General features: G+C 60.3%; 229 protein-coding genes, 3 tRNA genes and 3 pseudogenes (1 of these 235 cut by a window edge). 128 read left to right on the forward strand and 107 right to left on the reverse strand.

All coding sequences use genetic code 11. The features are described 5' to 3' along the window. On the reverse strand, positions 1-1,354 hold the 5' portion of the coding sequence (locus C1T17_RS07205) for an amidohydrolase (protein ID WP_189338535.1). Its footprint begins 305 nt before the window's first position; only the first 1,354 of its 1,659 coding nucleotides appear in the window; its start codon is at positions 1,352-1,354; its stop codon lies beyond the left edge, outside the window. Beyond that, entirely contained in the window at positions 1,351-2,220 is an 870-nt protein-coding gene (locus tag C1T17_RS07210; RefSeq protein WP_104952862.1) for an NAD(P)-dependent oxidoreductase, read from the reverse strand. Before C1T17_RS07210 ends, C1T17_RS07205 begins: the two co-directional genes overlap by 4 nt. A gap of 107 nt (positions 2,221-2,327) precedes the next feature. Between C1T17_RS07210 and C1T17_RS07215 the strand changes: the two genes are divergently transcribed. From C1T17_RS07215 to C1T17_RS07235, 6 genes are all read left to right on the forward strand, one after another. Then, entirely contained in the window at positions 2,328-3,575 is a 1,248-nt protein-coding gene (locus C1T17_RS07215; protein ID WP_104952863.1) for a threonine ammonia-lyase, read from the forward strand. Positions 3,576-4,773: 1,198 nt separating this feature from the next. After that, complete coding sequence (locus C1T17_RS07220) at positions 4,774-5,253, forward strand: polysaccharide biosynthesis/export family protein (protein ID WP_104952864.1); 480 nt, start codon at positions 4,774-4,776, stop codon at positions 5,251-5,253. 34 nt (positions 5,254-5,287) lie between these two features. Further along, positions 5,288-5,800: a hypothetical protein gene (locus tag C1T17_RS21230; RefSeq protein WP_189338536.1), complete on the forward strand. Its 513-nt coding sequence runs from the start codon at positions 5,288-5,290 to the stop codon at positions 5,798-5,800. A 67-nt stretch (positions 5,801-5,867) separates the two neighbouring features. Next, the gene (locus tag C1T17_RS07225; protein ID WP_189338537.1) at positions 5,868-7,181 is read left to right on the forward strand and encodes an outer membrane beta-barrel protein; all 1,314 of its coding nucleotides are present in this window, start codon (positions 5,868-5,870) and stop codon (positions 7,179-7,181) included. Between the two features lie 80 nt (positions 7,182-7,261). Next, positions 7,262-9,373: a GumC family protein gene (locus C1T17_RS07230; protein WP_189338538.1), complete on the forward strand. Its 2,112-nt coding sequence runs from the start codon at positions 7,262-7,264 to the stop codon at positions 9,371-9,373. A 45-nt stretch (positions 9,374-9,418) separates the two neighbouring features. Continuing rightward, positions 9,419-10,129: a hypothetical protein gene (locus C1T17_RS07235; RefSeq protein WP_104952867.1), complete on the forward strand. Its 711-nt coding sequence runs from the start codon at positions 9,419-9,421 to the stop codon at positions 10,127-10,129. Here the strand turns inward: C1T17_RS07235 and C1T17_RS07240 are convergent. Next, the gene (locus C1T17_RS07240) at positions 10,077-11,501 is read right to left on the reverse strand and encodes an O-antigen ligase family protein (RefSeq protein WP_104952868.1); all 1,425 of its coding nucleotides are present in this window, start codon (positions 11,499-11,501) and stop codon (positions 10,077-10,079) included. The two genes, C1T17_RS07235 and C1T17_RS07240, sit on opposite strands and share 53 nt — an antisense overlap. Before the next feature lie 3 nt (positions 11,502-11,504). Beyond that, positions 11,505-13,820 carry a WD40/YVTN/BNR-like repeat-containing protein gene (locus C1T17_RS07245; RefSeq protein ID WP_223262847.1) on the reverse strand — a complete coding sequence of 772 codons (2,316 nt, stop codon included), beginning with the start codon at positions 13,818-13,820 and terminating at the stop codon, positions 11,505-11,507. A gap of 238 nt (positions 13,821-14,058) precedes the next feature. Here C1T17_RS07245 and C1T17_RS07250 point away from each other — a divergent pair, with 238 nt between their 5' ends. Both C1T17_RS07250 and C1T17_RS07255 read left to right on the forward strand, forming a co-directional pair. Next, complete coding sequence (locus tag C1T17_RS07250) at positions 14,059-15,558, forward strand: phospholipase D-like domain-containing protein (RefSeq protein ID WP_104952869.1); 1,500 nt, start codon at positions 14,059-14,061, stop codon at positions 15,556-15,558. 182 nt (positions 15,559-15,740) lie between these two features. Then, on the forward strand, positions 15,741-17,618 hold the full coding sequence (locus C1T17_RS07255; protein ID WP_104952870.1) for an ABC-F family ATP-binding cassette domain-containing protein: 1,878 nt from the start codon (positions 15,741-15,743) through the stop codon (positions 17,616-17,618). On the opposite strand, the gene C1T17_RS07260 is transcribed toward C1T17_RS07255, so the two are convergent. The 4 genes from C1T17_RS07260 to map all read right to left on the reverse strand — a co-directional run bounded on the left by C1T17_RS07260 (position 17,615) and on the right by map (position 21,956). Beyond that, a complete protein-coding gene (locus C1T17_RS07260; RefSeq protein ID WP_223262848.1) occupies positions 17,615-18,307 on the reverse strand; it encodes an HPP family protein in 693 nt (230 codons plus the stop codon). The genes C1T17_RS07255 and C1T17_RS07260 overlap by 4 nt on opposite strands. 711 nt (positions 18,308-19,018) lie before the next feature. Then, positions 19,019-20,431, reverse strand: coding sequence for a type I glutamate--ammonia ligase (gene glnA / locus C1T17_RS07265; protein WP_104952871.1), 1,413 nt, complete (start codon positions 20,429-20,431; stop codon positions 19,019-19,021). 105 nt (positions 20,432-20,536) lie between these two features. Next, the gene (locus C1T17_RS07270; RefSeq protein ID WP_104952872.1) at positions 20,537-20,875 is read right to left on the reverse strand and encodes a P-II family nitrogen regulator; all 339 of its coding nucleotides are present in this window, start codon (positions 20,873-20,875) and stop codon (positions 20,537-20,539) included. 250 nt (positions 20,876-21,125) lie between these two features. Next, positions 21,126-21,956, reverse strand: a complete 831-nt coding sequence (gene map / locus C1T17_RS07275) for a type I methionyl aminopeptidase (protein ID WP_104952873.1) — start codon at positions 21,954-21,956, stop codon at positions 21,126-21,128. Positions 21,957-22,034: 78 nt separating this feature from the next. On the opposite strand from map, the gene C1T17_RS07280 reads away from it, so the two are divergent. Further along, positions 22,035-22,796: a competence/damage-inducible protein A gene (locus tag C1T17_RS07280; RefSeq protein WP_411269219.1), complete on the forward strand. Its 762-nt coding sequence runs from the start codon at positions 22,035-22,037 to the stop codon at positions 22,794-22,796. Positions 22,797-22,851: 55 nt separating this feature from the next. Here the strand turns inward: C1T17_RS07280 and C1T17_RS07285 are convergent, their stop codons facing one another. Continuing rightward, positions 22,852-23,193 (reverse strand): UrcA family protein, encoded by a 342-nt coding sequence (locus C1T17_RS07285; protein ID WP_104952874.1) that lies wholly within the window; start codon positions 23,191-23,193, stop codon positions 22,852-22,854. A gap of 318 nt (positions 23,194-23,511) precedes the next feature. Between C1T17_RS07285 and C1T17_RS07290 the strand changes: the two genes are divergently transcribed. From C1T17_RS07290 to C1T17_RS07330, 9 genes are all read left to right on the forward strand, one after another. Next, positions 23,512-26,145 carry a TonB-dependent receptor plug domain-containing protein gene (locus tag C1T17_RS07290; protein ID WP_223262849.1) on the forward strand — a complete coding sequence of 878 codons (2,634 nt, stop codon included), beginning with the start codon at positions 23,512-23,514 and terminating at the stop codon, positions 26,143-26,145. A gap of 142 nt (positions 26,146-26,287) precedes the next feature. Beyond that, a complete protein-coding gene (locus tag C1T17_RS07295) occupies positions 26,288-26,806 on the forward strand; it encodes a GNAT family N-acetyltransferase (protein WP_104952875.1) in 519 nt (172 codons plus the stop codon). A gap of 123 nt (positions 26,807-26,929) precedes the next feature. Then, on the forward strand, positions 26,930-27,757 hold the full coding sequence (locus C1T17_RS07300; protein WP_104955067.1) for a sulfite exporter TauE/SafE family protein: 828 nt from the start codon (positions 26,930-26,932) through the stop codon (positions 27,755-27,757). Positions 27,758-27,841: 84 nt separating this feature from the next. Further along, positions 27,842-28,708, forward strand: a complete 867-nt coding sequence (purU, locus tag C1T17_RS07305; protein WP_104952876.1) for a formyltetrahydrofolate deformylase — start codon at positions 27,842-27,844, stop codon at positions 28,706-28,708. Positions 28,709-28,809: 101 nt separating this feature from the next. Continuing rightward, entirely contained in the window at positions 28,810-29,520 is a 711-nt protein-coding gene (locus tag C1T17_RS07310) for a response regulator transcription factor (RefSeq protein WP_104952877.1), read from the forward strand. Beyond that, positions 29,517-30,866 carry an ATP-binding protein gene (locus C1T17_RS07315; RefSeq protein ID WP_104952878.1) on the forward strand — a complete coding sequence of 450 codons (1,350 nt, stop codon included), beginning with the start codon at positions 29,517-29,519 and terminating at the stop codon, positions 30,864-30,866. Before C1T17_RS07310 ends, C1T17_RS07315 begins: the two co-directional genes overlap by 4 nt. Positions 30,867-30,979: 113 nt before the next feature. Next, positions 30,980-31,588 (forward strand): EF-hand domain-containing protein, encoded by a 609-nt coding sequence (locus tag C1T17_RS07320; protein ID WP_104952879.1) that lies wholly within the window; start codon positions 30,980-30,982, stop codon positions 31,586-31,588. Between the two features lie 96 nt (positions 31,589-31,684). Then, positions 31,685-32,404, forward strand: coding sequence for a response regulator (locus C1T17_RS07325; protein ID WP_104952880.1), 720 nt, complete (start codon positions 31,685-31,687; stop codon positions 32,402-32,404). Continuing rightward, positions 32,401-33,750 carry an ATP-binding protein gene (locus tag C1T17_RS07330; RefSeq protein WP_104952881.1) on the forward strand — a complete coding sequence of 450 codons (1,350 nt, stop codon included), beginning with the start codon at positions 32,401-32,403 and terminating at the stop codon, positions 33,748-33,750. Before C1T17_RS07325 ends, C1T17_RS07330 begins: the two co-directional genes overlap by 4 nt. 3 nt (positions 33,751-33,753) lie before the next feature. Here C1T17_RS07330 and C1T17_RS07335 read toward each other — a convergent pair whose 3' ends face one another. The 14 genes from C1T17_RS07335 to C1T17_RS20975 form a co-directional block, all read right to left on the reverse strand. After that, entirely contained in the window at positions 33,754-34,818 is a 1,065-nt protein-coding gene (locus C1T17_RS07335; RefSeq protein ID WP_104952882.1) for a flagellar motor protein MotB, read from the reverse strand. A gap of 3 nt (positions 34,819-34,821) precedes the next feature. Next, positions 34,822-35,685: a flagellar motor stator protein MotA gene (gene motA, locus C1T17_RS07340; RefSeq protein ID WP_104952883.1), complete on the reverse strand. Its 864-nt coding sequence runs from the start codon at positions 35,683-35,685 to the stop codon at positions 34,822-34,824. Positions 35,686-35,834: 149 nt separating this feature from the next. Continuing rightward, positions 35,835-36,680: a flagellin gene (locus C1T17_RS07345; RefSeq protein ID WP_104952884.1), complete on the reverse strand. Its 846-nt coding sequence runs from the start codon at positions 36,678-36,680 to the stop codon at positions 35,835-35,837. A gap of 16 nt (positions 36,681-36,696) precedes the next feature. Continuing rightward, a complete protein-coding gene (gene flgK / locus C1T17_RS07350) occupies positions 36,697-38,028 on the reverse strand; it encodes a flagellar hook-associated protein FlgK (RefSeq protein ID WP_104952885.1) in 1,332 nt (443 codons plus the stop codon). Further along, the gene (locus C1T17_RS07355; RefSeq protein WP_411269220.1) at positions 38,025-38,357 is read right to left on the reverse strand and encodes a rod-binding protein; all 333 of its coding nucleotides are present in this window, start codon (positions 38,355-38,357) and stop codon (positions 38,025-38,027) included. The genes flgK and C1T17_RS07355 overlap by 4 nt, the downstream gene beginning before the upstream one ends. After that, the gene (locus tag C1T17_RS07360; protein WP_104952886.1) at positions 38,354-39,484 is read right to left on the reverse strand and encodes a flagellar basal body P-ring protein FlgI; all 1,131 of its coding nucleotides are present in this window, start codon (positions 39,482-39,484) and stop codon (positions 38,354-38,356) included. The genes C1T17_RS07355 and C1T17_RS07360 overlap by 4 nt, the downstream gene beginning before the upstream one ends. Before the next feature lie 17 nt (positions 39,485-39,501). Further along, on the reverse strand, positions 39,502-40,164 hold the full coding sequence (locus C1T17_RS07365; protein WP_104955069.1) for a flagellar basal body L-ring protein FlgH: 663 nt from the start codon (positions 40,162-40,164) through the stop codon (positions 39,502-39,504). 17 nt (positions 40,165-40,181) lie between these two features. Then, a complete protein-coding gene (gene flgG / locus C1T17_RS07370) occupies positions 40,182-40,970 on the reverse strand; it encodes a flagellar basal-body rod protein FlgG (RefSeq protein ID WP_104952887.1) in 789 nt (262 codons plus the stop codon). Positions 40,971-40,993: 23 nt separating this feature from the next. Continuing rightward, positions 40,994-41,740, reverse strand: coding sequence for a flagellar basal body rod protein FlgF (locus C1T17_RS07375; RefSeq protein WP_104952888.1), 747 nt, complete (start codon positions 41,738-41,740; stop codon positions 40,994-40,996). 26 nt (positions 41,741-41,766) lie between these two features. Next, a complete protein-coding gene (locus C1T17_RS07380) occupies positions 41,767-42,591 on the reverse strand; it encodes a flagellar hook-basal body complex protein (protein WP_104952889.1) in 825 nt (274 codons plus the stop codon). Positions 42,592-42,615: 24 nt separating this feature from the next. Then, entirely contained in the window at positions 42,616-43,266 is a 651-nt protein-coding gene (locus C1T17_RS07385) for a flagellar hook assembly protein FlgD (RefSeq protein ID WP_104952890.1), read from the reverse strand. Further along, a complete protein-coding gene (flgC, locus tag C1T17_RS07390) occupies positions 43,263-43,676 on the reverse strand; it encodes a flagellar basal body rod protein FlgC (protein WP_411269221.1) in 414 nt (137 codons plus the stop codon). Before flgC ends, C1T17_RS07385 begins: the two co-directional genes overlap by 4 nt. After that, positions 43,673-44,029, reverse strand: a complete 357-nt coding sequence (gene flgB / locus C1T17_RS07395) for a flagellar basal body rod protein FlgB (RefSeq protein ID WP_104952892.1) — start codon at positions 44,027-44,029, stop codon at positions 43,673-43,675. The genes flgC and flgB overlap by 4 nt, the downstream gene beginning before the upstream one ends. An 18-nt stretch (positions 44,030-44,047) precedes the next feature. Beyond that, positions 44,048-44,308: a hypothetical protein gene (locus C1T17_RS20975; protein ID WP_145958967.1), complete on the reverse strand. Its 261-nt coding sequence runs from the start codon at positions 44,306-44,308 to the stop codon at positions 44,048-44,050. On the opposite strand from C1T17_RS20975, the gene C1T17_RS07400 reads away from it, so the two are divergent. The 8 genes from C1T17_RS07400 to C1T17_RS07435 all read left to right on the forward strand — a co-directional run bounded on the left by C1T17_RS07400 (position 44,291) and on the right by C1T17_RS07435 (position 50,546). Beyond that, complete coding sequence (locus C1T17_RS07400; RefSeq protein ID WP_104952893.1) at positions 44,291-44,971, forward strand: MotA/TolQ/ExbB proton channel family protein; 681 nt, start codon at positions 44,291-44,293, stop codon at positions 44,969-44,971. The two genes, C1T17_RS20975 and C1T17_RS07400, sit on opposite strands and share 18 nt — an antisense overlap. Then, positions 44,968-45,441 carry a flagellar motor protein MotB gene (locus tag C1T17_RS07405; protein WP_104952894.1) on the forward strand — a complete coding sequence of 158 codons (474 nt, stop codon included), beginning with the start codon at positions 44,968-44,970 and terminating at the stop codon, positions 45,439-45,441. The genes C1T17_RS07400 and C1T17_RS07405 overlap by 4 nt, the downstream gene beginning before the upstream one ends. Positions 45,442-45,504: 63 nt before the next feature. After that, complete coding sequence (locus C1T17_RS07410; protein ID WP_223262850.1) at positions 45,505-46,050, forward strand: flagella basal body P-ring formation protein FlgA; 546 nt, start codon at positions 45,505-45,507, stop codon at positions 46,048-46,050. Between the two features lie 73 nt (positions 46,051-46,123). Then, the gene (flgM, locus tag C1T17_RS07415; RefSeq protein WP_104952896.1) at positions 46,124-46,399 is read left to right on the forward strand and encodes a flagellar biosynthesis anti-sigma factor FlgM; all 276 of its coding nucleotides are present in this window, start codon (positions 46,124-46,126) and stop codon (positions 46,397-46,399) included. A gap of 6 nt (positions 46,400-46,405) precedes the next feature. Next, positions 46,406-46,708: a hypothetical protein gene (locus C1T17_RS07420; protein ID WP_104952897.1), complete on the forward strand. Its 303-nt coding sequence runs from the start codon at positions 46,406-46,408 to the stop codon at positions 46,706-46,708. A 98-nt stretch (positions 46,709-46,806) separates the two neighbouring features. Continuing rightward, the gene (locus tag C1T17_RS07425) at positions 46,807-47,652 is read left to right on the forward strand and encodes a flagellar biosynthesis protein FlgJ (protein WP_104952898.1); all 846 of its coding nucleotides are present in this window, start codon (positions 46,807-46,809) and stop codon (positions 47,650-47,652) included. Positions 47,653-47,661: 9 nt separating this feature from the next. After that, entirely contained in the window at positions 47,662-49,797 is a 2,136-nt protein-coding gene (gene flhA / locus C1T17_RS07430) for a flagellar biosynthesis protein FlhA (RefSeq protein WP_104952899.1), read from the forward strand. 14 nt (positions 49,798-49,811) lie between these two features. Continuing rightward, a complete protein-coding gene (locus tag C1T17_RS07435; protein WP_104952900.1) occupies positions 49,812-50,546 on the forward strand; it encodes a FliA/WhiG family RNA polymerase sigma factor in 735 nt (244 codons plus the stop codon). A gap of 3 nt (positions 50,547-50,549) precedes the next feature. Here C1T17_RS07435 and mdoH read toward each other — a convergent pair whose 3' ends face one another. The 5 genes from mdoH to C1T17_RS07460 form a co-directional block, all read right to left on the reverse strand. Beyond that, positions 50,550-52,481: a glucans biosynthesis glucosyltransferase MdoH gene (mdoH, locus tag C1T17_RS07440; protein ID WP_104952901.1), complete on the reverse strand. Its 1,932-nt coding sequence runs from the start codon at positions 52,479-52,481 to the stop codon at positions 50,550-50,552. Between the two features lie 106 nt (positions 52,482-52,587). After that, positions 52,588-54,084: a glucan biosynthesis protein gene (locus C1T17_RS07445; RefSeq protein WP_104952902.1), complete on the reverse strand. Its 1,497-nt coding sequence runs from the start codon at positions 54,082-54,084 to the stop codon at positions 52,588-52,590. A 242-nt stretch (positions 54,085-54,326) separates the two neighbouring features. Continuing rightward, complete coding sequence (locus C1T17_RS07450) at positions 54,327-55,214, reverse strand: flagellin (RefSeq protein WP_104952903.1); 888 nt, start codon at positions 55,212-55,214, stop codon at positions 54,327-54,329. A gap of 263 nt (positions 55,215-55,477) precedes the next feature. Then, positions 55,478-56,323: a flagellin gene (locus tag C1T17_RS07455; protein ID WP_104952904.1), complete on the reverse strand. Its 846-nt coding sequence runs from the start codon at positions 56,321-56,323 to the stop codon at positions 55,478-55,480. 366 nt (positions 56,324-56,689) lie between these two features. Continuing rightward, complete coding sequence (locus C1T17_RS07460) at positions 56,690-57,538, reverse strand: flagellin (protein WP_104952905.1); 849 nt, start codon at positions 57,536-57,538, stop codon at positions 56,690-56,692. 371 nt (positions 57,539-57,909) lie between these two features. Between C1T17_RS07460 and C1T17_RS07465 the strand changes: the two genes are divergently transcribed. From C1T17_RS07465 to fliS, 19 genes and pseudogenes are all read left to right on the forward strand, one after another. After that, the gene (locus C1T17_RS07465) at positions 57,910-59,181 is read left to right on the forward strand and encodes a sigma 54-interacting transcriptional regulator (RefSeq protein WP_104952906.1); all 1,272 of its coding nucleotides are present in this window, start codon (positions 57,910-57,912) and stop codon (positions 59,179-59,181) included. Between the two features lie 14 nt (positions 59,182-59,195). Continuing rightward, positions 59,196-59,549 carry a flagellar hook-basal body complex protein FliE gene (gene fliE / locus C1T17_RS07470; protein ID WP_104952907.1) on the forward strand — a complete coding sequence of 118 codons (354 nt, stop codon included), beginning with the start codon at positions 59,196-59,198 and terminating at the stop codon, positions 59,547-59,549. A 3-nt stretch (positions 59,550-59,552) separates the two neighbouring features. Then, positions 59,553-61,280: a flagellar basal-body MS-ring/collar protein FliF gene (gene fliF / locus C1T17_RS07475; RefSeq protein ID WP_104952908.1), complete on the forward strand. Its 1,728-nt coding sequence runs from the start codon at positions 59,553-59,555 to the stop codon at positions 61,278-61,280. Then, entirely contained in the window at positions 61,273-62,286 is a 1,014-nt protein-coding gene (gene fliG / locus C1T17_RS07480; protein ID WP_104952909.1) for a flagellar motor switch protein FliG, read from the forward strand. Before fliF ends, fliG begins: the two co-directional genes overlap by 8 nt. Next, a complete protein-coding gene (locus tag C1T17_RS07485; RefSeq protein WP_104952910.1) occupies positions 62,279-62,935 on the forward strand; it encodes a FliH/SctL family protein in 657 nt (218 codons plus the stop codon). Before fliG ends, C1T17_RS07485 begins: the two co-directional genes overlap by 8 nt. Further along, positions 62,932-64,262 (forward strand): annotated as a pseudogene (locus tag C1T17_RS07490) (FliI/YscN family ATPase). The gene C1T17_RS07485 and the pseudogene C1T17_RS07490 overlap by 4 nt, the downstream one beginning before the upstream one ends. Further along, positions 64,259-64,681 (forward strand): hypothetical protein, encoded by a 423-nt coding sequence (locus C1T17_RS07495; protein WP_104952911.1) that lies wholly within the window; start codon positions 64,259-64,261, stop codon positions 64,679-64,681. Before C1T17_RS07490 ends, C1T17_RS07495 begins: the two are co-directional and overlap by 4 nt. Continuing rightward, positions 64,678-66,393, forward strand: coding sequence for a flagellar hook-length control protein FliK (locus C1T17_RS07500; protein ID WP_104952912.1), 1,716 nt, complete (start codon positions 64,678-64,680; stop codon positions 66,391-66,393). The genes C1T17_RS07495 and C1T17_RS07500 overlap by 4 nt, the downstream gene beginning before the upstream one ends. Before the next feature lie 67 nt (positions 66,394-66,460). Then, positions 66,461-67,135 carry a flagellar basal body-associated protein FliL gene (fliL, locus tag C1T17_RS07505; RefSeq protein ID WP_104952913.1) on the forward strand — a complete coding sequence of 225 codons (675 nt, stop codon included), beginning with the start codon at positions 66,461-66,463 and terminating at the stop codon, positions 67,133-67,135. Between the two features lie 51 nt (positions 67,136-67,186). Further along, positions 67,187-68,056: a flagellar motor switch protein FliM gene (locus tag C1T17_RS07510; protein WP_104952914.1), complete on the forward strand. Its 870-nt coding sequence runs from the start codon at positions 67,187-67,189 to the stop codon at positions 68,054-68,056. An 11-nt stretch (positions 68,057-68,067) separates the two neighbouring features. Continuing rightward, on the forward strand, positions 68,068-68,406 hold the full coding sequence (fliN, locus tag C1T17_RS07515; protein WP_104952915.1) for a flagellar motor switch protein FliN: 339 nt from the start codon (positions 68,068-68,070) through the stop codon (positions 68,404-68,406). 36 nt (positions 68,407-68,442) lie between these two features. Further along, complete coding sequence (locus C1T17_RS07520; RefSeq protein WP_104952916.1) at positions 68,443-68,757, forward strand: FliO/MopB family protein; 315 nt, start codon at positions 68,443-68,445, stop codon at positions 68,755-68,757. 28 nt (positions 68,758-68,785) lie between these two features. Then, positions 68,786-69,577: a flagellar type III secretion system pore protein FliP gene (gene fliP, locus C1T17_RS07525; protein WP_104955070.1), complete on the forward strand. Its 792-nt coding sequence runs from the start codon at positions 68,786-68,788 to the stop codon at positions 69,575-69,577. 153 nt (positions 69,578-69,730) lie between these two features. Then, positions 69,731-70,003, forward strand: a complete 273-nt coding sequence (gene fliQ / locus C1T17_RS07530; RefSeq protein ID WP_104952917.1) for a flagellar biosynthesis protein FliQ — start codon at positions 69,731-69,733, stop codon at positions 70,001-70,003. Then, a complete protein-coding gene (gene fliR / locus C1T17_RS07535) occupies positions 70,000-70,782 on the forward strand; it encodes a flagellar biosynthetic protein FliR (protein ID WP_104952918.1) in 783 nt (260 codons plus the stop codon). Before fliQ ends, fliR begins: the two co-directional genes overlap by 4 nt. Before the next feature lie 3 nt (positions 70,783-70,785). Then, complete coding sequence (flhB, locus tag C1T17_RS07540; RefSeq protein ID WP_104952919.1) at positions 70,786-71,940, forward strand: flagellar type III secretion system protein FlhB; 1,155 nt, start codon at positions 70,786-70,788, stop codon at positions 71,938-71,940. 61 nt (positions 71,941-72,001) lie between these two features. Then, a complete protein-coding gene (locus C1T17_RS07545) occupies positions 72,002-72,469 on the forward strand; it encodes a hypothetical protein (protein WP_104952920.1) in 468 nt (155 codons plus the stop codon). A 94-nt stretch (positions 72,470-72,563) separates the two neighbouring features. After that, positions 72,564-73,961 carry a flagellar filament capping protein FliD gene (fliD, locus tag C1T17_RS07550; RefSeq protein WP_104952921.1) on the forward strand — a complete coding sequence of 466 codons (1,398 nt, stop codon included), beginning with the start codon at positions 72,564-72,566 and terminating at the stop codon, positions 73,959-73,961. A gap of 53 nt (positions 73,962-74,014) precedes the next feature. Continuing rightward, entirely contained in the window at positions 74,015-74,431 is a 417-nt protein-coding gene (gene fliS, locus C1T17_RS07555) for a flagellar export chaperone FliS (RefSeq protein WP_104952922.1), read from the forward strand. Here the strand turns inward: fliS and C1T17_RS07560 are convergent, their stop codons facing one another. Beyond that, the gene (locus C1T17_RS07560) at positions 74,432-75,028 is read right to left on the reverse strand and encodes a phosphoribosyltransferase (protein ID WP_223262851.1); all 597 of its coding nucleotides are present in this window, start codon (positions 75,026-75,028) and stop codon (positions 74,432-74,434) included. Between the two features lie 146 nt (positions 75,029-75,174). Between C1T17_RS07560 and C1T17_RS07565 the strand changes: the two genes are divergently transcribed. The 6 genes from C1T17_RS07565 to queE all read left to right on the forward strand — a co-directional run bounded on the left by C1T17_RS07565 (position 75,175) and on the right by queE (position 80,356). Beyond that, positions 75,175-76,371 carry an aspartate aminotransferase family protein gene (locus tag C1T17_RS07565; RefSeq protein WP_104952923.1) on the forward strand — a complete coding sequence of 399 codons (1,197 nt, stop codon included), beginning with the start codon at positions 75,175-75,177 and terminating at the stop codon, positions 76,369-76,371. Between the two features lie 133 nt (positions 76,372-76,504). After that, positions 76,505-77,431 carry an ornithine carbamoyltransferase gene (gene argF / locus C1T17_RS07570; RefSeq protein WP_104952924.1) on the forward strand — a complete coding sequence of 309 codons (927 nt, stop codon included), beginning with the start codon at positions 76,505-76,507 and terminating at the stop codon, positions 77,429-77,431. 74 nt (positions 77,432-77,505) lie between these two features. Beyond that, the gene (locus C1T17_RS07575; protein WP_104952925.1) at positions 77,506-78,426 is read left to right on the forward strand and encodes an Hsp33 family molecular chaperone HslO; all 921 of its coding nucleotides are present in this window, start codon (positions 77,506-77,508) and stop codon (positions 78,424-78,426) included. Positions 78,427-78,508: 82 nt separating this feature from the next. Next, entirely contained in the window at positions 78,509-78,970 is a 462-nt protein-coding gene (locus C1T17_RS07580; protein WP_223262852.1) for a hypothetical protein, read from the forward strand. Positions 78,971-79,026: 56 nt separating this feature from the next. Next, positions 79,027-79,719: a 7-cyano-7-deazaguanine synthase QueC gene (gene queC / locus C1T17_RS07585; protein ID WP_104952927.1), complete on the forward strand. Its 693-nt coding sequence runs from the start codon at positions 79,027-79,029 to the stop codon at positions 79,717-79,719. A 4-nt stretch (positions 79,720-79,723) separates the two neighbouring features. After that, positions 79,724-80,356: a 7-carboxy-7-deazaguanine synthase gene (queE, locus tag C1T17_RS07590; protein WP_104952928.1), complete on the forward strand. Its 633-nt coding sequence runs from the start codon at positions 79,724-79,726 to the stop codon at positions 80,354-80,356. A 6-nt stretch (positions 80,357-80,362) separates the two neighbouring features. Here queE and C1T17_RS07595 read toward each other — a convergent pair whose 3' ends face one another. The 3 genes from C1T17_RS07595 to lipB all read right to left on the reverse strand — a co-directional run bounded on the left by C1T17_RS07595 (position 80,363) and on the right by lipB (position 82,217). Next, the gene (locus tag C1T17_RS07595; RefSeq protein ID WP_104952929.1) at positions 80,363-81,052 is read right to left on the reverse strand and encodes a hypothetical protein; all 690 of its coding nucleotides are present in this window, start codon (positions 81,050-81,052) and stop codon (positions 80,363-80,365) included. A 109-nt stretch (positions 81,053-81,161) separates the two neighbouring features. Beyond that, on the reverse strand, positions 81,162-81,461 hold the full coding sequence (locus C1T17_RS07600) for a hypothetical protein (protein ID WP_189338539.1): 300 nt from the start codon (positions 81,459-81,461) through the stop codon (positions 81,162-81,164). Positions 81,462-81,548: 87 nt separating this feature from the next. Next, positions 81,549-82,217 (reverse strand): lipoyl(octanoyl) transferase LipB, encoded by a 669-nt coding sequence (gene lipB, locus C1T17_RS07605; protein ID WP_104952930.1) that lies wholly within the window; start codon positions 82,215-82,217, stop codon positions 81,549-81,551. A 70-nt stretch (positions 82,218-82,287) separates the two neighbouring features. Between lipB and C1T17_RS07610 the strand changes: the two genes are divergently transcribed. After that, positions 82,288-83,094, forward strand: a complete 807-nt coding sequence (locus C1T17_RS07610; RefSeq protein WP_104952931.1) for a hypothetical protein — start codon at positions 82,288-82,290, stop codon at positions 83,092-83,094. Here C1T17_RS07610 and C1T17_RS07615 read toward each other — a convergent pair. Genes C1T17_RS07615 through C1T17_RS07625 form a run of 3 tightly spaced genes read right to left on the reverse strand, consistent with a single transcriptional unit; the run spans position 83,073 to position 84,995 of the window. Beyond that, a complete protein-coding gene (locus C1T17_RS07615; protein WP_104952932.1) occupies positions 83,073-83,675 on the reverse strand; it encodes a GNAT family N-acetyltransferase in 603 nt (200 codons plus the stop codon). The genes C1T17_RS07610 and C1T17_RS07615 overlap by 22 nt on opposite strands. A gap of 1 nt (position 83,676) precedes the next feature. Continuing rightward, positions 83,677-84,540: an oxygen-dependent coproporphyrinogen oxidase gene (hemF, locus tag C1T17_RS07620; RefSeq protein WP_104952933.1), complete on the reverse strand. Its 864-nt coding sequence runs from the start codon at positions 84,538-84,540 to the stop codon at positions 83,677-83,679. Further along, positions 84,537-84,995 (reverse strand): tRNA (cytidine(34)-2'-O)-methyltransferase, encoded by a 459-nt coding sequence (locus C1T17_RS07625; RefSeq protein WP_104952934.1) that lies wholly within the window; start codon positions 84,993-84,995, stop codon positions 84,537-84,539. Before C1T17_RS07625 ends, hemF begins: the two co-directional genes overlap by 4 nt. Positions 84,996-85,196: 201 nt before the next feature. Between C1T17_RS07625 and petA the strand changes: the two genes are divergently transcribed. From petA to C1T17_RS07660, 7 genes are all read left to right on the forward strand, one after another. Then, the gene (petA, locus tag C1T17_RS07630; protein ID WP_104952935.1) at positions 85,197-85,763 is read left to right on the forward strand and encodes a ubiquinol-cytochrome c reductase iron-sulfur subunit; all 567 of its coding nucleotides are present in this window, start codon (positions 85,197-85,199) and stop codon (positions 85,761-85,763) included. Positions 85,764-85,774: 11 nt separating this feature from the next. Then, positions 85,775-87,091, forward strand: coding sequence for a cytochrome b (locus C1T17_RS07635; protein WP_104952936.1), 1,317 nt, complete (start codon positions 85,775-85,777; stop codon positions 87,089-87,091). Between the two features lie 15 nt (positions 87,092-87,106). Next, positions 87,107-87,949, forward strand: coding sequence for a cytochrome c1 (locus C1T17_RS07640; protein ID WP_104952937.1), 843 nt, complete (start codon positions 87,107-87,109; stop codon positions 87,947-87,949). A gap of 108 nt (positions 87,950-88,057) precedes the next feature. Beyond that, positions 88,058-88,615: an adenine phosphoribosyltransferase gene (locus C1T17_RS07645; RefSeq protein ID WP_104952938.1), complete on the forward strand. Its 558-nt coding sequence runs from the start codon at positions 88,058-88,060 to the stop codon at positions 88,613-88,615. Positions 88,616-88,767: 152 nt separating this feature from the next. After that, positions 88,768-89,994 (forward strand): efflux RND transporter periplasmic adaptor subunit, encoded by a 1,227-nt coding sequence (locus tag C1T17_RS07650; protein ID WP_104955073.1) that lies wholly within the window; start codon positions 88,768-88,770, stop codon positions 89,992-89,994. Continuing rightward, a complete protein-coding gene (locus C1T17_RS07655) occupies positions 89,994-93,182 on the forward strand; it encodes an efflux RND transporter permease subunit (RefSeq protein ID WP_104952939.1) in 3,189 nt (1,062 codons plus the stop codon). The genes C1T17_RS07650 and C1T17_RS07655 overlap by 1 nt, the downstream gene beginning before the upstream one ends. Beyond that, positions 93,179-94,609 carry an efflux transporter outer membrane subunit gene (locus C1T17_RS07660; RefSeq protein WP_104955074.1) on the forward strand — a complete coding sequence of 477 codons (1,431 nt, stop codon included), beginning with the start codon at positions 93,179-93,181 and terminating at the stop codon, positions 94,607-94,609. Before C1T17_RS07655 ends, C1T17_RS07660 begins: the two co-directional genes overlap by 4 nt. Positions 94,610-94,730: 121 nt before the next feature. Here C1T17_RS07660 and galE read toward each other — a convergent pair whose 3' ends face one another. The 3 genes from galE to C1T17_RS07675 form a co-directional block, all read right to left on the reverse strand. After that, positions 94,731-95,735 carry a UDP-glucose 4-epimerase GalE gene (gene galE, locus C1T17_RS07665; RefSeq protein WP_104952940.1) on the reverse strand — a complete coding sequence of 335 codons (1,005 nt, stop codon included), beginning with the start codon at positions 95,733-95,735 and terminating at the stop codon, positions 94,731-94,733. Positions 95,736-95,814: 79 nt separating this feature from the next. Beyond that, positions 95,815-97,989: a 3-hydroxyacyl-CoA dehydrogenase NAD-binding domain-containing protein gene (locus tag C1T17_RS07670; protein WP_104952941.1), complete on the reverse strand. Its 2,175-nt coding sequence runs from the start codon at positions 97,987-97,989 to the stop codon at positions 95,815-95,817. A gap of 19 nt (positions 97,990-98,008) precedes the next feature. Further along, the gene (locus C1T17_RS07675) at positions 98,009-99,217 is read right to left on the reverse strand and encodes an acetyl-CoA C-acetyltransferase (protein ID WP_104955075.1); all 1,209 of its coding nucleotides are present in this window, start codon (positions 99,215-99,217) and stop codon (positions 98,009-98,011) included. 269 nt (positions 99,218-99,486) lie between these two features. Between C1T17_RS07675 and C1T17_RS07680 the strand changes: the two genes are divergently transcribed. Then, positions 99,487-100,731, forward strand: coding sequence for a cytochrome b/b6 domain-containing protein (locus C1T17_RS07680; protein ID WP_104952942.1), 1,245 nt, complete (start codon positions 99,487-99,489; stop codon positions 100,729-100,731). Here the strand turns inward: C1T17_RS07680 and C1T17_RS07685 are convergent. Together C1T17_RS07685 and C1T17_RS07690 are read right to left on the reverse strand one after the other, a co-directional pair. Continuing rightward, the gene (locus C1T17_RS07685; protein ID WP_104952943.1) at positions 100,728-101,303 is read right to left on the reverse strand and encodes a nucleotidyltransferase family protein; all 576 of its coding nucleotides are present in this window, start codon (positions 101,301-101,303) and stop codon (positions 100,728-100,730) included. The genes C1T17_RS07680 and C1T17_RS07685 overlap by 4 nt on opposite strands. Before the next feature lie 4 nt (positions 101,304-101,307). Next, positions 101,308-102,246 (reverse strand): XdhC family protein, encoded by a 939-nt coding sequence (locus C1T17_RS07690; RefSeq protein WP_104952944.1) that lies wholly within the window; start codon positions 102,244-102,246, stop codon positions 101,308-101,310. A 120-nt stretch (positions 102,247-102,366) separates the two neighbouring features. Here C1T17_RS07690 and folE point away from each other — a divergent pair, with 120 nt between their 5' ends. Continuing rightward, positions 102,367-102,981: a GTP cyclohydrolase I FolE gene (gene folE / locus C1T17_RS07695; protein WP_104952945.1), complete on the forward strand. Its 615-nt coding sequence runs from the start codon at positions 102,367-102,369 to the stop codon at positions 102,979-102,981. Then, positions 102,978-103,844: an SDR family oxidoreductase gene (locus tag C1T17_RS07700; protein ID WP_104952946.1), complete on the forward strand. Its 867-nt coding sequence runs from the start codon at positions 102,978-102,980 to the stop codon at positions 103,842-103,844. The genes folE and C1T17_RS07700 overlap by 4 nt, the downstream gene beginning before the upstream one ends. A 3-nt stretch (positions 103,845-103,847) precedes the next feature. On the opposite strand, the gene C1T17_RS07705 is transcribed toward C1T17_RS07700, so the two are convergent. Together C1T17_RS07705 and C1T17_RS07710 are read right to left on the reverse strand one after the other, a co-directional pair. Further along, positions 103,848-104,633: a 3-hydroxybutyrate dehydrogenase gene (locus C1T17_RS07705; protein WP_104952947.1), complete on the reverse strand. Its 786-nt coding sequence runs from the start codon at positions 104,631-104,633 to the stop codon at positions 103,848-103,850. Further along, complete coding sequence (locus tag C1T17_RS07710) at positions 104,630-105,817, reverse strand: DUF3734 domain-containing protein (protein WP_104952948.1); 1,188 nt, start codon at positions 105,815-105,817, stop codon at positions 104,630-104,632. Before C1T17_RS07710 ends, C1T17_RS07705 begins: the two co-directional genes overlap by 4 nt. A 149-nt stretch (positions 105,818-105,966) precedes the next feature. On the opposite strand from C1T17_RS07710, the gene C1T17_RS07715 reads away from it, so the two are divergent. Beyond that, positions 105,967-106,839, forward strand: a complete 873-nt coding sequence (locus C1T17_RS07715; RefSeq protein WP_104952949.1) for a neutral zinc metallopeptidase — start codon at positions 105,967-105,969, stop codon at positions 106,837-106,839. A 28-nt stretch (positions 106,840-106,867) separates the two neighbouring features. On the opposite strand, the gene C1T17_RS07720 is transcribed toward C1T17_RS07715, so the two are convergent. The 9 genes from C1T17_RS07720 to C1T17_RS07760 all read right to left on the reverse strand — a co-directional run bounded on the left by C1T17_RS07720 (position 106,868) and on the right by C1T17_RS07760 (position 112,563). Then, entirely contained in the window at positions 106,868-107,431 is a 564-nt protein-coding gene (locus tag C1T17_RS07720; RefSeq protein ID WP_104955076.1) for an ATP-dependent Clp protease proteolytic subunit, read from the reverse strand. Between the two features lie 67 nt (positions 107,432-107,498). Next, entirely contained in the window at positions 107,499-108,812 is a 1,314-nt protein-coding gene (locus C1T17_RS07725) for a M20/M25/M40 family metallo-hydrolase (RefSeq protein ID WP_104952950.1), read from the reverse strand. A 1-nt stretch (position 108,813) separates the two neighbouring features. Continuing rightward, positions 108,814-109,362 carry a glutathione peroxidase gene (locus tag C1T17_RS07730; protein ID WP_104952951.1) on the reverse strand — a complete coding sequence of 183 codons (549 nt, stop codon included), beginning with the start codon at positions 109,360-109,362 and terminating at the stop codon, positions 108,814-108,816. A 156-nt stretch (positions 109,363-109,518) separates the two neighbouring features. Next, on the reverse strand, positions 109,519-110,175 hold the full coding sequence (locus tag C1T17_RS07735; RefSeq protein WP_104952952.1) for a trimeric intracellular cation channel family protein: 657 nt from the start codon (positions 110,173-110,175) through the stop codon (positions 109,519-109,521). Between the two features lie 109 nt (positions 110,176-110,284). Beyond that, positions 110,285-110,983 carry a 50S ribosomal protein L1 gene (gene rplA / locus C1T17_RS07740; RefSeq protein ID WP_104952953.1) on the reverse strand — a complete coding sequence of 233 codons (699 nt, stop codon included), beginning with the start codon at positions 110,981-110,983 and terminating at the stop codon, positions 110,285-110,287. A 3-nt stretch (positions 110,984-110,986) separates the two neighbouring features. Beyond that, a complete protein-coding gene (gene rplK, locus C1T17_RS07745; RefSeq protein ID WP_104952954.1) occupies positions 110,987-111,418 on the reverse strand; it encodes a 50S ribosomal protein L11 in 432 nt (143 codons plus the stop codon). 117 nt (positions 111,419-111,535) lie between these two features. Further along, positions 111,536-112,072 carry a transcription termination/antitermination protein NusG gene (gene nusG / locus C1T17_RS07750; protein ID WP_104952955.1) on the reverse strand — a complete coding sequence of 179 codons (537 nt, stop codon included), beginning with the start codon at positions 112,070-112,072 and terminating at the stop codon, positions 111,536-111,538. 52 nt (positions 112,073-112,124) lie between these two features. Beyond that, positions 112,125-112,331 (reverse strand): preprotein translocase subunit SecE, encoded by a 207-nt coding sequence (gene secE, locus C1T17_RS07755; protein WP_104952956.1) that lies wholly within the window; start codon positions 112,329-112,331, stop codon positions 112,125-112,127. A 156-nt stretch (positions 112,332-112,487) separates the two neighbouring features. Beyond that, a tRNA-Trp gene (locus C1T17_RS07760) sits at positions 112,488-112,563 on the reverse strand. 142 nt (positions 112,564-112,705) lie between these two features. Between C1T17_RS07760 and aat the strand changes: the two genes are divergently transcribed. Together aat and C1T17_RS07770 are read left to right on the forward strand one after the other, a co-directional pair. Then, on the forward strand, positions 112,706-113,413 hold the full coding sequence (gene aat, locus C1T17_RS07765; protein WP_104952957.1) for a leucyl/phenylalanyl-tRNA--protein transferase: 708 nt from the start codon (positions 112,706-112,708) through the stop codon (positions 113,411-113,413). A gap of 258 nt (positions 113,414-113,671) precedes the next feature. Then, positions 113,672-114,409, forward strand: coding sequence for a helix-turn-helix domain-containing protein (locus C1T17_RS07770; protein WP_104952958.1), 738 nt, complete (start codon positions 113,672-113,674; stop codon positions 114,407-114,409). Positions 114,410-114,430: 21 nt separating this feature from the next. Here the strand turns inward: C1T17_RS07770 and C1T17_RS07775 are convergent, their stop codons facing one another. The 4 genes from C1T17_RS07775 to C1T17_RS07790 all read right to left on the reverse strand — a co-directional run bounded on the left by C1T17_RS07775 (position 114,431) and on the right by C1T17_RS07790 (position 116,781). Continuing rightward, entirely contained in the window at positions 114,431-115,111 is a 681-nt protein-coding gene (locus tag C1T17_RS07775) for a hypothetical protein (RefSeq protein WP_223262916.1), read from the reverse strand. Between the two features lie 138 nt (positions 115,112-115,249). After that, entirely contained in the window at positions 115,250-115,648 is a 399-nt protein-coding gene (locus C1T17_RS07780; protein ID WP_104952960.1) for an NADH:ubiquinone oxidoreductase subunit NDUFA12, read from the reverse strand. Between the two features lie 64 nt (positions 115,649-115,712). Next, complete coding sequence (locus C1T17_RS07785; RefSeq protein ID WP_223262853.1) at positions 115,713-116,246, reverse strand: DUF192 domain-containing protein; 534 nt, start codon at positions 116,244-116,246, stop codon at positions 115,713-115,715. Continuing rightward, a complete protein-coding gene (locus C1T17_RS07790) occupies positions 116,236-116,781 on the reverse strand; it encodes a regulatory protein RecX (RefSeq protein WP_104955077.1) in 546 nt (181 codons plus the stop codon). The genes C1T17_RS07785 and C1T17_RS07790 overlap by 11 nt, the downstream gene beginning before the upstream one ends. Before the next feature lie 122 nt (positions 116,782-116,903). On the opposite strand from C1T17_RS07790, the gene C1T17_RS07795 reads away from it, so the two are divergent. Then, a complete protein-coding gene (locus C1T17_RS07795; RefSeq protein WP_223262854.1) occupies positions 116,904-118,667 on the forward strand; it encodes a fatty acyl-AMP ligase in 1,764 nt (587 codons plus the stop codon). Positions 118,668-118,853: 186 nt separating this feature from the next. Beyond that, entirely contained in the window at positions 118,854-121,166 is a 2,313-nt protein-coding gene (locus C1T17_RS07800) for a putative bifunctional diguanylate cyclase/phosphodiesterase (protein WP_104955079.1), read from the forward strand. Between the two features lie 9 nt (positions 121,167-121,175). Here C1T17_RS07800 and C1T17_RS07805 read toward each other — a convergent pair whose 3' ends face one another. The 6 genes from C1T17_RS07805 to aroQ all read right to left on the reverse strand — a co-directional run bounded on the left by C1T17_RS07805 (position 121,176) and on the right by aroQ (position 125,526). After that, positions 121,176-121,925: a ParA family protein gene (locus C1T17_RS07805; protein WP_104952962.1), complete on the reverse strand. Its 750-nt coding sequence runs from the start codon at positions 121,923-121,925 to the stop codon at positions 121,176-121,178. A gap of 203 nt (positions 121,926-122,128) precedes the next feature. Further along, the gene (locus C1T17_RS07810; protein WP_145958968.1) at positions 122,129-122,578 is read right to left on the reverse strand and encodes a hypothetical protein; all 450 of its coding nucleotides are present in this window, start codon (positions 122,576-122,578) and stop codon (positions 122,129-122,131) included. A 225-nt stretch (positions 122,579-122,803) separates the two neighbouring features. Further along, entirely contained in the window at positions 122,804-123,148 is a 345-nt protein-coding gene (locus C1T17_RS07815; RefSeq protein WP_104952964.1) for an arsenate reductase family protein, read from the reverse strand. Next, the gene (gene accC, locus C1T17_RS07820) at positions 123,145-124,497 is read right to left on the reverse strand and encodes an acetyl-CoA carboxylase biotin carboxylase subunit (RefSeq protein ID WP_104952965.1); all 1,353 of its coding nucleotides are present in this window, start codon (positions 124,495-124,497) and stop codon (positions 123,145-123,147) included. Before accC ends, C1T17_RS07815 begins: the two co-directional genes overlap by 4 nt. Before the next feature lie 25 nt (positions 124,498-124,522). Beyond that, positions 124,523-125,005, reverse strand: coding sequence for an acetyl-CoA carboxylase biotin carboxyl carrier protein (accB, locus tag C1T17_RS07825; RefSeq protein WP_104952966.1), 483 nt, complete (start codon positions 125,003-125,005; stop codon positions 124,523-124,525). Between the two features lie 80 nt (positions 125,006-125,085). Further along, positions 125,086-125,526 carry a type II 3-dehydroquinate dehydratase gene (aroQ, locus tag C1T17_RS07830; RefSeq protein ID WP_104955080.1) on the reverse strand — a complete coding sequence of 147 codons (441 nt, stop codon included), beginning with the start codon at positions 125,524-125,526 and terminating at the stop codon, positions 125,086-125,088. Between the two features lie 131 nt (positions 125,527-125,657). Between aroQ and thiS the strand changes: the two genes are divergently transcribed. Beyond that, entirely contained in the window at positions 125,658-126,659 is a 1,002-nt protein-coding gene (thiS, locus tag C1T17_RS07835) for a sulfur carrier protein ThiS (RefSeq protein WP_104952967.1), read from the forward strand. Positions 126,660-126,717: 58 nt separating this feature from the next. Here the strand turns inward: thiS and C1T17_RS07840 are convergent, their stop codons facing one another. Both C1T17_RS07840 and C1T17_RS07845 read right to left on the reverse strand, forming a co-directional pair. Continuing rightward, positions 126,718-128,826, reverse strand: coding sequence for a TonB-dependent receptor domain-containing protein (locus C1T17_RS07840; protein ID WP_411269222.1), 2,109 nt, complete (start codon positions 128,824-128,826; stop codon positions 126,718-126,720). A gap of 137 nt (positions 128,827-128,963) precedes the next feature. After that, complete coding sequence (locus C1T17_RS07845) at positions 128,964-129,968, reverse strand: LysR family transcriptional regulator (protein WP_104952968.1); 1,005 nt, start codon at positions 129,966-129,968, stop codon at positions 128,964-128,966. A gap of 221 nt (positions 129,969-130,189) precedes the next feature. Between C1T17_RS07845 and C1T17_RS07850 the strand changes: the two genes are divergently transcribed. From C1T17_RS07850 to C1T17_RS21235, 9 genes are all read left to right on the forward strand, one after another. After that, on the forward strand, positions 130,190-130,465 hold the full coding sequence (locus tag C1T17_RS07850) for an HU family DNA-binding protein (RefSeq protein WP_104952969.1): 276 nt from the start codon (positions 130,190-130,192) through the stop codon (positions 130,463-130,465). Positions 130,466-130,626: 161 nt separating this feature from the next. Further along, complete coding sequence (locus C1T17_RS07855; protein ID WP_104952970.1) at positions 130,627-132,096, forward strand: L,D-transpeptidase family protein; 1,470 nt, start codon at positions 130,627-130,629, stop codon at positions 132,094-132,096. Between the two features lie 5 nt (positions 132,097-132,101). Next, positions 132,102-132,410, forward strand: a complete 309-nt coding sequence (locus C1T17_RS07860) for a hypothetical protein (protein WP_104952971.1) — start codon at positions 132,102-132,104, stop codon at positions 132,408-132,410. A gap of 44 nt (positions 132,411-132,454) precedes the next feature. Further along, entirely contained in the window at positions 132,455-133,132 is a 678-nt protein-coding gene (locus tag C1T17_RS07865) for a murein L,D-transpeptidase catalytic domain family protein (protein WP_104952972.1), read from the forward strand. Between the two features lie 51 nt (positions 133,133-133,183). Beyond that, a complete protein-coding gene (locus tag C1T17_RS07870; RefSeq protein ID WP_104952973.1) occupies positions 133,184-134,581 on the forward strand; it encodes an MATE family efflux transporter in 1,398 nt (465 codons plus the stop codon). 78 nt (positions 134,582-134,659) lie between these two features. After that, positions 134,660-135,016 (forward strand): YciI family protein, encoded by a 357-nt coding sequence (locus tag C1T17_RS07875; RefSeq protein ID WP_104952974.1) that lies wholly within the window; start codon positions 134,660-134,662, stop codon positions 135,014-135,016. A gap of 328 nt (positions 135,017-135,344) precedes the next feature. Next, positions 135,345-135,710, forward strand: a complete 366-nt coding sequence (locus C1T17_RS07880; RefSeq protein WP_104952975.1) for a plasmid mobilization protein — start codon at positions 135,345-135,347, stop codon at positions 135,708-135,710. Positions 135,711-135,712: 2 nt separating this feature from the next. Then, positions 135,713-136,996 carry a relaxase/mobilization nuclease domain-containing protein gene (locus tag C1T17_RS07885; protein WP_104952976.1) on the forward strand — a complete coding sequence of 428 codons (1,284 nt, stop codon included), beginning with the start codon at positions 135,713-135,715 and terminating at the stop codon, positions 136,994-136,996. Between the two features lie 256 nt (positions 136,997-137,252). After that, positions 137,253-137,423: a hypothetical protein gene (locus C1T17_RS21235; RefSeq protein WP_189338540.1), complete on the forward strand. Its 171-nt coding sequence runs from the start codon at positions 137,253-137,255 to the stop codon at positions 137,421-137,423. Between the two features lie 19 nt (positions 137,424-137,442). Here C1T17_RS21235 and C1T17_RS07890 read toward each other — a convergent pair whose 3' ends face one another. After that, complete coding sequence (locus C1T17_RS07890; protein WP_145958969.1) at positions 137,443-138,180, reverse strand: hypothetical protein; 738 nt, start codon at positions 138,178-138,180, stop codon at positions 137,443-137,445. A 104-nt stretch (positions 138,181-138,284) separates the two neighbouring features. Next, a complete protein-coding gene (locus tag C1T17_RS07895) occupies positions 138,285-138,800 on the reverse strand; it encodes an antirestriction protein ArdA (RefSeq protein WP_189338541.1) in 516 nt (171 codons plus the stop codon). Positions 138,801-139,233: 433 nt separating this feature from the next. On the opposite strand from C1T17_RS07895, the gene C1T17_RS07900 reads away from it, so the two are divergent. Beyond that, positions 139,234-140,232 (forward strand): AAA family ATPase, encoded by a 999-nt coding sequence (locus C1T17_RS07900; protein WP_104952979.1) that lies wholly within the window; start codon positions 139,234-139,236, stop codon positions 140,230-140,232. Positions 140,233-140,394: 162 nt separating this feature from the next. Beyond that, entirely contained in the window at positions 140,395-142,710 is a 2,316-nt protein-coding gene (locus C1T17_RS07905) for a S8 family peptidase (protein WP_189338542.1), read from the forward strand. 82 nt (positions 142,711-142,792) lie between these two features. Here C1T17_RS07905 and C1T17_RS07910 read toward each other — a convergent pair whose 3' ends face one another. The 3 genes from C1T17_RS07910 to C1T17_RS07920 form a co-directional block, all read right to left on the reverse strand. Beyond that, positions 142,793-143,872: a serine/threonine protein kinase gene (locus C1T17_RS07910; RefSeq protein WP_104952981.1), complete on the reverse strand. Its 1,080-nt coding sequence runs from the start codon at positions 143,870-143,872 to the stop codon at positions 142,793-142,795. Between the two features lie 10 nt (positions 143,873-143,882). Continuing rightward, positions 143,883-144,299, reverse strand: coding sequence for a DUF3010 family protein (locus tag C1T17_RS07915; RefSeq protein WP_104952982.1), 417 nt, complete (start codon positions 144,297-144,299; stop codon positions 143,883-143,885). 493 nt (positions 144,300-144,792) lie between these two features. Next, positions 144,793-145,404, reverse strand: a complete 612-nt coding sequence (locus tag C1T17_RS07920) for a hypothetical protein (protein WP_104952983.1) — start codon at positions 145,402-145,404, stop codon at positions 144,793-144,795. 215 nt (positions 145,405-145,619) lie between these two features. Between C1T17_RS07920 and C1T17_RS07925 the strand changes: the two genes are divergently transcribed. The 4 genes from C1T17_RS07925 (at position 145,620) to C1T17_RS07940 (ending at position 149,085) form a co-directional block, all read left to right on the forward strand. Next, entirely contained in the window at positions 145,620-145,835 is a 216-nt protein-coding gene (locus C1T17_RS07925; protein WP_104952984.1) for a hypothetical protein, read from the forward strand. 80 nt (positions 145,836-145,915) lie between these two features. Next, a complete protein-coding gene (locus C1T17_RS07930; protein ID WP_104952985.1) occupies positions 145,916-146,659 on the forward strand; it encodes a hypothetical protein in 744 nt (247 codons plus the stop codon). Between the two features lie 3 nt (positions 146,660-146,662). Then, entirely contained in the window at positions 146,663-148,249 is a 1,587-nt protein-coding gene (locus C1T17_RS07935) for a type IV secretory system conjugative DNA transfer family protein (protein WP_145958970.1), read from the forward strand. Between the two features lie 2 nt (positions 148,250-148,251). Next, positions 148,252-149,085 (forward strand): hypothetical protein, encoded by an 834-nt coding sequence (locus C1T17_RS07940; protein WP_104952987.1) that lies wholly within the window; start codon positions 148,252-148,254, stop codon positions 149,083-149,085. 90 nt (positions 149,086-149,175) lie between these two features. Here C1T17_RS07940 and C1T17_RS20980 read toward each other — a convergent pair whose 3' ends face one another. Further along, entirely contained in the window at positions 149,176-149,928 is a 753-nt protein-coding gene (locus C1T17_RS20980; RefSeq protein WP_145958971.1) for a hypothetical protein, read from the reverse strand. Between C1T17_RS20980 and C1T17_RS07950 the strand changes: the two genes are divergently transcribed. Then, complete coding sequence (locus C1T17_RS07950) at positions 149,918-150,835, forward strand: hypothetical protein (RefSeq protein ID WP_104952989.1); 918 nt, start codon at positions 149,918-149,920, stop codon at positions 150,833-150,835. The genes C1T17_RS20980 and C1T17_RS07950 overlap by 11 nt on opposite strands. 632 nt (positions 150,836-151,467) lie before the next feature. Here C1T17_RS07950 and C1T17_RS07955 read toward each other — a convergent pair. The 3 genes from C1T17_RS07955 to C1T17_RS07965 are packed head-to-tail and all read right to left on the reverse strand — an operon-like array spanning position 151,468 to position 152,850. Further along, positions 151,468-152,067 carry a hypothetical protein gene (locus C1T17_RS07955; protein ID WP_104952990.1) on the reverse strand — a complete coding sequence of 200 codons (600 nt, stop codon included), beginning with the start codon at positions 152,065-152,067 and terminating at the stop codon, positions 151,468-151,470. Positions 152,068-152,071: 4 nt separating this feature from the next. Beyond that, positions 152,072-152,563, reverse strand: coding sequence for a GNAT family N-acetyltransferase (locus C1T17_RS07960; protein ID WP_104952991.1), 492 nt, complete (start codon positions 152,561-152,563; stop codon positions 152,072-152,074). Further along, entirely contained in the window at positions 152,560-152,850 is a 291-nt protein-coding gene (locus tag C1T17_RS07965; RefSeq protein WP_104952992.1) for a DUF1778 domain-containing protein, read from the reverse strand. Before C1T17_RS07965 ends, C1T17_RS07960 begins: the two co-directional genes overlap by 4 nt. Positions 152,851-153,085: 235 nt before the next feature. On the opposite strand from C1T17_RS07965, the gene C1T17_RS07970 reads away from it, so the two are divergent. Beyond that, complete coding sequence (locus tag C1T17_RS07970; protein ID WP_104952993.1) at positions 153,086-154,054, forward strand: hypothetical protein; 969 nt, start codon at positions 153,086-153,088, stop codon at positions 154,052-154,054. A gap of 2 nt (positions 154,055-154,056) precedes the next feature. Here the strand turns inward: C1T17_RS07970 and C1T17_RS07975 are convergent, their stop codons facing one another. Beyond that, complete coding sequence (locus tag C1T17_RS07975) at positions 154,057-154,713, reverse strand: hypothetical protein (RefSeq protein ID WP_145958972.1); 657 nt, start codon at positions 154,711-154,713, stop codon at positions 154,057-154,059. A gap of 248 nt (positions 154,714-154,961) precedes the next feature. Here C1T17_RS07975 and C1T17_RS07980 point away from each other — a divergent pair, with 248 nt between their 5' ends. The 3 genes and pseudogenes from C1T17_RS07980 to C1T17_RS22110 all read left to right on the forward strand — a co-directional run. After that, on the forward strand, positions 154,962-155,561 hold the full coding sequence (locus C1T17_RS07980; RefSeq protein ID WP_104952995.1) for a recombinase family protein: 600 nt from the start codon (positions 154,962-154,964) through the stop codon (positions 155,559-155,561). Beyond that, positions 155,558-156,061, forward strand: coding sequence for a hypothetical protein (locus C1T17_RS20985; protein WP_145958973.1), 504 nt, complete (start codon positions 155,558-155,560; stop codon positions 156,059-156,061). Before C1T17_RS07980 ends, C1T17_RS20985 begins: the two co-directional genes overlap by 4 nt. Next, positions 156,058-157,080, forward strand: a pseudogene (locus C1T17_RS22110) (recombinase family protein); the annotation flags it as partial. The gene C1T17_RS20985 and the pseudogene C1T17_RS22110, both read left to right, overlap by 4 nt. A 493-nt stretch (positions 157,081-157,573) precedes the next feature. Here the strand turns inward: C1T17_RS22110 and C1T17_RS07990 are convergent. Then, a tRNA-Arg gene (locus C1T17_RS07990) sits at positions 157,574-157,650 on the reverse strand. Between the two features lie 115 nt (positions 157,651-157,765). Here C1T17_RS07990 and C1T17_RS07995 point away from each other — a divergent pair. Further along, positions 157,766-158,506 (forward strand): queuosine precursor transporter, encoded by a 741-nt coding sequence (locus tag C1T17_RS07995; RefSeq protein WP_104952996.1) that lies wholly within the window; start codon positions 157,766-157,768, stop codon positions 158,504-158,506. Between the two features lie 7 nt (positions 158,507-158,513). Further along, the gene (locus C1T17_RS08000; RefSeq protein ID WP_104952997.1) at positions 158,514-158,855 is read left to right on the forward strand and encodes a hypothetical protein; all 342 of its coding nucleotides are present in this window, start codon (positions 158,514-158,516) and stop codon (positions 158,853-158,855) included. A gap of 21 nt (positions 158,856-158,876) precedes the next feature. Here C1T17_RS08000 and C1T17_RS08005 read toward each other — a convergent pair whose 3' ends face one another. The 4 genes from C1T17_RS08005 to C1T17_RS08020 all read right to left on the reverse strand — a co-directional run bounded on the left by C1T17_RS08005 (position 158,877) and on the right by C1T17_RS08020 (position 160,755). Next, a complete protein-coding gene (locus C1T17_RS08005; protein ID WP_145958974.1) occupies positions 158,877-159,371 on the reverse strand; it encodes a PilZ domain-containing protein in 495 nt (164 codons plus the stop codon). A 145-nt stretch (positions 159,372-159,516) separates the two neighbouring features. Beyond that, positions 159,517-159,930 (reverse strand): 3TM-type holin, encoded by a 414-nt coding sequence (locus C1T17_RS08010; protein WP_104952999.1) that lies wholly within the window; start codon positions 159,928-159,930, stop codon positions 159,517-159,519. A gap of 18 nt (positions 159,931-159,948) precedes the next feature. Continuing rightward, positions 159,949-160,488, reverse strand: a complete 540-nt coding sequence (locus C1T17_RS08015) for a glycoside hydrolase family 108 protein (RefSeq protein WP_104953000.1) — start codon at positions 160,486-160,488, stop codon at positions 159,949-159,951. Positions 160,489-160,678: 190 nt separating this feature from the next. After that, positions 160,679-160,755 (reverse strand) — tRNA-Pro (locus tag C1T17_RS08020). A 253-nt stretch (positions 160,756-161,008) separates the two neighbouring features. Here C1T17_RS08020 and yajC point away from each other — a divergent pair. The 4 genes from yajC to C1T17_RS08040 all read left to right on the forward strand — a co-directional run bounded on the left by yajC (position 161,009) and on the right by C1T17_RS08040 (position 164,505). Continuing rightward, positions 161,009-161,356 carry a preprotein translocase subunit YajC gene (gene yajC / locus C1T17_RS08025; RefSeq protein WP_104953001.1) on the forward strand — a complete coding sequence of 116 codons (348 nt, stop codon included), beginning with the start codon at positions 161,009-161,011 and terminating at the stop codon, positions 161,354-161,356. A 4-nt stretch (positions 161,357-161,360) separates the two neighbouring features. Further along, a complete protein-coding gene (secD, locus tag C1T17_RS08030) occupies positions 161,361-162,962 on the forward strand; it encodes a protein translocase subunit SecD (protein WP_104953002.1) in 1,602 nt (533 codons plus the stop codon). A gap of 160 nt (positions 162,963-163,122) precedes the next feature. Then, the gene (gene secF / locus C1T17_RS08035; RefSeq protein ID WP_104953003.1) at positions 163,123-164,091 is read left to right on the forward strand and encodes a protein translocase subunit SecF; all 969 of its coding nucleotides are present in this window, start codon (positions 163,123-163,125) and stop codon (positions 164,089-164,091) included. Between the two features lie 36 nt (positions 164,092-164,127). Next, the gene (locus C1T17_RS08040) at positions 164,128-164,505 is read left to right on the forward strand and encodes an Mth938-like domain-containing protein (RefSeq protein WP_104953004.1); all 378 of its coding nucleotides are present in this window, start codon (positions 164,128-164,130) and stop codon (positions 164,503-164,505) included. A 92-nt stretch (positions 164,506-164,597) separates the two neighbouring features. On the opposite strand, the gene C1T17_RS08045 is transcribed toward C1T17_RS08040, so the two are convergent. The 3 genes from C1T17_RS08045 to C1T17_RS08055 form a co-directional block, all read right to left on the reverse strand. Then, positions 164,598-165,011 (reverse strand): hypothetical protein, encoded by a 414-nt coding sequence (locus C1T17_RS08045; RefSeq protein WP_104953005.1) that lies wholly within the window; start codon positions 165,009-165,011, stop codon positions 164,598-164,600. A gap of 106 nt (positions 165,012-165,117) precedes the next feature. Then, positions 165,118-166,290 (reverse strand): glycosyltransferase, encoded by a 1,173-nt coding sequence (locus C1T17_RS08050; protein WP_104953006.1) that lies wholly within the window; start codon positions 166,288-166,290, stop codon positions 165,118-165,120. Positions 166,291-166,348: 58 nt separating this feature from the next. Next, positions 166,349-166,912, reverse strand: a complete 564-nt coding sequence (locus C1T17_RS08055; RefSeq protein WP_104953007.1) for a helix-turn-helix domain-containing protein — start codon at positions 166,910-166,912, stop codon at positions 166,349-166,351. 89 nt (positions 166,913-167,001) lie between these two features. Between C1T17_RS08055 and C1T17_RS08060 the strand changes: the two genes are divergently transcribed. Further along, complete coding sequence (locus C1T17_RS08060; RefSeq protein WP_104953008.1) at positions 167,002-167,469, forward strand: DUF6456 domain-containing protein; 468 nt, start codon at positions 167,002-167,004, stop codon at positions 167,467-167,469. Positions 167,470-167,604: 135 nt separating this feature from the next. On the opposite strand, the gene C1T17_RS21245 is transcribed toward C1T17_RS08060, so the two are convergent. Continuing rightward, entirely contained in the window at positions 167,605-168,111 is a 507-nt protein-coding gene (locus C1T17_RS21245) for a hypothetical protein (RefSeq protein WP_189338543.1), read from the reverse strand. A 255-nt stretch (positions 168,112-168,366) separates the two neighbouring features. On the opposite strand from C1T17_RS21245, the gene C1T17_RS08070 reads away from it, so the two are divergent. The 3 genes from C1T17_RS08070 to C1T17_RS08080 all read left to right on the forward strand — a co-directional run bounded on the left by C1T17_RS08070 (position 168,367) and on the right by C1T17_RS08080 (position 171,064). Continuing rightward, complete coding sequence (locus C1T17_RS08070; protein ID WP_104953010.1) at positions 168,367-168,705, forward strand: VOC family protein; 339 nt, start codon at positions 168,367-168,369, stop codon at positions 168,703-168,705. 58 nt (positions 168,706-168,763) lie between these two features. After that, positions 168,764-169,180: a MerR family transcriptional regulator gene (locus C1T17_RS08075; protein WP_411269223.1), complete on the forward strand. Its 417-nt coding sequence runs from the start codon at positions 168,764-168,766 to the stop codon at positions 169,178-169,180. A gap of 78 nt (positions 169,181-169,258) precedes the next feature. After that, on the forward strand, positions 169,259-171,064 hold the full coding sequence (locus C1T17_RS08080; RefSeq protein ID WP_104953012.1) for an acyl-CoA dehydrogenase C-terminal domain-containing protein: 1,806 nt from the start codon (positions 169,259-169,261) through the stop codon (positions 171,062-171,064). A 769-nt stretch (positions 171,065-171,833) separates the two neighbouring features. Here C1T17_RS08080 and mltG read toward each other — a convergent pair. The 3 genes from mltG to C1T17_RS08095 all read right to left on the reverse strand — a co-directional run bounded on the left by mltG (position 171,834) and on the right by C1T17_RS08095 (position 174,487). Then, entirely contained in the window at positions 171,834-172,805 is a 972-nt protein-coding gene (gene mltG / locus C1T17_RS08085) for an endolytic transglycosylase MltG (RefSeq protein WP_104953013.1), read from the reverse strand. Positions 172,806-172,814: 9 nt separating this feature from the next. Next, positions 172,815-174,074 carry a beta-ketoacyl-ACP synthase II gene (gene fabF, locus C1T17_RS08090; protein ID WP_104953014.1) on the reverse strand — a complete coding sequence of 420 codons (1,260 nt, stop codon included), beginning with the start codon at positions 174,072-174,074 and terminating at the stop codon, positions 172,815-172,817. A gap of 179 nt (positions 174,075-174,253) precedes the next feature. Beyond that, complete coding sequence (locus C1T17_RS08095; RefSeq protein WP_006950224.1) at positions 174,254-174,487, reverse strand: acyl carrier protein; 234 nt, start codon at positions 174,485-174,487, stop codon at positions 174,254-174,256. Between the two features lie 218 nt (positions 174,488-174,705). Here C1T17_RS08095 and C1T17_RS08100 point away from each other — a divergent pair, with 218 nt between their 5' ends. Further along, positions 174,706-175,941 (forward strand): glycosyltransferase family 87 protein, encoded by a 1,236-nt coding sequence (locus C1T17_RS08100; protein WP_104953015.1) that lies wholly within the window; start codon positions 174,706-174,708, stop codon positions 175,939-175,941. On the opposite strand, the gene fabG is transcribed toward C1T17_RS08100, so the two are convergent. Further along, a complete protein-coding gene (fabG, locus tag C1T17_RS08105; RefSeq protein WP_104953016.1) occupies positions 175,895-176,635 on the reverse strand; it encodes a 3-oxoacyl-[acyl-carrier-protein] reductase in 741 nt (246 codons plus the stop codon). The genes C1T17_RS08100 and fabG overlap by 47 nt on opposite strands. A gap of 22 nt (positions 176,636-176,657) precedes the next feature. Then, complete coding sequence (gene fabD, locus C1T17_RS08110; RefSeq protein ID WP_104955082.1) at positions 176,658-177,593, reverse strand: ACP S-malonyltransferase; 936 nt, start codon at positions 177,591-177,593, stop codon at positions 176,658-176,660. 139 nt (positions 177,594-177,732) lie between these two features. On the opposite strand from fabD, the gene C1T17_RS08115 reads away from it, so the two are divergent. From C1T17_RS08115 to C1T17_RS08170, 12 genes are all read left to right on the forward strand, one after another. After that, on the forward strand, positions 177,733-179,238 hold the full coding sequence (locus C1T17_RS08115; protein ID WP_189338583.1) for an efflux transporter outer membrane subunit: 1,506 nt from the start codon (positions 177,733-177,735) through the stop codon (positions 179,236-179,238). Continuing rightward, positions 179,235-180,884 carry an efflux RND transporter periplasmic adaptor subunit gene (locus C1T17_RS08120; protein WP_104953017.1) on the forward strand — a complete coding sequence of 550 codons (1,650 nt, stop codon included), beginning with the start codon at positions 179,235-179,237 and terminating at the stop codon, positions 180,882-180,884. Before C1T17_RS08115 ends, C1T17_RS08120 begins: the two co-directional genes overlap by 4 nt. Beyond that, positions 180,874-181,575: an ABC transporter ATP-binding protein gene (locus tag C1T17_RS08125; protein ID WP_104953018.1), complete on the forward strand. Its 702-nt coding sequence runs from the start codon at positions 180,874-180,876 to the stop codon at positions 181,573-181,575. Before C1T17_RS08120 ends, C1T17_RS08125 begins: the two co-directional genes overlap by 11 nt. Then, positions 181,575-182,783, forward strand: coding sequence for an ABC transporter permease (locus C1T17_RS08130; protein WP_104955084.1), 1,209 nt, complete (start codon positions 181,575-181,577; stop codon positions 182,781-182,783). The genes C1T17_RS08125 and C1T17_RS08130 overlap by 1 nt, the downstream gene beginning before the upstream one ends. 117 nt (positions 182,784-182,900) lie before the next feature. Continuing rightward, positions 182,901-183,299 (forward strand): RcnB family protein, encoded by a 399-nt coding sequence (locus C1T17_RS08135; protein ID WP_223262855.1) that lies wholly within the window; start codon positions 182,901-182,903, stop codon positions 183,297-183,299. 227 nt (positions 183,300-183,526) lie between these two features. Beyond that, entirely contained in the window at positions 183,527-183,949 is a 423-nt protein-coding gene (locus C1T17_RS08140; RefSeq protein ID WP_223262856.1) for a hypothetical protein, read from the forward strand. 204 nt (positions 183,950-184,153) lie between these two features. Further along, a complete protein-coding gene (gene rpsF / locus C1T17_RS08145; RefSeq protein ID WP_104953019.1) occupies positions 184,154-184,597 on the forward strand; it encodes a 30S ribosomal protein S6 in 444 nt (147 codons plus the stop codon). Positions 184,598-184,611: 14 nt separating this feature from the next. Then, positions 184,612-184,836: a 30S ribosomal protein S18 gene (gene rpsR / locus C1T17_RS08150; protein ID WP_104953020.1), complete on the forward strand. Its 225-nt coding sequence runs from the start codon at positions 184,612-184,614 to the stop codon at positions 184,834-184,836. A gap of 13 nt (positions 184,837-184,849) precedes the next feature. Continuing rightward, positions 184,850-185,455 (forward strand): 50S ribosomal protein L9, encoded by a 606-nt coding sequence (rplI, locus tag C1T17_RS08155; protein WP_104953021.1) that lies wholly within the window; start codon positions 184,850-184,852, stop codon positions 185,453-185,455. Between the two features lie 144 nt (positions 185,456-185,599). Then, positions 185,600-186,070: a GAF domain-containing protein gene (locus tag C1T17_RS08160; protein ID WP_104953022.1), complete on the forward strand. Its 471-nt coding sequence runs from the start codon at positions 185,600-185,602 to the stop codon at positions 186,068-186,070. Positions 186,071-186,146: 76 nt separating this feature from the next. Next, positions 186,147-188,420: a DNA topoisomerase IV subunit A gene (parC, locus tag C1T17_RS08165; protein ID WP_104953023.1), complete on the forward strand. Its 2,274-nt coding sequence runs from the start codon at positions 186,147-186,149 to the stop codon at positions 188,418-188,420. A 62-nt stretch (positions 188,421-188,482) separates the two neighbouring features. Then, positions 188,483-190,237, forward strand: coding sequence for a putative bifunctional diguanylate cyclase/phosphodiesterase (locus C1T17_RS08170; protein WP_104953024.1), 1,755 nt, complete (start codon positions 188,483-188,485; stop codon positions 190,235-190,237). Here the strand turns inward: C1T17_RS08170 and C1T17_RS08175 are convergent. Genes C1T17_RS08175 through C1T17_RS08190 form a run of 4 tightly spaced genes read right to left on the reverse strand, consistent with a single transcriptional unit; the run spans position 190,201 to position 193,141 of the window. Continuing rightward, positions 190,201-191,412: a CCA tRNA nucleotidyltransferase gene (locus tag C1T17_RS08175; RefSeq protein ID WP_104953025.1), complete on the reverse strand. Its 1,212-nt coding sequence runs from the start codon at positions 191,410-191,412 to the stop codon at positions 190,201-190,203. The two genes, C1T17_RS08170 and C1T17_RS08175, sit on opposite strands and share 37 nt — an antisense overlap. Continuing rightward, positions 191,393-192,004, reverse strand: a complete 612-nt coding sequence (locus tag C1T17_RS08180; protein WP_104953026.1) for a CoA pyrophosphatase — start codon at positions 192,002-192,004, stop codon at positions 191,393-191,395. The genes C1T17_RS08175 and C1T17_RS08180 overlap by 20 nt, the downstream gene beginning before the upstream one ends. Beyond that, positions 192,001-192,573: a DUF1285 domain-containing protein gene (locus C1T17_RS08185; RefSeq protein ID WP_104953027.1), complete on the reverse strand. Its 573-nt coding sequence runs from the start codon at positions 192,571-192,573 to the stop codon at positions 192,001-192,003. The genes C1T17_RS08180 and C1T17_RS08185 overlap by 4 nt, the downstream gene beginning before the upstream one ends. Positions 192,574-192,622: 49 nt before the next feature. Further along, positions 192,623-193,141, reverse strand: coding sequence for a GNAT family N-acetyltransferase (locus C1T17_RS08190; protein ID WP_104953028.1), 519 nt, complete (start codon positions 193,139-193,141; stop codon positions 192,623-192,625). A gap of 98 nt (positions 193,142-193,239) precedes the next feature. On the opposite strand from C1T17_RS08190, the gene C1T17_RS08195 reads away from it, so the two are divergent. Next, positions 193,240-193,623: a dihydroneopterin aldolase gene (locus tag C1T17_RS08195; protein ID WP_104953029.1), complete on the forward strand. Its 384-nt coding sequence runs from the start codon at positions 193,240-193,242 to the stop codon at positions 193,621-193,623. A gap of 7 nt (positions 193,624-193,630) precedes the next feature. On the opposite strand, the gene C1T17_RS08200 is transcribed toward C1T17_RS08195, so the two are convergent. Then, on the reverse strand, positions 193,631-194,575 hold the full coding sequence (locus C1T17_RS08200; RefSeq protein ID WP_104953030.1) for an isopenicillin N synthase family dioxygenase: 945 nt from the start codon (positions 194,573-194,575) through the stop codon (positions 193,631-193,633). Between the two features lie 123 nt (positions 194,576-194,698). On the opposite strand from C1T17_RS08200, the gene C1T17_RS08205 reads away from it, so the two are divergent. Both C1T17_RS08205 and C1T17_RS08210 read left to right on the forward strand, forming a co-directional pair. Further along, a complete protein-coding gene (locus C1T17_RS08205; protein WP_104953031.1) occupies positions 194,699-195,106 on the forward strand; it encodes an EVE domain-containing protein in 408 nt (135 codons plus the stop codon). Between the two features lie 146 nt (positions 195,107-195,252). Further along, positions 195,253-195,531, forward strand: a complete 279-nt coding sequence (locus tag C1T17_RS08210) for a hypothetical protein (protein ID WP_104953032.1) — start codon at positions 195,253-195,255, stop codon at positions 195,529-195,531. 83 nt (positions 195,532-195,614) lie between these two features. Here C1T17_RS08210 and C1T17_RS08215 read toward each other — a convergent pair whose 3' ends face one another. After that, a complete protein-coding gene (locus tag C1T17_RS08215) occupies positions 195,615-195,920 on the reverse strand; it encodes a glycine zipper 2TM domain-containing protein (RefSeq protein WP_104953033.1) in 306 nt (101 codons plus the stop codon). A gap of 274 nt (positions 195,921-196,194) precedes the next feature. On the opposite strand from C1T17_RS08215, the gene ahpC reads away from it, so the two are divergent. From ahpC to C1T17_RS08235, 4 genes are all read left to right on the forward strand, one after another. Further along, a complete protein-coding gene (gene ahpC, locus C1T17_RS08220) occupies positions 196,195-196,758 on the forward strand; it encodes an alkyl hydroperoxide reductase subunit C (RefSeq protein ID WP_104953034.1) in 564 nt (187 codons plus the stop codon). 102 nt (positions 196,759-196,860) lie between these two features. Continuing rightward, complete coding sequence (ahpF, locus tag C1T17_RS08225; protein ID WP_104953035.1) at positions 196,861-198,462, forward strand: alkyl hydroperoxide reductase subunit F; 1,602 nt, start codon at positions 196,861-196,863, stop codon at positions 198,460-198,462. A 124-nt stretch (positions 198,463-198,586) separates the two neighbouring features. Continuing rightward, on the forward strand, positions 198,587-199,696 hold the full coding sequence (locus C1T17_RS08230; RefSeq protein WP_104953036.1) for a histidine kinase dimerization/phosphoacceptor domain -containing protein: 1,110 nt from the start codon (positions 198,587-198,589) through the stop codon (positions 199,694-199,696). 48 nt (positions 199,697-199,744) lie between these two features. Next, entirely contained in the window at positions 199,745-200,164 is a 420-nt protein-coding gene (locus tag C1T17_RS08235) for a response regulator (RefSeq protein WP_262982734.1), read from the forward strand. Between the two features lie 176 nt (positions 200,165-200,340). Here the strand turns inward: C1T17_RS08235 and C1T17_RS08240 are convergent, their stop codons facing one another. Next, entirely contained in the window at positions 200,341-202,431 is a 2,091-nt protein-coding gene (locus tag C1T17_RS08240; RefSeq protein WP_104953038.1) for a TonB-dependent siderophore receptor, read from the reverse strand. A 423-nt stretch (positions 202,432-202,854) separates the two neighbouring features. Here C1T17_RS08240 and C1T17_RS08245 point away from each other — a divergent pair, with 423 nt between their 5' ends. Further along, positions 202,855-203,757: a fumarylacetoacetate hydrolase family protein gene (locus C1T17_RS08245; RefSeq protein ID WP_189338545.1), complete on the forward strand. Its 903-nt coding sequence runs from the start codon at positions 202,855-202,857 to the stop codon at positions 203,755-203,757. 221 nt (positions 203,758-203,978) lie between these two features. On the opposite strand, the gene C1T17_RS08250 is transcribed toward C1T17_RS08245, so the two are convergent. Genes C1T17_RS08250 through C1T17_RS08275 form a run of 6 tightly spaced genes read right to left on the reverse strand, consistent with a single transcriptional unit; the run spans position 203,979 to position 209,193 of the window. After that, positions 203,979-204,740 carry a 2-keto-4-pentenoate hydratase gene (locus C1T17_RS08250; protein ID WP_104953040.1) on the reverse strand — a complete coding sequence of 254 codons (762 nt, stop codon included), beginning with the start codon at positions 204,738-204,740 and terminating at the stop codon, positions 203,979-203,981. Between the two features lie 30 nt (positions 204,741-204,770). After that, positions 204,771-205,565 (reverse strand): 2-keto-4-pentenoate hydratase, encoded by a 795-nt coding sequence (locus C1T17_RS08255; protein ID WP_104953041.1) that lies wholly within the window; start codon positions 205,563-205,565, stop codon positions 204,771-204,773. Positions 205,566-205,567: 2 nt separating this feature from the next. Next, positions 205,568-206,230, reverse strand: coding sequence for a class II aldolase/adducin family protein (locus C1T17_RS08260; protein WP_104955087.1), 663 nt, complete (start codon positions 206,228-206,230; stop codon positions 205,568-205,570). Between the two features lie 13 nt (positions 206,231-206,243). Continuing rightward, a complete protein-coding gene (locus tag C1T17_RS08265; protein WP_104953042.1) occupies positions 206,244-207,149 on the reverse strand; it encodes a VOC family protein in 906 nt (301 codons plus the stop codon). 1 nt (position 207,150) lies between these two features. Continuing rightward, entirely contained in the window at positions 207,151-207,684 is a 534-nt protein-coding gene (locus C1T17_RS08270) for a VOC family protein (protein ID WP_104953043.1), read from the reverse strand. Between the two features lie 12 nt (positions 207,685-207,696). Further along, the gene (locus tag C1T17_RS08275) at positions 207,697-209,193 is read right to left on the reverse strand and encodes a 2-hydroxymuconic semialdehyde dehydrogenase (protein ID WP_104955088.1); all 1,497 of its coding nucleotides are present in this window, start codon (positions 209,191-209,193) and stop codon (positions 207,697-207,699) included. Positions 209,194-209,626: 433 nt separating this feature from the next. Here C1T17_RS08275 and C1T17_RS08280 point away from each other — a divergent pair, with 433 nt between their 5' ends. The 6 genes from C1T17_RS08280 to C1T17_RS08305 all read left to right on the forward strand — a co-directional run bounded on the left by C1T17_RS08280 (position 209,627) and on the right by C1T17_RS08305 (position 215,350). Further along, positions 209,627-211,858: a TonB-dependent receptor gene (locus tag C1T17_RS08280; protein WP_104953044.1), complete on the forward strand. Its 2,232-nt coding sequence runs from the start codon at positions 209,627-209,629 to the stop codon at positions 211,856-211,858. Next, positions 211,858-212,622, forward strand: a complete 765-nt coding sequence (locus C1T17_RS08285) for an SDR family NAD(P)-dependent oxidoreductase (RefSeq protein ID WP_104953045.1) — start codon at positions 211,858-211,860, stop codon at positions 212,620-212,622. The genes C1T17_RS08280 and C1T17_RS08285 overlap by 1 nt, the downstream gene beginning before the upstream one ends. Before the next feature lie 12 nt (positions 212,623-212,634). Continuing rightward, positions 212,635-213,090, forward strand: coding sequence for an SRPBCC family protein (locus C1T17_RS08290; protein WP_104953046.1), 456 nt, complete (start codon positions 212,635-212,637; stop codon positions 213,088-213,090). A gap of 107 nt (positions 213,091-213,197) precedes the next feature. Further along, positions 213,198-213,590 carry a nuclear transport factor 2 family protein gene (locus tag C1T17_RS08295; RefSeq protein ID WP_104953047.1) on the forward strand — a complete coding sequence of 131 codons (393 nt, stop codon included), beginning with the start codon at positions 213,198-213,200 and terminating at the stop codon, positions 213,588-213,590. Between the two features lie 30 nt (positions 213,591-213,620). Beyond that, positions 213,621-214,814, forward strand: coding sequence for a cytochrome P450 (locus tag C1T17_RS08300; RefSeq protein ID WP_104953048.1), 1,194 nt, complete (start codon positions 213,621-213,623; stop codon positions 214,812-214,814). Continuing rightward, positions 214,811-215,350 (forward strand): nuclear transport factor 2 family protein, encoded by a 540-nt coding sequence (locus C1T17_RS08305; RefSeq protein WP_104953049.1) that lies wholly within the window; start codon positions 214,811-214,813, stop codon positions 215,348-215,350. The genes C1T17_RS08300 and C1T17_RS08305 overlap by 4 nt, the downstream gene beginning before the upstream one ends. Positions 215,351-215,386: 36 nt before the next feature. Here C1T17_RS08305 and C1T17_RS08310 read toward each other — a convergent pair whose 3' ends face one another. From C1T17_RS08310 to C1T17_RS08320, 3 genes are read right to left on the reverse strand one after another with little or no spacing between them, the layout of a single operon-like run. After that, complete coding sequence (locus C1T17_RS08310) at positions 215,387-215,749, reverse strand: response regulator (protein ID WP_104953050.1); 363 nt, start codon at positions 215,747-215,749, stop codon at positions 215,387-215,389. 2 nt (positions 215,750-215,751) lie between these two features. Next, complete coding sequence (locus tag C1T17_RS08315) at positions 215,752-217,242, reverse strand: RAD55 family ATPase (RefSeq protein WP_262982736.1); 1,491 nt, start codon at positions 217,240-217,242, stop codon at positions 215,752-215,754. A 44-nt stretch (positions 217,243-217,286) separates the two neighbouring features. Beyond that, positions 217,287-218,126 carry a sensor histidine kinase gene (locus tag C1T17_RS08320; RefSeq protein ID WP_223262857.1) on the reverse strand — a complete coding sequence of 280 codons (840 nt, stop codon included), beginning with the start codon at positions 218,124-218,126 and terminating at the stop codon, positions 217,287-217,289. 209 nt (positions 218,127-218,335) lie between these two features. Here C1T17_RS08320 and C1T17_RS08325 point away from each other — a divergent pair, with 209 nt between their 5' ends. Continuing rightward, on the forward strand, positions 218,336-218,533 hold the full coding sequence (locus C1T17_RS08325) for a hypothetical protein (RefSeq protein ID WP_104953053.1): 198 nt from the start codon (positions 218,336-218,338) through the stop codon (positions 218,531-218,533). Positions 218,534-218,669: 136 nt separating this feature from the next. On the opposite strand, the gene C1T17_RS08330 is transcribed toward C1T17_RS08325, so the two are convergent. Further along, the gene (locus tag C1T17_RS08330; protein WP_104953054.1) at positions 218,670-218,981 is read right to left on the reverse strand and encodes a hypothetical protein; all 312 of its coding nucleotides are present in this window, start codon (positions 218,979-218,981) and stop codon (positions 218,670-218,672) included. Between the two features lie 497 nt (positions 218,982-219,478). Between C1T17_RS08330 and C1T17_RS21615 the strand changes: the two genes are divergently transcribed. Together C1T17_RS21615 and C1T17_RS08340 are read left to right on the forward strand one after the other, a co-directional pair. After that, positions 219,479-219,832, forward strand: a complete 354-nt coding sequence (locus C1T17_RS21615; RefSeq protein ID WP_223262858.1) for an MBL fold metallo-hydrolase — start codon at positions 219,479-219,481, stop codon at positions 219,830-219,832. Between the two features lie 110 nt (positions 219,833-219,942). Beyond that, positions 219,943-220,761: pseudogene (locus tag C1T17_RS08340) on the forward strand (LysR substrate-binding domain-containing protein); the annotation flags it as partial. Between the two features lie 206 nt (positions 220,762-220,967). Here C1T17_RS08340 and creD read toward each other — a convergent pair. From creD to C1T17_RS08355, 3 genes are all read right to left on the reverse strand, one after another. Continuing rightward, complete coding sequence (creD, locus tag C1T17_RS08345; RefSeq protein ID WP_223262859.1) at positions 220,968-222,443, reverse strand: cell envelope integrity protein CreD; 1,476 nt, start codon at positions 222,441-222,443, stop codon at positions 220,968-220,970. A 492-nt stretch (positions 222,444-222,935) separates the two neighbouring features. Next, on the reverse strand, positions 222,936-223,310 hold the full coding sequence (locus tag C1T17_RS08350) for a type II toxin-antitoxin system VapC family toxin (RefSeq protein ID WP_104953055.1): 375 nt from the start codon (positions 223,308-223,310) through the stop codon (positions 222,936-222,938). Positions 223,311-223,359: 49 nt separating this feature from the next. Next, the gene (locus C1T17_RS08355; protein WP_104953056.1) at positions 223,360-223,587 is read right to left on the reverse strand and encodes a type II toxin-antitoxin system Phd/YefM family antitoxin; all 228 of its coding nucleotides are present in this window, start codon (positions 223,585-223,587) and stop codon (positions 223,360-223,362) included. Between the last annotated feature and the right edge of the window lie 49 nt (positions 223,588-223,636).

Consider the following 223,636-nt stretch of genomic DNA (forward strand, 5'->3'; position numbering starts at 1 on the left):
CTGACTCCACCGGCACGTCCGATCCGAACGCCAGCGGCACCTTGTTGTCCAGCATCGTGCGCCAGGCATAAGCGCCCTTTAGCCGCGCCTCGCCCATGCGCGCGGTCGCCATCCGCCAGTCGGACGCCTCATGCACCGGCTGCATCGAGGCGATCGTGCCATGCTGCGCGAACCGCGGCAGGTCCACCGGATCGACGATCTGCGCATGTTCCACCCGCCAGCGCCGATCACCCTTGTAGGTGTCCGCGATCTCGTCGATCGCATCGAGGATTTCGGCATTGGCCTGATCGCCGATCGCATGCACCGCGATCTGGAAATTATCCATGGCGGCGCGGCTCATCTGGTTGCGCAACTGCGTCGATCCCGTCAGCGGCAGCCCGCGCTGGCCCGGAGCGTCGCTATAGTCGGCCTTCAGCCACGCCCCGCGCGATCCCAGCGCGCCATCGAGATACAGCTTCACGCCGCCCAGCCGCAGCCGGTCGTCATACAGCCATGGCGTAGGCTCCGGCCCGGCGATCGCGATCATGTTCTCGATCCCCGACGCATAGGCCATTATCCGCACGCGCAATGCGCCGCGATCTCCCGACCGGCGGAATGTCTGCCAATCGTCCATGCTGGTGCCCATGTCGGCAATCGCCGTAATGCCATAGGAGAGCAGCCTGGCCTGCGCCTTTGCAAAAGCCAGATCGCGGTCCTTGGGAGCGGGTGGCGGCACCACGCGCTCGATCAGCGCCTGGGCCGCATCCACGAACACGCCCGACGGCTTGCCGCCCACCATTTCGAAGCGCCCGCCCGCTGGCACTTTGGTGGCGACCGTAATGCCCGCCGCTTTCATCGCCGCGCTGTTTGCCCAGCCCGCATGGCCATCGACACGCTCCAACCAGACCGGAATGTCGCTCACCGCCGCATCCAGTTCCGTCGCCGTGGGAAAACGGCCAAGCCCCCAGAGTTCCTGGTTCCAGCCGGTCCCGATGATCCACTTGCGCCCGGCATTTTCCCGCGCATAGGCCGTGATCTTCGCCTGCACCTCGGCCAGCGATCGCGTGTCCGACAGATCAAGCGTCAGCAGCGACAGGCCAAGGCCCATCACATGTCCATGCCCATCAATCATTCCGGGAAGCAAAGTGCGTCCCTTACCGTCCAGCTTGAACGTCGGCCTTTCGGGCCGCTTGTCCTTGCCTTTCAGTAGCTTCTCGACCTTGCCATCGTCGCCGATCACCAGTGCGTCGAACGACACAAGCTTGCCCTTGTCGTCCAGCGCCACGCCATTGACGTTATCGATCAGCGATGAGGCAAGGAGCGGAGAGGAGAGGGCGGAGGCCAGCAACGCACTCGCCAGAACGAAACGCCTCATATGCGCGTGATCCGCCGCACAAGCGCGCTGGTATCCTGCCGATTGCCGCCCATCGCCTGAATATCGGCATAGAATTGATCGACCTGCGCCGCCATTGGCAACGTCGCGCCGTTCGACCGCGCTTCCTCCAGCGCCAGCCCCAGATCCTTGCGCATCCAGTCTACCGCGAAGCCGAAATCGAAGCTGTCCTGCGCCATCGTCTTCCAGCGGTTTTCCATCTGCCAGCTTTGCGCCGCGCCGCCCGAGATCGCCTCAAACACCTTGTCGAGGTCGAGGTCCGACGCCTGCGCAAACCGGAGTGCTTCTGATAATCCCTGTAGGACGCCGGCAATGCAGATCTGGTTCACCATCTTCGTCGTCTGGCCCGCACCCGCCACGCCGACATGCACGATCCGTGCGGCATAGCATTGCATCACGATCCGCGCCGCCTCGACGGCCGGTTCAGTTCCCCCGCACATGATCGAAAGCTTCCCATTTTCCGCGCCCGCCTGTCCGCCGGAGACCGGCGCGTCGACGCAATGGATGCCGCGGCTTTCGCCCTCTACGAACAACTGCCGCGCGATCTTCGCCGACACCGTGGTGTGGTCGATGAACAGCGCTCCCTTGCCCATCGCCCGAAACGCGCCGTCGCGTCCCAGCGTCACCGCCGCCAAATCGTCATCGGCGCCGACGCAGCTTATCACCACCTCTGCGCCTTCGGCGGCTTGCATGGGGCTTACCGCTACCGTTCCGCCATAGGCTTCGGACCAAGCCTTCGCCTTGCCGATCGACCGGTTGTAGACGCTGACCTGATGTCCCGCCTTGGCCAGATGCCCGGCAATCGGACCACCCATAACGCCAAGGCCGATAAATGCTATATTCGCCATTGCACCTGCTTAGAAGTGAGTCCGCAACAAGGGTTTGCCCCGCATAGGGCGAGTTTTGGCCAAGAGCCAGTTTCTTCTTGGTCCACGATGGAGTAGGGGCGGCGGTCATGAACACGCTGACAAAGATCGAGGGCGCGCTGCCGCTGCCCGTAACCGTGGATGACATATTGGCCGCACGCGCCCGGATTTCCGGCGCGATCGTGCGCACCCCGACGCTGATTAGCCGCACGCTCTCCGATATGGTTGGTGCGAAGGTCTACCTCAAGTTTGAGAACCTTCAGTTCACGGCGGCGTATAAGGAACGCGGCGCGCTCAATCGCCTATCGCTGCTGGACGATGCCGCGCGGGCCAAGGGCGTTATCGCCGCGTCCGCAGGCAACCACGCTCAGGGCCTTGCCTATCACGGTGCGCGTCTCGGGGTTCCGGTCACGATCGTGATGCCGACGACCACGCCAACGGTGAAGGTGATGCAGACACAGGGCCACGGCGCGACGGTCGTTCTCCACGGCGAGAAGTTCGACGATGCCTACGCCCATGCCCGCACGCTGGAGAAAGAGCGGGGCCTGACTTTCGTCCACCCCTTCGATGAACCGGACATCATCGCGGGGCAGGGTACGATAGCCCTCGAAATGCTGGAGGATGCCCCGGACATCGACACGCTGGTGATCCCGATCGGCGGCGGGGGCTTGTTCTCAGGAATGGGCACAGCCGCCCGCGCGATGAAGCCTGACATGCGCCTGATCGGCGTGCAGGCGGAACTCTATCCGTCGATGTACGACCTGATGAAGGGTGAGGATCTCGCGTGCGACGGGGATACGCTGGCGGAAGGCATTGCCGTCAAGCAGCCGGGCCTCCTCACGCGTTTGTTCGTGGAGCGATTGGCCGACGACATCGTTCTGGTAAATGAGCGATCGCTGGAGCAGGCGGTCAGCCTGCTGCTTCAGATAGAGAAAACCGTCGTCGAGGGTGCAGGCGCCGCGGGCCTTGCCGCAGTACTCTCGCACAAGGAGATGTTCGCGGGCCGCACTGTCGGTCTGGTGTTATGCGGCGGCAACATTGACACACGGTTGCTTGCCAACGTCCTGTTACGCGACCTTGCCCGCTCGGGCCGCTTGGCACGGCTACGCATCCGCCTTCAGGATCGGCCCGGCGCACTGTTTCAGATCGCTCGTATCTTCGATGAGCAAAAGGTCAACATCATCGAAATCTATCACCAGCGAGTGTTCACCAGCCTGCCGGCAAAGGGCCTCATCACCGATATCGAATGCGAGACCCGCGATGACGCGCACCTACAGGGCTTGATTAAGGCAATTGCCGACGCGGGCTATGAAGTCTCACCGGTGGAGCTGGCATAGCGCCGGCTTCATCCCTTCGATGCAGCCGCTGTATGTCTCAACGCGTCGAAGCCCGACTCTCTAAAGCAGAATAACCGTGGCGATGCCGATAAACCCGGCAACCAGCACCACTATGCCTGAGACCCGCGAGACCGACGATATAAGACTTTCGACAAATGCATCCTGGGGCGCCCCCGCTCCGGAACATACGCTCATTTCGTTTTGAGAACTGTAATTCATGACCTGACCCACCAGTTGGCCGTGCGGAGCAACATTGCATCCTGCGGCACATCTTCCCCCGAATTCTTATGTTCTTGTCTTTCTATGTAGGTATTTTTCCGCAAGTGACAATATCGAAATTGTGTCTTCGCAATTGAACATGGCTTTATACTGCGGCGCAACATAGAAGATGGTGATGATGCATTACGCAATAACTTGGCTATCTATTAGAAAGAGAGCGGTGTTTATAAGCTCGTCAATGATCTTCCTTGCGAGGAAGTCAGTATAGTTTCTATGAAGAAGCCAATAAATGACGCCCGACGACTAACGATATTCAATCCATTCAAGCAGAGGATGGAAGTTAAACACAGAATTCTCCTCTCGCCGCAGCGATAGCTCCATTGGCCGCACGTATTTGTTAACCATATTATGCAGAAGGTAGATGCAGCCCTGCATCATCTGGCAGTGGCGACCCGTATTGTTCACGTAAAAAAATCTCCGTTCGCCTCTGCAAAAGCGCGCTTTACGGTAATATCGGGCGACGTCTCCGCCATCCGCCCCATTGGGCTTCATCCACCTGTTGTCGTCGGAAATCCTGCATTCAGGTTTGCGTGTCAGATTTGATCGATAAGGGAATGGGAATGCATTTGCGACTTAACACACTTGTGGTGGAAGATGACACACAGGCGTCTCAGCATTAGCGCCGATTCCTAATGTCGTATTAGCGTTCAATTGCAAAAAAGCTAATTACGCAAATATACGTACAGAGAGCATTAGTATAGATTTAGGAATATGACGATCCCGCAATGGTACGGTATTGCGTAATTGGTTACTGCTCTTGCTGCATACGCGAAATCCTACTAGTCTGAATCCCATATATCTGTTCGTGGTTGGGGTTTCGCACGTGAAATTAAGATTTCTTCTTTGCCTGCTGGCAGGCATATTTCTACATGCATGTGCCACATCAGCTGCCCCGGTCATAGAAACCGGCGAGCGGTACATGTCGCAAACGGCCAAGATCGAGGATTATAAACTCGGCGCGGGCGACAAGATCCGCATGACGGTCTTCAACGAACCGACGCTGTCTGGCGAGTTTTCGGTCAGTGCAGATGGCGCTCTTTCGCTGCCACTGCTCGGCGACGTTCAGGCTGTCGGCAAATCGCCTGCTGAAGTCGCCTCGCTTGTGCAGACGCGCCTCGCGGACGGTTATCTTCGCGAACCGAAGGTCAGCATCGAAGTGACCGCGTACAGGCCGTTCTTCATTCTCGGCGAAGTGTCTGCGCCTGGCCAGTATCCCTATGCGAGCGGCCTGACGGTCCTGAACGCCGTGGCTACGGCGCAGGGCTTCACGCCGCGCGCCAGCCGCAAGGTCGTCTACATCCGCCGTTCGGGCGCGACCACGGAGGAAACCTACCGGCTGACGCCTGATCTCATTGTGCGGCCAGGCGACACGATCAGAGTCGGGGAACGCTACTTCTGATCTTCGGGAGGCAATGAGAAATAAGGGGGCAGGGATGACAACGCAAAGGGATGGCTTGACCGTAAACGGTGCAAATTGGGCGCTGCCGCAACGGCGGACGCTTGGCTATGCCGCGCCGCTTCTCGCTTTGTTGGCGGCAGCGGGCGCGAGCTACGCCGTGGTGGATGCGCAACCCGAAACGCAAGCAGCGGTTCCGGCGCAGGACCCTCAGCAGGTCGCGAAGATCGCTGCGGCCATCCAGTCCGACTTGTCGCAACTCGCACCGACCGCATCGGTCGAAGATACCGAAGCGGCCATCCTCTTCGTACTCAGCCAGGGCGAGTATTCGCTGGAGGCGATGGAGGCGGCGCTTGATGTGGTCGAGGCAGGTCCCGGCATGACGCCGACGATCAAGGAAGCCATCGCCAATGTCCGGCTCGCGCTGCGCCGCAAGTTCCGTCGCGGTACGGCGGCAATCCCCGGAGGCGGTGGCGATGGCCTGGGCGGCAGTGGCTTCTCGGCGCCTGCGATCAGCGTCGGCGGTGGGGGCGCGAACTATGGGAGCTGATGTCCTGACGACGCAGCGTCGCGATCCGCCCTCCAGCACATCCGTTAATTCAGGTATAAACATAACGATGAAAACATCTTTTCGGCGGCTTCTGATTGGCTGCGTGGCCGCCAGCGCCTTGCAAGTGGTTGCGCCGACGATCGCTCATGCGCAGATCGAAGCCAGCCCGCTGATTCCCGCTACGCTGCCTGACGGCTTCGACAAGGGCCGCAATGTCAGCGTCACCGAGCGCCCCCGTCCGGATTATGACCCGCTCGGCGTCAATCTCGGCGGATTTACGCTGTTTCCCAAGGTCGATACCGGCATCGGATATACGAGCAACGTTTATCTGACGGACAATAATAAGGAGGGCGATGGTTTCGTCGTCTTCAATCCTGCGGCGCGCCTGCGATCGGAATGGAACCGGCATCAGGTCCAGTTGAACGCGGCTGGCGCATTCCGGCGCTTCTTCAACAACTCCGTGCGCAATGAGGACTCCTACAATCTTGCTGCGCTGGGACGGCTTGATGTCGGCGATGCGCTCACGGTCACGGGCGAAGCGCAATTCGCACAGCAGTTCGAAACGCCGATTACCGGCGATGTGGCCTCCAGCCTCGCCGTGCTCTCGCAATACAAGCGCGATTTCCTGTCGCTGCGCGGTCAATATGGCGTAGGGCAGGGCCGTCTGATGCTGGCGGCCGATCGCAGCCACTTCGCGTTCGATCCTATCCGCCTGCCAAGTGGCACGGCCATCGATCAGGAAAATCGCGACAGGACGCTCACGCGGGTAACGGCGCAGGCGGAATATGCCTTCACGCCCAGCATATCGGCTTATGGTCAGTTGAGCTACGGCGACACCGACTATGACACGCTGCTGCTGCCCAACGTCGCCAACCGCGATTCGGACAGCTACCGCTTCATTGCGGGCACCAACTTCGATTTGTCGGCGCTGGTGCGCGGCACGATCGGCGTTGGCTATGCCCAGCGCAATTACAAAAGCCCGCTCTACAAGGATGTCGATGGCCTCTCGATCGAGGCCAAGGTCGAGTATTTCCCGAGCGAACTCACGACTTTCGGCCTTGGCCTCCGGCGTGTGATCGAAGATTCGAACATCGGCAATACCAATGCCTATTTCGACAATCGCGGGTCGCTACGCGTCGATCACGAATTGCTGCGTAATCTTATTCTGAATGCGATCGCTGAATATGCGCAGCAGGATTTCATCGGCAGCACGCGCAAGACCACCTTCTATCGCGGCGCGGGCGGGGCACGGTATCTGATAAACCGGCTCCTGGGCCTGCAACTACAGCTTTCCTATATAAAACGAGATACGACGGGCGAGGATCTGGGGCAGCAATTCGACGAATTTCGTGGGCAGCTAACGCTGGTCGTCCAGCGCTGAGCCGCGCCTCTCCAGCCGGTGCATAAGCGTCCGGTGATAATCAAAGCAAAGCGGGTTACATCATGGAAATTTCGAAGCAGATGACTGACTATGACGGCCAGTTATCGGATTTGCTCCAGACCGTTCGCGATGTCGTTCGCCGGCGCTGGCTGACGCTTGCGCTCGTCGCGGCGGCGGTCCTTGCGCTCGGCATCGTCCTCATGTTCATGATGACGCCGAAGTACGAGACGACCGCGCGCATCCGTGTCGATCCGGCGCAGAGCGTCGCGCAGAACACTGGCGGCGGGACCAACCTCAATCCGGAGGCCATCGAGACCGAAGTCGCCGTCCTCAACTCGCTTGAGCTTGCGCGCGAAGTCGTCAAGCGGCTGAAGCTCACCAACGATCCGGAATTCAGCGCAGGGCTGGCCAACCGTCCCGATGCCGCGACGCTGGGGCAGGGGGACCGCGAAACCCTCGTCGCGCAGTCGCTTCTGGGTCATCTTGGCGTGGAGCGTGACAAGCTTACCTACCTGATCGCCGTCAGCTTCACGTCGAAAGATCCGGTCAAGTCGGCACGTATCGCCAACACCTTCGCTGAAGCCTATCTCGATACGCGCGTGGGCACCAACGCCGGCGCTGCTGAAAAGCAGTCGGAGCAGCTTAAGCGTCAGGCCGCGCAACTCGGCGAAGAAGTGCGTGCGGCTGATGCCGCCGTCGCGTCCTATCGCGCACGGGCTGGCCTTACCACGACCGGCGACGGCACGGGATCGGGCGGCACCATCGTCGATCAGCAGGTTGCGCCGCTCTCAACGCAGCTCGCCACCGCCGAGTCAGAAGCCGCCGCCGCTCGCGCCAGCGTTTCCGCCGCCGAAGGGCAGATCGCCCGTGGCGGGCTGGACGCCGTGTCCGAAGTCCGCAACTCCAACGTCGTTGCGGAACTGCGCCGTCAGCGCGCCGAAGTCCTGCGCAACGTCGGAGAAGTGCAGGCCCGCTATGGCGAGAAGCATCCCGAATATCTCCGCGTCCGCGATCAGCTTTCGTCGATCGACTCGCAGATCAAGGATGAAGCGCAACGCGTGATCGGATCGCTGCGGGCCAATGCGACCGCGGCCGACGCTCGCGCCGCCAGCCTTCGCGCATCCATGGGACGCCTCGAAAGCGAACGCGCCGTCAACACGCAGGCTTCAGTCATGGCGCAGAGCCTGGAGCGTGATGCCGTTGCCAAGCGCGCAGCCTTCGACAGGGCTTCGCAACTCGCACTGGAAAGCACGCAGGCTGCGCAGAACCGCATCTCGCAGGCGGTGATCGTCGATCGCGCCCAGCCGCCGACGAAGCCGACCTCGCCCAACAAACCGCTGATCCTGGCGCTGGCGATCGTCGCCGCGCTTGCTGCGGGATCGGGCACCATCGCCGTGCAGGAAATGCTGGTGACCGGTATGCAGACGGTGGAGGAACTGGAAAACCAGCTTGGTATCCCGGTCCTCGCCGCAATCCCGAAGGTGCCCAAATCGGTCAACCCGGCGGACCTGTTGTTGGAAAAGCCGACATCGCTCTTCGCCGAATCGCTCCGCATTGCGCGGGCAGGCATATTGGGCGTGCGTGCGAACACGCCGCCCAAGATCATCGCCTTCACCTCCGCCCTGCCCAGCGAAGGTAAGACCACGACATCGCTGTCCTTCGCCCGCACGTTGGCGTCGAACAATTCGCGCACGTTGCTGCTCGAATGCGACGTCCGCCGCGCCGCAATGCGCGCGCTCGTCTCCAACCCGCCGGTAGGGCCGGGCATCGTCGAAATCCTGCACGGGAAGGCTACTGCCGAAGAAGCGATCGTGCCGGGCGATGTGCCGGGTCTCGATCACCTTCTGGTGCGCGCGCCCTATTTCAGTTCGGAAGATCTGTTCGGCGCGGACGCGATGAAGAACCTGCTCGCGCAATTGCGCACGCGCTACGATCACATCGTGCTCGACTTGCCGCCGCTGGTGGGTCTTGCCGACGGCCGGTTCCTGTCGGTCCTTGCGGACGCGACAGTGCTGATCGTCCGCTGGAACGGCACGCCGGCTGCGGCAGCGGTGTCCGCGCTCGGCTGGCTGAAGTCGGACGGTGCGAATCCCGTCGGCGCGATCTACACGATGGTCGATTCTTCGGCGGAGGCCATTGGCGGTCTCTATTATTCGAAGAAATATTCCGCCTACTACAATCAGGGGAACTGATCGGTGGCCGCTCGCAAGGGCGGCCACTGCGTTTAAAAGTCGAATATGCCGCGCCGACCCGAAGCTCCTTCCGATCGTGCGCGGCGGTTCGCCTGCATCGCCATCGGCCTGCTTGGCATCACCACGGTGGTAGCGGCCGCCCTGTGGCTACAGGAGCGTACGGTCGCTTCGTCCGATACGCAGCTTCAGGCGCAGACTCTGGCGCTTTTTCGCAACGATGACGCGTCCGACACATCCCTCGTCAAGGTGGACGCAAGCTCTCCGCCGCGCCTGCTCCTCAGCGATGCCCTGTATCGCGCCCGCGCTCTGCGGCGCGCGAAGGGCACTGACCGCGAAGCCGCGTTGACGGCATTATCGCGTCAAGCCGATCTCGCCATCGAAGCGCGCCCGCATTGGGGGCAAGCGTGGGTGGTAAAGGCTTATATCGAATCGCTCCAGCAAGGGCCGGACCATCGCCAACTGGGGCTTGCCGCGCTTTCGCGGTCCTATGCCGATTCACCCTTCCTGCGCGACGCGGCGGGATGGCGTGTGACGTTTGCGCTCGGTCACTGGGACGAACTCGACGCCTTTGTTCGGGCAAGGGCAATCGAAGAAGCCGTCTGGCTGTCGCGCGTCGATGGCGGCTCGCGGCGGGCAATCTTCGCGGCGGCGCGCAACACCAATGGCTATCAGCCGCTCGTCCTGCGGTGGCGGGACATGCGCCTTAGCGATGGCGATTATTTCGCCGCGCCGGTCGTCCGCCGCGATCCGGACTGACTGCTGCCGCGTCGGGTGCGATCCCGCCACGGCCCCACAGCAGTCCCGTCAAGAACAGCACAAGCGCAATGGTGGATGTCACGTCGAGCACGATGTCGATCATCCCGCACGCCAGCATCAGCAGCACTGCCCCCGCGACCGACCACCGCCGCGTGGACCACGGCGACGCCGCATAGTCCCGCGCCACATCGCGCACCACTCTCCAGCCCGCCACGCTCAGCAGCAGCAGATAGGGCACCCCGCCAACGAGCAGCAGTTGCAGCAGGATGCTATGCGGGGAATTGACGATCCACGCCCCTTCGGCAAATTGCACGGTCGGCATGGTGAACACATTGATGCTCGAAAATCCGCCCAGGCCATAGCCATAGAAGGGCGACATCAGGAACACGTCCCAATATTGCGACCACAGCGCCACGCGCGCGTCCCATTCGCTCGCCGTGCTGCCCAGCCGCTGCTGCAACAGGTCCGCATGGCCAATCATCACGATCATCACGGCGGCGGGCACGGCAAAGAGCGCCCAGCGCCGCCAGTGCATACGCCCCAGCCCGAAACTGCGCAGGGTAAGCGCCCCGATCAGCACCGCTGTAGCCATGATCGGCGCGCGCGAGGCGGTGGCGATCAGCGCCGTGACTGCGATCAGCCAGCCCACAGCATAGGCGGCAAGGCTGACCATCGTCCTCTGGCCCCGCTGTCGCTGCGTAATGTCCTGCGCCAACCGCAGGATACGCCCGGTTGCGAGAAGCGCCATCATGCCCGCGACGACCGCAGTGACATTCGCATTTCCCACCGTCCCGGCAAATCGCCCCTGACGCGAAAGCGACCAGTAATCCAGCGCTTCCTGCCCGCCCACGCTGCGCACGATCAGCCCGATCATTAGCACGGCGCAATTGGCGAACAGCAGCATGTTCATCATCCGCCGTGCGTCGGCGCGGTTCCCCGCCATCAGCGCACCGATCAGGAACGCCTCGAAACCGCTCAGCCACCCCAGGAACTCCGGCGCGAAGAGGTCGGGTGCGAAGGCGACGGGCCTGCTTGCAAAGGGCACGAGGGGGATGCCCGCCTGCACCACGATCAGCCAAAGCGCCGCCGCGCCGACGAGCAGCACTATCGGCATCAGCCTGCGCCAGAAGGACAGCGGCGGCGGTTGCAGGGCGAGGATCGCCATCAGCATGAGCCCGCCGATCACCGCACAGGCGGCGGACCCCTGCGCCCCGTCGAAACCACGGAACAACATGCCGAACGTCAATCCGATCGGCACCACGACAGGCAGCAGCGATTGCAGGAACGGTTGCGACAGGATAGGCCTGACCGGCTCACCAATGCCCCCCGGCAGGACCACCGTTCTTTCCGCCTGCGCGGCCGCACCGTTCATGCGTCAGTCGAGCATGTTGCAGGCGTCGTCACCCGCCGCCTTCGCGCCCACGGCGCAGGGCGACGGTTCGCCATAGATCCAGCCTGATCCCTTATACCCGACATATACTCGCCCGAACACGTCCTTGTCCGCTTCGATCACCGTCACCTGGTCCAGCCGCCCCAGCGGAAAATCGGTCAGCCGCTGCCAGTGCCCCGCATCGTCGATCGACCGCCAGATCCCGTATCGCCCGCCGATGCGCCCCGACACATAGATCGCCGGATAACGCCGCCCCCGCGCAGGCTTGCCGAATGCTATGTCATCGACCCTGTTAATATGGCGTAACACCGTCCAGCTTTTTCCGCCGTCCCGCGACCGGCGCAGCGCCGTATCGCCGTCTCCATTGACGCCGCTGGTGAAGAACAGATGCCCCGCATGGCCCGGCACCACGCGCAGCTTCGCGGCATAGCGGCTGGCAGGCGCGATCTCGCCCCTGAACGGCCGCGTCCAGTGCCGTCCGCCGTCGCGCGTGACCCACAGCCCCGCCGACTGCGGGCTGCTGCCGTCACCGCTATGCACCAGATAGAAGGTGCCCGGCAGCACCCGGTCCGCCGCCAGGGTCTTGCGCTGCATCCATTTGTTGCCGAACGATCCCGTCAGCGGCCCCGTCTCCCCCGGCAGCACCACGCGCTGCCAGGTCCTGCCCCGGTCCAGCGTATAGAAAGGCGCGCGATTGAACGCGGGCTCCCACACGATATTGTCGATGCTGTCGGCGGCCACGGCGATGGTCCCGAACGACATGCGCCACGGATCGTCGGCGCGCGTGCCCGGCGGCTGCGGCAGGCTCGCCAACTTCGCCCAGTTCCTGCCGCCGTCCATGCTGTATCCCGCCAGCACGGCGTCGCCATCCTCCGCACAGCAATCGCGCGTGTCCGACGCGTTGGTCACATAAAAGCCGGGGCGGGTCGGGGTCCACGCCACTTGCGGCGCAGCGATGATGACGCGCTCCTTGGGGCCATAAGTGGTAGAGAAGGCATTCAGGTCAGGCTTCACATGGATGCCGAAGTCGAACCCCGCGAACAGTGGCACCTGTCCGCCGACATGGACGATGTCGGTCGTGACGATCTCCTCCACGCCACGCGCTGCGCTCTGCCAATCGGCCTGCTTGCAGCCCTTGTCCAAGTCGGCGAAGAACGGCCCCTGACCCTGCGCCAGCCACAGCCGTCCCGCCTTCGCCCCGTCAAAGCGGATCGCGCCGGACGCGAAATATCGCTGATTGGCGACGCGTAGCCAAGGCACATCGCCTTTGCCCGCCGATACGCTGCGCCCCATCGCCTGCCAGCGGAGGCCATTATCGACAGAGCACCAGCTTTGCCCCGCCTGACTCATCGCCACGATGCGCCCATCCTGCGGGCTGGTGGCAATCCCGACATAGGCCGCCTTGCCCAGCGCGCCCGCGACGTTCAGGTTCGTCCATCCCCCCTTCGCATATCGCCAGACCGTCTGTCCCTCCATATCGGTCGCGACAAAGCTGCCGTCACGCGCAAAGCTCCCCTGCGTCAGGGTGAGCGGCCCGCGCGTCTGCCGATTGGGCAGGGGCCGGAACGTCGCGCCGCCGTCCCCCGACACGAACACGCCATGCCCCGCCGATGCCGCCCATATCTCGCCGCTGGTTGCGAACCAGATCATGATGCCCGGTGCCTGCTTGCCGGGGGTGGGCACCGAGGCAACAGCCGCCCACCGCTGCCCGCCATCGTGCGACTGCCACAGCCCCTGTTCGGGCGTGCCGAACAACACATGATCCGGATCGGCAGGATCGGCCGCCAGAAACGGCCCGGCAAATCGAAATTGCGAATTGGGATCGAACCGGAAAGCGGGCGTCCCCGCTTCCGATCCTTCCCAGTTCCGCCCGCCATCCGCCGAATGATACACGCCGCCCTTGATCGCCATATACAGCCGCTGCGGATCGGACGGCGCCACCGCGATCTCGTACACGCCCTCGGCCATCCCGTCCTGCACGCGCGCGGCGGCGGGCATCGCCTGCGCCGTCACAAGCTGCACCCACCGATCCGCTGCCGCATCCCAGCGATAGGCGCCATAGACATCGGTGCGGATAACGCGCGTCCGCCCGCTGGCATCGCTCGACAATCCGGTAATGAACCCGCCGCCGCCTATGGCCACCGGCCGCCAGCGATAATGCTCAGCTTGCTTCGGCCCATCGGCATGAACCTCCGGCTTTGCTGCCGGGCCAGCACTATCCTTCGCTGGCAGCGTCGAAATGGCGAGCGAGGAAAGCGCCGCGACCGCCAGCGACAAGGGCAGAGCAATCGCCGCCTTCACGCGCCACGCATCCGGCAACCATGGTAAAGAACAACCCGCAACATCACGCCGCAAGCTACAGCATCCAAATGATTTAGCCCACTGCTTCGCCGCCGCTCGCGTAAAAGAACCGCGTGCCCGATGCGGATTTCGCCCTGCCGATCCGCTGAACCGTTGACAGCATCCGTTAAGCGGAACGAACATAGACTATTATCGTTACGCATGCGGCGAGATTATGGGACGGGCGGGAGACTATCGGATGGCAATGGGCAGGACGGACGCGTTGTTGCGCCCGGAGGACAATTGCTGGCGCATAGAACATGCCGACCGTTTCTCGCTTATCGTCGATGCCGACGATTATTTCTGCGCCGCCCGCGAAGCCATGCTGGCCGCGAAGAAGCGCATCATGCTTATCGGCTGGGACTTTGACGCACGCATCACGTTGTGCCGGCCGGGGGAGAAGGACGAAGCGCCGGCCAAGCTCGACGATTTCGTGATCTGGCTGGTGGAGCGCAATCCCGATCTGGAAATCTACGTCCTGCGCTGGGACGTGGGCATGGTGAAGGCGCTTTTCCGCGGCAATACGCTCCTCACGCTCCTCCGCTGGAAGGCGCATGCCCGCATCACCGCGCGGGCAGACAGCGTCCACCCCTTCGCCGCCTCCCACCACCAGAAGATCGTCGCGATTGATGACAGCATCGCCTTCTGCGGCGGCATCGACATGACCAGCGAGCGCTGGGACACGCGCGACCATGCCGACGACAATCCCGATCGCGTCCTCCCCGGCACCACCAAGCAATATAAACCATGGCATGACGCAACCAGCCTGTTCGATGGCAAGGCCGCCGCCGCTATCGGCGAACTCGCGCGCGACCGTTGGGAAGCGGCCTGCGGACAGAAGCTGGAACCGCTAGATCAGAGCGCCCCGCAATGGCCGCCTTCCTTCTCGCCGATGCTGGAAAATGTCGATCTCGCCATTGCGCGCAGTTATCCCGATATGAAGAACCGCCCGGCGATCATAGAGATCGAGCGGCTGTACGAAACGCTGATCGCCGACGCGAAGACGCTGATATACGCGGAAAGCCAGTATTTCGCCTCGCGCCGCATCGCCATCGCCATAGGCAAGCGGCTTGCGGAACCGGACGGGCCGGAGGTCGTCATCGTCAATCCGCTGACCGCCGACGGATGGCTGGAACCCGTCGCCATGGACACCGCCCGCGCCCGCCTCGTTGCAGCTCTGCGACGGCTGGACAAGCATGGCCGCTTGCGCATCTATCACCCGCAGACCGCCAAGGGTGCGCCGATCTACGTCCATGCCAAGGTGACGATCGTCGACGACCGCGTGCTGCGCGTCGGCTCCTCCAACTTCAACAACCGCTCGCTGCGTCTCGACACCGAATGCGATGTCGCGCTCTGCGTGGACGATGACGCGCAGAAAGCGACCGTTGCCGGACTGCGCGACAACCTCATCGCCGAACATTTGGGCGTCGATCGTCAGACCGTCACCGACGAATATGCCGCGTCCGGTTCGATGATCGCCACAATAGAGAAATTGCGCGGGCCGGGACGCACGCTCGGTCCCTATGAAATTCCCGAACTGAACGACGTCGAAAAGTGGCTGGCCGACAACGAGATACTCGATCCTGAAGGGCCTGAAGCCATTTTCGAATCCTTCGCCAACGACAATCGCGGCAAGCGCGGCCTCTTCCGCGGCTGGCACATGGTTCGCCAGATCCGCATGCGCCGCGCGCGAGGGTAAACAGCTCTCCTTTTCCGTTCGCCCTGAGCGAAGTCGAAGGGGCAAGCCGAGCCGCAGGTGAGGCACGCTTCGCTTCGCTCAGCGGCTCCTTTCGGTTTCGCTCAAGGCGAACGGAATTGAAGCGTAAAGGAATTCATCGCCACCCCCTCACGCTGCGCCGCAACATGTGCTAGGGGGCGGCCATGCTGAATGTGAACAATGTCACGGTGCGCCTGGGTGGGCGCGTCATCCTTGATCGAGCGACCGCGATGTTGCCGCCGCGCAGCCGTGTCGGCCTCATCGGCCGCAACGGGGCGGGCAAGTCCACACTGATGAAGGCGATGATCGGCCAGATCGATCCCGACGAAGGCGAAATCGAAAGCCCGCGTGGCACCCGCGTCGGCTATCTGCGCCAAGACGCGCCAAGCGGCACGCAGACCCCGTTCGAAACCGTCCTCGCCGCCGACATAGAGCGCGACGCGCTGCTGATCGAAAGCGAAACCTGCGAAGATCCCGACCGCCTGGGCGACATCTTCGAGCGCCTGAACGCCATCGACGCTTACACCGCGCCCGCCCGCGCCGCCCGCATCCTCGTCGGCCTCGGGTTCGACGAGGAGATGCAGGGCCGCCCGCTCGATAGCTTCTCGGGTGGCTGGAAGATGCGCGTCGCGCTGGCCGCGCTCCTGTTCTCGCAGCCCGACCTGCTGCTGCTCGACGAACCCTCGAACCATCTCGATCTCGAAGCGACGCTCTGGCTGGAAAACTTCCTCAAGACCTACGCCGCGACGATCATCGTCATCAGCCATGAGCGCGACTTGCTGAACAATGTCGTCGACCACATCCTGCACCTCGAACAGGGCAAAATCACGCTCTATCCCGGCGGATACGATGCGTTCGAGCGGCAGCGCGCCGAACGCCTCGCGCAACTACAGGCCGCGAAGGAAAAGCAGGACGCGCAACGCGCCAAGCTTCAGGATTATGTCGCCCGCAACAGCGCCCGCGCCAGCACCGCCAAACAGGCGCAATCCCGCCAGAAGGCCCTCGCGAAGATGCAGCCCATCGCGGCCGCCCTCGAAGACCCGAGCCTCTCCTTTGCTTTCCCCAGCCCGCCCGAACTACGCCCGCCGCTGGTCACGCTCGACATGGCGTCGGTCGGCTATGACGACACGCCGATCCTGCGCCGCGTCAACCTGCGCATCGATCCCGATGACCGCATCGCGCTGCTCGGCCGCAACGGCAACGGCAAGACCACGCTCGCCCGCCTGATCGCCGCGCAACTTCCCGCGATGGAAGGCGAAATGACCAGCAGCAACAAAATGAAGGTCGGCTATTTCACTCAGTATCAGGTGGAAGAACTCGACACGACCGACACGCCGCTGGAGCATATGGCCCGTCAGATGAAGGGTGCGACGCCCGGTGCGGTACGCGCACAACTCGGTCGCTTCGGCTTCTCGGGCGACCGCGCGATCCAGAAAGTCGGCAGCCTCTCGGGCGGCGAACGCGCCCGCCTTGCCCTCGCGCTCATCACCCGCGAAGCCCCGAACATGCTGATCCTCGACGAACCGACGAACCACTTGGACGTCGATAGTCGCGAGGCGCTGGTGCAAGCGCTGAACGAATATCAGGGTGCGGTCGTCGTGGTCAGCCATGACCGACACATGATCGAGCTGGTCGCCGACCGCCTCGTGCTGGTCGATAGCGGCACCGCCAAGGAATATGGTGGCACGCTGGAGGACTATACCGACTTCATTCTCGGCAAGAGCGGCGGGGTGTCCGACACCGGCGAGAAGATGTCGAAGGGCGACCGCAAGGCCCAGAAACAGGCACAGGCGCAGGCACGCGAGCAAGGCAAATCCCTCCGCGAAGCCGTGACCAAGGCAGAAAAGGCGCTTGCCGCATTGACTGCCCACCGCGCCCGCATCGAACGCGCCATGTTCGATCCCTCGACCGCCGGGCCGGAGGAAGCCAAGCTCACCATGGGCGAATTGATGCGCAAACGTGGCGACATCGAAAAGCAGATGGAAGTCGCCGAGGCCGAATGGCTCGCGGCAAGCGAAGCGCTGGAGGCAGTAGGGGCCTAACGCGCCTTCTGCCGCTCCAGTGCGTGCGTCTCCGCGAGACCGAATAACAGCGCCAGATCCTCGCGGCTCACGTCGAACGTCTCGCCAAGGTCGGCCAGCGCCTTGTCCACATCTTCCAGCGACACCGACGGCTTCGGCTCCGCGGGCACGTCCCGCCACATCACCGGTACCGCGCGATGCGGATAAGAATGGCCTGAATAGCGATGGAAGAACCATCCGATCGCCACCAGCAGCACGGAGTTCAGCACGACCGGGACCGCCAGCAGTTCATAATGTCCCGCTGCAACGGCCGGACCGGCAAGCACGGCACTCAACGCAACCGCTCCTCCCGGAGGGTGCAGGCATCGCAGGATGGACATGATCGCGATGGCCGACGCCACCGCCAGTCCAGCCTCAGCCAGCGGGGCAAGGGGCAACTGCGCGATAGCCAGCCCCATCAGCACCGACACGCAATTTCCGCCGATGATGGACCAGGGCTGCGCAAGCGGACTGGACGGCACCGCGAACAGCAACACCGCCGAAGCCCCCATCGGTGCCACCAGTGCGGGATGCGGAAAGGGCGAAATCTCGGCGTATGTAAGCCCCGCCAGCCCAATCCCGAGAAACGCACCGACACATGCCACCAGCCGGTCGCGCAGATTTCCGCCCGCCAGCAGGGGTTTGAATAGGCGGATATGCAGGTTCTTCATCGCACGATGGCACTCCGGCATTAGCGGGAAGGCTCCGATAGGGAGCTTGGCCGCCCACAGGAAGACAGAATTTCGAGGCACCGCGAAAGCGCGCATATGGCCTGAACCGAGCGGCAGGCGAGCAGGAGCCACATTCATCCTGTCCTACACCTTGTCGGATAGGCTACACAGCCGACTACGCTCAACCAGACGCCTCGCCAGGCAGTCCCGGCCGGATACTCCCTCCGCCCCTCCGCTTTTCGGATGCGTGGACAGCCGAACGCCCACGGACCGCATTCAGGCATAGCGACAGCGGAGTAGCGTGACGGCCCGCAGCGGCCTTAAGCTGTGACTATTCCGGGCGGGAGTTTTCGGCTGGCCCGGATCATGCGGTTCGATGCGAAGGGGGGGGGCGGGATAATGGCATGGCAACATTGCCGCCTGAGCGCGGCTGATACCTTCGAATACGTATCGGCTGCCCTTCTTTCAACACTGGCCCAAGTGCCTCAGTCCTGCTCGATCGCTCCCGACGTCTCGCCACCGGAAGGCGCTTTCCAACAACCGATATGGACCCTCTCGGGGGGTGACGTAGCGTGACTTTCGTGACCTTCCGGCCCTACACGCCCGCTCTACCGGCCTCCCGTGCATATAAAAAAAGACCCGGCCGCCTCGCACGACCGGGTCTCGATTAACGGGCCGGAAAGGAACGGCCCGCCCTAGAGTCAGACGGTCTTAGCCGCTGTAGTACATGTCATATTCGACCGGCGAGGGAGTCATTTCCCAACGCGCCACTTCGGGCCACTTCAGCTCGATATAGGCGTCGATCTGGTCCTTGGTGAACACGTCGCCCTTCAGCAGGAAGGCGTGATCCGCGGTCAGGCTGTCCAGCGCTTCACGCAGCGATGCGCAGACCGTGGGCACTTCGGACAGTTCCTCTGGCGGCAGGTCGTAGAGGTTCTTGTCCATGGCTTCGCCAGGATGGATCTTGTTCTCGATCCCGTCGAGGCCCGCCATCAGCAGCGCCGAATAGCAGAGGTACGGGTTAGCAAGAGCGTCGGGGAAGCGGAACTCTACGCGCTTCGCCTTGGTGCCGGCACCGTAAGGAATACGGCATGCCGCCGAACGGTTACGCGCCGAATAGGCGAGCAGCACAGGCGCTTCATAGCCCGGAACCAGCCGCTTGTAGCTGTTGGTCGACGGGTTGGTGAAGGCGTTCAGGGCCTTGGCGTGTTTGATGACGCCACCGATGAAATACAGGCACATGTCGGAGAGTCCGGCATAGCCGTCGCCCGCGAACAGCGGCTTGCTCTTGTCCCAAATGGAGATGTGCGTGTGCATCCCCGAACCATTATCTTCCTTGATCGGCTTGGGCATGAACGTCGCCGACTTGCCATAAGCCTGCGCGACCATCTTCACGACATATTTGTAGATCTGCATGCGATCGGCGGTCGTGACGAGCGTGCCGAAGGTGAGGCCGAGCTCATGCTGTGCCGCGGCGACTTCATGGTGATGCTTGTCGCAGGGCAGGCCCATTTCGAGCATGGTCGACACCATCTCGGCGCGAATATCGACGCACGGATCGACCGGCGCGACGGGGAAGTAGCCGCCCTTGGCACGGGGACGGTGGCCGAGGTTCCCGCCGTCATAGTCGCGGCTGGTGTTGGTGGGCAGTTCGGTGTCGTCGATCTTGAAGAAGCTGCCAGCATAGTTGGTGTCGAACTTCACGTCGTCGAACATGAAGAATTCGGCTTCCGGGCCGATGTAGACGGTGTCGCCGAAACCGGCGGCCTTCACATAGGCTTCGGCGCGCACGGCGGTCGAGCGCGGATCGCGTGCGTACAACTCGCCATTGTTCGGTTCGACGATGTTGCAAAACAGGATCATCATCGGCGTCGCGCTGAACGGATCGAAATACACCGCGTCCAGATCGGGCTTCAGGATCATGTCGGATTCGTTGATCGCCTTCCAGCCGTCGATGGAGGAACCGTCGAACATCAGGCCGTCGGTCAATTCATCCTCGCCGATGACGCCCGCAACCATGGTCAGGTGGTGCCAGGTGCCCTTGGGATCGGTGAAACGGACATCGACCCACTCGATCTCCTTCTCTTCGATCATCTTCAGAATGTCTTTCGGCGTATTCGCCATGGTAGCTTACCCTTCCGTATGTGCCCCCGCGGGCAGTGGTCGTTTGTAGTGGAAAATTATCCATCTTGCGCCGGACCGGCTGGTCCGACTGAAAATGGTATGATGTCAGATGGCGTCGTCGTCGCGCTCCCCGGTACGGATGCGCAAAGCGGACTCGACGGCATAGACGAATATCTTGCCGTCACCGATGCGCCCGGTCTGCGCCGCTGCGGCGATTGCTTCGACCACTCGCTGTGCCATACTGTCCTCGACAACGACTTCCAGTTTTACCTTGGGCAGGAAGTCGACCACATATTCGGCGCCGCGATACAGTTCGGTATGGCCCTTCTGCCGCCCGAACCCCTTGGCTTCCGTGACGGTGATGCCGGATACCCCCACTTCGTGCAGCGCCTCTTTCACTTCGTCCAGCTTGAACGGTTTGATGATGGCTTCGATCTTCTTCATCAGACTTCTTACAACCCCTCTTTGCGACAGGCGCTTCAAACCCATGCGAAACCGCACTGCAGTCGATTTCGGACATGATCCTGCGTGCCCCGCCCACGCATGTCGCATCCGTAAACAAACAATTACCGTGCCAATTGCCGAATCGCGGGAACAGCTTCGGCGATGCAGCATTATTTGTCCATCGCGCCCGGTTTTAGAGCAACGCTGGCGGCGTCTGCCTAAAAATCAGGCAGGAGGATTGCGCGGCGGATTATCGTCCGTAAGGGGGCGCTTCCAATCCCGCAGGGCTCTTGGTGAAGATTTCACAGCCATCCTCGGTGATACCGATTGAATGCTCGAATTGCGCCGATAACGTCCGGTCACGAGTCACCGCCGTCCACCCGTCCTCCATCATCTTCACGCCGGGCTTACCGATGTTAATCATCGGCTCGATCGTGAAGAACATGCCCGGCCGCAGTTCCGGCCCCGTACCGGGGCGGCCCAGATGCACAACTTCGGGACTGTCGTGAAACACCCGTCCAACACCATGCCCACAGAAGTCGCGGACGACGCCGTAGCGATGCCGCTCGGCGTGACGCTGAATGGCATATCCAATGTCGCCCAGCGTATTGCCCGGCTTGGCTTGCTCGATGCCCAGCATCAGGCACTCATAGGTGACTTCAACGAGCCGCTTTGCCTTGATGGGCGCTTCACCGGCAATGTACATCCGGCTGCTGTCGCCATGCCAGCCGTCGATAACGGGCGTGACATCGATGTTGACGATGTCGCCTTCCTTCAGTTCCCGATCGCCAGGAATGCCGTGGCAGATTACATTGTTGATCGATGTACAGCAGCTATGCGTATAGCCGCGATAGCCGAGCGTCGCGGGCACGCCGCCCCCCTCGATCGACATGCGGCGCACGATGTCATCCAGTTCGCCCGTCGTCACCCCTGGCACCACATAGGGCACCAGTGCGTCGAGGATCTCTGCGGCGAGACGCCCGGCTTTGCGCATCCCCGCAAAGCCTGCCTCGTCATACAGCTTGATTACAGGAGAGCGCGACACCGGCATGTCGGCAGTGATGGTCATATATTCGGTCATCCCATGCTTATAGTATTGGCGCGGCGCTTTTGCGAGAGGGCGCTTTGCCGATTGGTAACCGCACGCTATGGCGGTGCCATGACCATGCCCGAACGTATCTGGACTGCCGCTCTCGTCGTCATCGGCGATGAAATCCTGTCGGGCCGGACGCAGGACAAGAACATCGCACAGATCGCCAGTTGGTTGAACGTGCAAGGCATCCGGCTGAAGGAAGTGCGCGTCGTAGCGGACGATCAGGGTGCCATCGTGGAATCCGTCAACATCCTTCGAACTCGCAATGACTATCTGTTCACGACCGGCGGCATCGGCCCGACGCATGACGACATAACTGTGGATGCCATTGCCGCGGCTCTGGGTGTGGAGGTCATCATCCATCCACGCGCCCGTGCCGTTCTGGAGAAGTACTATGAAAGCCGCGGCGGCCTTACCGATGCGCGGCTACGCATGGCGCGTGTGCCGGACGGTGCCGACCTGATCGAAAACCGCATGTCCGGTGCGCCGGGGATCAAGCACGGCAATATCTTCATCATGGCGGGCGTACCGCATATCACGGCAGGAATGCTCGAAAGCCTGACCGGCACTTTGGAAGGCGGCCTGCCGCTTTTGTCGAAGCAAATCGGGTGCTGGGTAGCGGAAAGCGAAGTCGCTGATCTGCTGCGTGTCACGGAGAAAACGCACGAAGGTTGTCAGATTGGTAGCTATCCCTTCTTTCGCGAAGGGCGTGTGGGAGCGAATTTTGTAGTCCGATCAACGAACCAGGCGACACTGGATGTGTGCATTGATGCGCTAAAAGCTGGACTGGGAGAGATTGGACGTGAAGTGGTGGACGGCGGTATCTGAACGCTGAAAATCCCGGTCGATTGAAGCGACCGGGATTTTAAGTTGTCCTAGGCTCCTAACGCGAAGCGGTTTGCGTCAGCCCTGCCTGCGTGAATGCTTGAGCCTTTGCGTCAGCATAGCAACGACGATAGTCTCGCTTTCCTTCATTGCTGTAGATCTGTTTTTCGCTGCATACCGATTTCACCGCCGCGGCGATGCGGCCTTCGGCAACAGCCCGCCCCTTGGGACTGGAAAGCCGCAGGTCGGAGATGTCGACGGGCAACGACTTGGTGACGGCGTTATCTGCGCCGTAAGTCACTACGAGGTCGGATTGAGCCAGCGCCGGTGCAGCAAGCAGGGCGGTGGCGGGAAGGGCGAGCGCTAAAGCGGCCCGCCGCAACGTGCGTAACGTTAACATGGCATCCTCCTGACGAGGTCGGCCTTTGGCCAATCCTCTTGGTCGCTTCGAAGATGAAGCACGATCACAGGTGTCCCTTCCGCGCCCATTTTGCAAGTTCTACCGCAGCTTTTTGAGAACTATTTCTGCCAAGAGCAGCGATCCCGCAAAAATTGATAATTCCAGAAGGCCGATGGCGGATCGCGTTCGGTCCTTCGTTGAGGGATGTTAGGCATAACCCGAAGAGAGGGCCTCAAGAGGATGGCTGGCATAAAACAAGTCATAAGGCGCTAAAAGGGAGAGGCTCCGAGAAAATCTGAAGACAAGGGGGCCGATACGATGAAAAAAATGGGGTTAGTTTCGCGAGGGGCGCTGATTACAGCGCTGACGTTGACCATCACGCCCGCCATGGCGCAGGAAACCGCAGCACCACAAGCGTCGGATGAGCAATCGGACGGGGGCGTCATCATCGTCACCGGCACCCGCACAACCGGCATGAAAGCGGCTGACAGTCCCGCGCCGATCCAATTGATAGGGTCCGATGCCTTGCAACGTACGGGTTCACCGGACCTGCTTCAGAGCTTGGCGCAGCAGTTGCCATCGATTCAAGCGCAGGCCTTTGGCAGCGATCTTCAGGCGCATACACTGCAAATGAAACTGCGTGGCCTCAGTCCCAATCACACGCTGATCCTGGTTAACGGCAAGCGCCGCCATGGCACCGCAAACGTGTCGGTCGCAGGCGGCCCCTATGGCGGCAGCGCCGCGCCGGATATCAGCTTCATCATCCCGGAATCCATCGAGCATGTCGAAGTGCTACAGGACGGCGCGGCCGCACAGTACGGCACCGATGCGATTGCGGGCGTCATCAACTTCATCCAGAAAAAGGCGGATCACGGCGGATCGATCAACGCCACGGCGGGCGAATATTACGACCAGGGCGGAAAGACCTATTCCATAGGTGGCAACATCGGCATCGCGCCGTTCGAAGGCGCTTATCTGAACATATCTGCGCAGAAGAAAAAGAAAGGTTTTAGCTTCCGCGGCGACATCAATCCGCAGTCAGTCGATGCGGTCGCCGGAGGCAACGAGGCCGTCGCCGATCTTCCGGGATATCCCTATACCAACCGCATCATCGGCGATCCCAGGATCAATCAGACCGTCGTCATGTATAATGCCGGTTATGAATTCGGCGATTACGAGGTGTATAGCTTCGGCAGTTATGGCCACAAGAAGGCGGCCGCATATGAGAATACTCGCTCGCCCGCAATCATCCCCGGACTTTATCCGGCGGGGTTTCAACCGCAAGAGCGTATCGACGAAACCGATTATTCCGTCACCGGCGGTTTCAAAGGGTCGATTGGCGAGACGTCTTTCGACTTGGCATCGACTTACGGCAAGGACTTGGTAAAAGTCTACGTTTGGCAATCGGGTAACGCTCAGCTTTATGCCGACACCGGCTTCACCCCGACTACGTTCCATAACGGTGATTTCTTCGCGACGCAGTGGAGCAATACGCTCGACCTGACGCATGCCTTCGACGTCGGACTCTCTGCTCCCGTGAACGTCGCCGCGGGCCTTGAATTCCGTCATGAAACCTACGGGATCAAGGCGGGCGATCCCGCATCCTATTATGGCGGCGGTGCTCAGTCGTTCTTCGGCTACAGCCCGAACGACGCCGGCAAGTACAAACGCGACAACTTTTCGCAATATCTGGACATCAGTTTCAACCCCGTGGAAAACTGGCTTGTCGACGGTGCGGTACGTCACGAACATTACAGTGACTTCGGTGACACCACCGTTTTCAAGCTCACCAGCCGATATGACTTCAGCGATGCATTTGCCTTGCGCGGTACGGCCAGCACCGGATTCCGCGCGCCGACACTGGCAGAAGGCGGCTATTCGGGTCTGAACGTTGGGCCAGGCTTCATTGGTGGCGTCCTTCCACCTGCCTCATCCGCCGCTGCGGCGCTGGGCTTTGGCGGCCTGAGACCGGAGAAATCAACCAACTACAGTTTAGGCGTCGTGCTTAACCCCGCGCCCAATTTTACTATAACGCTCGACGCTTACCAGATCACGATCCGCAATCGTATCATGATCTCCACGGGCTTTTCAGGTTTCCAGGGCAATCGTTGTCCTGAAGGGTATAACGGTTCTAACGCGGCCGCATGTCTTCCTTACAATGCGGACCTCTACGCCATATATAATCAGTTGGCAGTGTTGGGCGCAGTTAACGGGGCGTTGGGCGGAAGCTCCACCGTTACGGGTCTTGGAGATGCCACTGCAGTTCCTGGATATGTTATACTCGCGGAAAACGGCGTGGATCGAAACACCGAAGGCGGCATATCGGTTCAGAGCTTCGTTAACGGCGTCAAAATGCGGACCCGTGGCCTTGACCTGATGGCGAACTACAAAGCCGATCTTGGCAATATGGGCAATCTCGATCTGACGTTTACGGGCAACTACAATGCCAATAAGGTGCTGAGCATCAACGCGTTGCCTTCGGCGCTCTACTCCAGCACGGCCAATCCCGAGTTGACTCGTCTGATCGACGCTTCCAGCGAAGTTGAGCTGGAGCATACCACACCCAAGTTCCGCGGAACGTTGAATGCCTTCTGGTCGTGGGGAAAGTTCAGCGCGAACTTGCGAGAGAGCTATTATTCCCAAGTTTACACATTTGAAACAGCACGCGCCGCTGGCCCCGGCTTCGATGCCGGCGATCTTATCAAAGTGCCAGTGAAGTCGTCTTTTATCACGGACTTGGAAGTCGGTTACCAGATTGCTGAACCGATTAAGATATCCATCGGCGCAAACAATCTCTTCAACAAATATCCGACAGAGCGATCCAGGGAATATATCCGCAATATAGAGTTGCAAAACCGTGAACGCGGCTACTCGACCAGCAAATATCCGACCATTTCGCCCTTCGGCATCAACGGCGGATATTATTACGCCCGTATAAACGTCACGTTCTAAAGTTATCTTGCGGGGCCGGTGCATATCTTTTGCACCGGCTCTCTGAGGCAACAAGAAGCAGAGATGTGCTGTGTCCACACTCCTTCTGCCTCCGATAACAGACGCCACTTGGACTACCTGCCCATTCCACAATGCAGCAAAAATGTCTCTCTCACACCGCTTGGCGACTGCTGCCGATGAAACTGCGCTTCGCAATCTGATCATGCTTGCGATCGACAAGCTCCAGACATCGTTTCTGACGTCGGATCAGATCGTAGCCAGCCGAAGGTTCATGGGGTTGGACCAGCGCCTCATTGAGGATCGAACCTATTTCATAATAGAGCGGGAAGGCGCGATGGCCGGATGTGGCGGCTGGAGCCGCAGGGAGACGCCTTACGGTCATAATGCGACGCCTGGGCGAAGCGACCGTATGCTTGATCCTGCGTCTGAAGCAGCACGCATCCGCGCGATGTATACGCACCCCGATCATGCCCGCCGCGGCGTCGGTCGCCATATACTGAACTTGTGCGCGGAGGCGGCTCACGCGGAGGGCTTCCTCGCGCTGGAGCTTTCGTCGACCTTAGCGGGCGCACCTTTGTACCGGGCCTGCGGGTTTCAGGAAGTCGCTCGTTTCTCCGATAGTGGCGTGCCGCTCATCACCATGCGGAAAAATCTACAATAGCAAGGTTCATCTCATGCTGTACTTCAACCGTGCCATTACGTGCCGGTCTCTTTCGATACCTCAGGCGATCGCCAATTGGCCTGCCGTGACCGACTATAGCAGGCTGGGAGCACGCTAATGGACATGGCGACCTTATCCAGCATCGGCGTGCCGCTCGCTTCACTGTTGGCGGCTGGCCTGTTCGCAGGTTTTGCTGCGGGCATTTTCGGGATCGGCGGCGGCTTTGTAGTGGTGCCCGCGCTGTTCATCGTGTTGCCGCTCTTGGGCGGGTCTAAGGAAGCGATTGCGCATGTCGCTATCGGCACATCAGCCGCGACGATCATCGTAACGTCCATCCGCTCGCTCTTGGCGCATGCGAAACGAGGGGCGGTGGAGTTTGAAATCCTTCGAACCTGGGCACCATGGATCATCCTGGGCGATGGCGTTGGTGTGCTGCTGGCCGGGCGAGTAAATGGCCACGTGTTGACGATGATTTTCGCGGTAGGCGTGTTCCTCATGTCGCTCAATTTCCTGCTGCCCAAGGTGGGCAATAAGGTCGTGAGCCAGAACATGCCGTCCGGTATCATGCGCGTCGGGATCGCAGGCGGCTTAGGCACTTTTTCGGCTTTGTTGGGGATCGGCGGTGGAACAATCGCGATCATGGTCATGACCCTCTGCGGCCGATCAATTCACAAGGCGATCGCGACTGCGTCCGGCATCGGCACTTTAATTGCCATCCCCAGCGCGATCGGATTTGCCATCATCGGGCTTGGCGCAAAGGATCTTCCCTGGGGTTCATTGGGCTATGTCAATGTGCCGGCTACCCTCACCGTTGCCTGTATGTCGGTTTTGACGGCGCCGCTGGGTGTCGCAGCAGCGCATAGCTTGCCCGCTGCGCCGCTGAAGAAGGTGTTTGGCATCTACCTGATCGTCATAGCAATAGTGATGTTCCGCAATGCCATGAAGATGTGATGGTTTGAGGCGGGAGCACTCCATTTGACGCGCTCAGACTTCCGCCTCTAAAGCCTCCCGATATTATTCGGGAAACTTACGCACATGGATGCCGCACCCAGCTATATACTCACCTTCACGGCCGAGGATCGGACGGGCATTGTCGCGGCTGTCAGTGGCTTGCTGGCCGGAATGGACGGCTTCATTCTGGACAGCCAGCAATATGCCGATCTGGAGAGCGGACGTTTCTTCATGCGGGTCGCCTTTCAGGCGGCGGGGCCATCGTTTCCACAAACTGTGGAGGACATTCGTGCGGCCTTTGCGACGGTGGGCGAGCGGTTCGCAATGGAATGGTCTCTCGTTCCGGCCAACGAGCGGCTCAAGATCGTCATTGCAGTCTCGAAGGGAAGCCACTGCCTCAATGACCTCCTTCATCGCTGGTCCACAGGAAGCTTGCCTGTCGACATAACCGCCGTTGTCTCCAACCATGAAAATTGCCGCGCCCTTGCCGAATGGCACGGCCTGCCATTCCACTATGTCCCGGTGAGCAACGACAATCGTGCTGAACAGGAAGCGGCGATATTGTCGATCATCGCGGAAACCCGTGCCGAATTGCTGGTCCTCGCACGGTATATGCAGGTGCTATCGACCAGCATGGCCGAACAGGTCGAAGGACGCTGCATCAATATCCACCACAGCTTCCTGCCCGGCTTCAAGGGAGCAAATCCCTACGCCAGGGCACATGCGCGGGGCGTCAAGCTGATCGGAGCGACGGCGCATTACGTAACGGCGGATCTCGATGAAGGACCAATCATCGAGCAGATGGTGGAGCGAGTGGATCATCGCGCGTCAGTCGAAGACCTGATCCGCATTGGCCGCGATATCGAAGCCCGCGTCCTGGCGCACGCCGTAGGTTGGACAGCGGAACGCCGGGTCTTGCGTAACGGTATACGGACGGTGGTATTCCGGTAGCGATCGCGACGGTCGGTTGAAACTAAGATCAGAACTATGTTGACCAGCCGCCTGTTCGATCCGAACGTGACACAGATTAGTTTCGAAGGACAAGATAGGCAGTGACGGCTCCAGAAATTCTGATCGTCGAAGATGACCCGGCGCTACGCACCTTGATGATGCGTTCGCTGCAGCAGAACGGGTTTAATGTCCGCACCGCTGCGGCAGCACCCGAGATGTGGAATGCATTGGCGGATACGCCGGTCGATGTAGTTATTATGGATATCATGCTGCCCGGAACACAGGGTCTCGAACTATGCCGCCAACTCCGCCAGAAGAGCGAAGTCCCGATCATCTTCGTCAGCGCGAAGGGCACGGAACTCGATCGCGTCATCGGGTTGGAATTGGGCGCGGACGACTATTTGGCGAAGCCTTTTGATACGCGCGAACTTATTGCACGCATCAGAGCGGTGTTGCGTCGCGGCCGTATGGAACGGCAGCATGAGGGGGCAGGGCGGCGGGAAGCCCGGTTCGACGGCTGGAGAGTCATATTCCCGCGACGCGAAGTGATCTCTCCCGCAGGCGCAGTGGTCGATCTTACCGGAGCGGAATTCGACCTGCTGGTTGCTCTGATCGACAATCCGCAGCGGGTGATAGCGCGGGAACGCCTGATCGAGCTTTCACGCGCAAGACTGGGCGACTCCTCGGACCGTAGCGTGGACGTGCTCATCAGTCGCCTGCGCCGCAAACTTTCGACTGAGGAAGGCAAGTCGCATATCGTGACCGTGCGTGGCGTCGGATACATGTTTACGGCCGAGATCGAGCGCCTTTGAAACTGCTGTTGCATCCATCGCTGGGGCTGGTCGGTCGCATCCTCGCGATCGTCCTGCTCACCATCTTGGTGGAGTTTTTCGCCGGAACAGTCCTTTACGACCGCGCGAGCAATTTGCGCGTGCGCGAAGATGAAGCCAATCGTGTGGCCGAGCATCTCGCAACCGCTACCCGCGTGATGACCCAGCGCGATCCGCTGGAACGACCGGCGCTCGCCAATCGCCTTTCAAGCCTCAACTTCACCGTCTCGTGGCAGCGCAGCCTTCCGTCTCCTCCGCCGATGTCAGCCGACCTGCTGGAGATGCGAGAGCAAATCGTCGTTCGGGAACCCGTGCTGAACAACCATGATCTGCACCTGTATCTTCGCGAACCCGGTCGGCGCACGCTGGTAACAGGAAGTCTGCGTCTGGACGATGGAAGCTGGCTCATCTTCACGGCGCCCCAACTTGTCCAGGAGGGCAAGTTCCGCCTCGCATGGGTCGCAATGATGATCGTCGTCGCCGTGGGCCTCAGCCTGATCGCGGCCGTCATGATCCGCTCGACCCTGCATCCCGTCCGTCAATTGGCTATCGCAGCGGCGCGGATCGGTCATGGCGAGCAGGAGCCGATCAGGGAAGTCGGCGTCCGTGAAGTACGCGATCTTATCGGTGCATTCAACGAGATGCAGGCGCGCATTCATTCCCTGATCGCGGATCGGGTGGAGGCTCTGGCGGCGGTCGGTCATGACTTGCGTACGCCGCTTGCTCGCCTTCAACTACGTGCAGAGGGGATAGGCGATCCGCAGTTGCGGCAGGCCATTGGCGCCGACGTACGCGAGATGGCGGCGATGGTGACATCGTTGCTTGCCTATCTCGGCGGCGATGAAGATCCCGAAGATCCGCAGTCCGTCGATATTGCCGTGATGGCGGCGACCTTGGTGGATGACATTACAGATCAGGGGCGAAACGCCGAATACGTGGGACCAGATCATCTGACGCATAATTTGCGCCCGATCGGCTTCAAGCGCGCATTGCGGAACATCATCGAAAACGCAGCCAAATATGGAGAGTCCCTCCGTGTGACGGTACTGGAGAGCGGCGATCGGCTCAAGCTGTGTGTCGAAGATGACGGTCCGGGCATCGCCGCCGACCGGCTTCAGGATGCGATCCGCCCTTTCGTGAGGCTGGATGATGCGCGCGGACGCGACACGCAAGGTTTGGGCCTTGGTCTCGCCATTGCGGCACGCGCGGTTGAGATCGAGGGCGGTACGATCACGCTGTCAAACCGCGAGGCTGGCGGGTTGTGTGTGGAAATCGCTTTGCCTCGCCATGCATCAAATGCAGACTTGCCTTCTCGAAAAGGGATTTGATCTCACGCGGTGTTACGACAATTTGCGACAATTGCCCGCTGGCGCTGACACACTCCTGGTACAACAATGGTCCATTTCAGGTAGCAGGATAACTGACTACGAAGGACCAACCGATGAAGACCTTTCTGATTTCCACTACACTTGGCACGATGCTTATTGCAGGCGGCGTTGCGTTTGCGCAGACAGATGCGCCATCTCGTGCGCCATTCATGCACGGCCCAATGCAGGCCGACGCGAACAAGGATGGAAAGCTGACCAAGGCCGAAGTCACGGCCGCTGCTGAACAGATGTTTGCGAAACTGGACGCTAATGGTGATAGCAAAATCACCAAGGAAGAACGCGACGCGATGCGTCAGAAGCGCTTTGACGAACGTTTTGCCAAACTCGACGCCGACGGCAACGGCCAAGTGAGCAAGGCTGAATTCCAGGCCCAGCGCGATGCTCGTCAGCAAAAAGTCGCCGAATGGCGCGCCGAGAAGGGCGGGTCTGGCGGCGGACACATGGGTCGAATGCGCCATCATGGCGGCAAGATGGGCGGCGGGATGCGCGGCGTAGATGGCGACAAGGATGGCACCATCACGAAGGCAGAATTCCTTGCCCGTCCGCTCGCCATGTTCGATCGTGCCGACGCCAACAAGGACGGCGCTGTCACTGCTGATGAGATGAAGGCGGCACGCCCGGGCCGCCACATGGGCCGAGGCATGACGCCGCCGCAAAACTGAGCAGTTAATAAGGAAAGCCGGACGGGAGACCACCGCCCGGCTTTCCCTGCCGCTTTATCCTTGCTCCCTAACAAGACGCCATGACAAGACAGGACCATGACAGACCGGCCGCATCTCCTTCTCGTTGACGACGAGCGCTCCATTCGTGAGCCGCTGGCGCAATATCTTCAGCGTAATGGCTTTCGCGTGACGGCGGTCGAAAGCGCTGCCGAGGCGCGGCTGCGGCTGACAGCAAATGCCATCGATCTCATCATCCTCGACATCATGATGCCCGGCGAGGACGGCCTGAGCCTATGTCGTCACATTCGTGAGACCAGCGATACGCCTGTCATTCTGCTGACTGCAAAGTCGGAAGAAACGGACCGCATCGTCGGCCTTGAAATGGGCGCGGACGATTACGTCCTGAAACCATTTTCGCCACGTGAATTGGTGGCGCGTATCAAAGTCATCTTTCGACGCGTGGCGACTGGCGGTCAACGCGTCGCGGGCGCGGATGGCGCGAGCTATGCCTTTGCGGGTTGGGTGCTGAAATCGCAGGAGCGCACGCTGGTCGACAGCGAAGGCGTGTCTCTGCCGCTCTCCACCGCCGAATATAATCTGATGATCGCGTTTGTGACTCGCCCCAATCATGTTCTCAGCCGCGACCAGTTGCTCGATATCACCCAAGGCCGCGAAGCCAACGCCTTCGACCGCGCAATCGATAATCAAATTAGTCGGCTGCGAAAGAAGATTGAGGAAGATCCGAAGAATCCCACTCTCATCAAGACCGTGTGGGGCGGGGGCTATACGCTGGCTGCGGAAGTGCGCAAGCTATGACAGGGATTTGGCAGCGCCTGCTGCCCAAGAGCCTCGTCGGGCAGATCATCCTGATCGTGGCGCTGGCCTTGTTTGTGGCGCAAGCCATCAACTTCACCCTCCTGTTACGGGAGCGCAACCGGATGCTGCTCACGACCGCAACCGCGCCAGCCGTCGCGCGGATCGTCGATGGGCTTGATCGAAGTGAAAGCGATCGCCCGAGAGGCGCCCCCAATCGTGTGGGGTTTTCCAACTCCCGGCCCTTCCTGGGGGGCGTTCGCCGCGCCGACGCGGAGAAACGCGCGCTCGATATGCTCCAGGATGTAGGGATAAGGCCGATCAACATCATGGCTTTCGAGGATGTAGACGAACCTCGCTTTAGCCGCCGATCAAAAGTGCGGGACCGGTTTGACCCCCTCGGGGCGCGTAAGGTGCACCGGTTGACGCTTACGATAGAATATCGGCCCGGATTATGGGTAACGGCGCAAAGCCGCATGGGCAAGGGCTTGCTGCGCCTTAATGGCTGGCTCGTCGGGCAAACCTTGATCCTCTACGTCATCGTGCTCCTCCCGCTTCTGTGGGTGGGGCGCAGGCTCGCGCGCCCACTAAAAGAACTGACAGAGGCGGCGCGGCAGTTCGCCACGACCGGCGCGGCCGATCCCGTGCAGGAGCGTGGTCCGGGCGACGTGCGCGACATGACGATGGCCTTCAACGCCATGCGCGCGCGGTTGTTGAGTATGCTCGATGAGAAGGATCGGATGCTCGGCGCAATCGGCCATGACTTGCGTACCCCGCTCGCGTCTCTTCGCGTGCGCACGGAGTCCGTGGAAGACGAAGCGGAACGCGCCCGTATGTCGGATACTATCGAAGAGATGAGTCGAATGCTCGACGACATATTGTCGCTGGCACGGGCAGGACGGAGCATGGAGCCCTCGGTCAAGGTCGATTTGTCCGCGCTTGCTGATGCCGTGGTGGAGGACTTCATTGAGCTTGGATCGCTTGTCGAAATGGCGGACAGCGATCGTGCAGTTGCGCCCGTGCGGCCGCAACTGATCCGCCGAGCGCTTCGCAATCTGATCGAGAACGCCGTCGTTTATGGCGATCGGGCGCGCGTGTCTGTCGTTGGCGAAGAGGCGGTGATTCGCATCAGCGTCAGCGACGAAGGCCCCGGAATTGCTGAAGACCGGATGGACGAGATGATGGAACCTTTCACACGCTTGGAAGGCTCAAGGAATCGGGAGACCGGCGGTGCCGGGCTGGGACTGGCGCTCGTTCGGGCAATCGTCGCGGAACATGGCGGATCGCTCCGCCTCGTCAATCGACCGGAAGGCGGCCTGGAAGCGAGCCTCATCCTCCCCGTGCACTAATCTCTAATGCTTGCCCGGCTTCTTGGCTTCTGACTTGGCATCGGCATTGAACAATACCGCCCCTGCCGGAAGCCCGGTGCCGCCCATGTCGAGCGCCTTCGCTTCCGCCTTCGACTTGCGGATCGGATCGTCGCGTTCCTTGATCGCGGCGCGTATGTCGGCATCCTGTTCGGCGTCGTCGTCGCCGCGCGGTGCGCCACCTTCCTTCGACCATGCCAGCACGATTGACATACGGCGATTGCGCGGATCGTAGATGTTGCCCGCCATATAGGGGTCGCGATCCGCCACGCCTTCGATCTTGGCAAAGCGCGTATTGGGGATGCCGGTCTCTGCCAGCGTCTTCCGTGTGGCTTCCGCCCGCGCCGATGACAGCAGCCAGTTGTTCATCGTCCGCCCTGCCGCATAGGGCAGGCCGTCGGTATGACCGCGCACGATGATGTCGTTCGGCATATCCTTCAGAACTTTGGCCACTTCGCTGATGAGCGCGCGTGCCTGCGGTAGCAGCCGATCCGTTGCCATCGTGAACATCGCGAAATCGGCTTCATCGATCAGGTCGATGCGCAGCCCTTCGCGGGTTTCGGTGAAACGGATATTCTTCTTCAACTTCATCATCGCCTTATTGGCGGCGATGCGTTGCTCGATTTGCTGCTTGATCTTCTCGAACTTCTGGCGATCCGCAGCCTTCTTCATCCGGCCGCCCTCGTCCTTCGTGCCTGAAGCATCGCGCGGGATCGTGATGGCCATGTTGCCCTGGCCGCCGGTCGTCGGGTAATTTTCCTTGCCCGTGATGCTATCGCCGCCAAGCAAGCCGGTCGCGCCTGCGCTCCCCGATTTCAGGACGACCATCGTTGGCGTAAAATAGTCGGCGAGCGCCTTGCGCTGCTTCTCGGTGGTCGCGCCGAGCAGCCACATCAGCAGGAAGAACGCCATCATCGCGGTCACGAAATCGGCATAGGCCACTTTCCAGGCGCCGCCATGATGCCCGCCATGTCCTTCGACGATGATCTTCTTGACGATGATGGGCCGCGGTTCAGGCTCGTTGCCGCCGCGCTTCTTGTCCGCCGCCATGGCTTATTTGCCCCGCATGCCGTCGAACACTTCGGCGAAGGCAGGCTGATTGGCATGGGTAAGGCTGGACCGCGCGGCTTCGATCACCAGCGGCTGGGGGTGGCCGTGGAGCGAGGCGATGATGATCTGCTTCACGACATGATAGATCGCGCCATCCGATTCGATCACCGATTTGCAGCGCGTCGCGAACGGGCCGACCAGACCATAAGCCAGCAAAATACCAAGGAAGGTGCCGACCAGCGCCGAGCCGATCATTGCGCCGAGAATCTCCGGTGGCTTGTCGATGGAACCCATCGTCTTCACCACGCCTAGAACGGCCGCGACGATGCCGAGCGCAGGCAGCGCGTCGGCCAGACCCTGAAGGTTCTCCGCCGGTTTTATGGCTTCGTGGTGGTGCGTTTTCAGCGTGTTATCCATCACCTCTTCGACCGCGTGCGGATCGAGCGTGCCGGAGGACACCACTACCAGGCGCAAGGTATCGCTGATGAGATGGACGAGCGTCTTGTCTTTAAGGAGCTTGGGATATTCGCTGAACACTGCCGACGATGCGGGGTCTTCGATATGCGGTTCGAGCGCCACCGGGCCTTCGACGCGCAGCATCTTCATCAGCTTGCTGACGAGGAAGATGCAGTCGAGGAAATCCTGCTTCTTGTAAGTTGCGCCCTTGAAGACCTTGCCGAAGCCGCCGCCCAAAGCCTTCAGGTCAGCGCCGCTGTTGCCGATGATGAGCGAACCCACCGCAGCGCCGCCGATGATGAGCATTTCGTGGGGAAGGGCGTGAAGGACAGGCCCGAGGTCGCCGCCGGTAAACGCGAAACCGCCGAATACCATCAGGATTAGGACGACGATGCCAATGACTGCGAACATGCTGTTCCCCGCGTGAAACTCTGATGCAGCGGTTGCCCGTTGCGATACCGGTTCCTTGTACGGGTGATTTGGTTACCGGGGAGTTTAGGATGTTGTGATTAGTTCAGATAAATCGCTGCCCCGGTGCGTTTTTTGGGAAAGTCGCTGCCTTATCGGATGAGATCGAACAGAGTCTGTTGATTGATCTTGGCAAATACTGCCTGGGCGGCCTCCAGAGTCGTGAGCTTCGACTGGACGCTGGCGAGAGTCGAGGCGACATCGGTATCCTCAAGAGCCGACCGGCGATCGATCAGCGTCAGGTCGACATCGATCAGCCGGTCCTTCGCCGTTTCAAGCCGATCGCCACGAATGCCTTGTTCGGCCTGCTGATTGATGATGTGGTCGAGGCCATTATTCACGCCGCTAAGCGCCGCCGTACGATCCGCCGCCGTTCCCGTCGTCACGGATGCAAGTGCGTCCCCAAGAATATCATCGAGAGACTTGGTCGTGTTCCCGACCGTGATGCCGCTGGACACTTGGGCAAGAGTACCCACGACCTGAAGGTTGATCCCGCGCGAAACCGGAACCGCCGTGCTCACGCCATTGTCAAAGACAGGCGTGCCCTGAAAATCTTTCTCCGAGAGCAGTTCCGCCGCCACCGTCCTGATATTTCGTAGCTCGGCCGCGATGGCGTTAAGGTCGGACGCGCTGGTGGTGGCTGTCGTAGCCTTCACCATAAGTTCCTGCGCGCGTTTGAATACGTTGTTGAGTTCGGTGAGGTTCGACGAAGCCTTGGCATCGCGCGACTGTGCATAGTTCACATTGCTGGTCCACGCCGCCTGCTGCGACTGCTGTCGGGCGAGATCGGATACCTGCACCCACGCCAGCGGATCTTGCGATGCCTTCGTGATGCGCTTGCCGCTCGATACTGCGGCCTGATCGGCGGCAATGCTCTGCGACAGAGCCTTTTGCCGACGGATTTCGTCGGCCAGCGTCTGGGCGGTGATGGCTACCATGGCGCGTTCGTCCTCGTCACATTATCTGGAGAATGGCGTCGACGGTCTCCCGCGCGACTTGAATGATCTTGGCGCAGCCCGAATAGGCCTGCTGCACGCGGAGCAAGTCCGCCGCCTCGGAATCGAGATCGACGCCACTGACATTCTCGCGCGCGGCGCGGGCCTGATCGTCGCGGTTCTGCGTCGCTGTATTTTCGGCGGTGAGGCCATTCAGTAAGTTGCCGTGGGCGGCGATGATGCTGGTCCAGCCCTGCTCGATACTGCCGGTGCCACGCACGGACGATATGTTGAGCAGATTGCCGTTGAGGCGACCATCCGAGGATTTGGCCGCCAGATCCTTGCCGTCGCTGATGACCAGAGCGAGGCTGGCGGCGTCCGTGCCGGAGAAGAGCGCCCCACCTGCAACGCCTGCGTCAGTCCTGCCTTGAGCATGCCATGCGTTCAAGTCGGTCACGAACTGGCCCGCAAGGCTGTTCAGCGTCGTCAAACGATCCCTGGCGACGGTGGCGCTCTGAAACAGGCCCCCGATCGAGCCGGTGCCCGGCGCAGTGACTGCGGTGCCCGCCAGACTGAGCGCCAATGTCTTGTCCGCGTTCTGACTGACGGAAAAAGCGGTCGGTACGGCGCCGGACAGGACCGTCGCGCCGCCATAGCTGAGTTCCACCGTGCCGCCCGCGCCGAACGCGACCGTCATGTCCATCCGTTTGGTGATTTCGGTCAGCGCGGCGTCCCGGCTGTCAAGCAACTGCGCCTGGTTGGCAGAACCATCCTGCGCGCGCAGGAGGTTGGTGTTGATGCGAGCCAGTTCAGCGACGGCATTGTTGACCGACAGAACGTCATTCTTGGCGTCGGTGGCAATGCCCGCCTGTGCATCGGTGATGCCGTCCGCCGTTTGATGAAAGGCATCCACGACGCGCTGCATTCCGTAGATGAGGGTCGTGCGCAGCGATGGATCGGCCGGATTGGCCGCAAGTTTTTCGACGCCGCTGAACATATCGGACAGCAAATGGCCCACGCCGGTGTCCGTGTCGTCCAGCGCCGTCTCTATGTCGCTCATCCAGCGCATGCGCGATGTCGTGCTGCCCAGCGCCGTGCCGGTGAGACGCGCCGTGGCGTCGAGATAGGGATCATTTGCGCGATTGACGCGCGCAATGTCGACGCCGCCGAAGCTCGTCTGCGGCGCGTACAACAGCATCGTCGATGCGGAGGCGAGGGATTCGCGCGTGCTCACCGACCGCCGATTGAAGTTCTGGGTATTGGCGTTTGCGATGTTCTCGGAAATTGCGCCGAGCGCCGCCCGATACGCCTTCGTGCCCGAAGCGCCGATGATGAAAAGATCGCCGCTCATGCCGCAGGCTCGCCAGGCGTTGTCTGCGCGGCGGGTGCGATGTTCAGTTTCGCGCCCAGTTGCTTCATCAACAGATCCGCGATGCCGAACTTGCCCGTCTCCGCCATATTGTCGGCAGTTCTGGAATCGGACATTTCAAGGAACTGATCGGAACCGCCGTTGTCCGTCAGACCTTCGCCGAGGCTGGACGAGCGCATCGTCGAAATCATCTGGCGCAGAAAAATAGCCTCGAAAGCCTTGGCGGTCTTTTCAAGTTCCGCTTTTGCCTGCGCGTTCGGCTGCGCCGCACCCTTGGCTGTGGCAGTCGTGTTGGCAATTTGCATCGTCATAGGACCACCAGCTCCGCTTTCATGGCGCCGGCCTGCTTTAGCGCTTCCAATATCTCGACAAGGTCGGACGGGGAGGCGCCGATCGCATTCACGGCTTTGATTATATCGGCTAAAGACGCGCCACCTTTAAAATCTATTACCGGGCGCTTCTCTTCCTCGATGCTGATGGAGCTGGATTGCTCCGTCGCGGTCTGCCCTTGAGAGAAGGGCGCGGGCTGAACGACGGTTGGCGCTTCCTTGACGCTAACGGTCAGTTTGCCGTGTGCGACAGCGGCTGGCGCGATGCGCACCGCGCCGTTGATGACGACGGTGCCGGTGCGGGCATTGACGATGACCTTGGCCGGGGCGTCGGCGGGTTTGACTTCGATATTCTCGATCATGCCCATCATCAGGATGCGCTCTTCGGCACCCGGCTTGGCGTCGATAACGACTGAGACCGCGTCCATTGCGCGTGCCCGGCGATCACCGAATGCGCGGTTGACGCCATCGGCGACGCGCAGGGCGGTGGTGAGATCGGCTTCGGCGAGGTTGAAGGTGAGGGTAGGGGCAGTGTCGAACCCGGTCGCGACGGCCTGTTCGATCGTCGCGCCGCCCGGAATGCGACCGGCGGAGGGAACGTTCACTGAAACCTGGCTGCCATCCGCGCCGGACACGCCAAGGCCGCCGACGGCCAGGTTGCCCTGCGCCATCGCGTAAATCTGTCCATCGGCACCGCGCAGGGGCGAGAGGATCAGGGTGCCGCCACGCAGCGACTTTGCCTTGCCCATGGCGGAGACGGTGACGTCCAGGCGCTGCCCGGGTTTGGCGAAGGCGGGGAGGTCCGCCGTGATGAGGACCGCGGCCGCGTTCTTGAGCGCGGGGTTCACACCCTGCGGCAAGTTGATGCCGAAGCGCGAGGCAATGCCCTTCACGCCTTCGGTCGAATAATTCAGGCTGTCGTCGCCTGTGCCTGCAAGGCCCACGACGATGCCATAGCCAGTCAACTGGTTAGGCCGGACGCCCTGAAACGTGCCAAGATCCTTGATCCGCTCGGCATGTGCCTGCGGCAGGAACGCCACGATCGCCAGAAAGCAGAGCGTGAAGCTGACGCATCGAAGCGAGATCGAGAGGGTGCGGAGGCAGGTCATAACGTGTGAAATCCCGCTTAAAATGGGCTGATGCGCGTGAAGAAGCGCTGGAGCCAACCCTGGCCGCTGGCGCGGGCGATTTCACCCTTGCCGGTGTAGATGATCTTGGCATCGGCTACGCGCGTTGAGAGGACGCGATTGTCGGAGCTGATGTCAGCCTGCCGCACGAGGCCGGAGATTTGCATGAACTCATCGCCGCGATTGAGCGTCAGGGCCTTTTCGCCACGGACCAGCAACGTGCCGTTGGGGTAGACCTTGGCGATGGTCACGGTCAGTTCGCCCGAAAGGGCGTTGGATTGCGCTGCCGTGCCTGATCCTTTGAACGCATTGTTGCCGCCCGACCCGATGTCAGTCGGTTTGAACAGGTTCAGCGGACCGGTGGCTGGCGGCGTCAGGCTGATCGAGCCATCGCGACTGGTGTCGGCGCTGTTGCTCTTCGTTGCCTGGGTTCGTTCCACTAGTGCAATGGTTATGATGTCCCCCACCATTGCCGCACGCGCGCCGCTGGTGAGCGGCGAATAGCCCGATGCGATCTGGAAGATCGAACCATTGGGCGCAGCGGGCACGGGCAAGGGTTCGGAGAAAGTGGGAGCGTACTCCACCTTTTCCTTCTTTCTCGCCAAGGCTGGCTGCGCAACCAGCGCGGCCGACAGGACAACAATGAAAGCGGTTTTATGCATCATGTTCGCTATCAACTTCACAGTTGCTGGTTCACATATTGCAGCATTTCATCAGTCGCCTTTATCATCTTGGAATTGACCTCATAGGCGCGCTGCGTTTCGATCATGTCGACCAGTTCCTCGACCACATTGACGTTGGAGCCTTCGAGCATACCCGACCGGACCGAGCCTCGGCCTTCCAGACCCGGCGCGCCGACCTGCGGCGTTCCCGAAGCGGCGGTTTCGGTGAGGAGGTTGGCGCCGATCGACTGCAGGCCCGCCGGATTGGCGAAGCTTGCCGTCTCGATCCTCCCGAGCTCAGTTGCGGCGGCTTCACCCTGAAGCGTCGCGGACACTGTGCCGTCATTACCAATGCTAACTGCCGTCGCGCCTTGCGGAACCTGGATCTGCGGGATTAGCGGAAGTCCTTCCGCGCTGACCACAGTGCCTTCCGCCGTCAGGCTGAAGTTGCCAGCACGGCTGTAGGCGATGGTGCCATCGGGCTTCTGTAGTTGAAAATAGCCTGCACCCTCAATCGCCATGTCCAGCGTGTTGCCGGTGGTGTTGAGCGTACCCTGCGTGTCGATCTTGCTCGTACCCGTCAGCGCCACGCCCGATCCGAGCGACAGGCCGGTGGCATATTTGTTCTCGCTGTCCGAAGCGGAACCGGCGGCGATCATCTGCTGATAGGCCAGCGTTTCGAAATCGGCGCGGTCGCGCTTGAAACCCGTGGTGTTCACGTTCGCAAGGTTATTCGCGATCACGCGCATCTTGGTGTTCTGCGCGTCGAGGCCGGTGCGGGCGACGTGGAGGGCGGCGTTGCTCATCGTTCAGTCCTTCCTAAGATCTATCAGCTGTCGAGGCGCATCAGCGATGCGCCGCCGTCGTCGATATCCTTGGCCGTGTTGATCATCTTGATCTGGGTTTCCCAGGCGCGGCTGGCTTCGATCATCTGCACCAGCGCCGATGTCGCATTGACGTTCGAACCTTCGACCGATCCGGAGGTGACGGTCGCCAGCGGGTCTTGCGGCAGCGCACCGCCGCCATTCACTTCGCGGAACAGGCCGTCGAGGCCCTTCTTGATGCTCGATCCCTGCGCGGAGGCGAGCTTCAGGGCATCGACGCGTTGCGGCTGGCTGGCTTCGCCGCCCTGCGGCACGATCCAGATGCTGCCGTCCTTCGCGATCGAAATGCTTTCGGCCGGAGGCAGCGTGATCGGGCCGCCCTCGCCCAGCACGGGATCGCCATTACCAGTGGTCAGCAGGCCGCTGTCGTTCAGCTTCAAATCGCCGCGCCGGGTGTAGGCTTCGCTACCGTCCGATGCCTGTACCGCGAGCAGGGCGTCGCCGTTCAAGGCCACGTCCAGCGGGTTGCCAGTTTCGGTCACGGCCCCCTGGTTCATATCGGCGGCGACGACCTGCTCGGCCTGCTGCGCGCGGGTCTTGAAGGTCTGGCCGTCGATATATTGGGTCGACGCATTGGCAATCTCGGCCCGGAAGCCGACAGTGTTGGCATTCGCCAGATTGTTGGCGATGGCCGTCTGCCGCGCCATAGCGCCGCGCATTGCCGTAAGCGAAGTGTGAACCAGGCGATCCATGATCGGTCCTTAATTAACGCGTGAGATCAGGTACGCAGGTTGACGATCGTCTGCGTGATGGCGGTGCTGGTCTCGATGGCCTTCGCATTCGCCTGGAAATTGCGCTGGGCGGAGATCAAACCGACCAGTTCCTCGGTGATGTCCACGTTGGAGCGTTCCAGCGCGCCGGAGCGAACCGAACCGAACATGCCCTGACCCGCACCGCCATAAATGGCGTTGCCGCTGTTGATCGAGGCTTCCCAATGCGCGTCGCCTTTCTGACGCAGGCCGTCCTGGCTGGCGAAGTTGGCCATGGCCACAGAGCCGATCGCGGAGGTGGTGCCATCGGCGTAGGTGGCGGCAACGACGCCCTTGTCGGAGACGGAGATGCTGGCGAGTTCCACCGGAGGCGTCGCGCCGTTGTTCGCAGGAATTTGCAGGTCGCTGAGCGTGGTGCCAGTGATCGCGCCGGTCGTGGCGTCGACAGGCAAGACCTGAAGGCGTGCGCCGGTTGTGTCGACGACGAAGCGGCTCTTGTCCATGCTGAACGCGCCGTTGCGCGTGTAGGAGGTCGTGCCGCCGGTGCCCTGCGTCTTGACGGTGAAGAAGCCTTCGCCGGTGACGGCGAGGTCAAGCGTCTTGTCAGTGGTCTCGATAGTACCCTGCACGAACTGCTGATTAATGCCAATGACGCGGACACCCTGGCCGGCAACCTGACGCGTGTTCTGCGTCGGGGCGGAGGCGAAGATGTCGCCGAAGCTGGTCTTGCTCTTCTTGAAAGCGGCCGTGTTGACGTTGGCGACGTTATTCGAGATCGCCGAAAGGTCGGACTGGGCGGCTTTGAGGCCCGAGAGCGAGGTGTAGAAGGACATGTGCGGTACTCCTTGAGGAAATGATCAGCTAAGCCGGATGGCGTCGGATGGGTTGTAGGTGCCTAGCGGCGTGATGAGTTTGGATGCGGTGCCGTCGGCAGGCGATTGCACGGCGGCGATGCTCGCCCAGGTGGCGACGACTGGCGCGGTCGCTCCGCGAACCTTCACTTGCAGCGCCTGCGTGCCCACGTTGTTGCCGTCGGCGTCCTTGCCATCCCAGTAGAAGGAGACGTCGCCCTTATCGCGAGCGCCAAGGTCGATCGTCTTGACGACCTTTCCGCTGCCATCGACCAAGTCGACACTTAGCGCGTCGGACGCGGCCGGAAGCGTGACCTGTCCGGCGTATTGGCCTGCGGCATCCGGAGCCGCGATGTTGCTCTTGACGAGCATCGAGCGGCCGATCCAGCTTGCGGCGTCGCCAAGGCGCGTCCCGGCAAGCTGATTCTTGATGTCGCCCAGCGTCACGTTCATTTCCGCGATGCCGCTGGAATTGGTGATCGTCGCCATCTGTGCGACCATCTGGCTGTTATCCATCGGCTCAAACGGGTCTTGGGTTTGCATCTGAGTGGTCAGCAGGCGCAGGAAGTCGGCTTGGCCCATAGCGGACTTGCCGGTTTCCTTGGGTGTCACAGGCTGCTTGAGCGTGATGCCGGCGTTATCGGTTACTGTCGTCATTTGCCGATCCTTATGGTTTCGAGCATCAGGGATTTGGCGGTCTGCAAGACCTGCACGTTGTTTTGGTACATCCGCGCTGATTCGAGCATGTCGACCAACTCGGCGCTGCTATCGACGGCCGCTTCGAATACGTCCCCATTGGCGTCGGCCAGCGGGTGGTTCGGGTCGTGGCGCTTCACGGGCTTGGCGTTGGTGGTGACGACCTCATCGACCTTCACCGTCGAAACGCCGGGCTTCTCCGTCACAGACTGGAACACCGGACGGATCGCGCGATAGGCGGTCTTCTCGCTGCCTGTCACATTGCCCGCGTTTGCCATATTGGAGGCGGTCGCGTTCAGACGGACAAGCTGGGCCGACATGGCGCGCCCGGCAATGTCGAAGACGTTCATGGGTTCACCCGCCATCGTCATTCTCCCCTGAAGGCGCGGTTGATGGTGTTGATGCGCCCTTCGAGGAAGGAGAGCGTCGTGCGATACTTGACGGCGTTTTCCGCAAAGAGCGTCTGCTCGGTCGAAAGTTCGACAGTGTTCCCGTCGAGGCTCGGCTGAAGGGGCACGCGATAGCCCATAGCGCCTTGCGCGGCATTGGCGGTGTCGGCACCGGATTCGGTCGCGGTCTTCAGTGCCGCTTCGAAGTCTATGTCGCGCGCCTTGTAATTAGGCGTCGATGCGTTGGCGATGTTGGAGGCAAGCAGGGACAGACGCTGCGAGCGCAGCGCAAGCGCTTTTCCGTGCACTCCAAACAGGCTGTCTTCCAAGCTCATCTTTTCTCGTCATCCCCGTTAAAGTTCATGTTCAGCCTGCCGTTCTTGTTCCTGTGGACCATGAAGGCGGATTGTCCGTCCCATATCTGCAAAGGCCGTGCCAATTTGTTGGCCGGTGCCGTCTGTTGATGCAAAGTCCAGCAATTCTGCGGGTTTTGCAGGGGAGGGCGGCAAGAGCGGCAATTTTTTGCCGGTCGGCGGCAGGCTTTTGCCGCTGTGCAGCCCCGCGTCTCGCGCGGCTGTATGTGGGGGACGGCAACGATGAGTTTTCTGGCGCATATCCTTGATCCGTTGACGCTCACGCTGATGATAGCCGGCGTGCTGGCGCTCGCGCTGTTGCAGAACGGGGCCATGGCGTTCGGGCAGGGGATGCGCGCGTTGGGGCCGCTTTTCTCGTCCAAGCCGGAGCGCGACAGGGATGCGGCACGGGCCGCGATGATGCAGGTCGACCATCTGGCGCAGCTGCGCGGCCTCGCCTGCACCGATCGCGTGTGCACCGACCGCGTTCTCGCCTCTCATCCGTTTCTGGGCGAAGCCGTACGGAAGCTATCGCATTGCGAGCGGATGGACCAGTTCGAGCTTTGGGCGGAACAACAGCTTGCGGATCGGGGTGAGCGGCATCGCGCGGTGCATGGGTTCTGGTACTCGGTGGCGGATGCCGCGCCTGCGATTGGCATGGCGGGGACGATCATCGGCCTGATCGGCATGTTCGGTGCGATGGATGATCCGGCGAAGATCGGGCCGTCGATGGCGCTGGCGCTGCTCACGACGCTGTACGGCGTGGTGATCGCAAACCTGATTGCAGCGCCTATCGCGGGGCGTCTTGTCGATCTCTCAACGCGGGAACTGGCCTGGCAGAAGGCGCTGTGCGACCGGATGCTGGCCGTAGCGCGCCGGGAAAACGCGCCGGTACGTCGGGCTGCCATTCGGGAAGTCGCATGATGCGCGCGCGCAATGCGCGGTGGGCGATAAGCTTTGCCGATCTGGCGCTGCTTCTGCTCGGTTTTTTCGTTCTTTTGCACGCAAGTGGGAGCCGCAGCGCGCAGGTGCTATCCGGCGTGCGTGCGCAGTTCGGATCGTCCGCATTGGCCGGGGCGGACGAGTGGCGGGCGGACGCGCTTTTCGTGCCGGGTGAGGTTATCCTGACACCTAATGGGATGACGAAAATACGGGCCGCGGCTTCGCATGCAGTCGCGCGCGGCGGGTCGGTCGAGCTGGCGTCGGCGGGGCAGGACAAGGGCACCGAACGCTTCGACAGCTGGGACTTGGCGGCGGCACGGCTGGGCGCGGTGGCGCGAGCGCTGAAGGCGGAGGGCATCAGGGAAAATCGCCTGGTGATCCGGGGTCTCGACCAGCGCTTGGGAGGCACTGGCGGACAAGTTATCCGCGTCGCGCCGGGACCAGCAAAATAGGCGGAAACAACAGGTGGCACAGTAATTGCTTATAGTCGCGTAATGAATGTCAGGAGACAAACCTTGCGCGCTTTTCCGATTTTGATTGTGGCCCTGGCGGCGACAAGCCCCGCAGCCGCACAGCAGAAGTTCGAGAATCTCGACCGGCTCGATAGCCTGGTGGCAATGACCGTGGGTGCCAATTTGGGCGAGCCCGGCGGTCCCGCCGCTCCGATCGATCGACGATTGAAACTGGCCGCGTGCCCACGCACGGCGAGCGTCGATGGCCCGGTTTTCGGGGCCGCGATCGTCAAGTGCGAGGCCCTGGGCTGGCGTATTCGCGTGCCACTGGTGGCGGGAGGTTTTCAGGCGAATGTGACGATGCCCGCGCAGCGTGCCGTCGCAATGCGCCCGGCGCCTTCGCGCGAGATGGTCGTGAAGAAGGGCGATCCGGTGCAGTTGGTGGCGGGTGGTCCGGCGTTCAGCGTTTCACGCCTGATGGTGGCGGACGAGGATGGCGCTATCGGATCGATGATCCGGGTGCGCGGCGAGGACAAGAAAGCCTCGCCCGTATTGGCGCAGGTCATGGAAATGGGCATGGTGCGCATTCCTGGATTTAAGGAAAACTGATCGGTGCCGTATATAGGTGTTGAGTATAGTTTTTTTGAGCCATTTCGAGGTTCGGACAAGAAGGACGTGACCGATGATTAATTCCGTTGGACCGGGGCTTGCCGCCGCCATCGAAACTTCGAAGCTGCGTGAAGGCGCAAAGAGCAAGAGCGTAGGCAGCGTCGCGGGCGTGGCCACGCAGGCTGCCGGCATGTCGTCCAGCCCGGCGGCCCGCATGGCGGCGCAGGGCGCGCCCGTCGATCTGGACAAGATCGGCGCAATCAAGGCGGCGATCGCATCGGGCAACTACCCGGTCGATGCCGACGTCATCGCGCAGAAGATGCTCGACCTCGACTTGCCACAGGGCTGATCGATAATGCCGCTCACCGCCCTAGACGAACTGCGTGACGCGTTCTCCGACTTGCGCAATGCACTGGATGGAGACGATATCATGCTGGTTGACGCCGCAACGGCGCGCGTGCGCGATGCGACGGCCACCGTGCGCGCCGCAGGCGCGTGGCGCGACGAACCGGCAGTGCGCGATCGGTTGAACAGCCTTATGCCGCTGATCGACGCGGCTCGCATCCGCACCAATGTGTTGAACGACAATGCCCGCCAGCGTATCGATATGCTGGCCGCACATGGGGTGGCGCAGGCCCCCATGACATATCGCCGATAAAGGGCTTCCGTTACCGCGCAAAATCGTGCGTTAACCCCTAATTCCAAAACTGGCACGATCTTTGCTTAAATAGCCCTATATCAATTGGGGGTTATTGGGTGTCTGCCTTCGCCGACATGAACATTGCAGGGACGAACGGCAGCAGCCGCAGCGGACGCGTGACCAACGCAATCGCGATGGCGAGCCGTCGGACCGGCGTCGACTTCGAATATCTGCTGGGGCAGGCGAAGATCGAAAGCGGCCTCAATCCGTCCGCACGCGCATCCACATCGTCCGCCACCGGGCTGTATCAATTCGTGGACCAGAGCTGGCTCGCTGTCGTCAACGACCACGGCGCGGAATATGGCCTCGACTGGGCATCCGATGCTATCAGCAAGGGCAATAACGGGCGCTATTATGTGTCCGATCCCGACCTTCGCAAGCAGATCATGGATCTGCGCAACCATCCCGAGACGGCGTCAGTAATGGCGGCCGAGCATGCCTCCGACAACAAGACTTATCTTGAGAAACGCCTTGGTCGCGAGGCCGAGCCCGCCGACCTCTACATGGCACACTTTCTGGGCGTCGGTGGCGCGGCCAAGTTCCTGGCGGCGAACGACAGCACGCCCAATGCGGCGGCGGCCTCCCTATTCCCGTCGGCCGCACGCGCCAATCGGTCGATCTTCTTCGACCGGCAAGGTAACGCGCGCAGCTTCGCCGACATCCGCGCGAACTTCGCCGCCAAGCTCGACAAGAGCGTCCAAGGGGCAAGCGTCCAATATGCAAACGTGCCGATCCCTTCCGGCTGGTCATTGCCCGAGGGTTCAAAGGCCGTGCAGCCCGCAGACTATGTGCGCATCGAAACGGAGCGCCTCGCTTCGCAAGTGAGCGCCGTCGACACCAACAAGCCGCAGCCCGCAACGGCGCGGCTCGCCTATCTCATGCTCGCGACGTTCGGAAGGTAAGTCCGCATTATGACACGTGGTCAGGTCAACGGAAAAGTGTGGATGAGTGCCGCCAAGGGGGCGTTGCTCCCGCTGGCGACATTGATGGTCGTCCTGTTTATGATGGTGCCGGTGCCGTCGCTGATGCTGGACATCGGCTTCATCACCAACATCATGATTTCCCTCGCGGTGCTGATGGTCGCGCTGAACGCTGCCAAGCCGCTGGACTTCTCCAGTTTCCCGACGGTTTTGTTGTTCGCAACGCTCCTGCGGCTGGCGCTGAACGTCGCATCAACGCGCGTCGTGCTGGTGTCGGGGCATACTGGATCGGATGCGGCGGGCCATGTGATCGAGGCGTTCGGGCATCTGCTGATCGGCGGCGACTATGTCGTCGGTATCTTCGTGTTCGCAATTTTGATGATTATCAACCTCGTCGTCATCACCAAGGGTGCGGGTCGCGTATCCGAAGTGTCCGCCCGCTTCACGCTGGACGCGATGCCCGGCAAGCAGATGGCGATCGATGCCGATCTTAATGCTGGCCTGATGACCCCGGAAGAAGCCAAGCTGCGCCGCGCGGAAATCGCGACGGAGGCGGATTTTTACGGTTCGATGGACGGTGCGTCCAAGTTCGTGAAGGGTGACGCGGTTGCGGGCATCCTGATCCTCGTCATCAACATTATCGGCGGCATCGTGCTTGGCACGGTGAGCCACGGCCTGTCGCTGAGCCAGGCCGCGTCGACCTACATCATCCTCGCCATCGGCGATGCGCTGGTGGCGCAGGTTCCTGCCTTGCTGCTCTCCATCGCCGCCGCCTCCATCGTCACGCGCGTCAAGTCGGAGATGGACCTGTCGGGCCAGATCGCCAGCCAGTTTGGCGCTGGCAAGGCTTGGGTGCCGGTCGCCGCCATCCTCGCGTTTCTGGGCATCCTGCCCGGCATGCCGCATCTTATCATCCTGCCTGCTGCCGTGCTGTGCGGCTTCCTTGCCTGGAAGCTCAACAAGGCGGCGAAGACCAAGGCCAATGCGCCGGAACCCGTCGCGGAAGCGCCGAACCCCGCCAATATCGAGTGGGACGATGTGTCCGACGGCGCGGTGCTGGGCCTTGAGATCGGTTATGGCCTGATCGGCATGGTCGACGAACGCAAGGGTGCACCGCTGATGGCGCGCATCACCGGCATCCGCCGACAGCTTTCGCGCGAACTCGGGTTCGTGGTGCCGATGGTGCGCGTGAAGGATAACCTCGCGCTTGAACCCAACGCCTATCGCATCACCATTGCCGGTGTCGTGGTCGGTGAAGATGAAATCTGGCCGGACGATCTTCTGGCCCTCGACAGTGGCGCGCTGGAAGGCGAAGTCGACGGACGCCTCTGCAAGGATCCGACCTTCGGTCTGGATGCGGTGTGGATCGGGCAGGAGAAGCGGAGCGAAGCGGTCGTCTGCGGCTACACTGTGGTCGATCCGGCGACCGTGGTGGCGACGCACCTTAATCAGCTCATCGCGATGAACGCTGCCGAGATGTTCGGCTTGGACGAAGCCCGCAAGCTGCTGGACGCGCTGAAGGAAAATGCGCCGCAGTTGGTCGATGGCCTTACGCCGGGGATGATGAGCCTCGCGCAGATTTCCGCTGTGTGTCGCTCGCTGCTGATCGAGGGCATTGCGCTGAAGGACTTCCGCCGGATTTGCGAGGCGATGATCGACGCGGCGCGGCCCGACTATAGCCATGAGCAATTGGTCGAGGCGGTGCGTCAGCGGATCGGTTCGCTGATTATCCAGGGGCTGGTGCCCGTGAAGATGCCGCTGCCCGTCATCACGCTGGACGGTGAACTGGAGGCATTGCTGGCGCAGGCGATGCGTCTGGCGGGGGATGCGCGGCATCCGATCGAGCCAGCCCTCGCCAATCGGATCATCGAGGCTGTCACGATGGCCGCGCGGCCGATCATGGGACAGGCGCGCAACTTTGCGATCGTCACGTCGCCGATGGCGCGTCGGGCGCTTGCACGACTTTTTAAGCCTCATCTGCCAGAAACGCCTGTGCTGTCCTTCCTGGAGATTCCCGACGGGAAGCCCGTGGAAGTGGTGGCTGTGGTGGGGGGCGATCAGCAGCGCGCCGTGCCGCGTCATGATCCGGTGTCGATCGGTGCCCCGATCCGCGAACGAATCGCCTAAGGAGCGACGCGTCGATGTATATGAAGAAGATAACCGCGGCAGACGCCAACACCTACGGGCGTGATGCGGGGCCGATGAGTCCGGCGAACCTGTCGAAGCAATATATGCCGCTGGTCCGTAAGATCGCCTGGCATGTGCACGGGCGGGTATCGAGCGCGATCGAGATTGAGGATCTGCTGCAGATCGGAATGCTGGCGCTGGTCGAAGCCGCGAATGGCTTTGAAGATCGCGGGCATGGCTTTGCGACTTATGCGCAGATGCGCGTGCGCGGGGCAATGATCGACCATCTGCGGCGGCACGCGACGCTATGCCGCTCCGCGATGGCTACACGCAAAAAATTGGGCAAGGCGCGCGGCGAACTGGAGCAGCGGCTGGGGCGCGTGCCGACCGAAGCGGAAATGTCGGGGCATCTGGAAATGGCGCCTTCGGACTATCGCATTGCCGCCGACAGTGCGGAGATGGTGCAGCATACGAGTATCGAGGACGCCTATTCGGATCAGTCGATGTGGTTCGCGGACGTCGAGGATCGCGCCGATGAAGTTCTCGAGCGCGAGAGCCTGAAGAAGGCCATCGCGTCAGGCATCGGTAAGCTACCGCAACGGGAAGCCATGGTGCTGCAACTCTATTTCGTCGAGGAAATGAACCTTGAGGAGATCGGCCTGACGCTCGACATCGGCGCGGCGCGGGTTTGCCAGATCAAGAAAGCGGCTCTGGACAAACTCCGCGGCATGCTGAGCGATTGGGACTGATCTCTATGCGTCGTTGGCCACGCTGATCGGTGCGGTCCAAACCGACGTCGACCGACCCACTGACAGCCGCGTACGCAGCGGACGATAGCTGGTAAGCTGCCACCAAGCCTTGGGCACGATCAACAGGCTACGCGTTTCCAGCACACGCCCAAGATCCTTGCGCGCCGTGACGGCAGCCAGAACCGGCGCGAACAGCAGGCCAAGCACGATCGGCAAAAGCCAGATCATCGTGATGCCGGATAACAGGCCACCAACCAGAATGATGGCCCCCAAAGCCACATGGTAACGGAACGTCCGAAAAGCGTCCGCCATCGGAATGCCGTCGCAATCGCGCGTCTGACCGTTCCAGGCGCTTTTGCGACCCGACAGGATGCTCACCAGATTGATGCTGTGCGTCAGCATCTGGATCGGCGCAGCGAGTATCGAGAGAAGCGTCTCGATCAGAGCACCAGCCCATAGTCGAACTGGGCCACCAAAGGCCGTCCGCCGTTCTTCGTCACGCAGCGTCAGGACGATCGCCATCAGCTTGGGACCAAACAGCAGCATCAGCGTGAGCAGCAGCAAGCCATCGGCGGGCAGCACGGCATTGGCGCGCCAAGCTCCCGCCATTTCGCCACCGATGACCAGCAGGATCAGGCATAACCACATCGGCGACGTCACATAGGCCGACGCGCCGACGAGTAACTGGAAACGGTTTACGACGTGCAGCCCAGCGATGCGCGCGATCAGCGGCACATGCTGGATATTACCCTGGCACCAGCGACGGTCGCGAATGGCTAGGTCGGGCAGAGACGGGGGGAATTCCTCAAAGCTGTCGTCCGTCATGACCATGCGAACCGCCCAGCCGCGACGGCGGAGGAGGGCGGCTTCGACCATGTCGTGACTCATGATGTGACCACCGAAAGGCGCCCGGCCCTTGAGTTCGGGAAGGCCGCAGCTCTCGGCAAAGGCGCTGACGCGAATGATGGCGTTATGGCCCCAGAAGGTCGCCTGACGATCGGACCACCAGATCGCGCCAATCGCCGACATCGGGCCATAAAGGCGGCTCGCGAACTGCTGCCATTTTGCGAACAGCGTCTGCGCTCCGACGACGGCGGGAATGGTCTGGATCAGCGCGACATTGGGTTCGCGGTCCATTTGCGCGGCGAGCTGGCTCATCGTCTTGCCGCTCATCACGCTGTCCGCATCGAGCACGATCATATATTCGTAAGCACCGCCGAACCGGCGCACCCAATCAGCGACGTTACCGGGCTTGCGGCCGACGTTGATGTCCCGCCGCCTGTAATAGACGGGGCGCACGAAGGCTTCCTTCACGCACTCATAGGCTTCTTCTTCGGACTTCCCGTTTTCCGTATTGGAGTCGGACAGGATGAAGAAGTCGAACTGATGATTGCCAGGCAACTTCTCCAGCGAACGCTCCATAATGGAAAGCCGCCCGATGATCGTTAGAAAGTCCTCGTTGCATACGGGAAGGAGGATGGCGGCGCGGCCCTCCGGCACGCGGGTCGTCGATCTTTGATACCCACGGCTATTATGCACGTCCCGCCAGAGAATCAGCGCGAAACCGATCGCACTATTGGCGAAGCCGAAGGCGATCCAGGCGAAAAGCGGCACGGCAAGGGCCAGATAGGCGATTTCCCACGCGGAAAAGCCATGAGGTTGAAGCGCGTCCGTCATCATCATGACGCCGAACACCGATGTCGCAATGGAAATCAGTAGCAGAACCGAGATGCGCGAAATGCCCCGCGCAACGGGGGGAGTAGGACGGGAATGCGGCGGCGCGACCGAAAAGTCCTGCACCGGCATCGCAATAGGACATTCCAGCGGCAAGGCGGAGGAATGTGCAGGCTTGGGCTTGGCGACCGAGGCGTTATGACGAGTTAGATTCTGCTTCTGGATGGGTCTTCGCGTTTCATGCTCAATTACATTATCCATTGCGGAATTTATCCCTCTTGGCGTCGCACGCCTGCCTCGATCTCTCCCGAACATGATTCATGTTTACTATTTTCAACATAAATGGAGGATGTACGAGGAAGTTCCGTCAAGCGTTCAGAGGATAATGCACCATTTCGGATATCGCGTTTTCGCCACGCCTCAACTGAACGCGAAGTTCAGCACCAAGACCGGGATCGGGCTGCACATCGATAACTGAGCGCCAGCGACCGGCTTGCCCCAAAACCGGGTAGCATGCGCTTTTGAGGACTTTTGCATGCGCAGCCTCAGTCCATGCTGATATGCCACTGCCCTCCGACGGCCCTCCGGCAAAATCCATCACAATACGAATGCCGCCGGTTTCGATTGCCCCACGAAAGATTTCGACCAAGGGCAACAGCGAAGAGGCTGGCGCGGGGGCATCGTCCTGCCAGTCGAGCCGGTACGAAAAATCGATTCGACGGCCGGGCGCAGCGGCGACTGCCGGAACCCAGTAAGCCGCGACATTGTCGTTATACTCGCTATCAGCCGAATATTCGTAGAGTCGAACCTGCCCCTCGCCGAACGGCTGGCGCGATGTCGCGAAAAGGGAAGGGCGGCGTTCGTAGAATACGCCGTCGTCCTGATAATGATCGAAGTTGCGATCCCGCTGTAGCAAGCCGAATCCTTTGGCATTGGGTTCGGTGAAGCTGCTGACATGCGGCGCGGCCGGGTTGATAAGGGGCCGGGCCTGAACGCCACCATTGGCTGATCGGATCAGCAGCGTATCAGAATCGTGGATTTCGGGCCGCCAGTCGGCCGCCTGCTTGCGATGCGCCTGATCGTACCAGAACATGCTGGTCATCGGCATGAGGCCCAATTCCGCAATGGCGCGTCGGGGGAACAGCGCAGCGTCGATATCCTGATGCACGCCCATCTCATCGATGCTGTTGCGCAGGCGATAAGCGCCGGTGATCCCCGGACCGTCGAGCAGCGCATACACCGTCACTGCGTTCGGCCCGTCATGTTCGAGCCAGAAGTGGGTAAAGCGCGGAAATTCCTCCTTGCCTAGGCTGGTGTCGATGGCGATGGCGCGAGCAGAGAGGCCATATTGCTTCCGGGCGCCGGACGCACGGAAATAGCTGGCACCCATGAACACCAGCCAGTCGGCATCGCGCGCTTTTGTCATCACGCGGAAGCCGGCAAATCCTGCGTCTGACCCCAGGGCAATGACGGGGCTGTCCGAGGGCATGTCGAAGTAGGATGTGTCATACGCCAACGGAGTAGCGCGGCCGTTTTCCACGATGTGAAGGAAGACAGGCTGGTTGGCATAGCGGCTCAACGGGAAAAGCCGGATGCCGGTCGAGTCTTTGCGATCATTCCAGATCGTACGATCGTCGCGGAATTGCACCTTGTGAAGCGCGTCGTAGTCTACGGCGTGGGCGCGGGGATGCGGATCGACATTTCGGTAAGGCGTCTGAGAAAGCGCTTTGGCTCGTCCGACTAGAGTTGCCCAATCGAAACGCTGGGCGGCCGCATCCTTGGTGCGTTGTCCCTGCGCTGCACCGGCCATTAACAACGCCGCGCCCGAGGCTGCGACAACTTCCCGTCGGTTCCATTGTGTCATCGCCTGCTACTTGGGCAGGACGCGGCAATAATCAAGCGACGCTGGCCGTTACGACCGCGAAACGCCGCTTCTTTGCGGCAGATAATCGGAAAAGAAGAAACCCTCGCCCGGGGGGACGAGGGTTTCGGGTGATCCTTGATCGAAAGGTGACCCCCGGCGTGGTGGGGACCAAGTTAGCGCCGGGAGCCTATCGAGAGACGCGGTGGACCAAGACCGCGCCGCTCAATTCAGTATCTTGACTATTAACGAATGAGGCTCAGGACGTTCTGCTGTGCCTGGTTCGCCTGGGCGAGCATCGCGGTGGATGCCTGCGAGAGGATCTGCTGCTTGGCGAGCGCGGTGGTTTCAGCCGAGAAGTCGGCGTCTTCGATGCGCGAGCGGGCTTCGGTCAGGTTGGTGACGGTCGAGTCCAGGTTCGAAATCGTCGCTTCGAGACGGTTCTGTACGCCACCAAGGTTTGCACGACCTTCCGAGATCATAGCCAGTGCACCCTTGGATGCGGCAGTGGCAGCAAGTTCAGGAGCCGTCGGGGCTGCGGGGTTGGCATAGGCCGCCACTGCTGCGCCGGTTCCGTCGATCAGGCCCAATGCCAGCGTTGCATTCGCGGACGTAGAGAGATCGATCGTGGACAGGTTGAGGCCGACCAGACTCATGTCAGCGACTGAGAAGGAGACGGTGTCCGTAGCACCGGTGCCGGTCTGGAGCTGAAAGTTGCCCTTGCTCAGCGTGTTACCGTTGAACTTGGTCGTGGTGGCGATGTTAGTGATCTGCGCGGTCAAGGCATCGGTTTCCGCCTTGATGCCCGTGCGGTTGGCATCGCTGATGGTGCCGTTGGCGCTCTGGACGGCCAGTTCGCGGATACGCTGCACGATGTTAGCGATTTCGCCCAGTGCGCCTTCTGCAGTCTGCGTCAGCGAAATGCCATCCTGAGCATTGCGCGAAGCCTGTGCGAGGCCACGGATGTCGGCAGTCATTTTGGAGGAGATGGCAAGGCCCGCTGCGTCGTCCTTGGCGCTGTTGATGCGCTTGCCGGTCGACAGGCGCTCAAGGGCCTGCTGAAGGCCAGCGTCGGCCTTTGATGAAGCGTTTGCGGCGCGCAAGGCCGATACGTTAGTTCCGATAACGGTCATGGTAAGTTCCCTTTTCCCGAATTACTCAGGTCGCCTGCCCGATATCGGTTGCGGCCTCAGATGTTAGAACGGCAGGTGCGCGGGGATATTTAGAGTCGCGCGGGTTTTTTTGCGTTCTTTGAAGAAGAAACCCTCGTCCGGGGGGACGAGGGTTTCGGATGATCCTTGATCGAAAGGTGCCCCCCCGGCATGGTGGGGACCAAATTGCGCCGGGAGCTTATCGAGAGACGCGGTGGACCAAGACCGCGCCACTCAATTGGGTATTAGCGGATGAGGCTGAGGACATTCTGCTGTGCCTGGTTCGCCTGAGCGAGCATCGCGGTCGATGCCTGTGAAAGAATCTGCTGCTTGGCGAGCGCGGTGGTTTCAGCCGAGAAGTCGGCGTCTTCGATACGCGAGCGGGCTTCGGTCAGGTTGGCGACCGTGGAGTCGAGATTGGAGATCGTCGCTTCCAGACGGTTCTGAATACCGCCAAGATTTGCACGACCTTCCGAGATTACCGCGAGCGACCCCTTGAACGCGGGCGTGCCGGCGGTTGCCGTGGAGTCACCATCGATCAGCGTCAGGGCAGCGGTTGCGCCAGCGGCGGTCGACAGATCGAGACCGGTCAGGTTCAAGCCGGCGATGCTCATGTTGGCGACGGAGAACGACACGGTGTCGGTTGCGCCGGTGCCGGTCTGGAGCTGGAAGCTGCCATTGCTCAGCGTGTTGCCATTGAACTTGGTGGTGGTGGCGATGTTCGTGATCTGCGCAGTCAGGGCATCGGTTTCTGCCTTGATGCCGGTGCGGTTGGCATTGCTGATCGTGCCGTTGGCGCTCTGCACGGCCAGTTCGCGGATACGCTGCACGATATTGGCGATTTCGCCGAGTGCGCCTTCCGCGGTCTGCGTCAGCGAAATGCCATCCTGAGCGTTGCGCGAAGCCTGTGCGAGGCCACGGATGTCGGCGGTCATTTTCGAGGAGATAGCAAGGCCCGCTGCGTCGTCCTTGGCACCATTGATGCGCTTGCCGGTCGACAGGCGTTCCAGAGCCTGCTGGAGGCCAGCATCGGCCTTGGATGAAGCGTTTGCGGCGCGGAGCGCTGCGACATTGGTTCCGATAACGGTCATGGTAAGTTCCCTTTCACGAATTACTCAGGTCGCCTTGTCAAATGACGCTCGCGGCCTCGACCATCAGAACGGCAGAGAAGAGAGTATATTTAGAAACGTATTTACTTTGTTCTCTGCTTTATGCCGAATGAGGGGCATCTACTTGAAAATAAGCAGCTAAAAATCGTGGATGGCTTGTATGGTCTGCGGCGCCGGCACTGAATTTGCTTATCAACGAAGAAACCCTCGCCCGGGGGGACGAGGGTTTCGGGTGATCCTTGATCGAAAGGCGACCCCCGGCGTGGTGGGGACCAAGTTAGCGCCGGGAGCCTATCGAGAGACGCGGTGGACCAAGACCGCGCCGCTCAATTCAGTATCTTGAGACTATTAACGGATGAGGCTCAGGACGTTCTGCTGTGCTTGGTTCGCCTGGGCGAGCATCGCGGTCGATGCCTGCGAGAGGATCTGCTGCTTTGCGAGCGCGGTGGTTTCAGCCGAGAAGTCGGCGTCTTCGATGCGCGAGCGGGCCTCGGTCAGGTTGGTGACCGTCGAGTCCAGGTTCGAGATCGTCGCTTCCAGACGGTTCTGTACGCCACCAAGATTTGCACGGGATTTGGAGATCACCGCCAGTGAACCAAGGCCCGCCGCCGTGTTGGTGGCACCCGTCGGGTCCGTACCGTCGATCAGCGTCAGCGCAGCCGTCGCACCAGCCGCAGTAGAAAGATCGAGCGCGGAGAGGTTGAGGCCGGCAAGGCTCATGTCGCCAACCGTGAACGACACGGTGTCGGTGGCGCCGGTGCCGGTCTGAAGCTGGAAGCTGCCGCCGCTTACCGCGTTGCCGTTGAACTTGGTGGTGGTGGCGATGTTGGTGATCTGCGCGGTCAGGGCGTCTGATTCAGCCTTGATGCCAGTGCGGTTGGAGTTGCTGATCGTGCCGTTCGCGCTCTGGACGGCCAGTTCGCGAATACGCTGCACGATGTTGGCGATTTCGCCGAGTGCGCCTTCTGCGGTCTGCGTCAGCGAAATGCCGTCCTGGGCGTTCCGCGAAGCCTGAGCCAGACCGCGGATGTCGGCCGTCATCTTGGACGAGATGGCGAGGCCCGCTGCATCGTCCTTGGCGCTGTTGATGCGCTTGCCGGTCGACAGGCGCTCAAGGGCCTGCTGGAGGCCAGCGTCGGCTTTCGATGCAGCATTGGCTGCGCGCAGGGCCGATACGTTGGTTCCGATAACTGTCATGATAAACTTCCCTTCCCGAATTGCTCAGGTCGCCTGTCAACTGACGGTTGCGGCCTCGAAGGGGTAGAACGGCATGCGGCAATGGGCCTTTAGAGTAAGCGGCAATTAAATTCCGCTTCCTCCCATCCTACTGAGAAATAAGGGATTAGACATTAGTAAATCCGGCAAACGCTTGCCGATGGCGGCAATGATGGACTGGATGAACCGTGCTTCTGACCGCGCTTTGCCGCTATCCGGAAAATTCTTGCCGCTTTCCGGCAATCCTTTCCAAACGTTAACCATATCATAAGGTCTTGGGAGCAAATTGGGGCCATCGAAAGAGATGGTGCGGCACGGGGGTGCCAATCCATCACACATGGGGACTGATTTGCATGTCGGGACTGGACCTGAGCCGTAACGTCTGCGCACTCCTTCCGGGGTTGGCGGTATGGCTCGACAATGCCTTTTATACTGTAGGCCAGGTCGATGCCGCAGCCCCGCGTGAAAAGGGTGCGGTCCGGATCATGCTGGCTAGCGAGATCGCCCATGCCACGCATCGCGATATCCTGATCGAAGTGCGCGAAGGCGCGCCGCTCTATCAGCCCGCCGCATCCGGTATGCCCGCTCGGGTCGGCTTCGCTCTGGAAGACATGGGCCTCGCCATGGCGCTGATCGCCGAACTGGCCCGCCCCGTGGGCATGCCTGCTGTAGGCGACGCTGGCAGCGCGAAGTTGATGCGCCTTGCCACCCGGATCGCCCGCAGCGACGCGACCGTATTGGTGCAGGGTGACACCGGGACCGGCAAGGAAGGCATGGCGCGCTTCCTTCATGCGCACAGCGCGCGGGCCGACAAGGATTTCATTGCCGTCAACTGCGCGGCGCTTCCGGAAACCATGATGGAAGCGATGCTGTTCGGGCACCGCAAGGGCAGCTTTACCGGCGCGGCCGCCGCTTCGGACGGCCTGTTCCTCGCTGCCGACGGCGGCACGCTGTTCCTCGACGAAATCGCCGAGCTTCCGCTGGCGTTGCAGGCCAAGCTGCTGCGCGCCTTGCAGGAAGGCGAAATTCTCCCCGTCGGCGCAACGCATCCGGTGCCGGTCAACGTCCGCGTGATCGCGGCCTGCAACCGCGATCTTGCCGCCGAAGCAGAGATGGGCCGCTTCCGCAACGATCTCTACTGGCGTCTTAACGTGATGCCGCTGGAACTGCGTCCGCTGGCGCAACGCCGCAATGATATTGCCGCCATCGCCGCCGCGCTGCTGCTGCGTCAGCACAAGCAGATGCTGGCGCTCGGCTCGAACGATGCCTTCCCCTGGCCCACCACCGACGCGATGGACAAGCTCGCCGCCCATAGCTGGCCGGGCAATGCCCGTGAACTGGGCAACGTCCTTCAGCGCGCAATGGTCCTGCGCGAAGGCGAGCGTATCGAGACGCATGATCTCCACATCACCGGTGCGGTTTCGCAGGAAACCCTGAAAGCCCGTGCGCAGACGATCGCTCCGGTTCGCCTTCAGGAAGTCGCCCGCATGTCGAAGATCGACGCGATCCGCGTCGCCCTGCGTGAAACCGACGGCCATCGCGCCATGGCCGCGCGCAAGCTCGGCATCTCCGAACGCACGCTCCGCTATCGGCTTGCCGAAATGCGTGAGCTGGCTGCGGCATAAGGGGAGGCTGAGCGATGAACGGCATATCCACTGACGGCGTGATGGCGATCCGCAACGCGATCCTACAGAAGAACAACGCCTTACGCGACGTCACCGCCCCGCAGACCGGCGGCGCGGGTGGCATTGGTGGGGCGGGCGGCACGAAGCCCGGTGACTTCACCGACGCGCTGAAATCGGCGCTGCAACAGGTCGACGGCCTCCAGAACAAGGCAGGCGACGCCGCCGCTGCGTTCGAAAGCGGCCAGACTACCGACATCGCTGCGGTCATGCTGGCCAAGCAGCAAGCCTCGATCGGCTTTGAAGCCACGCTTCAGGTCCGCAACAAACTCCTGTCCGCCTACAAGGACATCATGAGCATGCCGGTATAAACGATGAGCGACGCAAATCTCCTTCTCGATGGCGCCGGGCGCGCCGGTTCCGGTCTTCCTGCGCTTTCGGGCGGCGGTGGTGGTGGCGGCATCGATGCCGTGCGCGCACGTTTCTCCGGCTTCATGGGTCAGGCGGCGATACAGAAAAGCCTGCCGATGCTCGGCCTGCTGGTCGTCATGGCGATTGCCGGAGCGGCGTGGCTGGCTCTCCGCGAACCGCCGCAGCGCGACTTGTTCCGGGGCCTGCCCGATAGCGACAAGGCTGCGATCAGCGAAGTGCTGGACAAGAATGCCATTGCCTATGACTTCGACAGCAGCGGCGCGCTGACGGTCGGCGAAGACGATTACTTCAAGGCGAAGATGATGCTCGCGTCCGAAGGGCTGCCCAAGAGCGCGCCCGACGGCAACAGCATGATCGACAGCCTGCCGATGGGCGCAAGCCGCGCCGTCGAAGGTGAGAAATTGCGTTCGGCCCGCGAAATGGACCTGGCGCGGACGATCGAAGCGATTGACTCGGTCCAGAGCGCCCGCGTGCATCTGGCCGTCGAAGCGCCCAGTATCTTCCTGCGCGACCGGACCAAGCCTGCAGCTTCCGTCATGTTGCGCCTGGCCAATGGCCGCCGCCTAAGCGATGGTCAGGTGCAGGCGATCGTGCATCTGGTCGCCTCGTCCGTGCCGCAGCTTTCGCCCGACGATATTTCCGTAGTCGATCAGAACGGTCGCCTGATGTCCGACAATGGCGGCGATGGTACCTCCGACAAGCAGATCGAAGTGCAGAGCAAGATCGAGGAGCGCTATCGTCAGGCGGTCGTCGCACTGCTGACGCCGATCCTGGGTGCGGACAAGTTCTCCGCCGAAGTGCATGCCGACGTGAATTTCGCCGAGCGTCAGGCGACTCGTGAAACTTACCCGCAGGACGAAGCACGTCTGCGCACCGAACAGGGTAGCTGGCAGGCAGACAAGGATGGCGCGGCTGGAGGCGAAGCGAAGGGCATTCCCGGCGCGCTCTCCGACCAGGCACCGCCACCTGCGACGGCCACGCCGACGCCGCCCGTGGCGCCTGCCGCTGCCGGTACGACCGCTGCCACCCCTGGAACGCCTGCCGATCCTGCCATGAAAACGGCTGAAACCTTCAACCGCAGCTTCGAGCTGGGCCGTGAAGTGTCGGTTACTCGCGACGCAGTAGGCACCGTGAAGCGCGTGTCGGTCGCCGTGGCGCTCGACACGGACGCCAAGGGCAAGCCGCGCTCCAAGGAAGAAATTGCTGCCCTCGAAGCGCTCGTTAAAGGCGCGGTTGGGTTCGATCAGGCTCGCGGCGATACTGTGGCGCTCTCCTCACGCGGCTTCGTCAAGGAAATCGTCGAGGAAGCTCCCTGGTACGATGCAAGCTGGGTCGCCTTGTTGACGCGCAATGTTTCCGCGCTGATCGTGGTCATCGTCCTGCTGCTCGGCATCGGCCGCCCGCTTCTGAAGCGCCGCGCCGCCGCCAAGGAAGAAGCGGTCGCTCAGAACGCGGTGCAGGGGCAGAAGGTCGGCAAGGAAATCGCCGCGGAACTGACGCGCAATGCGCAAGTCGATCCGGCTCGTCCGATCACGCTCGACATGATCTCCTCGACCCCGGACTATGCGCAGCGCGCCAGCCTCATCAAGAATTTCGTCAAGCAGGACCCTGATCGCGCCGCGCTTGTGGTCCGCGACCTTCTGAAGGAAGGGAAGAAGGAAAATGCCTGACGCAGCCACGGAAACGCGCCTGAAAGGCAGCGCGGCTGCCGCCGTCCTGCTGATGCTGTTCGACGAAGACGAAGCCGCGCAGATCCTTTCGCGCCTTGAGCCGGAAGAAGTGCGCCAGCTTGGATACGCGATGTACGATGTCGCCGATGTCGAGATCGACGAAGTGAACGAGGCGCTCGACCATTTCGTCAACAAGGCGAAGAAGCGCACGACCATCGGTTACGGCGCGACCCAGCATATTCGTGGCGCAATGACCAAGGCTTTGGGGGCGGAGCGGGCCGACAATATGCTCGCGCGGATCACGCCGCCGACGCGTTCGAACAAGCTGGCGGTTCTGAAATGGCTGGAAGCGAAGGAAATCGCCGCGCTGATCGAAGCGGAGCATCCGCAGATCATGGCAATCGTTCTCGCGCATCTGGAGCATAGCGTCGCCGCCGACGTGTTGCAGCTTCTGCCCGCCGAATATCAGGAAGAAGTCATCTACCGCGTCGCCACTCTGGGTCCGGTCAGCACGGAAGCGCTGGACGATCTGGAGCAGTTGCTGATGCGCGGTTCGCCTTCCGCCAAGCCGGGCAACAGCTCGCAACGCGGCGGTACGCTGGAAGCGGCGGCGATCATGAACAACGTTCGCAAGGACAATGAAGTGCGGATCATCAAGGCGCTCGCCAAGCGCGACAAGATGATCGCGCAGTCGATCGAGGACGAGATGTTCGTCTTCGACAACCTGATCGACATGGACGACAAGAACCTGGGTGCGCTGATGCGGACAATCGACAACGAGATCCTCGTCGTGGCGCTGAAGGGCGCGAACGACATGCTGAGAGGCCGGATCTTCGGCTGCATGTCGGCGCGTGCCGCATCCTCGATTCAGGACGAACTCAACGAACGCGGTCCGATGCGTCTGGCCGATGTCATCGAGGCGCAGAAGCTGGTGATCGCCACTGCGCGCAAGATGGCGGACGCGGGCACCATCATGCTGACCGGCAAGGGGAACGACTTTGTCTAATTTCTGGCGCGGGGACGCAGGCGCCGACGCGGTTTCGGTGGGCATAGGCGATATCGGCGGCGTCATCACGCAGCCGCGCGCGGGCTTTCGCGCCTTCTACAGCGACCGTCAGGACGCGCATTCCTTCGGCATGCATCAGGGGCGACGCGCCTCCGATCGCGAACCGCAGGCCGATCCGATGGAGCAGGCGCGCGTTGAAGCCTTCACCATGGGTTTCGAAGACGGGCGTCGCCTCACCGAGGAGTCCTTCTCGGCCGACCAGGACGCTTGCCAGCGGCTTGCCGATGCGCTGGAGCAACTCGCGCCTGCGACGAGCGGTACGCTGTCCACGATATTGTCCGCCGCCGTGATCCGGCTGGTCGGGCAGATCGTCGGTGAAGTGGAAATCGATCGCGACTTGCTGCTGGAGCGTTGCCACACGGTCGCCGCCTTCATCGAAGATACCGACACCAAGCAGGCATTGCATGTGCATCCTGAAGATCTGCCGCTGATTTCCGGATCGGAGATCGGTGTGCCGGTGGTCGCCGATGCGGGATTGCGGCGCGGCTCCGTGCGGCTGGATACGGCGGACGGCTGGATCGAGGATGGCCCGGACGTGCGCCTCTCCCGCCTCAAAGCCATGCTGGACGATATGGAAGGCAAATTGTGATCCAGGCTGCGCTGCGCCAGGCGGAAACGCTGTTCGAACATCTGCAAGTGCAGAACAAGGCGCCGCGCCATGTCGGGCGGCTGGTGAGCCATGATGCGGGGATGCTGGAAGTCACGGGCTTTCGCCGCCCCATCGGCGCAGGCGCAAGGTTGACGGCGAGCGATGGTACGACCGCACGCGCCGAAGTGGTGGGCTTTCGCGGGAACAAGACATTGCTGGTGCCGCTGGATAGCGACGCGCCGCTGGAAAATGGCGCGCGGGTCGAACCCGATAGCGCCGCGAACATGGTGCAGGTCGGCGAAGGGCTGATCGGGCGCGTGATCGACGCGATGGGGCAGCCGCTCGACCGCAAGGGGCCGATCATCGCGGGCGGCATTTGGCCGCTGAACGGCGTGCGCGGGAATGTGCTCGATCGTGGGCGCGTGACCGAGCCGTTCGATTTGGGCGTGCGTGCCGTGAACGCTTTGCTGACCGCAGGGCGTGGGCAGCGCATCGCCATCATCGCGGGCTCCGGCGTCGGTAAATCCGTGCTGATGGGGCAGATGATAGCCGGCGCGGAAGCCGATATCGTCGTAGCGGGCCTGATCGGCGAGCGTGGCCGCGAAGTCGCGGATTTCCTTGAAACGAAGCTTTCGGGCGGGATGATGCGCAAGAGCGTCGTCGTCGCCGTTCCTGCCGATCACCCCCGGTGCTGCGCCTTCGTGCAGCGGCGCGGGCAACTGCGATTGCCGAATATTTCCGGGCGCGGGGCAAGAAAGTGCTGCTGCTCCTCGACAGCCTGACGCGGTGCGCCCATGCGCAGCGGGAAATCGGGCTGGCGTTGGGCGAACCGCCTGCAATGAAGGGCTATCCGCCCTCTGCGCTGGCGCTGATCCCCAAACTGGTCGAGCGGGCAGGGGTGGACGTCCGCACCGGTGGGTCGATCACCGCGCTCTACACCGTGCTGGCCGATGGCGACGATACGGACGATCCGATCGTGGATGCCGCGCGCGCCATCGTGGACGGGCATTTCGTGCTGTCGCGTCACCTCTCCGAACAGGCGATTTTCCCTGCCATCGACATCGGCAAGTCGCTCTCGCGCGTGATGGCCGATGTGGTGGATGACGAGCATCTGGCGGCCGCGGCATCCTATCGACGGTTGTGGGCGGCGTATGAGGAAAATCGTGACCTCATCCTGATGGGGGCTTACCGGCCCGGCAACGATCCGATCATCGACGAGGCTGTGGCGCGGCGGCAGGAAGTCCTCGATTTCCTGCGGCAGGACGTGAAAAGCCGTATCGACCTCGATAGCAGCGCCGCCGCTCTGGTTGCCGAGTTCGGCGCATGAAGGGCCTGCTGGCGCGTCGCCACCGGGTGCTTCGAGCCCGTCATGTTCAGCACGCGCTGGCCGTGGCCGAGACCGTGCGCGCGCAGGACGAGGCGAACAACATTTCCCGCAATGCAGAGCGCGTTACGCGTGTGCGCGAGCAATTGTTCGAGTCCACGGAACAAGTCAGTGGCGCGTCATTCGGCGCGCATCGTGAATTGGCCGAGCGGCTGGAGCGGGCGAAGCGGCAACTCGATGGCGCATTGTATGACGCCAATCGCAAGGTCGAGCAGAAGCAGGGCGAGCGTGTCGAGGCGACGCGCGAGAAGGAAATTGCCGAGCGGCTGAAGGATCAGGCGCGCGCGCTGATGGAAGAGCGAATGGAGGCGCGCCTCGCTGCGTTGCCCCGATACCGCAAGATACAGAGGGTGGAAGGATGAACGCCATCATGGGCAATCTGGGCAAGGCTGTTTCGCAATTGCCGCCGTCGTCGGCTGGCGCGTCTAAGCCCGCGACCGGCAAGGAGGGGGCGCCTGCGCCGCGGTTTGCCGCTATGCTGTCCGATGTGGCTAACAGCACTGCGAGTGGCCGACAGGCAGCGCCCGCACCCGTAGAAGGCGAAGCGGCAGGTGCCCCATCGTCCGGCGATCTGGCGTTGGCGGATCTGCCATTTACAGCATATTCCGAAGTTGGAGCCACAGGCGCCAACGTGTTGACCGCTGCCTCTCCCGATGCCGGGATGAAGAGCCTCGCGCCCCAAAAGCCATTTACAAAGCAACGTGCCGAACCGGCTCCGTCCTTGACGAATGCTGCTGTCGAAACCGGCAATGCTGATCCTGAAGTTGATGCCACAACGCCTGTTTCAGAAGACGAGATCGATATTGGAGCCGCACTGGCGCAATCGAGCCAGCCCGGCGATCCCGTGGTCGTGCCGACCACGCAAACCGTAAGGGTCGCTCCACCTCTGGAAACTCCGCCTGGCAAATCGACCAAAGCGGAGAAAGCTCCGATGGCGATCGGCACGGACAAGACCGGGGCGGCTCTTCAAGACGCTGTGCCTCAACCAACCGTCAACTTACCGCCGGTGGTGGATAAGCCACGCGCCCCTGGAGCGACAGTGAAGAAGGCCGTGACTGCGGACAGCAGGGCACAAATGGTCGCGGATGGTGATACCCAGCCGGCGCCGCTCGTGCGTCAGCAGAACGCCACCGTGCCGCTTCTGGCCGGATTAGCGCGGCAGAAGGACTTGCCGCCCGAAGTGACTGCCAAATTGATGGGGTTGACCGCTGTCCAACCCAGCGTGAAATCAGACGGCAAGGACGCGGGGGCAACGCTTCCTGATGTCGCTGGCCTGAAGTCGGCGGCGCAAGGCGTATCGGCTTTGTTGAGCCATAAGGGGCGGGAGGAGCTTGCGATGATGGCTTCCGTCCTTCCCGCGCAGGAACGAGCCAAGCCCCTCGATCGCGCTCTGTCCGATACCACGACGCTCTCGGTCGACGGAGCGGTGGCACCCGCAGCCTCCAACCCAACACTCGGCTACGCCATCCAGTCTCCCGCGGCGGCACCCGTTACCGATCTCTCCGCCTCGCTGGGCCAGCAGGTCATCGACATGGGATCGGGTGGACAGTGGATCGACGGACTTGCGCGCGAGATCGCGGCGCTGAGCAAGGGGGAGGGGCATGGCAGCTTCCGCCTGTCGCCGGAAAACCTCGGGCCGATGCGCGTCGATATCCGGCCCGGTGAGCAGGGCGCAAATGTTACGCTGACCGTGGAAACGAAGGCCGCCGAGTCGATGCTGATGCAGGACCGCAACCTGCTAAAGGCCGACGCGCAACTCGCGGCAGTGAAGATCGACGAGGTGACTGTCCAGCGCGTTGCGCATGTGCATGAGCCTTCGCGGGCCGATACGGCGACGGGGCAGGGCACTGGCGGGCAGTCCCAATCGCAGACCCAGACATCGTCACAGGGGCAGTCCGGCCAAGGCTCCAACAACGCCGCGCTGGCCCAGGGCCAGAATCAATCGGGCCAAAATGGTAATAATCCCCGCAACCATAAAGTTTCCTCCGACGCGACCGTATCTAGTCAGGCGGAGCCACGCGACACGGCGGACAGCCGGTCATCCGACACGACCCGTCGCGCACGCTACGCCTGATCGATCCATGGTGATCGGTCGGGGACCGATCCTGCCGACGACCAGCGCTACCCAAGGGGACTGAAAGATGAGTGACGACGCCGCACCGAAGAAAGCCAAGGGCAAAGGCAAGGGCAAGGGCAAGATGATCATCATCCTGGCCGCCGTGGCGCTGCTGGGCGGCGGCGGCACGGCCGGCGGACTGTATGCGGCGGGCTTCTTCTCCAAGGAAGATACCGGCCCCAAGATCGATCCCAACAAGCCTGTGCTGGTCCTGAAAGGGGAAAACCCCGAAGACATCGCCGCAGCGCATGCCGCCCCCGAAGGCGCGCATGAGAGCGAAGACAGCGTCGAGAGTTCCGCCGCGCACGCCGCACCCGGCAAGGGCCATGGGCCAGTCGCCGACAAGGGCATAGACTTGCCCACACCCGCCGATCCGTCGAAATATCAGGCGACCTACTTCCAGGTGCAGGCGCCCTTCACCTCCAACATGGCCGACAGCGACGCCTTCGCGCAAATCGCCGTCGCGGTGAGCACATATTATGACGGCCGGGTGATCCAGGCGATGACGACTCACGAGATGGCGATCCGGTCCGCAGTGTTGATGGAACTGGCGCAGCAAGATCAGACGGCCCTCGAAACGCCGCAGGGCAAGGAAGCGCTGCAGAAGAAATTAAAGAGCATTATCAATGGGGTACTGAAACAGAAAACCGGCTACGGGGGCATTGATAACGTTTATTTTACCAATTTCGTTATTCAATAGGGTTGTCGATACCGGGTCAGTCCCTTGGTGTTGACCGGGGACTGACAATTAATGGACGACGTACAATCTTTCGCATTCGGCAAGGGCGATGCCCAGGCGCCCGTAATGCTGTCGGGCCTCGACCGGCTGGGCGACAAGCTCTGCCGGCGATTGCGGGCAGTCATGGAACCCCTTGTCGGATCACGCCCTGATGTCCAGATGCAGCCTGTGTCCGTCGTCGACTTCGCGCTATGGTCGCAGGACGTACCCAGTTCCTCCAGCATCGGCATTTATCGTGCACTGCCGCTGAAAGGGAACATGTTGCTGCGGCTAGACGCGGGCATGATCTCCACGCTGGTGGATTGCTTCTATGGCGGCATCGGCAACCGCACAATGCCAGCGCGTGCCGAATTTACGCCCACCGAAGACCGGCTCATCACGCGCCTCTCGCAGCAGATCGTCGAGCAACTCGCGTCCTGCTGGCAGGACGTCATGCCGCTCGACATTGCGCTGGCCACGCGCGAGGTCGGCGTCGGCTTTGCCGCTGCCATGCCCGCGACCGACCAGATGGTCGTGCAGCGTTTCACCGTCAGCCTGATCCGCAACGAGCAATGGCCGATCGACATCGTCTTCCCGCTGGCCGCCTTGCGCGCCGTGGAGGCGCTGACCGGATCGAAGGTGCATGATGAGAATATCGTCACCGACCCCGTGTGGCAGACACGCATCGAGCGGCAGATGTCCAACATCCGCCTGCCTGCCCGCACCGTGCTGGCGCGCCCCAGCCTCTCGCTGACCGAGCTGATCGCGCTTCAGCCGGGTGACGTCATTCCCGTACATATCAACCGGAATCTCCCGCTCATCGTGGGCGACCGCATCATTGCCCAGGGCTCCATCGGCGAGCAGGACGGGCGTGTGGCGTTCATGATCGAAAAGATGAATTAAGGACCAATGCAATGAGTGACATGAGCGAAGCCCCCCGCATCGATGGCGCAGTCGCCGCATTTGGCGCGCGCTATGCCGACAACCGGCAGTTCCGCCTGCTGGCCGACATCCCCGTGCGCCTCTCCGTCGAGGTGGGTTCCACGTCGCTGAAGCTCGCCGAAGTCATGGACCTCGCTGAAGGCAGCATTGTCGAATTAGACCGGCAGGCCGATGAATTGCTTGACATTATGGTTAATGGTGCGCTGATCGCCAAAGGCGAAGTGGTGACGGTGAACGGGCGTTATGGCATCCGGATCGTCGAAGTCGCCAACACCGAAACGCGGATGGCCGGCGTCGAACGACGCGGCTGATCGCGGGCCGGTGTACTATCGGGCGCGGGGACATACATGCTGGATTATATCATCAGGCTTCTGATCATGGTGCCATTGGTCGGCGGCATGGCATTCGGAGCCTTGTGGCTTTGGAAGAGGTTTCAGCCCGGCATGATCGGCGGGCAGGGCGAGCGGGCGCTGAAGATCGTCGAGGCGATGCCAATGGGTACGTTCGGCAAGCTTGCGATCGTGGAGTTCGACGGGCAGCGGTTGCTGATTGCTATCACACGAAGCCGCATCGAGAAACTGGCCGAGGGCAAGGCGGTGCCTAAGAGCTTGGCAGGCGCTTCGGCAGCGGAGATCGCCGGGGGCTTCGGGCGTGTTCGCTAAGGGCATTCGATTTCCCGCATCTACCGCGTTGAAGTGGTTCCTGATCCTGGCCGTGGCTTTGTGCGCGGCCTTTCTGCTTATCGACCCCGCCTTCGCCCAAGCCGCGCCTGCGGCCGCGCCGCCTGCCGGTCCTGCGGCGGCATCGGGCGCGTTGTCGCGCGCCATGAACCAGGTTTCGGGCGATGGTCGCCCGCTCTCGCTTTCGCTGCAAATCCTTATCCTGATGAGCCTGCTGACGGTATTGCCGTCGCTGGTTCTGATGATGACGAGCTTTACCCGGATCATCATCGTGCTGTCGCTGCTGCGGCAGGCGCTGGGGTTGCAGCAGACGCCGCCCAACCAGGTGCTGGTCGGCCTTGCGCTGTTCCTCTCGCTCTTCGTGATGCGGCCCGCGATCGACCAGATCAGCGCGCAGGCATACACCCCATACGGCAACGGCCAGATTTCCATCGAGGAAGCCGTCGGGCGTGGTGGCAAGGTGCTGCATAACTTCATGGCGAAGCAGACGCGGGAGAGCGACTTGAAGCTGTTTTCCGGCCTCGCCGAAGCGCCGCCGTTCCGCACGGTCGCGGATGTGCCGTTCACGATCCTGCTGCCCGCATTCGTGACGAGCGAGTTGAAGACGGCGTTCCAGATCGGGTTCATGATCTTTCTGCCGTTCCTGATCATCGATCTGGTAGTGGCGTCGACGTTGATGGCGTTGGGCATGATGATGCTATCGCCGACTATCATATCCATGCCATTCAAGCTGTTGCTGTTCGTTCTTGTAGACGGATGGGCACTGACGATGGGGTCGCTTGCGGGATCGTTTGCGACGTGATGTTGAAGGTGAACCTGATCCACCCCCATCCGTTCGGTTCGAGCCTGTCGAGAACTGTTCTCGGAACCTCAGTTCTCGACGAGCGCTTCTCGACTTCGCTCGAAGCTGCTCGAACCGAACGGCTGAGGGGCAATGGGCAGGACGGATCTACCCATGGATAACACCGACTTCTTCATGGGCCTCGCGCAGCAGGCATTATGGATCACGGCGCTGGCCGCTGGTCCGATTTTGCTGCCCGCGCTGATCGGTGGCGTCATCATCGGCATGATCCAGGCGGCGACTTCGATCAATGAACAGACCGTCAGTTTCGTGCCCAAGCTCATCATCGTCGCGGCGACGCTGGCGCTGTTCGGCGGATCGATCCTGCTGCTGATCGCGGATTTCACGCGCGAGATATTCGAACGTATTCCGGACGTCCTCAAGTGATCGCACCGGGCTTCATCGGGGTCGAGGCGCAGCTCTGGATCTGGCTGATCGCGATGATCCGGCCCGGCGCGGCGTTCATCGCTGCGCCTATCTTCGGCGCGAACGCGGTCCCGGTACAATTGCGTCTCATATTGAGCCTCGCGCTCGGCATTGCGGCCGTGAATACTGTTACGATCACGCTGCCCGCGGGCGGCATCGCGACGTTCGCGGGCATTTCGATGGTCGTCGGCGAGGTGCTGGCCGGGCTCGCCATGGGGTTCGCTCTCCAGATCGGCTATGCGGCGGCGTTCGTCGCGGGAGAGACGATCGGCAATACGATGGGCCTGGGCTTTGCCGCGATGGTCGATCCGCTGTCGGGGCAATCGACGCAGGCCGTCGGGCAATATCTCTCGATCCTTGCGACCTTCATCCTGCTGTCGATGGACGGGCACCTGATGCTGGTGAGCTATGTCGTGCAAAGCTATCAGGCGTTGCCGCCGGGCGGCCCCATGCTGTCGGGGGAGGCGGCCTATAATCTCGTGATGTTCGGCGGTACGCTGTTGGGCGCGGGGCTGACTGTGGCGTTGCCGGTCGGTTTCGCGCTGGTGCTGGTGCAGCTTATCATGGGGATGCTGGCGCGGTCCGCGCCGTCGCTCAATCTGTTCTCGGTGGGCTTGCCGGTGACGCTGCTCTTCGGCCTTGTGCTGATGGCGATGGCGGCACCGATCATGGGGCAGGGGATCAGCGCTTCCTTGCGCGCGGGCCTTGAGCAGGCCGAAGCGATCGCGACGGGGCACTAGGCGATGGCGCAGAACCCTACCGGCGGCGGCGAGAAAACCGAGAAGCCGACAGCCAAGAAGCTGCGGGAAGCCGCCAAGAATGGCGATATCCTCCAGTCGAGGGAATTAGGCACGGCGCTGGTCGTGATGGCGGGCGTCGGCTGCATGGCGGTGACCGGGCCGATGCTCTTCTCTGCAATGGGTGATATGTTGCGCCGTGGCCTGCGGTTCGACCGCGCGGATCTGGTCGATTTCTCGCCGGCGGAGCGTGGTTATGCGCTGTTGCAAACCATCGCCTTCCCGGTCGCGGCGATCCTGTTGGCAACCGTGGTCGCGGCAATCGCTGCACCCGCGATTCTGGGATCGCTCGGCTTCCGCGCAGGCGCATTTTCGCCCAAGGCATCCAAGCTCAATCCGATGAGTGGCCTCAAGCGCATCTTCGGCCCACAGGGTTTGATGGAGTTATTGAAGTCGCTGGCCAAGGTGGCGCTTATGGGCGCGGTCGGCTTCTGGCTCATATGGGGCCGGATGGAGGCGATCGTCGGCCTTGGCACGGCGGGGCTTGAACCTGCGCTGATGGAACTGGGTCGCATCTTCATCTTCGCCTGCATTGCGATGGCGGGCGCGCTGATGATCGTCGCCGGGATCGACGTGCCCGCGCAGATTTTCCAGCGCGGCAAACGGCTCGCCATGACCAAGCAGGAAGTAAAGGACGAGCATAAGGAAAGCGAAGGTTCGCCCGAGATGAAAGGGCAGATCCGCCAGCGGCAGTTTCAGATGCTGAGCGGATCGGCGCGCAAGGCGGTTGCCGAAGCCAATGTCATCATCACCAACCCAACGCATTTCGCCGTGGCGCTGCGCTATCATCCCGGCAAGGATTCCGCGCCGGTCGTGGTCGCGCGGGGAAGTGACGAGATTGCGGCCGCTATCCGCGAACTGGCCGACACGAACAAGGTGCCGGTGCTGCAATATCCCGAACTCGCCCGCGCCATCTACTTCACCTCTCGCGCCGGGCAGATCGTAGACGAGGCGCTGTATATGGCCGTCGCGACCGTGCTGGCCTTCGTCTTCCGGGTCGAGAACAAGATGGCGAGCGAGATGGACCGGCCCTTCATCACCGTGCCCGACGCGCTGAAATTCGATGCCGAAGGCCAGCTTCCGGGCGGCACAAAAAGGTGAATTAAAGTTTAGCCTCGTTCGTCCGTATTATCTTCACGGGGACGCATTAGGATGATGCGTTATGAACGACTATGTGCAGATCAGCGAGATATCGCCAGTAGATCGAGTGGCGCCGCGCCCGATCCTGCCGGTTGCGCCCGTGCGTTCCACCGTCGATGCAGGACAGCGTGCCGATGCCGCATCCGTTCCCGCCGATGAACTGACCGAAGGCGCGGACATCGCGACCGGCACCGAAGACCAATTGGCAAGCGCGGCGGAAACTGCGCGAACGCAGGCGCAGGTCGCGGACATATTGGCGTCCATCCGCGCAGCCGGAAATAGCGCGCAGGCAGCCGAAAGCGCGAATGCCGCGCTTCAGGCGCTGGTGCCGACGCCCATCGTGATCGTGCCGCTTCCCGCCAGCAAGGATATGCTGGAGCAGGCAGCGCGCATTGCACAGTCGCTCGTGGCCAATGCCGCACTGGCGCATGCCTCTCAGGCGCATGTGCAGCCGGGCACCGTCGATCAGATCCTCTCGCAGGTCGCCTGATTTCCGACGCCTCCGTCGCGCTCTGTGCGGCGAAAAAAGTCCCTAAAGATCTTCGGCGATCTGCCGTTCTTTCTCCTTGAAAGGATCGCACGTCATGTCTTCGATCAGCAACAGCATCGCCACTTCCCTGGGAGTAGGATCGGGGATCAACTCGGCACAAATCGTGTCGGACCTGACGGCGGCGGTGCGTGGTCCCAAAGAAGCGGCGATCAACACCAAGGTTGCACTGAACAACGCGCGGATTTCGGGCCTCGCCTCCGCATCCAGCGCACTCACCAATTTCGCCAAGTCGCTGACGGATCTCGTCGATGGCACCGGCTTTTCGGGCCAGCCCGCCTCCAACGACCCCACGATCGTCGGCGTCAGCCTGCTCCCCGGCGGTGTGCCTAAGGGCCTGCCCGCGCAGATCGAAGTCGAACAGCTTGCCGCCAGCCAGACCAACGAGTCGGGCTTCCTTGCGGCCAAGACGACGGCCGTGGGTATGGGTAAGCTGACGCTGACAGCAGGCGGCAAGGACTACGCAATCGAAATAACGTCCTCCAACAACACGCTGGAGGGCCTTGCAGCGGCCATCAACGCCTCGGGATCGGGCGTCGGCGCTTCGGTCGTGACCGACAATCGCGGCGCGCGTCTGGTTCTGAAAGGCCAGACTGGCGCGGCCAACGGCTTCTCCATCGCACCGGGCACGGCGGATGCCGATCTGCAACGCTTCGCCACCACCGGCACCGCCAGCACCATGACGCAGAAGTCGACGGCGCTCGACAGCATCATCAACGTCGATGGCGTGGAAATGCGCAACAGCAGCAACACCGTCGACACCGCGATCCCCTATATCCGCATCGACCTTAACAAGGCCGCGCCGGGCACCAGCGTCACCGTAGCCAGCACCGAGCCGACGACCACGATGCGCGATCTGGTGACGGAGTTCGTCTCCGCTTACAACACGCTGCGCACGGCGCTGAACACCGCCACGGCCGTGGGCGACGATGCGTCGTCATCGGGTCCGCTGATCGGCGACTCCGGCGTGCGCGACATGGTCCGGCAGCTTTCGCGCCTCAGCTCGTCGGTTCTGGCGACATCGGGTCCGTACCGCACGCTGGGCGACCTTGGCGTCGGCACCAATCGCGACGGTACGCTGAAGGTGGACACCGCCCAACTCGACGCCGCTATTGCCGCCAATCCTGCCGCCGTGACGCAGATGCTGAACCCGACCGTCACCAGCGACACCAATCCGGGCCTTGCCGGTGCCGTTACGAAGGTCAGCGATGCGCTGCTCGGCACCGACGGCGCTCTTAAGAATTCGTCTGCGAAATATGACAACCTTAAGAAAGCCTATGCCGAGCAGCTTGAGAAGCTGAATGCCGATATGGAAAATTACGAGGAACGTCTCTCGGCCGTCTATTCGGCGATGGATACCAAGCTTGCCGCGCTGAAGGCGACGCAGAGCTATCTCGACCAGCAGATCAAGGTTTGGACCGGCAGCAATAGCTGACCTCTACGAAACCGCCTCAACTTCACAATAATCTTATTCAAGGGACCAGACTCATGTTCAACAGCCAGGGATATGCAGGCATCGGCGCAACCGCACGGGCCAACAGCGCCAGCCGCGCCTATGCCGCCATTCACGCAGGCAGCCGGATCGAAGGCGCGACGCCGCATGGCCTCGTCAAAATCCTGTTCGATGAGTTGATCTTTGCTTTCGACGCTGCGATCCTGGCGCAACGCCAAGATGACGCTGCCAAGGCTTCGGACAAGCAGGCGCGCGCCGCGTCCATCCTGCATGCGCTGGAATCGAGCCTCGACTTCGATCGTGGTGGCGAGATCGCGGTTTCGCTGGCGCAGATCTATCGCGCCTCGCGCAAGCTTCTGCTGGAAGGCGTGCGTGAGCGCACAATCGAGCCAATCGAGCAGGCGCGGGCCATGGTCGCGGAAATCGCCGACGCATGGGAGCAGATCGGCTAATCAGGCCAGCCTGCCGGGAACAGCCTCTGCATCGGCGATGATCGATGCTTCGGGCGCCATCGCTTCCCATGGAAAAACGAACCAGCGCTTGTCGATAGCGCGATCAATGGATTCCGCTGCATAGTCGACGCTTGCCGCCGACCGGATGTTGTTAAGCAGCACGGCAATGCGGATATTCTCCAATCGCCCTCCCGCCTGCATTATGGCATCCCGTAGATAGAGGATGGTCGAACCGGAATCGTTGATGTCGTCGACGATCAACAGGCGCTGGCCCGCCTGCGTCTTTTCGGCGAGTTCATGCAGAAGCGCGCCGGAGAAGCCGAATTCTTCCGTGCTGAGGTCCACCGAGAGCAGCTTGTGGCCGCTGGCGTGGCTGAGGTACGCGCCGGGAACCAGACCGCCACGACCAATGGCGACCAGGTAATCCGGTTTCCAATCGTCGGCGCGGATCTGCGCAGCGATGACGGCGATCCCTGCCGTGAAACTGTCGTGGCTTATCACCGCCAACTCAGGGGACTCAGGCATTGTCATCAGGACGCGATACCCGGCTCCTGCACTGTCGGTCCAGACCCCGAATCGTTGGCGGCGGCGCGTCATGAGCGGTGTTGACGCTCCGCTTCGCGTGGCTGTATAGGCGTTCCTCGCAACAGGGCGGCCCGGCGGGGGCCGCCTTTTTGCTTTCCGGCGCTTTTGCCAACGATCACCCGCCCTCGTGAAGTACACGTAAACTGAAAGGGACGCTCATGTCGATTACGCCGCTCATGCCCGTTTACCCCCGGTGCGATGTACGGCCGGTCCGAGGGGAAGGATGCTACCTCATCGGCGAACGCGGCGAGCGCTATCTGGATTTCGCGAGCGGCATTGCTGTCAATCTGCTGGGTCATGCCCATCCCGTCCTGACCAAGGCGGTCGCCGATCAGGCTGCGACACTGATGCATGTGTCGAACCTTTATGGCAGTCCGCAGGGTGAGGCTTTCGCGCAGCGGCTGGTCGATACGACGTTTGCGGACACGGTGTTCTTCACCAACTCGGGCGCGGAAGCGGTTGAGTGCGCGATCAAGACTGCGCGCCGCTATCACTATGCCAACGGCAATCCGCACAAGCACAAGATCATCAGCTTCGACAATGCCTTCCACGGGCGGACGCTGGGCACGATCAGCGCGACCAGCCAGCCCAAGATGCGCGACGGGTTCGAACCATTGTTGCCCGGTTTCGACGTGGTGCCGTTCAACGATCTGGAGGCAGCCAAGGCGCGGATCGACGACAGCACTGCCGGTTTCCTGCTGGAGCCGATCCAGGGCGAGGGCGGTGTCACTGCCGCTACCCCTGAGTTCCTGACCGGCCTGCGCGCGCTGTGCGATGAGCATGGCTTGCTGCTGATCCTCGACGAGGTGCAGTGCGGTTATGGCCGCACCGGCACCTTCTTCACGCATGAGCAATATGGCCTGACGCCCGACATCATGGCGGTCGCTAAGGGCATCGGCGGCGGCTTCCCGCTCGGCGCATGCCTTGCCACCGAAGAGGCGGCGAAGGGCATGGTGGCCGGTACGCACGGATCTACCTATGGCGGCAATCCGCTGGCGATGGCGGCGGGCAGCGCGGTGATGGACGTGGTTATGGAGCCGGGTTTCCTTGAGCAGGTGCAAGCCATGGGCAACCGCCTGCGCTCGGCTCTGGAGCAGATGATCCCGAACCACGACACGCTGTTCGACAGCGTGCGCGGCGTGGGGTTGATGCTGGGCCTGAAGCTCAAAGACACAGCGGAAGCGCGCAGCTTCGTCGCCCATCTGCGCGACAATCACGGGCTGCTGACGGTGTCCGCAGGGCAGAACGTAATCCGTATCCTGCCGCCGCTGGTGATCGAGGAAAGCCACATCAGCGAATGTGTCGAACGCCTGTCCGCAGGTGCACGGAGCTTCAAGGTGCCGCAAGCGGCCTAATCATTCGCTCAATCCGTTCGTTTCGAGCAGCTTCGAGCGAAGTCGAGAAGCGCCTGTCGAGAACTTAGGTTCCTACACTAGTTCTCGACAGGCTCGAACGGAACGATGGGGGATGCCAAGAGGATTGGCGACTATGACCAGACATTTCCTGAACCTGTCCGATGCGGGCGGCGACGCCGTTGCCGCGATGATTAACGACGCGATCGACCGGAAGGCTGCGCGCATAGGCTGGCCGAAGGGCAAGGTCGATGCCGACGCACCGCTCGCCGGGTACACCCTGGCGATGATATTCGAGAAAAACTCTACCCGGACGCGCGTGTCCTTCGACATGGCGGTTCGTCAGCTTGGCGGCACGAGCATCGTCTTGGACGGCGGATCGACCCAGTTGGGACGCGGTGAATCAGTCGCCGATACGGCGCGCGTCCTCTCGCGGATGTGCGACGCGATCATGATCCGCACCGACGATCATGCCAAGATCGAGGAAATGGCGCATCATGCTACCGTTCCCGTCATCAACGGCCTCACCGATATGTCGCATCCCTGCCAGATCATGGCGGACCTGCTGACGGTGATCGAGCATGGCGTGGCGTTGCCGGGCAGCGAATGGGCGTGGCTGGGCGATGGCAATAACGTGCTGCACTCGATTATCGAAGCGGCGGGCCTGATGAAGTTCAACGTGCGCATCGGCGTGCCGCAGGGCTATGAACCCGACCCGCGCTTCGCCGAGGAAGCGACAGGGCGGGGTGCAAAAATCAGCCTGTCGCGCGATGCCAATGAAGTCGCGCGCGGGGCAGATATCATCGTCACCGACACCTGGATATCGATGGGGCAGGAGCATGCCCACAACAAGCTCGCCGCGATGATGCCCTATCAGGTCGATGCCGCGCTGATGGCGCAGGCGAAGCCGAACGCGAAGTTCCTGCACTGCCTGCCCGCCCATCGCGGCGAGGAAGTGACCGATGAGGTGATCGACGGGCCGCAATCGCTGATCTGGGACGAGGCGGAGAACCGTCTGCACGCGCAGAAGTCCGTGCTGCTCTGGGCGCTTGGAAAGCTGTAGGGCGTTCCTATATTTCCGGTTCGCTACAAAGCGCGTCGTTCCACTTCGCGGGACGACGATGACAGGACTTTGATTTGCCTACTTCCATCGATCTCGACCAGGCCATCGGCTTCAGCATACCATCGCGCCATGTCCGGGGCCGCCTCGTGCGGCTGGGGCCGGTGCTGGACGAAGTGCTGGCCGCGCATGCCTATCCGCCACCGATCGAGCGGCTGCTGGCGCAGGCGCTGGTCATTGCGGCGTTGCTCGGGTCGACGTTGAAGCATGTCGACGGGCAATTGACCCTTCAGGCGCAGACAGAGGCGGGCGTCGTCAGCTTGCTGGTAGCCGACTATCAGGCCGGGGCCGTGCGCGGCTATGTGCAGTTCGATGCGGACCGGCTGGCCGAGCTTGGCACCGATCCCACGCTGTTCGGGCTGTTCGGCAAGGGTTATCTTGCGATCACCTTCGATCAGGCCGCACCTGCGGAAAATGGCGGCGCGTCGCGCTATCAGGGTATCGTCCCGCTGGAGGGCGAGTCGCTCGGCAAGGCGGCGGAGCATTATTTCTCGCAATCCGAACAGATCCCGAGCTTCGTGCAGATCGGCACGCGGCACGATGCGAACGGCAAATGCCTCGCCGCAGGAGTGCTCCTGCAGCATATGCCGGAGGGGGAAGTGGGGCGCGAGCGCTTGCATGTCCGCCATAACCATCCCGAATGGGAGCATGTGCAGGCTTTGGCCGAAACGCTGAAGGACGAGGAACTGACAGACGACAGCCTGCCTTTGTCGGACATCGTGTGGCGCCTGTTCCACGAGGAAGAGGAAGTGCGCGTGACGGACCCGGCGAAGATCGCCAAGGGATGCCGATGCAATTTCGAGCATATCCGCGACGTGATCTCCCGCTTTCCGGCAAGCGAGCGCGCGGACATGGCGGACGAAGAGGGGCAGATCAACGTCGATTGCGCTTTCTGTTCGCGGATATTCCCGATCGCACTGGTCAGCTTCGCTAACTAAACATCGTTACGATTGCGGCAGGATCGTGGAGCGGTGGCTATCAAGTCGCCACAATCCTGTGCGAAGGGAAAGACTGCAAGGGGTGACGGAGCGCGGTACGCCGAAAGGCACGCGCCAGTGGGATTTAGGTATAATGATCTGCTCGTTTTTACGCGTGGCGATAGCCGGTGCGGTTATGTGCGTGGCCTTGAGCGGGGCAGGGCATCCTTTGCCGGTCGCGTCTCCGCCTAAGGAACTTGCCGCTCTCGAATCGGGTCAATGGGTGCTGAAAGATCGGGAAACGGGGCGCGAGCGGCGTTTGTGCCTGGGCGACAGGCGCCAGCTATTGCAGTTGCGTCAGGTGCGGCACCAATGCGCACGCTTCGTCGTGACGGACTCGGAGCGGCAGGTGTCGGTCACCAACGATTGCGGCGCAGCGGGCAATGAACGGACGGACATTCGCATCGAGACCCCGCGCCTGTTCCAGCTCCAGTCGCAGGGCATTGCCGATGGCGCGCCATTTGCCGCAGCCATCGAAGGCCGGCACGTCGGCATCTGCCGCTGACGGCACAGCGCGGCGCCGGTCTTGCGCGGCGTGGCTCGCGGGAGTAGCGGACGGGCATGTCACATCAATCTAACAGCTTCGCCGTCATCTTGCTGTCCGGCGGGCTGGATTCCATGGTCGCAGGCGGCCTGGCGCGCGAGGCGGGGCACCGGCTCTTCGCGCTGACCATCGACTATAATCAGCGCCATCGAGTCGAGTTGCAGGCAGCGACGCGGGTCGCCAGCGCCCTGAATGTCATGTCGCACATCGTTCTGCCGCTGGACCTCTCAGCGTTCGGCGGATCGGCGCTCACTGCCGATATCGCGGTTCCGAAAGGCGGCGTCGGCGCGGATATCCCGGTGACCTATGTGCCTGCGCGCAACACGATTTTCCTCTCGCTGACGCTGGGCTTTGCCGAAGTCACGGGCGCGCAGGACATCTATATCGGCGTCAATGCGCTCGATTATTCGGGTTACCCCGACTGCCGCCCCGAATTCATCGAGGCGTTTCAGGCAATGGCCGCCCTCGCCACCAAGGCCGGGGTGGAGGGCAAGCCCGTGCGGATCAACGCGCCGCTCCAACATATGAGCAAGGCCGATATCGTCCGCGAAGCCGACCGTCTCGGGTTGGACGCGGGGATGAGCTGGTCCTGCTACGATCCCACGCCCGATGGTTTGCATTGCGGATCGTGCGATAGCTGCCGCCTGCGCGCCAAGGGCTTCGAAGAGGCGGGCCTGCCCGATCCGACCCGCTACGCCGTAAAGCCGTGATCCGATGAGCTATGCGGTCAAGGAAATGTTCCTCACCTTGCAGGGGGAGGGGATGCAGGCCGGGCGACGCGCGGTGTTCCTGCGTTTCGCGGGCTGCAACCTGTGGTCGGGGCGGGAAGTCGACCGCGCGACGGCCGTCTGCCACTTTTGCGATACCGATTTCGTCGGCACGGACGGCTTGGGCGGCGGCAAGTTCGCCGATGCTGCCCAGGTCGTGGCGGCGGTGGCGGGCTTCTGGGGCACGGGCATGGCGGGCCGGTACATCGTCCTGACGGGGGGTGAGCCGATGCTTCAGGTGGATGATGCGCTGGTCGATGCGCTGCACTCCGCCGGGTTCGAGATTGCGATCGAAACCAACGGCACGCTGCCCGTGCATCCCGGCATCGACTGGGTCTGCGTCAGCCCGAAGGCGGGAAGTGAGGTCGTGCAGACATCAGGCAATGAATTGAAGCTGGTATGGCCGCAACCGGGGAGCGATTACGAAGCCATGGAGCGCTGGTCATTTGCGCACTGGCTGATCCAGCCGATGGACGACATTCGTGGCGTCCAGAATGTCGAAGACGCGATCGCGTTCGTCATGGAGCGGCCGCAATGGCGGCTCACGCTCCAGACGCACAAGACATTGGGCCTGCGCTAAGGACCGTCAGCCGGCCGGCTTCTTGGCGGCCTCTGCATCCCAGCGCGCCTTACAACTGGTGAGCAACTTGCCCTTCTTCCAGCACTCGTCGTTAAGCGGTGGAATAGCGGCCGTATAGCTGGACCCCGGCGTGCCAAAGTAGCGCTCGCCGGTCAGGACCAGCGACTTCTTGAGTTCGCCCATGCGCCTGCGGGCAAGGTCGATCAGCGCGCCGCGATTGGCAAAGATCGCATCGCGTCCGATGGAACCCGCCGTCTGGCAGAAATTGCGCTGCGCCTGCACCGTCGAATAGCCGGAATAGATGCGCGTGCCATATTGATCGAGCGCCTGCTGGCCGGGCTTGCCCTTGCCAGCCGTACGCTGGAAATATTTGCCGAGGGTGTCGAAGGCTGTCTGCAACTCCTTGTTATGATGCGCGATCATGGCGTTGTAATTGGACACCGTCAGCAACGTCGGCTCGAAATCGCACTGTAGCGCCGCGACGTTCAACGCCGCGCGCAGGTTCCAGACGAGGCCCGCGTTCAGTTCATCAGGCGTCGCATCGGGCAGGTTCAGCCCCAGGCTCGGCTCAGCGCCAGTGACAGGCGGCGTGGACAGGTCCGGCGGCGACCAGAAGAATTGCGCCTGTGCAGGCTGGGCGGCGACGGCACAGAATAATGCTGTGGCGAGCAGGGCAGGGCGGATGGAGGGACGCATCACTCTTCACTAATCCTTGATTATCGGCGGCTTTTCGCCTGCACTATCGCAATGATGGCAGGCTGTCAGCGTCCCTGTGCAAGAACGCGACGAATGGAGCGGAAAAGCTTTACTGGTCCGCTATGACTTCAGTGTCGGCGGCGTTTCCTGCCGGTTCGGCTGCGTTCGCGCCAGCCTTGGACTTGGGCGCAGACGCCGCGCCACTGTCGTTGGAAGGCGTCATCGCCGTGCCTTCCGATTTTACCCCGTCCAGATCGGTCATGGCATCCGAAGCGGTGCCATCGACGACTTCAAGATCCTTCATCGCGACGCTGTTCGTGCTTTCGCTGCTTTTGCCTCCGCAGGACGCGAGCGACAGCGCCATGGCCGTAAACATTATGGTGCGTCGCGCGTTCGGCAATGACTTCATCCTGTGCTCCCGGAGGGCTATGCTTTGTGCGTGACCTTAACGGGCGGTTAGGCTTCGTCAAGCTCGTGGGTTTACGGGCAAGTAAGCTTACCGTCCGCATCGCCCAAGGCGAGCAAGGAATGCGCCGGAGCGTGCTTGAAGCGCGGAGTCGAAGTCGGATAGCGGCACATGCCTGCCTAGGGCGGCGAGGCTGGTGACAGGAAATTCCGCGATGCCACATGGCACGATGCCGCTAAAATGGGACAGGTCCGGATCGACATTGACGGAAAAGCCATGGATCGTGACCCACTTCCGAACGCGCACGCCGATCGCGCCGATCTTCGCTTCGTGCCCGTCTCGGTCGTCGGTCCAGATGCCGATGCGGCCCTCTGCCCGGCGCGCTTCGACACCTAAGTCGCCCAGCGTGTCGATCACCCAGCCTTCGAGATTATGGACGAAATTGCGGATGTCCTTGCCCCGCTTGCCAAGGTCCAGCGTCAGATAGCCGACGCGCTGCCCCGGCCCATGATAGGTGTAGCGTCCGCCGCGTCCGGCGTCATAGACCGGGAAGCGCGGGTCGAGCAGTTCCGCGACATCAGCGCTGGTCCCGGCCGTGTAGAGCGGCGGATGCTCCAGCAACCAGATGCGCTCGGGCGCATTGCCGGCTGCGACGGCTGCGGCACGTTCCTCCATGTCGGCCAGCGCCTCTGGGTAGGGAACAGGCGCATCGCTGCGCCGCCATTCGACAGTGTCCTGTGTTGTCTCGGAATGATCCATGCGCCTTTCTTGACTTGCCATTGCGCCGCGATCAAGGGTTGCCCTTACCTCAAAGGGAAGTAGCGGGACAATGAAGCCTCTTTCGATCGGCAGGGCGTGGGAAGAAACGGTCGTGTTCATCAAGCGCGAAGGCGGGCTGCTGTTTCCGGTCGCTTTCGTGTTTCTCGCGCTGCCTCCGGTAATATTTCAGCAGCTAATACCTGCCTCAGTAACGGATTGCCTGAGGCAGATGGGAGACCGCAAAACTGCAATATTGGCATTTCAGGCTATTCCCCCCGGCTTCTGGCTAGGCTTCGCCCTCATGGTTGCAATCAGTGTCATCGGCGTTCTTGCCATCTATGCGCTCGCCGTGCGTCCGGGGATCAGCGTTGGCGAGGCCATGAAACTTGGGTTGCAACGTTTACCCGTGTTGATCGGGGCGGGATTGCTCGTCACGATGGGAGGCGGAGCTGTCGTTATCGTGCTGACTGTCTTGGCGGGGCTGATCAGCATCGTTGTAGGCATGGCGGCGGTCACCGCTCTCCTGACGGTCGTGGTCTTCGCCGCGCTAGGCTTTGTCGGCGTGCGCCTTTTTTTGCTGAATGCCGTAGTGATTGATCGTCCGGTGACGCCGCTCGACGCCGTTCGCCAAAGTTGGGCGCTGACGCGCGGCCAATTTTGGCGGCTTGCTGGGTTCATCATCGTTTTAGTCTTTCTGGTCACTATAGTGCAGACTGCAACCCAATCGGTGTTCGGCGTTATCGGTGGGCTGGTCGGCGGCCCCGATATCGCAGTGCTGGTCGCGGGACTGGCGACGGCTGCCCTATCCGCCGTCATCCAGGTCTATGTCATGGTGATGACGGCGCGGATCTACCGTCAGCTTGAGGGCACCGCCTGAGCAAGTAGCGGAACATGCGGCGCGGCGTCGCGGGGCAGGACGCCGAAATGCCGCGGGTCGTCGAACGTCTCCACCGCACGGCCAAAGGGCACGAACCCGGACTTGATGTAGAAATTGAGCGCCGAGGGATGATCGAGCGTACAGGTATGCACCCAGAACCGCTCGACGCCCCTGCGCCAGGCCAGCATATTGGCCTGCGCCATCAGCCAGCGGCCATTGCCCTGTCCGGTAAGTTGCGGCACCAGCCCGAAAAAGGCGAGTTCGCAATCGGGTGCGGTCCGGAAGTCTAGTTCCAGCAGGCCGATTTCTATGCCCGGCGGATCGCACACTGCATAGATCTCCACAGCAGGATCGTGGATTACGGCTTCCACCGCTTCGTCCGGTAGCACGAGGCGCGAGAACCAGAGCCACGGCTCTCCGACGCGGCGGAACAGCGTGCGATATTTCTCCAGGGCGGGCGTCTTCCATCGGACCAGCCGCAGAGGCGAAGGCGACATGGCGGTCAGCTTCGGCTTTGCGCGCATTTCCAGATGCGTGACGACCGCCGCTACCTGGCGCGGATCGACTGGCTGCAACGCCATGTCAGCTCCAGTTGGCGCGGGGCGGCAAGCTCATCAATATCGCATCGATGTTGCCGCCGGTCTTGAGACCGAAGAGCGTTCCGCGATCATGGACGAGATTGAACTCGGCATAACGCCCGCGCCATTCGAGCATCTGCTCCTCCTCGGCCGGCGTGAAGGGCATGTGCATCCGCTTGCGGACGATAGGCGGATAGGCCGCGAGGAAGGCGTCTCCCACCGACTGCGTCAGCGCAAAATCGGCTTCGAAATCGCCATCGCGATGATCGTAGAAAATGCCGCCCACGCCCCGATGCACGCCGCGATGGGGGATGTAGAAATAGTCGTCCGCCCATTTCTTGAAGGCGGGATACAGGGCGGGATCATGCGCATCGCAGGCGTTCTGGAAAGTCCGATGGAACGCTGCGGTATCTTCTGCATAGGGAATCGGGGGGTTAAGGTCTGCGCCGCCGCCGAACCAGCGCTTCGTCGTAACCAGGAAGCGCGTGTTCATATGCACCGCGGGCACATGCGGGTTCGCCATATGCGCGACCAGGCTGATGCCGGTGGCGAAGAAGGAGGGGTCGTCTCCGGCGCCGTGGATCGACCTGGCGAACTCGGGCGAGAATGCGCCGCCGACTGTCGAGACGTTGACGCCCACCTTCTCGAACACCTTGCCCTTCATGACGCCGCGCACGCCGCCGCCGCCTTCACCGGGGGCAAGACCTTCAGCCTCGCGATTCCATGCCGTGTAGGTGAAGCTGGCATCGCTGCCCGCCTCGCGCTCGATCGCCTCGAACTCGGCGCAAATCCGGTCGCGCAGGGATTCGAACCAGTCGCGTGCGCGTTGCTGCTGTGCATCCAATGCCAAGGCTGCCGTCTCGATCATTCCGGATATTGTCCTGTTTGCCGCAAGGCTTCGCTGAGCGCGATGCCCGTGGATACTGCAATGTTCAAGGATCGAAATCCCGGCGCCATCGGAATCCGGATGCGCGCGTCCACGCTGTCCCGCACGTCATCGGGTACGCCTGCGCTTTCCGATCCCATAAGCAGCACGTCGTCGGCCTGAAATGTGACTTGCGGCAACCGGGTTGCGGCGTGGCTGGACATCAGCATGATGCGGCGGCCTTCCTGTCGGCACGCCGTCGCGAATTCGGCAAAGCTTGCATGCTTTGTCACGTCGGCGGCCTGCCCATAGTCCATTGCGGCCCTTTTCAGCTTGGCGTCGGAAAATGCAAAGCCGCAAGGCATGATGATATCCACCGGAACGGCGAAACATGCCGAAAGCCGGAGGATCGCGCCGACGTTTCCGGCAATCTCGGGTTGGTAAAGAGCAATACGCATGAGCGCCCGATACTGCACTGCGGGACAATGTGTCATCCCCTTTGAAATTGCTGTTGGCAAAAGCGATGTTTCGACGCTATCAGGCCCGCGAACTACGCCGGGAATGCGGGCCTGCGCTTGCGCGCGATCCGTTTTACCAGATCGCCAAAAGCGGTCCGGGCAGAGCGTGGGTAGGGGCCACAATTGCAAGGGTTATAATGCATGGCATCGGTTGAGCACATCGAGACGGAAACGCCACCGGCGGGTGAAGGTGTGCGCCGTCGCGACTTCATTAATATCGCCGCAGTCAGTTTTGCAGGCGTCGGCGCGGTCGCCGTCGTCCTGCCGCTCATCAATCAGATGAACCCCAGTGCGGATGTGCTGGCGCTGGCGACCACCGAAGTCGATCTTTCCGCCGTTCAGCCGGGTCAGGCGATCAAGACCACGTTCCGTGCGCAGCCCTTGTTCGTGCGTCACCTGACGCCTGCCGAGATCGCCAAGGCCGACGCCGTGGACGCTTCCACTCTGCGCGATCCGCAGACGCTGGAAGACCGCACCGTTGACGGCAAGAAGCAGTGGCTCATCACTATGGGCGTCTGCACGCATCTGGGCTGTGTGCCGCTCGGCGCAGGCGAAGGCGAAAATCGCGGTGAGTTCGGCGGCTATTTCTGCCCCTGCCATGGTTCGAGCTACGACACCGCCGCTCGCATCCGTAAAGGCCCTGCACCCAAAAACCTGATGGTTCCGGAGTATAAATATACGTCCGATACCGCGATTCTCGTAGGCTGAGGTAAAGATCCATGAGTTTCCCCTGGGCAGAACATTACACCCCCAAGGCGCCGGTCATGAAATGGATCGACGAGCGCCTGCCGCTCCCGCGCCTCGTCTATGGCGCGATCGGTGCGGGTTATCCCGTGCCGCGCAACCTCAACTATTTCTGGAACTTCGGCGTTTTGGCTGGCCTAGCGCTGGTGATACAGATCGTGTCCGGCATCATCCTTGGCATGCACTATGCGGCCAATGAACTGGTGGCTTTCGGATCGACCGAGCACATCATGCGCGACGTCAACGCAGGGTGGATGCTGCGTTATGCGCACGCCAATGGTGCGAGCTTCTTCTTCATCGTCGTCTATCTCCACATCTTCCGCGGCCTGTTCTACGGCTCCTATAAAGCGCCGCGCGAAATGGTCTGGCTGCTCGGCCTCGTCATTTTTCTGCTGATGATGGCGACGGCGTTCATGGGCTATGTCCTTCCCTGGGGTCAGATGAGCTATTGGGGTGCCAAGGTTATTACTGGCCTGTTCGGCGCGATCCCCGTGGTCGGCGAGCCTATCCAGACATGGCTGCTGGGCGGTTTCGCTCCAGGCAACTCGTCGCTTAATCGTTTCTTCTCGCTGCACTACCTGCTGCCGTTCGTGATCGCGGGGGTCATCATCCTGCACATCTGGGCGCTGCATATTCCGGGATCGAGCAATCCGACCGGCGTCGACGTCAAGGGTCCGCAGGACACGGTGCCGTTCCACCCTTACTACACCGCGAAGGACGGTTTCGGAGCCGGCGTGTTCCTGATCCTGTTTACCGCGCTGCTGTTCTTCGCGCCGAACTACCTCGGCCATCCCGATAACTACATCGAAGCGAACCCGCTCTCGACGCCAGCGCACATCGTGCCGGAATGGTATTTCTGGCCGTTCTACGCGATCCTGCGCGCCTTCACGTTCGACTTCTTCTTCGTGCCTGCCAAGCTGCTTGGTGTGCTGGCGATGTTCGCGTCGATCCTGTTGCTGTTCTTCCTGCCCTGGCTGGATACGTCGCCGGTTCGCTCGGGCAACTATCGCCCGGTGTTCAAGAAGTTCTTCTTCTATGGGTTGATCCCCTGCGTGCTCATCCTCGGCTACTGCGGCGGAGCGCCTGCGGAAGAACCCTATGTGATGCTGAGCCAGCTTGCTTCGGCTTACTACTTCGCCCACTTCCTCATCATTCTGCCGGCCATTGCTTATTTCGAAAAGCCATTGCCGCTGCCGAATTCGATCACGGAATCGGTGCTCAACCGTCACGCCATCGAAGGCGAACAGCGCGCGGTGCCCGGCATGGGCAGCGATCCGCAGCCGGCTGAATAAGGGGAATTTCGAAACATGCTTCGCCCAGCTCTTATTGCAATCGGCGCGTTCTTTACGCTGATGATGCTCTACTCCTTCGCGTCCGGCGCGGTCGCTTATATCAGCGAGCCACCTGCTGCGACGGCGGAACACGAGTTCCATCTGCATCCCAAGGAACCAGAGTTCTCCTTCAATGGCCCGCTCGGTCACTATGACCGTCAGCAGTTGCAGCGCGGTTTCCAAGTCTTCAAGGAAGTCTGCTCAGCCTGCCATAGCCTGAAGTTCGTGGCGTTCCGCGACCTTCAGCAGATCGGCTACAGCGAAGCCGAAGTGAAGGCCATCGCCAAGCAGTGGGCGATAAAGACGCCTGACGTCGATCCCACAACCGGTGAAGCATCGACTCGCGATCCGATCCCGGCTGACCACTTCCCGAAGCCATTCGCGAACAACGTCGCCGCGGCTGCTGCGAACAACAATGCGATCCCGCCAGACCTGTCGCTGATGACGAAAGCGCGGCATGACGGCACCGATTATGTGTATTCGCTGCTGATTGGCTATCAGGCGCAACCGGCGGAGCTTTTGAAGAAGTTCCCCGACGCGAAGACGCCGCAGGGGCTGCACTACAATCCCTACTTTGCGAACCTCAACCTCGCGATGCCGCCGCCACTCACCAGCGAAGGTCAGGTCACCTACGCCGACGGCACCAAAGCTACGGTAGACCAGATGTCGAAGGATGTTTCCGCATTCCTCGCCTGGACGGCCGAACCGAAGCTGGAGAACCGGCGTAGCGCAGGGCTGGCGGTCATCTTCTTCCTGCTGATTGCGACCGGCCTTGCCTACATGGCGTACCAGAACATCTGGGCCGATAAGAAGCATTGATGAAAAGCCTCCGGCAGCAATGTCAGAGGCTCCAAAGAAGCAAAGTGGCGCGGTCTCCTCACGGGGGCGCGCCATCTTGCTTCTCAGTACGGCAGGATGAGTTGAGTCATGACGATGGCTGAAGGTGCCGCGTCGTCCGTCGATCTGAAGAGCCTGGTGCGCACGATCCCGGATTTTCCGAAGCTGGGTATTGCGTTTCGGGACATCACGACTCTGTTGGCCGATCGCGACGGCTTTCGCGGATTGCTCGATCAGATGGTTGACGTGGCGCGGCCGCTCGATGTGGACCTCGTGGTGGGGATCGAAGCGCGCGGGTTCATTCTGGGCGCGGCAGTTGCGGCGGAGTTGGGAACGGGCTTCGTTCCCGTGCGCAAGCCTGGGAAGTTGCCAGGGCCGACGGTAAGCGTCGACTATGTACTGGAATATGGCTCGGACCGCTTGGAAATGCATGAAGGTCAGATTCGGCCAAATGCTCGCGTGCTGTTGGTCGACGATCTGATTGCCACGGGCGGCACTGCGTTGGCAGCAGCGCAATTGCTGCGAGAGCAGGGCGCGCATACGACGCTGGCGCTCTTTGCAATCGATCTTCCCGATCTCGGCGGGACTGCGACTTTAAAACGACAGGGTATACCTGTGCACAGCATCATTACATTTGACGGCCATTGATGGCCGTTTCGGTGCTGCAATGCTATGTCGGTCGAGCAGGAGCACGGCGCCTGCTGTAAGTCGAACGACAGGGGTCACCGATGCGCAAGATTTTTGCGACTCAAACTCAGTTGCTACTTGAAATCTTTCTTGCATTGCAGCAAAGAGCTGCCATGCGAACTCTCCTCCCAAAATCACTCGCCCTTCCGCTTGTCGCCATCCTCGCTGCCTGTGGTGCGACGCCCCCTCCCGCGCCTCCACCGCCGACAGTCACGGTCGCTGCGCCGTTGCAGCGTGATGTGAAGGATTGGGACGAATATGTCGGGCGTTTCGAGGCCGTCGAGGACGTCCAGGTTTTGCCGCGCGTGTCGGGCCAGATCATGCAGATCGGCTTCCGGGCCGGCGTCGAAGTGGGCAAGGGTCAACTCCTGTTCCAGATCGATCCCCGCCCTTACCGTGCGCAACTGGAACAGGCGCGTGCACAGGTTGCGCGCGCGCAAGCCGCGCTCGCCAATGCCCGCACTGAATTGAAGCGCTCCGAAGAATTGCGGAAATATCAGGCCGTAAGTCAGGAAGAGTTCGAAACACGGTTGGCGACACTGCGTTCTGCGGATGCGGATCTGGCGGCGGCGCAGGCCGCAGTGCGCGCCCGCGCACTCGACGTCGAATTCACGACAGTTCGCTCGCCCATCTCGGGTCGCGTCTCCGACAAGCGAGTCGCTATTGGTGACTATGTGTCAGCGGGGCAGACCCTGCTGACGACCGTCGTGACCGTCAGTCCGATCTGGTTCAGCTTTGAGGGCGCGGAGAGTCTGTATCTCAAATATATCCGGCAGGCCGAGAAAGGCGAACGCACATCGTCGCGCTACGCCGCCAATCCTGTGGAAGTTCAGTTGGCGGACGAAAGCGACTTCCGCTGGCGTGGGCGCATGATCTTCGTCGATAATGCGATCGACACCAATTCCGGCACGATCCGTGCGCACGCCGAAATTGCTAACCCCGATGGCTTCCTGGTTCCTGGCATGTTCGGACGCGCGCGCCTGCTAGGTTCGGGTGTGTACAGGGCCATGCTTGTCCCGGACGAAGCGATCCAGACAGATCAGACTCGTAAGCTCGTGTACCTTGTCGGGAGGGACGGAAAAGCTGTCCCCCGTCCGGTCGAGACAGGGCCGATGGTAGAGGGGCTGCGCGTTGTGCGGACCGGCCTGAAGCCTGGTGAGAAAGTCATTATTGATGGCTTGGCGCGTTTGCAGCCCGGAGCACAAGTGAAAGCGCGTGAAGGCAAAATCGCGCCGCGGGCGGCATCGCTCGAATCGCTTCCTGCCGCGGCGCCGGCCGCCAATATCGCGCAGCCGGCATCCGATGGGCGGAAGGCTTCTGCAAATGGGGCAACCAACTGATGCGCCTTCCCCATTTCTTTATCGATCGGCCGATTTTTGCCGCAGTGGTGTCGATCCTGATCGTCATCATGGGTATTGTCGCCTTTCCCAGCCTTCCTGTCGGCCAATATCCCGAAATCGCGCCGCCTACGGTGGTCGTGAACGCCAGCTTCCCCGGAGCGTCGGCGGAAACGCTGGCGGAAACGGTCGCCGCGCCGCTGGAGGAATCCATCAACGGCGTGGAAGACATGATCTACATGTCGTCCTCCTCGACTGCGTCGGGACAGGTCGCGATCACCGTGACTTTCAAGCAAGGTACGGACGTCGACCAAGCGCAGGTTCTGGTGCAGAATCGCGTGTCCTCGGCCGAACCACGCCTTCCCGAACAGGTGCGCCAGATCGGCGTTACCGTTCGTAAGAACTCTCCGGACCTCTTGCTGGTGGTGGCATTGACGTCCCCCGACGGTAGCCTGTCCAATCAATATATGTCCAATTACGCCACGTTGCAGATCAAGGACCGGCTGGCCCGCATTCAGGGTGTGGGCGGGGTGCAGGCATTCGGCGCCCGCGATTATAACATGCGAATCTGGATCGATCCTGACCGCGCCTCGATCCGGAACCTCACTGTGGACGAGATCACCAGCGCGATACGCAGTCAGAACGTGCAGGTTGCCGCAGGTTCGGTGGGCGAGCCTCCGTTCAATCAGGGCGGCACCGCGTTTCAGCTCAATATCCAGACGCAAGGGCGTCTCTCGACGCCCGAGGCGTTCGGGCAAATCATCATCAAGCGGGATGAGCAGGGACGGCTGACACGTCTCGCCGATGTGGCCCGGATCGAACTGGGTGCGCTGGATTACGGTACGCAGGGCTACATCGACGGAAAATCTGCTGTCGCGTTGCCGGTGAGCCAGTTGCCGGGTTCCAATGCATTGCAAACCGCCGATGCGGTGCGAGCCGAGATGCAATCCCTGTCCAAGAGCTTCCCGCCGGGGCTTGCCTACTCTATCCCCTATAACCCGACGGAGTATATCACGGCATCTATCGAGGCCGTCCAGCATACGTTGATCGAGGCCCTCATCCTTGTCAGCCTGGTGGTTCTGCTGTTCCTCCAGAGCTGGCGCGCGGCGATCATTCCGATCATCGCGATCCCTGTGTCGCTCATCGGCAGCTTCGCGATGATGGCGGCATTCGGCTTCTCACTCAACAACCTCTCGCTGTTCGGGCTGGTGCTCGCGATCGGTATCGTGGTCGATGACGCTATCGTCGTGGTCGAAAATATAGAACGCCTGATGCATGAGGAGGGGCTTTCGCCGCTCGCCGCCGCGCACAAGACGATGGATGAAGTTTCCGGTGCATTGATCGCCATCGCGCTTGTCCTGTCGGGTGTGTTCATTCCGACTGCCTTCATTCCGGGCATTTCGGGTGAGTTCTACAAGCAGTTCGCGCTGACCATCGTCGGTGCCACTGCGATATCCGCGTTGGTTTCCCTGACGCTGTCGCCTGCTTTGGGCGCGCTTATTCTCAAGCCCAAGACTGACCATGCGCCTCCTGCCGGCTGGCGCGGCGTGCCTGGTCGCTTTGCGGAGACGTTCAATCGCGGCTTTGAGAAGCTCAGCCATAGGTACGGCCGTGTCACGGCAAGAGCCGTGCGCATGTTGGCGATCATCGGAATAGCATATGCGCTTTTGCTCGCGCTGGCAGGCTGGCGTTTTTATCAGACACCGTCAGGGTTCGTTCCGGCGCAGGATCAAGGCTATCTGATCGGCGTCTTGCAGATGCCGCCGGGTACTGCTTTGCAACGTACCGACGAGACGACCCGCGAATTGATCGGCATTGCTTCGAAAAATGCGGCAGTTGAGGGAAGCGTCGCGTTTGCGGGTTTCGATGGAGCGACCTTTACGAATTCGCCCAGTAGCGGAACAATGTTCGTGCGTCTGAAGCCCCATGCCGATCGGAAATCAGCGGATGAGATTACCAAGGAACTAATGGGTTCCGTCTCTGGAATAACTGCGGGCAGCGTCTTCTTCATCGCGCCTCCGCCTATTCGCGGTCTTGGCACCGGTGGTGGTTTCAAGATGGTCATCGAAGATCGCGGCGGCGCGGGCTATAAGGCTCTGGAAGGCGCAGCGTTCGCGATGATGGGCGGAGCGAACCAGACTCCCGGTCTGACATCCGTGTTCACGACCTTCAATACCAAGACGCCCCGGCTTTATGCCGACATCGACCGCCCTAGGGCTGAACAAATGGGTGTGCCCGTCGAGAATATTTTCGCGACGCTCGGCACCTACCTGGGGTCGTCCTACATCAACGACTTCAATTATCTGGGACGCACTTTCCGTGTCACCGCGCAGGCAGATTCTCCCTATCGTGACGATCCCGACGACATCGGGCGCTTGAAGACGCGTTCAGCCAACGGTGCCATGGTGCCACTGGCGGCGGTCATGACGTTGAAGAACGACAGCGGCCCCTACCGCGTCGTGCGCTATAACCTGTACCCGGCAGCGGAATTGCAGGGCGACACCGTGCGTGGCTATTCCAGCGGACAATCGCTTGCCAGCATGGAGCAACTGGCGGCCAAGGTTCTGCCTGCCGGATTCGCCTATGAATGGACCGAGATCGCGTTCGAGCAGAAGCAGGCGGGCAATACCGGCATTCTTGTGTTCGGCCTTGCGGTGGTGTTCGTCTTCCTGCTGCTGGCGGCGCAATATGAAAGCCTTGTCCTGCCGCTTGCCGTCATCCTGATCGTGCCGATGTGTCTGCTGGCAGCGATTCTGGGCGTCAATCTGATGGGTGGGGACAACAACATCCTGACGCAGATCGGCCTTGTCGTGTTGATCGGGCTGGCGGCGAAGAACGCCATTTTGATCGTCGAGTTCGCGCGGCAGGGTGAGGACGAGGGCCTTGACCCACGCGCTGCGGCTGAACGTGCCGCGCACCAGCGCCTTCGCCCGATCCTGATGACGTCGATCGCGTTCGTGCTGGGCGTGTTGCCGCTCGTCATTGCGACCGGTCCCGGCGCGGAGATGCGACAGGCGTTGGGCATCGCCGTGTTCTTCGGGATGATCGGCGTGACCATCTTCGGACTGATCTTCACGCCCGCCTTCTACGTCATCAGCCGTATGCTGGGAGACAAGGTATCGGATTGGTCGGCACGACGCCGGGAGAGGGCGGCCGCCAGATCGGCTGCATCGCGGGAGGCCGGGGCATGAAGAGTTTGATGTCCTCAATGGCGCTGCTTGCTCTATCGGCCTGCGCAGTCGGGCCGAACTATCGTGCGCCCGCACCATTGCCGCCTGCGCAGGCGAATTTGGGCGAGGCCGTGGGTAGCCCCGCAATCGCGACCGAGGCGGTGCCGCAGAAATGGTGGCGGCTCTTTAATGACGCGCGGCTGGATGCGCTGGTCGAGCAAGCCCTTGCGTACAACACCGACGTGCGCGTGGCGTCTGCCAATCTGCGGCAGGCACGTGCGCTCCTGAGCCAGGCGCGGGCTGGCCGATTGCCTACTGGAACGGCAAGCGCCCAGGCAACGGAGCAGCGGCTCGCCCCGCTCAACGGCATTCCGCAGGCGATCGAGGGCGAATATTATCAACTGGGCTACGACGCATCGTATGAAATCGATCTGTTCGGGCGCGTGTCCCGATCTATAGAGGCAGGACGCGCGGATACGGCGGCGGCGCAGGCGGGGCTGGACGCAGCCCGTGTTTCCATCGCCGCCGAGACAGCGCGCACCTACGCGCAGGCCTGCGGCTTTGGCGCGCAGGCGGCGACGGCCCGGGAGACCGCCGCGTTGCAACGGCGCACGCTGGAACTGACGCAGCGGTTGTTATCTGGTGGACGCAACACGCAACGTGACGTTGACCAGGCCGTGCTGCTGGTCGAGCAGGCCAATGCACAGCTTGCCACGGCGGAGGCGGAGCAGCGGGCGGCTGTCTATGCCCTTGCCGTTCTAACTGGTCAGCCGCCGTCGAATGCGGACAAAGCCTTGTTCGAATGCACGACGTTGCCCACCGTTGCGCAAGCCATTCCGGTCGGCGATGGGCAGGCGCTTCTCGCGCGCCGTCCCGACGTTCGGCAAGCGGAGCGGCAGCTTGCGGCGGACACAGCGCGGATCGGCGTCGCCACGGCGGCGCTGTATCCATCGATCAGCATCTTGGGATCTGCCACATCCAGCGCTCTCAGCCCCAAGGATCTTGGAACAAACCGTTCCTTTGGTTTCTCCGTAGGGCCGTTGATAAGCTGGAATTTCCCCTTCTTTGGCGCGGCGCGCGCGCGTGTACGGCAGAACGAGGCAGTCGCGGAAGGATCGCTGGCGAGCTTCGACAAGGCTGTGTTGACGGCCTTACAGGAGACGGAGCAGGCCCTTGCGCGATTGAAGGGCGCGCTTGATCGCGAAGCGGCGCTGACGCGTGGCCTTGCAGCTAGCAACAGCGCGGCGGACATTGCCGAGCGACGCTTTGCAGCAGGAGCGGACAGCTTTCTGCAATTGCTAGATGCGCAGCGTGACCGCGCGACCGCGCGGGCGCAGCTGGCCTCAGCGCAAAGTGACCGTGCAAGCGCACAAGTCGCATTGTTCAAGGCACTGGGCGGCGGCTGGGAAGACGCGCCCGAACCCGTCAGGGTAACACAAAACCAGTAAGCCGTGTGGGACCGAGGACTTAGAGCGTAATCCGATCATACAGGATCAGATTACGCTCTGATCGTCTTTGTTTTCCGTATTTCCCGAGCCAGCAGATGATGCCATCTGCTTCGAAAATACTCTAGTTCCCCTGCATCTCCGTCAACTTGCGTTCCCATGCGAGTGCATGTGTCACGATCTGGTCGAGATCGGCATAGGCAGGCTTCCACGGGAAACGCGCTAAAATAGCGCGATTGTCGGAGATCAAAGCCGCCGGATCGCCAGGGCGGCGATCTTCGAACCGGCGGTCGATTTTTATGTTCGTCACGCGGTCCACCGCGTCCAGCACTTCCAGGACCGAGAACCCCCGGCCATAACCGCAATTGAGGCGATGGCTGGCCTTGGGATCATCGAGCAAAGCCTGCAAAGCCAGCACATGCGCTGCCGCCAGATCCGATACATGAATATAATCGCGAACTCCCGTGCCATCGGGCGTGTCGAAGTCCGTGCCGAACACGCCGACATGATCGCGCTTCCCTAAAGCCGCTTCGACCGCCACCTTGATGAGGTGCGTTGCACCAGCGGTCGATTGTCCCGTCCGCGCGCGCGGGTCCGCGCCTGCCACGTTGAAGTAACGCAACGCGCAATAGTTCATCGGATGCGCCGCCGCGATGTCAGCCAGCATCGCTTCGGTCATCAGCTTCGACATGCCATAGGGATTGATCGGCCGCTGCGGAGCGTCCTCCCGAACCGGGCTTTCTTCGGGCGTGCCGTAGGTCGCGGCAGTGGAAGAAAAGATGAAATGCGGCACTGAACAACGCACGGCGCTTTCGATCAGCGCACGGCTTTTCACCGTATTGTTGTGATAATATTTCAGCGGGTTGGAGACGGATTCTGGCACGACCACCGAACCGGCAAAGTGCATAATCGCGCCGACATTCTGGTCACGCAGCAATGCTTCGACCAGCGGCTGATCCTCGATATCGCCCTGTGTGAAATGCACGTCCTGGGGAACGGCCCAGCGAAATCCGGTCACCAGGTTGTCGATAACCGCTACCGGCCAACCAGCGTCGCGAAGCGCGAGGACAGCATGGCTACCGATGTAGCCGGCCCCGCCTGTCACCAAAACCGTGGGCTTATCCGTCATCTACACGCTCCTTGCCATGCCGCCGCCTAGGCAAGCGGACATGGCATGGCAAGTCTCATGCAATAGTTACCTACGTTAGTTATGCCGCTTTTTGAGCAGCCGCTGGATAGAAGGTCGCGCCGCTTGCAGCCATGTCGCGTAGCTGAGCGGTCGGTGCAAAACGCTGCCCATGAGCGGCCGTCAGGGCGTCCAGCGTTTCTACAACCTTCCTGATGCCGACCGTATCCATGTGGCTGAACGGGCCGCCGGTCCAGGGCGAAAAGCCCCAACCGAAGATCGCGCCAATATCGCCATCTTCCGGCGTCTCCAGCACGCCTTCCTCGAAGCAACGCGCGCATTCGATCAGCTGCCGGTAGAGCAGACGGGTGCGGACATCTTCGGATGCGGGCTGCACCGATGCCAGCGGGAATGTCTCGGACAGGCCCGGCCACAATGCCTTCTTGCCGCCTTCAGGATAGTCGTAATAGCCTTTACCGTTTTTGCGGCCCAAGCGATCCATCTCGACCATTTTCGTCATCACGTCGTCGGCGGCGCTGTGAACATAGGCGTCGCCTAGTTCCTTCTTCGCGGCAGACATGACCTTGTAGCCCAGTTCAATCGACACTTCGTCCGACACGGCAAGGGGGCCGACCGGCATACCCAGTTGCTTGCCGACATTCTCGATCAGCGGGGCGCCGACGCCCTCGGCCAGCAATTCCGCGCCTTCCTGCACATAGGTGCCAAAGCAGCGCGAGGTGTAGAAGCCCCGCGAGTCATTGACGACAATTGGCGTCTTCTTGATTTGCGCAACAAAATCCAGCGCCTTGGCAATGGCGTCCGGTCCAGTCTTCTCACCAACAATGATCTCGACCAGTGGCATCTTTTCGACCGGCGAGAAGAAGTGCACGCCGATGAAGTTTTCCGGCTTGCTCCACGCCTTTGCTAGAGCGCTGATCGGCAGCGTCGACGTGTTCGACCCGAAGATCGTATCCGCGCCAAGCACCGCTTCGACCTTTTTCGTGACCTCGGCCTTGATTGCCGTGTCCTCGAACACCGCCTCGATCACAAAGTCACAGCCGTCAAGCTGCGCGAAATCCGTGGTCGGGGTGATGCGCGCGAGTGTCGCTTCCAGCTTCTCTGGCGTCATGCCCTTGCCCAACCGCTTGGTCAGCACAGCGCGCGCATGGTCCTTGCCTTTCTCGGCATAGGCCTGATCGCGATCGAGCAGTACCACGTCGATGCCTGCCTGCGCAGAGACGGTCGCAACGCCAGCGCCCATCATGCCCGCGCCCAGCATCGCCAGCTTCCTGGTGGGCGACTTCGCGACATCCTCGGGACGCCGCGCGCCGCGCTCGGCCGCCTGCTTGTTGACGAATAGCGTACGGACCATGTTGCGCGCCTGCGGATCGGCAATCACTTTGGCGAAATATTTGCTCTCGACGCGAATCGCGCGGTCCATCGGCAGCGTCGCACCCTCGTACACTGCCGAGAGCAGCGCGATCGGCCCGTTGAGGTTCCGTTGCGTCTGCTTCATCGTCATCGCAGTCGCACCGATGAAGGTCTGTACGAAGGCAGGATTAAAGCCGCCAGCGCCCCCGGGAAAACGGTAACCTTTCTGATCCCATGGCTGAACACTGGCGGCCGGATTGGCCTTCAACCAGGTTTTGGCGGCCGACACCGTATTACCAGAGGCGACGAGTTCGTCCACTACCTTAAGGCCCAAAGCCTCCTGCGGGCGGAACAGCTTGCCCTGCAGCATGTACATCAGCGCGGTTTGCACGCCAGTGATGCGCGGCAAACGCTGACTGCCGCCGCCGCCGGGGAACAGGCCGACCAGAATCTCCGGCAGCCCAAGCTGCACCTTCGCGTCATCCGCGACGATGCGGCGATGGCAGGCGAGCGCCAGTTCGAAACCGCCCCCGACGCAGGTGCCCTCGATCGCACAAGCGATGGGCTTGCCGCAGGTTTCCAGGCGTCGGAACATGCCGTTCAGCACGAACACCTTGTCGAACAGAGCGGCCATGTCCGGCGCGCCACCATTGGCAGGCACCAGCATCGATTCCATGTTCTTGAGGTCCATGCCGCCCATGAAGCCGCTTGCCTTGCCCGAACAGATCACGGCACCCTTGATGGCGTCCTCTTGCCCGATGCGATCGATTGCGGAGGACAGGTCGGTTATGAAGTCAGGCCCGATGACGTTCATCGATTGGCCGGGAACGTCGATGGTGAGGGTAGCGATGCCGTCCGCATCGACGTCGAATTGAATAGTGGTCATCTTGAATGTCCCTCCGCTCTTACAGGCGTTCGATGATCGTGCCGGTGCCCATGCCCGCACCGATGCACAGGTTGACCAGCGCCGTGCCCTTGCCGGAGCGCTCCAGTTCATCGAGCGCGATGCCGAGAACCATTGCGCCGGTGGCGCCCAGCGGATGCCCCATGGCAATCGCGCCGCCATTCACGTTCACATTGGCGGGATCGAGGTCGAGCGCCTGCATGTAGCGCAGCACGACGCTCGCGAACGCTTCGTTCAACTCCCAAAGGTCGATGTCGCTCTTCGACATGCCTGCCTTCTTGAGCAGTTTCCCGGCTATAAATTCCGGGCCGGTGAGCATGATCGTTGGTTCCGAGCCGATGGAGGCCGTGGTCTTGATCCGCGCACGGGGTTTAAGGCCATATTTCTCGCCCATCGCCTTGCTGCCAATCAGGATCGCTGCCGCGCCGTCGCAAATCCCTGAGCTATTCCCCGCGTGATGGACGTGGTTGATCTTTTCCAGTTCGGGATACTTGAACAATGCCACGGCGTCGAAGCCCGGCATCTCCTCACCCAGACCCGCAAAGGCGGGCTTAAGCGATCCGAGCGACTGCATGTCGGCCTCGGGGCGCATATGCTCGTCATGGTCAAGCGCGACTTGGCCGATGACGTCCTTCACCGGAACGATGCTTTTGCCGAACCGGCCTTCTTTCCAGGCTTGCGCGGCACGCTTCTGGCTCTCGATGGCATAGGCATCGACGTCCGTGCGGGAAAAGCCGAATTTCGTGGCGATCAGGTCCGCGCCAATTCCCTGCGGCGCGAAGTACGTGTGCCAGGCGACTGCAGGATCGAATGCCCACGCGCCGCCGTCCGAACTCATCGGCACACGGCTCATATGCTCGACACCGCCGCCGATGGCGAAGTCGGCTTCGCCCGTGGCAACCTTGGCCGCGGCCATGTTGACGGCCTCAAGGCCCGATGCGCAGAAGCGATTGACCTGCACACCCGCCGTCGTCTCGGCATAATCAGCATTCAGCACTGCTACGCGGGCGATGTCCGCGCCTTGCTCTCCAACCGGCGTGACGCAGCCCAGGATGACATCATCCACATCTGCGGTGTCGATCTGGGTCCGGTCGCGCAAGGCTTGCAATGTCTGAGTTGCCAACTGCATCGGGGTTATTTCGTGCAACGACCCATCGGGCTTGCCGCGCCCGCGCGGGGTGCGGACGGCGTCATAAATATAGGCTTCCATCATGCGTCCTCTTCTATGGACTCGCCCGCGAAGGGGCGCCTTGATGCTGTAATGTGACCTTATGGGCATGAAGTGCAAGAGGACTTTACGTTCGCGTAAAGGGAAGGTTAGTCCCACTGATAACAGATAGCCGCGTGCCGTAGGGTCAATGCCACTCCACAGTCCTATAAATTTTTTCGGATCAATCCCGCAACGAACCGTTTCCATCTGTCCATTCGCGTCATCAACGCACATAAGTTAGGTATTGCCGCCGCGCCGGAGATCTCGTCATGCAGAAATACAGCCGTACCGCTATCATTCTGCATTGGGTGATAGCACTCGCGTTGGCTTTTCAGGTCTCCCTCGGCTGGTCACTTGATGCTTTAGGTTCGCGCGGCTTTGCGCTGTTTCAGCTTCACAAGTCGATCGGCATTTCTATCCTCGTGCTTACGTTGGCGCGCGTGTTCGTTCGCCTCACAAAGCCCCGTCCCGCGCCTGCCGGAGGAGGATGGGGTGGTGCGTTGGCCAAGATCGTGCACGTCGGGTTGTACGGCTTCATGATCCTTGCGCCGCTTACGGGTTGGGCGCTTGTTTCGACGGCAAAGGTGAAAATCCCGACCTTGATCTTCGGCACGATCCCGCTGCCGCATCTGCCCTTGCCGATCGCGGCCAACGATGTGGCGGACAGGGGGCATGGGCTGCTCGCGCTGATCGGCATGGCGTTGCTCGCGCTGCATGTAGCAGGGGCGCTCAGGCATCATCTGCTACTGCGAGATGGGCTGATCTGGCGCATGGTGCCGGGGCGATCCGTTGCTGTCATGCTGGCGCTGATCGCGCTGGTGCCCTTGGGCTTTGCTGCCGGAAAGCTCGTGGCGCGCGCCGGCCCCGCGTCCGCTGCTAACCCTGCTCCAAAAGAAAATGCGCAAGAAGCTCCGGTGAAGGCCGCAGCCGACAATGCCCTCGTGGTAACCGCGGCCTCGTCCGATGCAGATAATGCAAGCGTGGTGGAGAACGCGATCGCCACTGTTCCCGCTGCCGCTCCGCCGACATGGACCGTTCAGCCGGGCGGCAAGCTTGGGTTCACCGTAGGCAATAGCGGCTACAGCATCAACGGCGGTTTCTCTCGCTGGACGGCGGACATCATGATGGACCCTGACCGTCCGGAAACGGCCGACATCCGCGTTGAAGTCGATCTTGCCAGCGCCAGCGTCGGCGATCCGACACAGGATGCGATGCTGCCCGGCGATGAATTCTTCGGCGTCGCCGCACATCCGCGCGCCGTATTTACTGCGAAGGGCGCAACCGCCACGAGAGCGAACAGCTACACAGCGAAGGGCAAGCTGACCCTGAAGGGCGTAACCGCGCCGCAAAGCATCAAGTTCACCCTCAAGGGCACGGGCCTCAAGCGGCAAGTTTCGGGGAATGCGTCCATTGCACGCAAGACCTTCGACGTCGGCAATGGCGATAGCAGCGGCGGACTCGACTCCAGCGTCGCCCTCGATTTCAGCTTCGCCGCGACGGGCAAGCAGCCCTAACGCCGCAAGTCATCGGGCGTATCGACGTCATGCAGCAACGCGCTGCTGGTTTCGAGCAGCAGGCTCTGGCTGATAAGCGCCCGCGCGCCCTGATCGCCCTTTACTGCTTGCAGTTCCTCGAAATGCCGCCTTCCGAAAAACGCGGGCGGGGAGGGGGTGAACCCGTCCGTGCTACCCACAACCGAGCGGATATCCTCGGCCGCAAGACACAGGCGCATATAATGGCTCTGCGGCACGTTGGGCATGTCGGCAAGGCACATCAGCAGGCCGTTGCACCGCAGTTCGGAGACATAGGCCGCCGCTCGCACGATGCTGCCCGACAGTCCTTCCTCCGGATTGTCGTTGACGATCAGTGTGTAGCCCCGCCGCTCCAGCTTGCGGTGGATGATGGGCGCGAGTTCCCGCCTGCGCACGACCGCGATGTGATATTTGAACGGCAGCGATGCTACGGCCTCCAGCGCATGCACGATCAGCGGCTTGCCGCCATGATCGGCCATCAGCTTGTCTTCTTCGCCAAACCGCGTGCTGTTTCCGGCCGCCAGCAATACGGCGGCTACCTGTTCGGGGCGCATGGAGTCAGGCGGCTTCCATCATGCGGGCTTCGACCCGGTTGAATGTCTGGATCATGCCCGCCGCGATGGAGAGCGCGATCTCATTCGGGCCAAGCGCGCCTATGTCGATGCCTGCAGGACCATCGATCCGGTCCAGGTCGGTAGCGGAAAAGCCCTCCGCCGCGAGGCGCTCGCGCCGCGCCGCGTGGCTCTTGCGCGATCCCAGCGCCGCGATGTAGCCGGTCGATGCTCGTAGTGCGGCACTTAGTGCGGGGTCATCGATCTTCGGATCGTGGCTCAGCGTCACCACCGCCGTTGCAGGATCGGGGCGGAGTGCCGCGACGGCCTCGTCGGGCCAGCGGTCGTCCAGCACAGCTTCGGGAAAGCGTTCGCGCGTCAGGAAACGCCCGCGCGGGTCCACGATCGTCACGTCTATACCAAGCTCACGGGCGAGGCCGCTGAGACCTTGCGCGATCTGCACCGCGCCGATGATGATGAGCCGCCGCGGCGGGCGGTAGCGATTGACGAACCACCCCGACATTTCGCCCGCCACGCTCCTGCCGCTCTGCGTATCGGTGGAGATCGCCAGCGTCTCGCCGCGTTCGCGCGCTGCTGCAACCTCGTCGAACAAGGTGGGATCGAAGCCGTCCTTCGCCACCGGCTGCACCAGAACTGCGATCTCGCCCCCACAAGGGAGGCCCGCTTCCCACGCGTCGCCGTCACTGACGCCAAAATTATGTAGTTCCGACCTTCCGGACGCGATCACGCTTTCCGCGCTCGCCAGAATCGCGTTCTCCACGCATCCCCCCGAAACCGATCCTTCAAAGCGCCCATCCTCATGCACCAACATATGCGATCCACGCGGGCGGGGGGCCGAACCCCAGGTCTGGACAACGGTTGCTATGGCCATTCGCGCGGGCATCCATGCCTGCGCTTTGGTTATTATACTGCTGATATCGTCCATGGCGGGGACACTGCCATTGCTTTTTTACCCTGTCCAGCCATCCCCCACGCTTAGGTGTTGCACTGGCAATCGGCGGCGGGCATCGCCATATTCGTTTCGCAATCAATCGAGGGAAGAGGCGTGAGCACTGAGCATGATGATGGCGGAGCGGAGCTGGTCCGCCCGAAGAAGGCCGAAGTACCCGAAAACGTTCAGGAAGCTATTCGCACCTTGATCCGCTGGTCGGGCGATGATCCGGAGCGTGAGGGCCTGATCGAGACGCCGCAACGCGTCGCGCGCGCTTGGAAGGAATATTGCGAGGGGTATAAGGACGATCCGGCCTATCATCTCAGCCGCATCTTCCACGAAGTCGGCGGCTATGACGAGATCGTGCTGCTCAAGGACATTCCGTTCCAGTCGCATTGCGAGCACCATATGGCGCCGATCGTGGGGAAGGCGCATATCGCCTATCTGCCCGACCAGTGGGTCGTCGGCATCTCGAAGCTCGCGCGCGTGCTGAACGCTTTTTCCCGCCGCCTTCAGGTGCAGGAACGCATGACGGCGGAGATCGCAGACTGCATTTGGGATAATCTGAAGCCATTGGGCGTTGCCGTCGTTATCGAGGGAAGTCATGGTTGTATGTCGGGTCGGGGCGTGCGCACGCATGGCGTGTCGATGACCACCAGCCGCATGATGGGCGTGTTCCGCGATGACGAGAAGAGCCGCAAGGAAGTCCTCAAACTGATGGGCGTATGAGCGAAATTGACGAAGGCACCGACGGCGTGGAAACGGTAGCTTTTCGCTCGCTGTCCCGGCCAGCGGACGATGCGGCGGTGCGTGAGGCCACGGGGCCGCTGCCTTTGTCGGCCAAGCGCCTTGCTCTCGTCACTGGCGGCCATCGGCGGCTTGGCGGGGCGATCAGCAAGATGCTGGCGGAGGCAGGCTATGCGCTGGCGATCCACGGCAGCCATGATGTCCGGCTGGATTCGGCGCTGGCGCTTGCTCTTGAGGCCCACGCCACTGAATGGGAAGGCTTCGTCGCCGATTTCGCGGACCCCGAAGCCGCCGAGGAGCTGGTCGCCAATGTCGCGGCGAAGTTCGGAAGGCCGCCCGATCTGCTGGTGAACAGCGCCGCGATCTTCGGGCAGGACCGTCTGGAGAATGTGTCGGCGGACGATCTGGCACGGCATTATGCGGTGAATTGCGCCGCCCCGGTTCTGCTGACGAAGGCGTTCGCCACGGTGCCTGCCGGGCAAACCGACCGCTGCATCGTCAACATCCTGGATCAGCGGATCGACCATCCGCATGGGGATCAGCTTGCCTACACCCTGTCCAAGATGGCGCTGGCGGGGTTGACGCAATTAAGCGCGCGGGAACTCGCCCCCCGGATACGCGTCAATGCCGTCGCGCCGGGCCTTACCATAGCGACACCCGATTATACCGATGAACAGATGGAGCAACTGGCGGGGGTCATGCCGCTGGCACGCCTTCCGCAAGCGACTCAGATCGCCGAAGCCGTCGCCTATCTTGCATCAGCCACAGCGATAACGGGGCAAGTGCTGTATATCGACGGCGGCGCCCATATGCAGAGCTACCGCCGCGACTTCATGCACCTTTAGCGACTACTGCGCCGTCCAGCCGCCATCCACGGACAGGTTCGCACCCGTGATCTGGCTGGCCGCATCGCCACACAGGAACAGGGCGATGGCCGCCACTTGTTCAGGCGTCACGAACTCCTTCGTGGGCTGGCCCGCCAGCAGCACGTCGTTGATGACCTGCTCCCGCGTCATGTTGCGCGCTTTCATCGTGTCGGGGATTTGACCCTCTACCAGCGGCGTCCAGACGTAGCCCGGACTGATGCAGTTGGCGGTGACGCCGAAGGTCGCCACTTCCAGCGCGACGGTCTTGGTGAAACCCGCAAGGCCGTGCTTGGCGGTGACATAGGCCGACTTGAATGGCGAGGCCGCTTTGGAATGGGCCGAGGCCGTCTGAATGATCCGGCCCCATTTCTTACCCTTCATATAAGGCACGGCGAGCCGCGTGGTATGGAACGCCGCGTTCAGATTGAGCGCGATGATGAGATCCCATTTATCGAGGGGGAATTCCTCGACCGGGGCGACATGCTGCATACCCGCATTGTTGATGAGGATATCCACTCCGCCGAAGGTGCTGGCCGCTTCCGCCATCATCGCCTCGATCTGATCGACCTTCGTAAGGTCATGGCCGCTATACAGCGCCTTCGCCCCACTAGCCGCCTCCAGCGCGACGCGCTCCTTCTCGATCGCGTCCTTGTCGCCAAAGCCGTTGATGACGATGTTCGCGCCCTCCGCCGCCAGCGTCTTCGCATAGGCAAGGCCGATGCCCGATGTCGAGCCGGTGATAAGTGCTGCCTTGCCTTTGAGTGTCATGCCGGTGTCTCCTTGGGAACTAATCTGTCGAGATCGAAGGCGGCGCTCACCCCATCCAGGATGTTGCTCGCGATCAGGTCGCCCTTGTGCATCACGCCGTCCACCGCATCGCGGCCCTGGCCCCAGTGGTCGAGCATGGTCGCGCGCGAAAATTCGAAGTCGCGCGCGCCGCTTTCCCATGCGCGGCTGCGATAGATGAGATGGACGATGTTGACCGATCCATCGTCCAGCAGCGCCCGCACGCGCTGGACCTCCGGATCGTCGCACATTTCGGCGGGCAGGTGATTGAGCACCGCGCGGATCGCCTTATGCTCGCGGCGGAGGCGCAGATACTGGTCCGTGACCTGACGCGTGCGGCTGGAATACTGAATGTCCTTCTGCCGCGACCAGACGTCGGTCATCTGTTGCGGCATCGGCCCTTCCGCAGGGAACAGGTCCACCTGGAACACCAGCATGTCGCCGCACTGGTTTTCAAGGACATGGGTAAGCGGCGTATTCGATACCAGCCCGCCGTCCCAGTAATAGCGGCCCTCGATCTCTATCGGGGGCAGACCGGGCGGCAATGCGCCGGACGCCATGATATGCCGCGCATCGATCCGCGCATTAGACCGGCTCACGCCATCCGGGCCGCGATTGTCCCAGTAGGCGAAGTTGCCGCTTTCGACATCGACAGCGCCGACGGAAATCCGCACGGGTCCGTCATTCAGCAGATCCCAGTCGATCAGCGAATCGAGCGTCGCGACCAGCGGCGTCGAGTCATAATAGCTGATTGCGCCCGCCGTCCCCTTGGGCATAAATGCCGACGGGATCATGTGCGGCCGGAAGAAGCCGGGCACGCCGAACATCGCTACGGACCCCGCCGCGGCCAGATGCGCCGCCTCGCGGATATGATCGTTATCGGGCAGCCACAGGTTCGGCATGCCGCCGCTCACCTGATCCCAGAATTGCTTCAGCCGCTCCATTCGCCGCGCAGGCGGATTGCCCGCGATGATCGCGGCGTTTACCGCGCCGATGGAAATGCCCGCGACCCAATCCACTTCGATCGCCAGCTCGTCCAGCTTTTCATAAACGCCTGCCTGAAACGATCCGAGCGCGCCGCCGCCCTGCAGCAGCAACGCGACATGCTCCGGCAGGGGCAGGGGAGGCGCCGTTCGGCGGGGGTGAGTCGTGTGAGAGTGTTTCATGCTGCAATGCAATACATCAAAACGGCGACGGGTTGCATCGTTCCTTCGTTACAAAGATTTCATCTTCATGGACCTGTGGGCATGCTCGACCGTTTCCAAGGGGCATAGTTTGCCCTACCCTTGGCAACATGCGATCATAGGGGACGATCATGCGGCTCGACGATGAAAACGAAAGCAGCCACTACGAGGTGCAGCGCGGCGGCGGAGGCGGCAGCTTTGGCGGTGGCGGACTTGGCATCATCGGCATGCTGCTCGGCAGCCGTTTCGGGCTGGGCGGCATTGCGATCCTCGTGATCGGCGCGCTCATCATGGGCATCAACCCACTGAGTCTGCTAGGCGGCGGAGGTGGAGGCGGGCCGCAGGTGCAGACAGAGCAGCCCGGCACGCAGGAACTGACCCCGGTGCAGCGCACCTCGCTCAAGGTACTGGGATCGACCGAGCGCCGCTGGTCGGAGATATTCAGCGCCGAAGGGCAGCAATATCCTCCGCCGACGCTGGTGTTCTACAGCCAGAACGGCATGTCGGGCTGTGGTGCGGCGCAATCGGCCATGGGGCCGTTCTACTGCCCGACCGATCAGAAGGTCTATCTAGACACCGATTTCTTCAACGAGATGGAAACGCGCTTCAACGCCCCCGGCGATTTCCCCATCGGCTACATCATCGCGCATGAAGTCGGCCATCATGTCCAGACGATCACCGGCATCTCCGACAAGGTGCGTGCGGGCCAGAAGAGCGGATCGGAGGCGCAGGGCAACGCGCTTCAGGTGGCGATGGAATTGCAGGCCGATTGCTATGCCGGTGTCTGGGCCAACCGCGACAAGAACCTGATGGAGGCGGGCGACCTTGAAGAGGGCTTGCGCGCTGCGCAGGCCATCGGTGACGACACGTTGCAGAAGGCGGCGGGCCGGCGACCTGTTCCAGAAAGCTTCACGCATGGCACCGCTGCGCAACGAATGGAATGGTTGCGCAAGGGCCTCAGCACCGGCGACCCGGCGCAGTGCGATACGTTCAAGGGCGTGTAGAGGCGTGAAGGTCTGAGGGCTCGCGCCCTCAGATCACGTCGAGCACGAGGCCCAGATCGCGCGCATCCTCCGCGTCGATATACCAGTTTTCCGGAGCCTTGTGATGCACTTCGTCGAAGGTGATGCTGCTCCCCCCGATAAGAGCGCGGAAGCCTTCTTCCTCGATATTGATGCTATGCTCTATCTCGTTGAGCGTCGCCTTCAGCGTCGCCACGCACATTCGCAGCGGCCCGGAAAGGTTGATCGTCTTCGTGATCTGCCGCTCATGGATCATGATCCGCGTGCCGCGCGTCAGGAAACGCTTGTCCCGCGCGAAATAGCTCATAAACGTGGCCCCGGCGGAATAGACTGCCGCCTGGCCCAGGAACAGAAGCTCCCGGCCTTCGCGTTCCTGCATGATCCGCACATCGTCGCCCATCGCCCGCGCCACTTCGGGGTCGCCGCCCATGGTGGTGAGCGAGATGACGAGCGGCCCCTGCTTGGGCGCATTGATGAGCGCCTGCCGGAAAAAGCCGTACATATTGTAGTCGACGGGACCGGCGAGTCCGATATTCGGGCTTGTCAGCAGCGGGTAGAGGGTGGAATTTGCCATGGGCAGCGTAACGGCGCACATCGAAGAGCGTTCCACACATGCAACAAACGCATTTGCGATTGCGGCGTTATTTCTTCCCCGCTTCTCCGGCCAGCCGCGACATCAGTATCGCGGCGCGCTTGGCCTGACGTTTAATGCTGGCCAAATCGACTGTTTCCCCCGGCGCATGATCGCCCTGGCTGCTGGGGCCGAGTCCGACCAACCCATCGGTGTCCGCCGCAACGAAGGCGATATCGCCCGCGCCACGCTTCAGCGGATCGAGCTCGGGCATCTTCGCCAGTTTGAGGTCCGTATTGATGACGTTCAACTTCGCCAGCAATGCGCGATTGCCCGACGTCGGCGCCATCGGCGGATAGCCTTGATCGAACAGGATCGTCGCGCCGGTGCCGGGCGCGTGCGCCGCGACGATGGTATTCATCTTCGCGACGACGCGATCGGTCTGTTCCTGGCTCAACGTCCGAAAGTCGCCGCGCGCGATGGCAATGGACGGGATGATATTCGTCTTGCCCGTCGCCGCGATCCGCACGCCGCCTGCGTCCAGGTCGGCACTCTGCCCGCCACCGATCAGCCCCACGTTGAACGTCAGATTGGGTTCGGGCAATTCCTTGCGAAACGTTGCTACGATCCGCGCCAGCTCATAGATCGCGCCATCCCCGGCACTGGCTGAGAATATGCCCGAGCTATGCCCCGATTTGCCCCTCGTCGTCACTGTCCAGCTATTGGAGGACCGCCGCGCGATCGATCCCATGTCGGCGCCGTTCTCGACAGCCAGTCCTTCGAACTCCAGCGCAACGTCAGCCCGCTTGCCCGCCGCGATCAGGTCGCCGCGCGCAATGTCGATGGGGTCGCCCGTATCTTCCTCGTCCCCGGTCAGGACGACTTCGATATTCGCGTCCTTCAGCGTGCCCGCCGCCTGCATCGCGCGCAGAGCCGCCAGCATAACGACCATCCCGCCTTTGTCGTCGCCCGCGCCCGGACCCTGCGCCTTGTCGCCCTCGCGCACGAATTTCTGAAAGGGCGAATCCGGCTCGAACACCGTGTCGAGGTGCCCGATCAGCAGCATCTTCGTCGTGCCGGACTTCCCCCAGTGCGTCGCGATGATGTGCCCGGCGCGCTTAGTTTGCGCCATCGGCTTCCAGACGACGGTAAAGCCCAGCGCCTCCAGTTCCGGCCGCACCATTGCGCCAACCGCCTCGACACCTGCAAGGTTCAGCGAACCGCTGTTCTGGTTCACCAGCTTTTCCAGGAGCGCGACCGACCGGTCATGGTCCGCATCGACCGCTGCGATCATCTTCTGCTCAGCGGGGGAAAGCGCCGCCTGCGCCGGTATCGCCAGCATCAGGCCGACGGCGGCAACAGTGGATCGCAGTGCAGCCTGCATCCTACTTGGCCAACTCCGCTTCGATGGCCGCCACCAGCTCGGCATCGTCGGGCGCAGTAGTCGGCGCGAAACGGGCGGCCACATTGCCATCGCGGCCGATCAGAAATTTCTCGAAGTTCCACAGCAACTCCGGCTCCGGATTGGGCGTCATGCCATATCCGCGCAGCTTTTCGCGAAAGCCCTTGCCATCGCCCTTGGCAACGGGCGCGGCCTCCGTCAGCGCGGCGAACAGCGGATGCTTGTCCGGCCCCGTCACCGTCACCTTGGAGAACATCGGGAAATCGACGCCGAAATTCGTCGTGCAGAAACTCGCGATTTCCTCATTCGTGCCGGGCTCCTGCGCGCCGAAGTCGTTCGCTGGAAAGCCGGTGACGACCAGACCCTGATCCTTGTACTGCGAATAGAGCTTTTCCAGCCCCTCATATTGCGGCGTCAGCCCGCACTTCGATGCGACGTTGACGACCAGCACGACATTACCTGCATAATCGGCCAGGCTGGCATCGTCGTTGAGGATGGTCTTGAGCGGAATTTCTTGAATCGCGGTGGCCATGATCGCACTCCTGATGTTTCGCGCGAAAGCTAGAGAGGCAAGCGTGGCGGTGCAAGCGCAGAGGTAGAGGCAAGTTACGCTTCAAGCTAACGCCACTGATAAGCTCGATCGCGGCGTGGTGCTTTACTCCTTCGCTGGAAGGCCTTCGACGCCCTTCTATCCCCGTCGATAGCCGGGTAAGGCCAATCCGTTGACGATCGCTGTCGCCCGCAGCACAAACCCGGCGACGGCGGCGATGACACTAGCCACTGGCACTGGCACGCCTAGCGCCGCCAACATCACGAACAGTCCTGATGCCAACGCTGCGGCGGTGACGTAGATTTCGGGGCGCAACAGGATCGATGGTTCGCCCGCTAGGAGGTCGCGGATGATGCCGCCGACGCAGCCGGTCACCACACCCATGATCGCGGCGACAAACGGCGGAATGCCGAACGAGATCGCCTTTGCCGCGCCGAATACCGCAAATGCTGCGAGGCCCACAGCGTCGAGCCAATCCAACGCGCGCCCTCGGCCGTCATTGCCGTGCCACCAACTTGTCGGCGTGAGCCACACGAGAAGCGCTGCGATCCCGCAAGCTATAGCGGGCACGGGATCGTGCACCCAGAATACGGGCGCTCCGATCAGCAGGTCGCGCACCGTGCCGCCGCCGACGCCTGTCACCAGTGCGAAGAAGGCGAATGTCACAAGCGTCTGTTGCAACCGTGCGGCTGCCAGCGCGCCGGACGCCGCAAATAGCGCCGTGCCGATGATGCCGAGCCACTGGAGCACCGGAGCGATCTGCGGAGCGATTGTGGGGAGGAGGGGGGCGGTCATAGCTCGGCGATAGCATTGCGGCGTGCCGAAGTCTGCATGGACGCCAGACACAAAAAGACCCCGCTCTCACTCAGGAGAACAGGGTCTTGTTTGTTCAGTGATTGTCAGATCAGGCCGAAGCGACTTCCGACACGTCAACCTTCACGCCCGGACCCATCGAGGACGACAGGGCGATCTTGCGGACGTACTTGCCCTTCGAACCGGTTGGCTTGGCCTTCACGATCGCATCGACGAACGCGTCGAAGTTCTTGCGCAGGTCGTCCTGGCTGAAGCTCGCCTTGCCCAGACCAGCGTGGATGATGCCGGCCTTTTCAACGCGGAATTCGATCTGGCCGCCCTTGGCTGCCTTCACGGCTTCCGCGACGTTCGGGGTCACGGTGCCAAGCTTCGGGTTCGGCATCAGGCCCTTTGGACCCAGAACCTTACCCAAGCGGCCGACGAGGCCCATCATGTCCGGCGTCGCGATCACGCGCTGGAAGTCGATGTTGCCAGCCTGGATGCTGTCGAGCAGATCTTCCGCACCCACGATGTCGGCGCCAGCGGCGGTCGCCGCTTCAGCCTTGTCGCCACGGGCGAACACGGCGACGCGAACGGTCTTGCCGGTGCCAGCGGGCAGGGTGACAACACCACGGACCATTTGGTCGGCGTGACGGGGATCGACGCCCAGGTTGATCGCGACTTCGACGGATTCGTCGAACTTGGCGGTCGCGTGCGTCTTTATCAGTGCCAGCGCGTCATCAACGCCGTGCAGCTTGTTGCGATCGACGGCGGTGGCCAGAGCCTTTGCCTTCTTGGTCAGCTTTGCCATGTCTTAGCCCTCCACCACTTCGAGGCCCATTGCGCGGGCGCTGCCTTCGATGATCTTCGTCGCGGCTTCGATGTCGTTCGCGTTGAGATCGGCCATCTTCGCCTGCGCGATTTCGCTCAGCTGCGAGCGCTTGATCTTTCCGGCAACTACCTTGCCCGGCTCTTTCGAACCCGACTTCAGGCCAGCGGCCTTCTTGATCAGGAACGTCGCGGGCGGCGTTTTGGTCTTGAAGGTGAAGCTGCGGTCGGCGAACACGGTGATGACGGTGGGGAGGGGCGTGCCCTTTTCCACGTCGCCGGTCTGTGCGTTGAACGCCTTGCAGAATTCCATGATGTTCACGCCGCGCTGACCCAGAGCAGGGCCGATCGGCGGGGACGGGTTGGCGGCGCCCGCAGGCACCTGGAGCTTGATATAGCCCGTAATCTTTTTAGCCATGTGTACTCACTCTGTTGCTGAACGGGGCAGATGCACCGTCCGGTTCAAGTTTAGCGGTCAGACAGCCAATCCGAGGATCAGCCTCCCGCGTCTTATTCCCGGTCTCCCGGAAATTTCTTACTTCGACAGTTCGACCTGCTCGAAGTCCAGTTCCACGGGCGTCGCACGGCCGAAGATCGACACGGACACCTTCACGCGGCTCTTTTCGAAATCTAGTTCCTCGACCACGCCGTTGAAGCTGGCGAAGGGACCGTCCAGAACCTTGACGCTGTCGCCGATCTCGTAATTGACCGTGACGCGGGTCTTAGGATTGGCGGCGGCCTCTTCCTTGGTATTCAGGATGCGTGCGGCTTCGGCTTCGCTGATAGCCTGCGGCTTACCCATGGAGCCAAGGAAGCCGGTGACCTTGGGCGTGTTCTTGACGAGGTGATAGACGTCGTCGTTCATCGCAAGCTTCGCAAGGACGTAGCCGGGGAAGAACTTCCGTTCCGACTGCACTTTCTTGCCGCGACGGACTTCGGTGACGGTCTCGACCGGAACCTCGACCGATTCGACAAGCTGGGACAGGCCCAGGCGTTCGGCGTCGGCCACGATCGAGTCGCGGACCTTGTTCTCGAAGCCTGAATAGGCATGGATGATGTACCAACGCGCCATGAACTTACCGAAACTCCCGCCTGTACCGTCTGTCTGTTGCTTCCCGTGACGCTCAGCGCTGGCCTGCGGCCATTGCAAGCAGCCACTTCACCACTGCACCGAAAACGCTGTCGATGCTGAAGAAGAACAGGCCAAGGATCGACGTCATGATCACGACCATAACGGTCGTCATCATCGTTTCCCGACTCGTGGGCCATACAATCTTCGACGCTTCCGCGCGCACCTGATTGACGAATTCCGCTGGGGACGTCTTGGCCATGAGAGTTACTCAACCCGTTCAAAAACAACACAAACCGCGAAGCAATACACCGCCCTCCGGGCCTTGCCTCTGTAGGGCACCCCGGATGCGGTCACTGCTCCGCGACCAAATTTTCTTCGCGTTCCATAGACTTGTACCCGTTGGGGTGCAAGCCAATGGCAGGAGCGGAGGGACTCGAACCCACGGCATTCGGTTTTGGAGACCGACGCTCTACCAACTGAGCTACGCTCCTGTGCCGGCGAAGACGGGCGCTTTAGCTTGGGCGAGGCGTCAGGGCAAGGGCTTTGCCGCAAGTTCTGTCCGGCGGCGGATGCGATCGGTAGAACCGCGTAACCGGTTGGCGCGGGCGCCAAAGCATCGTAGCGTTGCGGGCAATGACGATCGACCCCGTTCTGCTGCTTCAGGCTTACGCCATCGGCGTGTTTCCGATGTCCGACGACCGCGACGCAGAGGATATCTATTGGGTGGAACCCAAAAAGCGGGCGATACTTCCGTTGGACGGCTTCAATCTGTCGCGCTCGCTGGCGCGGACGATCCGGCGAGACCGCTTCACCGTGCGGGCAAACAGCGATTTTGCCGCTGTCGTAGCGCTCTGTGCCGAAGCCGCGCCTGACCGGCCGTCGACATGGATCAACCATAGTATCGAAACGGCCTATCTGGAACTGCATCGGCTAGGTTTTGCGCATTGCGTGGAGTGCTGGGAAGGCGACGCGCTGGTTGGCGGACTTTATGGCGTATCTCTTGGGAGGGCATTCTTTGGCGAGAGCATGTTCTCGCGGCGGACCGATGCGTCGAAAGTGGCGCTTGCGTGGCTGGTCGCGCGACTGCGGGTCGGCGGATTTTCGCTACTCGATTGCCAGTTCCTGACCGATCATTTGCGCTCGCTCGGGGCAGTGGAAATACGGCAGGCGGCGTATCTGAAGTTGCTGACGGCAGCGGTGGACGGTGTCCCGCTGGGACGCGGGCGGGCTGCGCTGGATAGCGGAGCAGGACAATATGCCGAGGCTGCATTCGGCGCTTTGGTGGAGCGTGAAGCTGGCGTGACAGGGCGGGACGTCGCGGCTCTACTAAGCCAAGTGTAAGCCTCATCTGCGAGATCCACATTCATTCGATCTGGCTGAAGATTAACAGCGCGCAAATTAGGGTGAGCAGATCAGTGAGAAAACGCAATTAATAAATTGCGCGGATAGAACGGGTTGGTGGTTTTTCAACAGTTCGGCGCCGCAGCAAGTTACCGCCATTATCGCCCTTTCCATCGCATATTAATCCAAGTTAACTTTCATCTCGGACGATTTTCCGCAAGAACGCAGTTGCACAAAAGATGCAAGGGTTCGCCAAATATGAATGCAATCACCATGTCGTCCATGACATCCTTCCTGCCGCCAGTTCGCACACCCGCCGCGATGCTGGAAATCGCCGATCCCGAGCAGAAGCGGGCATGTGCGCTACTGCACCGCATCGTCGCTCATACCGGTCTGTCGATCACAGAAATTGCGCGCGCTGCTGGGCTTTCGCCATCCACGCTGACACGCATTTATCCGACGCCATCGGTCAGTTACACGTTGTCGATGCGTACGCTGACGAAGATCCATGCAGCATTCCCGGACGCCTATCCCGGCAACTCCGCTTTGAGCGTGTCGCATGTGCCAGATGAAGCGCATGTTCCACTACTGCTGCTCGGCGAGTTCAAGAGGTCGGCGGGTATGGCCGGCATGGTGGTTCCGCCTGATTTTGAACTTTACACGCTGGTGCCCGATACCGCGCAGATTCAGGCCCCACCCTATCTGACGGTGCGGGATATGGATCGTTTCGTGACGGCCTATGTTCCGGGCAATGCCATGGCGCCACGGATCAAGACGGGTGAGATGCTTTTGATCGACAAGATAAAGCCAGCGCCCGTCGGCACGGATGTGCTCGTAAGTCTACGGCGTGGGGAAGAAGATCAGGCGGTAACGATCGGTACGCTGCTCGCCCGCGACCGCGATCATATCACACTCCAACAGGGCCGGGTGATCGCCAACTTCGACCATAGCCAGATCGGATACGTTCACCTGATCGTCGCAGTGATGCGCGACTGAGAGTAAGCGCGTGATCTTGCGCTAACTTCTGAGTGTCCCGAAGGGCAGTAGCTTCTTGGCCAATGCGGCGGCTGCTTTACCGTTGCTGGCGCGCAGGGCAGGGAGGATCGCGACTGCGTTGCGTTTCATCAAAGCGTCCAGAGGCGTTGGACTTTGGGCAGTAGCGGCAGCTTCGGCAAGCTTACGTGCCTTGGCGACGTTATCGCTGTCGAGGCGGATTTGCATCATCGCAGCCAGACCGGAAAAGAAGGCACGCTGGCCGCCGAGCGACACGGCGCGCGCCAGGGCCACTTCTCCGGTCTGGGCCTTTGCGCCGAGCACGGTGCGGGCCATGAAGCTGCCCAACTGGTCGATGGCGTCCAGATGCCATCCAGCAATCACCATCTGCGCTTCGGCGTCTTTGGCATCACGCGCTGCCAGTGCTTCGAAGATATCGAGCGACGCCCGCGCGTCCGATCGGCTGCGCGTCAGCTTGGCGCGATAGCCGATAGCCACCCCGCGCTGAAGAGTCGCTTCGTGATCGTTAGGGCGGGACGCAAGTATCTTTTCTGACGCGGAGATCGCCTGTCCGACGAGCGCCAGCGCCTTGGCTTTGTCCTGCGTCTGGAACGCGGCGGTTGTGAGTAATTCACGCGGCGTTTCCGCTATAGCCGGGGTGGTCGCGACGATCGCGGCGATGCAGGAGATTGAAAAGCGGGCAATGGCATTGGCATCGGACACGAAGGTTCTCCCAAGTCGGGTTACCGACCTGGTCCCGCTAAAGGGTCAACGTTCACCTATCATGTCAGTTGCCGGAAAAAGTCCGCGGCCGTTTACGTTGAACCTCAGCAAGCAAAGTCTTCAGCCCGCGTCGGGCGTCCACGCCTCATAGTCACCGGTCGCGCTCTGGCGCTTGCCGCCTTTTTCGATCGCGCCGCTTGGACGGTAAGCCTGCGGCGTGCCGGTGAGGTTGGGCGTAAATTCCTTTTCCCAGATCCGCGGCGGGGGCAGCGCGCTCTCAGGGGCCTCCTCGAATGTGTGGTGCAGCCAGCCGTGCCATTCAGCAGGTACGCGGCTGGCGTCGTTGGAGCCTTTGTACATCACCCAGCGGCGTGGGTTGCCATCGATGCCCTTGCCACCTTGGAAATAGACATTGCCCTCATAATCCTCGCCCACTCGCGATCCGTTGCGCTTGCTCCAGAGCGCGGTGCCGATGGTGGCGCCGTTCCACCAGGTGAAGATGTTAGCCAATATGCCCATGACCTTCGCTTAGCGCCGGGCAGGGTGCATTGGCAAGGCAGTTTTGCCGCATCGCAATGGCAGGTTAGGGGCAGAAGCTTGGGGCCGCGCTTGGTTGCGTAGTGGCAGCGCCAGGCACCGCACAGTAGCCCCATTGTACCTTGTCGCCTTCCGCCAGTCCAAGTTCCGCAGCACGGCCTCCGCGCAATTCCACCACGCCTGCAACGGGCACGCCTGCCGAGGCAGGTTCGCGGGAATATGGCTTTCGGTTCGCGCCGATGAAGGCGATCGTCCCGTCAGGCGCGACGAACAGCATGTCGAGCGGGATAACAGTATTCTTCATCCAGAAACTCGCAGTACGCGGCGGTTTCATCGGGAACACCATGCCGCCGTCGTTGGGTAGATCGGTGCGGAACATGAGGCCCTGTTCCTGTTCCTCGGGCGTGACGGCGGTCTCCACGTCGAAGCGATGCAGCTTGCCCTTGCTGGAGATGACGAGCGGGATCGTGGCTGCCTTCGCGGAGTCCTGCACGACAGCGGCATTATCAGCGGGAGCCTTGTTGGAGCACGCGGAGGCGAGCAGCAGCAGCGGCAAAAGGGCACAGGATTTACTCTTCACGTTCGGGTATCTCCCCTGGGGCGGCGTCGATCCAGATCCGCGCCATCGCATAATCGTGGCCTGCGCGTAAGAAGGCTGCAATCTGCTTATCGCGTTTTTCGCGCTCGACCGGCGCGGCGGCATAGGGACCGAGGCGCTTGCGACGGGCAAAAGCGTCGGCCGCCGCCCATTTTGCGGACGCCGCATCATCCATCGCGGGCGCGCGGTCAGTCTCGTCAACGCCCGCCGCGCGTAGAGCTTCGCCCACGCGCCGGGTGCCAAAGCCGCGCCGGGTCAATGCCGCTCCCTTCATTGCGGCAAATCCGGCGTCGTCGATATAGCCCAGTTCGGCGAGCCGCCCGGCCAGTTCGACCGGATCGGGCGGTTGCGGCCCATCCCAGCCTCGCTCGTTGATCTTACGGTTCAGGTAAGCGATCAGCTTCGACCGGGTCGTCGCGAAGCGCCCGACATAATGCAACGCAAGGTCACGCAGCTTCGTTTCGTTGAGCGGCGGACGCGGCTTTTTGGCACGGTCGAAGGAGGGGGAGGTGGTCACGCGCCACTTTTGTGCCACAGTCGGGCCGGAATTTGAACGCGCCTTATGCGCTAGAAGTGCACGCTGGAGTTCGATATGCGGTGCGACCGGCAATTTGCGTCGGCCCCGGACGTATTAACAGGATGATTTCATTGGGTGACACCAATATGACGGTTATGCAGACGCAGATGATTTCGACTCCGACGCAGGACAGCCTGCCCCGGCGGCTGTCTGATTTCGCGACGCTGGGCGAGGCGCTGGATTATGCGGCGCAGGGACTTCGCGGCCTCAACTTCCATGATCCGCGCGGCAATCTGGCGAAAGTATATCCCTATTCCGACCTGCGGCGCGATGCGATGGATTGCGCCTATCGACTGATGGCCCACGGTGTGCGGCCCAAAGACCGGATCGCATTGGTCGCGGAAACCGGGCCGGAATTCGCGCAACTGTTTTTCGGCATCGTCTACGCCGGCGCATGGCCTGTGCCGCTGCCGCTGCCGACCAGCTTTGGCGGCAAGGAAAGCTATATCGATCAGTTGGTCGTGCAGCTTTCGAGCAGCGATCCAACGATGCTGTTCTTCCCTTCCGAACTGGCTGAGATGGCAGGCGAAGCGGCGCGTCAGCGGAATGTCGAGCCGATGGCCTACGACACCTTTCTTGCCCGCGCCGCGCACCCATGCCCGCTCCCACAGGCGGCGACCGACGACATCGCCTATCTGCAATATTCCAGCGGATCGACGCGCTTTCCGCATGGCGTCGCGGTGACACACAAGGCGCTGCTCAGCAACTTGTCGGCGCACAGCCACGGCATGCAGGTACAGGACAGCGACCGCTGCATAAGCTGGCTTCCCTGGTATCACGACATGGGCCTCGTCGGCTGCTTCCTCTCGCCGGTCGCCAATCAGGTTTCCGCCGATTACATGAAGACCGAGGATTTTGCGAGGCGCCCGCTGGCATGGCTCGACCTCATCAGTCGCAACGAAGGCACGTCGATCAGCTACTCGCCGACCTTCGGCTACGATATCTGCGCGCGCCGCATGTCGAGCCAGACCAAGGCGGCCGACCGCTTCGACCTGTCGCGGTGGCGGCTTGCGGGCAATGGTGCGGACATGATTCGCCCTGATGTGATGCAGAGCTTCGTCGACGCGTTCGCCGATGCGGGCTTCTCGCCGAGCGCCTTCCTGCCGAGCTATGGCCTTGCCGAAGCGACCTTGGCGGTCACGATCATGCCGCCGGGCGAGGGAATCGTGGTCGAACTGGTCGAGGAAACCGATCTGTCGGGCGGATTCGCGACCGAGGGCCGTCCGCAGCGTTTCCGCGCGATCGTGAATTGCGGCAAGCCCGCCAAGGACATGATCGTGCAGATCCGCGACGAGGACGGCACGCCGCTAAATGAGCGCCAGATTGGCAAGGTGTGGACCACTGGTCCGTCACTGATGGTCGGCTATTTCCGCGATCAGGAAGCGACCGACGCCTGCATGGCGGACGGATGGCTCGATACCGGTGACATGGGTTATCTGTCGGACGGCTACCTCTACATCGTCGGCCGCGCCAAGGACATGATTATCATCAACGGCAAAAATCACTGGCCGCAGGATATCGAATGGGCCGTGGAGCAATTGCCCGGCTTCAAGCAGGGCGACATCGCCGCTTTCGCGATCACGACGCCGGGTGGTGAAGAAGCGCCCGCCGTGCTGGTGCATTGCCGCACGTCCGACAATGAGGAACGCTCACGCCTTCGCGATGAAATCCGCGAGCGCGTCCGGGCGATAACGGGCATGAACTGCGTGGTCGAACTGGTGCCGCCGCGCACCTTGCCGCGCACCAGCTCGGGCAAGCTCAGCCGATCAAAGGCGCGCAACCTGTATCTGTCCGGCGAAATCAGGCCTTACGACATAGCGGCCTGATTTTCGGTCGGATTCTGCAATGGCGGCGCAGCGATGCGCCGCCATTTTGCGTGGCATCATGTCGCCGAAACGGATTTGATCCCGGCGCGGAAAGTTCGTTTCGCTAACAGATTGCTAACCCTCTGCTGCCAGAACGGCGTGGTGAGCACAGAATCGTCCAGATCGCCCGATGCAGGCGGGGAAAAAATGTCCCTCCTGATGTTGACCGGCCTCGCCGTCGCGCCGCCTGCATCGGCGGACCTTCTGTACCGTCGGCAACTTTGGTCGACTGACCGGCTGCACATGTTGCAGCTTGTTCTCAACATCTTCGTCATTGTCTTCGTCTGGAACGTATTCGTCGCGACGACGCGCTTGCCGATCCTGATTGGCTGGACGGCGGCGGCGGTTGGCCTGATGGCCCTGTCGTTTCGTCTCAGCCGCAAACGTATCGGCCGCGATTATGCTGGGTTGGAACGCCGCGACATCATCGTCCATGGCGCTATCCATATCGCGCAGGGGCTGGTCTGGGCGGCAGCGACCTTTACTCTGCCGCAAACCGGCCACCCTGAACAAGTCATAGCGCTGTGGACATTGACCAGTTGTTTGATGGCGGGTGCCGCAGTCGCGTTCTCGGCATTGCCGTTGGCGGCTATCGGGTTTCTCGTCACGGCAGGGACATCCGGATTCTGGCTGTTCGAGCGGGAATATGGCCCCAACCTCCTCGCTCTCGCCACCAGCTACGCGCTGGTCCTGCTGATCGCCAGCCTCAAACATGCGCGCGCTTTCGGATCGCATCTTCGCACCAGTTCGGAACTGGCCGAGAAAAGCGAAGTCGTCAGCTTGCTGCTGCGCGAGTTCGAGGACAGCGGCGCGGACTGGCTATGGCAGACCGACAGCGCCCGCCGGATCAACGGCGTATCGCCGCGCTTCGCCGCCATCCTCGGCGTCTCGCCGGAAGAACTGGAAGGCAAGCCGCTGGTGCAGATACTGGCGGGCAAGGATTGGGACAGCGGCAACTTCACGCCCGAATTGCGCGCCCTTGCCGAGCGTCTGAAGCGTCGCGAAAGTTTCAGCAACATCGTCATGCCTGTCGAAATAGGCGGCGCGATCCGTTGGTGGGAGCTCTCCGCGTCGCCCCGCGTGGACGATAATGGCAGCTTCCTTGGCTTCCGCGGTGTCGGTTCGGACGTGACGCAGCAGCGGCAGTCTTCGGACAAGATCGCGCAGCTTGCCCGCTTCGACGCACTCACCAATCTGCCCAACCGCCTGCAACTGAGTGAAGCGCTGAGCGCCGCGCTGGAGGGCGTGACGAAGTGGAACAGCCGCTGCGCGTTCCTGATGATCGATCTGGACCGGTTCAAGGCCATTAACGACACGCTAGGCCATCAGGTCGGCGACAAGCTGCTGGAGCAGGTCGCATTGCGCCTGATGAAAGCCTGTGGTCCGGGCGAAACCTGCGGTCGTATCGGCGGCGACGAATTCGCCATCGTCATGCGCGATGTCACCGATACCTACCGCATCGAGCAATTCGCACTGCGAGTCATCGAATATTTATCGCGGCCCTATGAAGTCGATCAGCATACGCTCTACATCGGCGCGTCGATCGGATCGGCAATCGCGCCGCGCGACGGCCGCACCACAGAGACGCTGATCCGCAGCGCCGACCTTGCCATGTATCGTGCGAAGGATGAAGGCGGCGGCGTGCATTGCCAGTACGAGCCGCGCCTGCACATCCATGCCGAAGAGCGCCGAACGTTGGAGATCGCATTGCGCGAGGCTCTGGAAAAGGACCAGCTTCACGTCGTCTATCAGCCAGTCGTGAACGCCGTTTCGGGGGCCATCGAAGGTTTCGAATCGCTCGTCCGCTGGACGCATCCTGAAATGGGCGCGATTTCTCCGGCCAAGTTCATTCCCGTCGCGGAGGATGCGCGACTGATTGCACCGATCGGCGAATGGGTGCTGCGCACAGCCTGCGCCGAAGCGATGAACTGGCCGCATGACGTGCGCATCGCCGTGAATGTTTCGGCAGAGCAACTGCACAACGGGCAATTCGTCGCCTGTGTCGTGTCGGCGCTTGCACAAAGCGGCCTGCCGCCCCACCGGCTGGAGCTGGAAGTTACCGAGAGCGTGTTCATGCGCGAAGGGACCACCGCGACCGAGGTATTGGAACAGTTGTTGGCGCTGGGCGTGCGGCTGTCGCTCGACGACTTCGGGACCGGCTATTCCTCGCTCGGCTATCTCAGCCGCACCCGGTTCAACACAATCAAGATCGATCGCAGCTTTGTCGTCAGCGCCGCGCGCAATGTGCCTGAAAGCCTGGCGATCATTCGCGCGGTCGTCGCGCTGGCGAACAGCCTCGGCATGGCGACCACTGCCGAAGGCGTCGAGACGCAAGCCGAAGTCGAGATGGTGAACACGCTGGGCTGCACCAAGATTCAGGGCTTCTATTTCGGGCGACCAATGCCTGCCAATGAAGCCCTGCTGCTATTCCGCGGCGACCGGACGAGCGCTGTCGCCTGATCTGCGGCGTTAAGTGCGTGTGAGGCGCCGCTCGATGCCAGTCCATAGTTGCGCGAATTCCTGTGCGGCGGGGGATCGCCCGGCGAACGCGCCCAGCGGCATCCGCTTCGACGTCATCTGCTCGACCGCGCTTGCCATAGGAATCACCGGCCACTCAGGCTGATCGTCCAGCGCGGCGCGATGCAGACCGCGCCGCCGATCGACCATCGAAAAGACCGGTAGCATCGGCGCATGACCGCCGCCACGCTGCACGAGGTATCGCGCGACTTCTCCAAGCGCGCGCTGCGACAGAGGGGAGGGGATGACCGGCACGATCACTAGATCGGCTGCGCGGAGCACCTGCTCGCTGGTTTCGGTGAGGCCCGGCGGGCAATCGAGGATGATCCGGTCATAGGATTTACCAAGGCCGTCGATCAGCCGCGCAAGCCGCTTCTTCTTGCCCAGATCGAAAAACAGCCGGTCGAGGCCGCGCAGCGATGTGTCGGCGGCGATCAAATCTATGCCGGGGATCGTGGAAGGGCGGATCAGTGTGTCGATATCGACATCTTTGCTGAAGATCGCGGTCGCCTCATCTCGGCCCGTCTTGTCGCCTGAAATCAGCCAGGTCGCAGCCGCTTGCGGATCGAGGTCCCAGAGTAGCGTGCGGCGCTTGGATATGGTGGCCGACGCCCATGCGAGGTTGATCGCGAAGGTCGTTTTTCCCACGCCGCCCTTCAGGCTGTAGATCGCAATCGTCGCCAACTCGGTGTTCCTGACCATGGCCTAAGGCTAAACACCCGCGCCGCCCCGTGGCAAGGCATAGATCACCGGAATGTTACACTTTCGCGATAATGCTGGATAAGTGTGCGTCGCAGGAGACGGAAAGCCACGTCGCTCCCGAACTAGCAGGCGCATTTCAGGTCCCGGTTTCACGACATGGCTGCGAAAATGCTATCAGGAGCCGGTCACTCCGGCGGTAATATCTATTCGGGATCAGCGTTGCCGATAAGCGCTTGCCGGGCGTCCCTGGCAGCCTGGATGGTGTCCTCGGGATGCAGGCGCACGATATAAGGCACTTTCTTGCCCAATCGACGGGCGACCTTGCTGCCGTTTATGTCGTGCCATTCGATCAACGGATCTGGCGCAAAATCCAGCGGCGTCCGGTCGGCAATCGGCGTCACGCACAGGAGGCGTGACTGCGACAGTACGACCGAATGGAATAAGAACACGTCACCGCGCTTCCACCAACCTGCAACGGTCCTGCTGCTTCCCGAAGGATCAAGCGCAATGCAGGCCGCCACATTATTATGACATTGCTGAGGCTGCATATGCATGTCAGCCATCTCGCTCTCGGTCGCGTGCGTCACTTCGTAGAAGGTGAGCGCCAGTATCTCCTTGAGCAACTCCTGCTCGTCAAAGGAGTTTGGAGACATATAGTGTTCGAGTTCCAAGATCGCGTTGCGTCTATGTTGATCCTGACTCGCCATGAACGCCTCGCCTGCGGCCCGAACGGGCTGCATCCATGGCAACTACGCCGCTGGCGCGACAACGTTCCCAGGCGAGGAAAAAATAGCTATGCGTCTCAAGTGGTTAGAAGGCTGTGCGCCTTTGGAGCTGCGAACACCAGCGGCGTCCAGACCTAGCTCGAAGCCGCCGCGCTAAAGTAAGTCCCGCACCTTGTCCTGCGGACGGCACAACGCCGCCCCCTTGTCCGTGCGCACAAGGGGGCGCTCGATCAGGATCGGTTCCGCGGCCATCGCCGCCAGTACCGTTTCCGCGTCGGCATCGGGCAAACCACGCTCTACCGCATCGGTGCCGCGCAAGCGCAGACCCTGTTGCGGCGTGAGGCCCGCATCCTCGTAAAGCGCGCGCAGGGTGTCGGCAGACGGCGGCGTCTTTAGATACTCGACCACGGTCACTTCGACGCCCGGTGTCTCCTCAAGGATCGCGAGCGTCTTGCGCGACGTGCCGCAGGCGGGATTGTGGTAGATGGTGGCCTTCATTCCGCCCCCTCGCGCGCCAGCCACTCCTCCAGCCACTTGATCGTATACGCGCCGTCCTGAAACTCGGGATCGCGCAGCAGTGCCTGATGGAGCGGGATCGTGGTCTTCATGCCCTCGATCACATATTCCTCCAGCGCACGCTTCAACCGCATGATCGCGCCTTCCCGGGTGCGGCCATAGACGATCAGCTTGCCGATCATGGAGTCGTAATAGGGCGGTACTTTATAGCCCTGATACAGGCCGCTATCGACGCGGACGTGCATGCCGCCGGGGACATGGTAGCGCGTGACGGTGCCGGGCGACGGCGCGAAGGTGCGCGGGTCTTCGGCATTGATGCGACATTCGATGGCGTGGCCGGAGAAGACGAGATCCTTCTGCTCGACCGACAACGGACGGCCTTCGGCAATGCGGATCTGTTCACGCACCAGATCGACGCCAGTGATCATCTCCGTCACCGGATGCTCGACCTGAAGGCGCGTGTTCATCTCGATGAAGTAGAACTCGCCGTCCTCGTACAGGAACTCGATGGTGCCCGCGCCGCGATAGCCCATGTCGGCCATCGCCTTGGAGACGATCCCGCCCATCCGGTCGCGCTCGGCGGCGGAGATGACGGGGGAGGGCGCTTCCTCCAGCACCTTCTGATGGCGGCGCTGGAGCGAGCAGTCGCGCTCGCCCAGATGGATCGCATTGCCCTTGCCGTCGCCGAAAATCTGAAATTCGATGTGGCGGGGATTGCCCAGATACTTCTCCAGATAGACGGTCGCGTCGCCGAACGCGGCTTTCGCTTCGGAGCCTGCCTGCTGCATCTGAGTTTCGAGCTCGTCAGGGCTCTGTACGATCTTCATGCCGCGCCCGCCGCCGCCCGATGCCGCCTTGATGATGACGGGATAGCCGATGTCCGCCGCGATCCGCTTGGCGTCCCCGATTTCGCTGATCGCGCCGTCGGAGCCGGGCACCAGCGGCAGGCCCAATGCGCCAGCGGTGCGCTTCGCCTCCACCTTATCGCCCATGGTGCGGATATGCTCGGGCTTCGGGCCGATGAAGGCGATGCCGTGCGCTTCCACGATTTCGGCGAACTGCGCGTTCTCCGACAGGAAGCCGTAGCCCGGATGGATCGCGTCCGCGCCAGAGATTTCGGCGGCGGAAATGATGTTGGGGATGTTGAGATAACTGTCGCGCGCGGCGGGCGGTCCGATGCAGATCGCTTCGTCGGCGAGGCGCACGTGCATCGCATCGGCATCCGCCGTGGAATGCACCGCGACCGTTTTGATACCCATCTCATGCGCGGCGCGATGGATGCGCAGCGCGATTTCGCCACGATTGGCGATCAGGATTTTCTCGATGCTCACAGTTTGGTGCTCATGGGGCGTGCGATTATTCGACAATGACGAGCGGCTGATCGAATTCGACCGGCTGGCCATTTTCGACCAGCACGGCCTTTACGGTGCCTGCGGTGGGCGCGAGGATCGGGTTCATGACCTTCATGGCTTCCACGATAAGCAGCGTGTCGCCGGCTTTCACTTGTGCGCCGACGCTGATAAAGTTTGCGGCCTCCGGGTTGCCTGCGAGATAGGCAGTGCCGACCATCGGCGACTTCACGGCATTGGCGCTTACGGCAGGGGCCGATGCACCGGCTTCGGCGAGGGCAGGCGTGGCCGCAGGGGCAGCGGCCGGCGCAGGCTGCGGCGCGTACATCTGGGGCGCGGCATTGATCGCAGGCGCTTTGCGCGCCACGCGGATCTTGCGGTCGCCGTCCTCGACTTCGATCTCGGTCAGGTTCGTGTCGTCCAGCATTTCAGCCAGCGCGCGCACCAGCGCGACGTCGACCTGCATACCCTGTTCACTCTTGTCGTTCATGGATGACCCTCATGGGATTTTTGTGCTCTATTGGCGCTGCGCCTATTGCGGTTCGTCGCGGAGCGCAACCTTTTGGGCGCTTACAACTCCAGCGCCGCTTCCAGCGCCAGGCTGTAAGAAAGCGCGCCGAAGCCCGCAATCGTTCCCTTGGCGGCCATGCCTACATAGCTTTTGTGGCGAAATTCCTCGCGGCTGTGCGGGTTGGACAAGTGCACCTCGATGACGGGCACGGTGATGCTCTTGATCGCATCATGCAAGGCGATGGAGGTGTGGGTGAGGCCGCCCGCGTTCAAAAGCACCGCATGTGCGCCCTGCGCATTGGCCTCGTGCAACCAGTCGATGAGGTGGCCTTCATGATTGGATTGCAGAAACTCGATCTCTACATGCGCCCGCGTCGCGACGTCCTCCAGCCGCTCGGCAATGTCGTCCAGCGTGTCATAGCCGTAGATCTCCGGCTCCCGCGTGCCGAGCAGATTGAGGTTCGGACCGTTCAGAACGAAGATTTTCCTGCTGTCGGCCAAGCCTGCCACTCCCTCATTACGGGTTGCGGCGAACGTGCCGCGGTCCCTATATGCGCCGTGAGGCATTGCCCCGCGAGGGGTTTAGCGCCTCGTGACATGTTTTGCCAAGCATACCCCTGAAGGACAGGCCATTGAGCGTCGACGGCACCATTTCGATCCATGTGAACGGCGAACATCGCCGCATCCGCGAAGGCATGACACTGGCGCAGCTTGCCAGCGAAATGGGGCTGGTGCCGGAGAAAGTGGCGGTCGAGCGCAATCTGGAAGTCGTGCCGCGCTCCACATTGGCGCAGGTGCTGGTCGAGGATGGCGACGAACTGGAGATCGTGCACTTTGTCGGCGGTGGCGACCATGCGCCGGTTCGGGACGATAGCTGGACGGTTGCGGGCAAGACGTTCCGATCGCGCCTGATCGTCGGCACCGGCAAATATAAGGATTTCGCGCAGAATGCCGCTGCGCTGGAGGCATCGGGCGCGGAGATCGTGACGGTCGCGGTGCGCCGCGTGAATGTGTCGGACCCGAATGCGCCGATGCTGACCGACTATATCGACCCCAAGAAAGTGACGTATCTCCCCAACACCGCAGGCTGCTTTACGGGCGAGGACGCGATCCGCACCTTGCGGCTGGCGCGCGAGGCGGGCGGTTGGGATTTGGTGAAGCTCGAAGTGCTCGGCGAGGCGCGGACGCTCTATCCCGACATGCTGGAGACGTTGCGGGCGACCGAGATTCTGGCAAACGAAGGCTTCAAGCCGATGGTCTATTGCGTGGATGACCCTATCGGCGCGAAGCGGCTGGAGAATGCGGGTGCGGTGGCGATCATGCCTCTGGGTGCGCCGATCGGATCGGGCTTGGGCATTCAGAACAAGGTGACGATCCGCCTGATCGTCGAGGGCACGTCCCTGCCGGTGCTGGTCGATGCAGGCGTGGGCACTGCGTCGGAAGCGGCGGTGGCCATGGAACTGGGTTGTGCCGGCGTGTTGATGAACACTGCGATAGCCGAGGCGCGCGACCCCATACTGATGGCGGGCGCGATGAAATCGGCCGTCGAGGCGGGGCGCATGGCGTATCTCGCCGGGCGCATGGGGCGACGGATGTATGCCGATCCGTCCAGTCCGCTGGCGGGATTGATCTGACCGCCCTCAATCCCCCTGCCGCCTTTCGCGGGAGAGGGATTGAGGAAGCGGTGGCTTTCTAGAACCCCACTCGCGCTGTCACACGCAGATCGCGGCCCGGCAGCGGGGCGTAATCTTTCAGGAAGCTCGCGTGGCGGCGGGCTTCGACGTCGAAGATGTTGTTCGCGGAGAAGACGATGCTGGTCTGCGGGTGATCGGCAAAGGGTTTGAACGCCAGCGATGCGTTGACGAGCGTGAAGCCCCCCGTGTCCGTCTCGGTAGCGGCGGTGCGGTTCTGCGCGAAGCTGTGCTCGATCTCCCCGCGCGCCGTCACGCGATCGCTTGCGGCTTGCAGGCCACCTAGCAGGCGTAGCGGGGGAATGCGCGGCCCAGGGCCGGAGCCGACCACCGTCGCGCGCACATAATCGACGCTTCCATCAAAGTTGACGGCATAGCTGCCCACTTGCGCCAGCTTGGCGGTGGCCTGCGCCTCGAACCCGTAATAGCGTGCCTTGGCCTGGTTGTTCTGGAAGCAGGGGAAGTCGAGCGGTTCACCGCCGTTCACGGCCTGACAGAAGCTGTCGTTGACGATGCTCTCGTAAATGTAGCCGTCGAACCAGTTGTGATAGGCCGAGAGCGAAACCGTGTAGCCCTTGCCGACGCCCCGCAAAGTACCCTCCACACCCCAGCTCTTCTCCTTGCCGAAGCCGGGATTGCCGAGTTCGAACGCCTGCGTCCCCGCATGATTGCCGCGTGCGAACAGTTCTTCGGCAGAGGGGGCGCGCTCGCTGCGGGAGAGGTTCAAACCGACGCGCCAGCCTGCCAGGACTTCGTGGCTCGCGCCCAGCGAACCGGACAGTGAATTGAAGCTGCGGTCGTAGGCGGGATTGTCGAGGTCCGGGTCGGCGACAGCACGGATAATCGTGTGCTCGAACCTACCACCAGCCTCGAGCCGGGTGCTGCCGAGGTCGAGCGATTGCAGGGTGAAGATGCCGAACTGCTGCGTCTCGTTCTTGGGCAGGAATTTCTCTTCGCCAACGACGTTGAAGTCGCGGATGAACATCTGTCCGCCGAAGGCACCATCCCAGCCGCCATGCTTGGCCTGAATGAATTCGAGGCGCGACTCTACGGACTGATTGTAGAAGGTCGTGCCGACTTCGCCGGTATCCTCTATCTCCTGATGCTGATAATCGGCGAACCCGGCACGCAGGCGGATGCTGTCGAGCAACCCGCCGCCGGTCGATACTTCGCTGCGCAAATCGGCGCGAGTCTGCTTCATGTGCAGGCGGACCATCTCGCTTTCCACATTCGGGTCGAGCGAATAGCGCGCGGGAACGCCATAGAAATTGTCGATATGGTTGACCGAGAAGCCGATATTGCCGCCATCGGTGATGAACGCCGCGCCGCCCGCGACTTCCCAGTTCTTCGCGCTGCTGTTGGGAAGCTTGCCGCGAAGCGTGGCTAAATCGGCAATCTCCGGGTCGCCGCTCGCCGCTGCCTGCGCGCGCAGGGCCGGCGTCAGGATGTAGCTGCCGGTGTCTAGATTGCCGGTCCGGGTGTAGGTGCCGTCGAAGTGGACGACGAACTGGTCGCCGATCGGCACTTCGATCTTACCCGAGCCGGTGCGTTCGTCCGACGCGCTGCCATAGCTGCCGATGGCGTCGATATGCACTGGCTCATCGGGGACACGGCGGGGAATGCGGCTGTCGATGACGTTGACCACGCCGCCGATTGCGGAAGAGCCATAGAGCAGGGCAGCCGGACCGCGCAGCACTTCGATGCGCTCCGCCGTCAACGGGTTGATCGCGACGGCATGATCGACCGAGGTGTTCGATACGTCGAAGCTCCCGATCCCGTCGGTGAGGATGCGGACGCGCTCACCTTGGAAACCGCGCAGTACGGGGCGCGAAGCGTTGGGGCCAAAGGATGTGGCCGATACGCCTGGCTGACGGGACAGCGTCTCGCCGATAGTCGGGCGCAGGTCGCGCGTCAGTTGTTCGCCCGTGACGACCGAAGTGCCCGAGAGAATATCACCCTGCCGCCGGGGGATCAGTGCGGTGACGACGATGTCGGCGGGGCGCTGATCGTGATAGCCGTCCGCTGGTTCCCCTTGCGCATGGGCCATCGGCATCACGCCCGGGAGGGCAAGCAGGGCGGAACTGGCGAGCAACAGGCGACGCATCATCATGAAACATGTCTCGATATGGAAGAAGCGGTGCATCACCTACGACAAGATGATACAACATATCAAGAGCTATGCGGCGATTTTTGTGCATCGCATCATTTGCTTGCCTCCAATCGCCGTGAAACAGCGGCTAACTGTCGTTATCTGAACAGATATTCAGAAAGCGCGAGGACAATGGAGTCATCTTGCACTGCGCTTCGGATGGCCTGTCGCACTTCGATGGCGGGGATGGGGAAGCCAAGCGGCAATCTGCGGATGCCCGGTATGCGTCCGAAGTCGCGCGCTGCCGGACCAAAAGCCGCAAAGTAACCCGTGCCATTACGCACTGCTGTCATGATGTCGACGATGTTGTCCGTTTCAAGAACCGGCACCATCGCGGCGACACTTGCAAGCGCAAGAGCGTCATCGACAAGGGGCCGTAGTGCATTGCCGATCGACCATGTAGCCGGTGCGGCCTGCTCCAGATCCTCCTGCATTACGACGTCAAGCGCCGAGAGCGGATGCGTTTCGCCGACGTAGAGCGAAATCTGCTCGCTCCACGCATAGCGCGACGGCCATCCATCAGGCGCGTCGAGCGCATAGAAATAAGCGATATCCGCCCTCCCGGTGGCGAGGCTTGAGATCGCCTGCGCCGCACTGTGCACATCAAGATCGAGTGTGATTGCGACATCGCTGTTGGCTTGCTCGAAGGCGCTCAGGGCATCCTGGAAATGGCTGAACACAGCGGGATGCGCCGCGATAGTGATGGTTTCCGCAGCAGCCGCCTCGGTAGCGGGCGGCAGATTCGGGAAACCCCGTGTAATCTTCGGAAGCGGCTCATGTGCATATACTTCAGGCGCAACTTCGGGCGTCGCCGGAACTGCCTTTTCCTCATCATCATCAGGCGCATGGGTATCCTCCCACTGCTCCTGCGGCGTCTCGGTGAGCAACTGCATTGCCTCGACCGTCTTGTGCCCCGCATCAGTCAGCGTGGCGATGCCCCCCTGCAAATCGAACAGTCGGTGGCCAAGACGACTCTCCAGTCGCGCGATCTCTGCCTCGACATCCTGTTGCTTCATGTCGAGGTCGCGGGCGCATTCTGCGACACTGCCTGACGCAATCATCTGCGCGAAAATATCGAGCTGCCGCAGCGTCGGGGTTATCATTAACCAACGATAGGGGAAAAGCGCCTGACGGTTAAGCCCAATGTCAAAAACCCGCCGCCAAGGCAGAGTGGCATCGCACTAATGTGTGTTAATTCGCATAAAATTGAGCGCCAGCCGTAATAATCCGACGAAATGCAGTGTTTTAGGCGTTCTGACGGTGGACCTGCCTTCTTCATGTCGCTATGCCGCCTGTTCCATTAAAACAGGAAAGAGCAAACATCATGAACAATAGCGATCTTGCCGATACCGTTGCCGCCGCTCACGCGCTCAGCAAGACCGACGCGCGCAAGCTGGTCGATGGCATTTTCTCTGCCATTGCCGACGCTGCCGCGAAGGGGGACGAAGTTTCGCTGAATGGCTTCGGCAAGTTCAAGGTGAAGGATACGCCTGCTCGTGAAGGCCGCAATCCGGCCACCGGCGCGACGATCCAGATCGCGGCTGCCAAGAAGCTCTCCTTCACGCCTGCCAAGGCAGTCAAGGACAAGCTGAACGGCTGATATCGCCGGGTTTGCTGCCTAAAAATCGAAACGGGCGCGTTCTTTTTCCAAGAGCGCGCCCGTTTTGCATTCTGCACGTTTCAGTGCGGCAAAAACGCGAAGTGTGGGAGATGGTTAAATCGCGGTTTTAACCCACGGTGAGATACGCTATCTGCACGCTCATGCGTAATTCGACCTACAGATTTGCCTTTGCCGGCCTGACCTTGATCCTGCTGAATGCCGGCTCCAGTGCAGTGGCCCAGCTGCCTGCCAAGCCGCCCGTGAAGGCGCCGATCAACCTGCTGCCCACTACGCCGCCGCCTATGGCGACAACTTTGCCGCCGCCGGTGGTGCCAACGGCGCCGCTTCCGCTGCCCAGGATTTCGAGTGCCCAGGCTGCGTTCCTCACCAACTGGCTCGCCAGCGGTGATGAGCAGGGGTTGTCGGCGAGCGCTGGCAAGGCCAACGCGCTGAGCGGCGATGCGCTGGTCCGCGCGGCGCTGGACCGGGCAAGTGCGCTGTATCGCGGGCGCGTCGATACTGCGGACTTTCTGGAAGTATGGGCGTTGCGCCCGGCTGCATTTGATCCGCTACCGGGCTTCACACAAGCCGTCAAAGCCGATCGCTTGCCCCAATGGGTCGCGACGCTGACGCCGCGTTATGCCGGCTACGAAGCACTAAGGGCTGGCCTTGCCACCTACGAGGCAATCCGCGATTCGGGCGGCTGGCCGAAGCTGACCGCCACCTCCGACGCCGCTACCGTTCGCGCGCGCCTCGCCATAGAAGACAAGACCGGCACACCGGGTGAGCCGTTGGTCGAAGCAATCCAGCGGGCTCAACGCCGCTATGGCCTCAATCCCACCGGGCTGCTCGATACGCGGACGCTGACCGCGCTCAATGTGCCGGTGTCGGAGCGGATCGGCGCGATCATGGCGAACATGGAGCGGTGGCGCTGGTTGCCGCGCTCGCTCCCTGTCAATCGCGTGCAGGTCAATATCGCCGCTGCCGTGCTGACCGTGTTCGAGGGCGATGCCCCGATCAAGTCGATGCGCGCTGTCACGGGTAGCCCCGACAATGCAACGCCGATGCTGCAATCGAATATCCATTCGATCGTCGTCAATCCGCCGTGGAATGTGCCGGCCTCCATTGCCAAGCGGGAGCTGTGGCCCAAGGGTCGTGCGACGCTGAAGAAGCAGGGCTACCGCATCATAGGCACGCCCGAAACCGGCGAGCGGATCGTGCAGCCCGCCGGACCGAACAGCGCGTTGGGCCGCTTGAAGTTCGATTTCGAAAATCCGTTTGCCGTCTATCTTCATGACACGCCCGCCCGCGCGAAGTTCTCCAGCTACGACCGGCTGGCGAGTCATGGCTGCATCCGTCTTGAAAAACCCGTGCCGCTCGCTGAGTTGATGGTGCAGAGCAATCCGGAGCTTGCCGGACAAATCCAGACGCTGATCGACACGGGTAAGACCCAGCGCGTGCAACTGCCGCAGCAGGTCGCCGTGTACCTGCTCTACTGGACTGCCTTTGCCAGCGCCAACGGGACCATGAATTTCCGTGCAGATCCTTATGGCTGGGACAAGCTCCTGGCCGAGAAGATCGAAGCTTCCAGCCGCCGCGCGGCCACAATCGCCATAGCATCGAAGGACTGACCTGAATGCGCAAGATCGCTCTCCTTACTCTCGCCGGCGCGCTCGCGCTGACCGCCTGCGACCGCAAGCCTGCCGAGGAACCGCAGCCTGCAAACAACATGATCGAAGTGCCCGAGGAGTCGATCCCTGCGAACGAAGCCGAAGCGACCACAGCGGTTCCCAACAACACGGCGGAAGAACCGAAACCCGCGCCGCCGCCTTCGGTTAGTGAAACCCAGCAAATGCAGGACGATGCCGACGCGACGGGCCTCACCGCCCGCCTGCCGGACGATTCCAGCGGTGTGCCGACGAACCAGGTGCGGCAGGGCGAATAGCTGCGTTCTTGGATGGTTAAGGGAATCGCATTATATCTAACGCCATGAATCGCCGCGAATTTACACGATATGCGTTCGCCGGACTCGGCTTCGCAGCCTTGTCGCCGTCCATGGCCGGGAATGCTATTGCCGAGGGGCTTGTGCCATCCAAGCCTGTGCTCCCGCCGCCAACGCCGCCCGCGTCCAAGGTGTTCCCTGCCGGTCTTGGCACGCGGTTCAGCGCGAAGCTGCTGGACCGCGCCCGCGCGGCGCTCGATGTGCACCAGCGCTCGTTCGAGTTGCGGGACCGCGTGGCGCTGGCGGATTTCAGCGCGGCGTCGAAGGATTTGCGCTTCCACATCGTGGATCTGATCGGCGGGCAGACCAGTTCCTATCTCGTCGCGCATGGACGCGGGTCGGACCCGGAACATTCAGGCTGGCTGCAAAGCTTCTCGAATGTACCGGATTCGCTGGCGACATCGGCGGGCGCTTACAAGACCGGCGAGATTTATCAAGGCATCCACGGCCAATCCATGCGCCTGCTGGGGCTGGATCCGCTCAACAACAATGCCGAAATGCGCGCCATCGTCGTTCACGGTGCGGATTATGTGAGCGAGGATCACATCGCCCGCTGGGGCAAATGCGGCCGCAGCGAAGGCTGCCTTGCCGTGGCTCCGCATATGTTGCCGCAGGTGCTTGGCCTGCTCGGGCCGGGACGGATGGTTTACGCCGATAAGGTGTGAACCCGTGTAGCTTCGTTTGAATTTTCCGGCGCGTGCCTCTAACGCGCGCCCATGACTGCGACATCCTCATCGGCTCGCGCTGCGCCATGGCGGCTGGAAGCACGTGCGCTGTTTGCGCTCGCGCTGCCGATGATAATCGGCAATGTCGCCTGGGCGGGTATCGCTTCTACTGACCTGTTGTTGCTTGGGCGTCTGGGGCCAGATGCCGTCGCGAGCGGCGCGCTCGGTATCAATCTCTACAATGCCTTCCTGATCTTCGGCATGGGGCTGGTAACGGCCGCTTCGCCGATGATCGCGGCGGAGCGGGGCCGTCGCCTTCATTCCGTCCGCGACATCCGCCGCACCGTGCGCCAGACATTATGGGCCGCCATCGCACTCTCACTCCCGATCTGGCTGCTGCTGTGGCACAGCAAGGCCGTGCTGCTGGCGATGCATCAAGACCCGGCGCTGTCCGAAGGCGCGGCGGAGATGCTGCGCGGTATGCTATGGGCGCTGCTGCCCTATCTCGGCTTCCTGGCGCTGCGAAACTACATCTCTGCGCTGGAGCGGCCGATATGGGGCGTGACTGTCGTCGTGCTGGCGATTCCCTTCAACGTCGCGGCGGGATGGGCGCTGATTTTCGGTCATCTTGGCTTCCCCGCACTCGGCATGTTCGGCGCAGGACTCGCCAGCAGTGCGTCAGCGACCTTCATGTTCGTGGGCATGGTCATGGTGGTTATGCTGGACCGGCGCTTCCGGCGGTATCGCCTCTTCGGGCGCTTCTGGGTCGCCGATTGGCCGCGTTTCCGCGCCGTGTGGCGCATCGGCCTGCCCATCGCCATTACACTCGGCCTGGAAGTTACGGTGTTCAACGCCGCAGTGTTCCTGATGGGCCTTATAGATCGCGCTTCGCTCGCGGCCCATGCTATCGCGATCCAAATCGCGGCGCTCTCCTTCATGGTGCCGCTCGGCATCGGACAGGCGGCAACGGTTCGTGTCGGCATCGCCTTTGGGCGGGGCGATCGCGCCGCCATCGGTCGCGCAGGCTGGCTTGCCATCGGCGGCGGCACCGCGTTCGCCGTCTTCGCGGGCCTCGTGCTGATCGGCGCGCCGCGCGCGCTCATCGCGATCTTCATTGATGTCGCCAATCCTGCGAACGCGCCCGTCGTCACGCTCGCCCAATCCTTCCTGGTCGTCGCCGCACTGTTCCAGATCGTCGATTGTACGCAGGCGATTGCCGCAGGTGCGCTGCGCGGGCTTCAGGACACGCGCACGCCGATGATTATTGCCGCCATCGGCTATTGGGTGATCGGCATCGGCGTCGGCGTGCTTCTCGCTTTCCCACTCGGCCTGCGTGGCGTCGGCCTGTGGTGGGGACTTGCCAGCGGCCTCGGTGTCGTGGCGACGCTGTTGACGATTCGCTGGGCCTGGCGCGGGCGGCTGGGTCTCGTCGAAAGAGTGCCGACATGAACTAACCCACGGTGATTGCCGAACCGCCTGTTTCCCCTCACTATGACATGCAGCCCGGCTCAACGAGGGAGACAGACGATGCGCGTGATGGTGTTGGTAAAGGCCACCGAGGACAGCGAGAAGGGCCTCTTCCCGGAACCCTGGACTAGCGAGATGATGGCCGCGATGGGACGCTTCAATGAGGAACTGGTGAAAGCCGGGATCATGGCGCCCGGCGGCGGCGATGGCCTCCAGCCTTCCTCACACGCCAAACGCGTCGCGTTCGACGGCCCCGGCCGCACCGTTATCGATGGCCCTTTCGCGCATCCCGGAGAGCTGGTGGCGGGCTTCTGGCTATGGGAGGTCAAGGACATGGACGAAGCTGTTGCTTGGGTAAAGCGCTGCCCCAATCCCATGCCCGGTCCCAGCGAAATAGAAATCCGTCCGCTCTATTGAGGCAGACCCACGGCGCGCACGCTCGGCCATGACAGTCATTTTCGCGCGTCCGGCAGGTGCGCCATCGAACCCGTCAGGTTCGCAAGGCCGACCGGCCGCCCGAGCTTATGCGAGGAAAGCCAAAGGGGCGGATGCGACCGCCCGGCGCTTGAAAGCAAACGAATACTGGCGCACCCCAGAGGTGCGCTTTCGAACGATCTATTCGAAATCCTTGCTCGTTGGAACGATATCCTCAAGTCCACTTCCTTAGGGAACGTGGCACCCCCGAATAACAATCAGACGCTTATATCCCCCCGATCTAAGCGAGCTTCCCGAATAAGAGGCTGACATGGCTAAGCCTCCTTGTACAGTTTTCGTATCTGTGCGCCTGACCTTCGAGGAGAAGGCCCGGCTTGATCAGGACGCGGCGGGTGTGACCACTTCCTCTTATTTGCGCTCCCGAATATTTGATTCTCATAATCCATCGCCGCGCCGTCGCGGCAAAAGTCCCGTGAAAGACCATCAGTTGCTTGCGCAGCTTTTAGGTAAGTTGGGGGAATCCCGGCTTTCATCCAATCTGAATCAGTTGGCCCGTATGGCCAATTCGGGAAGTCTGCCTGTCACTCCTGACACGGAAGCTGCCCTCATATCGGCGGCTTTTGAAGTTAAGGATATTCGCCGCATACTCCTTGTAGCCCTTAATCTTGAGCCATAGTCATGATCCTCAAGGCATCAAAGCGCGGCGGCTCGACCCAGTTGGGGGTTCACCTGCTCAAGACCGAAGAAAATGAGCATGTCGAGGTACACGAAATCAGCGGGTTCATTGCCGACGATCTGATGGGGGCGATGAAGGAAGCATATGCGCTTTCACGCGGCACCAGATGCAATCAGCATATATTCTCCTTGTCGCTCAATCCACCTGCCAGCGAGTCCGTCCGCGTCGAGGTGTTCGAACAAGCCTGTAATACGATTGAGGAACGGCTGGGCCTGAAAGGCCAGCCCCGTATAATCGTCTTTCATGAGAAGGAAGGCCGCCGTCACGCGCATGCCGTATGGTCCCGGATAGATGCCGACACCATGACCGCCAAACCGCTACCGTTTTTCAAGACGAAACTGCGCGATATCGCCAAGGAACTCTACCTCGAAAATGGCTGGTCGATGCCGGAAGGGTTCCGGGATTCCAAGCTGCGCGATCCGCGCAACTTCACGCTGGATGAGTGGCAACAAGCTAAACGTGCGGGCCTTGATGCCCGCGAGGTCAAAGCAACGATTCAGGAATGCTGGAACAAGTCAGATAACGGGGCAGCTTTCGCTAAAGCCCTTGAAGAGCGTGGCTTGTTTCTCGCGCAGGGAGACCGGCGCGGCCATGTAGCCGTGTCCATTGAGGGCGAAGCCTTCGCGATCGCGCGTATGATCGGCCAAAAGGGTAAGGAAGTATCGGCTCGCCTTGGCGATCCGAAAGAATGGCGGACGGTCGCTGATACCGTCCGACATATCGGTGAGACGGTCGCACCGCGACTGTCTCGCCATATCACAGAAGCCAAGCGTATTGCCGCAGAGGCAATCAAACCGCTCAACGAACAGAAGTTGGGAATGAAGGATGCCCATAAGGCCGAACGGCAGAAACTGGACCGGAAGCAGCGGGAACGTCTGGCGGACGAACAGCGCACAAGATCGACGCGGCTTCGCAAGGGCGTTTCGGGGGCATGGGATGTGTTGACCGGACGTTATTTCAAAGTCCGTAAACAGAATGAAATGGAGACCTATTTCGGGTTACAGCGTGATCGCAATCAGCGTCACGATCTGGTGCAATCGCAGTTGAAAGACCGTCAAGGATTGCATACCCAGATTTCGGCTGTTCGTGAAAGTCATGCGCGGCAGATGCTCAACCTGTATCGGGATGCGGCACGATATCGCCAAATGGCGCGTGATGGCTCCTCTGGCAGAGGGAATGAGGGTCGTGGCCGTTCCTCGCCTCGCGGACCTGAATTGGGGCGTTAGATGTTTGCCTGACCTCCTACGTCTGTCGGTCTGCCTGATCCCTCATAACTTTGTCTGTTTTCCTCTTCTGTATTGCCCCGTCTGGGGCGCGTATTTGTTCGTTATACCAGCCGATGAATGACGATGGTGCAAGGCGTGTAAATAGCCTTCTCCACGTCCGTTCCGATTGCGAGGCAATGCACCTCATTCATATGGACTGATTTTTCCTTCTCAACGCGGCCCATCCGGGGCGGCGCAAGACATACAGGAGGAATCCATGTTCAAAGTAACCAAAGCTGATCTGGCACAGAAAACCGACGCGCAACTAGCCGCGCTGTTTCAACAGGCAAGCCATCACCTCAAGCCTAGCATTTCTGATACACCACAAGCGCAATCACTTCTTGCCATGATCCGCGCCGAAATTACGCGTCGCGGACGACGTCCGTGACGTAAGGCGCTTTGCATATCTACTGCGTTATGACGGTGAAATATGTCAGATAGTTGTTCCCGTCCTTCGTGCAGAATGAGTCGCGTCCATTAATGGCGGGGTCGCTCATGGCAGCGGTCGAAAACATCGATCCATTCACGAAGCTGCCGGAGGAATTCGAAGCCAACACAGCAGGTGGCTCGCCACCGGGATTGTCTGCTCCAGAAAGCTCGTTGTACGCAATGCACGTCTCGCGCTTCACGTAATTCCGCATAACGACCAGTTCCGAGGTCGTACTGCTGCCGCCATCTGTCCCAACACCAGATATCTGGCGAACTCTGAAAGCGGCATGACCGGGAACATATGCTCCGGCAATCGAAGGCTCCCCGGTCGTCATGGCGTCAGCGACAGGCAAAGCCGGAGCTAAGCCGCCGCCATTTGCGTCGAAGAGGTGGCATCTTTTGTCAGAGGGAGCATTGCTGTTTGCGCTATTGAGCATCGTTCCATCATTCTTGACGAACAATGGGCTGCTGACATCAAGCATTGTTATATCGCAGTTGTTGACCAGCTTCATTTTCATGATGGCCTGCCGTATTCCGGTATTAATCTGGAGAATTTGCGCGGCTTGGGTCTTTGCCCTTTCAGGGGAAACGGAGTGCTCGCCGTTTCTACTAGAACTGGTGACCGCGTATGACAGAGCAGCGAACAGTGCGACTGTAAGCAGGATCAGAAAAAGTACATTGCCGCGCTCGGTCCGGCGTGCGCGCTCGTAACGCATTGGTAATAATATTACCATTTTGAGGTCTATGTTGCAACCCAGCAAAGTGTCGCCTTAATTGGCACGGCGTAAAGATCGCCTTCAGATATGTCTGCTTCTCCATATCACTGCGCAAAAACGTGGATTTCGTCATGGGCAGTCTGGATGGTGAAAACATCGCCGCTCATTTCCACGTCCCGCGCCATGGCCTGCCAGTCGATGTAAAACCGCAACGCTGCGGGAACATCCAAGCTTTCTTCAGTCAAACCCCGCACATAATCTGCAAGATCGGAATAGACGCCGTGATAGCGGTCTTCCAACGCCGCTCGCGCCTCGTCCAGTGATCCGTAATAGTTGACCAGTTCCGCGCCCAGTCTTCCATGCTCGACAACGAACGCGGCCTTTTCGGCTACGCTTTCTATCCCGGCATATTCTTCGATGCGAATGCCTTCGAAGCCCTCATAATCATGGATCGCCCATTCTTCGGCATCGGCAATCGGTGAAGCTTTGAGCATCTTGGCAATGTCGTCATAGATTGCCCAAGCGTCTTGGGTTGCTTCAATCCACTCGCCATGCAGGATGGCATTATTGTAGGCCGCCAAACAGGCGACATAGATTCTGATTTCTGGTTTGTTCTCCATTTTGGTTCTCTTGGGGTTTGGGTTGCACATGCAACCCGTTGCCCATCGGCGAGATTGGGGGAGCAAACGGAGTGGATGGCTTCGCGGGGAACCTGCTGCACGAAACGCAGTGGAGGAAGCTGGGCGGAAGGCATTCCGAAGTGCGCCGGGGCAAAGCCCCAGCCCTTTTGCGTTAGCGGTCGTCACCAACTGGCCGAGACTACAGGCTCGGTAAGCGTCAGCGCATAGGACGCGGCCCGATAAGGAAACGCCTAGCAGCTAGATAGAAAGTCGATGTCGGGCTCGTAATGAAGTGTACCGCCATGGCGTTGAAATCAGCAAAAAATGTTAACCCAATGATTTAAAGTAACATTTTCCTAATGCTGAGTTTGGTGGCCGTGAAAAAGGTTCGCCAAACTGAGGGAGTAGTGTAAGCTTAATTCAGAGGGATTCAGTGTCGAACGTTAAACAAATTCTCGCAATGCTAAGAAGCCGCGCCGAAGGCGATGAGGAAACCTTTTTCTCCATTGCGCTTCAAGTTGCTGCTTCTGAAGCCCGACAAGGTCGCCGCCAAACAGCGGAAGAACTTCGATCTGAGATAGATAAGGCTCGTACGAAGAGTTCTCGGGGTGCCTCCATCCCTATTAAGTTTTCCGCTCCAAGGGGTGACGTTCAAGGCCTCATCGAAATGCGAGAAGCGCGTTTCAAGCTCAAAGACGTCGTTCTGAACGAACGCCAAATATCGGGTATGGATGATTTCATTCGCCAACAGCGGAAAAGAGACTGGTTGCGCGAACATGGCAAAGTGCCGAATCGCCGGATGCTTTTTGTCGGCCCACCGGGCTCTGGGAAAACGATGTCAGCGGAGGCTCTGGCTGGCGAGTTACTGCTGCCCTTTTTTGTTATTCGTTTAGAAGCGTTGATCACCCGCTACATGGGGGAGACGGCGGCGAAATTACGGTTGGTATTTGATGAAACTGCCAGACATCGCGGCGTTTATCTGTTCGACGAGTTTGATGCAGTAGGAGCCCAACGAACGGCGACAAACGATGTCGCTGAAATGAGACGTGTCTTGAACTCCTTCTTACAATTTATGGAGGAAGGAAATTCAACTGATAGCGTAATAGTTTGCTCTACGAACCATCCCTCCCTTTTAGATCGGGCCTTGTTGAGAAGGTACGATCAGGTTCTAGAGTTCGATGCTCCATCGGCAGAACAAATACAAAAGCTGATAATCACGAACGCTCAACCTGCCAAACTCGCTAGGATTTCTTGGAAGAAAGTTCTTGTTGCCTCCGAGGGGCTCAGCCAAGCAGAAATTGTTCGTGCGGTTGATGATTCTGTGAAAACCGCAATTCTTGATGAAAATTTAAGTATTTCGACTGAGGATCTTTTAAATCGGCTGCATGACAGGCATGTAATGAGGACTGCCTTTTTAGACAAAGACACCTGATAAACTATGCCACCTCGCTTTACGCTTCCACATATCGACATTGCACGCCTCGTAAGTTCGCAGGAGTATACCGGAACAGGCGGGGGCGGCGGCGGTAGTGGAGCTCGCGACCGCATTGCACATGGCACTCGCGTAAAAACAGAACTTGCTGCGGCTCTCAGTTTGTCAGATGCGCTTCGGCCGCAAGATGACCGACTAGATGCCGCCGAAGGATCTTACATCGAAGTGGATCTCAGGTCAGGCACGAACGCTGATGCGCTCGATCTAAAAGGGGCGGGCATTCGGTCAGGTTCTGCAAAGGTTGATAATGAAAATGATCGGACCATCACTCTTTTTGTGCCAGACAGCGCGCGCTTGGTCCTCGAGCAAATAATTGAAGACTACCTTACCGGACCTCTGACTGAGCGGGCTCAAAATCCCCCTAATCAAGCCAAAGTTGAAGCGATTGAAGCCTTCAGGACGGTGACACTAGCATCGTTTTGGACCGATGATCGTTCAGCGATGCCGGAAACTCCGCAGGAAAAAATCTGGTGGGCTTTGTGGTGCCATCCCGATGGCGAGGATAAAATAGAAGAGGTTTGCGAGAGGATGGGGCTTCGCGTAGCTGATCGCGAACGGCGCCAGTATTTTCCGGAGATCGTAGTCATTCCGGTATGGTCAACGCGAGCGGCCATAGAGCTACTTTTATATTCGACAGGAGCAGTCTCTGAGCTAAGACGAGCAAACGATTCTCCGAAATTTTTTCTTGATGACATCCATGGCGAGCAGGCACCATGGGTTGAGGATTTTGCTGAGAGGATTACTTGGCCAGCCTCGGATGCTCCGGCAGTCTGCATATTCGACACTGGAGTGAACCGGGCTCATTCCCTCATTGAGCCTGCATTATCTAGCGATGATATGCACGCGATCGATAGAGCTTGGGGTACTGCCGACCAACCTGAGGGCCATGGAACCGCCATGGCAGGATTGGCACTTCATGGCGATTTAACTGCATCTCTCGGCGACAGATCGACACCACGGCTCAAACATCGGCTGGAATCTGTGAAGATCATGCCACCTCGCGGATTCGATCCCCATGAGCCACATAACTATGGTCCGGTGACTCAAAGCGCCATTTCCCTGCCAGAAATAAGCGCTCCAGACAGAGGCCGGATTTTTTGTATGGCAGTAACTAATGATAAAGTGTCGGGAGCAAGACCCTCGGCGTGGAGCGCAGCAATAGATCAAGCGGCTATCGGGGCCATGCCCGGAGATGACGATCACGCGCCGAAAAGGCTTATCGTTTTATCCGGCGGAAACACGCCTTCACCGATAGAGTTTGCTCGTCTTCGACCGCAGGATGAACATCCAATCGAAGATCCTGCGCAAGCTTGGAATGCGTTGAGCGTTGGGGGCTACACGGATTTCAGCATCGTAGGGGAAGACGGATACGAGGATTGGACACCACTAGCAGATACTGGGGCATTGAGCCCTCATAGTTGCACGAGCGCAAGTTGGCCAAGGAATGCTCCTATTAAGCCTGAAATAGTTATGGAGGCAGGAAATCGTGGGGTTAGCCCAGCGAGGCGTGATGTGATGACGTTTGGATCGATGTCCCTATGCTCTACCGGGGCGGATGTAGCCACCGATCCCTTAGTTGCCTTTCAGGGGACAAGTGCCGCAGCAGCACAAGCTGCGCGATTGGCAGCACGCCTGTTAGCGGATCATCCAGAGTTTTGGCCGGAAACCGTACGTGGCCTAATGGTTCATAGCGCCGAATGGACCGAGCACATGATAGCTGCTCTAGCCCGGCTTCCAGGCAAAAAGGAAAGGTGCGAGTTAATCCGCCACTTTGGATACGGCGTTCCAGACTATGAAAGGGCTACTGCATCTGCGCAGAACCATCTTGCGCTATTTTCTCAAGCTGAAATTCAGCCCTTTAGACTACAGGGTGGTCGCAAGTTCAACGAATGCCATTACTACGATCTGCCTATACCCCGGGACATCTTGGAAGAGATGGAAAATAAGACAATAGAACTGAAAGTGACGTTGTCTTATTTTATCGATCCAAATCCGGGTCGATCCGCAAATATAAACCCCTTCCGATATCAGTCCCACGGTTTGAGGTTTGACCTCAGGCGCAAGGCGGAAACGTTAGCTAAGTTCAAAGAGCGCGTAAACGCATCAGAGCGAGATGACCCTCTCATCGCTCCTCCGACGGTGGCTGATGATAATCGATGGACCCTTGGCCCCCAAAATATAAATTCAGGGTCACTCCATTCGGACATATGGATTGGCCCCGCCATCGAACTACTAGGTCGAGACACGCTTTGCATTAAACCCGTAGGCGGATGGTGCCGTGATCGATCTACGCGGGAACATTGTAACGCGAAACGACGCTATTCTCTGATTGTAACGGTGAAGGCGCATGACGCCACTGTCGATCTGTACACGCCCATCAAAAATATGGTCGATGTTACGGTGGATATCGCAAACTAAACTTAACCTATGAAACGCTAAAACTATCAGTGCAATTCAGCAAGCCAATTGATCATCAATTAGCTGTAACTGTTCAGTGTACTTAAAGTCGTTCAGCCAGTTTTATGGCTTCCACAAGTGACATGGCTGGATGCTTGTTCTGCTTCCGCCAAGAAGTGTGCTCGCCAGTCTTTTTCTCGATTAAATATTTGCCGCTACGTTCAGTGAGCCTAAATCTGCCGCGATGCTTATGAAGGATGGGCTCGGGTTCCAAGCGCCAGTCTGGAAGCGCAGACCGCATGTTGCTAAGCTTGACGATAAAATCCGACATGCTTGCATACCTGTCAGTATAGTCCAGTTTGCAACATTTTCGGACAACTTTGACAAGTTCGTCCGGAATCCACGCTGGCAAGGTCCCGTAATTTAAAACCTTTCCGCTTGTTATTTTCTTTTCGATTATCGCGGTTGCATAGAACTGGTTTTCTGGCTCGGGCTTTGCGCAGTAAATCGCCAACTCCTTTTCAGAGAGCCATTCCGCTTCATTATATTTTAGAACTCCACCGAGTAGTTGATAAAGAATAATTCCTATCTGATAAATGTCGCCCTGTGGATATGCGCGACCTGTCGCCACTTCTTCCGGCGTCCTGTAGATTAGAGAATGCTTCGATCCAGTTTTCGCGTAGCCATGTTCGTTCTTTTCAACGATCGAACCGAAGTCGCCAATAACAAATTTTTTGTCAGAGTTGCAGAATATATTCGAAGGTTTCAGATCGCGGTGAATGAATCCGGATGCGTGAATTGTATTTGCTCCAGTGGCCACTTCTAAGATTATCTCGACTGCCTGCCGTACGCCAATCCCACCTTTTTCCAAATGCTCATCAAGATCACCGTGCTCACAATATGCGGTGATAAAATAGGCGTCATCTTTGTCAATGGCAGCCGCGTCTAATACATGAAGGGTGTGTGGGGAGGCGAGGTCACACAGATGCTTTGGCTCCAAATGTGCGCCGTCACCCCAATAGTAGAATTTTACAACGACTTTTTGATCCGTGATGCGGTTTTTTCCGACAAGGACATAGCCGTTATTTCCCTTCTGGATATCGTTCTCGAAGTCAATTTTCTTTGCCAGTTCTTGGGCCGTGGGAAGGAGTTGAATAGGCAATGCTGTTAGATCGACTGGCATTACGGCACCTTTACAACTTAGCCAGTTCCGAGACAGCCGCTAGATAAGCATCGCTCTGATATTGGTTGATCGTCGCGGGGATTGCTCCAGTGTTTTTGCTAGACAGCTTCGACAAGGCCTGCGGACTTACAAATTCGACCGGAATACCGGACAATTGGAATAGCCCTTCAATTTTAAAAGTGACGCCGCCAGCAGCCATCTGGCCTTTTGTCTGGCGAGTTTTGATTACAAAGCACTTTAGATTATGGTCCTTCGCAAGCGCCTTAATAGCTTCAAAAAGTACTTGCACGGACTTACAATCGCGGTCGTCATTCAAGGACAGTTTCTTGGACGCGGATTTGATGTGGAGTAAGCCCCCCTCATCATCGATTTCAACAATCGCTAGAATCGCTTCTTTTGCTTTAATCTCTACGCCGCAGACTTTCATGAATCCTCCAGATTGGAGAGTGATAGTACGCGCTCGAGATGGATTTCGAAAGAGTTCAGTGTCAATTGCTGGAACAACGATCTTTTGCTGATGCCCAGCGCTGTTTTGGCCCGTGTGAAGGCGTCAATTGCAACGGATGTGGGTAGCAGGTTGACCCTTCCATAGAAGCAGGGTCACAAGGGGCAGGCACGCCCCTTGGTCGTCTCAATGGGCGAAACCCTTGTGCAGGGTCCATGGGCGGCAAACGCTTTGGTCTTCGATGAAATCGGCATGGGGTCAGGGGGAGCAGGCACGCTCCGATTGTTGATGGGGTTTGGGGAGAGCAAAAGTCTCCCCGATGGTGCTGATCCGGCTCAAGGCCGGTGAAGTGCCAATGGCTAGAGGGATGCAACGGGAGAGCGCAGTGTCTCCCTTGCCAAGTGCTGCCGTGACACGGCAGACACCTTGCGGATGCTATAAGCCCGTTCTTCCTACTGCTGCACTCTCAATATATTTACATGCCGCCTCGCTCGCGAAGCCTTTCGAGCATTTGTTGATGTTCTCTGGCCAGACGCATCGCAGGGCTGTTTTGGATTTCACGAGCCATACGCACAACAGGGCTATTTTCGATTTCACGGGCCATACGCACAACGGGGCTGTTCTCGATGTCGCGCACCATCTTCATTGTTGGACTGTTCTGAAAATCCAAAATAGCTTTCATTGCTGGAGACAAGTCCATGCCCATCGCCGCCCTCATTACCGCGGAGTTGGGGATGGTCCCCATCGCGGCCTTCATTATAGCGGAATTAGGAATGGCCCCCATCGCAGCAGCCCTGATAGCACTTAGATCGCTCCTCGGATTTGCTGACATCTTCGCTACCTTTCTGCGCTCGCGCTCTTCGGCGCGGGCTTTGGCTTCTGCTAACAGCGCGTCCTTGCGATCTTTCCATTTCGTCTGCCACCGTCTCACATCAGCGTCACTGGCATTGCGGTTGTAACCCCGCATTGCTGCCGTCGCTTTCGTATTGGGGCGGGCGAAAATCATGTCAGCAATGGCCATCAATGCCCTGCTGTCGTCCTTTTCGCTGCCTCTAGGGCGGCCCCTACTTTTATTGGAACTGGTCATCTGCGACCTCCTTTCGTTCTAATAAGAATGTCAGTATGGGGCTGGAATTCAAGCGAGAAGAAAGCTTTGTCCAAGAAATTATACGAGGAAAATTCAAAGGGCGGATTCAGAAAGCGAGATTAAATCCTCGGCTGCCTTGTCGTGCAGTCCTATCCCCCCGGCTTGCTCACTTAGCAATGCGACTGCTGCTGTCTTACCATGAAGGGAGATAGGCCATGATCGACGTTACCGCAGTTGGAGACCTGACATTCGAAATCCGCTTTGATGAAAAGCTTCGGGAAGACCTGAAGGAAGTCGCGGGCTGGGGTACAAGCGCCGATGCCATTCAGCGCATCCTCTCCGATATCATTCTGGGATGTAATCCATACCGGGAATTCGACTGCGATTTTCCGTCGCATTTTCTAAAAAGTTTTCCGCGAAGCTGGCATTGATGACCTTATCCCCCGAATGGGCGACGATTTGGTTGCATCTGAGCGAACGGCAATCCTGCCCTTCGCTGAGGTAACAAACCATGCGTCCCACTATCGATCCCGCTTCCGACACTGGCCCACGCTTTCGCGCTGAACGCGTCCCGCGTTCAGCAAGCTTCTCTGATCTGCCTGATCTGTCGGAACGGCCCCGCCGCCGCCTGCATCCCATGGTGTTTGCAGGCGGCGTATTCCTGATGGCGAGCGCAGCCTTCTATGGCGCGGAAGCCTTGTTGCCGCCCAGCTTCAAGCCGTCCGTCTTCACTGGCGGCTATCAACGGGAAATCGCCAAGGCGAAATCCGAAGGCGAGCTTGCCTCCCGCATCCAGTATGACAAGCAACTGAAGGTTTATGAAACCGCCGCCGTAGTTTGGCAGGAACAATGCAAGGCCAGCCTTCAAGCGCTAAATTCCAACTACGAAGCCGTTTATCGCCGGGCGGGCGTCGGCTATCAACTCGCCGCCGACTTGCAAAAGCAATATGCGAACTATCGCTATGCCATCGCGCAAAGTTCGGTTGGCGGCGAGATCGGCGTAGCCAATACCGCCACGACGTTCGGGTATTGGATAGGTTTGCTCGACCCGGAAATGGGAAAGCAGTCGCTGGAATTCGCGGAAAATGCCCGGCGGCAGGCTTACGCCAAATTGGACGAGGCCGCGCAGTCGGGTATCACTGTGTCAGCCGAAGGCTGGGATGACGGCCTTGTCGATCCGGCATCGTTCTCAGGCAAGTTCCGTTGCGACATGCCATCCGCACCGCTCGCTCTTCAGCCCTCTTCGGAGGGCTGAGCCGTGCGCGAGTTCTGGAACGGCTTTTCTTCGTTTCTAGGCATGGCACGTAACTTCGAGGCTGATGCCCGCACGGCAGAGGCGATGGAATATCAACGTATGGCAAGACGCCGCGCGCTGATGATCGAACAGCGTTATCTTGACGAGGAGGCATCAGGCGATCTGGGCGACGCACGGCTGGGCGACCTGCAAGATGCGCAAGATGCTAATCTCCTCGATCCTGCTGGCCTTTACACTGGTGTTCTCGATGGCGAGATGCTGTTTCTCAACAGCGATGGTCACCATCTGGTTTATGGACGTGCGGGAAGTGGTAAGGGCGTCACTTCCGCACAGCCCAATTTGGCCCATTATACAGAGTCTATGTTCGTCACAGACTTGAAGGATGGGGAGCTTCATTATTCAAGCGCGGAGCATCGTGCCGAAACCCTCGGCCATGATGTTTACACGCTTGATCCATGGGGCATTCGGGGGCGGTCGGCGCAAGCAAATCCGCTCCATCGTCTCGGGCAGATAGTGGCCGCTGGTCGGCTGATTGATGATGAAGCCGACGAAATCACCCTGATCTTGTTGCCGAAAGGAAAAGGCGAAGGTGGCGAGAATGGTTGGGTCCGTAAAGGCGCTCGCCGCCTGATCGCAGCCCGGATGAAGTATTTGGCTTATACTGACCATAACCGCCTGACCTTGTCGGAATTGTGGCGCTTCATCAATTGCTCGGACGCCGATCTGGAAGCCTCGTTTGATGAGATGATCCACTGCGGTTTCGAGGATGTAGCTGGAGCGTCGGCTGTGATGGCCAGCGTTTTCAAAGAAGCCCCCAAGCAATTCGAGTCATATAGAGCGGAATCCATTGACGCCTTGGCAGCATTTAGCCCCGGCAGTGCGCTTGCCCGTGCGACCATGGGCAATGACATCGATTTCGGTCAAATGAAGCATAAGCCGATAACGGTTTATCTTTGCGTTCCATCGTCGAAACTGGGCGTGGCGGCACCTTGGATCGCAATGATCCTCAATCACGCTATCGAACAAATTGCCGCAACTACGGGGCCGAACAAAACCCGCTTCTTGATTGACGAGTTTGCCCAGCTACCTGCGCCGATACCGGCAGTTATGAAGGCCCTACGCCTTTACCGAGGCCGGGGCATCTTGCTCTCGATGTACTGCCAAGGCCGCTTCTCGCTGCGCGATGCGGGCTATTCGGAAGCGGCGATCAAAGAGATTGAGGATCAAGCCGCATGCTTGCAAATGTGGGGCGTAGAAGACCCATCGTTGCTCAAGGATATTGAATACTGGTCGGGCAATACCTCAATCGTTCAAGTGCGGCCCAGCCATAGCGGTGGTGCCGTTGCATCCGCATCTCTCGGGCGCAATGAAGTCAAGCGTCCTGTCCTCCAGGCGGAGGACATAAGGCGCATCGGCGATGGGCAGCAGATTATCAAGCTGCCCGGCTTCCCGCTATTTGTCACCGACCGCATTCCCTATTGGCAGGTGACACCATGGAAATCGCAGCTCCGCGATGTGCGCGATCTGCATTTTGGCACGAGCAGCGAAAACCAAGTTTCGCCTCCCCATCATCCAACTACGGAAGAATGAATATGGCGCGGACACAGGAAGGCCGGGGCGGCACGCGCGGCATCGGGCAGCGTGGTCAATCGAATGGATTACGGTCTTCTTTTCGCGAAACCGGAGCCGTTCGCCTGACATTGGCAGAAGCTGCTAAGGTACATCGCGCCACCGACACGGTGCGCGAGAAAGCGAATGCTCATTATGAGCAGCATCGGGAGGTATGGGTAGCCCGGCACTATGCTAAGCTGTTGCTCAAATCCGCTCCGACGCTTGTGCTGACGCCGCCCGGAATATCGAACGATCCCAAGGTTGCGTTGATGAACCGTGCGCGTAACGAAGTTCAGCGCAATCACGCCAAACGGCTTCAGGTGATTGAGATGGTGCGAAGGGCAATGCTCGACACCGGGAATATGCGCCAAAGCCGCACCATCGAATGGGGCGGTAAGACGGCAACCTTCAATAAGGCCACGGCCCATGGTTCTCAGGCGCGCACCTCGTCACACCCGGAAACAAAGCTCACAAAAGAAGATCGCCCGGTCACACGGACGGAGAAAGCGCGCGTTTCTGTGGCGCAGGATCGCGCCCGACGGCGGGCAGAAGCGCATTTGGCAAAGCATCAGGAGAAATGGACAGCCAAACGGTATTATGCGCTAACGGAAAAGTTCGACCTGTCGAACGGCAAGCTCTCAGGAACAGATGCGCAGCATGTCCGCGATATCGCGATGGAGGTCGCCAATCGAAGTGTGACCGCGAAACATGAAGCGCGGCTTCAACGGATCGACGCAGCATGTGACAGGATGCGGGCTAGCGGCAATATCCGGGCCAGCCGTTCCAATGGCAGAAATCTAGGATTGGGAGATTGATGGTGTTGGGTGCCTAAAACAAATTTCGTCCGGCATGAAGTGAGCGGCTTCTAATGGTGGCCGATAACTTGGCCACCATTGCTTTGATTGTTAGGACCGGCACATCGGCGGCAAGGTTTCCATGATTTGTATAACTGTCGCGATCAAACGCCAGCGACCCACTGCTTCCCGGCGCAGCGCTGGAACATCATCAACCGTGCGCCATTTGCCGTTCTCAATCACGTCACGCATCCACCATTCCGCGCCCGGCGTGAGGACGCAACCGATACCTGGGATGCCCACAGGATTTCCCAGTTCATCACGATATCGACCTTTGAAGTCGCGCAATGCTTCCACGAGCCAATCAACCAAACGTCTATACGGCAAATGGAGCCCTACCAGATAGTTTTGGCAATTTTTCCGTACCAGAGTTAAGCGGATCGTCGCCTCGCTGACGTAGGTAACACTAACCTTCTTGCAGAAGCCGGTGTCACCGTCACCTGAACCAAATTCGCACTCATCGCAAAGTCTTGGCGGTTGCTTCGCTTCATTCGCCCTCCGAGAGCCATTCGAGCCATAAATCGCATCCCAAGCAGCCAGCCGTAAAGGGCACCAAAAGGTATGCAGAAAACAGTCCTGCAGAATCTCGTTTATTGAATTTGCATCAAGGCAACTTGGAATGTTATCCAATGAGTTGACCGTTAATCCACAGGCACATGCGATTGAAGATATCATGTCGTAATCCTCCGATGCGTGATCGCGAGAAGAAATTGACATGGAAGCGCCAAAAGCGGAAACAGTGGCTTTTGGGATAGAATGCAATATTTTTGGATTATAAATCGTCGGAGATTCTATGAGCGCCAAGCCAACTCATCCTGTCCCTCTCGATCTAGCTGTGTCGGAAGCCGTGGCTCGTCTGCTGGTTGATCTGGCCCGAGAAAACGATTGGCGCATAGGAACAGTAAAGAGCCTGCTGTCCAAATTCGGGCAAGACCCGACATTCGTATATACCGAAGCAGGGCAATACGATCATGCAGAATTTGAAGCTGACTACTCAACAATAAAAAAGTTGATAGAGACCGAGAAGCCTATCAATGACTTCCACATGTGGGGGTTTTTCTTGTATTTTACAGAACAAGATGATATAAGACCTCGATTAGAGAGGTACATATTGGATTCACGACTTAAGCCAAAGATAGATTTAGTTAAATCGTTTAATAAGTTTTTCGGTTTCTTCGCGGAGGTAGATGCAGATAGATGCAAGTCTCTGGGAGGGACTTATGAGCTATTCAGACCCTCCCATATCCGTCCGAAACACGAGATCATGGTTTCCGTGTTTCAAATCGGCATCGGTGATGATCTGCTACGCTGTACATTGGAGAATTTCTTCACGGATAAGATTGGGCGTGAGCGGAATGAGAAATTTTTTGGAGAAGTAATCCCCTATGGTGCTCGCACAATGGCGATATTAAGGGCAGAGGGTCGAACGCAGACTGCTAATATCGTTCTTCATTTTGACGGTGTGGACGATCAATATAACGATCCTCTTGGTGGAGGTGATATGCACGGTATTATGCTGTCTGCTATCGGTAATGCCCCGGGGAGCGCGTGGCCTTTTTATGCTGTTAAGGTGCCATCGCATCCTGAGATCACTCCGCGTGTGGTCCCAAGTTCAGATTTTGAAAGTCTACCTGAAGATATTCAAGACAGCTTAAATCGAGGGGCTGTGCATTGGGAACCTAAAAACTATCCCAATCCTTACGTGGGATAGTTTTCTGCCGCTGCGTGAAGAAGTTTTATCGACACATAGAGATATTCCGCGCTGTAGTAATGACCATTGCGGCCTTGCGGTTTCGGTATATCTGGCCATAGTAGGTACGCAGCGGTCCATTGGGCTGGGCAGCAAAGTAATCGACCCCTTCACGCATATTTTCATTATTGCTCCATAGATATTCTACGATGCCATTTATGAGACTGCGTGAGTTCTCTGTACTGAGACCCGAATTTTGCTCTACAAACGTGTCGAATGCTTCATATATTGATTGGTCCGTCTCATCCCTTCGTCTTAGATCAGGCCCAATTACTCAACGGCTTAGGGCAGCAAGAGCGCTTTCTGAGATTTGTTCAGCCATCTTTAAAATGCTCTTTGCTTAGCCAATCGAGTTCAAGTTTGGTCGGCGGGATGTAAGCGGAAACGTTCGCGGGTTACCCAACACCAATATCGCCGTCCATCCATCACCTTCCGTCTGATCCAGTGGGATTTGGCCTATCACTAAGTTCCAACGTTGCACGTTTGTACTTCTAAATCGTTTCTAAGGCCACCCTGTGACGATGCTCGCTTTCCAGTCGCTGACTCACCCTTGCTACCGACGCTTGATAAGCTTTATCAGAGACCACTGACATTTACCCTGCGACCTCGGTTGGCCCATTACTGATTTTTACTCTCCTACTTGGTTTTCGGACTGGAACAGGCAGAGGCTCACTCAAATCCGGCTGCGCCCTAAGCCAAGCTATTACAAAATCCCAACAAGCGTCGTTGGCGGTCATGGCTTGACGATAGAGCCAGCCTCGAATGATCCGAGCGTTCAGCCCCTCTGGCACATTTTCTATCCCCTGGAGCAACGTTGCATGATCCAGTCCTGTCCGCACCAACTCCGTTCTAAGGTGCTTGGACATTTCTTGAGTAAGCTCGATACGCTTCGCCCCATCCGCAAACCGCTTGCCGCGCTTCGGTAATGAGACGCCTTCCGGTGAAACGCGCCCGGCATCGTTCGGTAAGCCCGCAAATGTGTTCAACACATAATCAATATGCGGCGCAGGAGCATCCTCGATAATACCGCTCATCCAGCGGTTCACATGAGCTACGGTCAGATGGTCGGGCTTGTCGTGCGCTTTTGTAAGTAACATCAACGCAGTCATGCCAGTGCGTTTGATTTCCGAGCGCAGCTTCTGCCTGATCGCTTTTGTGATAGGCGCTAACGTGTTCGGGTTGATGGGCTTCATGCAATCACAGGCTGGCTTTCAAATCCGCCATCGACACCATCAGCGTCATCTCTGCTGTGGGTGACTGCGCGAAGCCGAGCGCAAGGTAAAATGCGCGGGCCTCCTCGTTGATGGCGTGAACGACGATCCCGCGTATGCCGATCTCCTCGCCTGCCGCGATCACGCGCTTGGCGGCGTCACGCACAAGAGCGCGGCCAATGCCCCGGCCTTGATACGTCTGTCCGATGGCAAGTCGTCCCAAAAGGACGACAGGAATAGGCTCCGGCATATTTCGCCGCATCCGCCCGCTCGCCTCGTTCGTAGTAATCGAACCTGATGAAAGCGCGTAATAACCCGCTACGTCATCGCCTTCGCAAATGACAAAGGTACGGCTTGCGCCTGCGGCTTGATTGGCACGAGCGCGACGACGCAGCCAGTCATCAAGCGAAGCTACGCCTGAATCAAAGCTGTCCAGATTGTGATGATCGGCAAGAGGCGCAGGCGCAGATAAACTCACTGCGGTTCCCAAGGTGCCTTGGTCTGCATGGTTTTACGCAGCTTATCGTTCGGCTGCGGGGGTGCATCAAGCATCGACAGAAAGCGCCCGTACGTTTTGGCATCGACAGAAATCACGGTCTGATCCAGAATAGCGTCTTCCGCTGCTCTGCGTGAGGCCTCTATCATGAAGTCGGTACGGGACCGACCCTGCATCTGGGCGGCACGATCGATCAGAGCGCGGGTATCCTCACGCATCTTGAGATTAACGGCTTTGACATGGGTATCTGCGGTTTGCTGTGCTGGCATGGTCGTTTCCTTTTCCCAATCATATCATGGAAAGATACACGATGTGTATCTAAAAATGCATCTGCTTCAGGAGGGTTGCCGCGCCAGAGGCGAAACATGGGGGGATCATCTTGGCGCGACAGCCAAACATACCGCAACGACAAGCAGCTTGAATAGATAAAATTTGATTTTCATTTTATCGGCATTTTATCGTTTCCATAAGTATCGTTAATAGTCTTCCTTTATTATCTGACCAATGAGCGACGATATTGAAGAACAGGATAGCGAAGGAAAGCAGCCGCAGCCCGACATGGCGCAGGCGGAGCAAATTCTATTCTATCAGGACGCTCCGATAAATGGTCCCGCTTCTTTTCAGGAAGCGGCGCAATCAAGAGCCAATTTTGCGCAACGTCTGCCCGGTACATCCGAATGGACCATTGGAAACGGCGTTGGGTCATTGAGCCAGCTCACCCGCGAAGAAAAAGTGGAGAAGGATAAGCAGGAAGCTGACGAACAGTTCGAAGAGATTTACGAATCCATGGCTCGTGTCCACGAGGAAGAGCAGGAACGCCAAAAATGGGCGCAAGAGACACATAAATACGCCGGGATCGAAATGACTGGCGCAGAATGGGGTGAATTTGCCGACCGCCTGAAAGGTGACACACCGCTCCGCAAATGGCTTTTGGAGAAGCTCAAGAAGGAAGGCAAGACTGAAACAGAAGCGCAGAAAACGGTCGATGAAGTCGCGTTGCTCGCCAAGATGCAATCGCTGCCTCAAAGTCAGTGGACGGACAACATGAAGGCTCTTGACCGCGAGATGAAAGCCAACCCCGAAAAGGCATCTGAGCTTCAAAAGGTATTACGGTCCGCCAACGATAGGAACGCTGCCAACGATAGAGACAAGGAATTCGAAGGTCCCAAAACCGCGATGCAGCAGATCGCCGAAAATGCTAATACGGCGCAGGCGTCCACGGATGCCCGTGATCAGATGCTATCGGCTGACACCGGCAAAGTAATTTCCATCCCTGCCGTTGCCACGAGCGTTGCAAGCGCAACCGCTCAAGGCAATGAGGATCGGGCCTTTGCTTCTGCGCCTGATCTTGGCGAACACCATCGGGCCGCCATGATTGCGAAGGAGCCGCTGGATGCGCCTAAGCAGATTGCATCATTGACGCCGCCGAATGCACCCGCTCCTGCATCGCCGGGCGGAGGCTTCGACGTTTAATCCTATTTTGGAGAGACCATTGCAACTTGCGGGTTGAGGCGTGCAAGACCAGCAGGCGTATATTCAGTGTCGCCCATCTGCATCAAAAACTGAGGCTGCCCGTTCGCAAGACGTGTGAACAAATGCCCGCCTTTATGTTCGACGTTGGCTAGTAACACTATCGGGAGGCCCTGACGGCTCTGACCATCGGCTCCGGTATGAACCGTGTCAGCTACAACCATAGGCCGCGTGCCGAGCTTTTCAATTTCGCGTATTGCTTCATCGAACTTACCGCCAAGCAAGGCTTCCTGTGGGACACCGGGGCGGCGAGCGTCAAACAGTCGCACGTTCGTAAGCTTGGCCGCTACGCAGACCTGATGAGAAGCTTGCGCACGCGGAAGATCGCCTTCCAACTGATAGCCCAATGAACCATCTGCGTTCGATGTAACCGTATTCACAAAGCGCAGGACAGAAGCATCCTTGATTTTTCCAGTCGGGTTTTGGATCGCTTCCCGATCACCGATAACAAGAGTGCGCTGACCTTCAGCCTTAAGCGCAGCGTTCATCTCTGACATTGGAAGGCATTGTTTCGCGTCCAGCGCATAAGCCGGGGATGCAATCCCAATTGAAGCAATGAAAGCCGCAGAAAGTGCGGAACCCATGATACCAGTTTTAGCCATTATAAACCCCGTTTCGAAAGACGTAACATCAAATGTTCTACGCGCTTCGAAATCAGGCGGTCATGTTGACTTTAGAGTCTCATGGATCGTGGTCCCTGATACTCCTTTTTTCTTCAATTATGCAACGGACTGTGCTAGATATTTCTTTAGGAAATCGGCGGTTTGACCGTTGGTTGGCGCGATCAGGCAATTTGAAAGGCCACAGTCTCACCAATCACGATCTATGAGACTCCCGCCGGAACGTACCAATGACCGCAAAAACCCGCCTTATCGGCTATATCCGGGTAAGCACTGCTGAGCAGAATACTGATCTCCAGTGGGATGCCATGAAGGCTGCAAATTGCCATAAGGTATTTCAGGACAAGGTATCTGGTACGCGCTGGTCGCGGAAAGGCCTCAACGAGGCTTTAGACATGGTAAGGCCAGGCGATAGGCTGGCGGTCTGGCGTATCGACCGTTTAGGCCGATCTATCGGGCATATTCTCTCTGTTATAACTGAACTGAACGAGCGCGGCGCGGGTGTCCTGAGCTTGTCCGAAACGTGCGACACGGCCACGGAGAACGGCGAGATGCAGGCCATCTTTCTTGCCGTTGTCGCGCATATGGAACACCGCGCGATCATTAAACGCACTCGGGCGGGTGTTGAAGCCGCCGCGAAACGTGGACGCGTTCGCGGCGGTCGCCCGAAAATGTCACCTGCGGAAATAAATGAAGCAAGGTCGTTAATGGCAAGTGGTACAATGATCGCGAGTGACGTGGCAAAGCGTTATCACGTTGGACGGGCTACATTATTTCGTAGTGTTCGAGGCGTTGCCCGTACTCATGCAAATTTGCAGGCCCGGCAATGAACGTGATACGCTTAAATAATAAGCGTTTTATCGTAAGACGCGAATTTTATTTTAGCGAGCGGGCTGAAAACGCTCAAAACTATTTTGCTCAAAGAGGAACCGGGGGAAGGTTTATCCCCCCAACATTAAGACGAGTACGCAGTAGGCCTAACTCTCTCATTGCTCATTTGAGCGCCGCTACCGGGCGGCGGGAGATGTATTGGATGACTGACTTACCACCTGATCTAGCTGCAAAGTATCGCGCTTTAGTGCCAAGCATCGACTTTACGGATGCGGCCAAGGACGAAGCTATTCAGGTTATCCATCGGATAATGCAAGCAGGCATTAGTATCGCTTGGGGTACAGATTCCGCTCAATTAGCTCTCAAGCATCAATTCTCAAAAGCTTCCATTCGTAAATCTGGATGTGATAGCGTCACATTTCCCGAACAACTTGAGAATAATAGCGCCACACGCGGGCGAGACAACTACGGCAATGGATCTGAGGAATACGCGCCATGACACGTGATACCAGACAGAAAGCTATCATATACTGTCGCGTATCTGATGCTAAACAAAAGACACGCGGGGATGGTTTAGGCAGTCAAGAAACGCGATGCCGGGAATTTGCTAGTTACCGACAGCTTGATGTCGTCGAAGTCTTCCGCGAGGATTATACCGGGGCGACTGCCAACCGCCCGCAGTTTAAAGCGCTATTGGCCTTTCTCCGTAAAAACCGTTCTAATCCCCATGTCGTCATAATCGACGATCTTTCACGCCTTGCAAGAGATGTAGTTGTCTTCCGCAAAGGCCGAGACGCGATCATCGCGGCAAGTGGAATTTTGGAATCCCCTTCGATTATTTTCGGGGAAACCTCCGATAGTCATTTTGTCGAAAACGTGTTGGCGAGCGCTGCCCAGCATCAGCGGCAAAAGAATGCGGAACAAACAAAAAACAGAATGCGTGCAAGAGCACAAAATGGGTTTTGGATATACGGTGAACCCCAAGGCTATCTTTACGATAAGGCACCGGGCGGTGGGCGGATGATGTATCGCCACGAGCCTGTAGCCTCCATTGTTCAGGAGGTTCTCGAAGGGTTCGCAAGCGGACGTTTTGAATCTCAGGCGGAGGTGAAGCGGTTTTTAGAGGCGCAACCACTTTTCCCAAAAACCAAAAGTGGCCTAATTACCATCGAACGCGTGAAAGTGATGCTGACCCAGCCGCTCTACGCCGGGTATCTGGAGGTGCCCAAGTGGGGAGTGTCCATGCGGAAGGCCCAACACGAACCAATTGTCAGCTTTGAGACATACACGAGGATTCAGGAACGCTTGTATCGAAAAGCACCCGCACCCGTGCGGGTCGATATCAACGAGGCTTTCGCCCTTCGCGGCGTATTGTGCTGCGCCGATTGCCATCATCCTTACACGGCTAATTTCTCGAAGGGTTCAAAGGGAAAGCTCTACCCCTACTATCTTTGTCGGCAGGCTGGTTGCTCGAGCAACAGCAAGTCGATTGCCCGTGGAAAAGTGGAATCAGCTTTCGAAGACCTATTGAAGGCGCTTACTCCTGCGCGGGAGTTGTTCGACTTGGCGGCTGCGATTTTCCGAGACCTTTGGAATGAGCAAGCTGGCAAGGCCAAGGAGCGCAAAAAAGCGATGGTGAAGGAGGTCGCTGATATCGACCTAAAGACCAATCAACTTCTTGACCGACTCGTTGATGCTGAGAGCAAAATAGTCATGGGAGCGTTGGAAAAGCGCGTTGAGGAACTTGAGAAAAGAAAGCTGCTTCTCGCCGAAAATATCAGTAAGTGCGGCACGCCTGCTAGAGACTATGACGAAACTTTTCGAACCTCGATGGAATTCCTTGCAAGCCCTTGGATTCTTTGGGAGTCCGATGTTTTTGCTGACAAGCGTGCAGCCGTTAAACTCACGTTCGGCGACAAATTAATATACGACCGCAATGAAGGCTTTCGAACCCCTGAAACATCATTGCCCTTCAAGATGTTAGAAGCAATTTCGGCGCGTGAGGAGATGGTGGCGCGCCCGGCAGGATTCGAACCTGCGACCACCAGCTTAGAAGGCAGGTGCTCTATCCAGCTGAGCTACGGGCGCGGACAGGCGGAGCCATAGCGGCGCTTGTCGCGCGATGCAATTGACGCAGCAAAATGGTGCGATGCAGCAACGACTTTCTTGCAAAGCCGCGCCAGCAGGATATGCAGAGCGATAGATGACCGCACCGACCATCCCACCCATCGAAAAGATCGACGCCACGACGCTCGGCGCGCGGCCGCTGCGCTATTTCGATTTCGTGATGGCGGCGTTCGTGGCGATCCTGTTGCTCTCCAACATCATCGGCGCGGCGAAGGTGGCGCAGATATCCGTATTCGGCCATCCGTTCATTTTCGGCGCGGGAATCCTGTTCTTCCCGTTGGGCTATGTGATCGGCGACGTGCTCACCGAAGTCTACGGCTATGCCCGCGCGCGCCGCTGCATCTGGGCGGGGTTCGTCGCCAGCCTCTTCATGGCGATCATGAGCGCCGTCGTCGTCGCCATGCCGCCCGCGCCCGGCTGGACGGGGCAGGGCGCGTATGAAGCGGTGTTCGGTCAGGTGCCCCGCATCGTCTTCGCCTCCATCGCCGCCTTCTGGGCTGGGGAATTCGTCAACAGCTTCGTCCTCGCCCGTATGAAGATATTAACGCGCGGTCGGATGCTATGGGCGCGCACCATTGGATCGACCGTGGCGGGGCAGGGCGTCGACAGCCTGATCTTCTATCCCCTCGCTTTCCTCGGCATCTGGCCGACGGCGCAGGTGTTGACGGTCCTCGTCACCAACTGGGCATTGAAGGTCGCATGGGAAGCCGTTCTCACGCCCTTAACCTATCTCGTCGTAAACGGCCTCAAGCGCCGCGAGGGGCTGGACATCTTCGACAGTCAGACGGATTTCACGCCATTCAAGACACGTATCTGAAGCGCCGATGACGCTTGAGCATATCGCCGAAATCTGGGGCGGCTGGAAGCATCAGGCGGAGCTGTTCGTCGGCCTCAGCGCGGACGCCATGCATGTGCATGTCGGCGTCACGCTGCTGCTGCTGATCGCGCTGCTGACGCGGAAACGGATGGACCATTGGCTGCCTTGGCTGAGCGTGTTGATCATCGAATGTTGCAATGAATTCATCGACCTCAATCAGGCGCAGGGCAGCATCGAAAACAACTGGCCCGCATCGCAGCACGACATATTGAACACGATGTTCCTGCCCACGGCAATCATGATCTACGCCCGCGTAAAGCGGTTCGAGGCGGTCGGGGCATGGGGGTAGCTACCGGCGGAGCTACGCCAATCAGTGCCCCAATGCGTTGGAAATGCTTTGGAAGGGCCGTGATAACACCTCTCCAACCATCGTCGCCGCGATGATAGCTGCGATAATCGCCGCAACGCCGAATACCACATATTGCAGGGCCGACGCGATCTGACGGCTTCGCGCCTCGCCCTTCAGGGTTTCGCCAAGTCGGCTCGGATCTTTCCTGCGCTCATGACTTTCGTCTTGTCGCGCAGCGGCCTTCGGATTCTGGGAGGCGTGCGCCATCAGGGCATCGACATCGATCTTGTCCTGAGACCGGAAGCCGAACCGTCGGCCGCGTGACCATGCGACCCGACCGATCACGGTCAATGCCCCTCGCCGTATTTCGATATAGGCGCCGCGTTCGGGTGGATCGGCCGTCTCGACCATCATGCCACGACTTGATGCGTTACGTATGCGTACATCGCTCCACACGCCGTCAGAGCGCATCCGCGCGTCTGCCAGCACATTGCGCCGAGGCTCCCTGGCCTTCACGTCCGCACCTTATGCCCTCCTGCACAGCGTCATTGCTGGCGCTTCCGCAGTCTCATAATTGTCTGCATTGTCAAGTGCTTGCGAGACGCACCCTAAGTTCGGTGTCCGGTAATAAGCATGGTGCAAGGGCGGAGGAACAATCCTCTCACCGATCCACACCCTTGACCTTCCCCCACATCCGAGCGGCAGTGTAGCCAAGATAGCCAGTGCCGAACAACGCATAGAGCGGCTCCGGCAGGCCGTGCAGGTAGCCGGTCATGCCCCGTGCGATAGCGTCCGCTACATCGGGTCGCACACCCGCGATAAGCCCCATCGGGATCGACCACAGCAGCAGAGCATAGATGACATAGAGGAACGTCGGCCGCGCCCGGCTGGTCCAGAGGTCGCGGGCCGATACCTCCGCCATCAACGCCGAAGTGTCGGCAGCCGCGTCCTCCCCCTGCCGACTCGCCGCGAGCGTCAGCAGTTCAAGCTTAACCCGGTTTGCCGCTTGCCTATTAGTAACCACGCGATCGACGATGTCGAGGAGCGGCATCAGGTCGGACTGACAGATCGCCATATCTTCACCTCCCGCAGGTTAGCCGATCCGGTTCGCCAGCCAGCCATAGACAAATGCCTCGTTGGCCGGACGCTTTTCGGCAAGATCGATATATCGCGCGCCCTGCAAAGCTTCCAATGCCTTCAACAGGACCGCCTCGCCATTCCCCGCACGCACCTCCATGAACTTCCCAAGGGCAGCAAGCGTGTCCGGCCCAATCTTCCCATCCGGCGCCATATCGGCATAATCGCGCTCTTTCCGATTGAGCGCATTCAAGGCGCGCTGGAGGAACTTCGCCGCGACGGCAGTGCCCATATTGACGCCGGTGTCGAACATTTCCTCGGCCACGCGGGGCGACAGCTCCGCCACAAAGGCGAACTTCGGCCGCGTCCAGAACAGCAGCCGGTACGCCTTGACCGCCCGTTCCCTTGGGAAATCGGCCATGGCCCCGCTATACCCTAACGCCCGCGCCACCTGTTGCGAGATGCCCCACCGCGTCGGACCGCCCCGATCGGCCGGATGATCGACATACCCGCCCTCGCGCTCGATCACGTCGTCGATAAGCTGCTCGATATCCATGCCACCCTCCCGCAAAGAGGATTGTGCTAACCTATGTGGTTACCTATAGGACAGGATAAAGTGGAAGCCGATGTAGACGCCAATCCGTCAGGAGTAGAGGCTGCTCGCGAGTATGACGGGCACGAGCGCGCGCAAATAGCCGCCGCTGACGCAGCCAGCGGGCGTATCTCAATCACTACTCAAGCTAATTTGGTCGGGACGAGAGGATTCGAACCTCCGACCCCCACACCCCCAGTGTGATGCGCTACCAGGCTGCGCTACGTCCCGACCGGAGGGCGGCGTTTAGGCGGATGTCGGGAAAGATGCAAGCGCTTCTCGCGGCGCAGCGCCGGCGCGCGCGGCCATCCCCTCGGCGCGTGGAATATCCGCAGCCGCCGCCTTACAATTCACGCCCGATCAGGCCGCGCGTCCCTAATGCTGTTGCCTCCCCGCCCTGACTTGTGTTAGCCGCGCGCCCTTGGTCCCGTGGTGTCAGACAGCCGCGGTCGTCCGTATCTCTTCCGAAGTGAAAGTTGCCCCCATGTTCATCACGCCTGCCTTTGCCCAAGCCGCCCAGTCGGGTTCCGGCGCTGCGGGCGGCACCGCCGGGATCATCGCCAACATCCTGCCGCTGGTCCTGATCTTCGTCGTCTTCTACTTCCTGCTGATCCGTCCGCAGCAGACGAAGATGAAGAGCCACAAGGCAAAGATCGATGCGGTCAAGAAGAACGATCAGGTCGTCACTGGCGGCGGCCTCGTGGGTAAGGTCGTCCGCGTCGATGACCTCTATGTCGATATCGAACTCGCGCCGGGCATGAAGGTGAAGGCAGTCAAGGCCACTATCGCCGACGTGATCGACCCCACGACCGCGAAGCCGGCGAACGACTAACCCCATGCTGACCTTCCCGCGCTGGAAAATCACGCTCATCCTGTTGACGCTGGGCATCGGCATCTTGTGCGCGATCCCGAGCTTCGTGCCTGAACGCATCACGCAAACATGGCCCAAGGCGCTGCAAACGCGCGTCAATCTGGGCCTTGATCTGTCGGGCGGCAGTCACTTGCTGCTGGAGGCAAGCACCGACGACGTTACGACGGCGCGGCTGACCAACATGGAAGACCAGATCCGCACGGAACTGCGCCGGGGCGATCCGCGCATCGCGATCGGCGACATCTCGCGTCGTGATGGCAAGCTCTCCTTCATGGTCCGCAATCCCGCGCAGGTGGATGCCGCCGTCGAGCGTATCCGCCCGCTGACGCAAGGTGCGGGCATGACCGGCCAGCGCGACTTCGACGTGACCGTGGTGGACAGCAGCACCATCATATTGAGCCCGACTGAGGCGGGCATCAATGCCTCCGTCAACAGCGCGATGGAAGTGGCGACCGAAGTCATCCGCAAGCGCATCGACGAACTCGGCACCCGCGAACCCAGCATCGTGCGGCAGGGCGACAACCGCATCGTGGTGCAAGTGCCGGGCCTCCAGAACCCCAAGGCGCTGAAGGACTTGCTCGGTCAGACGGCGAAGCTTGAATTCAAGCTGGTCGACTATACCGCCAACCCCGCCGAAGTCGCGCAGCGCCGCGCGCCGGTGGGTAGCGAAGTGCTGCCTTATCCCACCAACCCTTCCGGCGTGCCCTACATTGCGGTCAAGCGGCAGGTGATGGTGTCGGGCGACGAATTGACGGACGCGACGCAGGTCTATGAGCAGCAGGGCAATCTCCCCGCGGTCTCCATCCGCTTCAACAGCTCGGGCGGCCGGAAATTCGGCAAGGTGACGAGCGAGAATGTCGATCGCCCGTTCGCGATCATCCTCGACGGCGTGGTGCTGTCCGCGCCCAACATCAACGAGCCGATCCTGGGCGGCACCGCGCAGATCAGCGGCAGCTTCACCGTGGAAAGCGCCAACCAGCTTGCGATCGCGCTGCGTTCCGGCAAGCTGCCCGTCGCGCTGAAGGTCGTGGAAGAACGCACGGTCGGTCCGCAACTCGGCGCCGACTCGATCCGCGCAGGCATCATCGCATCGGTGGTTGCGGCTAGCGCCGTCGCGGTCTTCATGTTCTTAAGCTACGGCCGCTTCGGCATGTACGCGAACCTCGCGGTCGTCATCAACATCCTCGTCATCCTGGGCGTCATGGGCATTCTCAACGCCACGCTGACGTTGCCGGGCATCGCCGGTTTCGTGCTGACCATCGGCACCGCCGTGGATGCCAACGTGCTGATCTACGAGCGTATTCGCGAAGAGCGCAGGCGAGGGCGAGGGGTCGTGCAGGCCGTGGAATTCGGCTATAAGGAAGCGACGCGGACGATTTTCGAAGCGAACGTGACGCACGCCATCGCGGGCGGCATCATGCTCGCGCTGGGATCGGGGCCGGTGAAAGGCTTCGCGATCGTGCTGCTGATCGGCATCGCGACGTCGGTGTTCACGGCGGTGACGTTCACGCGTCTGGTGGTCGCGACATGGCTCCGCCGTGCGCGACCGTCCGAGCTGCATATATGACGCCGTATACCCACCTCGCCGATTTCATGCACGCGCCCTACACTCCGTTCGGGCTGAGCTTGTCGAAGCCTTCTCCTGAACGAAGTGAAGGCGCTTCGCTGCGCTCAGCAGAACCCTTCGACGGGCTCAGGGCGAACGGACGTAAGACTGGATCACCGCAATGAAACTCCTCAAACTCGTCCCAGACAACACGAACATCGGTTTCGTCCGGGTCCGTCACATCGCCTTCGCGCTCACGCTGCTGCTGACGATCCTCGCGGTCGCGGCGGTCGGCGTGCGCGGCCTCAACATGGGCGTGGATTTCGTCGGCGGCCTGATGGTCGAGGCCAAGTTCGCCTCGCCCCCGCCGCTCGACAAGGTCCGCACCGATATCGACGCGATGAACGTCGGCGAAGTCTCGCTCCAGCAGTTCGGCGACCCGCGCACCGTTTCGATCCGCCTGCCGCTCCCCGAAAGCAAGGACGACGGCGCGACCGACAAGCTGGTGCGACAAGTGCAATCGGGCGTCGAGGCGAAATATCCCGGCGTCACCTTCAGCCGTTATGACGCGGTGTCGGGCAAGGTCTCGGGCGAGTTGATCCAGAACGGCATCCTCGCGGTGCTGCTCGCAATCGTCGGCATCGCGATCTTCAGCTGGTTCCGCTACGAATGGCAGTTCGGCGTCTCCACCTTCGTCGCGATCCTGCACGACGTGCTGATGACGCTCGGCTTCTTCGCGATCACCCGGATGGAGTTTGACCTCAACATCGTCGCCGCAGTGCTGACGATCGTCGGCTATTCGATCAACGACAAGATGGTGATCGACGACCGCATCCGCGAGAATATGCGCAAATATCGCAAGATGGACATGAAGGCGCTGATCGACCTGTCCGTCAACGAAACGCTGCCGCGCACCGTCATGACCTCGGTAACGGTGATGCTCGCCCTGGGCGCGCTGCTGCTGTTCGGCGGCCATGTGCTGCGTGGCTTCTCCGCTGCGATGATGCTCGGCATCATTATCGGCACTTACTCATCAGTCTATGTGTCGTCCTCGTTGCTCATCACGCTGGGGCTCAAGCCCGAGCCTGCCGAACGCAGGTCGGGCACGCCCGCCAAGGCAGAGCGCGTCGGCGACGGCGCGCGGCCCTAAGCTGGCCCCTATGAGCAGCCGGCTATGAGCAGCGGAATGGAGATGCGGCGCGACGGCGGCTATTCCGGCCCGCGTATCACCGGCTTCTCGGGCCGCGGCTTCCGGCTGGGGGAGACGGTGTTCCCCGGCGGCATATTGCTCAGCCCGACCGAAGCATGGCCCTGGGACCATGCGCCATCGCCGAGTGATCTAACGCTCGCGTCGCTTGGTCCCCTCGCGGCCCTGACCCCCACGCCCGAGTTCCTTCTACTTGGAACCGGCGCTGGCCTCATCCAGCCCTCCCGGACCTTCGTTCGCGAAATGGAAGCACGCGGCCTCGGTGTCGAAGCCATGGACAGCCGCGCCGCCGCCCGCGCCTGGGGCGTGTTGCGGTCTGAGGATCGTCAGATCATAGCGGCGCTGATGCCGCTCTAGAGCATTTTCGAAGCAGAGGGCATCATCTGCTGGCTTGGAAAATGCGGAAAACAAAGACGCTCTAGCGCCCGCACGCGGGCAGGACCGGCAACTCAGTCCAGATGCGCTTTCGACAGCACTGCCGGATAGAAGATATCTTCCTCCCATCGCATCCGCGTCTCCAGCGCCTGATGGATCGGCATGTAATCCGCGATGAAACCGTCGGGATTGGCGGAGATTTCCCGCGACGGCCATTTGACCGTGCATTCGACCAGGCGTTGACGCCAATCCCGGATGCCCTCGTGATAGCTCTTCATGAGCGGGGCGTGAGGTCCGCTCTCGGCGCAGGGCCTCACGCGCCGTATCAGCCGCAACTCGTCGGCAACATGATCGGACACCGCGCGAGATAATGTCAGGCGCAGCCGGGCGACCTGCCTGAGCGATCCTTCAGAATGCTCTTGTGCCGCATCGAGTATGGATCGGCCGATCTCGATCAGTTCGCGATGCTGCTGTGAATTACTGACCACGTTTACACTCGTTCTGTGAGCCTAAACGTCTAGTTGCACCGAATTAATATAGATTAAATATAGACTTAAGTCTAATTCGCGAGCGAAACGGATATATTTCAGTAGCCTAGATCGTCCCCGTGATGCCCTGCAGATGCGCTAGCAAAGCGTCGCCATTCGCCGTCCACGTGAATCGCAGCGCGGCCTCGCGCACAGTCTCGCGATCCGGCGGCGTATCGATCAGTTCCCGCACCGCCGCCGCAATATCGGCAGGCTCACGCTCCACGATCCGCCCTGCTTCGGGCCGGTCGAGCAACTCCCGTGCCCCGCCCACATCGCTGATGACGATCGGTGTACCGCAGGCCAGCGCCTCGACCCACGCATTCGCCAGCCCCTCGGACGCGGAGGGCAGGGCCATCACATCGGCCGCAGCCAGGAACTGCGGCAATCGCTCATGCGGCACCGCCCCCAATATCCCGAGCCGGTCGGCAACACCCAGCCGCTCCGCCAGAGCCTGCAAGGAGGCCCGCTCCGGCCCCTCACCGATTAGCACCAGCGTCACGTCCGGCAAAGCGGGCAGGGCGCAGATCAGCAGCGATTGCCCTTTGCGCGGGATCAGCGCGCCCACGCTCACCACTACCGGCCCGGACAGCTTCAACTCCGCCTTCGCCGCCGCACGGTTCATCGGCGTGAAGCGGTCCAGATCGACGCCGGTATAATGCACCTTGATCTTGTCGCCCTCCATGCCGAGCGCGATCATCGAGCGCCGCATGGCTCCCGACACCGCCAGCAGCCCGTCGGCCTCCCGGCCCGCGCGCAGCACGGCCTTGGCAGTCGCGGGCGCATGGCCCCAGTGATGGATGTCCGCGCCGCGCGCCTTCACGGAAAACGGAATGCCCAATGCCTTGGCCAGCCGCGCCGCGACCGGGCCGTCGGGATAGAAGAAGCTCGCGTCGATCACGTCGAACGGCCGCTCGCCATGCAGGCGGCGCACCAGCGGCAGGATCGCGCGCGTCATCGTCGCCACATTGAACCGCCCGCCGATCTTCGGCAAAATCGGGAAGCGCGGGCGATAGACGGTAAGGTCGCGCCAGCGTTCCTTCTCCGGCAATCGCGTCAGCGGCAGATAATGATCCGCCTTCGACAGCGGCCATGGCGGGATGCCGATGGGTGCCACGACAGTGACATAGGCTTCGGGGCGGCTAGCGAGTTCCCGTGCCTGCCGTTCGACGAAGACGCCGAAATTCGGGCGGCTGATGTCGGGAAACAGGGTGGATAGCATGAGGACGCGGATGGTCATTCCGCTCCCCTATAGCAGTTTGTTTAACAGGCCGTTAGCCACGCGCTAAAGCCACCCGTTACAGCGCGCGCACCAGCCGCGTCGCGACTGCGGCCCAAGGCGGATCGGCCAGCACCTGTTGCCGCGATCCCGCACCCAGCGGCAGGACATGGATCTTGTCCCCGTCGCGCCCGATCAGTCGCCCGAACAGGAAGCGCCCGCCCGGACGCGGCACCAGCACGTCGCGATTGAGCGCCTTGGCATAGGCATCCGCCGCGATCTTCTCGCACCAGATCTCGTCCCCGCCACGATAGTCGCCGATGCTCGCCAGCACGCGCACGCCCACCATCGCTGCCGTCGCGACGGGGGGCGTGAAGCTCTGCCCATGCGTCGGCGCCTTCGCACCCTCCGGCCCAATCAGCGCCGCGACTGCGACATTCTCCTGCCCCGGCATGTCCACCAGATCGGCGGACGTGACGCCCAGCGCCGCCGCGATCCGGTTGAGCCAGCCGACTGAAACGGTACGCATTCCCGTCTCCAGCCGCCCGATCGTCTGCGCCGTCGTCGGCGGATCGCACCGCAGCGCGACATCCTCCAGCGTCAGCCCCTTTGCCTTGCGAACGTCACGGATGCGGGTAATCATGGGCTTGGTCCTGTACCTATCTGGTTTTTCGCTGTCCTACAGATTGGCTTGGGAGGCAAGGGAAATCCCCCGCCCTAACAGGAGCCGCCATGTCCCGCCAGTTCGCCAGCTATATCGAGCAGACCATAGAAGACCCGAACGGCGAACACTGCGTCGTGCTGGTGAACCGTGGCGAGTCGCCGATCACCTGGCTGCATGTGCGCGGCAAGATCACCGAGCGGCAATATCTCGCCGCAGAGACCCTGCGCCGCGACTGGGAGCGGGCGGGGCTGGGGCCGCAGGTCACGATGCACTGGAACCCCGCACCCGTCGCAAAGGGTCGGCACGGCGCACCCCGCGCGCCCGATCCCACGCTCGCGCAAATGTCCGCCCGCGATCGCTTCACCGCCGCCATCGACGCAGCAGGACCGGGCCTGTCCGACATATTATGGCGCGTCGCCTGTGCAGGCGAAGGCCTCGGCGCTGCCGAAAAAGCCCTCCACTGGCCCACTCGCGCGGGCAAGCTGGTGCTGACCTTAGCGCTGGACCGCATCGCCGATTTTTACCGGATGCGGTGAGGGTTTGGGTGGAGAGTGGAACGGCGGCTTTCGGAGGGCTGACCGGCGATAGCAGCCGCTGCGCGGCAAAAATCATTCGGCAGCAATCGCTCCATTCGTACACATTTGGACAAAACCGCATCGACTTACAGCTTATTAGTGGGCGACCACCAAGAGATACGGGTTAAAGGTTCTGGGATCATCCATCGGCTCCTCCCAGAACAATTTGTCAGCAGCCATGAAAACTCGATCCCCGGCTGCGCCAAGCCATACGAAGCGACACAGCTTCGGGAAGTTGGGCGCTTCGACGCAGAGGCGCTCACCCCCACGAAATCTCTCCGTTTCCCATCGGCCAAAATATGATTTCCGAGCACGGTGACACTCGGATCGCGTCCATACACCATTGGCAGCGAAATGCTCACTCGGCGGGCATCCGCCCATCCAGAATGTTTTCACTTTTACGTTCGGGTAGGGGCGGTATGCCTCGTCGACATATAATGCGCGTCCGCGGAACGCGGCGCTGATCTGCTGACCGGTCATTGGCCGCCAGTTGGGCTGGTCCAACTTCAGAGGTGGTATCTCCGTGGCGATCAAGGCACCTCCCGGCTGTTTCGATGAGTGATTGTCGGGCGAGGCCATCACTGGGTTGGCGAGCACGAACACGAATACGACAAGTCCGATTCTCATTACGTTCCCCGATGGGCTGGTGGTCTTTCAGCCATCATATACATGTGCAATTAACGACCGCTTGCTCACAAATCTGGTCATCTATTCTTCGACTTACCGACCTAATGAGTAGCCGGTTTCAAGAATTAGGATAATCTGGCGGCGTGACCAAGAACGGTCGCCGCTTGTCATAAAAGCTGTGCCTCCAATCCACACCCTGCTATGAACATACCAAGAACAACGGAGCGACTCATGGCGAAACTTAACTATGTCGAATTTGCGATCGAGCACATTCCCACCGTCCGCCCCTTCTACGAAGCCGCATTCGGCTGGACCTTCACCGAATATGGCCCGGACTATGCCGCGGTCGAGGGCGGCGCGACTACCGCAGGCTTCAACGCCGACACCTCCCAACCCACCCCGCCGATCCTGCCGCTGATCGAAGTCGACGACCTCGAAGCCGCGCTGGCCTCGGCAACGGCGGCAGGCGGCGTCGTGCGGGTGCCGATCTTTGCCTATCCCGGCGGCCGTCGCTTTCATGTCGTCGATCCGGCGGGCCACGAAATCGGCGTGTATCAAAGCGGCCACTAGGGTCTGCTCGACACTTGACGCGAACGTAAACGTCAACTACTTTCGCGGCATGAAACATATGGCTCAGATAGCCGGCATCGAAATGCCCGATCTTACCGAGCGGGATGAATACAGCATTTCGGATTTGTCGGCGGAATTTGGCGTGACTGCGCGCGCGCTCCGCTTTTATGAGGATGAAGGGCTGATCGCGCCGCAGCGGCAGGGCCTCGCCCGCATCTATTCGCGCCGCGACCGCGCGCGCCTCGCGTGGATATTGCGCGGCAAGCGCGTCGGCTTCAGCCTTGCCGATATCCGCGAGATGATCGACCTTTACGACCTCAACGACGGCCGCGAAGTGCAGCGCCGTGTCACCATCGAAAAATGCACGGCACGCATCGACCTGCTTGAGCGGCAAAAGGCCGATATCAACGCCGCGATCGAGGAACTGGCTGCGTTCGTAGCCATTGTCGAGGCAGGCAGCCCAACCGACAGCTAAAGCAGCCGACAGCTAAAGGCTGCGGCGCTTCCTGCGCTTTTGCCAGACCGCACCCCAACGGAATTTCCGGAGAGAACCATGCCCGTTTATACTGCCCCCGTCCGCGATACCAAATTCGTACTCGACCACGTCGTGCACATCGATCGCTACACCAATCTGCCCGGTTTCCAGAATGCGTCGCCCGATATCGTCGAGGCGGTTCTGGAGGAAGGCGGCAAGTTCGCGGCGGAAGTTCTCTTTCCTCTCAACCAGGTTGGCGATCAGGAAGGCTGCACGCGCCATCCGGACGGCAGCGTGACGACGCCCACCGGTTTCAAGGATGCCTATGACCAGTATGTCGCGGGCGGCTGGACCACGCTGCACGCTTCGGAGGAATTTGGCGGCCAGGGTCTCCCTTCTGCTGTCGCCACGGCGTTTGCCGAATATGTGCTCTCCTCCAACCAGGCGTTCGAGATGTACCACGGTCTCACTGCGGGTGCGATCGCGGCGATCCTGGCGAAGGGGTCGGACGAGCAGAAGGCGAAATATGTCCCTAACATGGTGAGCGGCAAGTGGACCGGCACCATGAACCTTACCGAGCCACATGCGGGCACTGATCTCGGCATGATCCGCACCCGCGCTGTGCCGAACGGCGATGGCAGCTATGCCATCACCGGCACGAAGATCTTCATTTCCTCGGGCGAGCATGACCTTGCCGAGAACATCATTCATCTGGTGCTGGCCAAGACCCCCGGCGCACCGGAGAGCAGCAAGGGCATTTCGCTGTTCATCGTGCCAAAGTTCATCGTCAACGAAGATGAATCGCTGGGCGATCGCAATGCCGTCACCTGCGGTTCCATCGAGCACAAGATGGGTATTCACGGCAATTCGACTTGCGTCATGAATTATGACGGCGCGACCGGATGGATGGTGGGTGAGGAGAACAAGGGCCTCGCCGCGATGTTCATCATGATGAATGCCGCCCGTCTCGGCGTCGGCCTTCAGGGACTGGCGCAGGGCGAGGTCGCCTACCAGAACGCCGTGCAATATGCCAAGGACCGCCGTCAAGGCCGCGCGCTTACTGGCGCGTCGGAGCCGAACGAGAAGGCCGACACGCTCTTCGTCCACCCGGACGTGCGCCGTATGCTGATGGAAGGCAAGGCGCTGACCGAAGGGTTGCGCGCCTTGTGCCTGTGGGGCGCGCTTCAAGTCGATCTGTCCCACCTGGCCCAAACCGAGGAGGAGCGCCAGACGGCGGACGACCTCATCTCGCTGCTTACCCCGGTCATCAAGGGCTACGGCACGGACAAGGGCTTCGACATCGCTGTCGCCAGTCAGCAGGTCTATGGCGGGCATGGATACATCCAGGAATGGGGCATGGACCAGTATGTCCGCGATGCCCGTATCGCCCAGATTTATGAGGGAACCAACGGGGTTCAGGCTATGGACCTCGTTGGCCGCAAGCTGGCGCAGAATGGCGGTCGTGCAATACAGGCGTTCTTCAAGATCATCGCGGACGAAGTGGCCATCGCCAAGGCCGAACCGCGCCTCGCGCCCTTCTCCGAAGCCCTGGAAAAGGCGAATGCGCAGTTGCAGGGTGCGACCATGTGGCTGATGCAGAACGCCATGCAGAACCCCAACAATGCCGGGGCGGGCGCTTATCACTATATGCACATCATGGGCATCGTTGCGGTTGGCCTGATGTGGCTGCGCATGGCAAGCGCGGCGGTGCGCCTGCTCGATGCTGGCGAGGGGGATGCGAGGTTCCTCGAAGCCAAGCTCGTCACTGCGCGCTTCTTTGCCGAGCGCATCATGCCGGACGCAGGCGCGCTTCGCCGTAAGATCGAAGGCGGCGCAGAAGTGCTGATGGCGCTCGATCCGGAGATGTTTGCGACCGCGGCCTGATTACGACTATGCTGTCGGGCATGGAGCGGGGGCGGTGCGAACCGTCCCCGTTTGCGTCAAAGATATCTTGACATCACGAACCATATAGGTTATACGCCACGACACTTCCAACGCACCTGATCGAGGCGAAGGCAAGTGAAGGTTCCTGCTTGGCGGCTTGGCTGTCATGCAGGAGCGGTCGGCGCGGAACCATCCAGCATAAGAAGACGGATATCCGCATACTGCCGGCGTTCTGGTATCGTGGACTGTAGGGGCGTCGCGTCAGCGGCCAACCAGTAATTGCCTCCAAATGCCCGAAAGGGAGCAGCAGACCCGCCGGATCGCCAAAACATAAAGCCTCGACGCTTTATACATACTTTAGGCTACCAAGTCGTCGAGCCTGGGTGACCGAGGCAAGGACGCGCCGACCGTAATCCTTCTTCTTCTTTCCGAAGCCCGCACCCGCGCGCTTGAAAAAGGCAATCCTACAGCCAGTGCACCCCGTCGCAAGCCCGATAACTATCGGGTCGCCCGCGAACAGCAATCGCGTACGGCGTTATATATTGACCTCACAAACGCTCCGCACGGCCCGCTCGCCTCTTCATGCACGCAAGACCGCAGTTACATCCGCGAACCATCCACCAGCCCGCGGTCGCTTTCACGAAAAAACCATGTCCATTCCAGAACGGACTGAGCGCCGCTGATCCATGGCTGGCGAGCGGGGAGATGTGGCGCGGCGCTGATGATCTCCGGGCGGAAAACCTCTTCAATGCCCGAGTTTGCCGCCGACTTACAATTCGCCGCGCTCGCGTCTGATCTCGAACCAGCGCCGCACATTCTCGTTATGCTGTTGCAGCGTGTCGGCAAAGATATGCCCGCCCTTGCCGTCCGCTACGAAATACAGTGCCTTGGTCGGAGCAGGGTTCAGCACCGCCACGATCGACAGGCGGCCCGGATTGGCGATCGGCCCCTTGGGCATCCCCGTCATCGCATAAGTGTTATAGTCGTTCACCGCCGCGATCTCCGACTTGCGGATGCGTCGGCCGAGCGGCTTGCCCTTGGTGATCGGGTAGATGATCGTCGGGTCCGCCTGTAACATCATGCCCGTCCGCAGGCGATTGCCATAGACGCCCGCGACAATCGGCCGCTCCGTGGGGACCGCTGTCTCCTTTTCGACGATGCTGGCCAAGATAACGGCTTCCTTGGGCGTCTTCACGACGGTCGTCTTGCTGCGGTCCGCCCACAGCTTCGCCAAGGCTTTCGTCATCGCGCCCTGCATCCGCTTCAGCACGGCGGCGCGCGTCTCGCCCTTCTCAAAGGCATAGCTGTCCGGCAGCACGCTGCCTTCCTGCGGCACGGGAATCGAGCCGGTAAGTTCGTCCTGCGCCATCAATCGCTCGTAGACGAGGATCGACGGCATCCCCTCCGGGATCGTCACCAACCGGGAGAGGGCAATGCCGCCCTGCAGGATCTTGAGGATCTCCGCATTGCTGGCATGTTTGGGGATCTCATATTCCCCCGCCTTGATCGGCTTGCCCGCGCCGAACACCTTCGCCCGCGTCAGGAATGCGTCGGCGGAGCGGATCAGGCCCTCGCGCTTCAGTTGCACGGCGGCGCTGGTCAGCGTCGCGCCTTCGGCAATGACGATCGTCTTGTCGACGCCCGATGGTCCGTCCGCCTTCCAGCCATGCACGAACTGGAAAGCGACGAACACCAGCGCCGCAACGCAGACCGCAAGGATCACATAACCGATGCGGCGCATGGGAAGAGCCTAGATCGCTTTCATGACGAGGCTGGCATTGGTGCCGCCAAAGCCGAAGCTGTTGTTGAGCACGGCCTTCACCTTCCGCTCCTTGGCGACGTGCGGCACCAGGTCCACGCCCATGCAGCTATCGGAGGGGTTGTCGAGGTTCAACGTCGGCGGAACAATCTGGTCACGCATCGCCAGGATGCAGAAGATCGATTCGACCGCGCCTGCGCCGCCGAGCAAATGCCCGATCGCCGATTTGGTGGACGACATCGACATCGTGCCGATATTGTTCTCGAACAGCCTGCGCACCGCGCCCAGCTCCAGCTCGTCGCCCATCGGCGTCGATGTGCCATGCGCGTTGATATAGTCGATGTCGGACAGCGCCAGCCCCGACTTGCGCATCGCCATTTCCATCGACCGGAACGCGCCGGAGCCTTCCGGGTGCGGCGCGGTGACGTGATAGGCGTCGCCCGACAGGCCATAGCCGATCACTTCGGCATAGATCTTCGCGCCGCGCGCCTTGGCATGTTCATATTCTTCGAGGCAGACGACGCCTGCGCCTTCGCCCATGACGAAGCCGTCGCGATCCTTGTCATAGGGGCGCGATGCCTTCTCCGGCGTGTCGTTGAAGTTGGTCGAAAGCGCGCGCGCCTGCGAGAAACCGGCGATGCCGATCGGGCAGATCGCGCTTTCCGCGCCACCGGCCAGCATCACGTCGGCATCGTCCATCGCGATCATCCGCGCGGCGTCGCCGATCGAATGCGCTCCGGTGGAGCAGGCCGTCACGACCGCATGGTTCGGACCCATCAGGCCATATTTGATCGACACCTGACCGGAGATCAGGTTGATGAGGCGGCCATGCACGAAGTGCGGCGACACGCGGCGCGGGCCCTTTTCGTGCAGCACCAGCGATTCGCTCTCGATGCCCGGCAATCCGCCGATGCCCGAACCGATGGAGACACCCATGCGATAGCGCTCTTCTTCGGATGCGTCGGTAAGGCCCGCATCCTCCAGCGCCTGACCCGCCGCGTCGATGCCATAGACGATGAACGGATCGACCTGACGCTGCACCTTGTGATCGACGCGAAGGCTGGGATCGAAGCCATATTCATGATCCGCAGGCTTCACTTCGCAGGCGATCCGGCACACGTAATCGGTAGGATCGAAGCGCTTGATGATGTCCGCGCCTGATTTTGACGCCAGAATGTTCTTCCAGACGGTCTCAACCTGCGCGCCCAGAGGCGTCACCATTCCAAGGCCCGTTACGACAACACGACGCATACATCCGCTCCGTCAAATCTTACTTGTGCCAGTCTGGCAGGAGACGACTGGCAGGAATAGGGATAAACAGGAAAACGGCCCTCCTTCCACGGGGATGCCCGGGACGGAGAGCCGCTCAACCTTGGGTCGGCTCGTGCCGTGGCGAGGCCGTCAGGCGCCGCCGCGACCGAACTCCGTCCTTACTGCTTGCTGTCGATATAATCGATCGCATCCTTGACGGTGCCGATCTTCTCGGCAGCGTCGTCGGGAATCTCAACGCCGAATTCTTCTTCAAACGCCATGACCAGCTCAACGATGTCGAGGCTGTCTGCGCCCAGATCGTCGATGAAGCTTGCGTCTTCGGTCACCTTCTCGGCTTCGACGCCCAGATGCTCGACAACGATTTTCTTTACGCGATCCGCGGTCTCACTCATGAGCGGTCCTTCTTTCTGGGTAGTGCGGTTGAGACATGAATATCTGTTCAGCACGCCCTAGTGGCAAGGGAAGCGCTGTGCAAGAGGCAACGAATGCGCCGCCACCCGTGCTTTTGTCGCGCCGGGATCATAGTAGAGAGCGCTTTCCGGTGGACTGACCCGGATTTCGGTAGTCGCGCATTTACCGCCCGTTCACCATATTGGCGCAAACTGGCGCGATGCTGGACATGCTCGCAACCGGAAGATGGCTGACGCTCGAGCGCGCTCGTCTTGTCGCATGGGCCACGCTGACATCCACGATTCTGATGGTCGCCTTCCTGTTTTGGGGGGCAAACGGCACACTCGATTATCTGGGCCGTCCCTTGGGCACGGATTTCTCGAACGTATGGACCGCTGGGCTGATGGCGAACGAGGGGAGGGCGGCTGCAGCGTGGAGTTGGCCCGACCATTATGCCGTCCAGCAGATGGTGCATCAGTCGAAGACCGTGCCCTTCTATGGCTGGCATTATCCCCCGCCGTTCCTGATGATCGCGGTGGTGCTGGCCAAGCTTCCTTACGTGCCCGCGCTGATCCTGTGGCAGGTTGCAACGCTCGGGCCTATGCTCTGGCTCGCATGCCGGATCGTGGCGCGGCGTGATGCCTTACTGTTCGCGGCCGGAGCACCCGTCGTGCTCGTCTGCCTCGGCCATGGGCAAAATGGATTTATGACCGCGGCGCTGTTGGCGGGGGGCCTGTTGTTGCTCGACGGGCGACCGTGGTTGGCGGGCGTGCTGTTGGGGTGCCTTGTCTATAAACCGCAATTCGCCGTGCTGATCCCGTTGGTGTTGATCGTACGCGGCAACTGGCGCGCGGTCCTGGGAGCAACCGGCGCGGTCTCCGTGCTTTGCGGCCTCACGCTGGCGCTTTGGGGCTGGCCGGTATGGCAGGCGTTCCTCGATTCGCTGACGATTACGCGTCAGATCGTCATCGAACAGGGAAACACGGGCTGGGAAAAGATCCCGAGCGCCTTTTCGGCTATCCGCATGTGGGGCGGCTCAATTCCGCTCGCCTATGCGGCGCAGGCATCCGTCACGGTTTTGGCGGTGGCGCTGGCGGTTTTCGTCAGCCGCAAGGGCAGCATCGGCAATCGCAGCGCAGCGGTGATGGCGGCAGCGTTGCTCTGCACGCCCTATGTATTGGACTATGACTTGGTCGTGCTGACGATGGCTGTCGCGTTCCTCGCGACGGATATCCTCAGACGCGGCGCGCTCCGTTGGGAGGTGACGATCCTTGCCTTCGCATGGATCGTGCCGCTGTTCGGGCGGCAACTCACGGCCGTGACGTCGATCCCGCTCGAACTGATTGCGATCGTCGCAATCCTCGCCCTAGCGGTGCGGCGCGCCATCCTGCTGGACGGCGCGCTCAGCTTCAGATCATCGCCATTCCGCCATTCACGTGCAGCGTCTGCCCCGTGACATAGCCTGCCTCGCGGCTTGCGAGGTACACCACAGCCGCACCGATATCCTCGCCTTCGCCCAGTTTGCCCGCCGGGATCTTGCCAGTGATGGCTTCCTTCTGTGCATCGTTCAACGCCTCGGTCATCGCTGAGCGGATGAAGCCCGGAGCAACGCAGTTCACGGTAATTCCGCGCGTCGCCAGTTCCTGTCCCAGCGCCTTCGACATGCCGATCAGCCCGGCCTTGGACGCAGCATAATTCGCCTGACCCGGATTGCCCGTCACGCCTACCACCGAAGTGATCGACACGATCCGCCCGAAGCGCGCTTTCATCATCGGCTTGGCTGCAGCCCGGCAGAGGCGGAACGCGGCCTCCAGATTGACGCGGATCACCTGATCCCATTCGTCGTCCTTCATCCGCATGGCAAGGTTATCGCGCGTCACGCCCGCATTGTTCACCAATATGTCGAGCTTCCCGCCCAATGCCTCGACGGCCTGCGGCACCAGCGCATCCACGGCGGCGGCGTCCGACAGGTTGCAGGGCAGGGTGACGTGATCGCCAGCAAACTGGCCCGCAAACTCTGTAAGCTTGGCTTCATTCGAGCCGGAGAACGCCACGCGCGCGCCTTGCGCCACCAGTGCCTTGGCGATGGCAGATCCGATCCCGCCCGATGCGCCGGTGACGAGGGCAGTCATGCCGCTGAGGTCGAACATATTGCAAACTCCTATATTTGGATCAGAGCGCCGAAAGCGCCTTCTCGATATCGTCCATCGTCACGATGCTGGTTACGGTCGCGTCGGGTGCGATGCGCTTCACCATCGGTCCCAGTACCTTGCCGCCGATTTCCACGAAGTCGGTAACGCCTGCGTCCCACATCGCGCTGACGGACTCGCGCCAGCGCACCCGTCCCGTCACCTGCTCGACCAGCCGCACGCGAATATCGTCTGGCGCAGCGATCGGCGCGGCCAGCACATTGGCGTAAACCGGCACCACCGGCGTACGCAGCGCCGCGTCGGCCAGAGCGGCCTCCATCGCATCGGCGGCGGGCTGCATCAATGGACAGTGGAACGGCGCGGACACCGGCAACAGCACGCCGCGCTTGATGCCATGCTCCTTCACCATCGCAATCGCCCGCTCGATCGCGCCGCGATGCCCGGAGATCACGACTTGCGAAGGATCGTTGTCGTTCGCAACCGTGCAGACTTCGCCCTCGGCCGCAGCATCGGCCAGAGCCTGCGCCTTTTCGACATCCGCACCCAGCAGAGCCGCCATCGCCCCTTCGCCCACAGGCACGGCCGCCTGCATCGCTTGTCCACGCAGCTTCAGCAGCCGCGCCGTCGTCGCTACGTCGAACGCACCCGCTGCACACAGCGCGGTATATTCGCCAAGGCTATGCCCCGCGACGAAATCCGCCTTCTCCGCGAGCCGCAATCCGCCTTCCTTTTCCATGACGCGCAATGTCGCCAGTGCATTCGCCATGATCGCAGGCTGCGCGTTTTCGGTCAGCGTCAGGTCGCTTTCCGGCCCTTCGCACATAATCCTGAACAGTCGCTGCGACAGCGCATCGTCGACTTCCTGAAACAGTTCGCGCGCCGCAGGGCTGGCGTCCGACAGCGCCTTGCCCATGCCGACCGACTGGCTGCCCTGTCCCGGAAAAAGAAATGCCCGCACGATCATCCTCCCTGTGCGCCTGCCTGCTTCAAGCCCTGTCCGCTTCAAGCAAAGCCGTTTCGCGCATGATACACTTTAAGACACAAAAGCCATTGAGGCCCGGTCCCGAATTCGGCAGGAACTAGATATGCAGACAGCCATGCGCAAGCATTGGCTCGATGCGTCGCCATTTTCCCGCATCACACGAAGGAAATCCGTGCGTTACCCTTTAGCTTTCCTGACCGGCACAGCCCTCGCGCTTTCGGGCTGTGCCGTCGGTCCCAACTATAAGCCGCCCGCTGCAGCATCGCTCGGCGTGCCCGCCACGTACACCGCGGCGCAGGGCGCGCCGCTTAGCGATGCGGCGCTGGCCGACTGGTGGCGGGGCTTTAACGATCCGGTGCTGGATGGGCTGATCGAGCAGGCCATCGCGAACAACCTCGATATCGCGCAGGGCGTTGCCCGTCTCGATCAGGCGCGCGAAGCCTTGCGGCAGGCTGGCGCAAGCTACCTGCCAAATGTCAGTGCATCGGGCAGCGGCGGCCGCAACTTCCGCGAAGGCACGACCGGCTCCATCGTCGACGCCAATGGCAATATCATCGGCGGATCCTCGGGTGGCGGCAGTTCCAATCAATATTCCGGGAGTCTCCGCGCCAGCTGGGAGATCGACTTGTTCGGGCGGATCGGTCGCACCGTCGAAGCGACCCGCGCCGATCTGGCGGCGTCGGGCTACAGCCTCGCCAACGTCCGTATCGCCATCATCGCGGAGACCGTCAGCAACTACATCACTGCGCGGCTCTCGCAGGAGCGGCTGCGGATAGCCCGCGAACAACTCGCGACGGCGCAGGACAATTTCAACATCACTCGCTGGCGTGTCGAGGCGGGCCTCGTCTCGTCGCTCGATCAGGAGCAGGCGCGCGCGCAACTCGCACAGCAGACCGCCGCCATTCCGCAACTCGAAGCCGGCCTTGCCAACGCTTTCAACCGCATCGCGGTCCTGACCGGCCAGGCACCGGGCGAAGCGACCCGCGCGCTGGAAACGGCAGCACCCGTGCCGACCGCGCCCACGGATATCGCCACCGGCATCCCCGCCGACACGCTGCGCCAGCGCCCGGACGTGCGGCAGGCCGAACGCACGCTGGCCGCCGCTACGGCGCGGATCGGTGTCGAGCAGTCGGCGCTGTATCCGCAACTCAGCCTGTCGGGCAATATCGGAACCACGGCCCTGTCGCTCGGCCGGCTGGGGGATGTCATCACCGGGAGCCTGTTCGGCAATCTGGCGCAACTGATCTTCGACGGCGGCGCGACAGCCTCCCGCGTCCGCGCGCAGGAAGCTGCCGCAAGAGGCGCATTCTCCGCCTACAAGTCCACGGTGCTGGTGGCGCTGGAGGATGTCGAGAACGCCCTCGTCGCCGACCGCAATGCGCGTGCCCGCGTAACCCAACTCACGATCGCGGTGGATGCCGCCAACAACAGCGCGATCATCGCGCGGAGCCAGTATCAGGCTGGCCTCACCGACTTCCAGACTCTGCTGACGTCGGAGCAGTCCCTGCTCTCGGCACGAGACGGCCTCGCCAGCGCCCGCGCGGACCAGGTGCAGGCCGTAGCCCAGCTTTACAGCGCCCTTGGCGGCGGATGGCAAACCATGAACGGACGACCCGAATGACGCAAGACGTGACGCCCACACCCGCGACCAAGGCGGACAATCTGGACGATTTCCTGGGCGTGCAGCCGGAAAAGCCATGGCGGAAATGGATCAAGTGGGGCGTCATCGGCATCGCGCTGATCCTGCTCCTCCTGTTGCTGTCGCGCTGCTTCGGGGAAGGCGATCAGCCCAATTACTCGACGCGCGCGGTACGAAAGGGCGACCTCACCGTTACCGTCTCCGCAACCGGCAACCTCAAGCCCATCAATCAGGTCGATGTGGGGTCCGAACAGTCCGGCAAGATCACGCAGGTCTTCGTCGATGTGAACGATCGCGTGACGAAGGGGCAGCGCCTTGCCGAACTCGACACCCGCCGCCTGAATGACGCCGTGACGCAGAACCGCTCGCAAGTCGCCGCTGCGGACGCGGGCGTGGCGCAGGCCAATGCCGCCGCCGCCCTCGCCAAGGCGACGCTCGACCGGCAACTGAATGTGTTCCAACTCTCCGGCGGACGCGTTCCCGCCAAGACCGAACTCGATTCCGCCCGTGCCAATTATGCGCAGGCGCTGGCGCAGGTCCGCTCGGCCCGCGCACAGGTTTCGGTCTCCCAGGCGCAACTTTCGGTGGCGCAGACCAATCTTCAGATCGCGCAGATCGTTTCGCCGGTGACGGGCGTGGTTCTCTCGCGTTCGATTGAGCCGGGACAGACGGTTGCCGCGTCGCTGAACGCGCCAGTTCTCTTCACCATCGCCGAAGACTTGAAGCAAATGGAAGTCGAAGTTTCCGTCGATGAAGCCGACGTGGGTCAGGTGGCTGACGGTCAGGAAGCCACATTCGCAGTCGACGCATTTCCGGGACGCAGCTTTCCGGCGCGCGTCAATCGCGTGAATGTCGGCTCCAACGCCAGCAGTGCATCTTCGTCCACAACGGCGGCGACCACGACGAACACCGTCGTGGCCTACACCGCCGTGCTGTCCGTCAATAACAATGACGAGATACTGCGCCCCGGCATGACCGCGACCGCCGACATCGTGACGAAGCGACTACAGGACGTGCTCCTCGTCCCCAATGCCGCGCTGCGCTTCAAGCCCGATCAGGGCGGAAAGAGCGGTGGCGGCATCACCAGCCAGCTTGTCGCGCGGCCCCGTCGCGGCAATCGCGCCACGCAGCAAGTCAACTTCGGCTTCGGCAGCAGCCAGACGGTCTATATCGTCGGTGAAGACGGCAAGCCACAGGCCGTGAACGTCGTGATCGGCGACAGCGACGGATCGCGCACTGTGATCCAGAGCGGTAACCTGAAAGAAGGCGCGCGCGTCATCACCGGGCAACTCGCCGCCGGGCAGGAACAGCCGCCCGAGCGCGACGAGGCAGGCGGCGGCCAGCGGCGCAAGCGGGACGGCGGGCAGCCCGCTATATCTCCGGCGGCTCCCGCTGCCCCGGCTGGCAATAGCAGCGCGCCCGTAGCGGCCACGACCCCGGCGCCAGATCGCCGCTCCAGTGCCGCGCCCGCACCATCGGCTCCCACGCCCCCCGGCGGCCAGCGCATGCGCGACATGACGCCGGAGCAGCGCCGTGCCTTCATGGAAAGCCTGACGCCCGAGCAGCGCGAAGAAATGCGCGCCCGGCGGGAAGCGCGGCGCGCGCAGAGAGAAGCCAATGGCGAATGATCCGATCATCCGCCTGCGCGGAGTCACGAAAAGCTATGGGAGCGGCGCGACTCTGTTTCAGGCGCTCAAGGGTATAGACCTGGACATCGAACGCGGCGATTTTGTTGCGGTGATGGGGCCTTCGGGGTCCGGCAAGTCCACGACGATGAATATCCTGGGCTGTCTCGACGTGCCGACCGCCGGGTCATTTCTATTTCGCGATCACCATGTGGAGACTCTGGACCGTGATCAGCGCGCCCTCCTGCGCCGCCGCTATCTGGGCTTCGTGTTTCAGGGGTTCAATTTGCTCTCCCGCACCACCGCGCTGGAGAATGTCGAACTCCCGCTGCTCTATCGTGGCGAGGACAAGAAGACGCGCTACGATCTCGGCATGGCTGCCCTAGACAAGGTGGGCCTCAAGCCCTGGTGGGATCACACTCCCGCCGAACTCTCTGGCGGCCAGCAACAGCGCGTTGCCATCGCCCGCGCCATCGTCACGTCGCCCGATGTCCTCCTCGCGGACGAACCCACCGGCAATCTCGATTCGGAACGGTCCATCGAGATCATGGAATTGCTGACCGACCTCAACCGCAACAGCGGGATCACCGTGCTGATGGTCACGCACGAGCCCGATATGGCCGCCTTCGCCCGCACCATCGTCCACTTCAAGGACGGCCTCGTCGAGCGGATCGAGAAGGGGAAAGCGGCATGATCGCCAGCACCACCGTCACGCTCGCGTTTCGGGCCATCTTCCGCCACAAGTTGCGCTCTTTCTTGACGACGCTCGGCATCATTATCGGCGTTGCGGCGGTCGTCACGATGACGACGCTCGGCAATGGCGCGACCGCAGCCGTGCGGGAGCAGATCAGCAGCCTTGGCGCGAACATCCTGCAATTGCGGCCGGGGCAGGGGTTCGGACGCGGCGGCGGAGGACCGCGCCCCCCGGACTTCGAACCGGACGATGTGGAGGCCATCGCCAACCAGATCACCGGCGTCCGCGCCGTTGCGCCGCAGGCTTCGACCAGCGGCATCGCGATCTACGAAGGCTCCAACTGGAACACCACCGTCAACGGCACCACCGCCGCCTATTTCGAGGCGCAGCAGTGGAAGCTCGACAGCGGTCGCCTGTTCATGCCGGAGGAAGAGGAGGCGGGTAAGCCCGTCTGCATTATCGGCTCGACTCTGCGCAGAAACCTGTTCCGGCAGGAAGACCCCATCGGCAAGCGCTTCCGCATAAAGGGCGTCAGTTGCCAGATCGTCGGCCTGCTCTCGACACGCGGGCAGGGCGGCTTCGGCAATGATCAGGACGATGTCGTCGTCATGCCGATCAAGTTCGTGCAGCGGCGCTTTACGGGTAACCGCGAAGTGAGCCTCATCATGGTTGCGGTCGATGACGCCTATGAAAGCAGCGCAGTGCAGGACAGCCTGGAGCAACTGATGCGTGAGCGGCGGAAGATCAAGCCGGGCACCGCCGACAACTTCAACGTGTTCGACACCAAGCAAATCTCCGATACGCTCACCGGCACGACCACCATCCTGACGCAGATCGTCGCCGCCGTCGCCGCCATCTCGCTGCTGGTGGGCGGCATCGGTATCATGAACATCATGCTGGTGTCTGTGACCGAGCGCACGCGCGAAATCGGCATCCGCCTCGCCATCGGCGCGGTAGCGCGCGAAGTGCTGCTGCAATTCCTCGTCGAGGCTATCGTCTTGTCCTGTCTTGGCGGCCTGATCGGTCTGGGCCTCGCCCTGATCGCGTCGATCGCCATAGCGCCGCTGATGCAAGTGCCCTTTATCTTCGACCTCAAGATCAACCTGCTCGCGTTCCTATTCTCGGCAGCGATCGGGGTCGTCTTCGGCTATTTTCCCGCACGGCGGGCTGCATCCCTGAACCCGATCGACGCGCTACGGCACGAATAATGGCTGATACACTTTCAGACACTTGAGCCGTGTGTCTGACACATCTCCGATACAGCCGGTTCCTATTTCATGATCAGACGCCGCAGTTGGCGCCGGACACGAAAAGGAACCGGACACATGAAAAAGTTTTTGATGGCACTGGCCGCAACCACCATGATCGCCAGCCCGCTCGTGACTGCACAGGCTCAGGCTGCACCGCAGCGTGAGCGCTATGAGCAGACCACAATCAAGCACAAGGCGAACGGACGCACGGTAGTCAGGCAAAAGCAGGTTGTCCGCCACAATGACAACCGCGCTTATGGCTACAACAACGGCTACAGCAATCATCGCTGGGCCAAGGGCCAGCGGTTCGACCGTCGCCAAGCTTCCAACTATCGGGTCGTCAACGATTACCGCAACTATCGCCTGAACACGCCGCCGCGTGGGTATCAATGGGTTCGCTCAGGAAATGACGCGGTGATGATCGCCATCACCAGCGGCATCATCGGCGCCGTGATCGGCAACGCGATACGCTAGGCTGTCACGCCCTTCTCCCCTTCCGTTTTGGGAGGGGAGAAGGATGCCCCTCTGAGTCGGTGTAACTTTCGTGACTTTCCGATCCTGCGGAAACGCGAAATAGAAGATTAACCTTGCTTAACAGCGTCCTTCAGGGTCCGTTCAATCGACTCCTGCGTATATGTCATCATCGCCTTTGAAGCCGCCAAAGTTCGCGCCTCAACGGCTAGAGTTGAAGGACAAGGACCATGATGAACAAATGGAAGAAGGGCATACTCGCCATTGCCACTTGCGCCACTCTGGCGATCACGGCCGCCCCGGCGCAGGCGCAACGTTACTATCGCGGCCATCGCCACCATGACAATAGCGGAGCAGTGCTTGCCGGCGGTGTCGTCGGCCTCGCGCTGGGCGCTGCCATCGCCTCAAGTTCGCGGGACCGCTATTACGACCGCGGCTATCGCGGCTATGACAGAGGCTATTATCGCGACGGCTATTATGATCGCGGCTACGATCGTCGGGACCGCCGCGCCTATCGCCGCTATCGCGGTGGGTATGACGGCTACCGCAGCTATGGTGGTTATCGCGGCTATGACCGTGGGTATCGCTGCCGCACGGAGCGCTATTACGACGATTACCGTGGATCGTGGACTACGGTGCAGCGCTGCCGTTAATCCAGCCGACTTGGACAGATAAGAGGCGCATCCGAAAGGGTGCGCCTCTTTGCGTGCTTGCCTTTTGCCGCGTCTTCGACCATAGCGCCCGCTTCCAAAGGCTCCGAGGCAACTCCGGACCTGCTGGATCACAACTAAAGACGATAGCCGGAGGGGCGTTCGCATGGGGCGGCGTCAGCGATCGGCCAATATGAAGGAAGACCCATGGCTCTCTACGAGCACGTGTTTCTTGCGCGCCAGGATCTGGCACAGGCGCAGGTAGACGCACTGGCGGAAATCGCCACCAAGATTGTCGAAGACAATAAGGGCAAGGTCGTAAAGACCGAAAATTGGGGCCTGCGCAGCATGGCCTACAAGATCGCCAAGAATCGCAAGGCGCACTATGTGATGCTCAACATCGATGCCCCTGCCGGCGTCGTTGCAGAGCTGGAGCGCCAGACCCAGATCAACGAAGACGTGATCCGCTACATGACCATCAAGGTCGATGAGCTGGAAGCCGGTCCTTCGGTCATGATGCGCAAGCAAGAGCGTGACGCACGCGGCGGTGGCCGTGGCGAGCGCGGCGACCGCGATCGTGGCGCACCGCGCGGCGATCGTGAAGATCGTGGCGACCGTCCCCGTCGTGACCGCGACGAAGCTGGCGAATAAGGAGACATAAGAACATGGCACGCCCATTTTTCCGCCGCCGCAAGAGCTGCCCCTTCGCCGCCAAGGATGCGCCGAAGATCGATTATAAGGACGTTCGTCTGCTTCAGGGCTTCGTGTCCGAGCGCGGCAAGATCGTCCCCAGCCGCATCACGGCCGTTTCGGCCAAGAAGCAGCGCGAACTCGCAACCGCGATCAAGCGCGCCCGTCATCTGGGCCTGCTGCCCTACATCGTGAAGTGAGGGAATAGATCTCATGGAAATCATTCTACTCGAACGGATCGAGAAACTCGGCGCCATCGGTGACATCGTCACCGTGAAGGACGGCTATGCCCGTAACTTCCTGCTGCCGAACAAGAAGGCGCTTCGCTCCAATAACGCCAACAAGAAGGTCTTCGAAGCCAACCGCGCGAAGATCGAAGCCGACAATGCGTCGCGTCGTGAAGAAGCCAAGGCATCTTCCGGCGATGTCGATGGTAAGCAGGTCGTTCTGATCCGCCAGTCGTCGAACGCTGGCGCTCTGTACGGATCGGTTTCGGTGCGCGACATCATCGAAGCGCTTCAGGCCGATGGCGTGAAGACCGTCAACAAGGCGATGATCGTGCTGGAACGCCCGATCAAGACCCTTGGCGTGTTCGACGTCAAGGTTGCGCTGCACCCCGAAGTCACGGTGAACATTCAGGTGAACGTAGCCCGTTCGCCGGAAGAAGCCGAGCTTCAGAAGGAAGGCGTCGACGTGATGGCCAGCATGTTCGAAAAGGACGAAGCAGGCTTCACCGAAGATTACGATCCCAACGCGGAACCGGGCGAAATCGCTTCGGAACCCACGGACGAAGCTGAAGGCGCCGATCAGGACGCCTGATCGCCCATCGACTGACATAAAGAGCCGCCCGGTGCAGATCGGGCGGCTTTTTTGTTGCTGAAGCGCCTGAACGGATGCTTAGTCCCTATCCCGCTATTGTGTCCTTCCTTCTCCTCCGGCATAGCTCAAAGGGGGAACATGGCTATGATCGACAAGTTGACCGAAGAAGCGCTTGCGCTGAGCCAGGTGGCCGCGATCACTGAGGTGCTTGAGGACGTGTGCCGCATCACCGATATGGGCTTCGCGGCTGTGGCGCGCGTAACGGAAGATCGGTGGATCGCATGTCAGGTTCTCGATAAGATCGAGTTCGGCCTCAACCCCGGCGACGAACTGGAGATCAAGACCACGATTTGCGACGAGATCAGGCAAAGCGGCCAACGTGTCATCATTGATCATGTCGATCAGGACATAGAATGGCAGACGCATCACACACCGATGCTGTACGGCTTCAAAAGCTATGCCTCGTTGCCGATCACCGCGCCCGACGGAACATTCTTCGGCACGCTGTGCGCCATAGATCCCAGGTCGCGTTCCTTGAAGGGCAATGAAACGCTCGCCGCGCTCCAGCATTGCGCGGAGCGGGTTCAGGTGATTTTAGCGGACACCTTCGCCTGAATGATGTGCAGTTCAAAACCACTGGCGCCATGTCGCACCCTCGCATCCTGCTCCGTCCCCTGCTATCGCCGCTCCAATGACTGATTTCCGCGACCCGTTCGACAACATCAAGGATCATCCCTTCGATTCCGCTCTGTCCGAGCGCTATCTGGTCTATGCGCTGTCCACGATCACCGCACGGTCGCTGCCTGACCTGCGGGATGGACTAAAACCTGTTCACCGTCGCCTCCTGTGGGCGATGCGGTTGCTGAAGCTGGAGCCGAGCAATCCGGACCCGGCGCGCAATACCACATCGTACAAGAAATGTGCGCGTGTGGTCGGCGACGTCATCGGCAAATATCATCCGCACGGAGACACGTCCGTCTACGATGCGATGGTGCGTCTGGCGCAGGACTTTTCCCTACGCACGCCGCTGGTCGACGGTCAGGGCAATTTCGGCAATATCGACGGCGATAACGCGGCTGCCATGCGCTACACCGAGGCGCGGCTGACGCAGGCGGCGTCTGACTTGATGTCCGGTCTCGACGAAGGCACTGTCGATTACCGCCCCACCTATAATGGCGAAGATGAAGAGCCCGAAGTCTTTCCGGGCCTGTTCCCGAACCTGCTTGCCAACGGGGCGTCCGGCATCGCGGTCGGCATGGCGACCAGTATTCCGCCGCATAATGTCGCGGAACTGATAGACGCGGCGCTGCTCCTGATCGATCAGCCTGACGCGGATCATGCCGCGCTGATGCAGCACGTCACTGGCCCCGACCTGCCCACGGGCGGTGTCCTGGTGGACAGCCCCCGCAGCATCGCGGAATCCTATGTCACCGGGCGTGGTTCCTTCCGCGTCCGCGCGCGCTGGCACAAGGAAGAGGGCGGGCGCGGCACCTGGGTCGCGATCATCACGGAAATCCCGTTTCAAGTCGCCAAGTCCAAGCTGATCGAAGAGATCGCCGCGCTCATCAACGACAAGAAGCTGCCCATCCTGGCCGATATTCGCGACGAGTCGGACGCAGAAATCCGCATCGTCATCGAACCGCGCAGCCGCTCGGTCGATCCCGACATCTTGATGGACAGCCTGTTCCGCCTGACCGACCTCGAAAGCCGGTTGAGCCTCAATCTGAATGTCCTCGACGCCAGCCATACGCCCCGCGTGATGAGCCTGCGGGAGGTGCTGGTCGAATGGCTGAAGCACCAGATCGACGTATTGGTGCGACGCGCAAAGCACCGGCTCGATAAGATCGCCGCTCGGCTCGAACTGCTCGACGGCTACATCATTGCCTATCTCAATCTCGACCGGGTGATCGCGATCATTCGGACCGAGGATGAGCCGAAGGAAGTCATGATGGCTGAGTTCGCACTGACGGATCGGCAGGCGGAGGCGATCCTTAACATGCGGCTGCGCTCCTTGCGTAAGCTGGAAGAGATGGAGTTGCGCCGCGAACATGCCGAACTCGTCAAGGAACGTGACGAGCTTGAAAAGCTGGTGGAAAATCCCGCCCGTCAGCGCACTCAGCTAAAACGTGATCTCAATGCTCTACGCAAACGTTACGGCCCCGACACGCTGCTCGGCAAGCGCCGCACGCTGATCGAGGAAGCCGCGCCTGCGCGCGAAATCCCGCTGGAGGCGATGATCGAACGCGAGCCGATCACCGTGATCCTTTCGCAACGCGGCTGGATTCGCGCGATGAAAGGGCATGTCGACGACGCGACCATCGCCGGAGTCAAATATAAGGAAGGCGACGGGCCCTGGAGTACGCCCGTGCAGATGCAGACGACGGACAAGCTGCTGATCGCCTGCGCCAACGGAAGGTTCTACACACTGGGGGCGGACCGACTGCCTGGCGGTCGCGGATTCGGCGAGCCGGTCCGGTCGATGATCGATCTGGACAATACGACAGAGATCGTGGCGATGATGGTCGCCAGAAAAGACGCGAAGCTGCTCGTCGCCGCCTCGGACGGGCGCGGGTTCGTTGTACCTGTGGCAGATATTCTGGCTGAAACGCGCAAGGGCAAGCAGGTGGTGAACCTGCGTGTTGGGGCGAATCTGTCCATCGTCCGCATGGTGCCCGCTCTGGCCGACAGCGTTGCCGTGATCGGCGACAATCGAAAGCTGCTGGTTTTCCCGCTGTCGGAGCTTCCGGAAATGTCTCGCGGGCAGGGCGTGCAGATGCAGCGTTATCGCGACGGCGGCTTGTCGGATGCCATCAGCTTCGTTCTTGGCGATGGTTTGAGCTGGCCTATGGGCGGCGAATCGGGTCGGACCCGCACCGAAAGCGACATGACGCCGTGGCGTGTGACGCGTGGCGCGGCGGGACGAATGCCACCCACGGGCTTCCCTCGCGACAACCGCTTCGGGTAATCCCTTACAGCTTGTTATCTTCGTGGTTTAATTAATTTACCTTATGGCCGTACTTTAGCTGCATGGACGCTTTCTCTGCGCGCTTTACGGACAATGACGATTTCGATGGGCTGCTCGCTTCGTCGGATGACCGCGCCGTTGCGACCGCAGCGGCCTCGGACGCTGGCTGGCTCCATGCCCTGCCGCAAGCCGCAGCAATCCTTGCGTTTCGAGAGGGCGCACCGAGCGTCCTGCAAGCGAATGCCGCGTTCAATCAGACCTTTCCAGCCGGGGTTCGCGGGCTGATTTGCGCAGGCGATGGGGAGTTCAACTGGACCGAGCGCATCGCGAATCTGTGCAAATCGCGACGGGCCTCCGACCATTTCGAAGTGCGCCGCGATGGACCGCTCGGCGCGGAATTTCTCGCCTGTACGATTGGGCGGCTGGACGCTTCTGACCGCAAAGGCGTGCGGCTGCTGTTCACTGCCATTGATCGCACGAACGAGCGAGTCATGGAAAAGAACCTGCGGCGCGAACTGTTATCGGATAGTCTTACGGCGCTCCCTAACCGTACCGGGTTTGGAGAAGAAATCGACGATTGCCTTGCCAACATCTCGCCTGCGGAGCGGGGCAGCTTTGCCGCCATTGCAATAGATCTCACGCGTTTCAGCCGCGTGAACGAATCTTTAGGGGCGCTTGCCGGTGACGAACTTATCATCACCGTCGCCAAGCGCCTGAAGTCGAGCCTGCGCCGCGGCGATGTGCTGGCGCGAATCGGCGGTAATGAATTTGCGATCTTCGCCCGGCTCAACAACGGCCTGTCCGACGCCCTGCATATAGTGCAACGCGTGAATGACGCACTGGCTTCGCCGGTGCGGCTAACCAATCTTCAGATCAGTGTGGAATGCGCCATCGGCTGCGCCTTGTCGCAGAGCCTGGCCGACGACCCCGAAGACACCGTTCGTCAAGCGCAGGCGGCGGTCAAGATCGCCAAGCGCAGCGGCAAGCTGGAGATATACAGAGCGGGTGTCCTGAAGGAAGCGCATCGCCGCTTCACATTGGAAAGCCGCTTGCGTGAAGCCATCGCCAAAGGCGGTCTGGAACTGGCATTCCAGCCGCTCGTCCATCTCGAATCGGGTGATGTCACCGGGTTCGAAGCACTAGCGCGCTGGAACGATCCGGAACTGGGGGAGGTGTCTCCATCGGAATTCATCCCCGTCGCGGAGGAATCCGGTCTGATCGTGCCGCTCGGCCGCTGGGCGATGTATGAGGCGGCGCAGACCCTGGCAAAGTGGGATCGGGTTCAGGGCGAAGTCCTGCCACTAGGCATCAACGTCAATCTGTCTCCGACGCAGATGAGCCGCGACGATGTTCCGACCGTCGTAGAGGAAGCCCTGCGCTATTCGGGCATAGCCGGGCGGCGGCTGACCATCGAACTGACCGAAAGCGCGATTATCGCTGACCCGGACAAGGCAAGGCAGGTGCTGGCCGCGCTCAAGAGCCTGGATGCCTCGATCGCAATGGACGATTTCGGGACTGGCTATTCCAATCTAGCAAGTTTGCAGAGTCTCCCCATCGATCTGTTGAAGATCGATCGCTCGTTCGTGTCGAACATGATCCACGATCGGGATAATCATGCCATCGTCCGCACCATCCTCTCGCTGGCGGACTCTCTTGATTTGCGCGTAACTGCCGAGGGTATCGAAACGCAGGACCTTGCCGACGTCTTGCAGCGTCTCGGTTGCTGGCAGGGTCAAGGCTACCATTTCTCTCAGGCGCTGTCGGAACAAAAAGCTTTCGACTACTGGCGGGCGCGCTGGAACTTCCACACGATCTGATCGGCGATCGCTTCAAGTGCGCTCCCCATGGGAAAGCCATTGCCGATCCACTCCGCTTCCACCTCTTTCAGTGCAAGAGCCACAGCAGGGCCGGGGGCCAATCCTCGCGCGATCAGCGCGCCGCCTGTCATGGGGAAGGAGGGAACCGTGCAAGAACGAAGTTCCTTGATGGTTGCGGCTGATATGTTCTCATTCAAGAGCATCCGGTCCACCGCGCCCTCCGTGCCGATCAGATAGGCGAGTTGTACGGGGTGTTCATGATCCGGCGCATCCGTCAACGCTGTGACGATACGCTTGCGTGCCTTGTTCGACAGTTTGAGGCGCGCCGCCACGCCATCGCCTACCGATGGGTTCGCAGGCAGCAGCGCACAAAGCCGCCTGATCGGAGCGGGCTCCGCATCAGCCTCGTTCTCTCGCTGGATCAATCGCGCCATTCTCGTGACACCCTGCTCATCGATCTCGGGGAGCACGGGAAGCAAAATGCCACCATCCACCATAAGGCGGAGGGCGGGGGTCGGCTCGCGCAACGCCAGCAATTTCAATAATTCGTCGGCGATCCGCTCGCGCGATAGAGCCATCAGGCTGTTCGCCCGCGCTCTGCATGCCGAATATGCCGCCGCATCCGGTTCGCCCTTCCCAAAGCGCGCATAGAATCGGAAGAAGCGCAGGATGCGGAGATGATCTTCAGCGATCCGGGCGTCGGGATCGCCTATGAACCGGACCATACCTGCACGCAGATCCTCAAGACCCCCGAAGTAGTCGCTGATGATCCCTGATCGGGCGTCGGCGAACAGCGCATTAATTGTAAAGTCCCGACGGGCGGCATCTTCCCGCCAGTCGTCCGTGAAGGCTATGGTCGCGTGGCGGCCGTCGGTACTGACGTCCCGGCGCAATGTGGTGATTTCCACGGGCCAGCCGGATAGCACAGCCGTCACGGTCCCATGGTCTATACCGGTTGGGACGGCCTTGATCCCGGCGTTCTCCAGCCGCGCCATTACTTCTCTAGGTTCATGCACCGTCGCGATATCGACATCTGAAACTGAATGCCCCAGCAGTGTATCGCGCACCGCTCCCCCGACAAACCGCGCGTCGTCCTGATAAGCGCCCAGTGCTTCAAGCAGTTCTTTCAGCCCCGGCCGGTGTAGCCATTCCGCGTCAGGCAGGCTCTCGGTCATATCCCAGCCTCCACGACAGGTTCGCCAGGATTGCCGCTGTTATCCCCCAGATCCGCCGTTGCTGCCAAAGGATCTCGAAATAGTGGCGCATGCGGCCTTCCCACTCAACTTCCTTCTGGATTCGATTTGCTGGATCAAGAACATAGGCCAAAGGCACCTCGAACCAGTCCGCAACTTCGTCAGCCTGTGCTGTCAGAGGAAGGTCGGCGGGTACGACCGCAATTACCGGCACGATGTCGAAACCCGTAAAGGTGCTGTAGCGATCACTGATTCCGATGATCTCGGCGCTGCTGGGCGGCAGGCCGATTTCTTCCTCCGCCTCGCGTAGCGCAGCTGCGATCTCATCGGCGTCAGTATCATCCACCTTGCCGCCGGGGAACGCCACCTGTCCGGCGTGCTTCCGAAGCCGCGAGGATCGTTGGGTCAGTATCAGGCCCGGCTCAGGCCGATCCGTTACGGCCACGAGAACGGCGGCAGGGGCAAGGATGATATCGCGATCAAGGCGGGGATCGCGATCCGCTATCCAGCTCGATATGTCATCGCGGCTATGTCCTTCGGCCAAGGCAGTTCGCAGCCGTTCGGCCAACGTCATTCCACACTTCCAAGCGCGAAATGTCGACCGCCGCTCCATAGGCCGGGAGTTGTGGCTTCCGCATCTTCGTCCAGCGCCAGGTTCACCAGTTCATAATAGACCGCGCGCGCAATCAGCGCTTCGAGACCGTCGCGCACATGAAGATAGGGGCGGGGGCCTTCATCGGTCTGGTGGACATCGATCGCATGATCTGCATTTGCGACGACGATGTCTCCGGTATTGAGCCGAAAAACGAGGGATCGGCCATTTCCGGAGCCTTCGGATTTCACTTCCACAGCGACGAAGGGCACGTCTTCCACTTCGATGGACAATTTCTCTACCGGCGTGACGAGCACATAAGAGCCGTCGGATTCTCGCCGCAGGACCGTCGAAAACAGGCGCACCATATTTTCGCGACCGATAGGCGATCCCTGATGAAACCATGTTCCGTCACGCGCGATCCGCATTTCACTGTCACCGCAATGCTTCGGATTCCACTGCGCAACAGGCGGCAGTTTCTTTTCTTCCACCAACCGCGCAATCTCTGCGAGGGAGAGAGATGCAAGATCGGGAAGGGGGGGCATGGGCATAAACTGGAGATAAGAGCGGCTTACGCCATTGGCAAAGGGAATGTCTTGTTCAGACCATCTGTGTGATGCGCGGACCTAACATCCCGACTTCCGGCAACGTGCCGCCATCGACGACCAATGCGAGCAGACGACGCGCCTCAACTGTTCCAGGTGCCTGCCATTTCGCTGTTCCCTCGGCGGAGAAGCCCCAGAAGCGGCCATAATATTCAGGGTCACCGATCATCATCAGCGGCGGACAGGCAAGTCTCCTCGCATCCTGCACTACGGCATCCATCATGGCTCGCCCGAAACCGCCCTTTTGCTGATCGGGCCGCACCGCGACCGGTCCGACCATTACGAGTGGGCGGACCGTTCCGTCCTGACTGTGCAGCGCGACGGGCCAGCTTTGCAGCGTGCCGATAAGATCGCCCCCATCATCCAGTGCTGCGTAGCTCAGTTCGGGTAGCCACTTCATTTCCTTGCGGATCAGATAGGCCGTGCGCCCCCGCCGATCCGTACCGAACGCTGCATCCAGCAGCGCTTCGATCGCGTCGTCGCTTTGACTACCAAGAGGGAGAATCTGGGTCACGTCTTGCCGTTCGTTCCATAAAAGAGCATGAGCGCCCTCGAGCGCGGGGGTCTTACCCGCTGACCGCCAAATGAAAAGCGATAATCGGCAAGCCTGACATGGATTTTCCAGAAAACGACTATCTGACTCTCGAAGTGGACAATCTCGACTTCGACGTGCTGACCGGCATCTATTCGGAAGAGACACACCTGCCGCAGCCATTGCGAATTTCGGTTCGCGCTTTGCTCAAAATGGCGGACCATTACAGTCCCGATACGCCGCTTTCCGCTTCGAAAAACTATATGGATCTGAAGCACGCGGCGACTGCGGCGCTACCAACCGGTCAACACTTCACTCTGATCGAGGCGGTGGCAGAGCATATCATTGAGACCGTGTTCCTGCAGGATGACAAGGTGAAGCACGTGCAGGTAAAAATCGTCAAGTTGGCGCTCAGCGAGCGAGGCGAGTCCATTGGCATCACCATGGGTCGTTGGCGGAAATAATTCTCGCTCAACCTTTGGTCAGTCCGATCTCGACAAGCCGTTCGTGCAGGTATGCGTGCGCGGTAATGGGCGGCTGGCGCAACGGGTTTTCTGCCGTCACACATTGCGGCAGCGCTTCGATCATAAAGTCGGGGCGCAGATGCAGGAAGAACGGCATTGAATAACGTGACACGCCGCGTCTTTCCGGCGGCGGATTGACGACGCGATGGCTGGTCGAAGGTAGCACACCGTTTGTCAGCCGCTGGAGCATGTCGCCGACATTGATGACCATCGCACCCTCCGGCGGCGTCACCGCCAGCCAATTGCCGTTGCGGTCCAGCAATTGCAGGCCGCCTTCTTCCGCACCGAGCAACATTGTGATGAGGTTTATGTCCTCATGCGCACCCGCCCGCACGCCCGGCGCGTCGGGTGAGACCGGAGGATAGTGCAACAGGCGGATGATCGAATTGCCGTCGCGCACCGGGTCGACGAACCAATCCTCGTTGATTCCGAGATAAAGTGCGATGGCGGAGAGCAGTTTTGCGCCGACTCGATCGAACTCGGCGTAGAGGCGCGTATAGGTTTCACGAAACCCCTTAATCTCCTCGGGCCAGATATTCGGCGGCATCGTTCCGGCCAGCGGGCTGCCGGGGGCAAGATCCCGGCCCACATGCCAGAATTCCTTTAGGTCATTCTCACTCGCGCCCTTCGCGATTTCGGTGCCATATGCCGTGTAGCCGCGCTGCCCCCCGCCACCTTGCAGGATGTAGGCGCGCTTGGTTTCTTCAGGCAGTGCAAAGAATGCCTTTGCCTTCGCCCAAGCGTCCGCAACCAGGTTCTCATCCATGCCGTGATCGCGGACCATGGCGAAACCGAACTGTGAAAATGAGCCGCCAAATGCATTGGCGAAGCTCTGCACATCTTCGGTGTCGAGGGACAATATGGGAATGGCATTCAGAACGGTGTGCGACATTTTTGCTCCATTTCAGGCCCGTTTAGCCAATCTTATATGCCCTGTCACTTGATCTGCCTTGATTCCGCGCGCTCCTCGCGCAAGGAACAACATCTTCTTAGTTTCCTAGTGGCAGGACCGGCGATGCAATATTGGCTGATGAAGTCAGAGCCTGACGTGTTTTCGTGGGACGATCTCGTCGAGAAGAAGACGGCCGAATGGGACGGCGTGCGCAATCATCAGGCGCAACTGCACATGAAATCGATGCGTAAGGGTGACCAGGCATTCTTCTATCACAGCAACATAGGGCTTGAAGCAGTCGGAGTCATGGAGATCGTGGAAGAGGCCACGGCGGACAGCACGGACGACACTGGCAAATGGCTGGCCGTGCATGTTTCTCCGATACGCAAATTGCCACGCCCTGTTACATTGAAGACGATCAAAAGCGATCCCGCTTTGTCGGAAATGTCGATTATCCGGCAGTCTCGTCTTTCCGTTGCTCCTGTGTCGCCTGAGGAGTTTAGGCACATCCTCCGTTTAGCCGGAGAATAGGCTGATCCTTACGGTTGCGTTACGTGCAATTGCGTTGCCTTCCTTTGCGATTGCCCGATGCCGCACCGCAACATAGTAGTTAGGGCAACAAAACAGAATATTCACAGAGGTGTTTGTCGGGCATTCCAAGGAGAAATTCTATGCGAATGCTGTCCAAAATTGTTCTCGCTGCCGCCACTATCGCTGCAGCGGCCCCCGCCCTGGCCGAAGATGTGGCCAAGGAGCGTTTCGTCCACGAAGGTTACACCTATGTCTACAAGGTGAAGCCAACGAAAGATGGCAAGCTAATCACCGGTACGCGATATCCTGGTGCAACGGCCTTCAACCTAAAGGTCGCTGGCGACAAGGTTCACGGCATTTCCGACGGAACGGCAGTAGCTTTCAATCTTTCCGAAGCACGTGGCGCGAGCGCAGCAGGAAACTGATAACATAGCTGCCTGTAATTGCTAATCACAGAAAGGGCGGCTCCATCCGGAGCCGCCCTTTTGTTCAGGCCGATACGCGACCGTTACCGGCAACGGCGCTTGCTATCGACTTCCTTGCCGAGAAGCGCACCCGCGGCCGCACCCAGAACTGTGCCTGTCGTGCGATCACCTCGCGTATCGATTGCGCGCCCTGCAAGGGCACCACCTACGCCGCCAACGATGAGACCCGTTGTACCATTGCTCTTGCGACAATAGGTACGACCATCCCGACCACGCCATTCCTTGTAACGGTAATGATCGCGGCGCGCCTCGGCCTTGTCGGTCGGGAATGCCATGGTTGCAGGCAGCGCGATGGAAGCCGCTACGAGCGAAAGCATCAATTTACGCATGTTAGTTCTCCTTCCTGTTTTCAACACCGGTCAGTGAACCATCGCTTATGCGCAAGGTTGCATGAACGTCACACAACGACATAGTTGATTGATAAATGGGCACAAACTTTGTCACGCGTTGATGTGAATGGTGGCTTTTATCGACGAAGCATCGGCGTGATTTATTTTGATCGCTATTTTCGATTTGTCGTCGAGGAAAAAGCAATTTCTCCTATCGATCGCGTGGGCCTATATCACCATTGTCGTTTAACCAGACCAATGAATTGGAGATATCATGTCCCGTATCGGTGCCGAACTGAAGCCCTTTAAGACCGAAGCCTATAAGAACGGAAAGTTCGTAACGGTGTCGGATGCAGACGTCCGCGGCAACTGGGCAGTTTTCTTCTTCTATCCAGCGGATTTCACGTTCGTCTGCCCGACCGAGCTTGAGGATCTGGCCGATCATTATGCCGAGTTCCAGAAGCTGGGCGTGGAAATCTACAGCGTTTCGACGGACACGCATTTCAGCCACAAGGCATGGCATGAGACCTCGCCTGCCATCGGCAAGATCGAATACACCATGCTGGGCGATGCCAGCGGCACGATCACCAACAACTTCGGCGTGATGCGCGAAGGTGCTGGCCTTGCCGATCGCGCGACCTTCCTGGTCGATCCAGAAGGCATCGTGCAGTTCATGGAAATCACGTCGGAAGGCGTTGGCCGTAACGCAGCGGAACTGCTGCGCAAGACCAAGGCTGCGCAATATGTTGCGGCTCACCCCGGCGAAGTCTGCCCCGCGAAGTGGGAAGAAGGCGAGACCACACTTGCGCCTTCGTTCGACCTCGTCGGCAAGATCTAAATTTAGCTAACCCCCCGAGGGTCGCAGGCAGCCCGGAGAGGAACGCATATGTTCTTCTCCGGGGTGTTGCCCCGCGCCTCGAATTGAACGGAGTTTCGAGAGATGTTGGACGCCAACGTAAAGGCCCAGTTGAAGGGCTATCTTGTGAACATCACGCAGCCGATCGAGCTGGTGGCGTCGCTGGACGACGGCGCCAAGTCCCGCGAAATGCTCGGGCTGCTGGAAGATATCGTCAGCCTTACAGACAAGGCTACTCTCGTCCGCAAGGATGACGACAAGCGCAAGCCAAGCTTTATGATCCGCCGCGCCGGCACCGACATCGGTGTGCGCTTTGCCGGTATTCCGATGGGCCATGAATTTACCTCGCTCATCCTCGCGCTGCTGCAAGTTGGCGGTCATCCGTCGAAGGCCGCGCAGGATCTGATCGAGCAGGTCAAGAATCTTGAGGGCGATTATGCCTTCGAAACTTATTTCTCGCTGTCTTGCCAGAACTGCCCCGACGTGGTGCAGGCGCTGAACCTGATGGCAGTGCTGAACCCGCGCGTGAGCCACGTTGCGATAGACGGCGCTCTGTTCCAGGACGAAGTGGATACCCGAAAGGTGATGGCGGTGCCTACCATCTTCCTGAACGGCGAACCTTTCGGCCAGGGCCGCATGGAGTTGGAGCAGATCGTCGCTAAGCTGGATAGCGGCGCAGTCGCACGCGCGGCCGAAAAGCTGAAGGGCAAGGAGCCATTCGAGGTTCTCGTTATCGGCGGCGGCCCTGCTGGCGCGGCGGCGGCGATCTACACCGCGCGCAAGGGCATTCGCACCGGCGTAGTAACCGAGCGCTTCGGCGGGCAGGTGCTCGACACGATGGGGATCGAGAACTTCATCTCCGTGCCGCACACCGAAGGCCCGAAGCTGGTCGCGCAGCTTGAGCAGCATGTGAAGGACTATGACGTCGACATCATGAACCTCCAGAAGGTCGAGAAGCTGATTCCCGCTGCGACTGATGGCGGCTTGCATGAAGTGCGGCTAGAGAGCGGTGCGACCCTCAAGGCCCGATCCGTGATCCTATCGACCGGCGCGCGCTGGCGGCACATGAATGTGCCCGGCGAAGACGAGTATCGCAACGCTGGCGTCGCGTACTGCCCCCACTGCGACGGCCCGCTGTTCAAGGGTAAGGACGTGGCGGTGATCGGCGGCGGCAATAGCGGCGTCGAGGCGGCGATCGATCTTGCCGGTATCGTCAAGCACGTCACGCTGATCGAATATGACAGTCAGCTTCGTGCCGATGCAGTGCTCCAGCGCAAGTTGTTCAGCCTGCCCAACGTCAAGGTCATCACGTCCGCACTGACGACCGAAGTACTTGGCGACGGTAGCAAGGTGATCGGCCTGACGTACAACGATCGCAATCATGACACGTCGCATGTCATCGACTTGCAGGGTATCTTCGTGCAGATCGGCCTCGTACCGAACACCGAGTTTCTGGTGGATGCGGTCGCGCTATCTCCGCGTGGCGAAATCGAAGTCGATCATCGCGGCGGCACATCGATCCCCGGCATCTTCGCTGCGGGCGATGCAACGACAACGCCGTTCAAACAGATTGTCATCGCTATGGGCGAGGGGTCGAAAGCAGCACTGTCCGCGTTCGAATACCTCATTCGCCTTGCGCCCGACGCGACCAGCGAACAGGCACCCGCGGAAGCCTTCGCTGCCTGAAAAATATAGTGCTGTAATACCAATGGCTCGTCGGTCTCACGGAACCCGGCGGGCCATTGGCGCGCTGTAACACATGTTAACTCAAGCCGGAGCACTCCCGCTCCCTAGCTGAGCGGAGCCGTGGATGAAGCAGATAGACGACTGGCACCTGACTGACCGCGTTAGGCACGAGCGCGGCCGTGGCGACCCATTCGCAGCCGCCATCCGGGGCACGCGGATGCCTATGGTCATCACTGATCCCAGGCAGGACGACAACCCGATCGTCTTCGCTAACGAAGCATTTCAGAAACTTAGCGGCTATGGAGTTGATGAAATCCTCGGCCGCAATTGCCGTTTTCTTCAAGGGCCGGATAGCAACCGTGAGGCGGTAGCCAAGATAGCCGCGGCCTTGAAGGCGCAGGAAGCGATCAGCATAGACCTTCTGAACTATCGGAAGGACGGCTCTAAGTTCTGGAACGCGCTTTACATAAGTCCGGTGCGTAATGACGACGGAGAGCTTCAGTTCTTCTTTGCTTCACAATTGGATGTTACTGATCGCGTAGACGCGCAGCGTCAGATCGCGGAACAGAAGATGGAAGTTGAAAGACAGGTGCGTGCGCGCACCGCCGATTTGCAGGCGGCACTGGAGGAGAAAACCCTGCTTCTGCATGAAGTCGATCATCGTGTTAAAAACAATTTGACGATGATCGGTGCTTTGTTGCGGCTACAGTCTCGCAGCTTGGGCGATCCCCAACTGCAACGTGCGTTGGAAAACATGCTGGAGCGCATTGATGCCCTCGCCATCGTGCATCGCCGTCTCTATCAATCGGAGGATATCACGCGCTTCGACATCGGGTCTTTCTCCGCGAACTTGGCGAGTGACGTACTCGCTTCCACCGGGCGGCTGGATATCAACCTCATCGCTGATACCGATCCTGTCATGATACCGGCAAGCAAGGCCTCCGCAACGGGCCTCATTCTGAATGAGCTTATCACCAACGCCGTGAAACATGCCTTCGCAGAGGGCCGGTCAGGAAACCTCGCGCTAACGGTGAAGGAGAAGGACGGGCAGGTTATCATTAATTTGCAGGACGATGGTGCGGGGTTCGATCAGAGCGTCAGCCCTCCGGCCTCTATTGGACAGTCCCTTGTCATGCGTTTGTCCCGCCAGATCAAGGCGACCACGCAATGGCATAGCGATGCAAACGGCACACGCGCGTCAGTCACTTTTCCCGCTGATCCTGCGAAAACCTGAAGGCACAAATCGATGCATGCCTGTGTACCCCCGCTCAATATTCTCATCGTGGAAGACGAAGCGTTGCTCGCGATGGATATCGAGGCAATGATCCGGGATTCCGGTCATGAGGTGATAGGAGAGGCTGCTTCTTTACGTGAAGTGATTGCATTGACGCTTGCGCGAGCGCCAGATGTAGCTTTTGTGGACATTCAACTCGACGAAGGATCGAGCGGTCTCGACGTATGTGCGTTAATACGGGAGAGATGGGCGTCCACCGCAGTCGTTTTCGTCACGGCAAATCCCAAGAAGATACCGGATCACTTCTGCGGCGCGCATGGCGTCATTCCTAAACCGTTCAGCCGGGCAGGACTCATGTCGGCGATGCGCTACATTGAAGAGGGCGTCTGCGACCCGCCGCCGGCATCCCGCAAACCCTCCAGTTTTCTCGCATCACCGGAGATCGAGCGAAGCTGGGCGCCAGCTTGACAGAGCCATAATACAAGGCACTACTGGAGGCCCAAGGATATTAGAGTTCATGCATTTGGACCATGGACCGGGACGCGCAGTCAGGCGTTATCTTGCGCTTGCTGATATCGCCCGACCAACTCCATCAAAATGCCGTTTCCTGTCCTTTGAATCCTTTGCTGTCCTTAAATAAGGGGTCAGAAACGCACACCGAAAGTTGCCATGATATTTCGCGGCGCGCCGACAAAGCAGTCTCCACGTGCCAGACACGAAGCGAAAAAGCGGTTATTGAGCAAATTGGTCGCATTGAGCGCGAGCCGCCATTTGTTCCAGCTAATTTCGGCAAGTGCGTCTACGGTAGTGCGTGATGGCGTGACCACCGTATAAAGCGCCCCGGCAGGAATGGCAGGATTACGCCCATAGGGATCAAGCGCACCGGTCGATTTGCTCTTGCCGCTGTACACGACGCCCGCGCCTAGCCGCAGCCGCGCTTCGTCCGCCAGGCCGAACGTCTTTGTCGACCACACTGACGCGATATGCCGCGGCATATAATCGAGGCTGCTGTTCACTTCGGAACGGAGCTTGTTGTAACCGTAGTTGGCCAGCAATTCGAAGTTACCAGGCAGGGTGTGGCTAGCCTCGAACTCAATGCCTTTGGTCGTCAGCTCGCCCGACTGCGTAATGACGTTATTGGCACGGTATAGAACCCGGTTGCGCTCTTTGATGTGGAAGGCTGTAACCGTGAGCAGCGTACTGCGTTCCGGTTGCCATTTGACTCCTGCTTCGAACTGCGTGCCCGTTTGGGGTTCGAAGGCGTTGCCGTCGCTGTCGGCCCCGGCGATCGGTAGGAAGCTCTCCGTATAGCTGAAGAAGGGCGAAAGCCCTGCACCGATTTCGCCGATGATGCCCGCCCGGAAGGTAGCCGCGTTGTCTTTATTCCCTGCGGAAGACGTCACGCGGTCGCGGCGAGCGCCCACAACCAATGAGACCCGCTCGTAAAAACGAATCTGATCCTGAACATAAACGCCAAGTTGCTTCTGTGAATCGTAATCAAATGGGCCGCTAGGATCGTAGGTCAACAATGCATCGTAGTCGATGTCGTAGAGATCGACCACTTCGGGCGTCGTAGTAGCGTAACGCTTGCCGACCTTGTTCCAGCTATAGTCGATGCCGACGAGCAAAACATGCTCGATATTAGCGCCTGTGTTGAACTTGAACTGCAAATTGTTATCGGTCGAAAAGACGTTCATCCGCGCGTCGCTGGCATCGGCGGTGAGACCTATGGTGCGTCCGTCCGTACCATAGACTGAGAATGGATCGGTGGGATAGCGGTAGCTATCGGCGTAATGTGTGAAATATTCGAGATCGCTGTCGATATAGCGGGCCTTTACGCTCAGGCGAATATTGTCCGAGAACCGATGGGTGATTGATCCGCCGCCCTGCAACGAACGGCCACTGTAACGGTCCCAGCCTGCCTTTCCGACAAAGGTGTAGGGATCGAGCCGGCCGCTGGGGTTGGCAGGGTTCGAACGGAAGGTGCCGACGATCGGCAGGAATTGCGAGGTGGAGCCAGTGTCGTCCTCCTGATAGAGGCCGGTCAGCACAATGTCCGTGTCCGGTGTTGGTTGCCAGCGGATAGAGGGCGCGAACATCACGCGGTCGTCGGGCACATGATCGACATAGGTGTCGGCGTCGCGAACACGGGCGACAGCTCGGATCGCCAGATTGTCCGTCAGCGCGACATTGACGTCACCGAGTGCTTCCTTGCGATCATAGCTGCCATAACCGATGTTAAACTCGCCACCGGTCTTAAACTCGGGAGTTTTAGAAACGAGGTTTACTAGGCCACCAATGGACCCTTGGCCGAAAAGCACTGAGGCCGGGCCGCGCACGATCTCCACGCGCGAGAAATTATAAGGGTCCGAAGTGATGCTCGCATAATAGGAAAAAATGTCGCGCATTCCGTCACGGAATTGAAGCGCGTCGATACCACGAACGTTGAAGCCGTCTACGCGGGTGTCACGCCCATAGGGGTTGGCGAGTACACTCGCGGCATATTTTACCGTGTCACTGATGCTGATGGCGCCCTGCGAGATGAACTGCTCCGAAGTGATTACCGTGATTGGCTGAGGCAGTTCGACCAACGGAGTTTCCGTCTTGGTGCCGGCACTGGCTGCGGTGACAACGATAGCGTCGCGGCTTTCGTCGACCGGTGCGCTTTCTTCAGCCCATGCGGATTGGGTGGCCAATATGCCTACCAATCCTGCCATCATGACAACCTTCGCCATTGTACGCCCCTTTGTTCCTGTCAGCATTCCCGTGCGAAGCGCAACTAATATTATTGCGATCAACTATCAATAGCATTTATGGGGCGTAGATTTATTCGGCAAGGTTTGGCCGGGACCGGAAGAGGCCAACGCATCAGGCGAGAAGGCGCAAGATTGCCTTTGCTGAATGTGTTGGTGGATGGCCCATCCAGTGAGATGTTGTACTGCGACTACCTGTTACCGACAGCAGCTAATAAGATGCATAAGTCCTAGTTTGACATCGGTTCACGATCGTGACAATGTGTATCCAATATTTTCGCCAGTGGAACGCCTGTGTTTGATGTTGTAGTAACAAACCTCACGTCCGAGCATAGTGATATTTACACCTAGCATATAGTGCATCCACTAATGAGGCTTTTAAAGGTTATGATGAGGGAGAGGAATGTGGGTGAGCTTTACCGGCTGGCGGTTTCGGAAACAACGGATGGTGCTCGCCAGGCCGTTATCGAATATAATGGGCAACTTCTTCCCGTCGACGCTGCGCTGGGCGAGAGATTTGAAACAATTACCGACCTGCAGCCGCTTCTCGATCAATGGAACGAGGTGGATACGCTGATTGCTGATTACGTGCAGGCCAATACAACCGCATTTTCTCGTGGAGGGCCCGTAGGTGAAGCAACGTTGCTGGCGCCCCTCGCGGCACCGGGAAAGATTCTCTGCATCGGTTCCAATTATCACGATCACATCGCTGAAATGCCGATCCCAATGACGCCCACTTATCCATACAGCTTTCTGAAGCCGACCAATAATACCGTACGGGGGACCGGCGATTCCGTAGCTGTACCGCGCCGGGTGAGCATGATGGACTGGGAAGCGGAGTTGGGGGTAGTGATATCGACGAAATGCCAAGACGTGACGGCAGATCAAGCACTACAGTATGTCGCTGGCTATCTTAATTTTAATGACCTTTCAGCACGCGACTGGTTGGCCAGCAAACCACCGGTTGGTGTGGATTGGGTACAGCACAAGGCGTTCGATGGCTTTGCGCCAATGGGTCCGTACCTTGTTCCTGCGCGGTTTGTCGCCGATCCGCAGGATTTGCCAGTAAGATTGACTGTGAATGGTAAAATCAAACAGGATTCGAACACGCGCGAAATGGTCTTCGGCGTTGCGGCGATAATCGAACATGCATCCTCGATCATGACCTTGTATCCCGGGGACGTCATTGCCACAGGAACGCCTGCGGGTGTCGGCCATGGGCGCAAGCCGCCTGAGTATCTGAGCGGCGGTGATGAGGTTCGCGTGGTGATAGGCCAATTGGGCGAACTCGTCACGTACATCGTGTAATCGCGAGACTTACATCACGCCGGATGCCGCTGTCGAAAAAGGACGACGTAACTGCCATGCGGCACTCACTTTGGACTCCTGCTTGGATTGGATCGAGGCTGCCCGTCCCACCCGCTCGGGAACGGTCATAGGCTGCGGCGAGGGCTGCTTCGGAAGACAGAACGAACGGACCGGCGCTGAACGAGGCGTGTCCGCTTATGCTCACAGCCCGTTATGCAGTCTCAAGGGCGAACCCTGAATTCCACTCGGCCCAGCGCCTGTACCACAAGCCGGATATGATTGCCCGGCGAGAGATGCTCCGCCGCAGTCGCGCCGCCAGCCATGACCACATCGCCTGCCTTCAGCGGTTCACCAGCGCCCTCCGCCAGCCGCGCCGCAGCAACCAGCGAGCGGATCGGATTGCCAAGGATTGCCGCCGACGAACCGATCTGCCGCGCTTCGCCGTCGATCTCCAGGATCATGCCCAAGTTGGAAAGGTCGAGCGCCGGGTCCGACCAAGGACCGACGACGAAGCCGGAAGAGGAACTGTTGTCGGCTATCACGTCGGTAAGAGAAAATTTGAAGTTCTCATATCGGCTGTCAATGACTTCTAGGGCCGCTGCGACCCCGCCAACCGCCGCCAAGGCGGCAGCAGGCGTAACTCGCCCCGCCAATGGCGCTTTCAGAAGAAACGCGATCTCAGGTTCAACCCTGGGATGAACATAGGCGGCGAAGTCGATGGAGCCGCCGTCCTCCACCAGCATCTGGTCCGTCAGCCGTCCCCAGATCATTTCATCGATGCCCATCTGCGCCATCTTAGCGCGGCTGGTAAATCCCATCTTTATACCAACGCGATTTTCACCCCTCTGATAGCGGCGGCCGAGGGAAGCGGCCTGCACGCGATAGGCGTCTTCCAACGTCAGCGGCTGCTCAAGTTGCGGTGTCGCCTTGGCGTGGCGAGCGGCGTTATCAAGGCGCGCGGCGATGTCGATCACTTCAAACATGAACGTTCCCTTTTTCTTTTTGCGCTGACGTCACTCGGCGCCAAACCGAACTCGGACGGTGCCAAACCCGGAAATCCGCGCCTCGATGCTATCGCCGGGTGCAACCGCAACCATGGGACCAAGTGCGCCCGCCAGGATGACATCGCCTGCCCCCAGCGGACGACCGACCGATGCTGCCCGGGTCGTCAACCATCCCAAAGCATGAAGAGGATTACCAAGGCACGCTGCTCCGGCACCAAAGGACACCTGTTCGCCGTTCTTCTCAAGCACCATGCCGCATAGTCTGAGATCTAGATCAGCCAGTCGCACTGGCGTCGTGCCCAATACGAAAAGGCCGGACGATGCATTGTCAGCGATCGTATCGACGATGCCGATTTTCCAATTAGCAATACGGCTGTCGACTACCTCTATCGCGGGGAGGGCATAAGCGATGCTGTCGATCAGTTCGGCAGTGGTGAGGCGGTGGGCATCCGGTGTGCGCCTCAGCACGAAAGCGATCTCTGCCTCGACCTTAGGCTGGAGCAACCGGCCTGGCGCCACAGTGTCTCCGTCATTTACGGCCATATCAGCAAACAGAATCCCGGTATCCGGCTGATCGACGCCGAGCTGAGCTTGGACCGTTTTTGCTGTGAGGCCGATCTTTGCTCCAACGACATGACGCCCTTCCGCTTCCCATTGCGCCGTGTTTGCGGCTTGAATGGCATAAGCATCAGCGATTGTCGCGCCGGGCCAATCGGCACTGATTGGCGGAATAGCCTGGCTGCTGCCATAGCAATCCCGCAGTCGCGCTGCATGACTCTCCACCTCCGCGCCAACTCTGTCCATGGTCAACTGTTGGCTTGCCATTCAGGATCTCCGAAACAAAGATATTGCCACATACGCTCAAATAGAGCGCCCGCTTTTACCGCACGGCGCGAGACCTCTTCCGGCGTGTACTCTCGCGGGTTTAGCCCGGCCGCTTGGGCAGGAAGCAATGCAAGCTCCAGCCGCGCGGCGTCTTCCAGGAAAAAGGCCAACGCCGCCGCTTCTTCCAATGTCTCACCGGCCGTGACTTCGCCGTTTCCAGCAAGCACAATCGCACTGGCGTTCCCGAGAAGCTCCGCGACCTGAGCCGCCGAAGCGTCATCGCGGAGGAGCGCGACCGACGGCCAAAATGGAGGCGCCGGAGCGAAATAGGTGCCGAGCCCATGCAGCGCGCGCGGCGTCTTCCCGAGAGCGGATAGCGCAATAACCGCTGGGGATTGCACGCGCACGATGCCACCGATGTCCGGCCGCCGACGATAGATTTCGCGGTGAATACGAACTTCCGGCAACGCTCCGGCAGGCAAGTCTTCGTCCAACGACACTTCCACGCCTGCTTCATCCTCGCCCACCAAGCTCAGAGGCATGGCCGGCGAGGCAAGGAAATGGGTATGGTCGAGACGGATGCTCACATGACCGTACGCATGTGCTAGGTCATGACGGCCCATCGCTCGCGCCGCCAGCCGCATCGTTCGCGCAGGATCAGGCGGCACGGACGAAGCCGGGCTTTGCGGACTCCGGCTGGACGCGGAACTCGGGGATGTCCGGTTCGGAACCCCACATGCAGAAACTCGACGCCGCTTTCGGAAACTGACGCGGCACGTATGTCTTTTCGTCTTCTTCGGTAATCATGCGCACGCCCGTCGAATATTCGTAGATCATGTCGTCTGGCCCTTGGAAGTAGAGGAACCTTGCTCCCGATGTGGGGTGACGGCCGGGGCCGAACACGATCTTCACATTGTTCTTCTGCAGAAAATAGAACGACCGCATGATGTCGTCCTGACTCTCGACCTGAAAATTGACGTGCTGAATGCCTGCAAAAGTGGAAGGGAACAGCGCGATCTTGTGATGGACATCGTCGATCCGCAGCAGCGCCGCATCGCCGATCCAGTCGCTGACCTTGGCGCTGAGCATTGATGTCCAGAAATCCTCGTCCGCCTTGGGAGAGGCAGTGCGCAGGCCAATGTGGCTGAACGAAGTGATCCCTGCGTCACGCGTGCCATAATAGCGCGATCCACTGGCGGCGGGCCGCGCCACGAGATCGATCACGTTCCCAGTCGGGTCTTGAATAGTGATGAGCCCCTTTACCCGGCGTTGCTCATGCTCGTCCATTGTCCCATGACGTACTGCAACTCCAGCCCGCTCGAAGAGAGCCGCAGCATCATCCAAAGCCTTCATCGTCGGCAGTTCGAAGCCTACCACATGGCCCGATCGAGCGCCCCTGGTATAGACGACATTATGATCCCGATTGTCGCCGCGTAGATACGCCGCGTCCGCTTCGCGGCCGACCAGTTCCAGACCAAGTATCTTCGTGGCAAAACGGACGCTTTCTTCGATATCTTCGGACCCGATCCGGACATAGCTGATATCGTGCAGATCGGCGCCCATGTCAGTTCTCCTCGACCGACGTCGTGTCGGGGCGCTTGAACTTGCGGCTCATATGGCCGACGCCTTCCTGATCGCCAAGCTTGAATCCCCAGGAATAACCGCCTGGAGGATTGGAAAGTATCTCCCACGCATTGTCGTCCATATCCCAGAAATAGAAGCAATAGGTGCCATGCTGAACGACAGGCTTCGTGATCTTGTGTAAGCCCCACTTCTCAGCGTCGCGCCTTACCACGTCATAAGCTTCATCGACCTCGGTATCGGTACCGACGTCGAGGCCATTATGATTAAGGAACGGCATCGTTTCCTTATTCTTGGACGGACTCTGTACGACCACGATGATCTGATCGCCACCCTTGCGCGCCCAGAACGACACTGCCGCCATCTGGACGGTCTCGAAACCGAGGAACTCCTCGAAGAACGCACGGGTGCGCGCAATGTCACGACATTCGAGCGTGGCATGCGAATAAAGAACGGTCTTGAGCACAGGCGTCAGCTTGACGGTATCGCCTGTCTCCGCTTCGGTGATCGTCGCCATTGCGTTACTCTCCTAGAGCTTGATGCAGATGTTGGTCGGCTCGGAATAGAAGTTGATCGAGTGCTCCCCGCCTTCCCGGCCGACGCCGGACATCTTGGAACCTCCGAACGGCGTACGCAAATCGCGCAAGAACCAGCAGTTTACCCAAGAAATGCCCACTTCCATGACCTTGCCGACGCGGTGCGCGCGGGAAAGATTGGTCGTCCAGATCGAAGAGGCGAGGCCATATTCGGTATCGTTCGCCATGCGAACCGCTTCTTCTTCCGTATCGAAGGGGATGATAGCGGCGCAGGGTCCGAATATTTCTTCACGGCATACTTTTGCATCGTGCGGCAGCCCCGTCCATATCGTCGGCTCAACGAAGAACCCGCCCGCTGCCTCTCCGGCCAGTTTGGGAACGCCTCCGCCGGTAACGACAGTTGCGCCTTCATCTAACGCAGATTGATAATAGCCCAGCACCTTGCGGCGGTGTTCATCGGAAATAAGCGGGCCGAAGTTGACGCCCTCTTCATGAGGAAGGCCCGGCTTCAGCGCTTCGGCCTTCGCTTTGATCCCCGCTACGAACTGGTCGAACACTGGCCGCTCGACGTAGATACGCTCAGGCGCAAGGCACACCTGACCGGTATTCAGGAATACGGCGCGCGACAATCCCCCGATCGCCGCTTCTATGTCCGCGTCGGCAAACACGATCGCCGGATTCTTGCCGCCCAGTTCGAATGACAGCGCCTTTACGGTCGGCGCGGCAGAGCGCATGATCGCAGCGCCTGTCCGCGTTTCGCCGGTAAAAGTGATCGCACGCACGCCGGGGTGGCTTGTCAGCATCTCACCAGTGGAATTGGGTCCAAAACCGTTGATGACGTTGAATGCACCATCGGGCATCCCGACTTCGCTCATGACTTCGCCCAGCAGCGTGGTCGTGGACGGCGTCTCCTCTGACGGCTTAACGATCACAGCGTTACCGCAAGCCATCGCAGGAGCCACTTTCCAGGTCATCAGTAGCAGAGGAAGGTTCCACGGCGAGATCACGCCCACCACACCAAGTGGTTTGCGCAACGCATAATTCAGCGCCTTACCGCCGTCCGGCGTGTCCATTTCAAACGTTTCGGTAGGAAGGTTGGCGATGGCATCGGCAAAGACCCGGAAATTGGCGGCGCCGCGCGGGATGTCCAGATGGTGCGCCAATTCATACGGCTTACCGGTATCGGCAATTTCGGCTTCGAGAAAATCGTCGAAACGCTGTTCGATGCGGTCGGCTACGGCGACCAGCAAGGCGCGCCGCTTGGCGAGCGTCATGCTGCCCCAGTCGCCTTCGACTGCTGCGCGGGCGGCCGCTACAGCTGCATCGACGATCGCCTTATCGGCCTCATGGGCGATGGCATGAACGCGACCTGTTGCGGGATCAACAATGTCGAAAGGACGTCCACCATCTATAAAACGGCCGCCAACATAATTTCGCAATAGGGTCGGGCTGGCTTGCGGTCCCCGACCATGAGCATGCGTTTCTGCCATTTGGGTCGCCATTTTGGTTCCTCTCAACCGACTCTATTTACGTTGTATACGTCCTATATTGAGTTTCGACAATAGTAAGTTGTCTACGTCTTATTTTAAGAAAATCTGGAAGCTTTTGCTGGTTATGCTGCCGCGTCCTGAATGCAACTGCCCGGCTGCGCGGCGGTAATACGGTGAACGCAATTCCTCCGCTATAGGGATGGCGCGAACGATCCTAGTTTGTGTATCCACTTTGTTGCCTGTTTCACAATCGTACTATTAAGGCAAATGCGAGAATTTTTGCGATGCCGCTGATGTAAGCGTGGGCGCTCCCACACTGAGATAAAGAAAACGTCAAGGGTGTATAAGTCCTTTATTGACAGAAATCCTCTGACATGAAAAAGGTGTATCCACTTAAAGCGCCGTGAACGAGCGTGCATATAGGGAGAGGATCATGAAGCTTACCGTTAAAGCCGCCTTGGGCTTCACTGTTGCGATATCAGCGCTCATTGCTCCGGCAAAAGCACAGGAGGCTGCTCCGGACTCAGCGAATTCGGCCAATGTGACCGCACCGACTGATGCTAGTGGCGAACCGGTCCAGCAGGGAGTGGGGCTGGCTGACATCGTCGTCACGGCGCAAAAGCGGAGTGAAAGCTTACAGAAAATTCCTGCTGCCGTGACAGCCGTAACAGGTGCTGCTCTACAACAGCGCGGAGTTACCAATCTTGCTGCCGCGCAGGAACTCGTCCCAGCCGCTCGCTTCCATCAGGAGGGCAACACCGTGCAAGTGTTCTTGCGTGGCGTCGGTTCCAACCTCGACTTTGCGAACGTGCAGCCCTCGGTTGCATTCAACTTCAACGGCGTTTTCATCCCGCGCGAAGGCACCAGCGTCGGGCTGTATGACATCGATCGACTGGAAGCGCTGCCAGGGCCACAGGGTACACTTTACGGCCGCAGCGCAATCGGCGGCACAGTCAACGTCAGCTTCGCCCGCCCTGAGTTCACGAACAGTGTGAGCGGCACCTTTGAAGCAGGCAATTACGACCTGTATCGTGGCACGGTCGTCGGCAATCTTGCGGCTTCGGACAGCTTCGCGATTCGCGCGGCAATCGATTACACGCACCGTGATGGCTACATGGAAACGGGGTCGGACTCGCGCAAAGACTTTTCCGCCCGCATCAGCGCCTTGTGGCAGCCTTCAAGCGACCTGACGGTTTACTTGTGGGGCTACACGGCTGCAAAGAATGGCAACACGTCGAACCTGGTGAATAAAGGTTCACGCGCGATTTACGATGCAAATGGTCAGTTGCAGGGATTTGAGTATGACGAAAACGCGTTCCTGCGGGACGATCCCTATGACGATTTGCGGCCCGGAGCACTGGCTTCTACCGCACCCTTTGGTCAGCCCACGCCATCCACACAGGATTACAAGAACTGGGTGACGGGCGCGCAAATAGATTGGCGGCTCGGCGATGGGATGACACTGACCTACATTCCAAGTTATTTCTACCTCAATTCCACAGTCAATGTGTACTGGCTCGGCGTACTGCCCGCGTACAAGCAAGACATCTATCATGCCACCACGCACGAGTTGCGGCTTGCGGGCGATGTCGGTCGGGTAAACTATCTGTTGGGCCTTTATGGCTATCGCACGGTCCAGAGCGGCGAGGCTTTAGTGGGTACGACGATGGGACCGGATGGACCTGCGATACCCGGTACGCCATTTCCTTTCCATTCGAGCAATGTGCAGCGCAACCGGCTGAAGGGCGCGGCTGTTTTCGGTCAAGTAACCTACACGCTGACCGATCAGCTAAGGCTCACTGCCGGCGCACGCTACGGCACGGATGACACGAACGCACGGGGCATCTCGCTCGACGACCAGGTAACGCCTTACACCTTCAATGACTCGATCAAGCGCTTCGATTACAAGCTAGGCGCGCAGTACGATATCGCTCCCAGGATCATGCTGTATGTGCAGTATCAGACGGGTTATCAGCCGCAGACCTTCAACGAAGTGGCTGACCTTCCCGGTCGTACCAACCGTGTCCGCACGGGAACGCTGAAGGCGATCGCCGGCGGCTTCAAGGCGCGGTTCTTCGACAATACGCTGCAAATCAATGATGAGATTTTCTTTTCCGAATACCGGAACCTCGCCCAGCAGGCCTATGATGCCAGCAAGCTCTTCAATCCAATCTTCAACGCTGGCAAAGTCACCATCCCCGGCAATCAGCTTGACGTTCTGTGGCAACCCACGCCCGACGATCGCATCAACTTCTCTGTCAGCTACATCAAGAACCGGAACAAGGATTTTGTTACGCCCAGTGGCGTCAGCTATAATGGCCTCTCCGGCCCGTATGCGGCAGACTGGACCATTAATGGCGGTATCAGCCATGACTTCCACTTCACGTCTGGTTATGTTCGCGCTCAGGCTGACGCGCGTTATGAAAGCCACTGGTATGCAGATTTCGTTCACAATCCTGGTACGAGGCAGGATGCCTATGCCAAGGTCAACGCGGCGATCACTTATTACTCCGATGACGGTAGTTGGAATGCCGGAATTTGGGGACGCAATCTTACCGATAAGGTTGTGATCGCGGCTACTGCTGCTGCCGGTATCCCTGGTCCTGCCACTGCCTATCTTGACTCGCCACGGACTTACGGCCTGCGTGCAGGGTTCAAGTTCTGATGGGCACGCTCGACGGCAAATCGCTGATCGTGACGGGCGCAGGGGGCGGCATCGGTGCCGCGGCGGCGCAGGTGCTCGCCGCGGCAGGCGCCCGCCTTGTGCTCAGTGACAATAATCGGGAAGCTGGCGAGGCAGCGGCCGATGCTGTGCGCCGGGGGGGCGGGGAAGCAATCTTCATACCGGCGGATCTTGCGTCCGAGCAGGAGATTGCTTCCCTTGTCGCGCGCACGGTCGACACATACGGAAAAGTGGATGGGGCGTTCAACAATGCCGGGGTCGAGCAGCGTAACAAGCCGCTCGACGAGCTGACCCTGGAAGAGTGGGAACTGGCGATCCGCATCGATCTCACCGCGGTATTCCTGTGCATCAAACATCAGGTAAAGGCGATGCTTGCAGGTGGTGGGGGATCGATCGTCAACACGGCGTCGTCGCTCGGTCAGGTAGGGTTGGCCGGAGCCTCCGAATATTGTGCGGCCAAGCATGGCGTGGTCGGCGTCACGCGGGCGGCCGGTGCGGATTATGGCTCGCGCGGCGTTCGGGTTAATGCCATTCTACCTGGCATTACCGCGACCCCCATGATCGAGCGGTTAAGCAAAGACGTGCATCTTGCCGATATTTTTGAACGATTGAAGCTCCGGCACTCCATGCACCGTTTTGGCCAACCAAGCGAGATCGGCGACGCTGTGGCCTGGCTGTTGTCCGATCAGGCTTCGTTCGTGAACGGTGCCACTATTGCCGTCGACGGCGGCTATCTCTCTATCTGACGGAGGTCTACTATGTACGCGCTCTCCTACGCCATCCCAGTCAATCCGCCGGGCGCGGACCCAGTGCTGGATCGCGAACAAGTGTGGCGGGGTCTTGAGATGAAGGCCGAAAATGCGCTGCCCTTCGTGCCGGGCATGACTCAGTGCGATGTTGTCGAGCGAAAGGACAACATGATCCTTCGCGATGTTACCTTCAAAGGCAGTTCGCATCGTGAAGAAATCCTGCTGCACGCGCCGGTGCAGGTGCAGTTTGAGCGGGTAGGCGAGAACGGCTTTATTCAGAACACCATTTCGGATTCAGACGCTGGGCTGCAATTAACCTTCACCTTCGGTCTCAACTTTCCCGATACGGAAGCAGGTTCGGAAGCCGAAAAGGCCAAGGGTAACGAGATGAAGGGCGCGTATATCGGCGCGGTCGCGGCCACGCTCGATCGCGTACGCCAGATGGTGCGGGACGGGGAAATCTGACGACGAACGTAGTCTGCCCAACCGCTTGCACTGAGACGGAATGCGCCGCTCAAATACCACCGGTGGGCAGCGCCTAACGACGTAAAACACAAGTAAGGGAGAGGAAGATGGTCGCAGATCATTGGGTCTTGGAGCGGTTTCGCGCCGTCGACCGGAAAGACATTGATGGCTTCGTCAACATGCTGACCAATGACCACAAGTTCGTCTTCGGCGCACGGCCGCCGGTGATCGGTAAAGACGATGCCCGCACAGTGGTCCTGCATTTCTGGAAGATGATCGGTCGCCTGCGCCACAATATCTGGCGAATTACCGAAAGCGACGATCTGATCTTCGTGGAAGCCAACGTCGATTACGAGCGATTGGATGGCAAGGTCGTCACCGTGCCCTGTTGTGACGTTATCCGCACACGGGGACGTCTACTGTGTGAACAGCGCGCCTATTTGGATCAGAGTGAGGTGTTCGCCTCCGCGCTGGAAAGCGATCGCCGCTGGGACGCGTGATAGCAAGGTCAGCGCTAAGGAAGTTCGAAGATGAACAAGACGACCGAGGGGTTTGGAGACTGGAGTTGCTACTCCGCCACTCCCGCCGAGAGCCTGGCCCTGTTCGAAGCGGCGCGCGGCTGCCCTGTAGTACACAGTGAGGCACATGACGGGTTCACTTTGCTGCTGGACTATAAGGCAGTGCGGAAAGCAATGGCCGATCATCGCCGCTTTTCTTCGGAACCGCAGGTGTTGCGGCCGATGCTGCCGCGAAAACCGATCCCCGCTCTGGAAATGGACCCGCCGCGCCATTCCGCGTGGCGCGCCATCTTCTCCAAGGCGTTGCCGCCTGGGACGGACGCACGCATGGAACCGTTTGTGCGGGCAGATATCCGCCGCCATCTTGGACGAATAGGGCCGACCGGCGCTTGCGATATCGTAAAGCAAATTTGCGAACCGGTTCCTGCGGAAACGATATGTCATCTGGTAGGCGTGGATGAAGCGAAAGTGCCGGCCATCAGGCATGCGGCCATCAAGATGTTCGCGGCGCAGGGCGATCCGGAGCTGTTCGGCCAGCAACAGGCCGCCTTCGGCGCCCTGACGATAGGCGAAGTCCACGACCGCCGTGCTCATCCGCGCGAGGATTTCCTGACATCGCTTGTTGGGCTGGAAGTGGAGGGCAGGGCACTTGATGACGATGACTTCGTGGTCCTGTTCGCTGCATTTCTGGGGGCTGGTCACCATTCGACCAGTTCGGCCATGGCCAGCCTGATTTGGGCGGTCTTTTCCGACGCGACACTACGCAACCGGCTCAGAGGCGACCGCAGTCTCATCGGACAGGCGGTAGAGGAGACATTGCGTCTTTATCCGCCTTTCTATGGATTCTTCCGTCGCACGACTTGCCCGATCGAAGTGAACGGCGCTGAAATACCGGAAGGGCGCGACATCTATATGGGCTGGGCTGCGGCAAACCGCGATCCCGAGCAGTTCGAACGACCCCATGTCTTCGACATCGGCCGAGCCTCCACACGGCATATGGCGTTTGGCTTCGGTATCCATAGCTGTCCCGGCGCAGCTCTCGCGCGCATGGAACTTACCGTTCTGCTGGACGAGTTGTTGGATGCTCTGCCGGATCTCTCTCTGGACGGTCCGGCCCCGGCATTCGCCTTTGGCGGGGGTGACTATTGCTACTTGCCCTCCCTGAACGTGCGCTTCACCCCCAAACTGATCGTGGAGGCTGTATGACTGACGAAGAAAAGCTCGCTCTGATTTGGGACGAGCGATCCATAACAAAAACAATGCTTAATTTTGGGCGCGCACTCGATATTGGCGACTGGCCACTCTATCGGTCCACATTTACGGACAACATATTGGTCGATTTCAAGCGGCTGACGACCTTCGATGAAATTCAGGTCAGCGCGGACGATTGGACACGGTTTGCTGAGTTGATCCTAAGTCCCGTGCGGCGACATCACGTGTTCACTAACTTCGATATCAAGGTCGAGCGTGATCGCGCTTTCGCTATCGTCTACATGACCGCGCGTCATTGGAAAGCGAGCGATATGGGGGCGTCGGAATACAATCAATATGGTTGGTACGATGTCCATTTCGTCCGCCAAGGCGAAGAATGGAAGATCGCCCGGATAAAGCATGATTTTCAGTGGGTTTCAGGGAACAACGCGATGTTCGACATGAGCGAACCGAAACTGGCGGAAAATATGAATTTGGTTTTCTGTACGGCTAATCGCGATGCGGCAATCAACGCCCTGAAGATCTGGTAGCGTTGCGCAGCATAATCATGCGGGTCGGAAGAACCGTTACCGACCAGGCAGGAGGCGCTCGACCAGTGCCGCGACGTCGCCGATCCTGAACGGCTTGCGCAGGAAGGCGGCGTAACCAGAGCAATGCTCGGCTACGGCGGGTTCGGGCAGCGAGCTCATAATGGCTACAGGCACTTTGGACAGTTTCTGATCTGCCGCCATTTTCGCGAGTAGTCCGGCACCGTCCATGACGGGCATCATATAGTCGGAGAGAACCAGATCGGGGGGTTGCTCGGCCATACGCTCAAGCGCGGCGCGTCCGTTGATTGCGGTGAGTACCGTATGACCTTCATCCTCCAGAAAATCCTGCAGTACGTCGGCAATACCGAACTCATCATCGACGATCAGCACGACGGCCACCGCTATTTCCCGCCAGTTTCGCCATTATAGCTAAGCGACCGGCGGGGCGAACGACCCTCCAACAGCTCTGCCAGTATGGCTTCTGAATTACGTGCATCCGGATCTACTACTATGCCTGATTTCTCGATTCTGAAGGTGCGCAGGGATCGATCGATGGGGCTGAGCCGTGCCTTGAGAACCGTCATCATGCGGTGCAACCGGGAGCGCAACTCGACGTGACGCATCATGATGATGTTTTCTACAATCGGGGAGAGTCCCTGAAGCGCAAGCCCGCTCAGCGGTGTGGCCGCTTCATGATAACCCAGGTCCACTTGGACGCTCCAGAGCGTCGTGACGTTAAGCGCGCGTAACTCATTAGAGAGAGCCGTCACAACATGGCTGACACGTGCAGGGTCAGACGCAATTTGCGTAAATCCATCTATGCCGTCGATAAACACTCTGCGAACATTATGTTGCCGCACCGCTTCCAGAAGATCGGCGCAAACTTGATCTAATATGCCTTCAGTCGTCGGCCACCATTTCACTGCAACATTGCCACTGTCGATGTGCTGGGGGAGCAGCATCCCGAGGTTTCCGGCTTGCGCATGGATTGCTTCGGGCATTTCGTGCATGCCAAAGAACAGGCCGGGCTCCTTGGCGCTACATCCGTTCAGAAAATGCATTCCGAATATAGTCTTCCCGATCCCAGTCGGCCCGACCACGGCAGTGGAGGAGCCCCTGACGATGCCCCCGCCGATCATCTCATCCAGACAGGCAATGGATGTCGTTAGCCTGTCGGTGGGATCCAGCTTCTGCCGCCCTTTAGGCCGCTCGAACAGAGCTTCGGTGCGGGGGAAAACCACGATGCCGTCGTCGTTGATGCGATAGGCATGCTGCCCCCGGAGGAAACCCCCGCCGCGCCGCTTGTGTACCTGAAGGTGACGCTCGGCGCGGCGACCGTACAGTTCGCTCTGCATCTCTACCACGCCATCCACCATCGTGTGCTCGGCGGCTCGGGGGAGGCTTGCGGCGCTTGCACTGGTGAGCAGGAACATCGTGCAGTCCGCCAATGTGGCCTGCGTTTGTAGCTCGTGAATGAATTTCTTGAATTCGCGAGGACTTTCTGCCGTCTCTTCAACGGCGACAAGGCCGTCCAGCACGACCACGCCGGCCTCGCGCCTTTGCACTTCGCGGCGCAAGACGCTGAGCAGACCCTTCAGCCCTTCTTCCTCCAGTACGCGGAAGGCGCTCATATAGTAGATGCGATCGGGAATGGCGCCTTCATCAAAGAACGCCAGTTGCCCAATATGCCCGAGCATGCGGGAGTGGCTTTCCGCAAGCAGCGTGACATAAAGGGCGCGGCCTCCGGCAGCGACATGATTATAGCAAATCTGGTTGCCCAGGATGGTCTTGCCCGCACCGGGTTGCCCCTGAATGATGGCAATGCCACCCCGCACGAAACCCCCGCCCAGAATGGCGTCGAGACCTTCGATTCCGGTCGGACCGCGTGCCATAGGCTCGCGCTTTGATCCTCTGTCGATCAATGATCCACTGTCCGTCATTCTGCTACCGTCATGTCGCGCTGGAGGGTAACGATAAAAGTCGAACCAAGGTCCGGCGTGCTCTCAACTTTTATGCCGCCCCCCATAGCCTCGGCAAGCCTGCGGACGATCCACAGGCCCACGCCGAAGCCGATGCCCTGTTTGCTGGGATCGATCGCACGCTCAAACCGCTCGAAGATGCGAACCTGGTCTGCTTCGCTGATGCCCGGTCCGGAGTCGTGCACGCGGATAACAACTTTCTCGCCTTGTATTTCTGCGCTGACGTGGATCGGCTTTCCCTGCCCGTATTTGATGGCATTCGAGATGAGGTTCTCCAGGATCTGTTCGAGGGCAAGACGATCCCATGTACCGCTGATTGTCTCCGGCACTTCCACCGTCATTTGCGAGCGAGCATAGCTGGCGAGGGGCGCGAGGCCGCGGACGACTTCATCGGTCAGCATGAAGAGATGTACCGGCTCCGGAACCAGCTTGAGCTTTCCCGTCGTGGCGCGGGAGACATCTAGCAGAGTCGTCGCCCTCTTCATGTAACGATCGATCAGCCACTCCAGCCGCTCCAACCCCTGTATCAGCCGATCTGCCGAATGCCGCCCGCCACGCACCGATCGTAGAAGCAGGTCAACCTGACCGCGAATAGGTGTCATAGGGTTTCGTAGTTCATGGGCAGCAATTGCAATGAACGCGTCACGCGCAGATAATCCTTCGCGCAATGATTGGATTTCTTCAGCCAGATCCTGAGATAATATCCCGCTGTCATGCGGCTGGGTTTGTGCCTGCGGTTGCGGATCTGGAAAGTTGGTAGGATCGGGCACGTTGAACCTGACGATATTCGGCAGCACCAGGCTCCCGGGAACACTATCTTGGTAGAGAAAGACCAGGAAAGTTCAACACATCCCGACCAATTTCGCTTGATATCGAATGATCTTTCAAACCTTTAACAGACGTACATTATCCAGATGGCGATGATCTGTGCAGTCCGATGAATATCGGCGCGGAGCGATCTCAAGGCACAAGCGTTCGGGTTTGTCTCAGCAGTGGGAGACAAGTGATGTCGAGAAGTTTAGCGGGGTTCACCGTTACGAAGGCGGGGGAAGAGTACATTATTGCACTGGAAGAGGAGGGTGGCAGCACCGTGGAATTCACGGCTACTTACGACCAGCTCGATCTGATCGCCGATGCGATCGATCAACAACTTAACGAAGATGAAGAAGATGTTCTGGCTGTGGACGACAATGACGCATCTTGAACTGCGAATATCGGTGGTTGCGGTGCGGCGAAATTAAAGTTTTCAGGGCAATCTGGCTTCCAATGGTCATACTCACGACAACCCGACCGGCGCATTTCAGTGCCGGTCGGGTCATGATGCTCAGCAGGCGATGAGATCAGTTGTCTTTTACGCCCACAACAGGAACGTCGATTTCCTTCTTTTCGGTCTCGACCTTGGGCACGTCTACTGTCGTTTCCTTGGTTCCTACGACAACCTTCTTGGAATCGACATCCACATCAGGCAGCGACCCGCCCTTGGCGCTGACGTCCACGTCCGGCAGGGAGCCTTCCTTCACGTCCGCTTTCCAGAACCCTGTTGCGAAAAGAACGCCCACAATCACAGCGATTACTATCAATATGATGGCGATGGTTCGACCTGCGGTAGATTTACGCTCAGTGCGGTATGCGTCGTTTTGATATTCAGCCATCGCGTCCTCCTCTGTTATGACCGAGCTTCGAACGAAAGGAAGCCTGGATTGTTCCGGAAACGATCCGGATACGGTAAAGCAACACGGTGCCTCGGCGATGACCATGCTTTTGCGGGTGACTTGCGCCAGGCTGGCTCCGTAACCAGATGTTCGCTTGCAGATCCTCCGGCTACGGGGTGATTGAAATGAAAGGATACTCGTGCACGTGCGCCCTTTTGGTTTAAGGAAGAGTACCTGTCTGCAACCGCGGGGAATTACCTCAACGGCTCATTACCGTAGTTTCCTATTCGCCGTGTGCTGTACCTATACAGATGTGGACAGCCGTTAAGATGACGAGACGCAACCCTTACTATCAAGGCCCAGTTATCGATCATTTCGATGGCTTCCGCTTTTTCAACCCTGGCGAGCCGGGTACGGACAGAAACCTACAGAAAGTCCTAAGATGGCAGCGTTCAGCGATGCCCAACAACTGGCCGAAATGTGTTTCCATCGCACCTGTGATACCCGATCCCCGAACGGACGATCTGTGCGTGACGATGGTGGGTCACGTGACGCTCCTGATCCAGATAGCTGGGATCAATATCCTGACCGACCCCGTTTGGTCAGATCGCGCCAGTCCTGTGTCGTTTGCCGGTCCCAAGCGCGTGACTGCCCCTGGCATCGCGCTGCACGATTTGCCGCCGATCGACGTGATCCTCCTGTCGCATAATCACTATGATCATCTTGATATCGCGACGCTACGGGTGCTACATAAAGATCACGCGCCGTTGATCGTTACGCCACTGGCAATGACAGCATCGTGCGCCGTCGCATCCGCGATGCGCGGATGGCCTTATACCGCTCTCCGATGAGCCTGACTCATTTGGAGGATTCCCAAAGCGGTGAATTTCTGAATTTATGTCTGCCGTTTGGAGGGCATTGCCATGGGTGCAGCGATTGTATTGCGGGACGACTTTGATGCGGCATGTCCAGGACCGCGCTGAGCAACGCGATCGGCAAGCTCGAGCGCCAACTTGGGATGCGCCTGTTCAACCGGACCACACCGAGCGTCTCGCTGACGGACACGGGCCGAACGTTCGTCGGCCGAATAGGCCCGGCGCTGCAGGACATTCATGACGCTATGGAGATTGTGCATTTTCAGCAGGAAGTGCCTTCGGGAACGTTGCGCATCAACGCCTTCGCGACAGCGGCACGCGAAATCATGGTGCCGCTCATCCTGCCGTTTTTACAACGTTATCCACAGGTACATTGACCTGGTCACTGAAGGGCGCCTGGTCGATGTCGTTCGCGACGGATTAGACCTTGGTGTTCGCATCGCCGACTTGGTCCCCGCTGACATGATCGCCATGTCCCTTGGCCGCTCTCGGCGTTTTGCAGTCGTGGCAACACCGGATTATTTCGAGAGCCGGGATGCGCCCAAGGTTCCGGCGGACCTTCGTGCCCATCAGTGTCTGCCTGAGAGACTGCCGAACGGCGCGCTGTACGCTGGCATTTCGAAAAGAATGGCCAAGTCCTTCAGGTTGACGTCAATGGCCCGATCACGCTTGACGAAGCGAGCCTTGCGCCGATCACCGTTCTGAATAGCATCGGGAGAGGATTCTTCATGGAATCCGATGTTGAAGACGACCTCGCCAGCCGTCGGCTGGTGCGGGTTCTGGAAGATTGGACGCCGCCACTCGCGCCGTTCGCCCTCTATTATCCAAGCCGGCGCAATCCCTTCGCCGCGTTCAAGGCTTTTATCAGCCTCGCGCGTGAAGTCGCCGGCACTAGTGAGACATAGCGCGGCGCCGGGTGAGACCTGACAGAGTCATTAGCAAGTTCGACCCTTTGTCGCAGTTCAAGTACCAACTTTTGTTTGCCAAGTGCCGACCGCCTGCATCACCCAACAGACTGGACGATTGCCGTTTGTCGGCGTCGGATGAGGGACAGTGGAAGGCCGCGCTGCCTGAGCAATCTGGATTAACTTGGTTACAACTGCAGGGGTGATCAAGCCTCAAGCGGAGATTTCCCTTGGCCAACATTGCTCCATTCAACATTTCCAGTGGCGTACATCACGCCTGCCAGTGCGACCAACAGAAGCACCGATCCGATGAGCAGGGACCATGCCTCAAGGTTTAACAGCACGAAGAGCAAGGCGTACAGGCCGACGAGCAGCGCACCGATGAAACGCCCGCGCCGCCAGCTTTTCAGCACCGCAGCACTGTAGGCAGAGAGCAGCCCGATGATCGCTCCGGCACCCAGCAAATAGGCGGCTGTGAACCCGATTATCTCTGCGAATGCCAGCAGCAGCACGAAGAACAGCACGAGCGCTGCCCCGGTAAGCAGATATTCCGCTGCCGCAACACGCGCCCCGCCGACAATGTCGAACAACAGGAACGCCAGGAACGTGAATCCGATAAACAGAAATCCATATTTTACCGCCCGGTCGACTTTGGAATAAAGGTTGATCGGCTCGATAAGCCCGACGGTCACGGCCCGCGAGTTGCCGCTTATGGCCTCCGACGGTCCACCAAGGCCTCGGGCGTTAGATGCACTTTCAGCCACCGGTGCCAAGGCGTAACCGGCATCGCCATCCACTAATGGCGCGCCTAATTCTTCCATATCCACCGGGGGCTGTCCCAACGCCAGTTTGTCGATGGCATATCGTGCCGTAAAGCCGCCGTCCGAGACCGCGCGCCTTTCGGGCAAAAAGGCTCCGCCGAAACTGGGACTTGGCCAAGTCGACGACACATCCCACCGTGTTTTGCCGCCTCGCGGAACCAGACTTAGTGAGCGGCTCCCGTTTAAACCGAAATCATATGTCACGACCAGTCTGCCCACGCCATTCCCGGGCAGAAAAGCAAAAAACCCCTGTCCACCGGTAGCCCCCGGACCTTTGCCCGGCTGCACGACAAGCGGCCGTCCAGCAGCCGATAGTGCGCCTCCGTTGGTCAACCCGCGAGCGTCTGAAGCGCCCATCCGCAATTCCGCACGATCCCATAACAGGCGGTCGGCGGTGATACCAAAGCGCGGCAGGTCCAGCGGCAATTCGAATTGGGCGGTCCCCTTGATGCGCGCGTCGTAGAGCACGCTGCGATAGATCGATTTGCGGCGCTCTTCTGGGCTGACGCTGGTCGTGACGAGATTTTCGGTTAGGGAGATGTAAAGCAGCTTCTCGGTCTCAACAGTACGGGAGACAGTCTGTCCATTGACCTGTTCCGCCTGCACCTGCGTGATGCGAAACGGTACGACGACAACAGGGCCGGCAATAATCTGCGGTCCGCCCCAACCTGCATTGATTGCGTCTTGGGCCGTCTGTGACTGGCTCTGTCGATCCCACACAAGAGCATATACCAGCATCAAAGGCACGATAAGCGCCAATGCCACCAAAGCTGCGAATAAAAGTTTGATGCCGGGCGAACGGGTTCGGCGCATCCCTTCAGCTAGGCCCTCGATCATTGCCGCCCCACAGAACTTGGTCATCCCCATCCGTGTATACGTTGCGAAATGGGTAAAGCATAGACGCGCTGCTTGCATGGACCATCAGTTCAATTTCGACCAAAGCCCCGGTCTTTCAGCGCCGCTATTCCTTGGATGCAATTAATCGGGTGGAGCTATTTGAGGAGGGGCAGACCCCATCGAACTGCAAATTGCGCACCATCTTTTCTTGGGACTAGCCAGAACTGAGGCAGGTCCTGGCTATCGTGTCATAAGGCACGAATGATTGAAAATGGTCGACGACCGATTGGCAGCTTTTGATGGCTACGTTTCGGTCCGAACACATGCGCTGAACTGAAGCGCTTCGAACCGCCGCTTTACGCTTTGGCCGCTGTTTCACGTGCGGGACGGCACCCAGTGATGTCTTGGGAGAGCATCGCGAAATAGTCCGCAACGATCGCGTTATTCTGCTCGTCGGTCCAATCACCGACCACCGGCGGTCCCAGCAGGATTTGGCGGGGAAGGAGGGGGCTCGGATCATGCTAGCAGTTGCGTGGGCACGCCGAGAGTAGGGCCGGCCTCAGCGAGCTTTTGATCGAGCGTATGAACCGTTGCACCATGTTCCGATGCGGTGGCGAGATGCAGCGCATCGCCAGCGCGAAGCCCCAGCGTATGCTGATCAGCAAATTTGGTCGCCGTCCGAAAATGCTTGCCTGTGACCGGAAGCGCCGTGAAGCTATCGGCGACCAGTTTGTTGAACATCGCGAGCGCCGCCGCCCACTGCTCCAGATCGATCTGTCCGGTTCGCAGCTTGATCGCCATGGCAGATGACATTTCGGTGACGGTCCAGTCACTGATCAGGAGTTGTGCGGGATCCTGCTCCTCCAGCGAGGCCTGAACGCGCGGCGTCATTGCTTCATTGAAAGGGCCGCAACGATCAGCGACGTGTCGAGATAGTGCGTCAGTAGCGATCGCCATCGTGCATCGATCGTACTAGATCGGCAGCATCCTCGGCCTGAAGCGGCATGGTTGCGGTCAGGGATTTCAGAAGGGCCGCCTCGATCCGCTGCCGCGGCTTTGCTACGGCGGTGAGCCGTGCGACCGGTTTACCCCGCCGGGTAATGTCGATCGAATCTCCCGCCTCGACCCGATCCACTAGCTCGCTCAGATGGGCTTTGGCATCTGCCAGATTGGATCAGATCCATGTCACGCTCCTGACAATAGATAGTCATATATCG

The organism is Sphingobium sp. SCG-1, assembly GCF_002953135.1.
Classification (GTDB): domain Bacteria; phylum Pseudomonadota; class Alphaproteobacteria; order Sphingomonadales; family Sphingomonadaceae; genus Sphingobium.

Excerpts from the sequence above, each read along its gene's own strand:
- C1T17_RS07210 (WP_104952862.1), bottom strand. The coding sequence starts at position 2,220 with ATGGCGAATATAGCATTTATCGGCCTTGGCGTTATGGGTGGTCCGATT.
- C1T17_RS07215 (WP_104952863.1), top strand. The coding sequence starts at position 2,328 with ATGAACACGCTGACAAAGATCGAGGGCGCGCTGCCGCTGCCCGTAACC.
- C1T17_RS07220 (WP_104952864.1), top strand. The coding sequence starts at position 4,774 with ATGTCGCAAACGGCCAAGATCGAGGATTATAAACTCGGCGCGGGCGAC.
- C1T17_RS21230 (WP_189338536.1), top strand. The coding sequence starts at position 5,288 with ATGACAACGCAAAGGGATGGCTTGACCGTAAACGGTGCAAATTGGGCG.
- C1T17_RS07225 (WP_189338537.1), top strand. The coding sequence starts at position 5,868 with ATGAAAACATCTTTTCGGCGGCTTCTGATTGGCTGCGTGGCCGCCAGC.
- C1T17_RS07230 (WP_189338538.1), top strand. The coding sequence starts at position 7,262 with ATGACTGACTATGACGGCCAGTTATCGGATTTGCTCCAGACCGTTCGC.
- C1T17_RS07235 (WP_104952867.1), top strand. The coding sequence starts at position 9,419 with ATGCCGCGCCGACCCGAAGCTCCTTCCGATCGTGCGCGGCGGTTCGCC.
- C1T17_RS07240 (WP_104952868.1), bottom strand. The coding sequence starts at position 11,501 with ATGAACGGTGCGGCCGCGCAGGCGGAAAGAACGGTGGTCCTGCCGGGG.
- C1T17_RS07250 (WP_104952869.1), top strand. The coding sequence starts at position 14,059 with ATGGCAATGGGCAGGACGGACGCGTTGTTGCGCCCGGAGGACAATTGC.
- C1T17_RS07255 (WP_104952870.1), top strand. The coding sequence starts at position 15,741 with ATGCTGAATGTGAACAATGTCACGGTGCGCCTGGGTGGGCGCGTCATC.
- C1T17_RS07260 (WP_223262848.1), bottom strand. The coding sequence starts at position 18,307 with ATGAAGAACCTGCATATCCGCCTATTCAAACCCCTGCTGGCGGGCGGA.
- glnA (WP_104952871.1), bottom strand. The coding sequence starts at position 20,431 with ATGGCGAATACGCCGAAAGACATTCTGAAGATGATCGAAGAGAAGGAG.
- C1T17_RS07270 (WP_104952872.1), bottom strand. The coding sequence starts at position 20,875 with ATGAAGAAGATCGAAGCCATCATCAAACCGTTCAAGCTGGACGAAGTG.
- map (WP_104952873.1), bottom strand. The coding sequence starts at position 21,956 with ATGACCGAATATATGACCATCACTGCCGACATGCCGGTGTCGCGCTCT.
- C1T17_RS07280 (WP_411269219.1), top strand. The coding sequence starts at position 22,035 with ATGACCATGCCCGAACGTATCTGGACTGCCGCTCTCGTCGTCATCGGC.
- C1T17_RS07285 (WP_104952874.1), bottom strand. The coding sequence starts at position 23,193 with ATGTTAACGTTACGCACGTTGCGGCGGGCCGCTTTAGCGCTCGCCCTT.
- C1T17_RS07290 (WP_223262849.1), top strand. The coding sequence starts at position 23,512 with ATGAAAAAAATGGGGTTAGTTTCGCGAGGGGCGCTGATTACAGCGCTG.
- C1T17_RS07295 (WP_104952875.1), top strand. The coding sequence starts at position 26,288 with ATGTCTCTCTCACACCGCTTGGCGACTGCTGCCGATGAAACTGCGCTT.
- C1T17_RS07300 (WP_104955067.1), top strand. The coding sequence starts at position 26,930 with ATGGCGACCTTATCCAGCATCGGCGTGCCGCTCGCTTCACTGTTGGCG.
- purU (WP_104952876.1), top strand. The coding sequence starts at position 27,842 with ATGGATGCCGCACCCAGCTATATACTCACCTTCACGGCCGAGGATCGG.
- C1T17_RS07320 (WP_104952879.1), top strand. The coding sequence starts at position 30,980 with ATGAAGACCTTTCTGATTTCCACTACACTTGGCACGATGCTTATTGCA.
- C1T17_RS07325 (WP_104952880.1), top strand. The coding sequence starts at position 31,685 with ATGACAGACCGGCCGCATCTCCTTCTCGTTGACGACGAGCGCTCCATT.
- C1T17_RS07330 (WP_104952881.1), top strand. The coding sequence starts at position 32,401 with ATGACAGGGATTTGGCAGCGCCTGCTGCCCAAGAGCCTCGTCGGGCAG.
- C1T17_RS07335 (WP_104952882.1), bottom strand. The coding sequence starts at position 34,818 with ATGGCGGCGGACAAGAAGCGCGGCGGCAACGAGCCTGAACCGCGGCCC.
- motA (WP_104952883.1), bottom strand. The coding sequence starts at position 35,685 with ATGTTCGCAGTCATTGGCATCGTCGTCCTAATCCTGATGGTATTCGGC.
- C1T17_RS07345 (WP_104952884.1), bottom strand. The coding sequence starts at position 36,680 with ATGGTAGCCATCACCGCCCAGACGCTGGCCGACGAAATCCGTCGGCAA.
- flgK (WP_104952885.1), bottom strand. The coding sequence starts at position 38,028 with ATGAGCGGCGATCTTTTCATCATCGGCGCTTCGGGCACGAAGGCGTAT.
- C1T17_RS07355 (WP_411269220.1), bottom strand. The coding sequence starts at position 38,357 with ATGACGATGCAAATTGCCAACACGACTGCCACAGCCAAGGGTGCGGCG.
- C1T17_RS07360 (WP_104952886.1), bottom strand. The coding sequence starts at position 39,484 with ATGACCTGCCTCCGCACCCTCTCGATCTCGCTTCGATGCGTCAGCTTC.
- C1T17_RS07365 (WP_104955069.1), bottom strand. The coding sequence starts at position 40,164 with ATGCATAAAACCGCTTTCATTGTTGTCCTGTCGGCCGCGCTGGTTGCG.
- flgG (WP_104952887.1), bottom strand. The coding sequence starts at position 40,970 with ATGAGCAACGCCGCCCTCCACGTCGCCCGCACCGGCCTCGACGCGCAG.
- C1T17_RS07375 (WP_104952888.1), bottom strand. The coding sequence starts at position 41,740 with ATGGATCGCCTGGTTCACACTTCGCTTACGGCAATGCGCGGCGCTATG.
- C1T17_RS07380 (WP_104952889.1), bottom strand. The coding sequence starts at position 42,591 with ATGTCCTTCTACACCTCGCTCTCGGGCCTCAAAGCCGCCCAGTCCGAC.
- C1T17_RS07385 (WP_104952890.1), bottom strand. The coding sequence starts at position 43,266 with ATGACGACAGTAACCGATAACGCCGGCATCACGCTCAAGCAGCCTGTG.
- flgC (WP_411269221.1), bottom strand. The coding sequence starts at position 43,676 with ATGACGATGGCGGGTGAACCCATGAACGTCTTCGACATTGCCGGGCGC.
- flgB (WP_104952892.1), bottom strand. The coding sequence starts at position 44,029 with ATGAGCTTGGAAGACAGCCTGTTTGGAGTGCACGGAAAAGCGCTTGCG.
- C1T17_RS07400 (WP_104952893.1), top strand. The coding sequence starts at position 44,291 with ATGAGTTTTCTGGCGCATATCCTTGATCCGTTGACGCTCACGCTGATG.
- C1T17_RS20975 (WP_145958967.1), bottom strand. The coding sequence starts at position 44,308 with ATGCGCCAGAAAACTCATCGTTGCCGTCCCCCACATACAGCCGCGCGA.
- C1T17_RS07405 (WP_104952894.1), top strand. The coding sequence starts at position 44,968 with ATGATGCGCGCGCGCAATGCGCGGTGGGCGATAAGCTTTGCCGATCTG.
- flgM (WP_104952896.1), top strand. The coding sequence starts at position 46,124 with ATGATTAATTCCGTTGGACCGGGGCTTGCCGCCGCCATCGAAACTTCG.
- C1T17_RS07420 (WP_104952897.1), top strand. The coding sequence starts at position 46,406 with ATGCCGCTCACCGCCCTAGACGAACTGCGTGACGCGTTCTCCGACTTG.
- flhA (WP_104952899.1), top strand. The coding sequence starts at position 47,662 with ATGACACGTGGTCAGGTCAACGGAAAAGTGTGGATGAGTGCCGCCAAG.
- C1T17_RS07435 (WP_104952900.1), top strand. The coding sequence starts at position 49,812 with ATGTATATGAAGAAGATAACCGCGGCAGACGCCAACACCTACGGGCGT.
- mdoH (WP_104952901.1), bottom strand. The coding sequence starts at position 52,481 with ATGGATAATGTAATTGAGCATGAAACGCGAAGACCCATCCAGAAGCAG.
- C1T17_RS07445 (WP_104952902.1), bottom strand. The coding sequence starts at position 54,084 with ATGACACAATGGAACCGACGGGAAGTTGTCGCAGCCTCGGGCGCGGCG.
- C1T17_RS07450 (WP_104952903.1), bottom strand. The coding sequence starts at position 55,214 with ATGACCGTTATCGGAACTAACGTATCGGCCTTGCGCGCCGCAAACGCT.
- C1T17_RS07455 (WP_104952904.1), bottom strand. The coding sequence starts at position 56,323 with ATGACCGTTATCGGAACCAATGTCGCAGCGCTCCGCGCCGCAAACGCT.
- C1T17_RS07460 (WP_104952905.1), bottom strand. The coding sequence starts at position 57,538 with ATGACAGTTATCGGAACCAACGTATCGGCCCTGCGCGCAGCCAATGCT.
- C1T17_RS07465 (WP_104952906.1), top strand. The coding sequence starts at position 57,910 with ATGTCGGGACTGGACCTGAGCCGTAACGTCTGCGCACTCCTTCCGGGG.
- fliE (WP_104952907.1), top strand. The coding sequence starts at position 59,196 with ATGAACGGCATATCCACTGACGGCGTGATGGCGATCCGCAACGCGATC.
- fliF (WP_104952908.1), top strand. The coding sequence starts at position 59,553 with ATGAGCGACGCAAATCTCCTTCTCGATGGCGCCGGGCGCGCCGGTTCC.
- fliG (WP_104952909.1), top strand. The coding sequence starts at position 61,273 with ATGCCTGACGCAGCCACGGAAACGCGCCTGAAAGGCAGCGCGGCTGCC.
- C1T17_RS07495 (WP_104952911.1), top strand. The coding sequence starts at position 64,259 with ATGAAGGGCCTGCTGGCGCGTCGCCACCGGGTGCTTCGAGCCCGTCAT.
- C1T17_RS07500 (WP_104952912.1), top strand. The coding sequence starts at position 64,678 with ATGAACGCCATCATGGGCAATCTGGGCAAGGCTGTTTCGCAATTGCCG.
- fliL (WP_104952913.1), top strand. The coding sequence starts at position 66,461 with ATGAGTGACGACGCCGCACCGAAGAAAGCCAAGGGCAAAGGCAAGGGC.
- C1T17_RS07510 (WP_104952914.1), top strand. The coding sequence starts at position 67,187 with ATGGACGACGTACAATCTTTCGCATTCGGCAAGGGCGATGCCCAGGCG.
- fliN (WP_104952915.1), top strand. The coding sequence starts at position 68,068 with ATGAGTGACATGAGCGAAGCCCCCCGCATCGATGGCGCAGTCGCCGCA.
- C1T17_RS07520 (WP_104952916.1), top strand. The coding sequence starts at position 68,443 with ATGCTGGATTATATCATCAGGCTTCTGATCATGGTGCCATTGGTCGGC.
- fliQ (WP_104952917.1), top strand. The coding sequence starts at position 69,731 with ATGGATAACACCGACTTCTTCATGGGCCTCGCGCAGCAGGCATTATGG.
- flhB (WP_104952919.1), top strand. The coding sequence starts at position 70,786 with ATGGCGCAGAACCCTACCGGCGGCGGCGAGAAAACCGAGAAGCCGACA.
- C1T17_RS07545 (WP_104952920.1), top strand. The coding sequence starts at position 72,002 with ATGAACGACTATGTGCAGATCAGCGAGATATCGCCAGTAGATCGAGTG.
- fliD (WP_104952921.1), top strand. The coding sequence starts at position 72,564 with ATGTCTTCGATCAGCAACAGCATCGCCACTTCCCTGGGAGTAGGATCG.
- fliS (WP_104952922.1), top strand. The coding sequence starts at position 74,015 with ATGTTCAACAGCCAGGGATATGCAGGCATCGGCGCAACCGCACGGGCC.
- C1T17_RS07560 (WP_223262851.1), bottom strand. The coding sequence starts at position 75,028 with ATGACGCGCCGCCGCCAACGATTCGGGGTCTGGACCGACAGTGCAGGA.
- C1T17_RS07565 (WP_104952923.1), top strand. The coding sequence starts at position 75,175 with ATGTCGATTACGCCGCTCATGCCCGTTTACCCCCGGTGCGATGTACGG.
- argF (WP_104952924.1), top strand. The coding sequence starts at position 76,505 with ATGACCAGACATTTCCTGAACCTGTCCGATGCGGGCGGCGACGCCGTT.
- queC (WP_104952927.1), top strand. The coding sequence starts at position 79,027 with ATGTCACATCAATCTAACAGCTTCGCCGTCATCTTGCTGTCCGGCGGG.
- queE (WP_104952928.1), top strand. The coding sequence starts at position 79,724 with ATGAGCTATGCGGTCAAGGAAATGTTCCTCACCTTGCAGGGGGAGGGG.
- C1T17_RS07595 (WP_104952929.1), bottom strand. The coding sequence starts at position 81,052 with ATGCGTCCCTCCATCCGCCCTGCCCTGCTCGCCACAGCATTATTCTGT.
- C1T17_RS07600 (WP_189338539.1), bottom strand. The coding sequence starts at position 81,461 with ATGAAGTCATTGCCGAACGCGCGACGCACCATAATGTTTACGGCCATG.
- lipB (WP_104952930.1), bottom strand. The coding sequence starts at position 82,217 with ATGGATCATTCCGAGACAACACAGGACACTGTCGAATGGCGGCGCAGC.
- C1T17_RS07610 (WP_104952931.1), top strand. The coding sequence starts at position 82,288 with ATGAAGCCTCTTTCGATCGGCAGGGCGTGGGAAGAAACGGTCGTGTTC.
- C1T17_RS07615 (WP_104952932.1), bottom strand. The coding sequence starts at position 83,675 with ATGGCGTTGCAGCCAGTCGATCCGCGCCAGGTAGCGGCGGTCGTCACG.
- hemF (WP_104952933.1), bottom strand. The coding sequence starts at position 84,540 with ATGATCGAGACGGCAGCCTTGGCATTGGATGCACAGCAGCAACGCGCA.
- C1T17_RS07625 (WP_104952934.1), bottom strand. The coding sequence starts at position 84,995 with ATGCGTATTGCTCTTTACCAACCCGAGATTGCCGGAAACGTCGGCGCG.
- petA (WP_104952935.1), top strand. The coding sequence starts at position 85,197 with ATGGCATCGGTTGAGCACATCGAGACGGAAACGCCACCGGCGGGTGAA.
- C1T17_RS07635 (WP_104952936.1), top strand. The coding sequence starts at position 85,775 with ATGAGTTTCCCCTGGGCAGAACATTACACCCCCAAGGCGCCGGTCATG.
- C1T17_RS07640 (WP_104952937.1), top strand. The coding sequence starts at position 87,107 with ATGCTTCGCCCAGCTCTTATTGCAATCGGCGCGTTCTTTACGCTGATG.
- C1T17_RS07645 (WP_104952938.1), top strand. The coding sequence starts at position 88,058 with ATGACGATGGCTGAAGGTGCCGCGTCGTCCGTCGATCTGAAGAGCCTG.
- C1T17_RS07650 (WP_104955073.1), top strand. The coding sequence starts at position 88,768 with ATGCGAACTCTCCTCCCAAAATCACTCGCCCTTCCGCTTGTCGCCATC.
- C1T17_RS07655 (WP_104952939.1), top strand. The coding sequence starts at position 89,994 with ATGCGCCTTCCCCATTTCTTTATCGATCGGCCGATTTTTGCCGCAGTG.
- C1T17_RS07660 (WP_104955074.1), top strand. The coding sequence starts at position 93,179 with ATGAAGAGTTTGATGTCCTCAATGGCGCTGCTTGCTCTATCGGCCTGC.
- galE (WP_104952940.1), bottom strand. The coding sequence starts at position 95,735 with ATGACGGATAAGCCCACGGTTTTGGTGACAGGCGGGGCCGGCTACATC.
- C1T17_RS07670 (WP_104952941.1), bottom strand. The coding sequence starts at position 97,989 with ATGACCACTATTCAATTCGACGTCGATGCGGACGGCATCGCTACCCTC.
- C1T17_RS07675 (WP_104955075.1), bottom strand. The coding sequence starts at position 99,217 with ATGGAAGCCTATATTTATGACGCCGTCCGCACCCCGCGCGGGCGCGGC.
- C1T17_RS07680 (WP_104952942.1), top strand. The coding sequence starts at position 99,487 with ATGCAGAAATACAGCCGTACCGCTATCATTCTGCATTGGGTGATAGCA.
- C1T17_RS07685 (WP_104952943.1), bottom strand. The coding sequence starts at position 101,303 with ATGCGCCCCGAACAGGTAGCCGCCGTATTGCTGGCGGCCGGAAACAGC.
- C1T17_RS07690 (WP_104952944.1), bottom strand. The coding sequence starts at position 102,246 with ATGGACGATATCAGCAGTATAATAACCAAAGCGCAGGCATGGATGCCC.
- C1T17_RS07700 (WP_104952946.1), top strand. The coding sequence starts at position 102,978 with ATGAGCGAAATTGACGAAGGCACCGACGGCGTGGAAACGGTAGCTTTT.
- C1T17_RS07705 (WP_104952947.1), bottom strand. The coding sequence starts at position 104,633 with ATGACACTCAAAGGCAAGGCAGCACTTATCACCGGCTCGACATCGGGC.
- C1T17_RS07710 (WP_104952948.1), bottom strand. The coding sequence starts at position 105,817 with ATGAAACACTCTCACACGACTCACCCCCGCCGAACGGCGCCTCCCCTG.
- C1T17_RS07715 (WP_104952949.1), top strand. The coding sequence starts at position 105,967 with ATGCGGCTCGACGATGAAAACGAAAGCAGCCACTACGAGGTGCAGCGC.
- C1T17_RS07720 (WP_104955076.1), bottom strand. The coding sequence starts at position 107,431 with ATGGCAAATTCCACCCTCTACCCGCTGCTGACAAGCCCGAATATCGGA.
- C1T17_RS07725 (WP_104952950.1), bottom strand. The coding sequence starts at position 108,812 with ATGCAGGCTGCACTGCGATCCACTGTTGCCGCCGTCGGCCTGATGCTG.
- C1T17_RS07730 (WP_104952951.1), bottom strand. The coding sequence starts at position 109,362 with ATGGCCACCGCGATTCAAGAAATTCCGCTCAAGACCATCCTCAACGAC.
- C1T17_RS07735 (WP_104952952.1), bottom strand. The coding sequence starts at position 110,175 with ATGACCGCCCCCCTCCTCCCCACAATCGCTCCGCAGATCGCTCCGGTG.
- rplA (WP_104952953.1), bottom strand. The coding sequence starts at position 110,983 with ATGGCAAAGCTGACCAAGAAGGCAAAGGCTCTGGCCACCGCCGTCGAT.
- rplK (WP_104952954.1), bottom strand. The coding sequence starts at position 111,418 with ATGGCTAAAAAGATTACGGGCTATATCAAGCTCCAGGTGCCTGCGGGC.
- nusG (WP_104952955.1), bottom strand. The coding sequence starts at position 112,072 with ATGGCGCGTTGGTACATCATCCATGCCTATTCAGGCTTCGAGAACAAG.
- secE (WP_104952956.1), bottom strand. The coding sequence starts at position 112,331 with ATGGCCAAGACGTCCCCAGCGGAATTCGTCAATCAGGTGCGCGCGGAA.
- aat (WP_104952957.1), top strand. The coding sequence starts at position 112,706 with ATGACGATCGACCCCGTTCTGCTGCTTCAGGCTTACGCCATCGGCGTG.
- C1T17_RS07770 (WP_104952958.1), top strand. The coding sequence starts at position 113,672 with ATGAATGCAATCACCATGTCGTCCATGACATCCTTCCTGCCGCCAGTT.
- C1T17_RS07780 (WP_104952960.1), bottom strand. The coding sequence starts at position 115,648 with ATGGGCATATTGGCTAACATCTTCACCTGGTGGAACGGCGCCACCATC.
- C1T17_RS07795 (WP_223262854.1), top strand. The coding sequence starts at position 116,904 with ATGATTTCATTGGGTGACACCAATATGACGGTTATGCAGACGCAGATG.
- C1T17_RS07800 (WP_104955079.1), top strand. The coding sequence starts at position 118,854 with ATGTCCCTCCTGATGTTGACCGGCCTCGCCGTCGCGCCGCCTGCATCG.
- C1T17_RS07805 (WP_104952962.1), bottom strand. The coding sequence starts at position 121,925 with ATGGTCAGGAACACCGAGTTGGCGACGATTGCGATCTACAGCCTGAAG.
- C1T17_RS07810 (WP_145958968.1), bottom strand. The coding sequence starts at position 122,578 with ATGTCTCCAAACTCCTTTGACGAGCAGGAGTTGCTCAAGGAGATACTG.
- C1T17_RS07815 (WP_104952964.1), bottom strand. The coding sequence starts at position 123,148 with ATGAAGGCCACCATCTACCACAATCCCGCCTGCGGCACGTCGCGCAAG.
- accB (WP_104952966.1), bottom strand. The coding sequence starts at position 125,005 with ATGAACGACAAGAGTGAACAGGGTATGCAGGTCGACGTCGCGCTGGTG.
- C1T17_RS07840 (WP_411269222.1), bottom strand. The coding sequence starts at position 128,826 with ATGATGATGCGTCGCCTGTTGCTCGCCAGTTCCGCCCTGCTTGCCCTC.
- C1T17_RS07845 (WP_104952968.1), bottom strand. The coding sequence starts at position 129,968 with ATGATAACCCCGACGCTGCGGCAGCTCGATATTTTCGCGCAGATGATT.
- C1T17_RS07850 (WP_104952969.1), top strand. The coding sequence starts at position 130,190 with ATGAACAATAGCGATCTTGCCGATACCGTTGCCGCCGCTCACGCGCTC.
- C1T17_RS07855 (WP_104952970.1), top strand. The coding sequence starts at position 130,627 with ATGCGTAATTCGACCTACAGATTTGCCTTTGCCGGCCTGACCTTGATC.
- C1T17_RS07860 (WP_104952971.1), top strand. The coding sequence starts at position 132,102 with ATGCGCAAGATCGCTCTCCTTACTCTCGCCGGCGCGCTCGCGCTGACC.
- C1T17_RS07865 (WP_104952972.1), top strand. The coding sequence starts at position 132,455 with ATGAATCGCCGCGAATTTACACGATATGCGTTCGCCGGACTCGGCTTC.
- C1T17_RS07870 (WP_104952973.1), top strand. The coding sequence starts at position 133,184 with ATGACTGCGACATCCTCATCGGCTCGCGCTGCGCCATGGCGGCTGGAA.
- C1T17_RS07875 (WP_104952974.1), top strand. The coding sequence starts at position 134,660 with ATGCGCGTGATGGTGTTGGTAAAGGCCACCGAGGACAGCGAGAAGGGC.
- C1T17_RS07880 (WP_104952975.1), top strand. The coding sequence starts at position 135,345 with ATGGCTAAGCCTCCTTGTACAGTTTTCGTATCTGTGCGCCTGACCTTC.
- C1T17_RS07885 (WP_104952976.1), top strand. The coding sequence starts at position 135,713 with ATGATCCTCAAGGCATCAAAGCGCGGCGGCTCGACCCAGTTGGGGGTT.
- C1T17_RS21235 (WP_189338540.1), top strand. The coding sequence starts at position 137,253 with ATGTTCAAAGTAACCAAAGCTGATCTGGCACAGAAAACCGACGCGCAA.
- C1T17_RS07890 (WP_145958969.1), bottom strand. The coding sequence starts at position 138,180 with ATGCGTTACGAGCGCGCACGCCGGACCGAGCGCGGCAATGTACTTTTT.
- C1T17_RS07895 (WP_189338541.1), bottom strand. The coding sequence starts at position 138,800 with ATGGAGAACAAACCAGAAATCAGAATCTATGTCGCCTGTTTGGCGGCC.
- C1T17_RS07910 (WP_104952981.1), bottom strand. The coding sequence starts at position 143,872 with ATGCCAGTCGATCTAACAGCATTGCCTATTCAACTCCTTCCCACGGCC.
- C1T17_RS07915 (WP_104952982.1), bottom strand. The coding sequence starts at position 144,299 with ATGAAAGTCTGCGGCGTAGAGATTAAAGCAAAAGAAGCGATTCTAGCG.
- C1T17_RS07920 (WP_104952983.1), bottom strand. The coding sequence starts at position 145,404 with ATGACCAGTTCCAATAAAAGTAGGGGCCGCCCTAGAGGCAGCGAAAAG.
- C1T17_RS07925 (WP_104952984.1), top strand. The coding sequence starts at position 145,620 with ATGATCGACGTTACCGCAGTTGGAGACCTGACATTCGAAATCCGCTTT.
- C1T17_RS07930 (WP_104952985.1), top strand. The coding sequence starts at position 145,916 with ATGCGTCCCACTATCGATCCCGCTTCCGACACTGGCCCACGCTTTCGC.
- C1T17_RS07940 (WP_104952987.1), top strand. The coding sequence starts at position 148,252 with ATGGCGCGGACACAGGAAGGCCGGGGCGGCACGCGCGGCATCGGGCAG.
- C1T17_RS07950 (WP_104952989.1), top strand. The coding sequence starts at position 149,918 with ATGAGCGCCAAGCCAACTCATCCTGTCCCTCTCGATCTAGCTGTGTCG.
- C1T17_RS07955 (WP_104952990.1), bottom strand. The coding sequence starts at position 152,067 with ATGAAGCCCATCAACCCGAACACGTTAGCGCCTATCACAAAAGCGATC.
- C1T17_RS07965 (WP_104952992.1), bottom strand. The coding sequence starts at position 152,850 with ATGCCAGCACAGCAAACCGCAGATACCCATGTCAAAGCCGTTAATCTC.
- C1T17_RS07970 (WP_104952993.1), top strand. The coding sequence starts at position 153,086 with ATGAGCGACGATATTGAAGAACAGGATAGCGAAGGAAAGCAGCCGCAG.
- C1T17_RS07975 (WP_145958972.1), bottom strand. The coding sequence starts at position 154,713 with ATGGCTAAAACTGGTATCATGGGTTCCGCACTTTCTGCGGCTTTCATT.
- C1T17_RS07980 (WP_104952995.1), top strand. The coding sequence starts at position 154,962 with ATGACCGCAAAAACCCGCCTTATCGGCTATATCCGGGTAAGCACTGCT.
- C1T17_RS20985 (WP_145958973.1), top strand. The coding sequence starts at position 155,558 with ATGAACGTGATACGCTTAAATAATAAGCGTTTTATCGTAAGACGCGAA.
- C1T17_RS07995 (WP_104952996.1), top strand. The coding sequence starts at position 157,766 with ATGACCGCACCGACCATCCCACCCATCGAAAAGATCGACGCCACGACG.
- C1T17_RS08000 (WP_104952997.1), top strand. The coding sequence starts at position 158,514 with ATGACGCTTGAGCATATCGCCGAAATCTGGGGCGGCTGGAAGCATCAG.
- C1T17_RS08010 (WP_104952999.1), bottom strand. The coding sequence starts at position 159,930 with ATGGCGATCTGTCAGTCCGACCTGATGCCGCTCCTCGACATCGTCGAT.
- C1T17_RS08015 (WP_104953000.1), bottom strand. The coding sequence starts at position 160,488 with ATGGATATCGAGCAGCTTATCGACGACGTGATCGAGCGCGAGGGCGGG.
- yajC (WP_104953001.1), top strand. The coding sequence starts at position 161,009 with ATGTTCATCACGCCTGCCTTTGCCCAAGCCGCCCAGTCGGGTTCCGGC.
- secD (WP_104953002.1), top strand. The coding sequence starts at position 161,361 with ATGCTGACCTTCCCGCGCTGGAAAATCACGCTCATCCTGTTGACGCTG.
- secF (WP_104953003.1), top strand. The coding sequence starts at position 163,123 with ATGAAACTCCTCAAACTCGTCCCAGACAACACGAACATCGGTTTCGTC.
- C1T17_RS08040 (WP_104953004.1), top strand. The coding sequence starts at position 164,128 with ATGGAGATGCGGCGCGACGGCGGCTATTCCGGCCCGCGTATCACCGGC.
- C1T17_RS08050 (WP_104953006.1), bottom strand. The coding sequence starts at position 166,290 with ATGACCATCCGCGTCCTCATGCTATCCACCCTGTTTCCCGACATCAGC.
- C1T17_RS08055 (WP_104953007.1), bottom strand. The coding sequence starts at position 166,912 with ATGATTACCCGCATCCGTGACGTTCGCAAGGCAAAGGGGCTGACGCTG.
- C1T17_RS08060 (WP_104953008.1), top strand. The coding sequence starts at position 167,002 with ATGTCCCGCCAGTTCGCCAGCTATATCGAGCAGACCATAGAAGACCCG.
- C1T17_RS08070 (WP_104953010.1), top strand. The coding sequence starts at position 168,367 with ATGGCGAAACTTAACTATGTCGAATTTGCGATCGAGCACATTCCCACC.
- C1T17_RS08075 (WP_411269223.1), top strand. The coding sequence starts at position 168,764 with ATGGCTCAGATAGCCGGCATCGAAATGCCCGATCTTACCGAGCGGGAT.
- C1T17_RS08080 (WP_104953012.1), top strand. The coding sequence starts at position 169,259 with ATGCCCGTTTATACTGCCCCCGTCCGCGATACCAAATTCGTACTCGAC.
- mltG (WP_104953013.1), bottom strand. The coding sequence starts at position 172,805 with ATGCGCCGCATCGGTTATGTGATCCTTGCGGTCTGCGTTGCGGCGCTG.
- fabF (WP_104953014.1), bottom strand. The coding sequence starts at position 174,074 with ATGCGTCGTGTTGTCGTAACGGGCCTTGGAATGGTGACGCCTCTGGGC.
- C1T17_RS08095 (WP_006950224.1), bottom strand. The coding sequence starts at position 174,487 with ATGAGTGAGACCGCGGATCGCGTAAAGAAAATCGTTGTCGAGCATCTG.
- C1T17_RS08100 (WP_104953015.1), top strand. The coding sequence starts at position 174,706 with ATGCTGGACATGCTCGCAACCGGAAGATGGCTGACGCTCGAGCGCGCT.
- fabG (WP_104953016.1), bottom strand. The coding sequence starts at position 176,635 with ATGTTCGACCTCAGCGGCATGACTGCCCTCGTCACCGGCGCATCGGGC.
- C1T17_RS08115 (WP_189338583.1), top strand. The coding sequence starts at position 177,733 with ATGCGCAAGCATTGGCTCGATGCGTCGCCATTTTCCCGCATCACACGA.
- C1T17_RS08120 (WP_104953017.1), top strand. The coding sequence starts at position 179,235 with ATGACGCAAGACGTGACGCCCACACCCGCGACCAAGGCGGACAATCTG.
- C1T17_RS08125 (WP_104953018.1), top strand. The coding sequence starts at position 180,874 with ATGGCGAATGATCCGATCATCCGCCTGCGCGGAGTCACGAAAAGCTAT.
- C1T17_RS08135 (WP_223262855.1), top strand. The coding sequence starts at position 182,901 with ATGAAAAAGTTTTTGATGGCACTGGCCGCAACCACCATGATCGCCAGC.
- C1T17_RS08140 (WP_223262856.1), top strand. The coding sequence starts at position 183,527 with ATGATGAACAAATGGAAGAAGGGCATACTCGCCATTGCCACTTGCGCC.
- rpsF (WP_104953019.1), top strand. The coding sequence starts at position 184,154 with ATGGCTCTCTACGAGCACGTGTTTCTTGCGCGCCAGGATCTGGCACAG.
- rpsR (WP_104953020.1), top strand. The coding sequence starts at position 184,612 with ATGGCACGCCCATTTTTCCGCCGCCGCAAGAGCTGCCCCTTCGCCGCC.
- rplI (WP_104953021.1), top strand. The coding sequence starts at position 184,850 with ATGGAAATCATTCTACTCGAACGGATCGAGAAACTCGGCGCCATCGGT.
- C1T17_RS08160 (WP_104953022.1), top strand. The coding sequence starts at position 185,600 with ATGATCGACAAGTTGACCGAAGAAGCGCTTGCGCTGAGCCAGGTGGCC.
- parC (WP_104953023.1), top strand. The coding sequence starts at position 186,147 with ATGACTGATTTCCGCGACCCGTTCGACAACATCAAGGATCATCCCTTC.
- C1T17_RS08170 (WP_104953024.1), top strand. The coding sequence starts at position 188,483 with ATGGACGCTTTCTCTGCGCGCTTTACGGACAATGACGATTTCGATGGG.
- C1T17_RS08175 (WP_104953025.1), bottom strand. The coding sequence starts at position 191,412 with ATGACCGAGAGCCTGCCTGACGCGGAATGGCTACACCGGCCGGGGCTG.
- C1T17_RS08180 (WP_104953026.1), bottom strand. The coding sequence starts at position 192,004 with ATGACGTTGGCCGAACGGCTGCGAACTGCCTTGGCCGAAGGACATAGC.
- C1T17_RS08185 (WP_104953027.1), bottom strand. The coding sequence starts at position 192,573 with ATGCCCATGCCCCCCCTTCCCGATCTTGCATCTCTCTCCCTCGCAGAG.
- C1T17_RS08195 (WP_104953029.1), top strand. The coding sequence starts at position 193,240 with ATGGATTTTCCAGAAAACGACTATCTGACTCTCGAAGTGGACAATCTC.
- C1T17_RS08200 (WP_104953030.1), bottom strand. The coding sequence starts at position 194,575 with ATGTCGCACACCGTTCTGAATGCCATTCCCATATTGTCCCTCGACACC.
- C1T17_RS08205 (WP_104953031.1), top strand. The coding sequence starts at position 194,699 with ATGCAATATTGGCTGATGAAGTCAGAGCCTGACGTGTTTTCGTGGGAC.
- C1T17_RS08210 (WP_104953032.1), top strand. The coding sequence starts at position 195,253 with ATGCTGTCCAAAATTGTTCTCGCTGCCGCCACTATCGCTGCAGCGGCC.
- C1T17_RS08215 (WP_104953033.1), bottom strand. The coding sequence starts at position 195,920 with ATGCGTAAATTGATGCTTTCGCTCGTAGCGGCTTCCATCGCGCTGCCT.
- ahpC (WP_104953034.1), top strand. The coding sequence starts at position 196,195 with ATGTCCCGTATCGGTGCCGAACTGAAGCCCTTTAAGACCGAAGCCTAT.
- ahpF (WP_104953035.1), top strand. The coding sequence starts at position 196,861 with ATGTTGGACGCCAACGTAAAGGCCCAGTTGAAGGGCTATCTTGTGAAC.
- C1T17_RS08230 (WP_104953036.1), top strand. The coding sequence starts at position 198,587 with ATGAAGCAGATAGACGACTGGCACCTGACTGACCGCGTTAGGCACGAG.
- C1T17_RS08240 (WP_104953038.1), bottom strand. The coding sequence starts at position 202,431 with ATGGCGAAGGTTGTCATGATGGCAGGATTGGTAGGCATATTGGCCACC.
- C1T17_RS08250 (WP_104953040.1), bottom strand. The coding sequence starts at position 204,740 with ATGTTTGAAGTGATCGACATCGCCGCGCGCCTTGATAACGCCGCTCGC.
- C1T17_RS08255 (WP_104953041.1), bottom strand. The coding sequence starts at position 205,565 with ATGGACAGAGTTGGCGCGGAGGTGGAGAGTCATGCAGCGCGACTGCGG.
- C1T17_RS08260 (WP_104955087.1), bottom strand. The coding sequence starts at position 206,230 with ATGCGGCTGGCGGCGCGAGCGATGGGCCGTCATGACCTAGCACATGCG.
- C1T17_RS08265 (WP_104953042.1), bottom strand. The coding sequence starts at position 207,149 with ATGGGCGCCGATCTGCACGATATCAGCTATGTCCGGATCGGGTCCGAA.
- C1T17_RS08270 (WP_104953043.1), bottom strand. The coding sequence starts at position 207,684 with ATGGCGACGATCACCGAAGCGGAGACAGGCGATACCGTCAAGCTGACG.
- C1T17_RS08275 (WP_104955088.1), bottom strand. The coding sequence starts at position 209,193 with ATGGCAGAAACGCATGCTCATGGTCGGGGACCGCAAGCCAGCCCGACC.
- C1T17_RS08280 (WP_104953044.1), top strand. The coding sequence starts at position 209,627 with ATGAAGCTTACCGTTAAAGCCGCCTTGGGCTTCACTGTTGCGATATCA.
- C1T17_RS08285 (WP_104953045.1), top strand. The coding sequence starts at position 211,858 with ATGGGCACGCTCGACGGCAAATCGCTGATCGTGACGGGCGCAGGGGGC.
- C1T17_RS08290 (WP_104953046.1), top strand. The coding sequence starts at position 212,635 with ATGTACGCGCTCTCCTACGCCATCCCAGTCAATCCGCCGGGCGCGGAC.
- C1T17_RS08295 (WP_104953047.1), top strand. The coding sequence starts at position 213,198 with ATGGTCGCAGATCATTGGGTCTTGGAGCGGTTTCGCGCCGTCGACCGG.
- C1T17_RS08300 (WP_104953048.1), top strand. The coding sequence starts at position 213,621 with ATGAACAAGACGACCGAGGGGTTTGGAGACTGGAGTTGCTACTCCGCC.
- C1T17_RS08305 (WP_104953049.1), top strand. The coding sequence starts at position 214,811 with ATGACTGACGAAGAAAAGCTCGCTCTGATTTGGGACGAGCGATCCATA.
- C1T17_RS08315 (WP_262982736.1), bottom strand. The coding sequence starts at position 217,242 with ATGGCACGCGGTCCGACCGGAATCGAAGGTCTCGACGCCATTCTGGGC.
- C1T17_RS08325 (WP_104953053.1), top strand. The coding sequence starts at position 218,336 with ATGTCGAGAAGTTTAGCGGGGTTCACCGTTACGAAGGCGGGGGAAGAG.
- C1T17_RS08330 (WP_104953054.1), bottom strand. The coding sequence starts at position 218,981 with ATGGCTGAATATCAAAACGACGCATACCGCACTGAGCGTAAATCTACC.
- creD (WP_223262859.1), bottom strand. The coding sequence starts at position 222,443 with ATGACCAAGTTCTGTGGGGCGGCAATGATCGAGGGCCTAGCTGAAGGG.
- C1T17_RS08350 (WP_104953055.1), bottom strand. The coding sequence starts at position 223,310 with ATGACGCCGCGCGTTCAGGCCTCGCTGGAGGAGCAGGATCCCGCACAA.